General features: G+C 59.8%; 200 protein-coding genes and 4 tRNA genes (1 of these 204 only partly in view). 74 read left to right on the top strand and 130 right to left on the bottom strand.

The annotated features are described in order from the left end of the window. On the bottom strand, positions 1-156 hold a 156-nt coding region (locus tag ABH15_RS06355; protein WP_128694305.1), incomplete at its 3' end, for a CxxC-x17-CxxC domain-containing protein. Between the two features lie 41 nt (positions 157-197). Next, the gene (locus ABH15_RS06350; protein WP_128694304.1) at positions 198-374 is read right to left on the bottom strand and encodes a CxxC-x17-CxxC domain-containing protein; all 177 of its coding nucleotides are present in this window, start codon (positions 372-374) and stop codon (positions 198-200) included. A 675-nt stretch (positions 375-1,049) separates the two neighbouring features. On the opposite strand from ABH15_RS06350, the gene ABH15_RS06345 reads away from it, so the two are divergent. From ABH15_RS06345 to ABH15_RS06330, 4 genes are all read left to right on the top strand, one after another. Further along, positions 1,050-2,987, top strand: coding sequence for a methyltransferase domain-containing protein (locus tag ABH15_RS06345; RefSeq protein ID WP_241648030.1), 1,938 nt, complete (start codon positions 1,050-1,052; stop codon positions 2,985-2,987). 164 nt (positions 2,988-3,151) lie between these two features. Beyond that, positions 3,152-4,372 carry a hypothetical protein gene (locus ABH15_RS06340; protein WP_128693532.1) on the top strand — a complete coding sequence of 407 codons (1,221 nt, stop codon included), beginning with the start codon at positions 3,152-3,154 and terminating at the stop codon, positions 4,370-4,372. Between the two features lie 59 nt (positions 4,373-4,431). Next, a complete protein-coding gene (gene nifB / locus ABH15_RS06335; RefSeq protein WP_128693531.1) occupies positions 4,432-5,337 on the top strand; it encodes a nitrogenase cofactor biosynthesis protein NifB in 906 nt (301 codons plus the stop codon). A 28-nt stretch (positions 5,338-5,365) separates the two neighbouring features. Beyond that, entirely contained in the window at positions 5,366-6,232 is an 867-nt protein-coding gene (locus ABH15_RS06330) for a DNA-3-methyladenine glycosylase family protein (RefSeq protein WP_338323522.1), read from the top strand. 286 nt (positions 6,233-6,518) lie between these two features. Here the strand turns inward: ABH15_RS06330 and ABH15_RS06325 are convergent, their stop codons facing one another. From ABH15_RS06325 to ABH15_RS06265, 13 genes are all read right to left on the bottom strand, one after another. Continuing rightward, on the bottom strand, positions 6,519-7,259 hold the full coding sequence (locus tag ABH15_RS06325) for a sulfate/molybdate ABC transporter ATP-binding protein (protein WP_128693530.1): 741 nt from the start codon (positions 7,257-7,259) through the stop codon (positions 6,519-6,521). Next, positions 7,259-8,101 carry an ABC transporter permease gene (locus ABH15_RS06320; RefSeq protein ID WP_128693529.1) on the bottom strand — a complete coding sequence of 281 codons (843 nt, stop codon included), beginning with the start codon at positions 8,099-8,101 and terminating at the stop codon, positions 7,259-7,261. The genes ABH15_RS06325 and ABH15_RS06320 overlap by 1 nt, the downstream gene beginning before the upstream one ends. Continuing rightward, entirely contained in the window at positions 8,079-8,906 is an 828-nt protein-coding gene (gene modA / locus ABH15_RS06315) for a molybdate ABC transporter substrate-binding protein (protein WP_128693528.1), read from the bottom strand. The genes ABH15_RS06320 and modA overlap by 23 nt, the downstream gene beginning before the upstream one ends. Positions 8,907-9,030: 124 nt before the next feature. Further along, complete coding sequence (locus tag ABH15_RS06310) at positions 9,031-9,684, bottom strand: Fe-only nitrogenase accessory AnfO family protein (RefSeq protein WP_128693527.1); 654 nt, start codon at positions 9,682-9,684, stop codon at positions 9,031-9,033. Positions 9,685-9,687: 3 nt separating this feature from the next. After that, complete coding sequence (locus ABH15_RS06305) at positions 9,688-9,996, bottom strand: 2Fe-2S ferredoxin (RefSeq protein WP_128693526.1); 309 nt, start codon at positions 9,994-9,996, stop codon at positions 9,688-9,690. After that, positions 9,983-11,380: a nitrogenase component 1 gene (locus tag ABH15_RS06300; protein WP_128693525.1), complete on the bottom strand. Its 1,398-nt coding sequence runs from the start codon at positions 11,378-11,380 to the stop codon at positions 9,983-9,985. Before ABH15_RS06300 ends, ABH15_RS06305 begins: the two co-directional genes overlap by 14 nt. Beyond that, positions 11,377-12,750: a nitrogenase iron-molybdenum cofactor biosynthesis protein NifE gene (gene nifE / locus ABH15_RS06295; protein WP_128693524.1), complete on the bottom strand. Its 1,374-nt coding sequence runs from the start codon at positions 12,748-12,750 to the stop codon at positions 11,377-11,379. Before nifE ends, ABH15_RS06300 begins: the two co-directional genes overlap by 4 nt. Positions 12,751-12,783: 33 nt before the next feature. Beyond that, positions 12,784-14,160, bottom strand: a complete 1,377-nt coding sequence (locus tag ABH15_RS06290) for a nitrogenase component 1 (protein WP_128693523.1) — start codon at positions 14,158-14,160, stop codon at positions 12,784-12,786. A gap of 7 nt (positions 14,161-14,167) precedes the next feature. Then, entirely contained in the window at positions 14,168-15,781 is a 1,614-nt protein-coding gene (nifD, locus tag ABH15_RS06285) for a nitrogenase molybdenum-iron protein alpha chain (protein WP_128693522.1), read from the bottom strand. Positions 15,782-15,803: 22 nt separating this feature from the next. Then, positions 15,804-16,223 carry a P-II family nitrogen regulator gene (locus ABH15_RS06280; protein WP_128693521.1) on the bottom strand — a complete coding sequence of 140 codons (420 nt, stop codon included), beginning with the start codon at positions 16,221-16,223 and terminating at the stop codon, positions 15,804-15,806. Positions 16,224-16,238: 15 nt separating this feature from the next. Next, positions 16,239-16,565 carry a P-II family nitrogen regulator gene (locus tag ABH15_RS06275; protein WP_128693520.1) on the bottom strand — a complete coding sequence of 109 codons (327 nt, stop codon included), beginning with the start codon at positions 16,563-16,565 and terminating at the stop codon, positions 16,239-16,241. 22 nt (positions 16,566-16,587) lie between these two features. After that, positions 16,588-17,409, bottom strand: coding sequence for a nitrogenase iron protein (gene nifH, locus ABH15_RS06270; protein WP_128693519.1), 822 nt, complete (start codon positions 17,407-17,409; stop codon positions 16,588-16,590). A 240-nt stretch (positions 17,410-17,649) separates the two neighbouring features. Then, a complete protein-coding gene (locus ABH15_RS06265; RefSeq protein ID WP_128693518.1) occupies positions 17,650-18,876 on the bottom strand; it encodes an adenosylhomocysteinase in 1,227 nt (408 codons plus the stop codon). 141 nt (positions 18,877-19,017) lie between these two features. On the opposite strand from ABH15_RS06265, the gene hisF reads away from it, so the two are divergent. After that, positions 19,018-19,824, top strand: coding sequence for an imidazole glycerol phosphate synthase subunit HisF (hisF, locus tag ABH15_RS06260; RefSeq protein WP_128693517.1), 807 nt, complete (start codon positions 19,018-19,020; stop codon positions 19,822-19,824). Here hisF and pheT read toward each other — a convergent pair. From pheT to endA, 4 genes are read right to left on the bottom strand one after another with little or no spacing between them, the layout of a single operon-like run. Next, a complete protein-coding gene (pheT, locus tag ABH15_RS06255; protein ID WP_128693516.1) occupies positions 19,796-21,421 on the bottom strand; it encodes a phenylalanine--tRNA ligase subunit beta in 1,626 nt (541 codons plus the stop codon). The genes hisF and pheT overlap by 29 nt on opposite strands. A gap of 13 nt (positions 21,422-21,434) precedes the next feature. Next, positions 21,435-22,892: a phenylalanine--tRNA ligase subunit alpha gene (gene pheS, locus ABH15_RS06250; RefSeq protein WP_128693515.1), complete on the bottom strand. Its 1,458-nt coding sequence runs from the start codon at positions 22,890-22,892 to the stop codon at positions 21,435-21,437. Between the two features lie 3 nt (positions 22,893-22,895). Continuing rightward, the gene (locus tag ABH15_RS06245) at positions 22,896-24,149 is read right to left on the bottom strand and encodes a tryptophan--tRNA ligase (RefSeq protein WP_128693514.1); all 1,254 of its coding nucleotides are present in this window, start codon (positions 24,147-24,149) and stop codon (positions 22,896-22,898) included. Positions 24,150-24,160: 11 nt separating this feature from the next. Further along, a complete protein-coding gene (endA, locus tag ABH15_RS06240) occupies positions 24,161-25,168 on the bottom strand; it encodes a tRNA-intron lyase (protein WP_128693513.1) in 1,008 nt (335 codons plus the stop codon). Between the two features lie 111 nt (positions 25,169-25,279). On the opposite strand from endA, the gene ABH15_RS06235 reads away from it, so the two are divergent. Beyond that, complete coding sequence (locus ABH15_RS06235) at positions 25,280-26,497, top strand: hypothetical protein (protein WP_128693512.1); 1,218 nt, start codon at positions 25,280-25,282, stop codon at positions 26,495-26,497. A gap of 135 nt (positions 26,498-26,632) precedes the next feature. Here ABH15_RS06235 and ABH15_RS13965 read toward each other — a convergent pair whose 3' ends face one another. The 12 genes from ABH15_RS13965 to fhcD form a co-directional block, all read right to left on the bottom strand. Then, positions 26,633-30,001 (bottom strand): PKD domain-containing protein, encoded by a 3,369-nt coding sequence (locus ABH15_RS13965; protein ID WP_277749825.1) that lies wholly within the window; start codon positions 29,999-30,001, stop codon positions 26,633-26,635. Positions 30,002-30,317: 316 nt separating this feature from the next. Continuing rightward, a complete protein-coding gene (locus tag ABH15_RS06195) occupies positions 30,318-31,166 on the bottom strand; it encodes a deoxyribonuclease IV (RefSeq protein WP_128693511.1) in 849 nt (282 codons plus the stop codon). A gap of 41 nt (positions 31,167-31,207) precedes the next feature. After that, positions 31,208-32,179 (bottom strand): isocitrate/isopropylmalate dehydrogenase family protein, encoded by a 972-nt coding sequence (locus tag ABH15_RS06190; RefSeq protein ID WP_128693510.1) that lies wholly within the window; start codon positions 32,177-32,179, stop codon positions 31,208-31,210. Further along, a complete protein-coding gene (locus ABH15_RS06185) occupies positions 32,157-32,978 on the bottom strand; it encodes a DUF7714 family protein (RefSeq protein WP_128693509.1) in 822 nt (273 codons plus the stop codon). The genes ABH15_RS06190 and ABH15_RS06185 overlap by 23 nt, the downstream gene beginning before the upstream one ends. Then, positions 32,975-33,445, bottom strand: a complete 471-nt coding sequence (locus tag ABH15_RS06180; protein WP_128693508.1) for a LeuD/DmdB family oxidoreductase small subunit — start codon at positions 33,443-33,445, stop codon at positions 32,975-32,977. Before ABH15_RS06180 ends, ABH15_RS06185 begins: the two co-directional genes overlap by 4 nt. After that, entirely contained in the window at positions 33,445-34,656 is a 1,212-nt protein-coding gene (locus ABH15_RS06175) for an aconitase/3-isopropylmalate dehydratase large subunit family protein (RefSeq protein ID WP_128693507.1), read from the bottom strand. Before ABH15_RS06175 ends, ABH15_RS06180 begins: the two co-directional genes overlap by 1 nt. Next, entirely contained in the window at positions 34,653-35,783 is a 1,131-nt protein-coding gene (locus ABH15_RS06170) for a homocitrate synthase family protein (protein ID WP_128693506.1), read from the bottom strand. Before ABH15_RS06170 ends, ABH15_RS06175 begins: the two co-directional genes overlap by 4 nt. Further along, entirely contained in the window at positions 35,764-37,035 is a 1,272-nt protein-coding gene (locus tag ABH15_RS06165; protein ID WP_128693505.1) for a thiamine pyrophosphate-dependent enzyme, read from the bottom strand. The genes ABH15_RS06170 and ABH15_RS06165 overlap by 20 nt, the downstream gene beginning before the upstream one ends. After that, positions 37,032-38,003, bottom strand: a complete 972-nt coding sequence (locus ABH15_RS06160; RefSeq protein WP_128693504.1) for a radical SAM protein — start codon at positions 38,001-38,003, stop codon at positions 37,032-37,034. The genes ABH15_RS06165 and ABH15_RS06160 overlap by 4 nt, the downstream gene beginning before the upstream one ends. Beyond that, complete coding sequence (gene mmp11 / locus ABH15_RS06155) at positions 37,985-38,878, bottom strand: methanogenesis marker protein 11 (protein WP_128693503.1); 894 nt, start codon at positions 38,876-38,878, stop codon at positions 37,985-37,987. Before mmp11 ends, ABH15_RS06160 begins: the two co-directional genes overlap by 19 nt. After that, entirely contained in the window at positions 38,862-39,818 is a 957-nt protein-coding gene (locus ABH15_RS06150) for a tRNA(Ile2) 2-agmatinylcytidine synthetase (RefSeq protein ID WP_128693502.1), read from the bottom strand. Before ABH15_RS06150 ends, mmp11 begins: the two co-directional genes overlap by 17 nt. A gap of 89 nt (positions 39,819-39,907) precedes the next feature. Beyond that, positions 39,908-40,816 (bottom strand): formylmethanofuran--tetrahydromethanopterin N-formyltransferase, encoded by a 909-nt coding sequence (gene fhcD, locus ABH15_RS06145; RefSeq protein WP_128693501.1) that lies wholly within the window; start codon positions 40,814-40,816, stop codon positions 39,908-39,910. 1,058 nt (positions 40,817-41,874) lie between these two features. Between fhcD and ABH15_RS06140 the strand changes: the two genes are divergently transcribed. The 23 genes from ABH15_RS06140 to mtrH all read left to right on the top strand — a co-directional run bounded on the left by ABH15_RS06140 (position 41,875) and on the right by mtrH (position 62,617). After that, entirely contained in the window at positions 41,875-42,147 is a 273-nt protein-coding gene (locus ABH15_RS06140) for a 4Fe-4S binding protein (protein ID WP_128693500.1), read from the top strand. Positions 42,148-42,162: 15 nt separating this feature from the next. Next, on the top strand, positions 42,163-43,323 hold the full coding sequence (locus tag ABH15_RS06135; RefSeq protein ID WP_128693499.1) for a 4Fe-4S binding protein: 1,161 nt from the start codon (positions 42,163-42,165) through the stop codon (positions 43,321-43,323). 9 nt (positions 43,324-43,332) lie between these two features. Further along, the gene (gene hdrC, locus ABH15_RS06130; RefSeq protein WP_128693498.1) at positions 43,333-43,914 is read left to right on the top strand and encodes a CoB--CoM heterodisulfide reductase subunit C; all 582 of its coding nucleotides are present in this window, start codon (positions 43,333-43,335) and stop codon (positions 43,912-43,914) included. A 4-nt stretch (positions 43,915-43,918) separates the two neighbouring features. Continuing rightward, entirely contained in the window at positions 43,919-44,824 is a 906-nt protein-coding gene (gene hdrB / locus ABH15_RS06125) for a CoB--CoM heterodisulfide reductase subunit B (protein WP_241648028.1), read from the top strand. 10 nt (positions 44,825-44,834) lie between these two features. Then, entirely contained in the window at positions 44,835-46,859 is a 2,025-nt protein-coding gene (locus ABH15_RS06120; protein WP_128693496.1) for a CoB--CoM heterodisulfide reductase iron-sulfur subunit A family protein, read from the top strand. After that, entirely contained in the window at positions 46,859-47,284 is a 426-nt protein-coding gene (locus tag ABH15_RS06115) for a hydrogenase iron-sulfur subunit (protein ID WP_128693495.1), read from the top strand. Before ABH15_RS06120 ends, ABH15_RS06115 begins: the two co-directional genes overlap by 1 nt. A 36-nt stretch (positions 47,285-47,320) precedes the next feature. Further along, positions 47,321-47,728: a molybdopterin dinucleotide binding domain-containing protein gene (locus ABH15_RS06110; RefSeq protein ID WP_174719418.1), complete on the top strand. Its 408-nt coding sequence runs from the start codon at positions 47,321-47,323 to the stop codon at positions 47,726-47,728. Next, positions 47,728-49,041 (top strand): formylmethanofuran dehydrogenase subunit B, encoded by a 1,314-nt coding sequence (locus tag ABH15_RS06105; protein ID WP_128693493.1) that lies wholly within the window; start codon positions 47,728-47,730, stop codon positions 49,039-49,041. The genes ABH15_RS06110 and ABH15_RS06105 overlap by 1 nt, the downstream gene beginning before the upstream one ends. A 3-nt stretch (positions 49,042-49,044) precedes the next feature. Further along, positions 49,045-50,754: a formylmethanofuran dehydrogenase subunit A gene (locus ABH15_RS06100; protein WP_128693492.1), complete on the top strand. Its 1,710-nt coding sequence runs from the start codon at positions 49,045-49,047 to the stop codon at positions 50,752-50,754. Between the two features lie 11 nt (positions 50,755-50,765). Next, positions 50,766-51,566 (top strand): formylmethanofuran dehydrogenase subunit C, encoded by an 801-nt coding sequence (locus ABH15_RS06095; protein WP_128693491.1) that lies wholly within the window; start codon positions 50,766-50,768, stop codon positions 51,564-51,566. Between the two features lie 343 nt (positions 51,567-51,909). After that, positions 51,910-53,214 carry a coenzyme-B sulfoethylthiotransferase subunit beta gene (mcrB, locus tag ABH15_RS06090; RefSeq protein ID WP_128693490.1) on the top strand — a complete coding sequence of 435 codons (1,305 nt, stop codon included), beginning with the start codon at positions 51,910-51,912 and terminating at the stop codon, positions 53,212-53,214. A 15-nt stretch (positions 53,215-53,229) separates the two neighbouring features. Next, positions 53,230-53,703 carry a methyl-coenzyme M reductase operon protein D gene (gene mcrD / locus ABH15_RS06085; RefSeq protein ID WP_128693489.1) on the top strand — a complete coding sequence of 158 codons (474 nt, stop codon included), beginning with the start codon at positions 53,230-53,232 and terminating at the stop codon, positions 53,701-53,703. Then, positions 53,703-54,326 (top strand): methyl-coenzyme M reductase I operon protein C, encoded by a 624-nt coding sequence (mcrC, locus tag ABH15_RS06080; RefSeq protein ID WP_128693488.1) that lies wholly within the window; start codon positions 53,703-53,705, stop codon positions 54,324-54,326. The genes mcrD and mcrC overlap by 1 nt, the downstream gene beginning before the upstream one ends. Before the next feature lie 13 nt (positions 54,327-54,339). Further along, positions 54,340-55,101 (top strand): coenzyme-B sulfoethylthiotransferase subunit gamma, encoded by a 762-nt coding sequence (mcrG, locus tag ABH15_RS06075; RefSeq protein ID WP_128693487.1) that lies wholly within the window; start codon positions 54,340-54,342, stop codon positions 55,099-55,101. Positions 55,102-55,106: 5 nt separating this feature from the next. Further along, a complete protein-coding gene (gene mcrA / locus ABH15_RS06070; RefSeq protein ID WP_128693486.1) occupies positions 55,107-56,813 on the top strand; it encodes a coenzyme-B sulfoethylthiotransferase subunit alpha in 1,707 nt (568 codons plus the stop codon). A gap of 196 nt (positions 56,814-57,009) precedes the next feature. Then, a complete protein-coding gene (mtrE, locus tag ABH15_RS06065; RefSeq protein ID WP_128693485.1) occupies positions 57,010-57,909 on the top strand; it encodes a tetrahydromethanopterin S-methyltransferase subunit E in 900 nt (299 codons plus the stop codon). Next, positions 57,906-58,748 carry a tetrahydromethanopterin S-methyltransferase subunit D gene (mtrD, locus tag ABH15_RS06060; RefSeq protein ID WP_128693484.1) on the top strand — a complete coding sequence of 281 codons (843 nt, stop codon included), beginning with the start codon at positions 57,906-57,908 and terminating at the stop codon, positions 58,746-58,748. Before mtrE ends, mtrD begins: the two co-directional genes overlap by 4 nt. After that, positions 58,749-59,600, top strand: a complete 852-nt coding sequence (gene mtrC, locus ABH15_RS06055) for a tetrahydromethanopterin S-methyltransferase subunit MtrC (RefSeq protein ID WP_128693483.1) — start codon at positions 58,749-58,751, stop codon at positions 59,598-59,600. It begins immediately after the preceding gene. Further along, positions 59,601-59,885, top strand: a complete 285-nt coding sequence (gene mtrB / locus ABH15_RS06050; protein ID WP_128693482.1) for a tetrahydromethanopterin S-methyltransferase subunit MtrB — start codon at positions 59,601-59,603, stop codon at positions 59,883-59,885. Between the two features lie 11 nt (positions 59,886-59,896). Next, positions 59,897-60,619: a tetrahydromethanopterin S-methyltransferase subunit A gene (gene mtrA / locus ABH15_RS06045; protein ID WP_128693481.1), complete on the top strand. Its 723-nt coding sequence runs from the start codon at positions 59,897-59,899 to the stop codon at positions 60,617-60,619. Positions 60,620-60,624: 5 nt separating this feature from the next. Then, positions 60,625-60,837, top strand: a complete 213-nt coding sequence (locus ABH15_RS06040) for a tetrahydromethanopterin S-methyltransferase subunit F (protein ID WP_128693480.1) — start codon at positions 60,625-60,627, stop codon at positions 60,835-60,837. Between the two features lies 1 nt (position 60,838). Then, on the top strand, positions 60,839-61,579 hold the full coding sequence (mtrA, locus tag ABH15_RS06035) for a tetrahydromethanopterin S-methyltransferase subunit A (protein WP_128693479.1): 741 nt from the start codon (positions 60,839-60,841) through the stop codon (positions 61,577-61,579). A 15-nt stretch (positions 61,580-61,594) separates the two neighbouring features. Beyond that, a complete protein-coding gene (gene mtrH / locus ABH15_RS06030) occupies positions 61,595-62,617 on the top strand; it encodes a tetrahydromethanopterin S-methyltransferase subunit H (protein WP_128693478.1) in 1,023 nt (340 codons plus the stop codon). A gap of 286 nt (positions 62,618-62,903) precedes the next feature. Here the strand turns inward: mtrH and ABH15_RS06025 are convergent, their stop codons facing one another. The 35 genes from ABH15_RS06025 to ABH15_RS05855 all read right to left on the bottom strand — a co-directional run bounded on the left by ABH15_RS06025 (position 62,904) and on the right by ABH15_RS05855 (position 86,250). Further along, complete coding sequence (locus ABH15_RS06025) at positions 62,904-63,875, bottom strand: EF-Tu/IF-2/RF-3 family GTPase (protein WP_128693477.1); 972 nt, start codon at positions 63,873-63,875, stop codon at positions 62,904-62,906. Between the two features lie 33 nt (positions 63,876-63,908). Beyond that, complete coding sequence (locus tag ABH15_RS06020) at positions 63,909-64,343, bottom strand: hypothetical protein (RefSeq protein ID WP_128693476.1); 435 nt, start codon at positions 64,341-64,343, stop codon at positions 63,909-63,911. Between the two features lie 15 nt (positions 64,344-64,358). Continuing rightward, a complete protein-coding gene (locus ABH15_RS06015) occupies positions 64,359-65,132 on the bottom strand; it encodes an energy-coupling factor transporter transmembrane component T family protein (RefSeq protein ID WP_128693475.1) in 774 nt (257 codons plus the stop codon). Continuing rightward, positions 65,081-67,183: an ABC transporter ATP-binding protein gene (locus ABH15_RS06010; RefSeq protein WP_128693474.1), complete on the bottom strand. Its 2,103-nt coding sequence runs from the start codon at positions 67,181-67,183 to the stop codon at positions 65,081-65,083. Before ABH15_RS06010 ends, ABH15_RS06015 begins: the two co-directional genes overlap by 52 nt. A gap of 259 nt (positions 67,184-67,442) precedes the next feature. Next, a complete protein-coding gene (locus ABH15_RS06005; protein ID WP_128693473.1) occupies positions 67,443-68,069 on the bottom strand; it encodes a hypothetical protein in 627 nt (208 codons plus the stop codon). A 39-nt stretch (positions 68,070-68,108) separates the two neighbouring features. Then, positions 68,109-69,317, bottom strand: a complete 1,209-nt coding sequence (gene ilvA, locus ABH15_RS06000) for a threonine ammonia-lyase (protein WP_128693472.1) — start codon at positions 69,315-69,317, stop codon at positions 68,109-68,111. A gap of 29 nt (positions 69,318-69,346) precedes the next feature. Beyond that, on the bottom strand, positions 69,347-70,366 hold the full coding sequence (locus tag ABH15_RS05995) for a histone deacetylase family protein (protein WP_128693471.1): 1,020 nt from the start codon (positions 70,364-70,366) through the stop codon (positions 69,347-69,349). Positions 70,367-70,428: 62 nt separating this feature from the next. Then, positions 70,429-70,956 (bottom strand): (d)CMP kinase, encoded by a 528-nt coding sequence (gene cmk, locus ABH15_RS05990; RefSeq protein WP_128693470.1) that lies wholly within the window; start codon positions 70,954-70,956, stop codon positions 70,429-70,431. Next, a complete protein-coding gene (locus ABH15_RS05985) occupies positions 70,956-71,582 on the bottom strand; it encodes a DUF106 domain-containing protein (protein WP_128693469.1) in 627 nt (208 codons plus the stop codon). The genes cmk and ABH15_RS05985 overlap by 1 nt, the downstream gene beginning before the upstream one ends. 6 nt (positions 71,583-71,588) lie before the next feature. Beyond that, the gene (locus ABH15_RS05980; protein ID WP_128693468.1) at positions 71,589-72,164 is read right to left on the bottom strand and encodes an adenylate kinase; all 576 of its coding nucleotides are present in this window, start codon (positions 72,162-72,164) and stop codon (positions 71,589-71,591) included. Positions 72,165-72,286: 122 nt separating this feature from the next. Continuing rightward, the gene (gene secY, locus ABH15_RS05975) at positions 72,287-73,720 is read right to left on the bottom strand and encodes a preprotein translocase subunit SecY (RefSeq protein WP_128693467.1); all 1,434 of its coding nucleotides are present in this window, start codon (positions 73,718-73,720) and stop codon (positions 72,287-72,289) included. Between the two features lie 22 nt (positions 73,721-73,742). Beyond that, positions 73,743-74,168, bottom strand: coding sequence for an uL15m family ribosomal protein (locus ABH15_RS05970; RefSeq protein ID WP_128693466.1), 426 nt, complete (start codon positions 74,166-74,168; stop codon positions 73,743-73,745). Between the two features lie 5 nt (positions 74,169-74,173). Further along, on the bottom strand, positions 74,174-74,635 hold the full coding sequence (locus tag ABH15_RS05965) for a 50S ribosomal protein L30 (protein ID WP_128693465.1): 462 nt from the start codon (positions 74,633-74,635) through the stop codon (positions 74,174-74,176). Beyond that, positions 74,635-75,252, bottom strand: a complete 618-nt coding sequence (locus ABH15_RS05960) for a 30S ribosomal protein S5 (protein ID WP_128693464.1) — start codon at positions 75,250-75,252, stop codon at positions 74,635-74,637. Before ABH15_RS05960 ends, ABH15_RS05965 begins: the two co-directional genes overlap by 1 nt. A gap of 1 nt (position 75,253) precedes the next feature. Beyond that, the gene (locus ABH15_RS05955; RefSeq protein ID WP_128693463.1) at positions 75,254-75,781 is read right to left on the bottom strand and encodes a 50S ribosomal protein L18; all 528 of its coding nucleotides are present in this window, start codon (positions 75,779-75,781) and stop codon (positions 75,254-75,256) included. Then, a complete protein-coding gene (locus ABH15_RS05950) occupies positions 75,781-76,233 on the bottom strand; it encodes a 50S ribosomal protein L19e (protein WP_128693462.1) in 453 nt (150 codons plus the stop codon). The genes ABH15_RS05955 and ABH15_RS05950 overlap by 1 nt, the downstream gene beginning before the upstream one ends. Next, a complete protein-coding gene (locus ABH15_RS05945; protein ID WP_338323521.1) occupies positions 76,226-76,654 on the bottom strand; it encodes a 50S ribosomal protein L32e in 429 nt (142 codons plus the stop codon). Before ABH15_RS05945 ends, ABH15_RS05950 begins: the two co-directional genes overlap by 8 nt. Beyond that, positions 76,654-77,178 (bottom strand): 50S ribosomal protein L6, encoded by a 525-nt coding sequence (locus ABH15_RS05940; RefSeq protein ID WP_128693461.1) that lies wholly within the window; start codon positions 77,176-77,178, stop codon positions 76,654-76,656. The genes ABH15_RS05945 and ABH15_RS05940 overlap by 1 nt, the downstream gene beginning before the upstream one ends. A gap of 14 nt (positions 77,179-77,192) precedes the next feature. Beyond that, the gene (locus ABH15_RS05935) at positions 77,193-77,585 is read right to left on the bottom strand and encodes a 30S ribosomal protein S8 (protein WP_128693460.1); all 393 of its coding nucleotides are present in this window, start codon (positions 77,583-77,585) and stop codon (positions 77,193-77,195) included. 11 nt (positions 77,586-77,596) lie between these two features. Continuing rightward, complete coding sequence (locus tag ABH15_RS05930) at positions 77,597-77,776, bottom strand: 30S ribosomal protein S14 (protein WP_128693459.1); 180 nt, start codon at positions 77,774-77,776, stop codon at positions 77,597-77,599. A 4-nt stretch (positions 77,777-77,780) separates the two neighbouring features. Further along, positions 77,781-78,284, bottom strand: coding sequence for a 50S ribosomal protein L5 (locus ABH15_RS05925; protein ID WP_128693458.1), 504 nt, complete (start codon positions 78,282-78,284; stop codon positions 77,781-77,783). Next, positions 78,281-79,012 (bottom strand): 30S ribosomal protein S4e, encoded by a 732-nt coding sequence (locus ABH15_RS05920; RefSeq protein WP_128693457.1) that lies wholly within the window; start codon positions 79,010-79,012, stop codon positions 78,281-78,283. The genes ABH15_RS05925 and ABH15_RS05920 overlap by 4 nt, the downstream gene beginning before the upstream one ends. Beyond that, entirely contained in the window at positions 79,012-79,377 is a 366-nt protein-coding gene (rplX, locus tag ABH15_RS05915; protein ID WP_128693456.1) for a 50S ribosomal protein L24, read from the bottom strand. Before rplX ends, ABH15_RS05920 begins: the two co-directional genes overlap by 1 nt. A 10-nt stretch (positions 79,378-79,387) precedes the next feature. Beyond that, positions 79,388-79,786: a 50S ribosomal protein L14 gene (rpl14p, locus tag ABH15_RS05910; protein ID WP_128693455.1), complete on the bottom strand. Its 399-nt coding sequence runs from the start codon at positions 79,784-79,786 to the stop codon at positions 79,388-79,390. Next, the gene (locus ABH15_RS05905) at positions 79,783-80,109 is read right to left on the bottom strand and encodes a 30S ribosomal protein S17 (protein ID WP_128693454.1); all 327 of its coding nucleotides are present in this window, start codon (positions 80,107-80,109) and stop codon (positions 79,783-79,785) included. Before ABH15_RS05905 ends, rpl14p begins: the two co-directional genes overlap by 4 nt. A gap of 11 nt (positions 80,110-80,120) precedes the next feature. Next, complete coding sequence (locus tag ABH15_RS05900; RefSeq protein ID WP_128693453.1) at positions 80,121-80,396, bottom strand: ribonuclease P protein component 1; 276 nt, start codon at positions 80,394-80,396, stop codon at positions 80,121-80,123. After that, a complete protein-coding gene (gene rpmC, locus ABH15_RS05895) occupies positions 80,393-80,596 on the bottom strand; it encodes a 50S ribosomal protein L29 (RefSeq protein WP_128693452.1) in 204 nt (67 codons plus the stop codon). Before rpmC ends, ABH15_RS05900 begins: the two co-directional genes overlap by 4 nt. Continuing rightward, entirely contained in the window at positions 80,597-81,298 is a 702-nt protein-coding gene (locus ABH15_RS05890) for a 30S ribosomal protein S3 (RefSeq protein WP_128693451.1), read from the bottom strand. It lies immediately after the preceding gene. Beyond that, positions 81,298-81,759, bottom strand: a complete 462-nt coding sequence (locus ABH15_RS05885) for a 50S ribosomal protein L22 (RefSeq protein WP_128693450.1) — start codon at positions 81,757-81,759, stop codon at positions 81,298-81,300. The genes ABH15_RS05890 and ABH15_RS05885 overlap by 1 nt, the downstream gene beginning before the upstream one ends. Before the next feature lie 5 nt (positions 81,760-81,764). Then, positions 81,765-82,178, bottom strand: coding sequence for a 30S ribosomal protein S19 (locus ABH15_RS05880; protein WP_128693449.1), 414 nt, complete (start codon positions 82,176-82,178; stop codon positions 81,765-81,767). Between the two features lie 12 nt (positions 82,179-82,190). Continuing rightward, a complete protein-coding gene (locus tag ABH15_RS05875; protein ID WP_128693448.1) occupies positions 82,191-82,910 on the bottom strand; it encodes a 50S ribosomal protein L2 in 720 nt (239 codons plus the stop codon). Positions 82,911-82,922: 12 nt separating this feature from the next. Further along, entirely contained in the window at positions 82,923-83,171 is a 249-nt protein-coding gene (locus tag ABH15_RS05870) for a 50S ribosomal protein L23 (RefSeq protein ID WP_128693447.1), read from the bottom strand. Beyond that, entirely contained in the window at positions 83,172-83,918 is a 747-nt protein-coding gene (rpl4p, locus tag ABH15_RS05865) for a 50S ribosomal protein L4 (protein WP_128693446.1), read from the bottom strand. 7 nt (positions 83,919-83,925) lie between these two features. After that, the gene (locus ABH15_RS05860) at positions 83,926-84,939 is read right to left on the bottom strand and encodes a 50S ribosomal protein L3 (RefSeq protein WP_128693445.1); all 1,014 of its coding nucleotides are present in this window, start codon (positions 84,937-84,939) and stop codon (positions 83,926-83,928) included. A 906-nt stretch (positions 84,940-85,845) separates the two neighbouring features. After that, positions 85,846-86,250 (bottom strand): Tfx family DNA-binding protein, encoded by a 405-nt coding sequence (locus ABH15_RS05855; RefSeq protein WP_128693444.1) that lies wholly within the window; start codon positions 86,248-86,250, stop codon positions 85,846-85,848. 144 nt (positions 86,251-86,394) lie between these two features. Here ABH15_RS05855 and ABH15_RS05850 point away from each other — a divergent pair, with 144 nt between their 5' ends. Next, positions 86,395-87,237 (top strand): F420-dependent methylenetetrahydromethanopterin dehydrogenase, encoded by an 843-nt coding sequence (locus ABH15_RS05850; protein WP_128693443.1) that lies wholly within the window; start codon positions 86,395-86,397, stop codon positions 87,235-87,237. Between the two features lie 64 nt (positions 87,238-87,301). Here ABH15_RS05850 and ABH15_RS05845 read toward each other — a convergent pair whose 3' ends face one another. From ABH15_RS05845 to ABH15_RS05835, 3 genes are all read right to left on the bottom strand, one after another. Beyond that, positions 87,302-88,735, bottom strand: a complete 1,434-nt coding sequence (locus ABH15_RS05845; protein WP_128693442.1) for an aldehyde dehydrogenase family protein — start codon at positions 88,733-88,735, stop codon at positions 87,302-87,304. Between the two features lie 54 nt (positions 88,736-88,789). After that, complete coding sequence (locus ABH15_RS05840) at positions 88,790-89,725, bottom strand: galactose-1-phosphate uridylyltransferase (RefSeq protein WP_128693441.1); 936 nt, start codon at positions 89,723-89,725, stop codon at positions 88,790-88,792. Positions 89,726-89,813: 88 nt separating this feature from the next. After that, on the bottom strand, positions 89,814-90,806 hold the full coding sequence (locus ABH15_RS05835; RefSeq protein ID WP_128693440.1) for a 5,10-methylenetetrahydromethanopterin reductase: 993 nt from the start codon (positions 90,804-90,806) through the stop codon (positions 89,814-89,816). 351 nt (positions 90,807-91,157) lie between these two features. Between ABH15_RS05835 and ABH15_RS05830 the strand changes: the two genes are divergently transcribed. After that, complete coding sequence (locus tag ABH15_RS05830) at positions 91,158-93,047, top strand: tubulin/FtsZ family protein (RefSeq protein WP_128693439.1); 1,890 nt, start codon at positions 91,158-91,160, stop codon at positions 93,045-93,047. Here the strand turns inward: ABH15_RS05830 and ABH15_RS05825 are convergent. Both ABH15_RS05825 and ABH15_RS05820 read right to left on the bottom strand, forming a co-directional pair. After that, on the bottom strand, positions 93,040-93,999 hold the full coding sequence (locus ABH15_RS05825; RefSeq protein ID WP_128693438.1) for a DUF128 domain-containing protein: 960 nt from the start codon (positions 93,997-93,999) through the stop codon (positions 93,040-93,042). The two genes, ABH15_RS05830 and ABH15_RS05825, sit on opposite strands and share 8 nt — an antisense overlap. After that, entirely contained in the window at positions 93,996-94,421 is a 426-nt protein-coding gene (locus ABH15_RS05820) for a dCTP deaminase (protein ID WP_128693437.1), read from the bottom strand. The genes ABH15_RS05825 and ABH15_RS05820 overlap by 4 nt, the downstream gene beginning before the upstream one ends. Positions 94,422-94,476: 55 nt before the next feature. Between ABH15_RS05820 and ABH15_RS05815 the strand changes: the two genes are divergently transcribed. Then, positions 94,477-94,548 (top strand) — tRNA-Arg (locus tag ABH15_RS05815). Between the two features lie 373 nt (positions 94,549-94,921). On the opposite strand, the gene ABH15_RS05810 is transcribed toward ABH15_RS05815, so the two are convergent. The 6 genes from ABH15_RS05810 to ABH15_RS14065 all read right to left on the bottom strand — a co-directional run bounded on the left by ABH15_RS05810 (position 94,922) and on the right by ABH15_RS14065 (position 107,408). Then, positions 94,922-98,017: an Ig-like domain-containing protein gene (locus ABH15_RS05810; RefSeq protein ID WP_128693436.1), complete on the bottom strand. Its 3,096-nt coding sequence runs from the start codon at positions 98,015-98,017 to the stop codon at positions 94,922-94,924. Positions 98,018-98,281: 264 nt separating this feature from the next. Continuing rightward, complete coding sequence (locus ABH15_RS05805) at positions 98,282-101,239, bottom strand: Ig-like domain-containing protein (protein WP_128693435.1); 2,958 nt, start codon at positions 101,237-101,239, stop codon at positions 98,282-98,284. A gap of 250 nt (positions 101,240-101,489) precedes the next feature. Continuing rightward, a complete protein-coding gene (locus ABH15_RS05800; RefSeq protein WP_128693434.1) occupies positions 101,490-102,878 on the bottom strand; it encodes a carboxypeptidase-like regulatory domain-containing protein in 1,389 nt (462 codons plus the stop codon). A gap of 39 nt (positions 102,879-102,917) precedes the next feature. Then, positions 102,918-104,441: an AMP phosphorylase gene (locus ABH15_RS05795; protein WP_128693433.1), complete on the bottom strand. Its 1,524-nt coding sequence runs from the start codon at positions 104,439-104,441 to the stop codon at positions 102,918-102,920. A gap of 203 nt (positions 104,442-104,644) precedes the next feature. After that, a complete protein-coding gene (locus tag ABH15_RS05790; protein WP_128693432.1) occupies positions 104,645-106,972 on the bottom strand; it encodes an MEMAR_RS02690 family S-layer glycoprotein in 2,328 nt (775 codons plus the stop codon). A 310-nt stretch (positions 106,973-107,282) separates the two neighbouring features. Next, on the bottom strand, positions 107,283-107,408 hold the full coding sequence (locus tag ABH15_RS14065; protein ID WP_277749824.1) for a hypothetical protein: 126 nt from the start codon (positions 107,406-107,408) through the stop codon (positions 107,283-107,285). A gap of 34 nt (positions 107,409-107,442) precedes the next feature. Here ABH15_RS14065 and ABH15_RS05785 point away from each other — a divergent pair, with 34 nt between their 5' ends. The 3 genes from ABH15_RS05785 (at position 107,443) to ABH15_RS05775 (ending at position 109,232) form a co-directional block, all read left to right on the top strand. Next, positions 107,443-108,168 carry a thymidylate synthase gene (locus ABH15_RS05785; protein WP_128693431.1) on the top strand — a complete coding sequence of 242 codons (726 nt, stop codon included), beginning with the start codon at positions 107,443-107,445 and terminating at the stop codon, positions 108,166-108,168. A gap of 52 nt (positions 108,169-108,220) precedes the next feature. Then, positions 108,221-108,293 (top strand) — tRNA-Gln (locus ABH15_RS05780). Between the two features lie 87 nt (positions 108,294-108,380). Continuing rightward, positions 108,381-109,232, top strand: a complete 852-nt coding sequence (locus ABH15_RS05775; RefSeq protein WP_128693430.1) for a TIM barrel protein — start codon at positions 108,381-108,383, stop codon at positions 109,230-109,232. A 30-nt stretch (positions 109,233-109,262) separates the two neighbouring features. On the opposite strand, the gene ABH15_RS05770 is transcribed toward ABH15_RS05775, so the two are convergent. From ABH15_RS05770 to ABH15_RS05760, 3 genes are read right to left on the bottom strand one after another with little or no spacing between them, the layout of a single operon-like run. After that, positions 109,263-109,994 (bottom strand): DUF1614 domain-containing protein, encoded by a 732-nt coding sequence (locus ABH15_RS05770; protein ID WP_128693429.1) that lies wholly within the window; start codon positions 109,992-109,994, stop codon positions 109,263-109,265. A 21-nt stretch (positions 109,995-110,015) separates the two neighbouring features. After that, positions 110,016-110,633 carry a fibrillarin-like rRNA/tRNA 2'-O-methyltransferase gene (locus ABH15_RS05765; RefSeq protein ID WP_128693428.1) on the bottom strand — a complete coding sequence of 206 codons (618 nt, stop codon included), beginning with the start codon at positions 110,631-110,633 and terminating at the stop codon, positions 110,016-110,018. Continuing rightward, the gene (locus ABH15_RS05760) at positions 110,630-111,487 is read right to left on the bottom strand and encodes an NOP5/NOP56 family protein (RefSeq protein ID WP_128693427.1); all 858 of its coding nucleotides are present in this window, start codon (positions 111,485-111,487) and stop codon (positions 110,630-110,632) included. Before ABH15_RS05760 ends, ABH15_RS05765 begins: the two co-directional genes overlap by 4 nt. Positions 111,488-111,746: 259 nt before the next feature. On the opposite strand from ABH15_RS05760, the gene ABH15_RS05755 reads away from it, so the two are divergent. Continuing rightward, the gene (locus ABH15_RS05755; RefSeq protein WP_128693426.1) at positions 111,747-112,676 is read left to right on the top strand and encodes a calcium/sodium antiporter; all 930 of its coding nucleotides are present in this window, start codon (positions 111,747-111,749) and stop codon (positions 112,674-112,676) included. Positions 112,677-112,678: 2 nt separating this feature from the next. On the opposite strand, the gene ABH15_RS05750 is transcribed toward ABH15_RS05755, so the two are convergent. After that, positions 112,679-113,893: a tripartite tricarboxylate transporter permease gene (locus tag ABH15_RS05750; RefSeq protein ID WP_128693425.1), complete on the bottom strand. Its 1,215-nt coding sequence runs from the start codon at positions 113,891-113,893 to the stop codon at positions 112,679-112,681. Between the two features lie 111 nt (positions 113,894-114,004). Here ABH15_RS05750 and ABH15_RS05745 point away from each other — a divergent pair, with 111 nt between their 5' ends. The 3 genes from ABH15_RS05745 (at position 114,005) to ABH15_RS05735 (ending at position 115,782) form a co-directional block, all read left to right on the top strand. Further along, positions 114,005-114,691 (top strand): uroporphyrinogen-III synthase, encoded by a 687-nt coding sequence (locus tag ABH15_RS05745; RefSeq protein WP_128693424.1) that lies wholly within the window; start codon positions 114,005-114,007, stop codon positions 114,689-114,691. Next, entirely contained in the window at positions 114,688-115,632 is a 945-nt protein-coding gene (locus ABH15_RS05740) for an RNA-guided pseudouridylation complex pseudouridine synthase subunit Cbf5 (protein WP_394342492.1), read from the top strand. The genes ABH15_RS05745 and ABH15_RS05740 overlap by 4 nt, the downstream gene beginning before the upstream one ends. A gap of 63 nt (positions 115,633-115,695) precedes the next feature. Beyond that, positions 115,696-115,782, top strand: a tRNA-Ser gene (locus tag ABH15_RS05735). Between the two features lie 290 nt (positions 115,783-116,072). Here the strand turns inward: ABH15_RS05735 and ABH15_RS05730 are convergent. Together ABH15_RS05730 and ABH15_RS05725 are read right to left on the bottom strand one after the other, a co-directional pair. Next, positions 116,073-117,350 carry an MFS transporter gene (locus ABH15_RS05730; RefSeq protein WP_128693422.1) on the bottom strand — a complete coding sequence of 426 codons (1,278 nt, stop codon included), beginning with the start codon at positions 117,348-117,350 and terminating at the stop codon, positions 116,073-116,075. Positions 117,351-117,426: 76 nt separating this feature from the next. After that, positions 117,427-118,278, bottom strand: coding sequence for an aldo/keto reductase (locus tag ABH15_RS05725; protein WP_128693421.1), 852 nt, complete (start codon positions 118,276-118,278; stop codon positions 117,427-117,429). A gap of 120 nt (positions 118,279-118,398) precedes the next feature. On the opposite strand from ABH15_RS05725, the gene ABH15_RS05720 reads away from it, so the two are divergent. Further along, positions 118,399-118,764, top strand: coding sequence for a VOC family protein (locus tag ABH15_RS05720; RefSeq protein ID WP_128693420.1), 366 nt, complete (start codon positions 118,399-118,401; stop codon positions 118,762-118,764). An 85-nt stretch (positions 118,765-118,849) separates the two neighbouring features. Continuing rightward, positions 118,850-119,302 (top strand): RDD family protein, encoded by a 453-nt coding sequence (locus ABH15_RS05715; RefSeq protein WP_128693419.1) that lies wholly within the window; start codon positions 118,850-118,852, stop codon positions 119,300-119,302. Positions 119,303-119,319: 17 nt separating this feature from the next. Here ABH15_RS05715 and ABH15_RS05710 read toward each other — a convergent pair whose 3' ends face one another. Then, positions 119,320-119,790, bottom strand: a complete 471-nt coding sequence (locus ABH15_RS05710) for a rhodanese-like domain-containing protein (protein WP_164913650.1) — start codon at positions 119,788-119,790, stop codon at positions 119,320-119,322. A gap of 91 nt (positions 119,791-119,881) precedes the next feature. Here ABH15_RS05710 and ABH15_RS05705 point away from each other — a divergent pair, with 91 nt between their 5' ends. Then, positions 119,882-120,868 (top strand): YbgA family protein, encoded by a 987-nt coding sequence (locus ABH15_RS05705; protein WP_164913649.1) that lies wholly within the window; start codon positions 119,882-119,884, stop codon positions 120,866-120,868. 28 nt (positions 120,869-120,896) lie between these two features. On the opposite strand, the gene ABH15_RS05700 is transcribed toward ABH15_RS05705, so the two are convergent. Together ABH15_RS05700 and ABH15_RS05695 are read right to left on the bottom strand one after the other, a co-directional pair. Then, positions 120,897-121,616: an ATP-binding cassette domain-containing protein gene (locus tag ABH15_RS05700; RefSeq protein WP_128693416.1), complete on the bottom strand. Its 720-nt coding sequence runs from the start codon at positions 121,614-121,616 to the stop codon at positions 120,897-120,899. Positions 121,617-122,448: 832 nt separating this feature from the next. Further along, positions 122,449-123,891, bottom strand: a complete 1,443-nt coding sequence (locus ABH15_RS05695) for a SulP family inorganic anion transporter (RefSeq protein ID WP_128693415.1) — start codon at positions 123,889-123,891, stop codon at positions 122,449-122,451. 225 nt (positions 123,892-124,116) lie between these two features. Here ABH15_RS05695 and ABH15_RS05690 point away from each other — a divergent pair, with 225 nt between their 5' ends. The 3 genes from ABH15_RS05690 to ABH15_RS05680 all read left to right on the top strand — a co-directional run bounded on the left by ABH15_RS05690 (position 124,117) and on the right by ABH15_RS05680 (position 125,124). Beyond that, a complete protein-coding gene (locus tag ABH15_RS05690) occupies positions 124,117-124,545 on the top strand; it encodes a universal stress protein (RefSeq protein WP_128693414.1) in 429 nt (142 codons plus the stop codon). Between the two features lie 175 nt (positions 124,546-124,720). Next, on the top strand, positions 124,721-124,921 hold the full coding sequence (locus ABH15_RS05685) for a hypothetical protein (protein ID WP_128693413.1): 201 nt from the start codon (positions 124,721-124,723) through the stop codon (positions 124,919-124,921). Continuing rightward, positions 124,921-125,124 carry a hypothetical protein gene (locus tag ABH15_RS05680; protein ID WP_128693412.1) on the top strand — a complete coding sequence of 68 codons (204 nt, stop codon included), beginning with the start codon at positions 124,921-124,923 and terminating at the stop codon, positions 125,122-125,124. The genes ABH15_RS05685 and ABH15_RS05680 overlap by 1 nt, the downstream gene beginning before the upstream one ends. 94 nt (positions 125,125-125,218) lie before the next feature. Here the strand turns inward: ABH15_RS05680 and ABH15_RS05675 are convergent, their stop codons facing one another. The 19 genes from ABH15_RS05675 to ABH15_RS05595 form a co-directional block, all read right to left on the bottom strand. Continuing rightward, complete coding sequence (locus ABH15_RS05675; RefSeq protein ID WP_128693411.1) at positions 125,219-125,935, bottom strand: aromatic aminobenezylarsenical efflux permease ArsG family transporter; 717 nt, start codon at positions 125,933-125,935, stop codon at positions 125,219-125,221. Beyond that, entirely contained in the window at positions 125,932-126,462 is a 531-nt protein-coding gene (locus tag ABH15_RS05670) for a nitrophenyl compound nitroreductase subunit ArsF family protein (protein WP_128693410.1), read from the bottom strand. Before ABH15_RS05670 ends, ABH15_RS05675 begins: the two co-directional genes overlap by 4 nt. A 141-nt stretch (positions 126,463-126,603) precedes the next feature. Next, a complete protein-coding gene (locus tag ABH15_RS13600) occupies positions 126,604-126,750 on the bottom strand; it encodes a hypothetical protein (RefSeq protein ID WP_164913648.1) in 147 nt (48 codons plus the stop codon). Beyond that, positions 126,747-127,094, bottom strand: a complete 348-nt coding sequence (locus ABH15_RS05665) for a putative zinc-binding protein (protein WP_128693409.1) — start codon at positions 127,092-127,094, stop codon at positions 126,747-126,749. Before ABH15_RS05665 ends, ABH15_RS13600 begins: the two co-directional genes overlap by 4 nt. Before the next feature lie 2 nt (positions 127,095-127,096). Beyond that, the gene (locus ABH15_RS05660) at positions 127,097-127,504 is read right to left on the bottom strand and encodes an arsenate reductase ArsC (RefSeq protein WP_128693408.1); all 408 of its coding nucleotides are present in this window, start codon (positions 127,502-127,504) and stop codon (positions 127,097-127,099) included. A 13-nt stretch (positions 127,505-127,517) separates the two neighbouring features. After that, positions 127,518-128,288: a DUF169 domain-containing protein gene (locus ABH15_RS05655; RefSeq protein WP_128693407.1), complete on the bottom strand. Its 771-nt coding sequence runs from the start codon at positions 128,286-128,288 to the stop codon at positions 127,518-127,520. A 5-nt stretch (positions 128,289-128,293) separates the two neighbouring features. Further along, the gene (locus tag ABH15_RS05650) at positions 128,294-128,701 is read right to left on the bottom strand and encodes a DUF2703 domain-containing protein (protein WP_128693406.1); all 408 of its coding nucleotides are present in this window, start codon (positions 128,699-128,701) and stop codon (positions 128,294-128,296) included. A 16-nt stretch (positions 128,702-128,717) separates the two neighbouring features. Beyond that, a complete protein-coding gene (locus tag ABH15_RS05645) occupies positions 128,718-129,596 on the bottom strand; it encodes a universal stress protein (protein ID WP_128693405.1) in 879 nt (292 codons plus the stop codon). Further along, positions 129,593-130,684, bottom strand: coding sequence for an ACR3 family arsenite efflux transporter (gene arsB / locus ABH15_RS05640; RefSeq protein ID WP_128693404.1), 1,092 nt, complete (start codon positions 130,682-130,684; stop codon positions 129,593-129,595). Before arsB ends, ABH15_RS05645 begins: the two co-directional genes overlap by 4 nt. A 9-nt stretch (positions 130,685-130,693) precedes the next feature. Next, complete coding sequence (locus ABH15_RS05635; protein WP_128693403.1) at positions 130,694-131,164, bottom strand: putative zinc-binding protein; 471 nt, start codon at positions 131,162-131,164, stop codon at positions 130,694-130,696. A gap of 1 nt (position 131,165) precedes the next feature. After that, positions 131,166-131,408 carry a thioredoxin family protein gene (locus ABH15_RS05630; RefSeq protein ID WP_128693402.1) on the bottom strand — a complete coding sequence of 81 codons (243 nt, stop codon included), beginning with the start codon at positions 131,406-131,408 and terminating at the stop codon, positions 131,166-131,168. Next, positions 131,395-131,790 carry a putative zinc-binding protein gene (locus ABH15_RS05625; RefSeq protein ID WP_164913647.1) on the bottom strand — a complete coding sequence of 132 codons (396 nt, stop codon included), beginning with the start codon at positions 131,788-131,790 and terminating at the stop codon, positions 131,395-131,397. Before ABH15_RS05625 ends, ABH15_RS05630 begins: the two co-directional genes overlap by 14 nt. Before the next feature lie 5 nt (positions 131,791-131,795). Beyond that, positions 131,796-132,032 carry a thioredoxin family protein gene (locus ABH15_RS05620; protein ID WP_128693400.1) on the bottom strand — a complete coding sequence of 79 codons (237 nt, stop codon included), beginning with the start codon at positions 132,030-132,032 and terminating at the stop codon, positions 131,796-131,798. After that, positions 132,026-132,301: a hypothetical protein gene (locus ABH15_RS05615; RefSeq protein ID WP_128693399.1), complete on the bottom strand. Its 276-nt coding sequence runs from the start codon at positions 132,299-132,301 to the stop codon at positions 132,026-132,028. The genes ABH15_RS05620 and ABH15_RS05615 overlap by 7 nt, the downstream gene beginning before the upstream one ends. Positions 132,302-132,310: 9 nt before the next feature. Further along, on the bottom strand, positions 132,311-133,390 hold the full coding sequence (locus ABH15_RS05610) for a permease (RefSeq protein WP_128693398.1): 1,080 nt from the start codon (positions 133,388-133,390) through the stop codon (positions 132,311-132,313). 57 nt (positions 133,391-133,447) lie between these two features. Further along, positions 133,448-134,353, bottom strand: coding sequence for a permease (locus ABH15_RS05605; RefSeq protein WP_128693397.1), 906 nt, complete (start codon positions 134,351-134,353; stop codon positions 133,448-133,450). Positions 134,354-134,447: 94 nt separating this feature from the next. Continuing rightward, the gene (locus ABH15_RS13595) at positions 134,448-134,585 is read right to left on the bottom strand and encodes a hypothetical protein (RefSeq protein WP_164913646.1); all 138 of its coding nucleotides are present in this window, start codon (positions 134,583-134,585) and stop codon (positions 134,448-134,450) included. 110 nt (positions 134,586-134,695) lie between these two features. After that, on the bottom strand, positions 134,696-135,127 hold the full coding sequence (locus ABH15_RS05600; protein ID WP_206633424.1) for a pyrroline-5-carboxylate reductase family protein: 432 nt from the start codon (positions 135,125-135,127) through the stop codon (positions 134,696-134,698). A 252-nt stretch (positions 135,128-135,379) separates the two neighbouring features. Beyond that, positions 135,380-135,838, bottom strand: coding sequence for a hypothetical protein (locus ABH15_RS05595; protein WP_241648027.1), 459 nt, complete (start codon positions 135,836-135,838; stop codon positions 135,380-135,382). A gap of 217 nt (positions 135,839-136,055) precedes the next feature. On the opposite strand from ABH15_RS05595, the gene ABH15_RS05590 reads away from it, so the two are divergent. Both ABH15_RS05590 and ABH15_RS05585 read left to right on the top strand, forming a co-directional pair. Beyond that, positions 136,056-137,075 carry a sensor histidine kinase gene (locus tag ABH15_RS05590; protein ID WP_128693395.1) on the top strand — a complete coding sequence of 340 codons (1,020 nt, stop codon included), beginning with the start codon at positions 136,056-136,058 and terminating at the stop codon, positions 137,073-137,075. Positions 137,076-137,494: 419 nt separating this feature from the next. After that, positions 137,495-138,202, top strand: a complete 708-nt coding sequence (locus ABH15_RS05585) for a DUF1614 domain-containing protein (protein WP_128693394.1) — start codon at positions 137,495-137,497, stop codon at positions 138,200-138,202. A gap of 10 nt (positions 138,203-138,212) precedes the next feature. On the opposite strand, the gene asnB is transcribed toward ABH15_RS05585, so the two are convergent. The 10 genes from asnB to ABH15_RS05535 form a co-directional block, all read right to left on the bottom strand. Continuing rightward, positions 138,213-140,027: an asparagine synthase (glutamine-hydrolyzing) gene (gene asnB / locus ABH15_RS05580; RefSeq protein WP_128693393.1), complete on the bottom strand. Its 1,815-nt coding sequence runs from the start codon at positions 140,025-140,027 to the stop codon at positions 138,213-138,215. 77 nt (positions 140,028-140,104) lie between these two features. After that, positions 140,105-140,551, bottom strand: a complete 447-nt coding sequence (locus tag ABH15_RS05575; protein ID WP_128693392.1) for a carboxymuconolactone decarboxylase family protein — start codon at positions 140,549-140,551, stop codon at positions 140,105-140,107. Positions 140,552-140,556: 5 nt separating this feature from the next. Beyond that, on the bottom strand, positions 140,557-141,498 hold the full coding sequence (locus ABH15_RS05570; protein WP_128693391.1) for a methanogenesis marker 7 protein: 942 nt from the start codon (positions 141,496-141,498) through the stop codon (positions 140,557-140,559). Continuing rightward, a complete protein-coding gene (locus ABH15_RS05565; protein WP_128693390.1) occupies positions 141,495-142,079 on the bottom strand; it encodes a methanogenesis marker 17 protein in 585 nt (194 codons plus the stop codon). The genes ABH15_RS05570 and ABH15_RS05565 overlap by 4 nt, the downstream gene beginning before the upstream one ends. Further along, positions 142,080-143,318: a methanogenesis marker 15 protein gene (locus ABH15_RS05560; protein WP_128693389.1), complete on the bottom strand. Its 1,239-nt coding sequence runs from the start codon at positions 143,316-143,318 to the stop codon at positions 142,080-142,082. Continuing rightward, on the bottom strand, positions 143,315-143,767 hold the full coding sequence (locus tag ABH15_RS05555) for a methanogenesis marker 5 protein (protein WP_128693388.1): 453 nt from the start codon (positions 143,765-143,767) through the stop codon (positions 143,315-143,317). Before ABH15_RS05555 ends, ABH15_RS05560 begins: the two co-directional genes overlap by 4 nt. A gap of 4 nt (positions 143,768-143,771) precedes the next feature. After that, positions 143,772-144,236 carry a methanogenesis marker 6 protein gene (locus ABH15_RS05550; RefSeq protein ID WP_128693387.1) on the bottom strand — a complete coding sequence of 155 codons (465 nt, stop codon included), beginning with the start codon at positions 144,234-144,236 and terminating at the stop codon, positions 143,772-143,774. Further along, entirely contained in the window at positions 144,237-145,760 is a 1,524-nt protein-coding gene (gene mmp3, locus ABH15_RS05545; RefSeq protein ID WP_128693386.1) for a methyl-coenzyme M reductase-associated protein Mmp3, read from the bottom strand. It lies immediately after the preceding gene. A 12-nt stretch (positions 145,761-145,772) separates the two neighbouring features. Continuing rightward, complete coding sequence (atwA, locus tag ABH15_RS05540; protein ID WP_128693385.1) at positions 145,773-147,383, bottom strand: methyl coenzyme M reductase system, component A2; 1,611 nt, start codon at positions 147,381-147,383, stop codon at positions 145,773-145,775. A gap of 48 nt (positions 147,384-147,431) precedes the next feature. Next, positions 147,432-148,271, bottom strand: a complete 840-nt coding sequence (locus tag ABH15_RS05535; protein WP_128693384.1) for an HAD family hydrolase — start codon at positions 148,269-148,271, stop codon at positions 147,432-147,434. A gap of 58 nt (positions 148,272-148,329) precedes the next feature. Here ABH15_RS05535 and ABH15_RS05530 point away from each other — a divergent pair, with 58 nt between their 5' ends. Next, on the top strand, positions 148,330-149,292 hold the full coding sequence (locus ABH15_RS05530) for a ribose 1,5-bisphosphate isomerase (protein ID WP_128693383.1): 963 nt from the start codon (positions 148,330-148,332) through the stop codon (positions 149,290-149,292). A gap of 164 nt (positions 149,293-149,456) precedes the next feature. Continuing rightward, positions 149,457-150,281 carry a diaminopimelate epimerase gene (gene dapF / locus ABH15_RS05525; protein WP_128693382.1) on the top strand — a complete coding sequence of 275 codons (825 nt, stop codon included), beginning with the start codon at positions 149,457-149,459 and terminating at the stop codon, positions 150,279-150,281. Here the strand turns inward: dapF and radB are convergent. Both radB and larC read right to left on the bottom strand, forming a co-directional pair. Further along, the gene (gene radB / locus ABH15_RS05520) at positions 150,268-150,948 is read right to left on the bottom strand and encodes a DNA repair and recombination protein RadB (protein WP_128693381.1); all 681 of its coding nucleotides are present in this window, start codon (positions 150,946-150,948) and stop codon (positions 150,268-150,270) included. The two genes, dapF and radB, sit on opposite strands and share 14 nt — an antisense overlap. Beyond that, a complete protein-coding gene (gene larC, locus ABH15_RS05515; protein WP_128693380.1) occupies positions 150,945-152,138 on the bottom strand; it encodes a nickel pincer cofactor biosynthesis protein LarC in 1,194 nt (397 codons plus the stop codon). Before larC ends, radB begins: the two co-directional genes overlap by 4 nt. Before the next feature lie 45 nt (positions 152,139-152,183). Here larC and ABH15_RS05510 point away from each other — a divergent pair, with 45 nt between their 5' ends. The 3 genes from ABH15_RS05510 (at position 152,184) to ABH15_RS05500 (ending at position 157,000) form a co-directional block, all read left to right on the top strand. Continuing rightward, on the top strand, positions 152,184-154,628 hold the full coding sequence (locus ABH15_RS05510; protein ID WP_128693379.1) for a CDC48 family AAA ATPase: 2,445 nt from the start codon (positions 152,184-152,186) through the stop codon (positions 154,626-154,628). A gap of 117 nt (positions 154,629-154,745) precedes the next feature. Continuing rightward, positions 154,746-156,281 (top strand): class I adenylate-forming enzyme family protein, encoded by a 1,536-nt coding sequence (locus ABH15_RS05505; protein ID WP_128693378.1) that lies wholly within the window; start codon positions 154,746-154,748, stop codon positions 156,279-156,281. A 134-nt stretch (positions 156,282-156,415) separates the two neighbouring features. Next, a complete protein-coding gene (locus tag ABH15_RS05500; RefSeq protein WP_128693377.1) occupies positions 156,416-157,000 on the top strand; it encodes an RAD55 family ATPase in 585 nt (194 codons plus the stop codon). Here ABH15_RS05500 and ABH15_RS05495 read toward each other — a convergent pair. The 3 genes from ABH15_RS05495 to ABH15_RS05485 form a co-directional block, all read right to left on the bottom strand. Then, a complete protein-coding gene (locus ABH15_RS05495; RefSeq protein ID WP_128693376.1) occupies positions 156,997-157,893 on the bottom strand; it encodes a methionine synthase in 897 nt (298 codons plus the stop codon). The genes ABH15_RS05500 and ABH15_RS05495 overlap by 4 nt on opposite strands. After that, positions 157,890-159,179, bottom strand: coding sequence for an aspartate--tRNA(Asn) ligase (aspS, locus tag ABH15_RS05490; RefSeq protein ID WP_128693375.1), 1,290 nt, complete (start codon positions 159,177-159,179; stop codon positions 157,890-157,892). The genes ABH15_RS05495 and aspS overlap by 4 nt, the downstream gene beginning before the upstream one ends. 134 nt (positions 159,180-159,313) lie before the next feature. Continuing rightward, complete coding sequence (locus ABH15_RS05485) at positions 159,314-159,856, bottom strand: pyruvoyl-dependent arginine decarboxylase (protein WP_128693374.1); 543 nt, start codon at positions 159,854-159,856, stop codon at positions 159,314-159,316. A gap of 678 nt (positions 159,857-160,534) precedes the next feature. On the opposite strand from ABH15_RS05485, the gene ABH15_RS05480 reads away from it, so the two are divergent. Genes ABH15_RS05480 through nifU form a run of 6 tightly spaced genes read left to right on the top strand, consistent with a single transcriptional unit; the run spans position 160,535 to position 163,293 of the window. After that, positions 160,535-160,777 (top strand): sulfurtransferase TusA family protein, encoded by a 243-nt coding sequence (locus tag ABH15_RS05480; protein ID WP_128693373.1) that lies wholly within the window; start codon positions 160,535-160,537, stop codon positions 160,775-160,777. A 15-nt stretch (positions 160,778-160,792) separates the two neighbouring features. Next, complete coding sequence (locus ABH15_RS05475) at positions 160,793-161,071, top strand: sulfurtransferase TusA family protein (protein ID WP_128693372.1); 279 nt, start codon at positions 160,793-160,795, stop codon at positions 161,069-161,071. A gap of 60 nt (positions 161,072-161,131) precedes the next feature. Next, positions 161,132-161,365, top strand: a complete 234-nt coding sequence (locus ABH15_RS05470; protein ID WP_277749823.1) for a sulfurtransferase TusA family protein — start codon at positions 161,132-161,134, stop codon at positions 161,363-161,365. A gap of 4 nt (positions 161,366-161,369) precedes the next feature. After that, entirely contained in the window at positions 161,370-161,729 is a 360-nt protein-coding gene (locus ABH15_RS05465) for a DsrE family protein (RefSeq protein WP_128693370.1), read from the top strand. 9 nt (positions 161,730-161,738) lie between these two features. After that, the gene (locus tag ABH15_RS05460; protein ID WP_128693369.1) at positions 161,739-162,890 is read left to right on the top strand and encodes a cysteine desulfurase family protein; all 1,152 of its coding nucleotides are present in this window, start codon (positions 161,739-161,741) and stop codon (positions 162,888-162,890) included. A 16-nt stretch (positions 162,891-162,906) separates the two neighbouring features. Further along, positions 162,907-163,293 (top strand): Fe-S cluster assembly scaffold protein NifU, encoded by a 387-nt coding sequence (nifU, locus tag ABH15_RS05455; RefSeq protein WP_128693368.1) that lies wholly within the window; start codon positions 162,907-162,909, stop codon positions 163,291-163,293. Between the two features lie 17 nt (positions 163,294-163,310). Here the strand turns inward: nifU and cofD are convergent, their stop codons facing one another. Both cofD and ABH15_RS05445 read right to left on the bottom strand, forming a co-directional pair. Next, the gene (gene cofD, locus ABH15_RS05450) at positions 163,311-164,210 is read right to left on the bottom strand and encodes a 2-phospho-L-lactate transferase (RefSeq protein WP_128693367.1); all 900 of its coding nucleotides are present in this window, start codon (positions 164,208-164,210) and stop codon (positions 163,311-163,313) included. 90 nt (positions 164,211-164,300) lie between these two features. After that, positions 164,301-165,209 (bottom strand): 2-phospho-L-lactate transferase CofD family protein, encoded by a 909-nt coding sequence (locus tag ABH15_RS05445; protein WP_128693366.1) that lies wholly within the window; start codon positions 165,207-165,209, stop codon positions 164,301-164,303. A gap of 203 nt (positions 165,210-165,412) precedes the next feature. On the opposite strand from ABH15_RS05445, the gene ABH15_RS05440 reads away from it, so the two are divergent. The 5 genes from ABH15_RS05440 (at position 165,413) to ABH15_RS05420 (ending at position 169,941) form a co-directional block, all read left to right on the top strand. After that, complete coding sequence (locus tag ABH15_RS05440) at positions 165,413-166,639, top strand: HD domain-containing protein (protein WP_128694299.1); 1,227 nt, start codon at positions 165,413-165,415, stop codon at positions 166,637-166,639. After that, positions 166,636-167,190: a UbiX family flavin prenyltransferase gene (locus ABH15_RS05435; RefSeq protein ID WP_128693365.1), complete on the top strand. Its 555-nt coding sequence runs from the start codon at positions 166,636-166,638 to the stop codon at positions 167,188-167,190. Before ABH15_RS05440 ends, ABH15_RS05435 begins: the two co-directional genes overlap by 4 nt. Further along, complete coding sequence (locus tag ABH15_RS05430) at positions 167,183-168,424, top strand: UbiD family decarboxylase (protein WP_128693364.1); 1,242 nt, start codon at positions 167,183-167,185, stop codon at positions 168,422-168,424. The genes ABH15_RS05435 and ABH15_RS05430 overlap by 8 nt, the downstream gene beginning before the upstream one ends. Positions 168,425-168,428: 4 nt before the next feature. Next, positions 168,429-169,592, top strand: coding sequence for an aconitase X (locus ABH15_RS05425; protein WP_128693363.1), 1,164 nt, complete (start codon positions 168,429-168,431; stop codon positions 169,590-169,592). Between the two features lie 88 nt (positions 169,593-169,680). Beyond that, entirely contained in the window at positions 169,681-169,941 is a 261-nt protein-coding gene (locus ABH15_RS05420; protein WP_128693362.1) for a HEAT repeat domain-containing protein, read from the top strand. 24 nt (positions 169,942-169,965) lie between these two features. Here the strand turns inward: ABH15_RS05420 and ABH15_RS05415 are convergent, their stop codons facing one another. Together ABH15_RS05415 and ABH15_RS05410 are read right to left on the bottom strand one after the other, a co-directional pair. Continuing rightward, positions 169,966-170,679: a LolA family protein gene (locus tag ABH15_RS05415; RefSeq protein ID WP_128693361.1), complete on the bottom strand. Its 714-nt coding sequence runs from the start codon at positions 170,677-170,679 to the stop codon at positions 169,966-169,968. Next, positions 170,676-171,395, bottom strand: a complete 720-nt coding sequence (locus ABH15_RS05410) for a flavodoxin family protein (RefSeq protein ID WP_128693360.1) — start codon at positions 171,393-171,395, stop codon at positions 170,676-170,678. The genes ABH15_RS05415 and ABH15_RS05410 overlap by 4 nt, the downstream gene beginning before the upstream one ends. A gap of 115 nt (positions 171,396-171,510) precedes the next feature. Here ABH15_RS05410 and ABH15_RS05405 point away from each other — a divergent pair, with 115 nt between their 5' ends. Continuing rightward, a complete protein-coding gene (locus ABH15_RS05405; RefSeq protein ID WP_128693359.1) occupies positions 171,511-171,792 on the top strand; it encodes a HEAT repeat domain-containing protein in 282 nt (93 codons plus the stop codon). Between the two features lie 7 nt (positions 171,793-171,799). Here the strand turns inward: ABH15_RS05405 and ABH15_RS05400 are convergent, their stop codons facing one another. Continuing rightward, entirely contained in the window at positions 171,800-173,080 is a 1,281-nt protein-coding gene (locus ABH15_RS05400) for an ArsB/NhaD family transporter (RefSeq protein WP_128693358.1), read from the bottom strand. A gap of 387 nt (positions 173,081-173,467) precedes the next feature. Here ABH15_RS05400 and ABH15_RS05395 point away from each other — a divergent pair, with 387 nt between their 5' ends. The 6 genes from ABH15_RS05395 to ABH15_RS05370 all read left to right on the top strand — a co-directional run bounded on the left by ABH15_RS05395 (position 173,468) and on the right by ABH15_RS05370 (position 180,584). Beyond that, positions 173,468-174,013, top strand: a complete 546-nt coding sequence (locus ABH15_RS05395; RefSeq protein ID WP_128693357.1) for a type 1 glutamine amidotransferase domain-containing protein — start codon at positions 173,468-173,470, stop codon at positions 174,011-174,013. 203 nt (positions 174,014-174,216) lie between these two features. After that, positions 174,217-175,485, top strand: a complete 1,269-nt coding sequence (locus ABH15_RS05390; protein ID WP_128693356.1) for a HEAT repeat domain-containing protein — start codon at positions 174,217-174,219, stop codon at positions 175,483-175,485. Between the two features lie 26 nt (positions 175,486-175,511). Further along, on the top strand, positions 175,512-176,021 hold the full coding sequence (locus ABH15_RS05385) for a HEAT repeat domain-containing protein (RefSeq protein ID WP_128693355.1): 510 nt from the start codon (positions 175,512-175,514) through the stop codon (positions 176,019-176,021). 94 nt (positions 176,022-176,115) lie between these two features. Beyond that, positions 176,116-179,976, top strand: a complete 3,861-nt coding sequence (locus tag ABH15_RS05380; protein WP_128693354.1) for a DNA-directed DNA polymerase II large subunit — start codon at positions 176,116-176,118, stop codon at positions 179,974-179,976. Between the two features lie 88 nt (positions 179,977-180,064). Beyond that, the gene (locus ABH15_RS05375; protein WP_128693353.1) at positions 180,065-180,340 is read left to right on the top strand and encodes a pro-sigmaK processing inhibitor BofA family protein; all 276 of its coding nucleotides are present in this window, start codon (positions 180,065-180,067) and stop codon (positions 180,338-180,340) included. 161 nt (positions 180,341-180,501) lie between these two features. Then, positions 180,502-180,584, top strand: a tRNA-Leu gene (locus ABH15_RS05370). A gap of 139 nt (positions 180,585-180,723) precedes the next feature. On the opposite strand, the gene ABH15_RS05365 is transcribed toward ABH15_RS05370, so the two are convergent. From ABH15_RS05365 to ABH15_RS05355, 3 genes are all read right to left on the bottom strand, one after another. Then, positions 180,724-181,506: a CPBP family glutamic-type intramembrane protease gene (locus ABH15_RS05365; RefSeq protein WP_128693352.1), complete on the bottom strand. Its 783-nt coding sequence runs from the start codon at positions 181,504-181,506 to the stop codon at positions 180,724-180,726. 116 nt (positions 181,507-181,622) lie between these two features. Next, entirely contained in the window at positions 181,623-182,252 is a 630-nt protein-coding gene (locus tag ABH15_RS05360) for a DUF998 domain-containing protein (protein ID WP_174719417.1), read from the bottom strand. A gap of 106 nt (positions 182,253-182,358) precedes the next feature. Then, positions 182,359-182,973: a hypothetical protein gene (locus tag ABH15_RS05355; protein WP_128693351.1), complete on the bottom strand. Its 615-nt coding sequence runs from the start codon at positions 182,971-182,973 to the stop codon at positions 182,359-182,361. Between the two features lie 227 nt (positions 182,974-183,200). On the opposite strand from ABH15_RS05355, the gene ABH15_RS05350 reads away from it, so the two are divergent. Then, on the top strand, positions 183,201-183,989 hold the full coding sequence (locus tag ABH15_RS05350; protein ID WP_128693350.1) for an alpha/beta fold hydrolase: 789 nt from the start codon (positions 183,201-183,203) through the stop codon (positions 183,987-183,989). Positions 183,990-184,046: 57 nt separating this feature from the next. Here ABH15_RS05350 and ABH15_RS05345 read toward each other — a convergent pair whose 3' ends face one another. Then, complete coding sequence (locus tag ABH15_RS05345) at positions 184,047-184,637, bottom strand: acetate uptake transporter (RefSeq protein ID WP_128693349.1); 591 nt, start codon at positions 184,635-184,637, stop codon at positions 184,047-184,049. A gap of 400 nt (positions 184,638-185,037) precedes the next feature. Here ABH15_RS05345 and ABH15_RS05340 point away from each other — a divergent pair, with 400 nt between their 5' ends. From ABH15_RS05340 to ABH15_RS05330, 3 genes are all read left to right on the top strand, one after another. Next, entirely contained in the window at positions 185,038-185,415 is a 378-nt protein-coding gene (locus tag ABH15_RS05340; protein ID WP_128693348.1) for a hypothetical protein, read from the top strand. Positions 185,416-185,493: 78 nt separating this feature from the next. Further along, positions 185,494-186,267, top strand: coding sequence for a nuclear transport factor 2 family protein (locus ABH15_RS05335; RefSeq protein WP_128693347.1), 774 nt, complete (start codon positions 185,494-185,496; stop codon positions 186,265-186,267). Between the two features lie 80 nt (positions 186,268-186,347). Then, the gene (locus tag ABH15_RS05330; protein ID WP_128693346.1) at positions 186,348-186,806 is read left to right on the top strand and encodes a hypothetical protein; all 459 of its coding nucleotides are present in this window, start codon (positions 186,348-186,350) and stop codon (positions 186,804-186,806) included. 278 nt (positions 186,807-187,084) lie between these two features. Here the strand turns inward: ABH15_RS05330 and ABH15_RS05325 are convergent, their stop codons facing one another. Continuing rightward, on the bottom strand, positions 187,085-187,103 hold the final stretch of the coding sequence (locus tag ABH15_RS05325) for a VOC family protein (protein ID WP_206633423.1). Its footprint extends 401 nt past the window's final position; 19 of the gene's 420 nt are visible here — the last part of the coding sequence; its start codon lies beyond the right edge, outside the window; it ends in the stop codon at positions 187,085-187,087.

Here is a 187,103-nt window from a genome sequence, read left to right as displayed (position 1 = left end):
CTTGGGGAGGCAGTCCCGGCAGTAGACGGGGCGACCCTCGGTCGGCTTGAAGGGAACTTCGCACTCGACGCCGCAGTCGGAACAGGTTGTTTTGTGGAACTCGCGGGGACGGTCGTCGTAGGAACGGGGACCCCGGCTCTGGTATCGATTATCCATTTTAACTCACTCACTTGGTATGGTTTTACTCAAAAGAGGACTTAGAACCTCGGTTTTCTGTACTTGGGGAGGCAATCCCGGCAGTAAACCGGACGGCCCTCGGTGGGCTTGAAGGGAACTTCGCACTCGGCGCCGCAGTCGGAACAGACTGTTTTATGAAACTCGCGGGGACGGTCGTCGTAGGAACGGGGACCCCGACTCTGATATCTCTCATTCATGGATTCAACCATGCAGATAATCTGCATACATAGAGGTACGCACAAGTTTAAATAGATATGCTCAATAGGGGGTGGGACTTCTCCCGGACGGATTCAGCGGATTGTACACCAGGGATCTCCATTCTCCGTCCGAGCCATCGAGCAGATCCGAGCAGTATCACCGGGAGAGAGAAGAACGCCGTGGGATGAAACACCTTCGTGCAGTATGCCGCCGATCAGCTCCCGAATAAAAGCCGCCTTGAGCGGCAGATCTCCCCCTCCCGGGAACCAGGGGAGGAACTCACCGTCCCAATCCCGTAATGGAGAAGTGCATTCAGAAGAGAGGATCCAAATCCCGCCGATAGACAGGGACTCTTTCTTCGCCCCTGCTCCATCAGCACCCGGGTCGCAGCCACGAACCGCTTGCTGCTGCGGCGAAGGTATGCGAGTGGCAACGTTCGGGAAGTGTAACGGAGCAAAATCCGGCGGCGCTGTCCGGTATAGCACTCCCTGACAATAGAATGCTTTATATCCATACTCTCTGACTCATTGATCTGCAACGCATGCCAATCTCAAGACCGATCTCTTCTTACACCGGCCATCCTGCCGATATCTCCCCAAACTACCGAGTGAACCGAGGGGCAACGAATGCGCAAAGAAATTTCAACAGAAGAACCTCCCGATAGCAGACGCCGCATGCGGCAGAAAAGCCGCTCGGTAGGTCCCGTGCATGATCTCGAAGAACACGTCAAACCCGACTGGTGGCGGGGGATCTTCAATCACCTGTACCTGAAGACCGACGGCGATGTCGTCGGAGATCGCCGGATCACGGAGCGGGAGATCGACCGCATCACCGAGATCCTTGCCCTTTCACCGGAGAGCGACATCCTCGATCTCTGCTGCGGCCAGGGACGGCATACCCTGGAGCTGGTGCGTCGGGGCTACGCTGCCGAGGGGCTTGACCGCTCTCACTACCTGATCCAGAAAGCCCGAGCGACAGCGAAGCGTGAAGGGTTGAAAGTCAGGTTCAAAGAGGGCGACGCACGGGAACTCCCGTATAAACCCGATACATTCGAGACGGCCCTGATCCTCGGGAACAGCTTCGGATACTTCGACTCAGTAGAGGAAGATGTCCGGGTTCTTCGGGAAGTCCGGCGCGTGCTCAAACCGTGGGGCAGGATACTCCTCGATGTTACCGACGGAGAATACGTAAAAGAAAACTTCCAGCCGCGCTCCTGGGAGTGGATCGATGAGCAGATGTTCGTCTGCCGTGAGCGTTCGCTCTCGGTCGACGAAGAGCGGCTGGTCTCGCGTGAAGTCATCACGCACGTCGAGAAAGGCGTCGTCGCGGATCAGTTCTACGCAGAACGGCTCTACACCAGGGACGCCCTTCAGGAGCTCCTCGACCTTGCCGGTTTCTCCGATATCGCCTTCCACGATATCCGAACCGAGTCGGTGCGAAACCAGGATCTCGGCATGATGGAGCGGCGTCACATCGTGACCGCCGTCATCAGGAAGGACTGGACACGGGTGAAGGCAAAGCAGGCGAGATCGGTAAGAAACGTCACGGTGATACTCGGAGATACTTCGCAGCCGGACAGGATCAAGCCCTCCTGCGTCTTTGACGAGGACGATTTTTATACCATCGACCGGATGAAAACCGCCCTTGCAGGGTTGAAAGACTACCGGTTCACCTTCGTCCAGAAACACGATGCGCTGATCAGGGATCTTGCAAAAGCGAAGGGTACGGCCGACTACGCCTTCAACCTCTGCGATGAGGGGCTCGGGAACGACCCGCGGAAAGAACTGCACGTGCCGGCGCTGCTCGATATCCTCGGCATCCCATATACCGGTGCGGGAGCACAGTCGCTCGCCTTCTGCTATGACAAGTCCCTTGTCCGGGGAGTTGCACGGGAGACCGGCATTCCCGTACCCGATGCATCCTTCATCGCGCCGGGAGACCGGGTTTACAACATCGGCGTTCCATTCCCGGTCATCGTGAAACCAAATGCAGGCGATTCGAGCTTCGGGATCACGCAAAAGAGCATCGCTCACTCCGTCGAAGAACTCTCGACGGTGATCGCGACGATGCGCTCGACGCTCGGGTACGGCACATCGTTCCTCGTCGAAGAGTTTCTGACCGGCAAGGATATCAGCGTCGGGATAATCGGAAACCCCTCCGGAACGTATACCGTGCTTCCCATCATCGAAGAGGACTACTCGGCGCTCCCCCCGGGACTCCCAAGGATCTGCGGATACGAAGCCAAATGGCTCCCGGAATCCCCGTACTGGAATATCACGTCAAAGCCCGCGGAGCTCGATCCGGATACCGAAAAGACGGTCGTACGCTGCTGCCTCACGCTCTTCGAAAGGCTCGAATGCAGGGATTACTGCCGGTTCGACTGGAGGCTCGACGCCGCCGGCAAGCCGAAACTGCTCGAAGTGAACCCGAACCCAGGATGGTGCTGGGACGGACACCTCGCCAGGATGGCCGGCCTTGCAGGGATCTCGTATGCCGGTATGCTCGGGCGGATCCTGCGGGCGGCGGAGGAGCGGCTAGGCCTCGATGCCGATCCCCGCACACCCCCGGCAGAGCACGAAGCAGGAACCGTGCCTCCCACCGAAACGGCATGATGCCGGGAGATACCTACCGCCACATAAGACTTCTCAACCGGGTACTGCGGGACACGGACGGGCGGCAGCGGGAGCCGGAGAGCAGGGGGCCGTTATTGCCCCCATAGGCAGCGGTTTTTATCAGGGAATGTATTTATGACGCCGACCACCAATAATCCGTACAGGTGATGCCGCTGCCGGAGATGGCGACTGAAGAGATGTACTTCAAAGAGCTCGAGGCCGTTCGCAGCAGCGTTTCTGAAGATATCGCTTCTGAAGAGCAGAAACAGACCACGCTGCTTGCATATAATGAGAAACTTCACTATACCGGCCTGTTCATCCTTGCGGCGCTGCTCATCAATATCATCTTCCTGATATTTCTCCCCCGCTACATGCTCTACTGGATCATCTCAAGTTTCATCCTCTACATGGTAAACCCGTTCATCCTGATGATCCCGACCAACCGAACGAAAGCGACGCTCCCCGACATGAAGACGATCACGGAGTTCGCCGGCGTCCTGCGGGATATCGGGGTCGCGAAGGAGTCCCGGACGGACATGACAAAGACGATCGGCAAGGTGCTCTGGGATGCATTCTTCATCAACAGCCAGCCCCTCGCGATAGGGTTTGGGATCATCTACGGGCTCGACATACTCTTCTCGCTCCACAGCGGGTTTATCGGAGGAAACCTCGACCGGGTCGCCGCCGTACTGATAACTCTCCAGTCACTCGCAATAATCATCTTTTACGCCGTGATCTGGCATATCAAACCATATAACCCCCGGTTCTTCAACTCCCTCGTCGGCATGGGTCAGGACGCACGCAAGAAGATCCGAACAGGCTGGCGCCAGGGGCTTCGGGTCGTCCTGTTCATCGGTGCTCTTGCGGCAGTATCAGGGATTCTGGTCATCTCAGCGATGCTCCTTCCCGGGATGACACTGAACACCTTCCTCGACTCAATAGACTACTCGCTCGGGTGGAACCTCTTACCGATTATCCTGATCTTCCTCTCACAGGTGGTCATCGCCCGTTACCTGCAGGGGGCGTACAGCAAGGAGCTGCTCCTCCAGATAGGGGATAATAAGATTCATATCTTCCGTGACCGGATCCTGCACCGCCTCACGGAGCTTCCGCAGACACCACAGGAGATCGAAAATCCCGGTCACCTCGACACCCTTATGACGGAGATTGAGTCGCTCAGCGTCGCGTACCTCCGGATGAAGGTCTATAAGGCCGATTACCACGACCTCTTCGGACTCTTCCCGGTCTACCTCGTCGTACCCGACCTGCACCTGATCCTCGACCGTGATGCCGTCACCGTTACGAAAAGCACCCGGATGACCGGACAGCAGCAGAAGCTCACGGCGGAGCTCTCTGACCAGCCCCCAATCCGATCGAACCAGTAGTCAGGAAGTGCATTTCCCCCAAGATTATATAGTTTTTCAGCGTGCATACTAGATCAGATATGTCCGCCGAAGAATTCCCCACAACGACGGTCCACGGCAGAGAAGTTCCGTACGACCCGGAACAACTGCGGAAGATCGCTGAGCACCCCTGCTACTCCGAAAAGGCATGCCACACCTTCGGCAGGTGCCACCTTCCGGTCGCTCCGAAGTGCAACATCCAGTGCAACTACTGCATCCGGGACTTCGACTGCGTCAACGAGAGCCGTCCGGGCGTGACGAGCAAGGTTCTCTCCCCCGGGGAATCACTCGACCTCGTCCGGCGGGTCGTCAGGGAATATCCGTACGTCAAGGTTATCGGTATCGCAGGCCCGGGAGAACCGCTCGCGAACAGTGATACCTTCGAGACGCTCAGACTGGTGCACGAGGAGTTCCCAAAACTCATCATGTGCATCAGCACGAATGGCCTTCTGCTCCCGGAGTCGATCGACGAGCTCGACCGCTATGGTGTCGGGACTATCACGGTGACCTTAAACGCGATCGATCCCGCCATAGGCGAGAAGATCTACTCGCACGTCACCTATGAGGGGAAGACGTACCATGGCCGGGAAGCGGCGGAGATCCTTCTCTCCCAGCAGCTGAAAGGCATCGAGATGGCGGTTGCAAAGAAGATGTTCGTCAAGATCAACACCGTCTACATCCCGGGCATCAATGACGAACATATCGTGGATATCGCAAAGAAAGTGAGCGAGATGGGAGCCTACACCTTCAACGTCATCCCGCTCATCCCGCAGTACAAGTTCGCCGATATCGTACCGCCGACACCGAAAGAGAAGAAGGAGATGCAGGACGCCTGCGCACGCTACATCAAGCAGATGCGCCACTGCGCACGCTGCAGGTCGGACGCAATCGGAAAACTCGGTCAGGACGTCCAGTCCTGCATCTACAGAAAAGACGAGACAGAATAATCCCACCCCCGAACTTTTTTCTCGTGCGATGCACTGCGATACCGATCACGCGATGACGACGATTACCCTCAGGCCCGACGAACCGCTCGATCTTAACCGGACACTCGGCTGCGGCCAGGCGTTCCGCTGGGAGGCCGCCGACGGCTGGTGGCAGGGCGTCGTCGGCGATCACGCGATCCGGATACGGCAGGACGGCGACCTGCTGACGTTTTACGGGGCAGACGCGCCGTTCGTCCGCGACTACTTCCGGCTCGACCAGAATCTCCCCGAAGTTCTCGCCTCGATCGATCGCGATCCGGTGATCCACGACGCAATCCGGTGCTGCTACGGCCTCCGGCTCGTCCGGCAGCAGCCTTGGGAGTGCCTTATCTCCTACATCTGTGCGACGAACACGAACATTCCGGCGGTGAAGCGGAGGGTTTCCTCTATGGCGGAGCGCTACGGCGAGGCGATCGAGAGCCCTTTCGGAACGGCATACACGTTCCCGCGCCCTGCGGTGCTCGCCGGCGTCTGCCATGCCGACCTGTGGGACTGTAAACTCGGCTACCGGACCGACTATGTCTGCGATGCGGCAGCCTTCGCGGTGGAGCACTCTGGCTGGGCGGAACGTCTCGCATCGCTGCCGTTCGAGGAGGCCAGGTATGAACTGATGCGGCTGCGCGGTGTCGGCCCGAAGGCGGCCGACTGTGTGCTGCTCTTTGCGTTCGGCTTTTTTGAAGCGTTCCCGGTGGACGTCTGGATCCGGCGGATCATGGCGGAGGCATACATGCCCGAACTTACCGGAAAGAACTGCACCCCGGCGGAGTACGACAGGATACGCCGGTTTGCCCGGGAGTATTTCGGCGAGTACGCCGGGTATGCCCAGGAGTATCTCTACTGCGTCCGGGAGGGGTGAACGGCGGCAGAATCAGCCGCGTTTTGTCGCTGTTTTCACCGGCCGGAAGGGCTACCGATATGTAAGGAAATATGTGCGTTAGATTTAGAAACGAGGGGAGAATCTTAGACCTATAGCAGCCGTATGAGCGGCGGTGATACCGGGAGGATGGATATCCTTACCGAAGGTGAGATCGGCCGTCTGCGGGCTTCTGTGAGGGTGGTAATTTCAGCGCATTCAGCCGGCAATACTACTATTTAAGCATTCCCTGACGCTGACCGTCCGTCCGGCCGGTGATGCGTGGAGATCATGATCCATCGCCGGCGAAGTGCCGGCAACCGCAGGAGAAGCTCGCGATGAACCCGTTCTCCCGCGACTGTAGCACCTCCTCCGGCGTCCCCTCGATGACCATCTTCCCTTCTTCGAGAAGGCAGACCCGATCGCCGAGCTCGAGAGCGTCTTTGTGCGTATGGGTGACAATGACGCATGGAATACCCGCCTGCCGGATCCGGTCTCGGAGCTCGCGCCGCATCTCGCCCTGTGCCCGGACGTCGACGGCGGCGAGGGGTTCGTCGAGGAGGAGGAGATCGGGCTCTAAGACGAGCGAGCGGGCGAGGGCGACCCGCTGCCGCTGCCCACCCGAGAGTCTCCCGACATTTACATCCGCAAGATCGGTAAGGTGCATCGCCGCAAGCTGCCCGGCGACACGGTCGGCGATCCCGGCTTTCGGCATCTTCCGGCACCGAAGGCCAAAGGCCACGTTCTCGAAGACAGAGAGATGCGGAAAGAGGGCATAGGACTGGAAAAGGTGGCCTATCTTCCGCTCCTCGGTCGGGACGTTAATCCGGGGCAGATCGGAGAAGAGCGTTCGCCCGGCCAGGGTGATCTCCCCGCGATCGGGGGAAAGAAGCCCCGATACGAGGTTTAAGACGGTCGATTTACCCGCCCCGTTCTCACCGATGAGGACGAGCGTCTCGGCGTTCCGGACAGTAAGAGAGACGTCGAGCTCGTAATCGCGGAGGCGTTTCGCGACTGTTATCGAGAGCATCAGATCCTCCTCCGGGTTACGAACGTGACCGCCAGGATGACGGCAAACGAGATGATCACGAGGACGATCGAAAGGCTGATGGCATCGTAGATGTCGCCCTGCATCGTTGTGTAGATGGCAAGCGGCATCGTCTGGGTTCTCCCCTGGAAGTTGCCGGCGAACATGATCGTTGCCCCGAACTCGCCGAGCGCCCGGGCGAAGGTCAGGATCGCCCCGGAGACGAGACCGGTCCAGGCGATGGGCACAGTGACGCGGAGGAGCACTCGCAGACGGGACGCCCCGAGTGTCCGTGCGGCGTCCTCGTAGATCCGGTCGACCGCCTCGAAACTCGCCCGTGCCTGCCGGATATAGAAGGGCGAGGCGACGAAGACCTGCGCCAGGATCACGGCAAGGGTGGTAAAGGCGATCTGGATTCCGAAGGCGTCCAGGTACTCTCCGACGACGCCACGCCGCCCGAAAGCCATCAGGAGGGCGATACCCGCCACCGCCGGAGGAAGGACAATAGGAAGATCGGTAAGGGTATCGACGATATCCTTGCCCCGGTACTCCGTCCGCGCGTTGATGTAGGAGAGCGGAGTTCCGAAGAGGATAACGATCACCGTGCTGACCGTCGCGGTGAGGAGCGAGAGCACCAGAGCATCGACGACCACCGGCTCTGCAAGCGACCGGAAGAACGCCTCGGGGGTGATCCGGAGGAAGAGCGAGGCTATCGGTACGGTGACGAAGAGGAGAAAGGAGGACAGGAGAATGCCGAGGAGAAGGGTGAGTCCCGCTCCCCGTGCTTTCGTCCAGGACACGTTCCTGACAGCGTTACCGGCCTTACGGTATCGGATCGAAACCATACTCCGTCAGAATGGCGCTGCCGTCAGTGCCGCGCACGAACGCGATGAACGCTGCAGCGGCATCTTTCTGCTGTGATTCGGCAAGGATGCCGAGCGGATACTGCGCGACGACGTTGTACACGGCCGGGATATCGATCCGGGTGAGTTTGTCGCGATCCTCCTGCTTGACATCGGACTTGTAGACAAAGGCGGCATCCGCTTCTCCGAGCGTCAGCTTCGGCACGACCGAGCTCACCGCCGTCTCCTCGGAGATGACATTGCCCATCACGGCCTCTTTGTACGCAGGGCCGTAGGCAGAGCTGTTCGCCATCTTGTCGAGCACCTGGCGGGTGTACGAGCCGAACGGCACGTCTTTGGTGCCGATGACAAGCTTCACGCCGGGTTTTGTAAGGTCGGCAAGAGTCGCGATCTTCGCCGGATTATCGACAGGGACGATGACGGCGAGGGAGTTTTCAACGAAGAGCTCCACGGTACCGTTCTCCATAAACCCGGCATCCTCGAGCGCCTTCATGTGCTTGACGTTCGCGGAGACGAAGACATCGGGGGATGCTCCCTGCTCGATCTGCGTTCGAAGCGCCTGCGAACCGTCGAAGACGAGATCGATCTTCACATTCCGATTCTCTGCCTCATAGGCCTTCCCGATATCGGTGAAGGCACCCGTGAGCGAGGCAGCGGTAAAGACGGTCAGCGTCGTCTGTTCTTTGGAGGGTGGCGCCTCCGTCGTGCCGGTGCATCCCGCCACCGCGATTACTGCAGCGATAAGGAGAAGTGGCCCCAGCAGGGTAATGTTGCGGTGAGATTTCATTGTATACCTCGGTTTATGATAGTTTAATAATGATAAATATAAATTATAATTATTTAAATTGCTATACAATGGCCCAGAGTGAACATGAATGAGTTTACTTTTGGCATGCGTGCCAAAGAGCTTCTCACCGGGCAGCAGTATCCTTCGTCAACCGCACACTGATCTCATGCTTTCCACGGGACTCGGTAGCGATGGAGAAACCTCGCCGTTCCGCCTCCATCTCGATCCAGGGAGGCACGTGGTCACAGATCACTTCGAGCACGCTGAAACCTCCCAGGGAGATGAACTCCTGAAGAATCTGCTTGCTGCTGATAGAGGGCGCCTTTCCCTGAGCCTCCTTGATCGAGATGAAGTAGCTCCCGGGCGAGACCTCGACGGGCACCGGGATCTCCACAGCCTCTGCTGCCGTTGCGCTCTCCGCATCCTCCTCGCCCTGCAGCACACTGTCGAGAAACTCGTCGGGTCTGCCGGAGACCTCCCAGACGCTGCATCCTGCCTTCTCGAGTTCGAAGTACACGGCGCCGCTCGCCGACTTCGCGACGAAGATCGTGCATGGGCCGAGGAACTGCAGGAGTTCGTCCATCTTCGAGCGCAGTTCCGCGAGCCCGCTGCTCCGGTCAAACGCGAGATCCATCGCGCGTTCGGCCGTAAAGGAGGGGCCGCATCGTTTGTACACGACGGCCTTTCCGGGTTCGGTAAACCGGCCGGAGAAACCGTCTGCATCGAGGAGGACTGCGATCTCCCCGACGCCGCCGTGATCTTCACATCTGTTGCACATGCCTTAGATCACCAGACGTTCCACGACATTGCCGCCTTCGATATGCTCATCGAGGATCTCCTCGACGTCGCCCGGCGTGACCGACCCGTACCAGACGTTCTCCGGGTACACCACGACGATCGGCCCCTTTTCACAGATGCCGAAACAGCCGGTGTTGCTGATGAACACCTCGCCGCCGAGCTCGCGTTCTTCAATCTCTTCCACGAACTTCATCATGACGGCCACACCGTCCTTGGAATGGCAGAATCCCTTCTGCTGACCGTTCGGACGCGAACTTGTGCAGATGAAAATGTGACGTTCAGGCTTTTGCATTGGATACACCTCTTTCGCTGAGTAACTCTTCTTTCCGGAGTCTGCGGTAGGAGCTATGCTTTGCTTCCAGCAGAGTGTTGGTAAAACGGTCGAGAAAGGCAAGGCTGCCCGTATAGCCGACCGACAGGATTCTCTGTCCGCCCACCCGGTCGTGGACGGGGTAGCCCACCCGAAGTCCGGGGATCCCCTGCCGTTCGGTCAGGTACCTGCCGCCCGAGTGGCCGACGGCAAGGTTCGCCGACGTCCGCACTGCTGCATCCTCGATCGTCACGAAGTCCGCTTCTTCGAGGACGACCGTTTCTTCCAGCGCGCCCTCGAGCAGCGGCTGCAGTAACCCGGCAAGGCCGCTGTTCTGTGTTCCGCTGGCAATGACGGCAGGAACCGAACCGTTTTCCAGACAGAGTTTTGCCAGGGCATAGACCAGTTCGGGTTCGCCGTAGATGACCGGTCGCGCCGACGCGTTGATCTTATGGGCGTCGGCCATCGCGTCGCAGAGCCATCCCCGCTCGAGCCTGATGCTCCCGGGCACGGCCTGCTCGCTGATCTCCCTCAAAGTCCTGACAAACAAGTCAGTGCCGTCGAGGCCGACGGGGAGCGGGAGGTTGATCAGCGGGACGCCGAACCGCTGCTCCAGGAAGTGGCCGGGGGAGAACTTCTCCGGGCAGGTGAACCCGAACTGGATGGTGGCCCGTGCCCCGCTCATGCGTGCAATCTCGGCGGCCGGAGTGCCGCCCGGTGCGATCTTTTTGTAGCGTCCCCCGAAAGGGCGGTCCAGCGTCAGGGAGTAGTCGGGCAGCAGCGTATACTCAAGCCCCATCAGGTCGAGGAGGCGCTTAATCTCCCTGATATCGGCCGGACTGATGTTGGGGACGATGACGTTGACTCCCTGGTGGCGCTCGGTCGGTCGGGCATAGTAGGCAATGACCGCCCGCATCGTCGCCCAGAACCCCTCGGTGTGCGTGCCGCTGTAACTCGGCGTGGAGATGGGGATGATGTCAAGCCCCCTGATCTCCCGGTCAGTTTTGTAAGTCTCGACGAACCTCCCGATATCGTCGCCCATGGTCTCGGCGAGGCAACTCGTCAGGATGCCGATGACCTTCGGCCGGTAGACCCGGATAACGTTGTCCAGCGCCTTTCTCAGGTTCGCCTCCCCTCCGAAGATCGCCTGCTTCTCGTTCAAGGACGAGGAAGCGATGTCTATCGGCTCGTTGAAATGCTCTACGTTCGCGAGACGCATGTAGGTGCTGCACCCCTGGGAACCGTGCACCAGTGCGATGGAGTCTTCGACGCCCCGGAGAGCAAGGACACCGCCGAGAGGCATGCACATGTGGCACTGGTTCTCGTTGACCTGCCTTACCCGTGACGTGATCTTCCATTCCGTCATTCCTGTGCCTCCTCAAAGGGGTCTTGCTTCACCCGTTCCCAGACCGGGGAGCAGGTGGTGGCATAGACCTCGCGGGCGAACCGGATCGCTCCGTCGAACCCGGCAAGACCGTCTTTTCGGTCGTGATTGTGGTCGACGAAGCCAACACCCAGTTTGTGCGCAAGGAAACGCTCCTTCACGCCACCGGCCATCATATCGACATCTTTTTCGAGCAGGAACTTCTCGATCTCGGCGGGGTTCGCGTCGTCGATCACGACCGTCCCCTCGCTGACGATGGTGCCGATCTGCTCGTAGTCTTCCGGCTTGCCGGTCTGCGTGCCGGTGAACATGACCTCCATGCCGAGTTCCTGCATCTGGCGGATGATGGCGAGCGCCTTGAAGGCGCCGCCCACATAGATCGCCGCCCGCTTACCGGCCAGTTTCTTCCGGTACTTCTCTATGACCGGCCTGACCCTCTCCATCTCTCGTTCGATGAGCGCCTCCGTCCGGTGCACGATCTCTTCGTCTCCGTAGAACCGGGCGATCTTTCGGAGGCTCTCAGCGGTGTTCTCCGCGCCGAAGAAGTTCACGTCGATGTACGGGATGCCGTACTCTTTCTCCAGACTCATCGCCACCCAGTGCATGGAACCGCTGCACTGCACCAGGTTTAAGCATGCTCCGGGCGCCCTCTTCAGGGCTGCAACGGTCGAGTCCCCGGTGAAGGCCACATTGATCTCGATGCCCATCTCCCGGAGGTAGCGCTCGACGAGCCACTTCTCGCCGCCCAGGTTGTATTCCCCAAGGAAATTGATCTTGCGCGTTTTTTCCACGACCGCTCCGTCTTTCGGGCGGATCAACGTGAGCAGGGCTTCCCCTGCCGCCCGATAGCCGACGATCTTGTTTCCCGAGATAAAGCCGCTGGACTCCACCGGGATAACGTCAATGCCGTGTCTCTGCGACGCTTCCTTGCAGACGGCAACGATGTCGTCGCCGATCAATCCGACGACGCAGGTTGCGTAGACGAATATCGCCGGAGGATTATACTTCTCGACGGCTTCGTCGATACAGGCGATAAGTTTCGCCTCTCCACCAAAGACCACGTCCCTCTCTTTCAAGTCGGTGGAAAAACTCTGCCGAAACATCTCCGAGCCACTGGACAGACTGCCGCGGATATCCCACGTGTACGCCGCACACCCGATAGGCCCGTGGACGAGGTGGACCGCATCCGTCACCGGATTTAAGACCACCCTCGCCCCGGAATATACGCAGGCACGCTGGCTCACGGCCCCGGCCAGACTGTCATCAGCGCAGTGAATGCGGCTTTTGTTTTTTCCCGTGGTCATGATGGAGAACTGTCTTTCGTCAATGCATGCCGTAGGCTCGGCAGGCATTGGACATCCGCTCTCCATGTCTTTTCACCAATCTTACAGTATCAGTTCGTAGTCTTCGTCGAGGCAGTCGCGGTCACGGCGATCGAGCAGCACGTTACTGATCATCTCAATCAGCCGGAGACACCCCCGGTAGCCGACGATCGGCATCAACGGGTGCACAGCCCGGTCGAATACGGGAAAGCCGACCCGAACCAGGGGGATATCCTCGGCGCGTGCGATGTACTTGCCGTGTGCGTTGCCGATGAGGAGGTCCACCGATTCTTCCTTGATCCACTGGTGGAGATCGAAGAGGTCTCCCTCGGCTTTGACCCTGCTTCCTTCGATACCCGCTTCTTCGAGCATACCGTTTACGATCTTCTCGAACTTGCCGCCCGGCGTTCCCGTCAGGACGTACTTCGGTATCATGCCCATCGTGATGAGGAACTCTACGAGCGGGATCACGATGTCCGGGTCCCCGAATACCGCTACTGTCTTCCCTTCGTACTGGTAGTGGATGTCGATCAGGGTGTCGATGACCTGCCCTCTCTCGACTTCGAGGGGTTCGGGCACGTCTACCCCGAACCCTTTCTTCACCGCCATGATCAGGTCGTCGGTCGCCTTGACCCCGATCGGGATCCTGAGGGGGACGCCAGGCACTCCGCACTTCGACTGGAGAGTTGCCGCCGCCTCATCCGACGACCATGCGCCGAGCGAGAGGGTCATCTTCGAATTGCCCGAGTCTTGTATCGCCTCGATCGTCGCACCGCCCCGGGGGAACATCTCGTAGGTCTTGCGCACCGGCGAGTCCATCACGCCCGTGGTGTCGGGATACATGATCGAGGGGACACCCATCTCGGTTACGATCCTCTTGATCTCCCGCATATCCCCGGGGTTCGTAAATCCCGGGAATATGTTCGCCCGCTCCTTCTTCGGATTGCCGTCCGACTCTGCAAGGTAGGATACGATCCCCTTGCACATGTTCGAAAACCCGGTGACGTGCGAACCATGGTAACTCGGTGTGTTGGCGTGGATGACGTACTTCCCTTCGGGGATCTCCGACTGCTTGATGATGGTCGGCATGTCGTCCCCGATGGTCTCGCTGAGGCACGTGGTGTGGACTGCGATGATCTCCGGATTGTAGATCGCGAACACATTCTTTATCGAGGTCTTCAGGTTTGCAGCGCCGCCGAATACTGACGCCCCTTCGGTGAAGGAACTCGTCGAGGCCATCGCAGGCTCGTGGAAGTGCCTGGACAACGCCATCCGGTGGTACGAACAGCACCCCTGCGACCCGTGGCTGTGCGGGAGACAACCGTGGATGCCGAGGGCTGCATACAGTGCACCGACCGGCTGACACGTCTTTATCGGGTTGATACTTCCTGTCGTGCGTGCATCTTTGGGGAGAGGCTCTTTTGGTGTGCATTCGAGCATCGCTCTGTCACCTCTGTTCGGTTATGCTCTGTTCCCAGGGCGGGGTGATCATCTTCCATGCGGGTGTGGAGAGCGAATGCGCTACGTCCTTTGCAAAGGTTACCGCACCTCTAAAGCAGGTGTAAGGACCGCTGTAATCGTACGAGTGTATCTGCTTTGAGGGGAGGCCCATCTTGTGCGTGACGTACTTGTCCTTGATGCCGGTGAATATGAGATCCGGCTTGAAGACCTTGACCAGTTCTTCGGTCTCGAAGTGGTTGGCGTCGTCGATCATGATCCCGCCGTTTACCATGTCCGGGTACATTCCCCTGTACTCGTTGAGGACGCCGGATGCGACCAGCTCGTCGTACTTCTCCTGCGACATCTTCAGGCGCAGGTGGGGCGGCCTGTACATCTCGGTGTCCGGTTTGACATGGAGCTCGGGGATGTTCTTCGAGTCCGCATCGCTCTTGATGGTCGGTATGACCTCGCGCCCCTCGTAGTCGTCACGGTGGGCGAACTCGTACCCCGCAACCATCACTTCCATACCGAGATTCCGAAGCAAGAACTGGTAGTGGTGGCTGCGCGACCCGCCGACGAAGATAAAGGCAGTCTTGCCCCTGCAGATCTTTTGGTATCGCTCGATCTCCGGTGTGACTGCAGCAAGTTCGCGCTCAATGACGAGTTCGGTTCTCGCTATCAGTTCTTTGTCGCCGAAACACTGTGCGATATCGCGGAGCGTATCAATCGTCGCATCGATACCGATGAAGTTCACCTTCAGCCAGGGAATGCCGTACTTCGTCTCCATCATCTCGGCGATGTAGTTGATCGAACGGTGGCACTGGACGAGGTTTAAGTGGGCCGTATGCATGTTCTTGATGGTTGCATAGGCCGAATCGCCGGTAAGGGTCGAACCTACTGTATATCCGATCTCCTCGAGGACTCTCTCGATCTCCCATGCGTCTCCACCGATGTTGTACTCCCCAAGGAAGTTGAGGACGTATTTCCCGTCCACCTTCTCGGTACCGGTCCCGATCATGCGTTCCATGATCTGATTGTTGGCGATATGGTGGCCGGCCGACTGGCTGACTCCCTTATAGCCCTCGCAGTTATAATGGATTATCGGAATCCCGTGCCGCTCCTCTGCCGCTTTTGAAACGGCACCGAGATCATCGCCGATAAGCCCGATCGGGCATGTCGCACAGATGTTGATGGCCCTCGGGTGGAAGATCTCCACGACCTCGTCGATCATCTTCGCAAGCTTCTTCTCGCCGCCAAAGACGATGTCGCTCTCCTGCATGTCGGTCGAGAAGCACATCGTCGAGTAGATCTGATCCGGAGGAGTACTGTCGTCGGTCCGTGCCTTGTTCCGCCGTGTTCCCCAGCTGTAGTACGCGCACCCGATCGGGCCGTGGGTGATCGTGAGCATATCCTTGATCGGCCCGACGACCACGCCCTTGCACCCGGCATAGCTGCATCCCCGCTGCGTTATGATACCGGGAACCGTCCTTGTGTTTGCCTCGATCTGTGGGCGGCAACCGGCGGATGCATCCTTTTTGACGATGTGTTTCCTCCGGTTCTTTTTTACTTTGTCCGGCATTGGCGCCAGTATCTCGTCGATGTTTACGTCCGTCATCGTCATGTGTTGTAGCTCCTGAAAGTTCTCACCAGATTGCAGCGTCACCGGATTCGCCCGTGCGGACACGGACTACATCATTTACGGGCGTTACGAAGATCTTCCCGTCGCCTGCACCGCGCTCCGTGCGGTTGGCTTTGATTATCGCTTCAACAATCCGCGGTACGTCCTCGTCGTAGGCGAGGATGGTGAACAACCGCCGCGGAAACATCGTTTTATCGTCGAGGAACGCGACGACCTGCTCTTCGGATTCCTCCCTGTCGATGACGTCAGTAGCGGCCATCCCCATGAGTTTCTCCTTGCAGGGGATGTTTATCTCCTCATCCGGCAGCAGTTTTCCTCTGCCCATCGCTTTGACGGCGGTAAAACCAGCGACGCCTGCCTCGATCAGGGCCCGTTTCGTCGCACCGGTCTTTTTCATCCGCACGATGGCCATAATCTCTTTCATTTCAGCACCACCGGTTCACAGGCCTTTGCTCCCCGTCGACACGGTGTACGCCTCTGCCACGGGACTGATGAAGATCTTTCCGTCGCCGAAGTTGCCGCTCTGGCCGGTTTTGGCAGTCTTCAGGATTATGTCCACGATCCTGTCTCGATCCCCGTCCTCTATCGCGACGAGAATGAGGGATTTCGGGATCTCGTCGTAGTAGACGTCCCCCATCCTGATGCCCTTCTGCTTGCCGCGGCCTACGACGTCGACAACCGTCGCGGCGTTGAATCCTCCTGCAGACAGGTTTTCAAGGACTTCGTCCTTCTTTTCCGGCCGGACTATCGCTCGTACGAACTGCATCTACTTCACATCCTATCTGGTATTACAGGCCCAGGAACCCGTGTTCCATCATCAGTTCTTCAAGGCGATCCTGCGTCATGGGCTTTGGAATGACAAACATCGTGTTCCCATCGATGGCCTTTGCGAGATTCCGGTACTCGTTCGCCTGATTGGCGTCCGGGTCGAAGTCGACGACCGTCTTTTTGTTGATCTCGGCACGCTGCACCAGATTGTCCCGCGGGACGAAGTAGATCAGCTGTGATCCGAGCTCTTCTGCGAACGCCTTTAACAGGGCGAGTTCGTTATCCACCTTCCGGCTGTTGCAGATGATGCCGCCGAGCCTGACTTTGCCGTTCTGGGCGTACTTCTGAATGCCTTTCGCGATGTTGTTCGCAGCATACAGCGCCATCAGTTCGCCCGAAGCCACGATGTAGATCTCCTCCGCCTTTCCTTCACGGATGGGCATCGCGAAACCACCGCAGACGACGTCGCCGAGAACGTCGTAAAAGACGTAGTCAAGGTCAGCGGTGTATGCTCCAAGTGATTCCAGAAGGTTGATGGACGTGATGATCCCCCTGCCGGCGCACCCCACCCCGGGTTCAGGCCCGCCCGATTCGACACAGCGAGTATCCCCGAATCCGGGCTTCAGGATCTCCTCGAGCTCGATATCGTCACCTTCATCCCGCAGGGTGTCGAGCACCGTCTTCTGGCACAATCCGTGGAGCAGGAGCCGGGTAGAGTCAGCTTTTGGGTCGCAGCCCACTACCATGATCTGTTTACCGCCCTCCGCGAGCGCTGCCACCGTATTCTGGGTTGTCGTCGATTTGCCGATACCGCCTTTTCCATAGATTGCCACTTGTCTCATACAGTTTCCTCGTTCTGTTGCCACCTCAAGGTGAGAGGCAATAATATTTACTTTTTACGGAAGGAAACTTCCTTCCAACAATATATAAATTTAACTTAAGTGCAGAGAGATGAAACCCGCCAGGCATAAAGCGGACGAAGGTGGCGGAGCAGAACAACTATTCAGGGAAGGTGGTGGGGGGATACGACACTAAAAAACAGGAAAAGGGTTATATCCTAAAACGGGCTGAGGACAGTATCATTACGTGCCGATATCCCAGCTCGTCATATAGGTGACCTGCTCCTCGGTCAGGGTATCGATCGTGATCCCGAGTGCGGCCAGTTTGAGGCTTGCGATCCGTTCGTCCATCTCGTTCGGCACGTCGTAGACGCCGCCGGGGAGGGTGCTGCCGATTTTGGCGATATATTCGGCGCTGAGTGCCTGAACGGCAAAACTTAAGTCCATAACCTCGATGGGGTGTCCCATCCCCTTCGGGACGGCGAGATTGACGAGCCGCCCCTCGGCGAGGACGTGAATGGTCTTGCCGCCGATCGTGTAGGAGTCGATACCGTCCCGCCGCTCGACCGCATCCGCATGCTCCTCGAGCCAGTCGACCTCAAGTTCGACGTTGAAGTGGCCGGCGTTCGAGAGGATTGCACCGCTCTTCATCGTCGGGAAGTGGCGGTGCGTAATGATGCCCGCATTCCCGGTCGTGGTGACGAAGATGTCGCCGAGCGCTGCCGCCTCGTCCATCGTCATGACGGCAAACCCGTCCATATGCGCCTGCAGTGCCCGCCGCGGGTCGACCTCGGTGACGATGACCCGCGCTCCAAGGCCGCTCGCCTTCTCTGCAAGACCACGCCCGCAGTAGCCGTAACCCGCGACGACGAGGTGCTTGCCCGCAATCAGGACGTTCGTCGTCGTCATGATGGCGGTGAGCGAGCTCTCGCCGGTGCCGTGGACATTGTCGAAGAACCGCTTCATCGGCGTGTCGTTGACGGCGATAACGGGAAACTCGAGTTTGCCCTCATTTGCCATCGCCCGGAGGCGGTGGATACCGGTCGTCGTCTCCTCGCAACCGCCGACGATCGACTCCAGGAGTTCCCGCCGTCCCGTGTGAATGCGGTGGATGAGATCCATCCCGTCGTCGATGGTGACAGCGGGCTTTGCATCGAGCACCCGGTCGATGGCGGCGTAGTACTCCTCGACACTGCACGCCCTCTTTGCATAGCAGTGAATATTCGGCCGTTCGTTGAGCGCAGCCGCGACGTCGTCCTGGGTCGAGAGGGGATTACAACCGGTGATGTGCACCTCCGCACCGCCGGCCGCCAGCGTCTCGACGAGCACCGCCGTCTTTGCCTCGACGTGAAGCGCCATGCCGATCGTCATGCCGGCGAAGGGTTGTTCACGCTCGAACCGCTCCCTGATGGATGAGAGCACCGGCATGTACTGCCGTGCCCACGTTATCTTCTTGTCTCCCGAGTTCATGAAAAGCACCTGTAACGATGGGGTGAAAAGCACCCCATCCGATCGTCCATAAAGGTTCCCCGTCGCAGTACTTAAATCCCCATCCATCGGAAGCCCCGCGTTTCGGAAACCATCAAGACGTCCCTCATCCCACCAGTATCCATGGTTCTGACAAAGCGGATCATCCCCTGCCTGGATCTCAAGGACGGCCGTGTGGTCAAGGGCACCAACTTCCTGAATCTCCGGGATGCAGGCGATCCCGTCGAGCTTGCGCAGCGGTACAACGAACAGGGGGCGGACGAAGTCGTCTTCCTCGACATCACCGCGTCGAAGGAACAGCGGGGTACGATCATCGATGTCGTCCAGCGGGCCGCCGATCAGCTCTTCCTCCCCCTCACCGTCGGCGGGGGTATCCGTGCCCTTGACGATATGCAGCAGATCCTCCGTGCCGGCGCCGACAAGGTGAGCATCAACACGAGCGCCGTTCAGGATCCGACCCTGATCAGCAGGGGAGCGGAGCGCTTTGGCACCCAGTGCATCGTCGTCGCCATGGACGTGCGGCGAAACTTCGAGCTATCGCCGGAGAGAAATATCGTCGGACTGCCGGACGGCCGGGAGTGCTGGTATGAAGTCGTCATCTACGGCGGCAGCAAGCCGACCGGCATCGATGCTATCGCATGGGCAGAAGAGGCGGAAAGCCGCGGTGCCGGAGAGATCCTCCTCACGAGTATGGAGACCGACGGGACGAAGAACGGGTTTGATATTCCGATCACCTCCGCCATCTCGGGCAGGGTCGGCATCCCGGTCATCGCAAGCGGCGGGGTCGGCACCCTCGACCACTTCTACGACGGATTTACCGCAGGGAGAGCGGACGCCTGCCTCGCAGCAAGCGTCTTCCACTACGGCGAGTTCACGGTGCACCAGGTGAAGGAGCACCTGGCTACCCGGGGTATCCCGGTACGGCTCTGAGATCGAGCTCGAGAGCCGCCACCGGGTGCTCGAGCTCGAAGCCGCCGAGCGCTGCAGGATGAATCTCGCCGAAGACCCCTACTTTTTTACCGTCCACAATGATATCACCGCGACGGCCATCGATGAATGCTGGATCTTCCGACTCCGCTACCGAATAAACAAGGCCGAGTTCGCGGCAGAGCACGTCGGCGGCGGCATATGCCTCCGAGAAGTCGGCACCGGGATGGATGCTGACCGCCGCAGCCGTCTGGCGGGCGGCCATATCCTCGACGACGTCACCGACCGCAAAGAGGCGCTGCGGGAGTTCGCGGTGCTTGTTCAGCTGCAGCGTCTCCATCAGCAGGGGGAGAACAGCCGTCCTGACGACGGTCTGCTCCTCCGAGATCGGATGCAGCACCCGGAGCGCCGCAGGGGAACGCTCGCGCTGCATCCTGTCGAAGAGTATCCGCTCGTTCGTCAGCGTAAACGGCATCACTTCGAGGTAGCCGAGACCGACGAAGATAGACCGCACAATCCCCATCAGGGCATTGATCGGATGCTCCTGTGCGGTGGTGAAGGTCGGCGGCAGTTCGGCGGCGAACTGCTCGTATCCATAGGCGATCGCCACATCTTCGAAGACATCCCAGTCGTGCAGGATGTCCGCCCGGTAGCAGGGAACCCGGACAGAGAGCAGCCCGTTACCGGCAGGCTCCGCACCGAACCGCATCTTCCGGAGGAGAGCCGCCATCGACTCCGCCGTCAGCGGAATGCCGAGCAGTTCTGCGCACTCTTCGACGCTGACCTGCCGCTCCGCCGGCGCAAGCGACGGCATCGCAAGATCGTCGACGGTGACGGACTCAATCGTCGCTCCTGCCTCTGCAAGAGCGGTGCAGATGATATTCACCGCGATCATCACCGCCCGTCTATCGGTGCCGGTCGTATCGAGGAGGATATTCCGGGTCTCGGTCGTCACCCTCGTCAGCTCGCCGTTGATGATCGGCGGGAACGAGAGCACCTGGTCGTCGGCATCGACGATCAGCGGGAAGCGGAGGAAGTCCTGTACGAGGCGGGCGTAGTCGCGTCCTTTCGGGTGTTCCTCGAGCATCTCGTCGAGCGTCATCTCCCGCGTAAAGTCGAGCGGCACGAAGGAGCGGTCACGGGGCGATGCGATGTAGCGGAACGGCGGCGTAACCCTATCCAGATCGTGGACACCTATCGCCACCTTGGCGCGGCCGCGGCCGACCGCCCAGTGCAGCGCCTCCTGAAGTCCCATCAGACTCTCGATCGCTTCTTCGTCGAGGGAGACGTTCCGGATCACCGCCGAGCCAAGGTAAGGCCGGATCTCCGCAAGCCCGGGATCGACCGAGAAGGCTATCCCGGACGGGCGGACGTCATAGGCTGCGAGCCCCTCTTCCAGCCCGAGGAAACCCCGCATGGCGCGGGCAACCCCTTCGGTGGAGAAGAGATCGGGGCGGTCAGGGAAGAACTCTATGTCGGCATGATCGTCTTCTATTCGCTCGATATCGGCACCGATCATCGGCACACGGTCGATGATGGTCTTACGGTCGGTGCCGGTCAGCCGTTCCAGGTATGCATAGGGCAGGGTAATAATCGGCATGCTTCTCTCTCCCTCACTCACCGCCGTCCGGCCGTCTACCGACAATCGGCGTCTCCCGTATCCATTCGATGTCGCTGCGGTAGAGCTGCCGGAGATCTTTCAAGCCCACCTTCAGCATGGCAAGCCGGCTGACACCGAGCCCCCAGGCGAGCACCGGGTACTGAATACCACACGGGGCGGTGACCTCCTGACGGAATATACCGGCACCGCCGAGCTCCACCCACCCGAGGCCGTCCACCCAGACCTCGGGCTCCACGGACGGCTCGGTGTACGGGAAGTAGGCCGGCCGGAACCGGACGTCTTCAAAGCCCATCTTCCTGTAAAACTCTTTCAGGAAACCGAGCAGGTGGCTGAAGGTTACGCCTCTGTCCATCATGATACCCTCGAGCTGCTCGAACTCCGGGAGATGCGTCGGATCGATCGCCTCCCGCCGGTAGACCCTGCCGATGCAGAAGGCCTTGACCGGAGGCTCCGGGTGCTCTACAAGGTGCTGGATGGAGAGACTGGTCGTGTGTGTCCGGAGCACGCACTGCTGAGCCTTTTTGCTGCTCCAGACACCTCCCCACCCGGTGGACGAGGTCTCCCCGCCGTGCTCGTGCATATCCCGGACACGCTCGAACCCTGCCGGGAGCGGCCATTCCTCGCCGAGGAAGAAGGTATCCTGCATCTCGCGTGCAGGGTGATCCTGCGGCTGGAAGAGGGCGTCGAAGTTCCAGAACGAGCTCTGGACGATACTGCCGTGCATCTCGGTAAAGCCCATATCGAGGAGAATCCGCCGCATATCGTCGAGCATCCGCTGATACGGATGCACCTTTCCAGGATAGATCCTCTTTGGCAGTTTCTCCACGCTGTAGCGGCGGAGATTGAGATCTTTCCACTCGCCCGAGATGATCTGCTCCCGGGTGAGCGTGCCGACCTCTTCACGGAGATCGAGCCCGCGGCGGACGAGTTCGCGCCCTTCAGGGGTGATCGCAACAGTGTACGTCACGGTCTCCTCCTCCTGCACGAGCCCCCGCTTCCGGAGCTCGACGATCGCTTCGCCATCCTCGTCTATGAGACCCTTCGCGATATTCGCAAAAGCGAGTTCGTCCGCTCCGGGCGCTGGGCTCCCCTCCTTCCGGACGATGCCGTCACGGATGCTGATCCAGCCTTTTTTGCGCATCTGGCCGATTCCGATCTTCGCGAGCGGGTGCTGCTGCAGGTCCCGCATCGGGATCTCGGCGGCGAAGCTCTCAAGGAGCTGCCGCTCGGGGAGGCCGGCCCCCACATACTTATTTCCCTCTTCGGTCAGAGAATAGACCGTATTGACACACCGCTCCAGCGTTGCAAGACCCCGGTCGCTCGCAAGGAGGGCATACTGCACCACGGCCTCTCTTCGCGCATCCATCCGGTCGGCAAGGGTTGCCGCATCGACCGTGCCGAGAGGCTCGAGAGCGACGAGCAGTCTCTTTTCATTTAATGTCAGTTCCACCGGTTACACCTCCACCAGATGCTCCACTGCATCCATCTTCTCACGCAGATCTTTGACGAACACGCTGACCCGCTCGAAGGTCTCCTTCTTGCACTGCCCGCAGGTCAGCTCGCCTCCGACACACCGGCGCCGGATCTCGGCGAGTTCGGCATCGTCTTCAACCATATGGAAGAGATTTAAGAGATAGACGGAGCAGCGGTCAGGCTCGCCGCCGAGTTCTTTCTGCTCTTCAAGGGTCATCCGACCGCCGGTCAGTGCCGACATCACCTTCTTTTTGATCGCTTTCTCGGGCTCGTAGAATCCGAACGAGCTCTCGGGAACGCTGCTTGACATCTTGCCGCCCTGCAGGCCGGGCATGAAGATGTGATAGGTCGACGACGGTGAGTAGAACCCGAAACCGCCATGCTCGATCTCGATTCCTCGCACGACCTCACCGACCCGTTCAGGAGGAGTCCCCCTGATATCCACGTGCCCCTCGTACTTCTTCGAGCCCGGAAATGCACGATGCACGGCAACGAGCGCCGATTCGGGAGCATTCTTCGACCGGACCGAGACGTACTCGCCCCGGTCTTCGACGGTAAACATCCGGAGTTTATGCGCCACATCGCGGGTGAGCCGGATGTGCGGGTCCTGATCGATCCCGACCGGCACGATCGTGGGAGCAGGGCCTGCGTCGAGCTGAGGGTAGAGAATATCCGCGACCTGGGTGATCACGCTCATGGCGTGGGAGAGGGACGTCTCCTGTCCGAACCCGTAGATGGCCGCAAGATCGGAGAAGTTCACCTTGGTAGACGCCTCGAAAGCGAGGTCTTTTAAGCGGTTATTCCGGCTCTGGAAGTACGTCGTCCCCTCAAAGCCGAGTGCGTAGAGGCACTTGAGGTACTCTTTGCCGTACTCCCTGCACTTCTCCCACGATATTCCCCGGACAGCGTGTGCCTCACGGTCGGCGATGGCGATGTAGCCGGTTCCACCCTGCCGGACATGCCAGACAACCTCTTTCATGACCATCAGGTGTCCGAGGTGCGGAAGGCCGGACGGCATGAAACCGGTGAGCACATGGAACGGGGTTCTGTTCCGTATAGCATCGGCTATCGGCCGATAGTCGCGGTGACCGACGACGATTCCTCTCCGCATGAAAGACGGTATTTCTGGAAGCCTCTCTGCGACAGGCATGATCGGTTCGATGCCAAACTCGGAGAAGAGTTTGCCGACATCGCCGGTCTGGTTATTCGACCATGGATTTATCCCGGATTGCATGGAAACGACCTTCACAGTTTTATTCGTGTAAATTCGACATACCGTATGTCGATACTCTGTACACAGCCAAACAGCATCTTCTTTTTGACGCTGTGGGCGAGCCTGACCGACCGGGAGATAGTGCTCATCGGGAGCGAGACACCGGACGGCATCGCATGCACCAGCATCTCCGAATGCGTCTTTTTCCCGGAGTAGACACGGAAGTGATGGCCGAACTTGTACCCGGTTCTCGGGATGTAGCCTTTGTCCCGGAGATCCGCATACACGCGCTCCTTCTCGCGGATCTCAACGTCCTTTTCACCCACAATCTCCACAAACGTATCGGCGTCGATTACCGCACCGTCCGACCGGAGAGAGAGGCCGTCACGCCGAACGAGATAGATCGTCTCGACGGGGCGGAGCATCAGCCGTTCCGCATCAAGCCTCTTTCCATACCAGTTCTCCTCAAGGGTCGAACCGGGAGAGAGGTGAGCAAGCGCATAGGTTCCGTAGACGGCTGCGTTCACCGGCTCGCCGTGAGCCGGAGGGGCAATTTCAGGCAGATTCTGCACCTTGACCTCGTAGTAGGTCAGCTCGTCCTCGTCGTCCACGACTGCGAGGACGTACTGTTTGCGCATATTGGTTGAGGAGAGGACATCTTCGCTGAGTCTCTCGAACTCAATGAGGTCACGCTCGGAGAGCACGCGAATAAGGTACTGCGATCTCCCGCCGCCTGGTTTGTGCCCCCGGCGAAACACCCGGAAATCATGGGGTCCGGGCTGTACCACATAGCCCCGCTCACGGATATCCCGGTAGACGAGGTAGCTCCTGATGAAGTTCTGCTGGCCGGCAAAGTAGCCGAGCAGTGCATCGAAGGAATACTCCTGCACCTCGACCTTTCCGCGCTCCATAAGGTATAGAGCCTCCTGCGGTGCGAGGCGCAGCCCCCCTCCTTCCGGTCTGCCGTACCCGCCCTGTTCGTAGAGGGTGCGCCCTTCCCCGCCGAGCCGCACCCATCTCCCGTCGAATATCGCCTTCACTTCATCAGTATTGGAAGTGAACGGTCATTAAATCAATTGCCGCACTACCGGAAGGCCACCGGTTCCGGGGAAGAGAGGCGAGCAAATACTTTATTGGAGAGGGAACCGCAGATGAGTACGATCGCCATGACAGGAAGCAACCCTCCGTCCGGATTCCGGCTATACGTGCTTACCGCGGCTCTTATAACCGCCCTGCTCTTCACCGTGCAGGTTGCTGCTGCGCAGGGAGAGCCCGCCATCGAATGGAACAAAACCTACGGCGTCGATCTGAAGAACAAATTCGAGTCGGTTCAGCAGACGGCGGACGGCGGCTATATCGCCGTCGGAGGGAGCATCGGCTCAAACGTCCCCGATCCGGAAGATCTGCTGCTCGTCAGAACAGACAGTTCCGGGAACCTCCTCTGGAATAGAACCTGGGAAGATCTGACGGGAAGCTCCGTCATAGAGGCCGGTGACGGCGGGTATGCCGTCGCGGCGAATGCCATCAACGTCACACCCGGTCAGACGACCGGGGTTCGCGGCACGGCATACCTGATCAGGACCGACGATACCGGGAACCCCGTATGGAACCGAACATTTGAAGGGGTGAAAGCGTCTATCGTCAGACAGACCACGGAAGGCGGATTTATCCTCGTCGGGTGGACGTGGAACCCTGCAGGCTCAGAGCAGGACACGAACGCGATCATTATCAAGACCGATCGTGACGGGAGCCAGGAGTGGAACAGAACATTTGCCGGGAAGGCCGCCTATGCAGGAGAGCAGACGAGCGACGGCGGCTACATCCTCGGAGGAACGGCATCGCCTTTCACCTTTGATGTCGGTGATGCATTCCTGATTCGGCTTGAGGCCGACGGTGCCGAACGCTGGAGTAAAAACCTTGATTTCCCCTCGATATATGCGCTCAGCGAGAGCACCGATGGCGGTTTCATCATCACCGGCAGTTTCTGGTACGCCCGGGTGGATGCGGAAGGGAACGTCCTCTGGAGCACCCGTCTCCAGGGGCTGAGCGGCTGGGCTGCATTGCAGGCTCCTGACGGCGGATACCTGATCGGCGGCCAGGTCAACGATGACGCAGTCGCAATCAGGACGGATCGCCAGGGCGAGGTGCAGTGGAACCAGACGTTCCGGCGCGGTGCCGTCTATTCGGCCGACCTGACCGAGGACGGTGGCTACATCCTCGGCGGCATCACGTTCCCGGAGACTGGCCGGACGGATGCGTGGCTTGTGAAACTGCAGGACCTCCGGCAGCCGGATCAGGCAACCCCCGGTTTCGGCCTCCTCGCGGCAGCAGGGGCACTCGTGATTCTGCTCTTCCTGCGCAGGCGATAAGCCCCGGAAGAGCATCTGCGAGGGCGTTTCCAGAGCCCTTACCCCCTCGGGGACAGAAGGGCAGCGCCCCGCAATTTGACTATTCCCTATATTACTCCGTCACGGCGACGGAGTACAAAAAGAAAAGCGGCAGGGTTACTGCCTGTGCCGCCCGGCGTAGATGTATGCTCCACCGACCAGGACGAAGAGAGCACACAGCCCGAGCGCGATCTGCATGAACGGTAATCCGCCGCTGCTGTCTACCGCTTCCGAATCAGCCAGGACGACGACTCCCGCAGCAAGGGGATCGGCGGCCGGCGACTCGGTGAAGAGCGCATAGATGCTGAAGTGATCGATCGATGCCGAGACCGTCCGGGTTGTATCGTCTACGGTCGCCGGAATATCTTCCCAGACTCCGGCCATCCCGTTATACCACTTCACCGAGAATGTGCTGTTTCCGGCAATATGCTCGTCCCATATCTCATCAGGGAGCGTGAACGTCACTGTGACGGCAGGGTCGAAGGATGCGCCCTCGGGCCCGAACTGGTAGGCGTATCCGGGAACAAGTACGGCAATTCCATTGGGTGATGCGGGAAGATCCGCCGCATCGATGGGATCGACGCTGATACTCTCAAGGGAAGTCCCGCTATCGCAGAGAGCCCGGACCCCTTCGTCGAGGAGGAGGGCAGCCACGTTATCAGACGATACGAAGACCATCCGGCAGGTCGCTATTCCGGACGCGTTCACCCCGATGGGAGTGACCGTCTCGTTAGTGATGACCGGTTCCGGCGTTACGGTCGGCGTAGGAGGCGACATGGAGCTGGCACGCTTACCGCCGCCACCGCCACCACTGCTGCTCGATACAACAGGGGCCGGCGATACCGAGATGCTATCTGCCGCTGCTGTCGTGTTCCCTCCTGCCGGGTTGCTGACGGTCAGGGAAACGGTGAACGTTCCCGCCGGGTAGGCGTGAGTCGGATGCTGCTCCGCCGAGGTCGCACCGTCGCCGAAGTCCCAGAGCCACGAGGTCGGTTCGCCGATCGACAGGTCGGTGAACTGCACCGTGAGCGGTGCCGTACCGCTGGATACATCTGCCGTGAAGTTTGCCGATGGCGGGACAAAGACCCGGATATACCCAACCTTCTCTTCAGTCGCACTCCCGACGGCATTCGTCACCGCCAGTGAAACGGTATATGCACCCGCCGCGGCATAGGTGTGAACCGGGTTCTGCTCCGTCGAGGTCGCACCGTCACCGAACTCCCACGACCACGCCGTCGGATTATCGGTCGACGTATCGGTGAATGCAACGACCAGAGGCTCCCCTCCCTCCGTCACGTTCGCATCGAAGGAAGGTCCGGGCAGGGCGGTTGCAGTAATAAGGTCGGTTTCAACCAGGGTATCATCCGAAACAGCGTTCGTTGCGGTCAGCGAGACGGTGTACGTACCTTCCACAGTATAGATGTGCACCGGGCTCTGCTCCGTCGAGGTCGCGCCGTCGCCGAAGTCCCATGACCATGAGGTCGGAGCACCGGTCGATGTATCGGTGAACCCAACGGCGAACGGCACCACACCACCGGTCACATTGGCCGTGAAGGATGCGGTTACCGGTCCGATCGCCGTTATCAGGTCGACCTGCTCTTCGATGTCGCTGCCTGCCGCGTTGGTCGCGTTCAGCGTGACGGTATACGCACCTGCCGCGGCATAGGTGTGAACCGGATTCTGCTCCGTCGAGGTCGCACCGTCGCCGAACTCCCATGACCACGCCGTCGGCTCGCCGGTCGACAGATCGGTGAACTGCACGGTGAGCGGAGCCATGCCGGAAGAGACGTTCACATCGAAGCCCGCGCCGGGAAACACGGTTGCAACGATATAATCTGTCTCGACCCGGGTGTCATCCGAAACAGCGTTCGTTGCGGTCAGCGAGACGGTGTACGTACCTTCTGCAGTATAGGTATGAACCGGGCTCTGCTCCGTCGAGGTCGCGCCGTCGCCGAAGTCCCATGACCATGAGGTCGGAGCACCGGTCGATGTATCGGTGAACTGTATGGTGAGCGGCGTTGCGCCCGAGGTCGCATTCGCCGTGAAGGACGCGTTCACCGGCTCGGTCACCGTTATCAGGTCGATCTGCTCTTCGATGTCGCTGCCTGCCGCGTTGGTCGCGTTCAGCGAGACGGTATACGCACCTGCCGCAGCATAGGTGTGAACCGGGTTCTGCTCGGTCGAGGTCGCACCGTCGCCGAACTCCCATGACCACGCCGTCGGCTCGCCGGTCGACAGATCGGTGAACCCGACGGTGAGCGGAGCCATACCGGAAGAGACGTTCGCGTCAAAGCCTGCATCGGGAAGCACGGCAACCCGGATCAGGTCGACCTTCTCCTCAGTACTGCTTTCGGACCCATCTGTTGCGGTCAGCGAAACTGTATACGTGCCCACTTCGGTATAGGTGTGGACCGGGTTCTGCTCATCCGAAGTCGTTCCGTCACCGAAATCCCAGAGCCACGAGGTCGGACTGCCGGATGAACTGTCGGTGAACTGCACGTCAAGCGGTACCTCGCCGCTGGTCGGCGATGCCGAGAATGAGGCCGTCAGGAGATCGCCGCCGGTGACTGTATAGAGGTAGATGTCGGGGTTGCTGACGCCGCTACGGAGATCCTCCCAGACGACCCGGTCTCCGGAGACTGACGGGAACCACTGATTGGCGACCGCGGTCGTGATGAGTGTCTCGGTGCCGGTGGGGCGATCGTAGATGCAGATATCCCAATTGCCGTTGCGGCGGTCTTCCCATGCTATCAGGTCGCCGTCGATCGCCGGCGATACCTGTGAGGCGGCGTTATCCGTGATCCGCTCCTCAACACCGGTAGCAAGGTCGAAGAGATAGATATCCGGACTCCCGTTCCGCTCGTCCTCCCACAGGATGACTCTGCCGGATATTGCCGGATAGGTCTGGCGGGCAGGATCATCGGTGATCCGGATCTGTTTCCCCTCGAGGATATCATAGGCGTATATCTCGCCGTTTCCGTCCCGGTTATCCTCCCAGGCCACCAGGTTTCCTGATATTGCAGGCTTCCAGGTCGTGACAGCGCTGCACGGGATCAGGATCTCCGTACCGGTCGGGATATCATAGAGGCAGATATGCATCCCGCTGTTTCGAACGTCGTACCAGATGGCCCGATCACCGGAGATGATCGGATTCCACTGGTTGGCGACCGCGTTTGTAAGTTGAATCTCCTGGTCTGATGTCAGGTCATACAGGTAGATGTCCAGATTTCCGTTCCGGTTATCCTCCCAGACAATCCGGCTCCCGGAGATGGAAGGCGAAGTCTGGCGAGACGGATTTGTCGTTATCCGCGTTTCCACATCGGTTGTGAGATCGTAGAGATAGATCTCCGCATCACCGCTTCGATAATCGGCCCAGACAATGAGGCTACCGTCGATATCGGGTCTGACCTGCGATCCCGCCGCCGTACAGATCGGCGTTTCGATACCGGGAGCAGCGAGAACCGGTAGTGCCAGCAGTGATGCCATCAGAACTACACAGAGTAGAGCATTTCGTGTATCGTGTACCATTCGTTGATCACCATAGATGAGAGCATTCCCCCCCCTGCATCCTCACGCGATGGTTCGGCAATTGCATGATCGGCAGAAACCGGCACTGTGGCATAGGTGCGATACGATCGCACGCTGCGGTATTCTGCCGACCCAAGGGTGAGGGGGAGAATACCGCTATATTATATAAAAGTATCCCAGGGAGGGAGATGAGGGGGAAGGTCTGTTCGGGAAACGAGTATTATAAAAATAGAAGAATAATATTCAGAACCCTCTCAGGCCTGCACGCGATCGGCTAACCGTGCCGGGCAAGTTCCCGGACGGCAGAGATGTTCCCTGCGTCGTCACGCCGCTCATCAACCGGGGTTTCACAGATAAGCGGCAGATCGCGCACGGCCGGGTGGCTGAGGAGGAGACGGAAACCCTCCTCGCCGATGCACCCGAGGCCGATATGCTCATGCCGGTCAAGATGGCTGCCGAGGCCTCCCTTCGTATCGTTCAGGTGAATCACCCGCAGGTGCGCGAGATCAATCAGGTCGTCGAAGATCCCGAACGTCTCTTCGATACCATCGCGGGTCCGAAGTTCATAGCCTGCCGCAAAGGCGTGACAGGTATCGAAACAGATACCGATACGGCTCAGATCCTCGATCCCGTCCATAATCCGGCGGATATCGGCAGCAGTCGTCCCCACGCTGTTCTTATCCCCTGCCGTGTTCTCAAGGAGCAGCATTGCATCGGAATCCGCATCGGCGAGCGCCCTGTTGACGGCATCGGCCACCCGCTGCATCCCGGCCTCAACACCTACGCCGCCGTGGTGCCCGAGATGGGTGACCAGGTACGGGATACCGAGCACCCCGCACCGCTCGAGCTCGGCAGTCAGCGTCGCAACGGATTTTTCGAAGATCTCATCCTTCGATGTCGCCAGATTCGGGAGATAGGGCATGTGATCGACGACGGGATGGAGATCGGCCGAAGATACCCCCGTCCTGAACGCCGCCACGGCATCCTCATCAAGGTCTTTCGCGCTCCAGCCCCGGGGGTTTCTCGAGAATATCTGAAACGTATCGCAGCCCCGCTCTTCTGCCCTCCCAATAGCCTGATCGATCGATCCGGCGATCGAGACGTGGCATCCAACCCGCACCATTGCAGGTACCTATGAAGCAAAAGAGATGTTAGATATTCCCGTCAGGGACCGATCAGGGCTCCGAGCTCGCCGAGAACCGCCTCGCCAAACTCCCGCGTTCCGGTCGCCCCGCCGAGATCGACCGTCCGGGTGCCCTTTGCAACGGTCAGCCGGACGGCCTCCTCGACGGCTGCCGCATGCTCCGTATCCCCGAAGTGCCGCAGCATCATCGCAGCACTCTTGATCGCCGCGATCGGGTTTGCAACATTCTTCCCGGCGATATCCGGAGCACTTCCGTGAACCGGTTCGAAGAACGCATGCTTATCGCCGATGTTGGCGCTCGGGAGCAGCCCGAGCCCCCCGACGAGGTAAGCGGCGGCATCGCTCAGAATATCACCGAACATGTTCGTGGTGACGATGACATCGTAGCGGTCAGGGTGCATCAGGATGTCGAGGCAGAGTGCATCGATGTAGTGGGCTTTGCAGGGCACTCCTGCTTCTTCTGCCTCGCGTGTGCAGATCTCGAGGAAGAAAGCATCCGACTTGAGAACGTTCGCTTTGTTGCCGATCGTCAGGTGCCGCCGCTGCTTCGCAAGGGTGCAGGCGCACCGGGCGATCCGCCGGCTCCCCTTCTCCGTAATCACCCGGAGGGTGCAGGCGCGATCCGCCTCCCGCCACTCGATCCCGGAATAGAGACCTTCGGTATTCTCCCGTACGATGACGAGATCGAACCCGTCACCGCGGATCGGGCGGATGTTGGCATAGAGGTCGAGATCGCGGCGGATCTGCAGAAGGACGCTCCGGTACTCCGGGTCGGGCGGCGTCGTCACCGCACCGAAGAGGATCGCGTCTGCCGCCCTCAGGCTTTCCATCGTCTCCGCATCGCAGGCGCTCCCCGTCCGCTTCCACCGCCCGTAGCCGACTTCGACATCATATAGTGAAAAATCCGGCCTGACCGCCTCGATGACGGCGCGGGCGACCGGGATCACCTCCTGCCCGATGCCGTCCCCTTCAACGACCGCTATCTGCACCATCGCATCTCCACCTCCTCACAACTTCAGTCACCGCACCCGCAATCGCCGCAGGTGTCGCACCCCAGTGCACCACGGCACCGAACTTCCCATCGTACGTGCCGACTCCTTCCCGCTCGCTCCTGCAGCAGCGGGCGATAAACGGTTCCTCTGCCACCAGAGAGAGCGGGCAGGTGTTCTCGAGTTCGAACGCCTCGCCGTAGCACTCCCGGACAAGATCCCTGCCGGTCATGCACCCGGCCACCCGGTCGCCGCTATGCACGGCATCCGCATCGAGCGTCCGGGAGAATCCCGCCGCACGGCAGGGGAAGACATCGGCATCGATCCCCACGATATCCCGGAGGTGCTCCACAAAGACCACCTCGAGATCGCCAAAGAGGCCGCATGCTTCGAGATCCCTGATGGTAGCGGCGAGGTGAGGGCGGGGAGGCTCTATATCGTAGACGTGCAGGCGGAGAAAACCGGAGAGATCGGGATCGAGCACGAACGAGGTATGCTCGTCGTATCCGGTAAAGATGGTGCAGCGCCGTCCCGACCGGAGCGCCTTCTCGACGAGGCCTCGCCGGTCGTGGAGCTGCACCCGGTCAGGATAGCAGACTACGTCATCTCCTGCGGCGAGGAGACGCAGCCCCGTCACCTTTCGCATCAGTCCCGTCCCGGTCCGGTCGAGCTCGACTTCGAGCACCTCGTGCCCGTCCTCCGTCTCGCGAATGATGTAGCGGGTCAGGAAGTAGACCCGTTCGCCGCAGGGCCGATGGCCGGCATCGTACCCGACCTCTTTGCAGTGTGCCGGAAAGATCACCGGTGCGACCTCCAGTACCCGACAAGACCGCCTGCCGCCAGGATATCAACCATCCGCGGCGAGAGGGGGCGGGCGGGGAAACGTGCACCGTCCACCTCAACCCATCCCTCATTGAGGTCGAACCGGACGAGCGCCCCGTCCGTGCAGGGGAGATCGGCCTCGATCACGGGGAGGCCGATGTTAATCGCGTTTCTAAAGAAGATACGGGCAAACGACGGGGCGACGATCCCGACAACCCCCGCCTCCTTAAGGGCGATGACCGCCTGTTCCCGGGACGAGCCGCACCCCATGTTCTTCCCTGCGACGACCACGGCACCGGCAAGACGGCCTGCAAGGGCCGGATCGAGATCCTCAAGGACGTGCTCCGCCCAGAGAGAGCGGTCTTTGGTGCGGAGGTAGCGGCCGGCGATGATGACGTCGGTGTCGATATCGCTGCCGAGGCAGACGGCACGGCCTTCACCGTACATTATACCACCTCCGGTTCGGTGATCGTGCCGGAAAGAGCGCTTGCCGCCGCGGTGGCGACCGACGAGAGGTAAATCTCGCCGCCCACACCCATCCGGTTCTTGAAGTTCCGGTTGGCAGTCGAGAGGCAGACCTCGCCCTCGCCCAGCACCCCGGTGTGGGCGCCGAGGCAGGGGCCGCAGCCGGGTGTCCCCACGACGCAACCCGCCTCAACGATATCCGCGAGGGCACCGGACTGTGCGGCCGCCTGGAGCACGGCCCGCGATGCGGGCACGACGATCGTCCTGACCGCGACCTTCTTTCCGCGGACGATCCGGGCAAACCGCTGGAGGTCTTCGAACCTGCCGTTGGTGCACGTCCCGACGAAGACCTGGTCGAGCGGTATCCCGGCAACCTCAGCGACTTCCCGGACGGTATCCACCCGGTGCGGCACCGCGACCAGGGGTGTGATCGCCCCGAGATCGAACTCGTGGGATTGTGCGTATTTCGCCTCCTCACGCTTCTGGCGGTCGGCAGCGATGCCGCATCCTGCAAGGTAGCGGACCGTTGTGGTATCGGCATAGAACATACCGGTCTTCGCCCCGGTCTCGACCGCCATATTGCAGAGGGTGAGCCTTCCGGCCATGGAGATATCCGCCGCCGCTTCTCCCGTGAACTCAAGCGCCCGGTACGACGCTCCGTCCATACCGAGCCTGCCGACGTAGGCGAGCGCCAGATCTTTCGGTTCCGCCGCCCCCTGCAGATGACCGGTGAGGGAGAGCTCGATCGTCTCCGGCACCCGGAACCAGGTGGAGCCCGACGCCCAGATCGCGGCCATATCCGTCGCACCCACCCCGGTCGCAAATGCCCCGAAGGCACCGAGGGTGCAGGTATGCGAGTCGGCACCGACGACTATCTGCCCGGGGAGGACGACGCCTTCGCTCATGACCTGGTGGCAGATGCCCCCGCCGACGTCGGAGAACGCAAGGCCGGCGGAACTGGCATACTCCCGGAGCTCCTTCTGGAGGTTCGCCGTCATCGAAGTATTGGCAGGAACGATATGGTCGAAGATCAGGTGCACACGCTCAGGGCAGGCGAGCTTCTCCACCCCCATCTCCCGGAGCGTCTCCCGCGTGAGAACCCCGGTTCCGTCGTGGGCGAAGGCAATATCGACGGCACGATCCACATACGCTCCTTCGGCCGCACCGAGGATACGTTCGGCAAGGGTGCTCATGCTCCCGGCACCTCCTTTGCCCGTTTCAGAATATCGCAGAGGAGATCCGGCGTGATGCTGCACTTGCCTTCACTGCAGATCTTGATCTGATCGAGCACCCACCGCAGCTGGCCGTCGGTCAGGGTGCACCCGTGCGCCTTTGCCACGTGCTCGACCGCACGTCTCCCCGTATGCTTGCCGAGGATGAACCGCCGTTCGCCGCCGACCAGCTCGGGCATGATGTACTCGTACGTCAGCGGGTCTTCGAGGATCGCCGCAATGTGGATGCCGCTCTCATGAGCGAAGGCGTGCTCCCCGACTATCGGCTTCGTCTTTGCCGGACTGATGCCGGAGACCTCTGCAACATACCGGGAGAGATCGGTGAGACCGGCAAGGTCGTAGCGGTCGATACCGCCTTTCATGCGAAGGGCGACCAGCACCTCTTCGAGGGCTGCGTTTCCGGCGCGCTCGCCGATCCCGTTGACGGTCGTGTGGAGCTGGTAGGCTCCCGAAGCCGCCGCTGTTATGGTATTGGCCGAGGCACACCCGAGGTCGTTGTGGCAGTGCACGCAGAGCGGGTGGTCTACCGCCCCGGTGATCGCCGTCACGGCCTGCTGCATCTCGAGGGGTGTCAGGCACCCCACGGTATCGGCGAAGCTGACGAGGTCGGCACCGTGCTCGGCACCCCGGGTGTACATCTCGATGAGGAACCCGATATCGGTGCGGGAGGCATCCTCGGCGGCGAATCGCACCTGGACTCCGTGATCCGAGGCGTACTCCACCATTGCGAGGGCGCTCTCAAGCACCTGCTCGCGGGGTTTGCGGTACTTATGTCTGATATGCAGGTCCGACGTTGCGATGAAGATACTGACCATATCGACGTCGCAGTCGATAGCGGTCTCGACATCGGCTTTCAACGCCCGGGCGAGACAGCAGACACGGGCGGAGAGGCCGCTTCGCGCAATGGCAGTGACGCAGACCTTTTCCGAGGAAGAGACAACCGGAAATCCTGCCTCGATCACCTCGACACCAACGGCGTCGAGACGTTCTGCGATCTTCAACTTCTCTTCACAGGTAAACGATACGCCGGGAGTCTGCTCTCCGTCTCGCAGCGTCACGTCACAGATCTCAATATGCCACGGTTTCATGTCGTCCATCCTCCGGACAGGTACCCTCGACCACCACGGTGCGGGGTTCCCCGGACACGTACAGCACCTCACGCAGCGTTGCCTTATCACCGGCAGCAACGGTGATCGGCTCCGCCCAGGTGAGATACTTATGTATATCGGGTGTGGGGTGACCACCGGTCATCCCCATACGGTTGTTCTTCAAAACGATACAGAGAAGCGGTTTCTGCTTCTCATAGACATCAATGAGGGCGTTTATCCCGGAATGGAGCAGAGCATAGTCGCCGGTGAGGGCTACCCTCGTACTGGTCGCAGCAACAGCGATCGACGAACCAAGGCCGTAACTTGCCTCGCCCACGCGGTATGGCGGATTCATCGCCAGCACCGAACAGCCCATGTCGCAGATCGCCAGAAGACCCCGCTCCCTCATAAGGGCGAAGACAGAATGGAACGGACACTCCCGGCAGAACGTCTTGTGGTAGCCGCGGCTCTCCATCCGTTCCGGAGTCCCGGAAAGAGCGGGAGGTTCGCAGAACCGGTGCTCCCGCAGAAACGGCCGGCCGTGCTCGCAGGTATCGGCGAGGAGCGCCGGGTCTGCAGGCGGCGGATAGACCGTGACGACCTCTGAGGTCCCGGAACACGTACCGACACCGACTGTGCCGCCCGTCATGCGGTTCAGCGCAGAATCGCGCGACCAGGCGAACATAGCGGCAGTCCGCCGATCGGCATCGGCAACGCGGCCTGCAAGCGTCAGCCCCGGATCGGCGAGCCGGCCGGTGCCGCTCGTGCGCTCGATCTCCCCGTCGGGGATATCGGCATCGAGGAGGGAGGGAGTGACCCGAAGCAGTGCGGCGCGGGAGAAGGTCTCCGAAGCCTCAAACGCGGTCTCCACCGCCTGCCGGCAGGTCGCGATGCCCGGTTCCAGTACGGGGATCTCCGCGAGTTCTCCGTAGTAACGGGAGTCCTGTGCGTTCTGCGACGCCATCACGTCGACATCGTCACCTGCGACGACCACAACGCCCCCGCGCAGTCCCTGGGTGGTGGCGTTGACCAGCGGGTCGGCGCAGGCGTTCAGTCCGACATGTTTGACCACGACCGCCGCCCGGCGACCGGCGAGGGAGTCACCGAGGGCGTATTCGAGTGCCACCTTCTCATTGACGGCGATCTCGGCGTCGAGGAGCGCTGCAAGCCCGGAGATCGGATAGCCCGGCACGGTGTAGAACCGGTCCGCGGAACGCCGGAGCATCGATGCAAGCGCCGCCTCACCCTTCATGGGGTATCCCTCCCCGGCACAAGGTCGCAGCCGGTGCAGGCCGAGCACATCGAGAGCGCGTCTTGTGGCCTGAGGTTCGCACGCCGCAGGGCTCGCTCGTGGATCTCCAGGATCCGGAGGAGGCGGGCTGCAGACGGGCGGGGCCTGTCGGCAAGATCGGCCGCCGGCGAGAGCGGGCGGATCACGGGGATGACCCCGATCCGGGCAAGGTCGGCGATGCACCGCTCGAGGTCTTCGTCCGTCTCGCCGAGACCGACGATAATGTTCGAGAAGACGCGGCCGCGGCCGAAGAGTGCGACCGACTGCCGGAGCACGTCCCGGATAAAGCCCCAGTCAAGATCCGGGCACATCTCTGCGAAAAGGGCAGGGGTCGCCGCCTCGAGATTGAACTTCACCTCGGCGACGCCGAGGTCGTGGAGCAGACGGGGCGTGTTCTCTGTCGGGTAGATGGAGACGCCGATGGGGAGGTCGAACTGCCGGAGCGCCTTCACGACGTCGAGCACGTATGCCTCTTCCTCCTCCACCGTCGATGCAACCCCGGACGTAATCGAGATGGCATCGATATCATCCTGCACCCGCTCGACGAGCCCGACGATCTCGCCGATCGATTTGCGCCGCCCCTCAAGGGACGGCACCGGGCAGTAGCGGCACCGGAAGATACACCGCCCGGTGACGGTGATATACGCCTGCCGGGGACAATGGAGGGCTGCAGGTTCAATCCTGCCGGAGACCAGCTCGTCTCCGAGGATCAGCCGCGCCTCCCCGCCGCCCGTGTGCTCGAGCACCGGTCGGGCTGCCGGATCGACGGTCAGCCTCACCCGCCGGTCGCCGACGGCAAAAAAGACCGAACCAGACTTCCCGGCGGAAGGGCCTGCAGCGGAGCGGGATACATAGGAGTCCGCCGCATCTCCTGTCAGCCTGACCGAGCCTTCCGCAAGCAGCGTTGCCTTCAACCGTTTCCAGTCCATAGCGCGAGTGCCTCGTCATACCTGGTCGCAAAGGGGATTGCCGCCACCGCCCCGATGATACCACGGCCATCCATGGCGATCGTCAGGCGGGGATCGTCGAGCGCCGCAAGGTCGTCGTGCGAGACCTCGCCGCTCTTGACCTTCCGGCCGAACGCCTCAAGAGAGCCGGGATGGAAACCGCGGTAGACGGCCATGCCGGTCTTATCCGAGAGCGTGTACTCCTCGAGGTACTCCCGGAACCGCCGGACGAGTCCGTCCGGGTCGTCCGACGCAAACTCACAGACGATCGCGACGCAGTTCTTCGTACGGTACGGTACGGGGTAGAGCTGAACAATGGTGTGGGAGAGGTAGCGGGATCGGTCGTCCTCGACCGCCCGGGCGACGTTATGTGCGAGTGTCCAGGTCGCACCCTCTTCGGCGGTATCCGTATCGTCCACCCCGATGAGTACCCGCTCCCTTCTCGGAAGCCAGATGGTGGAGCCCGCGAGCTTTCCTCCGCCGGCGGGGTCGCTCCGGAAGCGGGTGACCCCGGGTGCGGATGCACGGCAGATAGAGGCGCCGACACCCCCGCCGCCGAGCCCGCGGTAGGTGATCGCGATCTCACGGCCATCCACCCCGACACCGGCGATCCCTGCAGGGAACCGCGAGCCTTCAAGGGCAAGGTCTGCCGAGCCTGTCCGGAGGAGATACCGGTTCGTCGACCCGACGGTGCGGATCGATTCGACGAGCGGGCTCTGCGCATAGTGGTGCTTCACCCACATCGCCCCGCCGACGCAGTCGAAGAACTCTACGAGCTCGACACGGGTTCCGTCGTCATCCGCAAGCGCGACGATCTGAGGATACCGGATCGTGTAGGGATCAGAGAGCTTCTCCATACAGCCCCGCCGCTTCACTACCCTTATTCGCCCAGAGCAGCGCACCGAGAGCTCCGATACGTCCTTTCCTCCCGGCACTGTCGATGTACCGGATACCGAGCCGCTCTGCTTCAGCATGCACCTCGTCGAGCGTCAGGATCTCCGTCTTTACCCGGCGGAGGAACTCCGATTCCTCGGGGAGCGCGATCCCCCGGAAGACGGCGATGCCCGTATCGTTGCTGACAGCCCGGGACTCGATGAACTCGCGCACGTAAGCGAGAAGCTCGTCGACCTTCTCCGGCAGAACCGCGAAGTTCAGTGCAGAGCCCACGCAGTTCGTCGTCTTCTTCGGCACGGCAGGGTTCAGCTGTACAAGACGCATATCGAGATACTCGACACCCGGAATGGTGCAGGCTTCGGCACACTGCAGGGCGAGCACCCAGGTGGCTCCCTCCTCGCGGGTATCGGTGTCGTCGATGCCTATTGTCACCTTCTCGTAGCGTGGGGAGACGATCCGAACCCGGCATGTCCGGGCGCCGCCGGGCCGGAGATCGTCTTCCGACGGGTACTCCGCACGGATCACGCCGGGTGCCTGGGGAAGGCAGGCAGCAATGCCGACACCGGCGCCGGCGATCCCCGACCACGACGTTACCACTTCAGCACCCTGCACCTCCACACCCTCGAGAGCCTGCCCGCCGATCTCGCGGTCCGCCGCCCCGAAGTTCACCGGGGATCGCCCGAGGCTCGCGAGCATCGTCATCGATGTTCCCTCGACAAAAGCCGACCGAAGAGCCCCTCCGGCACGGCGCCGGTTCGCCGCATCCCATTCGATGGTGCCTCGTGCCCGGCACTGTTCGCGTATCTCCGCAATTCCAGCATTCTCATCAATCATAACGAGAAACTTCCGGGCAAACAGCGGCCCGTAGCGTGCCCTGACATCCTCCGGCATAAGCGTGACCATGATATCACCGAAAATTTCGTTAACAGGATTGTCGTTGACGAGAGTATATAAACGGATCGATCCGGGACAGGAACAGCGAGAAAAAAGAGTTAGAGTTCGTCCGCAAGGACGTCTTTGAGATCGAACTTAAACGGACCCAGGCTGCCGCCGAAGTTCCCAGCACTGATGAACTTCACGCCGGGGACCTTGGTTGCGGCCTTGATACCTTCGGCCATGGCCAGCTTGACGGCATCCTCGTCGACACCGTCGATGACGATCTCATAGATAGCCTTGACGCCGTCCGGGACGTTGCTGCTCTCGACCTTCCCCTTCAGGGTCGGACAGTAGGCTTCGTTGGTGCTGGCGGGCATGAACTTGTACTTCTTGCTGCCCACCTTGGAACCGCTGGCGACGATACCGCCGGGGAACGGCGTGATAACTCCGCAGACACCGCTGATTGCATCGACTGCGGCCTGAGCGCCCATGAGAGCGGACATCTGCGTCTCTCCCATGACAAAGAAGTTACCGCCCGCAACACCCTTCACGGCACCGAACTCTTCCTCGCCGATGTACTCGCCCTCCATGATCGGGATGGCCCACACGGTTCTGCCGCCGACTTCGCGCTTCTCCTCGTATCCGTCACCGAAGAAGTGGAGCTTGACCGGGATCTTCTCCGGAACATCGGCAATAACGTCGCCGAGACCGTCGAAAGCGGCGGTCGTCGGTGCGGTCAGGATGCATTCGCTGATCCGCTCGACAAGCTGCTCCTTAAGCTTCTTCTTGCTCGCACAGATCAGGATGGCATAGCCCGGCCTGCCATCAGGAGTTTCGTCGGGCGAGACGAAGCAGTCGATTCCGGCTTCTGCAGGGCAGCCAATAGCGGAAGTGGCAAAGCCCACCGCCTCGACGGCCGACCTGTATGCCCATTCCTCAGTGACTGCTGTGATGATGACCCGCGACACCCAGGTCGGGAAGGCCTCTGCATACGTATCGTCAATCGGTACACCATTAAGTTCCATATCTTCACCTCGTTTCTACAATGTCATGAGCTTGGTAGAATAAAGTTTCTTTTTAATCCGCACCGGAGCAGAGGGGCCGCCCCGCGAAGCGACGATGACGACGCGGCCTCCTCAGTTCCGCCGCCGTGGGCGGATGAAAAGGCGGTCGATAAACGGGATAAACCCGCTGATTCTGAAAATACCGGGTTCAACAGAGAATACCACCCATAGCGCCACAGACAGCGGATTTTGAGAGCCAGTGATGACAGGGGCTGGCACCGAAATGTAACAGGTTCGACCGGACTCACCGGAGAAATAATCAACTCCTCCAGCCACGGATACTCCCATACGGCACCCAGGCACGGTTTCAGACGGGCTGCAGCAGTACTATATTCCACAACCATTTCGAACAGTCCCGTAAACGGATCGCCGTAGGTGCCGGTAACGCCCGCAATCCCCCGGGAGTGCACCATGAATATGGAAAAAAACCCGCTACCGCTGCTACCGCCAGAGGAATGTATATACCATTGCAGGACTCCTGCCACCAGGAGTAAACAAGATAAAATTGTCACCCAATCGGTTCGAAGCTGGGAACCATACGGAGACGGAGCATCGGCATTATCGCACCTGCCGGGAGAAGGGAGGTCAGGGAACCAGGGGCAGGGGAGGTGTTTTTTCGTACATTTCAGGATAACTGCGGAGAAATGGGAGATTGCCGAAAGAATAGGAAGTATAGAGCGCAGTACATATTCAATAGAGCATAGAGGTTAGAATTATAAAAAGACCCAGATAAAATATCACAGGATACCAACCAGGGAAAACGGACAGAATCATAGGTGGCCGAATGGGCAGCGGAGTAACTGGATATATACCTTCCGATTTTCGTCTGAACCCGCACTGCAAACGGAAGGGAAAGCCGGTCGGATTTAGTTAACCAGGTTACTTATTTAATATATTACGATTAATATATGTGATAACGATCAGATTTAAAGCCTGCGATAATGCAGAAGGTTTATGTATATTATTTGACAACTTTTTACATATCGATTTTTAATCGATCAGATCTGGTGCGTGATACCATGGCATTTGCATTGCACATCAATATGGAACGATGTACAGGCTGTAACAACTGCGTGGTGGCATGCCCTGTGGACGCTCTCGAACTCTACACTGAAGACCCTGTAACCAAAGAGAAGATCTACAGGGTGAAGGACGGCAAAGCGATTGTCCTCGACTTCAATGCAGAGCTCTGCGCCGGTTGCGGCGTATGTGTCCAGGCATGCCCCTACGATGTGATCCAGCTTGTTGGACCGTGGGAGACCAGGGCAAAGGCCCGGAAAGCGGTAGTATAGGAGTGATTTCAATCTATGGCACTGTTTCCAAAATACTCTAAAAAACAGGAAGGCCAGAACGTCATCATGGAGCAGAGGCTCCTGAAGAACGTTAACAACCTTATCCTGAACTCCGAGACATGTACGGGATGCGGTATCTGCGTCGATGCATGTCCTGAAGAGGCAATCGTGCTCGGACCGGTCGGTGCGGCACGCAGAGGGGCAGTTGACTATGCAGCACCCGTCGACGTCGACGCTGAGAAGTGTTCGTACTGTGGTGTCTGTGTGATCATGTGTCCGTTCAACGCGATGACCCTGAAGATCGACGAGGAGGAGCGACTCCCGATCCTCGAGCAGGAAGGGTTCCCCCAGTACGACATGGTCACCGCCGTCGACGAAGAGAAGTGCAGCAGATGCACGACCTGCGCCGATGTCTGCCCGAGGGACGCAATCTCCCGCGACGTACCCGCATTTGAGGGAACGGACGCAGAGGGCAAGCCCCGTCAGGCAGCCCTGCAGACCAAGACGACGTTCAATGTGGATACCGAGAAGTGCAACGTCTGCGGTATCTGCGGAGAGCTCTGTCCCGCAATCGATGTAAAGCGCAAGCCCGTCAGCGCCGAATCAGGCAAGATCGAGGGCGAAGTCAAGTGGGATGAGTCGCAGTGCGATGCCTGCCAGGTCTGTGTCGAGGCCTGTCCCGAGGACTGTATCACCGTTGTGCGCGAAGTCATCAGCGACAAGCTCCCCGGCAAAGTCGATATCATTCAGGACAACTGCTGCACCTGCACATGGTGTGTCGAGTCCTGCCCCGAGGAAGCGATCACGGTAGAGAAGATCTTCGAGGGCGACATCGAATTCCACCCCGAGAAGTGTCCCGGCGGATGCTCCACCTGCGTCGAGGTCTGCCCCTGCAATGCAATCTACCTGCCAAGCCCCGTCCCCGCCAAGGAGATGAAGGGAGAGATCGAGCCGAACATCGCCGTCAACAAGGACTACTGTATCCTCTGCGGCGCATGTGTGAATGCCTGCCCCGGCGAGGATGTCATCGTCCTGCGGCGCACCGGTGTCCGCATGAAGGGTAAGGAAACCGACCTCTTCAAGCGCATCAAGGAAAAGCTCCTCACTCCAAGAACCTCGAAGGTCAAGGAGTCCTCGCCCGGTGAGGCTGAAGTCAAAGTTCTGGGAGAAGCGTGAGGGATAGTCATGGCAAGAGCGAAGAATTACCTAGACCAAAAACTTGCAGAGAAACTCCGGGACCGGAAGTATTACACGACCGACAGCAACCCCGAGTTCCTCAAGGAAGTCGAGAAGATCGGGCAGACGCCCGCCCACATGTGCTACCAGTGCGGTACCTGCACGGGATCGTGCCCGTCGGCACCCAGAAGCTCCTACCGCATCAGGCTGTTCATGCGTAAGGCCGTCCTCGGACTCGAAGAGGAAGCACTCACCGATCCCGACCTCTGGCTCTGCACCACCTGCTACAGCTGCACCGACCGCTGCCCGCGCGACATCGCACCGACCGACGTCATCATGGCGATGCGAAACCTTGCCTTCAGGAAGGATATCGTTCCGCGCAACTTCCTGCAGACCGTTCAGCTGATCTACAAGTCCGGGCACGGCGTCCCGAACAACGACGTCAACCGGGCAGCTCGCGTGAAACTCGGACTCGAGGCCGAACCTGAGACCACGCACAAGTACCCCGAGTACATCCCCGGCATCCAGAAGATCCTGGATCACTACAAGCTGAAAGACGAAGCAGACCGAATATTAGCAAAGGGTGAGTGAAACCATGAGCAGCAACAATATGCGTCAGTATGCATTTTTCCTGGGATGCATCGCCCCGAACCGCTATCCCGGCATCGAGGCGGCAGCCATCAAGACCAGCAAGAAGGTCGGTATCGAGCTGCTGCCCCTGAAGGGTGCGAGCTGCTGTCCTGCACCCGGTGCGTTCGGTTCTATCGACCTGAACGTCTGGTATGCAATGGCGGCACGCAACATCGTCCTTGCAGAACAGATGAATATGGATATCGCCCTGATCTGCAACGGGTGCTACAAATCCATCTGGGAAGTTAACCACAAGCTGAAACACAACGCTGAACTCCGTGACGGCGTCAACGAAGTGCTCAAAGAGATCGACATGGAGTTCAAGGGAACCGTCGATGTCTGGCACCTCGCCGAGCTCTACTACGACCCCGAGATCGTCGGTGTGAAGAAGCTCGCCGACAGCGTTACCCGGCCTCTCACCGGTGCGAAGATCGCCGTCCACTACGGCTGCCACCTGATGAAGCCCAAGAAAGAGCGGCACTTCGGCAACACCGAAGATCCCATGTGGATCGAGGAACTGGTCGCCGCACTCGGTGCCGAGCCCGTCCAGTACCGCAACAAGATGCAGTGCTGCGGTGCAGGCGGCGGTGTCCGTGGATTCGACCTTGCCCACGCGCTTGATATCACGAACGAGAAGCTGATCAACCTCGAGGAAGTCGGTGTGGATGCAGTCACCGAAGTCTGTCCGTTCTGTCAGCTCCAGTTCGACAGAGGTCAGATCGAGATCGAGGAGAAGTTCGGCAGCACCTACGGCCTCCCCGTACTGCACTTCAACGAACTCCTCGGACTGGCACAGGGCATGAACCCGGACGAACTCGCTCTCGACCTCCACGCAATCAGCGTCGAGCCGTTCCTGAAGAAGATTCTGTGAGGTGCAAAATATGGCAGAAATAAAAAAGAACGAAGAGCAGCCTAAAATTGGCGTTTTTGTGTGCCACTGCGGTACCAATATTGCGGGCTCCGTCAACATTCAGGATGTCATGGAGTACGCCAAGACGCTCCCGAACGTTGTCGTCTCCGATGAATACCAGTACATGTGCTCGACGCCAGGCCAGGGAAAGATCGCCGACGCAATCAAGGAGCACAACCTGACCGGCATCGTCGTTGCGGCGTGTTCCCCGCGCCTCCACGAGCCCACCTTCAGAAATGCAACGAAGGCAGGCGGTCTGAACCCCTTCCGGTTCGAGATGGCAAACATCCGTGAGCAGAACTCCTGGGTGCACATGCACCAGCCCGAAGAGGCAACGGAGAAGGCAAAGGATGCCGTCAGGATCGCCGTCGCAAAGGCATCCAAACTCGAGGACCTCTTCCCGAAGAGCGTTCCCGTCGAGAAGACCGCAATGGTGGTCGGCGGTGGTGTCGGCGGTATGCAGGCAGCACTCGACCTTGCTGACGCAGGCATCAAGACCTACCTCGTCGAGAAGACCCCGACGATCGGCGGACGCATGTCCCAGCTCGACAAGACGTTCCCGACCCTCGACTGTTCGCAGTGTATCCTGACCCCGAAGATGGTGGACGTATTCAGGAACGAGAACATCGAGCTTCTCACCTACACCGAAGTCGAGGAAGTGCAGGGATACATCGGCAACTTCGACGTCACCCTCAGAAAGAAGGCCCGCGGTGTCATCACTCCCGCCGAGGCAGAGGCAAAGGGCATTGTCGGCGGCGGCTGTACCGGCTGCGGCGACTGTGTTGCGGTCTGTCCGGTCATCAAGCCGAACGACTTCGAGCTCGGCATGGCTCCGAGGAAGGCCATCTATGTCTATCACCCCCAGGTCGTCCCGCTGATCTACACCGTCGACTTCGACTCCTGTGTCAAGTGCGGCCTCTGTGTTGAAGCATGCGGCACGAAGAAGGCAATCGACCTCGAGATGGAAGACGAACTCATCACCGTCAAGGTGGGAACCGTCGTCCTGGCACTCGGATACGAGATCTTCCCCATCGAGAAGAAGTTCGAGTGGGGCTACAAGAACTTCGACAACGTCATCACGTCGCTCGAGTTCGAGCGCCTGATCTGTGCGTCCGGCCCGACCGGCGGCAAACTGATCCGCCCGAGCGACGGCGAAAAGCCGAAGAAGATCGCCTTCGTGCTCTGTGCGGGTTCCCGTGACAACACCGGTGTCGGCAAGCCGTACTGTTCGCGGTTCTGCTGCATGTACTCGCTGAAACACGCCCACCAGATCATCGAGAAGATGCCCGGAGCAATCCCGTATATCTTCTACATGGACATCCGTTCCTTCGGTAAGATGTACGAGGAGTTCTACTACCGTATCCAGGACGAGGGTGCGAAGTTCATCCGCGGCAGGGTTGCAAACATCACCGAGGACCCCGAGAGCAAGAACCTCTACGTCCACGCAGAGGATACGCTCCTCGGACGGCCGGTCGATCTCGAAGTCGATATGGTCGTGCTCGCTGCCGCAATTCAGCCCACCGCCGAGACCGAGAAGACCCGGAGACTCTTCGGTGTTTCCTGCTCGCAGGACGGCTGGCTGCTTGAAGCACACCCGAAGCTGAACCCGTGCGGTACCACGACTGCCGGTGTCTACCTCGCCGGCGCCTGCCAGGGACCGAAGGATATCCCCGACACGGTCGCACAGGCAGAGGGTGCGGCATCCGCAGCATCGATCCCGATCCACAAGGGAGAGGTCGAGCTCGAGCCCTACTTCGCCCAGTGTATCGAGGACAAGTGCGCGGGCTGCGGTCTTTGCGTGCCCCAGTGCCCCTACTCTGCACTTGCGCTCGTCGAGAAGGACGGCAGGACAGTCATGCAGGTCACCGAGGCTAAGTGTAAAGGCTGCGGTACCTGTGGCGGATTCTGCCCCGGTGGTGCAATCTGGATGCAGCACTTCGCAACCCCACAGATCGTCGCACAGATTGACGCGTTCCTCCTTGGAGGTGAGCAGTAATGGCTGAAGAGAACTGGAAACCGAAGATCATCGCAATCATCTGCAACTGGTGCTCCTATGCAGGTGCCGACCTTGCCGGCGGCGCCCGCATTCAGTACCCGCCTGACGTCCGTGCCATCCGTGTGATGTGCACCGGGCGTGTTGACCCCCTCTTCATCCTGAAGGCATTCCAGGATGGAGCCGACGGTGTTCTCGTCTCCGGCTGCCACTTCGGTGACTGCCACTACCTCGAGGGGAACTACAAGTGCGCAAAGAGGATGTTCCTCTTAAAGAGCGTGCTCAAGAACATCGGTCTTGAAGACAACCGTCTCCGCATGACCTTCGTCTCCGCATCCGAGGGTGCGAAGTGGGGAGCAGTCATGGAAGACGTCATCAAGACGGTGAAGGATCTCGGCCCGAGCCCGATCAAAGAGTTTGCCAAATAAATTCCTAAATAACAACTCCAATATATTAAACAGGAGATGAATACATTGGCAATCACAGTAAATCTGATCACGGGTCGGACGATCCAGCAGGGCGTTTCGATGGAAGGCGGGAAAGAAAAACCCGCCTACACCGCCGCCTGCGGGATCATCGAGATTGACCCGTCCGACTTTGCGAAGCTCGGTGCATACCGCAACACGACCGTCCGCGTCACCAGCGAGCACGGCAGTGTTGTCGTCAAGGCAATCGAGGCAACGCAGGGACCCCACCCGGGAGTCGCGTACATACCCATGGGTCCGTGGGCGAACCAGGTGATCAACCCGAACACGTACTCGACCGGAATGCCCACGTTCAAGGGTACACCCGTCGAGATCACGGAAGCAAAGAACGAGACCGTTCTGGACTCGCTCGAGCTCGTGCGGAAAGCATGCCGGGGTGAAATCTGATGACAAAGACAATACCGGATGTAGTCTGTCCATTCTGCGGAACACTCTGCGACGACCTCGAGGTTGTCGTCAGCGATGACGGCAAACAGCTCCTTGAGGTCTACAACGCCTGCGCCATCGGCGCCGAGAAGTTCCTCCATTCCCAGGCAGAAGACCGTCTGACCCGGCCGCGACTGGCACAGGAAGACGGCAGCTGGAAAGAGATCGGTTACGAGGAGGCTATCGAGTACACCGCACAGATGCTGGCAAACTCCAAAAAGCCGCTCATGTACGGCTGGAGTTCCACGAACTGCGAGGCACAGGGTGTCGGTTCCGAGATCGGTGAGATCACCGGTGCGGTCATGGATAACACCGCAACCGTCTGCCACGGGACCAGCCTGATCGCCGTGCAGGATATCGGTATCCCGCACTGCACGCTCGGTGAGGTCAAGAACCGTGCCGACCGTGTCGTATTCTGGGGATGCAACCCTGCCCACGCTCACCCGCGGCACATGTCCCGCTACTCGATCTTCCCCCGTGGATTCTTCACCGGGAAGGGTCACAAGGGTCGGAAAGTAATCGTCATCGACCCGCGGAAGACCGACACGGCAAACGTCGCCGATGTCCACCTGCAGATCGAGCAGGGTCGCGACTATGAACTCCTCGATGCGCTTCGTGTCGCCTTCAAGGGTCTGCCGCTGCCCGATGTCGTGGCAGGTATCCCGAAAGAGCAGATCTACGAGGCTGCCGAGGTGCTCAAGAGCGGTCGCTTCGTGATCATCTTCTTCGGTATGGGTGTCACCCAGTCGCTCGGGAAGAACCACAACATCGACGAAGCGATCGCAGTCACCCGTGACCTGAACGAGTACACGAAAGCTGCCATCATGCCGATGCGCGGTCACTACAACGTTACAGGCTCCGGAGCGGTCTGGGGCTGGCAGTTCGGCTTCCCCTTCGCGGTCGATCTCTCCCGCGGGTTTGCACGCTACAACCCCGGCGAGACGACGTCGAACGACCTGCTCCGCAGAGATGAAGTCGACTCCGTCTTCGTCCTCGGCAGCGACCCCGGTGCACACTTCCCGTTCAGCTCGGTGAAGAAGATCTCGGAGCTCCCGTCCGTCTGTATCGACCCGCACCAGACGCCCACCACGGCCGTCTGCAAACTGCACGTCCCGGTCGCATTCGTCGGCGTCGAAGTCGGCGGCTGTGCGTACCGTATGGATAACGTTCCGATCGAGACCAGAAAGGTCGTCGACGCCCCCGAGGGCATGATGACCGACGAGGAGTTCCTCGAGAAGGTTCTCGGACGGATCAAAGAGATCAAGGGGGAGTGAACGATGGCAGAATTCATCATCAAGAACGGTTTCGTCTTTGATCCGGTTCTCGGCATCAAGGGTGACAAGGCGGATGTTGCCATCAAGAACGGCAAGTTCGTCGAGACCACCGAGCTCTCGAACCCGAAGACGATCGACGCAACCGGCATGACCGTCATGGCCGGAGCCGTCGACATCCACGCCCACGTGGCCGGTCCGAAGGTCAACACCGGCAGGAACTTCCGGCCCGAAGACAAACTCTTCAACTGCACCCCGCGCCGCGGTGTCGAGCGGATGCAGGGCGGATTCTCGGTTCCGACCACCTTCCGGACGGGATACGACTACGCCCGCATGGGCTACACCACCGTCATGGAAGCGGCAATGCCGCCACTCTACGCACGCCACACTCACGAGGAGATGCGGGATACCCCGATCATCGATCAGGGTGCCTTCCCGGTCTTCGGAAACAACTGGTTCGTGCTCGAGTATCTGAAAAACCATGAGATCGAGAACACGGCGTCGTACATCGCCTGGCTGCTCAAAGCAACCAAGGGATACGCCGTCAAGGTCGTCAATCCCGGCGGTACCGAGGCATGGGGATGGGGTCTGAACTGTGAGAACATTCACGACCCGGTGCCCTTCTTCGACATCACCCCGGCACAGATCGTGAAAGGCCTGATCGAGGCGAACGAGTACCTCGGCCTGCCGCACTCGATGCACCTCCACACCAACAACCTCGGAAACCCCGGCAACTACACGACCACGCTCGACACCTTCAAGCTCTCCGAGGGCATCCGCCCGAACAGCAAGTTCGGCCGTGACCAGGTGATGCACCACACGCATGTCCAGTTCCACTCCTACGGTGGCGACAACTGGGGCAACTTCGAGTCCAAGTCGCCCGAGATCATGGACTACGTGAACAGCCACGACAACATCACCATCGATATCGGCCAGGTCACCCTCGACGAGACCACCACGATGACCGCGGACGGGCCCTTCGAGCACCACCTGACCGAGCTCAACCACCTCAAGTGGGCGAACACCGACGTCGAACTCGAAACCGGATCCGGTGTCGTTCCGTACGTCTACAGCCCCACGATCAAGGTCTGCGCCATCCAGTGGGCGATCGGTCTTGAGCTCGCACTCCAGGCCAAGGATCTGATGCGCGTCTTCCTCACCACCGACCACCCGAACGCCGGGCCGTTCATCCGCTACCCGCGTGTCATGAAATGGCTGATGAGCCAGCAGTCCCGTGAGGAGATGCTGACCGGGTTTAAGAACAGCGACAAGGTCATCGGCGCCACGCACCTCATGAACATCGACCGCGAACTCTCGCTCTACGAGATCGCCCAGATGACCCGTGCAGGAACCGCAAAGGCACTCGGCCTTGCACACATGTACGGCAGCCTGAAGCCCGGCCTCGAAGCCGACCTCGCCGTTTACGACTTCAACCCCGAGCAGGAGAACGCTCCCGAGACAATCGAGACGGCCTTCGGCAATGCGAAGTACCTCTTCAAGGCAGGTACCCAGATCATCGACGAGCACAAGATCGTCAGCAACGGGAACAAGCGTACCCTCTGGGTGAACGCCAAGGTCAACGAGAACCCACAGGTGATGCGCGACGTGAAGGAGAAGTTCCTCCGCTACTATACCGTCACGCAGGGCAACTACGAGGTCGCCGGCCACCACTACGTGCCGAACCCGTATGTCATCGAGGTCGATGCAACACAGTGAGGTGAATCGGAATGGAGACAGTAACACTCACCATGAAGAACCAGCCCTCACTTTGTCTCGAGGCTGACAACATCACACCCGATTCCTTTGCCGGAAAGAAGGCAGCGGAGATCGCGGGTCTGAGCGCATACGTAGGGAACACCAAAGTCACCCTCGGCGACTTCTTCGAGGTCGCCGGTAAGGGCGGAGCAACCGCAGCCGATACCAGGATCGTCCTGAACGGCAATCTCTCCCGCGTGAAGTACATCGGCATGAAGATGACCGCCGGCGAGATCGTCGCCAACGGCAGCCCCGACATGTACGTCGGCGCCTGGATGCAGGGCGGCAAGATCCACGTAAAAGGAAACGTGGACGCCTTTGCAGGAACCGGGATGAAGGGCGGCGAAATCCTCGTCGACGGCAATGCCGGCAACTATCTCGGCGCAGCATACCGCGGCGACTGGCGCGGCATGCAGGCAGGCAGGATCGTCGTCAAGGGCAACGCAGGCAGCGACCTCGGCACCTTCATGAACGGCGGCGAGATCGTCATCGGCGGTGACGTCGACGTTCACGTGGGCACCCACGCCGAGGGCGGCAAGATCATCGTCAAGGGCAACGCAAAGAGCCGCGTCGGCGGCCAGATGGTCGAAGGCGAGATCTATGTCTTCGGCACCATCGACGTCATGATGCCCGGCTTCCTCTACCGCGAGGATGTCGACCTCGAGGTCGACGGCACCAAGGCCAAATTCGCTCTCTACGAAGGCGATATCGGCGAGCGCCACCGCAAGCGGAAGGGCGAAGTCATCTACGGCAAGCTCTACCAGAAATACTAACCCCTCTTTTTTCCGACCCCTCCAGCGGGTTTATAATAGTTACCCTTCAGAAGTGTGACGGAGTATTACGAATATTTACAAAGTTCACACCGCAGGAAGAGTATAAAAAAAATAATATATTGAGCATTTCATCCGGGAATACCGGATATTTATTATCTTGCCATTATTATATAACACCCCATAGATATAAACAGTAATGCTTATATGCGCAGAGATAGTTATTATCTTTTTGTCCCCATGAGGACGTGCAGTAGTGACTTACATCCATCACCAGCGTGACTTTTAGTATTCAGCGTTCAGTTACAGATCGTATCCACAAATCGAGGGTTAATGGAGGAAAAATATGGCAAAATACTCTGAAACGATTGACCTGTACGACGATGCAGGCAAACTGCTGAAGAGTGGTGTATCACTCGAAAAGATCAGCCCGCTGGTAAACCCGGCAACCAGAAAGCTCATCGACCTTACCAAGAGGACTATCGCAGTCAACCTCGGCGGAATCGAGAACGGACTCAAGACCGGTAAGATCGCCAAGGGTCACATCCTCGGCCGTGAGCTGAACCTTGACATCGCCGGCAACAAGGACGCTATCGTTGCCAAGATCAAGGAGATGGTGCAGGTCGAAGAAGGCGACGACACGATCATCCACGAGTTCGGCGGCGGCAAGCTGCTCCTCGTCGAGGTGCCGAGCAGGCGTATCGAGGCTGCATCCACCTACGATGCCGCAGTCACCGCAGTCGCATCCGCAACCACCTACGCACTCGTCGACCAGTTCGACATCAGCATGTTCGACGCATCGACGGTCAAGGCAGCAATCTGGGGCAGCTACCCGCACACCATGGACATGGTCGGCGCTAACGTCAGCTCCGTCCTGTCGAACCCCCAGAACAACGAAGGTCTCGGGTACGCACTCCGTAACATTCCCGTGAACCACGTTGTCATGATGACCAACCGGAATGCAATGCAGGGTGCGGCACTCTCGTCCACACTCGAGCAGGCAGGAATGTTCGAGATGGGTAACGCAATCGGCCCGTTCGAGCGCGCCCAGCTCCTCGCCTACGCATACCAGGGCTTAAACGCCAACAACATGGTCTACGACCTCGTCAAGGCAAACGGCTCTACCGGTACCGTCGGTACTGTCGTGCAGAGCATGGTCGAGCGCGCCCTTGAAGACAAGGTCATCGTACCCGGCAAGAAGGGCGGCTACTTCCAGTTCTACGACACCAAGGACCCGATGCTCTGGAACGCCTACGCAGCTGCAGGAACCATGGCAGCAACCATGGTGAACTGTGGTGCCGGCCGGTTCGCCCAGGCCGTCTCCTCGACGCTGCTGTACTTCAACGACCTGCTTGAGCACGAGACCGGCCTGCCCGGCTGTGACTACGGCCGTGTCATGGGTACTGCCGTCGGGTTCTCGTTCTTCAGCCACTCGATCTACGGTGGCGGTGGCCCCGGTATCTTCAACGGAAACCACGTCGTCACCCGGCACGCAGCAGGTGTCGCAATTCCGTGTGTGGTCGCTGCAGCAGCGCTTGACGCAGGAACGCAGATGTTCTCGCCAGAGAGCACCTCCAAGATCTACGCCGACACCTACGGTAAGATCGATGTGTTCAACAAGCCGATCCAGCAGATCGCAAACGGTGTATAAATACCATAGATGAGAATGACTGACGCCATATACCCTCAGTGCAGAATTGTCTCTGCACGGTTCCTCAAGCCCGATACTGCGGAGCGGCTCCTGAACCGGATCGTAGAGGTCGGCGGAATCCGGCGGATGTCCATTAATGGACCATCCATTCCGGCCACCGTCCCCTACGGCCCCGCACGGGGGAAGCCAAACCCCCACCCGGACAGGAAAGCAATCCATGTCGGGGATCAGGAGATCCAGCTTCGCGTGCAGGTAGGCACCATTGTCCTGGAACTCGAAGACGAGAGTATTATTCCGGCAATGAAAGAGGCATGCGACGAGATATTCGCAGACCTCGGGTTTTCGTATACATTCCAGCAGGGGCGGTTCATGAAGACGCAGCCGAGCCTCTCTGACTATGTCAAATACGGCCCCGACGCCGAAGATCAGATACTCGGGCTTGTCGATCCGAAACGGAAAGACGGATTCACCATCGTTCAGGGAAGATAATGCCAATCGGAAGGGTAACCCAGGTCGTCGACTGCCGCGAGAGCATGGGAATGGGAAAAGGAGGAGGGCTCGCCCAGCGGGGCACCATCTCCGAGTCCAAAAGTCCCGATGTTATCGTCATCGGCATGTCACCCGGGCGCCGGCACGTAACAAAACCGGTCTGCGATATCACCTCCGGCCTCCGCCGCGAGGGAGCAGAGTTCTCGGTCACCACACTGGTACTGAATGCGGGAAGTGGTGTTCCCGCGGATTCGCCGGTTGCGGGTCACGTGCTCGGAGCGTACTTCGGGCTTACTCCGAAAGAGATCGAGCAGATCGAGCAGCATAAGGTTGCGATCCTGCACCACGGGAACGTACGCTCTCACGTGGTGCAGAAGGTACGCTTCATCCTCGAACATGCAGATATAAAGGCAATCGTCGTCTCCCAGGCACCCATCGATTACGAGGACCTGGCACGCGAAGGCGTCAAGACCGCGTACGTCATGCCACCGCCCGATAAGATCAAAACGAAGGGAACGGTGATGGAGATCATCAGCGGTGTGACACGAGGGCAGACCCCCTCACGTGAGAGACTGGCAGAGGTCATTCGTGCCGTTATGAAGGTTATTAAAAGCTCAACATGAGGTGAAAAACAACATGGCATACAAACCCCAGTATGGACCGGGTACCACGCAGGTCGCCGAGAACAGGCGCAAGCAGATGAACCCCGGGTACAACCTTGAAAAGATGCGCGAAATTACCGATGAGGACGTTGTGCTGATCCTCGGGCACCGTGCCCCCGGATCCGCCTACCCGACCGCTCACCCGCCGCTCGCCGAGCAGCAGGAGCCCGACTGCCCCATCCGTAAGATTGTTACCCCCACCGAGGGTGCAAAGGCCGGAGACCGTGTCCGTTACATCCAGTTCGCTGACTCAATGTTCAACGCGCCGTCCCAGCCCTACCAGAGAACCTACGCCTACTGCTACCGGTACCGCGGTATCGACCCCGGTACGCTCTCCGGACGTCAGATCGTCGAGTGCCGTGAGCGTGACCTCGAGAAATACTCGAAGGAACTCCTCAACACCGAACTCTTCGACCCCGCACGCTGCAGCGTCCGTGGTGCAACCGTGCACGGACACTCCCTCCGTCTCGCAGAAGACGGCATGATGTTCGATATGCTCCAGCGCTGTATTCTCGGCGAAGACGGCATCGTCCGCTACGTCAAGGACCAGATCGGTGAGCCCCTCGACCGTGCTGTCGAAGTCGGAAAGCCCCTCGACGAGAACTGGCTCAAAGCACACACGACGATCTACCACTCGCTCGTAGGCACTCCCTACCGCGACGACAAGGAGTACGTCGAATACGTCCAGCGTATCCACTCGCTGAGGACCAAATACGGGTTCATGCCCAAGGAGTGATATAAATGGCAAAGATTGAGAGATCCCAGAAGCTGTTCCTGAAGGCACTCAAGGAGAAGTTCCAGGGACAGGACGTAGAGTCCGAGACCGCAGAGTTCTACAAGTTCAACGGTGTCCGCCAGTCCCCCCGCAAGCAGGAGTTCATGAAGGCGAGCCGCGCCATCGAGATGGACCGTGGCATCTCCATGTACGAACCCGAGCGCTGCCACCTTGGCGGTATCCCCATGGGTCAGCGCCAGCTGATGACCTACGAGGTATCCGGCACCGGTGTCTTCGTTGAGGGTGACGACCTGCACTTCGTCAACAACGCCGCCATGCAGCAGATGTGGGACGACATCCGCCGGACGGTTATCGTCGGCATGGACATGGCACACCAGACCCTCCAGAAGCGTCTCGGCAAGGAAGTTACCCCTGAGACGATCAACGAGTACCTGCACATCCTGAACCACGCGATGCCCGGTGCGGCAGTCGTCCAGGAACACATGGTCGAGACCCACCCCGGCCTCGTCGACGACTGTTACGTCAAGGTCTTCACCGGCGACGACGAGATGGCTGACGACATCGAGCCCCAGTTCCTGATCAACATCGAGAAGCAGTTCCCTGCACAGCAGGCTGAGGCACTCAAGGCAGCAGTCGGCAAGTCGATGTACCAGGCAATCCACATCCCGACCTCGGTCTCCCGCACCTGCGACGGTGGAACGACCTCCCGTTGGTCCGCCATGCAGATCGGTATGTCCTTCATCGCCGCGTACCGCATGTGCGCCGGTGAAGCAGCCGTCGCCGACCTGTCGTATGCTGCAAAGCACGCCGGTGTCATCCAGATGGGATCCCACCTGCCCGCCCGCCGTGCCCGTGGCCCGAACGAGCCCGGTGGTATCATGTTCGGTCTCTTCTCCGATATCGTCCAGACCAACCGGAAGTACCCGAACGACCCCGCCAGAGCCTCCCTCGAGGTTGTCGGTGCCGGAACCATGCTCTTTGACCAGATCTGGCTCGGCTCCTACATGTCCGGTGGTGTCGGATTCACGCAGTATGCAACCGCCGCATACACCGACAACATCCTCGACGAGTTCACCTACTACGGTATGGACTACATCAAGGACAAGTACAACGTCGACTGGAAGAACCCGAGCCCCGCCGACAAGGTCAAGCCGACTCAGGAGATTGTCAACGACATCGCAACCGAGGTCAACCTCAACGGTATGGAGCAGTACGAGCAGTTCCCGACCATGATGGAGGACCACTTCGGCGGTTCCCAGCGTGCCGGTGTGCTCGCAGCAGCCTGCGGTCTCTCCACCGCTATCGCAACCGGAAACTCCAACGCCGGTCTGAACGGATGGTACCTCTCCATGCTCCTGCACAAGGACGGATGGTCGCGTCTCGGATTCTTCGGCTACGACCTGCAGGACCAGTGCGGTTCCGCAAACTCGCTCTCCATGAGACCCGACGAGGGTGCAATGGGAGAAGTCCGTGGTCCGAACTACCCGAACTACGCAATGAACGTCGGCCACCAGGGCGAGTACGCAGCTATCGTCGGAAGTTCCCACTACAGCCGCGGCGACGCATGGTGTTTCAACCCGCTCGTGAAGATCTGCTTCGCGGACCCGTCCCTGAAGTTCGACTTCGCAGAGCCCCGCCGCGAGTTCGCCAAGGGTGCAATCCGCGAGTTCATGCCCGCCGGCGAGCGCTCGCTCATCATCCCGGCCCGGTAATACCAACTCAATTTTTTTTTCTTTAGCGTAACCTCACATTACCAAAACGGGGTTTCCGGGCGAATTTTGTAATTCTACTGATATATTGACGAAACTTTTCGAAACCTTTAATTAAGTCATAAACAACTGTTAGATGAACCACAAAGGTTTTGTATTGAACTCTGGTGCGACAAAAAGCACGCAGGGAGGATGCTAAATGGAACAGATATTGTTTGGCATCGGAATTACCGCAATGGCAGGTGCTCTTGCAACCGTTGCCGGCGCTGCGGAAGACACTGAATCCGATATCGGTTCACAGGGTGACCCGAACTCTCAGGTTCAGCTCGCTCCGCAGATGGGATACATTCACCGTATATTCAACAAGGCTGTTGCCGGTGAACCCCCCGCCTACGGTCTCTGGGTTGCATTGGGTGCAGGCATTGCTTGGGCATTCATGGCGATGCAGATAAACGCGATTCTTGCAATCGTGGTAGGAAGCGCTCTCGCAGTCTTCGTACAGGGTGTGTACGCAACGACTGCCTACCTCGGGCGTACCGCAAGTCTCGCGAAGTTTGGACAGCCGGTGTACATCGACATCATCAAGTCGGTTACCACCGTGACCATGGCGCACGCTTTCGTCGCTATATTCACCACCGTGGCAATGTGCCACCTGATGAACGCCGCACTCGGGCACCCCTTCCCGCTGCCGCTGCTCGGCCTCGTCTGGGGTATCGCACTCGGTGCAGCCGGATCTGCAACCGGTAACCCGTTCTACGGAAAGGAGCGGCAGTACCAGGAGCAGAAGTTCGGTGCAGGTGTGCCGATCTCCGCATCCGGTAACATCGTCCGCTACGCGGAAGCCGGTCAGAGAAGCTCCATCGACAACGGCTGGTTCAGCGCCAAGCTCGGCGGCCCGGCATCGGGTGTCTGCTTCGGCCTGATCGTATTCCTCGAGCTCTGGCGTACCGTCGTCTTTGAGGAACTCAACGTCTGGGCACCGATCATCGTCGGTGTCGTCCTGGTTCTCGTCTTCATGGTCATCGACCGCTACATCGAGGTCTGGGCAAGAAAGAATTTCGGACCCTACACGACCGAAACCGAGGAGGCGTCGGCATGAGCGCGCTCGGTGGACCTAAACAGACCGGCGGCGTTCAGCCCCCCACGGCAATCGGTCTCGTAGGAGGAATTGTACTCGTCATTATCGCTCTCGCTATCGCCTTCTTCGTCGTGCAGATGGCAGGGCTCATCGCGCTTATCGGTATCATCATCGGCGGCATCCTGATCGCCTTCGGCGTTCACTTCGTCCCGGTCGGTGGTGCACCTGCCGCAATGGGTCAAGCTCCAGGTATCGCTACCGGTGTCGCCATGCTTGCGGCCGGTGCCGGTCTTGCCGGACTCTTCGGCGGCGCATGGGCGGCTGAGTTCGGCCTCGCAGTCGCGCTCGCCGGCGGTGCAGTCGGCGGCGGTCTGATGATGGCGATCACCTGTCTCATGGTCAACGTCACCTACATCTTCGGCATGGGTATCCCTGCCGCATCCGGTAAGGTCGACAAGGACCCGATCACGGGCGATACGTTCCCCGCATACAAGAGCCAGGGTACTGAAGGACACGGCCTGCCGTTCATCTCCTACGTCGGCGGTGTCATCGGCGGTACGCTCGGTGGTCTTGGCGGTACGCTCATCTACCTCATGCTCCTCGGCGTCTATGAGGAGGTTCTCCCCGTTGCAATGAACGCATCGGTCGAGGAGATCGCACCCGTTGCAATCTCGCTCGCCGGTATCTTCGCAGTCGGTATGTTCCTCGTCAACGCTGTGCTTGCAGCATACAACATCACCGGTACCATCGAAGGACCGCACGACCCCAAGTTCAAGCGGTTCCCGCGCGCCGTTATCGCAGCAGCTGTTGCGTCCGCAGTTACCGGAATCTTTGCAATCATGCTGGTAGGGGTGCTCTAAATGTCAGTGAAAATTGAAGCCAGTGCAGGCGGCGTCCCGCACAACCAGATTCTGATCTACGGCCTCATCGGGTCCGTAGTGCTCATCTACCTGACGTACCTGAACGTACTCTTCGACACCACGGTCTTCTCGTTCTTCGGAGGACTCGGCGCTGTTGCCGCCCTTGTCTGGGGTACCGACACAATCAAGCACCTCTGCAGTTACGGTCTCGGTACCGGTGTGCCGTCCGCAGGTATGATCGCCTTCGGCTCCGGTGTCGTGGCCACGCTGCTTGCTACCACGACCGGGATTCTCGCACCGATCACCGCCCTTATCGTGGCAGCGATCGTCGGCGCCGTCGCCGGGTTCCTGGCGAACAAGATCGTCCGGATGGACATCCCCGTCATGATCATATCCCTGACCGAGCTCGCCATCGTCGGTTCGCTGACGCTCCTTGGGCTCATCGCAATGGTCGGTGGAACGTTCGACTTCTTCGGCCTTGCCGTCGGTTCGACGACCTTCCTCGGGTTCGTCGTTGCGTCGTACGGCGCCTCGGTCATCGGAGGCAGCATTGTAGCCGTTCTCTTCATGCTCGGTGCAATCGCCATCCAGCACTCGTTCAACGCCTGTCTCGGCCCCGGCGAACAGCAGGACCGGACGCTTACGCTTGCCGCGGAGTGCGGATTCCTTTCAATGATCGTCGTCTCGGTCATGTCGTTTGCATTCATCGGATTCATTCCGGCAGTCATCTCGCTCGTGGTCTCTGTAGCAGGCTGGTTCTACACCTATGCAAACTACATCAAGCTCTCGAAGCGCGATGCATATGCATGGCTCGATGCAAAGCCGATTCTGGAGCCGAAGGGAGGTGCCTAAATGGGATACATTCTTGTGCTTCCTGAGTTCGGCCTCGTCGCAGATCCGATAATCGGTCTCGTGACCACCGCCGGTGAGTCATATGCACCGGTCCTCGAACAGGTGGCCGAGCTTGAGAAGATCTCCGAAGACCTGATCGGCATGCTCTCCGGTGAGGGGAACTTCCTTGCTTCGTTCCCGAACAGGGAAGGCGTTCTCAAGATCGCCGGCAGCGTGACCGCATTCTGGTACGGGATGGCAATCGGCCTGCTTATCGCAGGTGTCGTCGTGTTTGGACTGGTGTGAGGTGAAGTAACATGGCAGATAAGAAATCTCCGGCCAGTGGATGGCCAGTCGTGCAGGGTGACTTCCACACGGGAGACCCGCAGAGCTGTGTCGCTGTCGTCACCATGGGTTCCCACCTTGACGAGCAGGCCATCTGCAATGCAGGAGCGGCAATCGCCGGTTCCTGTAAGACCGAGAACCTCGGTCTTGAGAAGATCATTGCAAACATCATCTCCAACCCCAACATCAGGTTCGTCCTCAACTGCGGAACGGAGGTCAAGGGACACCTTTCCGGGCAGAGTTTCATGGCTCTGCACAAGGACGGTATCTCCGGCGGTAAGATCGTCGGCGCACAGGGCGCCATCCCGTTCATCGAGAACCTCGATGATGCGGCCATCAAGCGGTTCCAGGAACAGATCGAGATGGTCGATATCATGGAGTCCGAGGACATGGGTGCGATCTCCGCGAAGATCAAGGAGCTCACCGCCAGAGACCCCGGCGCGTTCGGTGCCGATCCCATGATCATCGAGGTCAAGGAAGCAGGCGGCGCAGAGGAGGAAGTCGGTGGCGAAGTCCGCCCACTCTCCGGCGAGCTTGCCCTGATCCACGCCCGCATGAAGATCATCGAACAGATGGTCACCGATATCGGATACCGCGACAGATTTGCAGCCGGTGTGTATGCAGGAAAGGTCGAGGGTGTCATGATCGGTCTGATCGTGTCGTTCGCCATTCTGGGGTTCATCTTGCTCGGGTGATATAAGTGGCAGAAGAAGGTAACAAGGCAGCAGGCCCTATCCGGATGGCAGCCATCGACAGGTCGATGAACAACATCCGCTACAAGGCCCAGATCATGGCCCGCACGAACAAGCTCGAGTCAGGTATCCAGAGCGGCGGTCTCGTCGGCTTCGCAGCCGGCATCCTCGCCGCCATGGTGCTCATCCTGGTTCCGGCAGTCTTCCTGGGGGCGATCTAACATGGCAGAGAAGAAGTCTCCGGCCAGCGGATGGCCAGTCGTGCAGGGTGACTTCCACACGGGAGACCCGCAGAGCTGTGTCGCCGTCGTCACCATGGGTTCCCACCTTGACGAGCAGGCCATCTGCAACGCAGGAGCGGCAATCGCCGGTTCCTGTAAGACCGAGAACCTCGGTCTTGAGAAGATCATCGCAAACATAATCTCCAACCCCAACATCAGGTTCGTCCTCAACTGCGGAACGGAGGTCAAGGGACACCTTTCCGGGCAGAGTTTCATGGCTCTGCACAAGGACGGTGTCTCCGGCGGTAAGATCGTCGGCGCACAGGGCGCCATCCCGTTCATCGAGAACCTCGATGATGCGGCCATCAAGCGGCTCCAGGAGCAGGTCGAGATGGTCGATATCATGGAGTCCGAGGACATGGGTGCGATCTCCGCGAAGATCAAGGAGCTCACCGCCAGAGACCCCGGCGCGTTCGGTGCCGAACCCATGATCATCGAGGTCAAAGAGGCAGGCGGCGCCGAAATGGGCGGCGCTGTTGCAGGTGCAAACCCGCAGTACCTCGAGATCGAATCGAGACTCGACGCTATCGAAGAGCAGATCGAGTTCGTCGACGCTGAGATTGCACAGCGTGTCGGAAGGAAGGTCGGACGCGATATCGGCATCCTGTACGGACTGGTTGCCGGTTTGATCGTATTCATGATGTTGTTGGTGTTGCTGCCGAAACTGGGCGGCTTAGTGTAAGGAGGTTTGAAAAATATGTTCAAGTTTGAGAAAGAACAGACGGTACTCGATTTCAACGGTACCAAGATCGGTGGGCAGCCTGGTGAATACCCGCGGGTTCTCGGCGCATCGATCTTCTATAACAAGCACGAAACGGTGCTCGACGACCACACGGGCAAGATCGACAAGCCCCGGGCAGAGGCACTCTGGAACCGCTGTATGGAACTCTCCGACATCACCGGAGTTCCCCACTTCATCCAGATCATCGCCGAGTACGGTGAGGCGTTCGAGAGCTACTTCAGCTGGTTCGACAGCATCGACAACAAGACCGCCTTCCTGATGGACTCGTCGGCACCGGCGGCACTCGCCCACGCCTGCAAGTACGTCACCGAAGTCGGCCTTGCCGACCGCGCGATCTACAATTCGATCAACGGTTCGATCACCCCGGAGAACATCCAGGCACTCAAGGAGAGCGACGTCAACGCCGCTATCGTCCTCGCGTTCAACCCCGGTGACCCGTCCGTCCGTGGCCGTGAGCAGGTGCTCGCCGAAGGTGGCGTCGCCGGACAGGAGAAGAGCATGATGGGCATCGCAGAGGAATGCGGTATCACCCGCCCGATCCTCGACACCGCGGCAACCCCGCTCGGTATCGGTTCCGGCGGCTCGTTCCGTGAGATCCTCGCCTGCAAGGCCATCCACGGCCTGCCGACCGGTGGTGCCTACCACAACATGACCGTCTCCTGGACGTGGCTCAAGCGCTGGAGAAAGAACGTCCTCGCCGAGCAGTACAAGGGCAAGGACCTCCTCCTTGAGCAGATGGCACACCACCACTTCGGTGGCTTCGAGGGTATCCGCCAGGCCGCCTGGTCGAGCCCCGACATCGGCTGTAACATCATGGCCGCCACCCTCGGTGCCGACCTGATCATGTACGGTCCGATCGAGAACTGTGAAGGTGCCTCCACTGCAATCGCATTCTCCGACATTGTGCTCGCAGAGGCAGCCAAAGAGTTCGGACTCGAACCGAAAGTCGACACTCACCCGCTCTTCAGGCTGGTCTAAACTCCCCCATTTTTTCTGCTCTTCTTTAGACCCTATTGTTCCGGCGACGGAACGCTTCAGGACAGCAGAGCCGGGCGAAGAACCATCGAAAGACGATAAGATTGGTTCAGTCACTGTATCGACGGCTACGGGCTCTACCAGATCTCTGGTAGCGAGCTTCGGCTTCCCCTCAGGCTGCTTCCATCATGACGGGACGAAACCCGGTCACGGAAAGTATGCCATGACCCTGGGAAAAACCCCCACCGAAGCAAAAAAGAATCGAAAGAAGAGTTGGAAAGCTCCCTCATCAGGGAAGCTCGATCGTGCCGACGATGCGCAACTTTCCACCGTCAAGGTAGTGGAGAACCGCTCTCCCGCCCGGGAGGTGCACAAGTTCTTTCTCAAGCGTCAGGGTCAGCTGCGGTTTTCGATAGTCTCCATTGTCTGCCACGGCATCGAGGCGCGCCGGGACGAACTGCATCCAGTGCCCGAGATGGAGCACCATCCCCTCCTTGAGGGGGCTAGGCCAGTAGGCGACGAGTGCCGCCGGCGCCTCAAGTGTCTTTCTGACCCGTATCGAGTCATCGTTCGAGAGGACAAAACCCCTGTCAAGGTCCTCGGCCTCGATGTTTTTGAGTGCAAGTCCGACCCGGTCTCCGACACCCGCCCAGTCGGCATCGTCGTCGTGTTTCTGAATGGAACGAAGGAGAATCGACTTCTCCCCGGGATAGAGCTTCAGGGTGTCGTGCTTGCGGATGTATCCCCTCTCCACGCCGCCGAGGACGACCGTACCGATCCCCCGCACGTTGAAGTGGTGGTCTATCGAGACCGTCCCGAAAGCAGGGGACTTCGCATCCGGAGGCATCGGCGTCCTTGCTGCCGCAGCAGAGAGAAGCCGCTCGCGCATGGCGATCATATCCTCATCAACAAACTCGTATCCCGCAAGGACGGTTCCCCGGAAGAGGGGCGCCACCGCCTCGGGCGTCAGATAATTCTTCAGGATGACGGCACCTTCTTTCACGCCGACCGACTCGAGCATCAGCACCCACTCACCGAGCGTCGGGGTGATCTCGGAGAGCACGACGATGACATAGTCCGCCATTGAGGCCGCAAAAAAGAGCGGGGCAAGCCGTTCCGGATAGCGCGTCGGTTCGATGATGGTGACCGTATCCTCCCCCTTCTTGAGGTTATAGAAGGTGATATCGGACGCGGTGCCCTTCTTGCCGAGATCCTTTGCGTAGCCTTCCGGTGCCAGCACAGCTACATTCAGATTTCCCATGAGGTACACCGTTGGGCGGCGAAAAATATGAGGTTATGGCAGGGAGTGCCTGCGACTGCACATATCGATAAAGGAGTACAGCAAAGTGAGGAGCGCTGTAAACGATTCAGACGGTTCATCGGCACCGGTACCGGGATATGCGTTCGCACCGCGCGACGAGATGGTGCGCTCTCCCGCCTCCAGGCGGAGGTGCCAGTAGGTTACATCGGAGCAGGCGTGAACACCGTCGTACTCACTCTCCCAGTCCCAGACACCAATCCGCTCGAGCGCCGCGAAGAACGCCTCCCAGGCATCGTGACCCGGCGCGAGCTCAAGGACGTCTCCCGAGTACCGCCCACCTGCCGTCCGCTCACAGATGAGCGTATCTCCCTCCAGTCGGAGATACAGCGACGGCCCCCCGCTGCCGCCAATATAGAAGACAAAAAATGACGGGGGCAAGTGCCCGGTATTCCGGCCGGCTAATCCCATACGGATCTCTTCTGTTTACAGGAGGATAAGGGCGACGAAACCTGCGGCGCAGAGTGCCATCAGGGCGAACCCGATCCCGTCTGCGGCACCGAAACCAACCTCGCGAAGAGGCGTCCGCGTCCCGTTCCGGTACCCCCGCAGGTCGATCGTCAGGCCGAGGACATTCGCTTTCCCGAGGGAGTTTGAGACCAGCGGGATGACAACCGGGAAGAGACTCCTGATCTTTCCCATAAGCCCTTTTCCCGGTGCATACGCCCGGGCGAGCTGGGCTTCGTGAATCCGCTTTCCCTCGAGCTGAAGGCTCGGAATAAACCGCAGCGCGATCAGGAACATGAGCGTGTAATCGATCGGCATGTGAAGTCTGTCCATCACCTGCACGAGATCGCGTGGCTGCGTGGAGACGATGAAGAGCTGGAAGGCAAAGATCATCGCGACAAACCGCAGGGTCATCGAAACCGCAAGGTCGATGGCACCTGTGGTGATCGGGATGTACCCGCCAGCGATCGGGATCAGGTACCCGAGCACCTCGCCGCTCTGCAGGGTCAGCACCGTCAGGATGAGCAGACTGACCGCGAGGGATATGAGGAGGGGGATCTGCCGCAGAAGTTCGCGGGCAAGACCGCTCACCGCTGCTGCAACCAGGATAAGGCCGACGAGCAGCGTGAGCGCCGGAACCTCGGTCAGGATGACGGCGAGGACGACCACAAGCCCGGTAAAGGCGACCTTGGTCATGGGATTTAAACGGTGGAAGTAGCTGTCCCTGTTGATATACTGCATAATTTCTGGCATGCAATCTCCTCAAAGTTCCGGACGTCCCGGAGAATGATTCCGTCTTCCATTGCAATGATGCGGTCGGCATACTCGCGCACAAGCCGCATGTTGTGGGTGACCATCAGGATGGTGCATCCCTCCCTCTGGAGCCGCTGGACGATCTCCATCACGCGCTGCGTCTCCCTGGCATCGAGTCCGGTCGTCGGTTCGTCGAGGACGATCACCTTCGGCCGCATAGCGATGACACAGGCAAGCGCAAGACGCTGGCGTTCTCCACGGCTGAGCGAACGGGGATACTGATTCCGGTGATCGGTGAGACCGACCTCCTCGAGGACGGCATCGATCACTTCCTGGTGATCAGCAAGCCCGATGTTCGAAAGGCCGAACGCGATCTCCTCTTCCACCGTCTCGGCAAAGAGCATGGTATCGGGGTTCTGGAAGACGAGACCGACATGCCGGGCGAGCTCCGTCACCGGCGTCGTGGCCGCATCGAGTCCGTCGACAAGAACGGTGCCCTCGGTCGGCCGAAGCAGCCCGTTAAAGTGTTTGACAAGGGTTGTCTTCCCGGATCCGTTCTCGCCGACAATGGCGACGATATCGCCGGAAAGTATCTCGAGGTCAACGCCTGCAAGAGCGGTCGCCTCGCCATACCGGTGGACAAGCCCGCACACGGTTATAATCGGGCTGATACCTGCGGATGGCTGCGCAGGAACGCTCACCGGGGCAGCGGAGAGAACATCAGGCGTGGGTGCATCGTCGACCTCGATGAGGCTCCTGATGCGGTCGCTCTTCAGCAGTTCGGCGGGCGTTCCCTCGGCAGCGATCCGTCCGTCCTCTACCAGGATCATCCGGTCGGCGAGCCGGGCAAGCTCATCGACTTTATGCTCGACGATCACGATCGTCTTTCCTTCATCTTTCAGGCGCTGCAGGATCTGGAAGATTGCCTCGGTGGCGATCGTATCGAGTTCCGCAGTCGGTTCGTCAAGGATGAGGAGATCCGTTCCGAGCGCCAGCGTGGCTGCGATCGTGACCCGCTGCTTCTGGCCGCCGGAGAGGGTATGCGGTGCACGTTCGAGCAGGTGGGCGATGCCGGTGACATCGGTGACATAGTCCATCCGCCGCTGCATCTCGACACGGTCGAGTCCCTGGTTCTCGAGACCCGAGACCACTTCCTCTTCGACGGTCGTGAAGATGAGCTGAGCGTCGGCATCGTCGAAGACGACCCCGATCTGTCTTCCAATCTCACCCATGTCCCGGTATGCCGCGACATCCTTTCCGGCGATGCTGAGATTGCCGGCAAACACGCCGCCGTATTCGTGATAGAGAATACCGGAGGCGGCAAGGCAGAGCGTCGTCTTCCCGGCGCCGGTCGGCCCGGTTACGAGAAGGCACTCTCCCCGCACAACGTCAAGGTCGATACCGGCAAGGGCGGGCTCTGTTCCCTGGGGGTAGGTGTAGGATACATTGCTCATGCTGATCGGCGCATCCACCGCCGCATTCCGGACGGTAAGGCCGCCGTTCCCCACACCGCCGCCCGGTGCAGAACGCCGCTGCGTCCGCATCAGAACCCGGGATGCAGGAATGTAGAGAGCCTGGGCAACCACGCCGTTGACACCTGCGGCCAGCAGGACGATCGGCACCGTGACGACCAGAAAAGCGTCAATCGTGCCGTACTTCCCGACGATAACCGGGTACTGAGCCAGAATGGCAATGGCAACGAACGTGAGGCCGCTTGCCAGCGTGGCGATGAAAGTCGTTACCGCAGGGGCAACGACGATACGGTCGCGGAGCAGGAGGGCGACACCAAGGCAGACGATTGCGCCGATGGGTTCGCTGATCAGGTTCCCGGGCGGGAAGACCGAGTGGCTGATCAGTGCACAGACGACTCCCGAGACGATGCCGATGCCGACTGCTTCCTTCACCGTCGGGAGGATGAGAATGACGGCAAGGCAGTAGAAGGCGATTACAAGGTTCGAGACGATTGGGCCTGGAACCAGGAGAGAGAGGTATCTCACGATCGCCCCTATGGCGAGGAGAATACCGACGATTGCTATATCTCGTGATTTCATATTCGATCGTTAGGCTGGGATATTCGGTTATCGATGCAGGATATGGGATGAATGGGAAGAAAAATCACCACGGACGCCAGCGAGGCTGTGAGGGCGACCGTTCGAAACGGGAAGCTGTCCGGCATACCATGCACATTACATTATCAAACATCTATGTATAAACTTGTACATTCGAGTATATATAATAGACTCTTTGCTGTTGCCCTCCCGCAGCGATCCGTGAGGCTGTCCCGAAAAAAGGAGTCTGCCTGATGAAGTGTCACCGGTGACGCATCGCCAGCAGCGCGCCCACGATAATGCATGCGGCAATGGTGCCCGCAAGCGGAGCGGGAGCAGGTGTCGCCGCAGGAGTCGGTGCCGTCGCCGGCAACCCGGTCGGCGACGGTGTGGGTGTAGTAGTGAGCTCCGCCGTGGTTTCCGCAGCGGGCGTTTCGACAACACCCACCGACCCGGGCCCGATCAGGACGACGGGGACGACGGCATAGGAGTGACCGGCAAGATCCCTGCGACCGACCGGCGCATCGACGATGTATACGGAGTACTTACCACCGTCAAGACCGGTTCCGGCCGTATCCCATCGCACCGACCAGGTATCGTCCCCCCGGACCGGTGCCGTGGTGAAGGTTTCGGGCTCTCCGGTAACGACCGGATCAAAGGGACTCTCCAGGCTTCCGCCGCCCGCCGGGAGGTTCGGGCCGGTCACGAAGAGATAGACCGTCTCGCTTCCGGTGCTCGCCCCCGAGAGTGGGATCTCTTCACCGAGATATGCAGTGACGGTCTGCTGTGCACTCACGGGTGGCACCACGCCTGCAACAAGGAGCAGAAGTATGCCGCAGACCCATGCCCACTGTACACCGCTTCCGGGAGGTCCGAGCAGAAGGCTCATGCCACTACCCGGGTGCCGCTACCCTGATGAAGATTTCCTTCACCCCAGGCTGACCCGGTATCCTGCCTCTGCGAGCACCGCCTCAATCTCACGGATATGTTCGTGCCCCCGGGTCTCCATCTCGATGTCAACCCGGGATGCGAGGAGGGAAAGGTCTCTGCCGTGCCTGGCGTGCTGAATCGTGAGGATATTTACACGAAGGCGGGTCAGGAGAGAGAGCAGTCCGACAAGCGCTCCGGGTTCGTCCTGCAGGCAGACCGAAAACCGCATGACCCGCCCCATCTTCAGGAACTGCCGGCGGAGAATCCGGTCGAGGATCAGCGGATCGATGTTGCCGCCGCTGATGACGGGAACAACCCGAATCCCGTGCGGGATCCGGATACTGCCGTTCAGCAGAGCCGCAAGTGAAACGGCGCCGGCGCCTTCGGCCAGAATCTTCTTCCGCTCGAGGAGGTGAACGACGGCAGCAGCAATCTCCTCCTCGGTGACGAGAACTATCTCGTCGACCAGATCGCGGATAACGGGGAACGTCTCCTTTCCGACCTGCCTGACGATGATCCCGTCCGCAATGGAGTACTCGGGATCGATGCTGACCCGCTCGCCGATCCGGCATGCTTCGCAGGCGGAGGGGCATGCTGCAGCCTCGACACCAACGATCCGTGTAGCCGGATTGATCGCCCTGACGGCGGTGGCAAGGCCGGCGGCGAGGCCGCCTCCGCCGATGGGGACGATGATGAGATCGGGATCGGGCAGATCGTCGAGGATCTCAAGACCGACAGTTCCCTGCCCGGCAATAACGAAAGGGTCGTCGTAAGGGTGGATAGAGAAGAGACCCTCCCGGCAGGCGATCTCCTCTGCTATCGACAGGGTCTCGGCAAGCCGCTCTCCCCGCAGGAGCACCCGGGCGCCGTACCTCCGGGTCGCTTCCTGTTTTGCAAGCGACGCATTCTCCGGCATGACAATCGTTGCCGGAATACCGAACTCCCGGGCGGCAAGGGCAACTCCCTGTGCATGGTTTCCCGCCGAAGCCGTGACGACACCGCCGGGCCCTATCACATTACGGTGGACGAAGATGGCATTGGTTGCTCCGCGGATCTTGAACGAACCGGTCTTCTGCAGATTCTCGAGCTTGAGATAGACTTCAGTTCCGGTCATGCGTGAGAAGCTCGGAGAGTAGACGAGCGGGGTATGCAGGACTCGCCCCAGCAGCCGCCCGGCAGCACGGCGGACATCATCCAGGGAGACCATAACAGAGACGATGGTACCCTCCTCGCTCTTTACGGTTTCGTCATGCTCGCGGCACCCATGCGGAGAGCGTCTCCGATACCGGAGAACTGCCGGGTCAGAGCACGAGTGTTTCCGGCGGGGATTCCACGAGCAGGATCGAACCGGCGGCCCGCGAGCGCTGCGAAGACCTCGGCAACCGCTTCACCGCATGACAGGCCGTATCCACCCTCGAGAATGAGGGCAATCCCGCCGTCGTAGACGTCCATGATCTTCCGGGTCATCCGCCCGTAATCGGCCGGCAAGAGAAGCATCGAGCCGAGAGGGTCGTCAACCGAACCATCGAACCCCGCCGATACCGCCACGATATCGGGTTGGAATGCGTCCAGAGCAGGGCAGACAACCTGCTCAAAGACGAGATCGTAGTCGGCACCACCACAGCCCCACTTGAGGGGCAGATTCACCGTATACCCAACACCGGCGCCCGTCCCCCGTTCTTCCGGCCATCCGGTGCCGGGAAAGATCCCGGCCTGGTGCACCGAGATATAGAGCACCCGATCGGTTCCGGAGAAGGCCTGATCCGTGCCGTTGCCGTGGTGGACGTCCCAGTCGACGACGGCAATCCGCGAAGTCCCGGAAAGAGCCCCCGATACGGCGACGGCGATATTATTGAAGAGGCAGAAGCCCATCGGGCGCGTCCGGGTCGCATGATGCCCGGGCGGCCGCACAAACGCGAACGCGTGATCCCCGTCGCGTGCCCGTTCGACTGCGAAACTCGCTGCTCCGGCGGCGGCGAGCGCGACCTCGAACGACCGTGATGTAACATAGGTGTCGGCATCGAGATAACAGATATTTCCAGGGAGACATCGGGCAGATCTCTCCCGGACGGCAGCGATCTCTTCTGCCGCATGCACGCGGAGGAGGTCGGCCGGCGTCACCGGTTCGGCCAAAAGCCGCTGCACACTCCCCGGCACACCGCCGAGTGCGAGCTCAAGACGTGCCTGCGACTCGGGATGGCGGGGATCGTCGTGGAGAGCAAAGATCGCATTCGTGATCGCACAGCAGGTGGACATGGACCGGAAGTATCCCGGAAGACTACTTGAACGTATGCCGGAAAGAAAAGAAGACGAAGAGATTACTGTTTCAGGCACGCAATCGCCGCATCGACGATCGAACCGAGCTCTTCGACCTTGAACCTCTCCGACGAGAGCACAAGGTCGTAGGGCGAACAGTCGTTGATATCGATATCGTAGTATCCGAGATACCGTTCGGCCTCGCAGCGCTGCCGCTCGAGGGTCTTTTCCCGGGCAGCCTCTGCATCGAGCTGATCCCGCCCGGAGATCCGTTCTGCCCGGCAGTGAAGCGAGGCGTTGAGCCAGATCTTCAGATCGGCGTTCTCCACCATCCACCCCGAGAGTCTGCCCTCGACGACGATATCCCGGGTATTCTCGCCTATCTCCTTCTGGCGGGCATCGATCATCTTATCCACCGACGGATCGCGTTTCGCATACTCACCAAAGGCCGAGAGATCCATCTCGTGTTCGCGTGCGAGCTGGCGGAACACCTCACCGGCGGATATGAATGTGAGATCGTACTTCGCGGCAAGGTACTTTGCAAGCGATGTCGTCCCGCTGCCGGGCGGCCCGCTCACCGTGATACGCATCAGATGCCTCCGATGTTGAGCGATTTTCGGATCACCTGACTGATGGTGAGCGAGCAGATCATGTACCAGAGGATCCATGCCGGGACAACCCAGAATGCGTTTGCCGCAAGGGCGACCTTCCCGAAGAAGGGGAGAACGATGGCGTTCGTAAGATCGAGGACCTCGGAAGCTCCGGTATGGGGTAGCCTGAAGAGAAGCCAGAAGAAGATAGGAACAGACAGCAGGAGAATGATCGCCATCGGCTGGAACTGCTGCTTGGACATCTCCAGTTGATCCTGCATCATCCGATCGCGCTTACCTTCGAGCTTCTTGATCTTCTTCTCGTCGCCGGAGAGCTGCGCCTCGCGGAACTCCTTCTGGAAATCCTTCATCTTCGCCTGCACATCCTGCATACGCTCGTAGTCGATGGTATACTTCTGGACGAGGGACGAGTAGAGACCGGTGATGCCGGAGAGAATCAGGATCATCACGAAGAAGGGCACCCCGTAGACGTCGAGCAGCGGTCCGAGCAGTGCATCCATAGCTGAGCCGACTCCCACCCGTATCGGTTCGACACTGTAGGAGAGCATCACGAGGAGGGTAAAAAGAAGTGCAATAGTTGCACCGTGTTTCTTCAGGTCTACCATGACGTGTTACCTCAGCACCTCGACCATCTCGGCGACGGCCTTGTCGAGGAGGTAATTTTCGTTTCGGATAATCTTGATCGTGCAGCCGGTGTACATCGCATATGCCGCGGATACCGAGCGGTTGAACTGCTGGTGCTCCGTTATGGAGCGGCTGCCCTCCAGATCGCGGACACGCGACTCGTCGCCGAGACGCCGGAGCAGAATCTGATCTTCATCGGTCTCGACAAGCACGATCACGTCGGGCATCAGTTCGCGCAGCACCCACTCGGGGAGACCTGCAAGATACCCCTTCGGGGTCTTTACGCTGCTGTGCGTATCGATGATCACATTTGCGTTGCCACTTCTTGCTGCAATACCGGAAGCAGCCCCGCTCTGCAGGCGCTTCTGCACGTCCCGGTCGAGCTTGCGCATCTCGTCACGGTTGCTGACAAGTTTCTCTTTCTCGGCAAGCTCGAACATGAACGTGCCAAAATTGATCGATTCGTAGGTGATTCCCTCGCTAGCGAGTATCTCCATCGCACCGGTGATAACGGTGGTCTTCCCGACACCGGGAACCCCCGTAACGACGACTTTCTTTCCCAACTTCTCTCACTCCTATGGGTAACTCATGTGGAGACACTCATCTTCGAGGAAGGTTAAACCGTCCCCCCCGAAGAGGAATGGCCCCTGCGGCTTCACTCTTTCATGAGTAGACCCTGCAGGGTCTACTCCTTTCCGAAGAACTGCCGCATGAACGGGTACATCTCCATGATCTGCTGGCTCGCAATCTCTTCGTAGAGACGATAGGTGATACTCACCGCGAGCAGCAGACCGGTCCCACCGACTGCGCCGATCACACCGAAGAGGTTGGCGACCACACTCAGCACACCGATGAACGCGCCACCGATGATGGTGACCCTCGGGATATACCGATCCAGGTACTTCTCGAGCACCTGGGCATTGCGCCGGTACCCGGGAATGTGCATCCCGCTCATCTGGATCTGACGGGCCACATCCTTGGAATCAAGGCCTGCCGTCTTAATCCAGAAGAGGGCGAACACCGCACCCCCGACCACCATGAATGTGATATCAACGCCCATACGTATGAGGATTTCCCACGGGGCGTGCCCGAGGTCGCTGAGCCACCACATCCAGTCCTGCGGCGAGTTGATCGGGGCGAGATAGTACATGAGCCCGCTTACCGGGGTCTGCCCCTGGAACTCACCGAAGATGGTAATGCCGACGTTCGAGAGGAACATGCCTATCATCTGGATGTTCGCCTGCAGCACACGGACGAGGATCATCGGCAGCACACTCGCGTAGATGAGCTTGACCGGGAACCGTGCCCGGGCTCCACGAACGGCCGTATGGGCGAGCGGAATCTCAATCCGGGTAGACTCGACGTAGACGACGATCAGGAAGATCGCGAGGGTCGTGATGAGGGCGAGGACATCCGTCCCGAAGTACTCGAGGAAGTTTCCACCTTCCATAGCGATGGAGAAGAGCCTCGGGAAGAATCCGACCGGGAATTGATCGCTCACTGCCTCCCAGTTTAAGAACCCGTTCACGAGACCCTCCGAGACACCGGCGACGATGAAGAGACCCACACCGGAACCGACACCCCACTTGGTGACCACCTCGTCCATGAACATAACCAGCACTCCGCCGATGCAGATCTGGATGAATATCAGGAGCGAAACGATCGCCGTATTACCGCCGAAGAGCCCTATGGCGACTGCAGGGTCGGGGAGCATGGAACCGCCGACGATCATCGGGATGGCCTCGATAACGATCATCACAAGGATGAGCATCTTCTGCAGGCCCATGTACATGACCTGCCCACGCGCCTCACTGGTATCTATCTGCAGGATATCGGCACCCTTGAGCAGCTGCAGCACGATCGATGCGGTGACGATCGGCCCGATACCGAGGTGCAGGAGCGAACCGCTCGCACCGGCAAGCAGGGCTCGGTAAAATGCGAAGAAATCTTGTGACTCAGGAGAGAGCCCGAAGACAGTGATATTTGTCAGCACAAAGTACAGGAGCAGAATCCCGAGCGTCCACAACAACTTATTTTTGAAGTGAACGTGGCCCTCCGGACTTTTGACCGCAGGCATTGCTGCAAGCAAGGGTTCAAGTCTATCCAGCAGACTCGCCATGTTTTCACCTGGAAAAATTTAGTTAAGCGGTGGTTGCCTGACCGCCCATCTCTTCAATCTTTGCCTTGGCACGTTCTGAGAACGCTCCGGCAGAAATATTCAGTTTTCTGGTGACTTTCCCGCCACCGAGAACCTTCTCGATACCGATGTCAGAGGCGTCGATGGTGACGAGGTCACCCTCCTCCGTCGCAAGACCACTCTCTAAGAGTGCGCTCACCATCTGGTCGATAGCTCCGATATCGAGAGCGTTCACGGATACACCCGTCTTCGAGACGAACCCGTGCTTTCCGTTGTGCAACTCGCCGTAGAGAAGGAAGTGTGAGAAGCGGTGGTCACGGTGACCTGCCCGTCCTCTTCCTCCCCGGTTTCCGGCGCCACGCCTGTTCTTGTGCGTTCCGCCTCCGCAGGTCCGCGAGCCTCTGTATTTGGATCTCTTATTTACCGGCACCCATCTCACCTCATCTTGTGGAGGAGATCGTTGATCTCACAGCCATAGTAGCCGAGAGCCCCACCCTGCTGAAAGGTTCGCTTGATAGTTTTATAGCCCTTTCGAGGTGGATGCAGTCTCAGCACCGGCTTCATCTCAGCTACGTCCTTGATATCGGCATCTCCGTTCACGAGTGCCTGCGCATACTCTTCAATGCTGCCGAACCGGGTGTTCTCCCGGATATACTCGTCGGTCAGCTTCTGATCCCCGGTGAGTCTTCCACGGGTGCGCAGGACGGTAGCGAGCGTCTCAGCGTCAACCTCGCCGTACGCGACGAAGTCCTTCACCTTCCGGATCATACCGAGGTATGCCGGGGTGTCGGGAACGATGACACAATGGTTGATGTGGTGGAGACGGAGCATCTTCAGCGTGTCCTTGATCTCGCGTCCGGTATTGACGACACCACGTACCTGAACAACTGCGTACATTATTCGAAACCCCCGATCCGTACCATATTCGTCTGCTTCAGCGCCTCGAAAGTCGCCTTTGCAAAGTTGATGGTCGTCCTGGTCTGTCCCTTGGTAAACGCCCAGACATCCTTGATGCCTGCAAGCTGCAGTACCTTCTTTGAGATGTCTCCGGTCACGAGACCAAGTCCCTGCGGTGCCGGTTTGAGCGTCACCTTGACACTGCCTGCTTTGCCCGTTACTTCAACCGGGATGGAGTGAGAGAGGTCACAGCCACACTCCCAGCTTCCACAGCCTCTCCTGACCTTCAGGACATTGAGTTTTGCATCTGCAATCGCTTTCTGGATTGCATTACCGACCTGTGCGTCCTTGCCCTGGCCGAAACCGACATATCCGTTACGGTTGCCGACGACCACTACGGCACGGAACTTAACACGGCGACCCGAATCGGTCATCCGCTGCACCATGTTGATATCGAGCACTTCATCCTCAAGGTCGGGCAGCAGTGCATCGACGATCTGCGGTTCCTTGATCGGATGGCCACTCGCAAGCACCTCATCGATGCTCGTAATCTCGCCTGCGGCAACAGCCCGGCCAAGACCAGTGAGCGGAACCCATTCCACCTGTTCGTACGCCATATCACGCCAGCTCCTTCATGATGGCATCTGCCACTTTTTCTACGTTCTCAACTAAATTCCCGGCCCTTTCGGGAGCATACTCCGCGATATGGGTACCTTTGAGGCGGCTCTCGTCGGGAAGAATGGACTCCCCGTACGGTACCTCAAGCCCGGCGTCGACCGCACCTTTCAGTGCGGCAAAGACCCGTGCGCCGGGTTTTGCCCTGTGCAGGCCGATATCCAGGATTGCCTCGTCGTATCCTGCGTTCAGTGCCTTTGCGGCAAAGAGCATTCCGGTGAGGTATGCTGCGGGCGTGTTCGACGTCGAACCCTCATACCCGTATGCAGCAAGCTCGCTCGAGTACGCCGCGACCAGCGTCTTGTCGCCGATCATCTCAGGGACGACCAGCTGCACGATGATCTGGCGGTTCGTCTTCCGGACGACCATGCGGGGTGCATCGGCGACCAGGAGGTTCATACGTTTGTAGTAGTCGGTTTTCCCTTCCTTTCTCCTGCGGAAGGGAACAAAGTATCTTGGTCCGGTTGCCATTATTTCATCCTCCCAGCCTGGAGTTCCACCTGTGCTTTCAGGTGTGCAACGCTCCGGAACTGACCACCCGAAGATCGCCGGTACATCAGACGATACAGGGGGCGCTCGATGGTTCCGTCGTCCCGCATCTCGCGGAGTACCCGGCGCTGTGCACGGATCTTACGGATCCAGACGCGTTTGCTCGGGTTACGGGCGCCTGCGGCACCCTTTCTCGACCCGGGGCCCTTACGGTGACCGTATGCCCTCTTGGCGATCGTCTCGCGTGCCCTGCCACGGCTGTTTCCTTTCACGCGCCGTGCCTTGATCGCGCCCTCGTCGATGAGACCACGCAGGTCATCACGGGAGATTGCAGCCTCAATGTCCGCCATCCGCTCGGGGTCGAGCCACACGCGGTTCAGACCGCACTTCAGGATCGAAGCGGAGATCCGCTTCTGGTTGGCGAGATCACTCATTCTCGCTCACCTCGGGTGCAGACTCCGTCTCCGGGGCAGTGACTGCCTTTGCGTTCAGGACTTTCAGGCCGAGTCTGAGTGCCTGCTCCTGGATGATCACGCGCTTTCTCCCGCCGACCGTTCCGCCGATCCTGACGGCCTGGGTCTCCGGGTTCACTCCGGCAAGTTCGCTCGGAGCAAAGACCAGTACTTCTTCGTATCCGCTCGGGTGGAATCCGCGTACCGCAGCAGGGCTTCCGTATCCTGCCTGAGGGATTGCTCCCTTGGCCTTGAACTGTCTCCGCTGCTTGTTGTGCAGACCGCGCGGGCGTCTCCATGTGTCCTCAAGCTGCTTCTTCTGCGCAAGGCCTCTGCGCTTGAAGCTCGGCTTGTTGTGCTGTGAACGGACACGGATTAATCTCTTCCTCTCTTCCATCTCCATCACGCCTTCTCGATGATATAGATACCATCCTGGAACACGCGGGGATCGCGCTTGGTGATCCTGGTGGCGTGCTCGATATTCGCTGCAGTGTTACCTACCTTCTCCTTGTCGATGCCGCTCACGGTGACCTCGTCGTTGCCGACCTTCACGGTCACGCCCGGAACGATCTTCGCGATACGGGGCTGCTTCTCGCCAAGGAAGTTGTTGATCTCAAGGCGATCGTTCTGCAGTTTCATCTGGATCGGGAAATGGCTGTACACCACTTTCATGTTGTACTCAAAGCCCTCCCGGACACCCCGGATCATGTTCTTCGAATGTGCTGCAATCGTTCCGCACATTGCGAGGAACTGCTTCTTGTCGGAGCGCGTGGAGATGACGAGTTCGTCGTTCTCAATCACGATCTTGATCTGCGGGTACCGCATATCGCGCTCGTTGCTGCCTTTCGGACCGGAGACCTTCAGGATCGTCCCTTCGAGGGTGACAGTCACGTCGCCCGGGATCTCAACAGTTCTTGTGATTCCCATCTCTGCAACTCCCTCTAGTAGACGTATCCCAACAGCTGACCGCCGATACCTTCGGCCCGTGCCTGTTCGTGAGACATGACGCCGCGTGACGTGGAGACGATGAGAATGCCGAAGTTCTTGGCAGGGAGAAACTGCGACTCCCAGTATTCCATCTCATCGAGACCCACTGCAAACCGCTGCGAGACTGCACCGCATTTGTTGATGGTACCACGAAGCTGGACGCGGAACTGACCGCCACGTCCGTCCTCGATGAACTCGAAGCCGGCGATATAGTTCTTCTCCTCCATGATGCGCAGCATTGCGCCGAGGAGTTTGCTGGCCGGTTCGATGTATACTTCGCTCTTACCTACATCACCGGCGTTCTTGATGCTGCACATCGCGTCGGCAATTGGATTTAATCGTGCCATATTCGCATCCCTCAGTTCATCTTCTTAAAGCCCATCTTCGATGCCCACTCGCGGAAGCACTGGCGGCAGAAGTAGATATTGTACCGGCGTACGAGACCCTGCTTTCGTGCGCAGATCCGGCACTCGTTCGCACCACGGCCGAACTTCTTTACAGAACTTCCTTCGGGGGTGTTTGTCTTCTGTTCTGCCATTGTATTACACCTCCACCTGGTAGCGCTCACGCATGAACGCTATCGCTTCGTCCTTGCTTACCTTCTGCTTGGCCGGGAGCTTTCGCCGTTCAACGGATCTTCGTGCGATCCGAACGCCCTTGCGCTCAAGCACGACATTGATGTCCATGCCGTAGATACCGATCGTCGGATCGTAGCTCATACCCGGAAAGTCGGTGTGCTCTTCGATACCGAAAGAGACGTTGCCCGTCCGGTCGAACTGCGATGTGGCAAGGTTCCGCTCGATAATGGCGAGAGCGGTCTCTACGAACGACTCTGCGGTCTTTCTCCGGAGGGTGACCTTGCACCCGATCGGAGCGCCCTTCCTGATACCGAACGCCGGCTGCGTTCTCTTTGCGATGGTGCGGACGGGTTTCTGGCCGGTGATAGCTTTTACGATATCTTCAGCTTTCACCAGTCGCTCGCCGCTCTCGCCGACGCCCATGTGAACAATGACCTTATCGATATAGATATCCTGCATTGCGGTCATTCTTCAGCCTCCAGCTTCAGTTCGCCGGGGACATATCCGGACTTGCCGACCATGAAGATGTACTCTTCGATGGTGTCGAACCGGGTGTTCGACCCCGTGTCCTCGAGTGTCACGCGGTTTGGAACACTGCTCGGGGTCTTCGTGATCTCGACGACGGTGCCGATCTTGCCGGAGTGGCGTCCACCGATGATCATGGCCGTGTTGCCGATCGCGAAGGGGAAGTGATCCGTGATCGTGAAACGGTTCTCGCCGCCGAGCGTGAGGACAATCGAGTCCTTCGGCTTGTAGGTGTTGTCGGCGATGACGTTAGCACCGTAGTTGAGGTTGAGCTGCACTTTGCCGCCCCTGACGATCGTCTTGTCACGGATTCTGCAGAGACGGGCCTGTGCCGCTTCCTCGGGGATCTCGACGGAGACCAGCCTGCCGCGCATGTCGAGCTGAATCCGGTAGTACCGGCCGATCTTCGGGATCGCGATAATATCAAAGACCCCGATACCGAGCTTCGGGTCAGAGACAGGCTTACCGTTCACGATGACGGCGCGCTGCGAGAGGATCTGCTTGACCTCTTTCATATTGTTGGCGAGCTTCGCGTGCTCCCGGAGCCAGACACCGATCGGCATCGCCTGTGCGTTGTGCGGGCCCGGAGCCGTCTTCGATACGAATTTCTTTACTTTCTTTGGAATATGCCAGGAGTCGGGTGCCACCAGACGCTTCAGATGCTTCGACATTATTTACCCTCCCCAAGTCTCGTCTCACGCAGTTTGTCCTTGAGGTTGAGCTTCGTGATCTGCACGTTTGAGGGATCGACCGGACGCGGAACCTCGGTTCCGTCGGCCTTGGTCACCATCACACCGTGCACAAGCAGTTTGCACTTGTTCATATCGACTCCGTCGACAATGCCCTCTTCGCCGGCAAAATCGCCGCGGAAGACCTTGACGGTATCTCCCGTGACGACCCGGGTCCGGCGGGTGCTGTACTTCTCCCGGAGAGCCGGAGCAAGCGAAGCGGAAAGGAACCGTCCCTTCTGATGAATGGGTGCGGTATAGCGTGCTTTGCGCTGTTTTCTGGGTTGTTTACTGATTACGCGAACCATTAGCCGCACCTCATACAATGATCGTCGCCATGGAGGCGATCTTCGGGAAACGTTCCGCCACCTCACGGGGGACGGGACCTTTGATCTCGGTTCCTTTGGGCTCGCCGCGCTCGTTCACGATAACCATTGCGTTATCCTCGAACGAGACCCGGAGACCGTTCGGACGGCGCATCTCTTTCCTCTGCCTGATGACGACCGCTTTTTCAAGTTTCCGGCGCATCTCGGGAGTGCCCTTCTTGACGGTCACCGTTGCAAGGTCGCCGATGCCGAGGCACGGCTGCCTCCGCCGGACACCGTGGAACCGGTCGACAGAGATGACCTGTACCATACGGGCTCCGGTATTGTCTGCACAGACCATCCTCGAACCGGTGTTCAGCGCCCGCGGGATAGTCGACTGCTTCGCCTTCATTCCTTCAGCACCTCGACAACAACGAAGGTCTTCGTCTTGGAAAGCGGCCTGCATTCGGCAATCTTCACCATATCACCGATAGCCGCATTGATACACGGCGTGCTGTGAGCGTGAAGTTTCGAACTGCGCTTTTCGTATCGTTTGTATTTCTTGACGTAGTGCAGGTAGTCACGCTCCACTACGACCGTGCCGTTCATACGATCGCTCACGACTTTGCCGGTAATCACCTGGCCGCGTACCGGCAAACTGCCGTGAAACGGACAATTCACGTCGCCGCAATCCTTCTCCGGGACCGGGACGTTCAATCCAATATCTTTTGCCATCGTTCACCCTCTTATAGTTTCATGCGCATTGTAATGCGTTTATCAGGCTGCGACACCAGTGTTGAAGCGTCGATCTCTACGAGATCTCCCCCGGGAAGGCGGATCTGAAGGATGCTGTATCTCTTCTGGATCCGCTTTTCTCCACGCTCGGTCGCGATGACCAGCGTGTTCCGGGTTTCATCGATGATCCTGCCGGAAAGACCGACGAGGCTTTTGTTACTGGCGCCGACTACCAGAACGTTCATGCCGATGAGCTCGTGCCGAAGAACGTTCTGGGGAGAGATCATGCCCTTCTCCTGCTGTTCTGCTCGGTCTTGATACGTGCAATCGTTCTCCTGATCTCACGTATCCGTCCGGGGTTCTCCGTGGCACCACCAGCGCTGACCTTGCCGCGCTCCTGCACGAGCTCGAGCTGCAGCTTCTGCCCCTGTTCCTGGAGTTCGACATCGGAGAGCTGGTGCACTTCCTCTGCTCGAAAGATTGCCATCTATCTCTCCTCCATGTACACGTCCTCGATGGACTCTACAAGTTCTTCCTCAAACTCGTCGCCGACTTCCTCGACCTCAACGACCGGCTCGGGAGTCTTCTTCTTGGTAGGAGGAAGAACCTCGAAAGTGTCGGGCATACGTGCATCCGGAGGCACGATCTTGACCTGTACGCCGATAAGACCGAGTTTCTTGATGGCGATTGCGTAACCCTTCTCGACGATGGTCTCACTCGGTTCGCCGCAGTGCTTGATGTAGCCCTCGACGAACTTCTGTGTCCGGGCACGGGCACCGGTCAGCTTACCGGCGATGATGACCTCGCAACCGAGCGCTCCTGCATCCATGACGCGCCGGATAGTGCTCTGACCGGCCTTTCTGAAGTACCAGCCACGCTCGAGGGCGTTTGCCAGGCGTTCGGCCATGATCTGTGCGTTGAAGTTCGGGTTCTGCACCTGCTGAACTTCCACCTGCGGCGACTCGATACCGTACTCGGTGGCGAGATCCTGGGTGATCTGGCGCACCTGCTTTCCGCCCTTCCCGATAACGATACCGGGCTTCTCTGCCCAGATAGTCACCTGGGTGCCGAGAGGCGTCCGGGTAATATCCATACCGCCATAGCCGGCGCGCTTCAGCTCGTGTGCGAAGTACTTCTCCACACAGACCTTACGAACGCCGTCACTGATGAATTTCTTCTCTACTGCCATCACTCCACCTCGGTGACGATGAGTTCGATGTTCACGGTCTCCCGGCGCTTCGGGGTCGCGCGACCCATCGCACGGGGGAAGAAGGCCTTAAACCCACGACCCCGGTTTGCAGCGGCATGGGTGATGACGAGCTTCGTTGCATCAAGGCCGATGTACTCGGCGTTCTTCTCGACCGACTCGAGCAGCTTGATGTATGCCGTTGCCGCCTTCACGGGGTAACGGCCGCCGTCCCACTTGTCAAGACCGCGCTTGTGGGCGACGTTCCGGTTGAACCGCTTGAAGGGGATCGCCTTCTTCAGCGCCACAACGTCAGCGAGGTATGCCCGCGCTTCGACAGTGTTCCTGTTCTTGATGAACCTGGCAATCTCAATGGAGTGCTTGGGCGATACGGGCAGCTCGTTTGCTTTTACCCGTGCAGTGGTCTCGCCCTTTTCCTGAACCGAATAATCCGTCCTTGCCATAGCCATCACTTCAACGGTACATACTTACTCGACCGGGTTGCACCGATACCGGCACTACCGTGCGAAACTCTCCTGCGGGTCAGTGCGAATTCACCGAGGTAGTGGAAGACGGCCTCGGGCTGGATCTCTACTTTCACGAAATCCTTTCCGTTATAGACCTCAATCGTCTTTCCAATCATCTCGGGGATGATAACCATGTCCCGAAGGTGCGTCCGGATATTCTCATCGCCGGCCCGGATCTCGGAGAGGAGCTTTTCATGCCCCTTCGAGAAACCACGCTCGAACTTCCGGCGGGCACGGGAGGGCATGAGGGGCATCAGTTCCGAGATGCCCATACCCTGCAGATCCTCGATAGAGAGACCGCGGTAGGTGAACTCCTCCCGCCGTCTCGGTAATCTCTTCTGTGTCTTCTTTGCCATACTCTACACCCCTCACTTCTTCCACTTGCCGGTTCTCCGGGCGGCGATCGATCCGACCTTTCTTCCCGGGGAGGTACCGCGTGCAACGGTCTTCGGCCGGCCGCAGTGCTGGTGGCCACCGCCACCGAACGGGTGGTCGATGACGTTCATGCAGACACCTTTCACGCGCGGCCACTTCTCTGCGGAGGACTTGACGTGGTGGTGCTTCTTACCTGCCTTGACGAACGGCTTTTCACTTCGTCCGCCACCGGCAACGATACCGACCGTCGCCATGCAGACACCGTTGAACCACTTGTTCTTCCCGCTCGGCATCCGAACGCCGACTCTGCCGTCGTCGGACTTACCGATGATGAGTGCCTGAACACCGCTCGAACGAACAAATTTGCCACCGTCGTTCGGCCGTGCCTCGATGTTGCAGACGTACGCCCCGACCGGGATCGACCGAAGCGGCAGCGTATTTCCATTCTTCATCTCAACATCAGCACCCCAGGCTACCTCGTCACCGACGCCGAGACCCTCGGTAACGAGCATGTACTCCTTGCTCCCGCTCTCGAGTTTCACCAGGGCAATCGGTGTGTGGCGTGCCGGATCGTGTTCGATGTCGATGACGCGCCCTTTTACGGTTATGGTGTTGGATCCCAGGTGCCGCAGGGCAGCTTTATACCGGTGCGAAGGCGCCCGGTATGTCGGGCCGCCCTTACCACGGCTCTGTGCAATAATTCGATGTGCCATTGCCACTCACCTTTACATTATGCCAAGCCGGCTGAGAATCTCTTCAGCGGCTTTTTCGTCCGCAAAACTCACGATGGCCTTCTTCCGGCCCTTCATGGTCATCATCGTCCGAACCTGCGTGACTTCCTTTCCGAACGACTTCTCAAGATCGCGCTTGATATCCTGCTTGGATGCGTCGTTTTTTACCAGAAACTGAAGTTTGCTCTCGTTCTCAAGCATCATCGTCGCTTTTTCAGTGACAAACGGATGTTTCAGTACCATTTAGTATCCCTCCAGTTTCCGCAGGGCGGAAGCCGTCCAGAGAGTCAGGCGGCCTGCCTGGGTGCCGGGTGCTAAGAGTTCCGTGTTCAGCTGGTTCACTGTGACGGAGTCGACACCGGCAAGGTTCCGGGCGGCGCGGAGCGGCTGGTCTCCCGTGACGATCAGGACACTCTTTCGCTGCTTGTAGCGGCGGCCACGCATGGTACCCCGGCCTGCCCTGACCTTCTTGCTGCTCTTTGCGCGCTCGACATCGGCGTAGATACCAACGGCGGTGAGGGCTGCAATGACATCGCTCGTGCGGGTGAGTCCTTCAAACTGGTCTTCGAGAACCAGCGGGAGGTCTCCCTCGAACAGGTGCCCGCGCTCGCGAACGAGGTCGGTACAGACTGTAGCTGCAATAGCAGAGCGAAGAGCCTTCTGTTTCTCTTTCTGGTTTATCTGCTTGACGAGGATCTTCTCGACCTTCGGCGGGTGAGCCGCTCGTCCTCCCACAGCCTGTGGAATCCGGGCAACCCTGCTACCGTTCTTCAGCCTCGGAACCTGGGCGACACCACGGCCGCTTCCCCAGGATGCTGCAGATGTCCGGAGGCCGGCATACGGATTCGTTCCGTGCGGCTGGAACCGGGTGCTCTGGAGTGCAAGAACTGCCCGCTTAATCAGGTCTGGTCTGTACTCTTCCGCGAAGACGCTAGGAAGATCGATATCCTCTGCACGCTCTCCCTTCAGTGTTCTAATGTATGCCTTCATTGACGCGTCACCCCTGCTTGCTCTGGACACTGACGAAGTTGATCGCCGGCGTCCGTGCCGCATGCTCACCCTGCCGGATTGCAGATCTCAGCCGTACAAGCCGCTTTGTCGGTCCGGGAACCGATCCCTTGACAAGGACGTACGGGCCGCGAACCATACCATAGTGGAGGAAACCCCCTGCAGGCGTGATCTCATCGCCGTTGTTGCCTACTTTCAGGATGCGCTTGTTGAACTCGGTCCGCTGGTGGTAGCCGCACTGACCCATCTGGGGAACCTGCCACCGGACGTGGTGTGGTGTCCACGGCCCAAGGTTTCCAATATGGCGCTTCTTGCCGCCGCGGGAGTGTTTGCGCTTGCGCACCTGGATGCCCCAGCGCTTAACCGGACCCTGGGTACCCTTTCCGGTGGTGATGGCGGTGACGTCGACGAATGCACCGGTCTCGATGATCCCGGAGATGCCGACCTCTTTACCGAGGAGATCGGTCGCATAGGCGAGCTGATCCGCAATGCTGCCTCCGGAGATCCGCATCTCCATAAGGTCGGGCACTTTCTTCGGAACACCGGTGAGCCCGGAGGGCTGCGTATATGCCAGAGCATAGATCTCAACGACCTTGCCCGCCTCGACCGCTGCCTTCATGGCGTCGATAGCGGCGGCGCGATCGTGGTTCTTCGGCATGTTGATCCGGCGGCCGAGCTCCTCGTCGAGAGAGTCGGACCAGGCCTCGGTCAGCGCGTGCTTGCCGTATGTATCGCTCGTGTAAGCACGTACACCCGCCACTTTCATGGGGGGTACTTCAATAACCGTCACCGGTACCGTCACATCTTTGCCTTCGGTAGGACTGTTCTTATGGTCGTCCACCATGACAAGGTGAGTCATACCAACTTTGTACCCGGCAAATCCCTGCACCATCGGGGTCCCGTTGTACTCGGGCCAGGCACCGTACTTCGGAACCGGGCTCTTTGCACGCTTTCTGGGACTGTATGCGAGGGATCCTCTGCGTGGCCTGTTTATCTTCGGCATGTTTCTATCAACCCTTCGTGCGTTGTATTGTGATGCACCGAACCGGGAACCCTGGAGACAAACCGCCTCAGCGTCCCGGATCAGTCCGAGCAGCCCCGGAAGGTTTTCAAAAACCCCCCGAGAGGATGCATCGATGCTGCCGAGCAGGTCGGCAGATCGTCAGTTGAATGTCGGCGAACCCGCTAGGGGCGTGACATCGATGCTGCACAGGGCGCATATGGCCCCGAAGCAGCATGGCGTGGAAGGGAACGGTATCCGACTGTAGCGTCTGCCCCCGTACCCGGGCATACACCGCCGATGGAGATCTCCACCGGAAAACGGCCGCAACCCATAGGGTAGAGGCAGACTCCTCTTCCTGGCGTGCACCAGATTATCCAGTCTTCTCGAATAGATCCTGACCCCCCGGCGTTTCCGGAAAGCGTCCGGAAGTGGGCTCGCTGCACTGAGCGTTCGCCCGTCACCTCGGTCAGATCCAGCTTCTGTCAACCCGTTGTGCCGGAGCACAACTCCTTCTCGACATCGCCCTCCGCAAGGAGGGTTCGACCATGTGGTTTTGTCACCCGCGTTGTCTGTGACACGCCGCCGCACCTCAAGCTCCAGCCAACAATGGAGGAGCCGCGAGATCGTGGCAATCCAAGGCTTATACAACCTTGTTTCATCGACGATAAAGAACGGCGCATCTCAGAGCGGTTTCTTAAATTTAGCCGCAAATCAGATATAAACCTTCTTATCGGATCGTGCATAAATTCTGCAGAAAGAGAAAGTTCCCGGGCAATCTGCTCCGGGCTGCAGGGAGGGGCAGCATCCCATATCAATCCGACACCGGATCTTTCCGAAACGGCATGATCTCCTGCCACCGTTCATCCCGATGCGCTCTTCTTACCCCTCATGGATGAAACTGTCGGATCATCCGAAGTAGAGTTCACCGTCTTCGTTGATGTAGACCTCAACGTCCTCGCGGATGTACCGGGCTCTGAACCGCTCGGGGTTCGAGTCGCGGAGCCTGTTGATGAGGGAGATAGTATCGTACTTGACTTTGATACCCACCTTTTCGGCTTCGTCGTAGATGATCTCCGGAGTCTTTAAGAGGTCCGTGCCCGCCTTGAGAGTACAGAGGTGCGCCGCATCGAGCGTATAGAGAAACTCTATCGTCTCCCGTGCACGTGAGATATTCTCAAGAGCAGCTTTTTCGATGGTGCAGACATTTGCCTTCGAGGTTCTGATGATCTCGGCAATCTGCTGCTGGGTGAGACCCTTCCTGCGGTATCGCAAAACTTCCTTCTGACGGTCGGTGAGGAGCCCCTGCTTCATTGTCATAGTATGTACCACCATACAACTTAAACACTTTTCCTTAACATCCCTGCACGGAGAGGGAGACCGCGAGAGGAAATTTCAAAATGTTTATATGAGAATTCGGTGATATTATCGTGTTCTCAAATTTGAGAGGTGTAAAAAGTGGTAGTTAAAGTAGGAATTGCAAAACTAGGCAACATCGCCAGCGGCGTTATGGCTGAGTTGCTCCTCGATGAGCGTGCGGACCGGGAAGACATGATCACCTTCATGGCAACCTCCGGCACGAAGCTCCAGCCCGAGGATATCGACCGTGTCGTCAACAATATGAAGGCCTGGGGCCCCGACTTCTGCATCGTCGTTTCCCCGAACGGCATCCTCCCCGGACCCACCGGTGCCCGTGAGGCGCTCGCGGCGGCAGGAATCCCCTGCGTCGTCATCACCGACGACATCACCACCAAGAAGGAGCAGTTCGAGGCCCTCAAGGCCAGCAACTTCGGCTACATCATCATGAAGGCAGACGCCATGATCGGTGCACGCCGCGAGTTCCTTGACCCCATCGAGATGGCGGACTACAACGGCAACCTCGTGAAGGTTCTCTCCGTCACCGGCGCGTTCAGAAAGATGCAGTTCGAACTCGACAAGGTCATCGACCAGGTCAAGGCCGGCAAGAAGGGCGCAGACCTTGCACTGCCGAAGGTCGTCATGACCTCCGACAAGGCTGTCGACGGCGAGTTCTCAAACCCCTACGCACTTGCAAAGGCACGTGCAGCATATGAGATCGCACAGTCCGTTGCCGGCGTCAACGTCAAGGGCTGCTTCATGACCAAGGAATGGGAGAAATACATCCCGATCGTCTCCAGCGCCCACGAGATGATGCGCCAGGCCATGCTCCTCTGCGAGGAAGCCCGCGAGATCGAGAAGAGCACCGACGCAGTCATCAGAAAGCCCCACAAGAAGACCGGTGAGATCGTCGCAAAGACGGCACTCATCAGCAAACCCGAGTAAACCAACAATACCCTTTTTTCCCCGGCACAGGGAACGTATCTTTGAAAAAGGCGAATCCGGACGGTCAGCGATCCGACCCGCCCATGTTGACGACCATCATCCGCATCTCGGTCATCTCTTCGATAGCATACCGGGGACCCTCGTGCCCGAGGCCCGACGCCTTCACGCCGCCGTACGGCATATGATCCATCCTGAACGTGGGGATGTCGTTAATCAGAAGACCACCGACAGAGAGATCGTCGAACGCCTGCATGATACGCCGGATGTCGCGGGTAAACACTCCGGCCTGAAGGCCGAAGGGCGAGTCGTTGGCATAGGCAAGCGCTTCGTCGAAGGTGTCGTACGGGGTGACGGTGATCACCGGAGCAAAGACCTCGGTGCTGTTCACCCGCATCGCAGGCGTGGTCTCAATAAGAACAGTCGGGGAGAAGAGTGCGCCGGCGACGCTGCCTCCATGCAGAACCCGCCCACCCCCCCTGACCGCTTCGGCAACCTTCTCCGCAGCGTCGGCGGCAGCTGCCGCCGAGATCATCGGCCCGATATCGGTATCGCTCTCCCGGGGATCACCAACCTTCAGGAGGCTGACTCTCTCAAGGAGTGCCTCGAGCATCTCCGGAAATACCCGGCGGTGAACAAAGACTCTCTGAACGGAGATGCAGACCTGACCGGCATTGGAAAAACCACCGGATGTGATGCGCGATGCTGCATACCGGATATCGGCATCCTCATGGACGATTGCCGCCGCGTTTCCCCCAAGCTCAAGTCCGATCCGCTTCTTTGCGATCGAGCGGAGGTGCCATCCGACCTTTGGGCTGCCGGTAAAACTCACGTATGCAATCCGTTCATCGGCGGCAAGGCGCTCAGCGCGGGCACTGCTGCAGGGGAGAACGCTGATAGCCTCCGGCGGAAATCCTGCAGCAAGGAGCATCTCACCGAGCAGCAGCCCGGAGAGCGGCGTCTTCGTCGCCGGTTTGAGGATCACAGAGTTCCCTGCAGCAACGGCAGGACCCACCTTATGGCAGGCAAGGTTCAGCGGAAAATTAAACGGCGTGATGCAGAGAACCGGCCCGAGCGGAAACCGGCGGATGTACCCGGTATAGCCCTCGCCCGCAGCGCTCCAGTCGAGCGGCAGGATCTCACCGCCGATACGGCGCGCCTCTTCTGCCGCTACCCGGATCGTCTCCCCCGCCCGTGCAACCTCGCCCCGGGCAAGAGTCCGGGTCTTTCCCGCCTCGAGAATAAGCGCCTCGACGAGTTCGTCTGCCCGCTCCTCTATCCGGTCGGCGAGTGAATAGAGAATCCGTGAGCGAACGTGCGCGGGGAGCCTGCGCGTGACGGCAAAACCCGATACCGCCGCACGGACGGCATCATCGATATCGGCATCTCCGGCCAGGCATACCTGCCCGACAGGTTCGCCCGTAAAGGGGAAACAGACAGGGACGGTCTCGGCACTTCCCCGCCAGACGCCTCCGACCAGGAAGGGAGAGGGATCACTCATAAGCGGATACTATAGGAGAACTCGGCATTGTAGCTTTTGGAATGAAATTCCGGATTAACGTCCCCCGGCATCCCGGCGGAAGAACTCGCCGAGCGCTTCAGGGAGCGTGAGGATGATCGGTTCCTGGTGCAGCCGCTCCATGAACGCCGAATCACAGATACAGAGACCGTTCGGGTTCATCCTGGAGATGACGGAACAGAATGCCCGGTATCCCCGGTCACGGCCGGATCTGTCGAAAAATATAGCGACGTTGAAAGCACGTGTCCCGAGGCTCCGGTAGAGGTTGATGATCCGGAGGAGCCCCGACACCAGCGGATCGACGTACGACTCCATCTCATCGAGTGTCGAGAGAGGCAGCAGCCCCCTTACCTCACGCTCGCCGAGGGGGACAGGGCTTGCCGACCAGAAGATCTCGTTCTCGAAGAGGAAACGTCCGGAGCTCCGTTCCTGCTCCCGGAGGTCGTCCCAGTAGAGCCGGTTATGCTTCTTCAGGTACCGGTGGCCTGCGGTGAGATACCGCTCTGTGAGACACGACGGCATCGGGTCTGCTATCCCCTGGAGATGCGGGTGGGCAATGCTCGCTCCTGCCGAGGGGAGGTAGTTCCAGTTGATGCTGTGGTAACCGCTACATCGCCCGAGCGACTCGACCATCCCGGAGAACGCATCCGCGAGTTGTCTCGCTCCGAAGTGATCCACCATATGGTCACGTGTAATCACCGTCACGGTATGCCAGGCAGAATAGGGGTAAAGGTTCGGAAACGTGACGCTTTCACCGCGCCGGATCCGCAGGCCGTCGGCGAACGTCGGCGTCTCGACGTCGATCGCGCCCGGGCAGAACGGACATCCATCGGCTGTGTAGCATATCCCGGTATCTGTATCGAGGTTTCGCTGTAGCCGTGCGGGGCTTATCCGGCACCTGATACCGGTCAGGGATTCCCGCCGATACTGGAGAGTACCCCGTTCAGTCTGAATCTCCCGGACCGAAAACATTGCTCTTCAGATCAAGCGTGGCGGCCGGAGCATAATAATATGCCGGTAGAGAAGCAAACGGAAAAAGAAAATGGGAGTTTTTCCCGGTCTACACGACGTACTTGCCGAGCAGACGGATGGACTTGGTCATGTCCGGGCCGAGCGGGGAGCCGAAGATAATCTGCGTGACACCGGCTGCTGCCAGGTCTTCGCACTTCTGCTTGACCATGTCGGGGGTTCCTGCAATGGTGAAGGCGTCGATCTCTGCGTCGCCAACGAGGCCGCCGACCGTCTTGAAGTCAAACTTGGCAAGAGCATCCTTGATCTTTGCGACGTTGCTCTGGTCGAGGTTGTGGCGCTCAAGGATCGCGGGCGGGGAGCCTGCGGCGATGAATGCTGCAACGATCTTGGCTGCATTGCGGGCCTTCTTCTCGCTGTCGTCGATGGACATAGCGGTGTAGGCACCGACGTCGAAGCTCTTCTTGCCTTCCTTCTCCATAGCGGCCTTGATGATCGGGATGGCGATCTCAAAGTCCTTGGGGTTCGATGCGTTGATCAGTGCACCGTCACCGATGGTTCCGGCGAGCTCGAGAACCTTCGGTCCCTGGGCGCCGATGTAGACCGGGATGCCCTTCTTGCCGGGGAGGTTGACACCGGTGAGCTTTGCACCGTCATAGTCGAAGAACTCCATGTCGCCGGTCTTCTTGACCTCTTCGCCGGAGAGGAGCTTCCTGATCTGGATGACCGCCTCTTTCAGGCGTGCAACGGGCTTCTCGGGAGAGATGGCAAGCTTCGGGAGCGTGGAGAGGTCACCGGGGCCGATACCGAGGACTGCACGGCCGTCGGAGATCTCATTCAGGGTTGCCATGTAGGATGCCATAGCCGCCGGGGTGTCGGTGAAGGCGTTCATGATACCCGGGCCCATCTTGATGCTGTCGGTCGCGGCTGCGATCATGGCAAGGGTCGGGTAGCAGTGGCGGTTGTTGTAGTGGTTGGTAATCCATGCATAGTCGATATCCTTCGACTCTGCGAGCTTCGTGTAATTAACTACCTGCTTGACGTTGATATTTCCTGGCACAAATTCGATTCCATATGTGGTCAAGGCTAATTCACCTCATTGTGTAGTTACTCAGCAGAGATTTAAATATATTATCATTTTAAGTTCGCTTAAACCGGATATCCGGCGGTGCGAGATAAAACAACGAGTAATTATTACTTCAACCTCCCATAAGGCCGATTAAATCTGCTTTTCGGGACGGGGCACGGCAGAGCCGAGTGCTGAACCGCAACACCCATATAGGAGATATCAGATCAGCACGCCGGATTGGCGAGCGGCAGAAACGTATATCTCCATTCTCCGCTAAACACATCAATGGTTTACAGGTGCGGCTGGGAGCTCTGCATGCATCGCTCTTCGGCTGTACCGCTCCAGAAGAAAAACCGGGATTTTCATATGCGGGTACTGGCGATTGGCCTTGGCGGTGCCGGAGCACGGATCGTGGACAAGCTCTACGATCACGACCGGCGGAGTAAAGTCTGCTGCATGAGCGCAGTTGCCATCGATATCGAGGCAAACACCCTCCTGCAACTGCGGCACCTGCCCGAGACCGCACGGATATTCTTCCCGCCTATCGACCCCGACCACCCCTACGACATCGCCCGCAATATCGATATAGAAGAAGTAATGACACGGGTCCAGCGGCTCGACACCCTCGAGATCGATGCAATTCTGCTCTGCTGCGGCCTTGGGGGAAGCATGGTCGACTTTGTCCCCATCATCGTAAAAGAACTCAGAACCTCGTATGTCGAGCCGATCTTCGCAGTTGCCATCCTTCCCCGCCTGGCAGAGGGGAAGAAGATCTCAGCGAAAGCAGCTGCTGATCTCGAACTGCTCCGGGAGATCACCGACGGAACCATACTCTTCGATAACGAGACCTGGCACGACAAACTGAAGAGCTCGCTCACGGCCACTGCAAAAGAGAAGGCGGGCATCAAGAACCAGGCTGCCCGAAGAATCCCTTCATTCCCGCAGAATCCCCGGGATATGTACGATCTTCTGAACGACCGGATCGCACGGCAGGTGGGGCTGCTCCTCCGGGCAGGAGAGTTCAACGAAGCCGGGCTTGAAGTGGCAGAGATCGTCCTTGATGCGGGGGAGGTTCTCAATACGCTGCAGGGCAGCGGGTATGTCTCGGTAGGATACGCCGCCGAACCGCTTCCGGGGAGCTGGTTCGACCTTTTCAACAGGTGGCGCTCGTCGAAGTACTTCATCGAGGGGTCGCATGAGAAAGCAGCACGTATTGTGGCGCTAGCAAAGAGAGCGGTGTATGAGGAGACTTCGATACCCTGTGATCTGACGAGTGCCGACAAGGCGCTGGTGCTTATCGCAGGCCCTTCCGCCGAGCTCTCGATGAAGGGGTTCCAGACCGTCAGGAAATGGATCGACCGGAGCATTGCAGGCCTCGAGATGCGATCGGGAGACTACCCCGTAAAGAATACATCGTACGTCGGCATCATCATCATGCTCTCCGGTCTTCACAACATTCCGCGGGTCGAGGAGATCAATCAGATCAGGATAGAATATCTCCTCGAACGTGAAGAAGAAGAGAGAAAGAGCCGGCAGAAGGCATATCCGGAACCAGCGGACGAGCCCAAAGAGGACTATCCATGGGCGGACGAGACCGAAGAGGAGCCGTACCGCCCCGAAGAATACGGCGAAGAGGACGGTGACGAGGAGATGGCAGGAGAGGCAACGGAAGAGAAGGACGAGATGATCTCCCTTCCCGGGTCGAAAGGAGAGAAGAAGTTTAGAGACGATACTATCGAGACGATCCCCCGGGCAGCAGTGCGTGGAGACGAGGACACAATCGTTCTCCCGGGGAAGGAAGGGAAAAGAGAGATAGATATCACGCGAAAAACTGTTGTTTCATCCGCTCCCGCACCAAAGAACGGCGTCTTCGGCCCAAAGGAGATCCGGGCAAACAGCGCGCCGAAAGAACTCGATGCCTCATCGGGCTTCACTGCCTCCGTCAAACCCGTGCAGCGGCCGAAGGAGGGCACCATGACAGGTGAAGCCGTTTCACTGAAGCAGGGAGGGCAGCGGGCACGGGACGAGATCTTTTCCGGCGACACGGTTCGCATCGGCGACCGTCCTCAGCGCCCCTCGGACGATCTGCTCGGCAGGTCGGGACGCGGATTTGACAGGGGCGCCGGGAAACCCCGCGAGGTGGTGCCGTCCCGGAGCGGGCTCAACGTCATCGACCATACCACGCGGACAGAAACCGGGAAGAAACAAAAAGATGATGATACCGATCCGGACGACGACTTTGTCTGGATCACCTAGCATCCGATATCTTTGAGAACGGAATACTACCGGCACCGATCTCCGTCCGGAGCAGATAGCCCTTCTCGATAGCGTTCCCGATGAGGTTCATCCCGCTGAAGGCGACAATGGGGAGACGGTATGGGTGTTCACGCAGGTTGAATGCTCCGATCCCGATGTCGGCGGGGAAGACAAAACCACACTCCTTCATCTGGTCGATGATCTGCTCTACCTGACCCTTCGCGGCGACGGGAACATCACGGATATTTGCAAGAGCAATGCCGCATTTCGCATTGACCAGACGGTTAATCGACGTAAGACCCGCAGATATGAAGAGCTGCAGCGGATCAATGCTGGTTCCCCGGTAGCCGATCAGGTCGATGAACTCGGCAGTCGATCCCTCTTTGACGGCAAGCCGTCCGGCATACTCAAGGCGGGTGGGAATTCCCCCCTTTTGCATCACTCCGTCAAGAGTCACGCTGCAGACGGTAATGAACCCTGCATGCCCGTCCGGCACCCGCGGGTCGGTATCGACGATCTTATACGAATCGAAGAAACCGCATTCTGCCCGGATAACCTCGTCGAATGCTTCCGTCACACCGTCAAGATGCTCCTCGGGCACTATGGTGAGGTTATAGGCGACGTTCCCGGTACAGGTCAGCGGATCAAAGTTGCTCCTGAACGCGAGCCGTTCCAGTTTCGAGATGATGAAGCCGATTCGCTCGTCGACGAGCGCGCTCTCAGTCTCCGCCGTCCCCTCTTCGGTGAGGACACGGCCACGGTTTCCGACCTTGACCGTGAACCCCATCTCATCCAGGTAACGAAGGTAGTACTGGACGGCTCTGTCGCTTAAGATGAAACCCCGCTCGGCCATCATCTCGCTGAGCCGTTTTGCCCCCATCGGTTCGTGAGATTCTTTGAGGATCCGGAGGATCTCGAGATACTTTCGTTCGGATCGAATGGACATGCTCATCGTGTCTGCACCGTACCCCTGCTGTCCTGGTATCTTCCCTCATAGAGCCGGACACCGTTCATCACAGTCTGCAGAATCATCTGCACCACCCGGTCTTCCCGTTCGAGGAAGATATCCTCCTCACCCGCATTGACAAGGCAGAGCGTCAGTTCTCCGCGGAAACCAGGGTCTACAAATCCTCCGCCGAGGAGAACGCCCCTCCTCGCAAACGACGATCTGCACCGTAGTGTCGCTGCGATATCCGCCGGAAGCTCAACCCGTTCAATGCTGTGCACCAGCGTGCACGCGCCCTTCCGGAGCACCGTATCCTCTGCAGCCCGGAGGTCATATGATGCCGGTTGCTGAGACGTCTGGCTGTAGGGCTGGATGACGAGGTCCCCTCCCTGAAGGCGGCGGAGGGTCTCTTCTGCTGAAAGGATCATCTTATAATGTAATCGCAAGAAAACGCTTAATATCTTCTGATAGAAACTCATGTGGGGATCCATAGGGTAGAGGATATCCTCTTGGGCTTCGAACCCAAGGACGCGGGTTCGATTCCCGCTGGGTCCGTCATCTTTTAAGAGTCGTCCGGGGAGCGCAGCCGCTTTCCGGGGTCTCGCATCACCACCTTTTGCTACTCATACCATGGCCACCTGTTTTACAAAGGCAACCACCTGCACCGCCGGCCCCATGCCCCGGGAACAGTGGCGGCGGGATGCGCACCGGCCTGATACGATCGCGGCCGGAACTTCCCGTGTGATCGCTTCATCGCACCCGCCAGATCCGCTTGAGACCAGGGAGGCCTGGTGCCTTTCAGGACTGAAGGAAGGGCTGTCTAACGGATTCAAGCTGCCCACAGCCGGGCAGGGATATCCCGGGAGACTCCGCTCCGAAAGGGCAGTGCCGCGAAGAATAAAAACAGGGATTGAATGGTTCCCGCCCGTCACTGGATCTGGATATATGCGCGGGAGAGATCCTTGACGCTCACCGGGCTATCTGTCGTGACCCACGAGTCTGGGGCATCGGGAGCGGTGGCATACACCTTAAACGAGTAATTGCCGGCCGGCATGGCGTGAACGCCAGCCTGGTAGGTATCGCCCGACGTCGAGTTGTCGGCGTCCTTTGAACCGAGATAGATCCATTTGATTCCGTCATTCTGATAGTAGATATCCTCGGTAACAGTCGCAGTCCCGTTATAGGCGAGATCCCAGGCGAGGGGCAGGATATCATAGACCGGCTCTGTGCCGGTAAACTGCAGATTCGAGACCTCCAGAGCCGCAGAACCCACAGGCGGTGCATCACCGTCGGGGAGAACCGTCACGTAGATCGCCGGCAGAGTCAGCAATTCGGTCCCGTTGTTGAAACGTATCGAGGAGCCCGGCCCGAAGAGATCGATGTTCCCGTCCGTCAGCACCTTGAGCCTGAAGGTCGTCTCCCAGATCTGGCCTACTTTAATGGTACCCGCATCAAAGTGCAGCTGTCGATCCAGGTTCCAGCTCGCCGTGTCGTCGCGTGCGTATGCCGGGATGATCGTCGCTGTGCTGTTGTAACTCCAGATCCGGGTTGAGTTCACCGGAGGGGCGTAGACGTACTCGAGCACCTCATCACCGGGCCGCGGGTTGCTGTTCACGCTGACATTCTCAAACGCTATATCCATCGCGGTGTTCACGCTTGCCTCATCCCGGAGGATCGTCAGGATGTCGCGGAGCGCCGCTTCGAGCTCCGAAGATCTGTCGGCCATGAAATAATGGCCGCCAGTCTGGTTGGCAAGTTCGCGGGGAACATCTTCCTCGGATGTGGAACTGCTGCCCGAATAGTAGATAGGATAGATCATAATGCCGTTGTCGCTCGCGTACCTGGCCATATTTTCACTACTACCGTTGCCGAATGCGTAATAATCACCCTCACCCGAGGAAAGATTCTTATCGTCGGGGTCGCAGGTCATCGCACTCCCCCCGTTGTCCGATCCGAACGGGTCGCCGAAGTAGCAGTACTTGTTCTGCATCAGGACGACGACCGCCTTGACGGCGTCCGGCCTTCCGTCCTCTACCAGGTGCGTGATTGCGGTATGGAGTCCCTTCCGGAGCGGTGCGGTGGCTTCGCCGGTCTTCTCCCTGTTGGCCGGGACGATATTCCAGAGTTCTGTCCTGACATCCATCCAGGTTCCGCTGTCAAGCGGTTTTTTCACTTCGGCAAAGTCCAGGTATTGTATTCTGTTATTGCCGGGATAGTACGATTCGACCGCTATGACGTCATCGTTCTCGTTCCCGTCCTTGGCAAGGTTTTTCTTCCAGTTGTAGGTGTTTGAAAGATTCACCAGATCGACGTAACCGTTCACGAACGGAGAGGCATGCTCCGGCGTATCTACCGACACGTCCCCGAACGTCACGAGAGCGGCACGATTATTTCCGAGCGAGAGAAACTCGGTGAAGTTCCATGCCGCATCCCGGGCATAGATCATACGGTCACAACCTACCTTCTCATCGGCGGTATCATTGAGGAGCATATCTTCTCCCCGGTCGACGCAGAGGACGACATCGATAGGCAACATCTGCTGCACGACCCACCCGTCCCCACGGAGCCGGATGGTCACGTCGATGGTATCGTTCACTTCCACCGTCTCAGGTGAGACCGAGGTTTCGACGGAGAGGTAGGGATAGTTCTTCCAGGTAAGGGTGACGTTCCTGCTGATGGCACCCCAGGTGGCGACGACGTCGCAGGTGCCGCTCGCGGTCCCGCTGTAGCTCGCATCCATACTATCGGCGATGAAGGCCCCGGGTCGGAACGTGACGAGCGCATAACCGTTCTCGTCGGTGACAGAGCTCGCCGCCGAGATCTCAGGACCTGTCGTTGCATGGTAGCTTCCGGTCTCTACATCAGTAATTGCAAACTGGACGGTCTCATTCCTGACCGGGTTTCCCCTGACATCGACGACCTTCGCCCTGACGGTTGCGGTGATGGAATCGTTCACGTCGCGGCTCGCCATAAACTCAGGATTCGCGGAGAGCACCATGTCCACCGGTTCGGAGCTCACAAACTCAATGTCTGCAGAGGCGGAGACAGTATCAGCACCCTCCCCGGCGGTTGCGGTCATCGTCACCACCCCAATCTTCAGCGTCGGCCCGTAACTAACGGTGACCTGCCCGTAGGAGTTCGTCAGGGTCGCTGTCGGGTTTCCATCACGCGAGTTGGTGATGGTGAGCGGGCAGCCCGAGACGACGTTGCCATACTGATCTCGCACGACAAACGTCATAAAAAACTTGCTCGTCCCGTCGGCAGGCAGGATCGCCGGGCTCCGTTCGACGTATGGCGTAATACTGGCGGGATTTCCATGCGAAATACTTTCGATAGACAGGAATCTACCATCGGTAATCGGCGCCGGCGGGTCGATGAAAACAAGGTTTTCACCCGAAACCTGACCGACCCTGAGCGTGACCGTGGCGTTCCCATCGGCGCCTACGCTCTGCCGGATGCTGTCGACATACTCCCCTCCGTCCAGGAACCCGGCATCGCCGTCGACCGATCCAACGGTGAAGAGCACTGTTTCGGCACCAATCCGGTTGTCGACAATGTTGCCGTAGCGGTCGACCAGCCGGACCGTCACAGTCGTCGTCTCCCCGACCGCCACCTCCGGCGTGTATGCCACAAGCGCTATCCGGTCAGGTGCGGCGTGATCTATTCCGATCTCGCACGTCTCGATCATCTCCCCTGCCGGATATTCGACCCGCGCCGTTATCGTTGCGGTGCCGCTTACGGTTCCCGGCGTGAACGTCGCCGAGGCACGTCCCTGCGCATCGGTGACCACGATACCCGGTGCGATACTCCCCAGTTCCGTCTCGACCCCGAAGGTCACCGGGAGCCCCTGTATCGGCAGGCTGTCGTTCAGCACGGTGACCGTGACGGCGGCGCCCTCGCTCCCGCCGGCAACAACCCAGTCCGGACTGCCGGTCGCGGTGACCTGATCCGGTATTAGCGCTGCCGCGGACGGTACCATCAGCATGGCGCCGAGCAGCAGATACCCCACTATCCAGTACCTCATAGATTTCACTTCTGGTTATTATCTCATACCAGTATAAAAATATAGCTCAGAAATAAAATCAATAAAGAGACGCATTTACTTAATTGAAACGATTTGAACCCCCAGTTTAGGATTTTGCGAGAATTTGCTTGCCAAAGAAATATTCATTCAAAACCAGCCGAAGGAGTGCCAGAACTCATGCGTCAAGGGAAAGGATATTTCTGCAGCACCGGGATTGAGCACCCGGTGCGGCCGGCGAGCTTGCAAAAAAGAGGAGAAGAAAGGTTAGCGGATCTGGATCTTTACCTGACCCGATGAGCCCACCTGTACCGGCGTAGCAAGGTCTGCCCGGGCATCCGGGGTATCCGGACTCGTGGCATGCACCCGGATCAGGTACTCTCCCGGCGGCAGCCGTCGCACATCGAGCACGGTGCTATCGGGGGTGACACCATGGGTGGTCACCGCCGGTCTTGCATCGAAGCAGACCCAGGTGTTCCCTCCATCAGAGGAGTAGGAGACGGTCTGCGAGACGGTCGCCGCGCCGGAATAGTTGACCTCCCACGCAACCGGGAGCAGATCCAGGTACGGCTCGGCGCCGGTGCAACAGAGGTTGTCGACGACGAGCGCCATCGTCTCGACACCCGTATTATTCAGGCCGGGAACCGCCGTGATGAAGAGGTCCGGGAGGTTCAGCGCCTCGGCACCGTCATTGAAGGCTATGGTCGAACCTGATCCAAAGACATTGATGTTGCCGTCCGTCAGCACCTTGAGACGGAAAGTCGTCTCCCAGACCTGATTCAGCTTTACCGTGCCAATATCGAAGGAGAGGGCATGATTATTGGCCCAGTTCAGGGTATCGTCACGGGTGTACGTACTGTTGAGACTCTTGATCAGGGTTGAACTCCCCGGCACGTAGACGTAGTCGAAGACATCCGCGCCAGCCTCCAGGGTCCCGTTCACCTCAACAGTCTCAAATTCAACACTCATCTCAGTGTTGACCCCCGCCTCGGTTTTGAGCTCTCCGGCTATCTCCGAGTATATGTCGGTAAGGTCCTGGGTGTTCGGAGCATGACGGTAGAAGCCGCCGGTATGTTCGGCCATGCTGCGGAACGTCGTACTCACGACGTTATCAGGAGTGAAGGCAAATGCAATGACATAGATCCGGATACCGTGGTTCTTTGCGTATATCGACAGGTTCTGCTCGGTAAATTCGCCGTTGGCACAACTCAGTGGGGAACCGGCGAGTGTCCCACCAAATCCGGTATAATAGCGATAATTCGAGCTTTCCAGGACCGTTGCATAGTTCGAGAACGTGTAGGCTCCCCCTGCAGGCCAACCGGTTCCGTGGGCAACCGGGCTCCCTGCGTTGTTCCAGTTGCCGTCGGTCATGAGAATCACCGCACGGATCGCCTTTGGATTCGAACTGGGATTTTCTATAAGATGCTTGATTGCACTTTTCAGCCCCGCCCGGGTGGCAGTGGCTCCGTTATCCGCGTCCAGACTATCGATGCTGGCGTTGACAACTGCAAAATCACTCCCAAGATCCGCATCGAGCGTGACTCCGCCCTCATAGTCGTATGACACCATACCGAGCCGATCGGCGTCCTCATTCATGCTGCCGATGAACGTCTTCGCCGAGATCTTCGCTGCGTCCAGCCGACTGATCGCGTGTCCCGACGCATCGGTCACATCAGTCTCCCTCTCCATACTTCCCGAACGATCCATCACCAGCATGGCATCGATGGGATCGGGCTGAAGCGCCCACCCGTCGCCCCGGAGAAGAACGGTCACATCGATGGTATCGTTCACCGCAACCGTCTCATCTGATGTGAAGGTTTCCACCGAGAGATATGGATAGTTCTTCCACGTCACCGCGATCGTCCGGCTGATGTTCCCCCAGGTTGCCACGATCTCACAGGTGCCGGTGGCGGTCGCACTGTAGCTGGCATTATTCCGATCGGTCGTGAAGGCGCCGGGGCAGAAGACGACGTCGGCGTAACCATCGGCGTTCGTCAGCGCCGACGCCGAGACGAGCGACGGGTCTTCAGTCTGGGCATAAATGCCCGCGTCGATCGCCCGTATCTCGAAGGCGACGGTCTCCCCAAAGACCGGATTGCCTTTGATATCCATCACCTTCGCCCGGATACGTGCCTCCGACTCAGGTTTGACATCCCGGCTCGGCATGTTCTGCGGGCTTGCCGTGAGCAGCATGTTCACCGGGGCGGTGCTGGTGAACTCCACCGGTTGGGAGACGGTGACCGACGAGTTCGCTACCGCCGTCGCGGTGATCGTCACCGTTCCGGTGGTCTCTTTCGGCCCATAGCCGATCGTGACCTGCCCTACGCTGTTGGTGGTCAACAGACGCTCTCCTTCGGAGGAGAGAGAGGTCGTTATCCGGACGGCCTGGCCTCCCGAGGGGTTGCCGTACCGGTCGAAGAGAGTATAGGTGAGGGTAAATTTGCTCGTTCCATCCGCAGGCTGATACGGAGGAGAGCCGGCCGACGGGGTTACAGCATGGGTTATCGAGGCAGGAACCCCATTGGCGACCCCGTAGATCGTCAGGAACCGGTCGGGAACCTGACCCGGCGGATCGATGAAAACGAGGTTTTCACCCGAAACCTGACTGACTCTTAACGTGACCGTGGCGTTTCCTTCAGCGTCCACCTCCCCGACCAGGGTGTCGGGATACGCTGACCCGTTCCAGAATCCCGCATCTCCGCCGGCCGACCCGACGGTGAAGGAGACCATCTCGGCAATCCTGCGGTTGCCGACGGGATTGCCGTAGCGGTCGACCAGCCGGACCGTCACGGCCGTCGTCTCCCCGACCGTCACCTCCGGCGTATACGCCGTCATGCTTATCCGATATGGTGCGGCGTGGTCGATACCAACCTCACACGTTCCGACCACCTCCCCTGCCGGAGATTCGACCCGTGCCGTTATCGTTGCGGCGCCGCTCACGGTTCCCGGCATGAACGTCGCTGAAGCGTGACCCTGTGCATCGGTGACCCCGGTGGCAGGCGTGATGCTGCCCAATCCCGGGCTGATCTCGAAGGTTACCGGGAGCCCCGGCACCGCCACGCTACCGCTCAGTACCGTCACGGTGACGGCGGCGCCCCCGCTCCCACCGGCAACCACCCAGTCGGTGTCGCTGTCGACCGAGCACGTATAGGGGAACCCGGCCGTGACAGGAGCGACTGCGAGAGCGAGCGCAAGGAGTATCAGTAAAGGTATCCCGGAATGCATGTTATGCTGAACATCCAATAGAGAGAACTAATATATAAACCCCGATCATGGATTAACTCGATATTAAAAGCCCTTTAGAAATATAACGAATTCAAATCCGGATTGAGGTTAATTGAACCATTTAAATGAGGATTTTAAAAAAGTGTGCTTCGCACCGGAGTACGATTAAAAAATAATTATATACAGGAAGGAGTTTTCCCGTAAGGTTGACCAAAAACCGGATATAACAGGAGGGGCGGAACCTGCCTATCTACAGGCTGCGCGTCTTCGGTGACCGGAGCCTTTTCGCGCCCCTCCGCTTTTTATAAAAGAAACCGGCTGCTATCAGAGCAAGAAGGAGAACAAACGCCCCGATAAGAACCACCGGATCAAACTCGCGCTCAAGGCGCACCGTCGCCTCTGCAGCAGTTCTTCCAAGCGGCACCTCGAGAGCGACAGAGGCAAAACGATATCCTTCGAGCGATGCCGAGACGTTGTACGAATCCGAGGATTTCAGCACCGTCCGGAGAGTACCTTCAGCATCGGTTATCCCCGCCGGCCGACCGTCTATCAGGACTGCCGTACCGGCAAGAGCCCGGCCATCCGCATCCTCCGCTTTAATCATCACGTCAGCCCGGGCGTAGGCCAGATCGACGATGATATCCTCGCCCGTCCGGGTAATCTGGCAGGTGTCGCTCCAGCCCGTATACCCGGGTGCCGAGACCTCTACCATGTAGGTTCCTGCTTCAACGCTCGGAAGGCCATATCTCCCGTATCGATCCGTCTTCCCCTGCCACGTTCCGTTGATAAAGACATCGGCCTGCTCCACCGGCTTTCTGGTCTCGTCATAAACCGAGACGGTGACAGGATAGGTCGACTTGGAGAGCAGGATCGTGAGCAGGACATCATCCGCGGTGATCAGATGTTCAGCCTGATACGTCTGGTAGTCAGGTTTCTCAACAACAACCAGATATCGCCGCTCCCGCTGTAGATGGAGAGGAAGGAGCCCATCGGCACCGGTGGTGCCTGCACGGCCGGTGTCGATGGTGACGGTAGCATCCGCGATCGGTTGCCGGGTCTGGGAGTCCTTCACCAGTGCCGCGAACTTATCGTTCCGGTATATCCAGTACTGGACGGTGCGACCGCTGCTCTCCATCTGTACCGTCCTTGATAAGGAGTAGTAACTCTGTGCACGGATCTCGATGTTGTACAGGCCACCCGCTTTTACCTGAAAATCGGCTCTCCCGCTCGCATCGGTGCTCTCGGAGCCGTCGAATCCGTCGCCGTGCACCTGCACCACAGCGTCCCGCACCGGCTGCAGACTCTCCCCATCAAAGAGGTCGACCGCCAGAACCTCACTCTTTCGGGACATCTCGATCAGAACGGACGATGCAGATCCGCCGACCAGTCCCACCCAGTCATTGTAGCCCGATCTCGTCGCCTTGAGGCGGTAACTCTCGCTCATCGAATGCGTATACGAAAAAAGTCCGTTTGATCCGGTCATTCCGACATAATCACCGTCGACATAGAGCGAAACGTCGCTCAAACCAACAGACGTCGCCTCGTCAAGCACCGTGATCTGGAGATGCGTTGCCTGAGCGCTCCCGCAGACAAAAAGCACCCCGACCACCAGGATACAGAGAAGGCGACGTATATGCATGGGTGAATATTCTGCCTTCAAAAATTTGAGTGCATCGGTTTAAATCCAGCGCCCGGACGGAATATGCTCGAGAATCATCCCCTCTACCACGACCGGCATGAGCGTCCGCGCTACCTCGATGGCACTCTGGAGCCGCCATGCACGATCGGCATACAGGGTGAGGATCGGATCGCCCTTCTCCACTCTGCTCCCTTTCTTGGCATGGACGACAATACCCGCTCCATGATCCAGCGGGGAACCGGCGGCACGGGCTATCGTAATGAGCGACCTGTTATTCAGTTCGATGACGTACCCGTCCTGCGGTGCCCGCACGACGAACTGGTGCTCACCGGCGGTCAGGCTCTCGGACGTGACACCCGCATCGCCGCCCTGAATCTCGATGATCTGTTTGAACTTATCGAGTGCTTTTCCACTTTTGAGAAGATCTTCCGCCATCGAGAAGCCCTGGCCAGGTGCGGCTTTGCCGGACATCTCGAGGGCAATTCCGGCGAGGGAGAGGCTCTTCTGGATCAGTGAGTTCGGCTCCGTTTTTCCTTCGAGAACAGCAAGAGCCTCCTGCACCTCGAGGACCGGGCCGATGGTGTGGCCGACCAGTGACTCTCCGTAACTGAGAGCGCATTCGACCCGCATGTTCAGGCGGTCGCCGAGTTCCATAAACTCACGTGCCATCTTCCGTCCCTCCTGGATATCCGCAATCTTCGTGTACTTGCCGACCGGGATATCGATGACGACGAGGTCGGCCCCGACAGCGAGTTTTTTGGCCATGACACTCGCCAGCATCTGGCCGCGTGCATCTATCTTGAGCGGGTACTCGTGGGTGATGATCCGATCGTCGGCAGGCGCAATGTTCGTCGCGCCGCCCCAGACGATGACACCGCCGACCTTCTCCGTCATCGTCTGGACTTCGTCGGCAGAGAATGCAACGGGTGCTACCACCTCCATCAGATCCGCGGTTCCTCCGGCACCGGTGATTGCCCGCGAACTCGTCTTCGGGATTTTTAAACCGCTTGCGGCGATTATCGGAACAATAAGCAGTGAGATCTTATTACCGGGGACACCACCGATCGAGTGCTTATCGACGATCGGGCGGGTGCTGAAACGGAGCTGGTCGCCGGTCTCGACCATGGCACGGGTGAGGTACTCGACCTCGTCCATATCAAGGCCGTGTATGTACGATGCAGCAACATAGGCGGTCACCTCACCCGGCGAGAGCGTATCGTCCACGATATCTTTGACGATACTGAACGTCTCGTCTTTGGTAAACCGCTCTCCGTCCATCTTCTTCTTGATGTAGGCGAGCGATGCCGGCCGGTCTGCTCCCCGGACTTCAACACTGTCGCCCTCAGCAAGTGCAAGGCCGGCATTCAGGGGCCGGTAGACGCCGAGAGTCCCCTCCGGTATGAGCGACCCGGTGGTATCGACGTGAGCCTGGGCAGTCTTCCCCGCTCCCACATTAGTTACCTGTACGCGGTCGCCGTCCCGGACACGGATGCTTCGGGCGTCCGCACTGTGCAGAAGGACGCCTCTGTTTGCGATATCGATGAGCTTTGCTGATAACTTCATGCCAGATCTACCCGTCCAGTCAGGTGTATCGGGTTCCTTCTAGATAAAATCGGCTGTTTTTCACAGGCTCATCCTGGAGAGCCTTCATGGAATAGCAGCCACCGGTACGTCGATGAAGCGAATAGGCCGTATGGCACGAAAGAAAAGAACAACAGAACAACCGACGAAGCGTCAGTCGAAGACTTTCAAAGAAAAAAAGGGGTTTAGTTCCTGCGCAGGACCAGGACAGCAACAGCGCCGAGGCCAATCAGTGCAATCAGTGCGCCAAAGCCAGGGGTGGCAGTGGTCGGAGCTGCAGTGGTGGCGGTGGTGGTTGCGGCAGTGGTCGGTGCAACAGTTGCGTTGCCGGTCGGGGTGACGGTCGGGGTTGCCTGTCCCTGAACCACGTTGAAGGTCGTGGTCTGGGTTGCACCGGTCTCTACACTCTCAACGTTGACGATGTACTCGTCAGGCTGGAAGGCGGAGGCGTCGACCTCGAAGGACCAGGTGTTGTAGGGCTCGCCCTGCTGGATGGTCACCGTGCCGGATGCACCGCTGAACTCAGATGCCTGAGTCTTCTCGGTGGGCTGGAAGGATGCGCTCGTCACGTCGATGAGCAGCTCGTCGCCAGATGCCAGGTTGGTGGTTCCGGAGAGCGTGAAGGTGCTGCCGACGTTCTGGTCGCCGATGGTGTCGATCCTGATCCAGGGCTCTTCCACGAGGAAGGTCAGCTTGGTGTAGGTGTCGTCCACGTTGGGCGAGTTCAGAGCGTTAACGAGAGCAGTTGCAGCGTCGGAGGCCTGCAGGTTTGCAAGGTTGACCTGAGTCATACCGGGTGCGATGATGGTAGCAGTAGTTCCTGCAACAAGCTGGACGTCCTGCTGGCCGTCCATCATCGGGTGCTGGACGACGACGAAGTACTGGCCGGATGCAAGGTTGCTGGTCTGGCCGGAGTCGAGGTCGTACTCGAAGGAGCCGTCGGACTCAACGCTTGCAGACTGGGAGAGCAGGCGGAAGTTCTTGCCGAAGATCCAGACGTAGACGTTGTTCGGGTTGCCTTCCGCAGTTCCGGAGACGGTCAGCTCGTCACCCTTGGCGACGGAGCTCGCGCTCGCGGTTGCCGTGATGAAGGGGGTCTTCAGGACGACGGATGCGGTTGCATACTGCACACCGGAGAGGTGAGCCTTGTCACGGGGTGCGGAGACAGCGTAGATGGTGTACGTACCGGAGTCTACGACTTCACCGAGTGAAGAGGTGTCCCACTTGTACGACCAGGTGTCGTCGGTCTCGACGGACTCGGTCGTGAAGGTGTTGCCAGCCGTGTCGACAACGCTGATGGTCGCGTTCTCAAGCTTGACACCGTTGGCGCCAAGGTTCGGGCCGGTGAGGAAGAGGAAGGTCGTCGAGTTGTCGGTGTTGGTTCCGGAGAGCGTGATCTCTTCACCGATGTAGTAGATACCGGTGCCGGATGCGGTCATGGTGACCTGTCCCTTCTCAACCTTCACCTTGACATCGTCGGAGGTGGCGAGGTTGGTCGGGTCGACAACCTTGATCGTGAAGCTCTGGTCATCAGTGATGGCCGTGGTGTTGAACTGGACAGTCCGGGTTCCGGCAGCGCTGGTGGTGACCTGAGCCTTGGTGTCGGTGAAGTTTGCAAGGTCGGTGACACCAGTCATCTGAACACCGGGTACAACGGAGGGCTGTCCGGGTGCGATCAGGGGGTACTGGTTGTTGGCCAGACCGGCGTCCTTGACGTAGACCCAGTAGGCCTTCTTGGACTCGCCGGTGATGGTCACGACGAAGGTGTTGCCGCGGATGACGCTGTCCTTGTTGGACTCGATAGCGAGCGTCTTCGTGGTAACCTGGAAGCTGACGGAGTTCGAGTCAAAGCCCTTGTCCTTCAGACCGGTTGCGGGGTTGTTCGTCCACTTGGCAACGGCAGTGTACGTGCCGGCCTCGACGCCGGAGAGGCTCATGCCGCCGACGTAGATCTTGGATGCGTTGATCGGGACGGCTGCAGTGCTGACGCCGCCGAACTGGGTGAGCTTACCGCCGCCGGGGGTGGTGATCTCGATGTCCATGGTGGCGATTGCCGGGGTGGCATACAGGCCGCCGACATTGTTCTGGAGCTCGAAAGCGAGAACAGTGTCACGGGAGACGGACTTGCCGTTCACGGAGTCGGAACGGGAGTTGTTCAGGACAACATCGAGGGTCACGTTCGGAACCTTGACGACAACGAACGGGTTGCCGGCGATAAGGCCACCAGCGTTCCACGCATAGTAGGTGCCGGTGATGCCACCGGCATCGGTTGCGGTCAGGTCAAAGTCGGTTGCGACCGGAACATCGATGATGTTGTCGGCTGCACCTGCCGTGAAGTCGCTGTAGTGGACCAGGCGAGTGATACCGGCAATGCCGGACAGATCGAGGCCTTCTTCGCCTACATAGACAGTGTTGCCAGAAGCAACAGCCCGTGCGGCTGCGGGTGCAACCATCAGGGAGACTGCCATGAGGACAACGAAGGCGACGACCATCGTTTTAGTGATACTCTTCATACTGTACCTCCATTATGCTTATATGAGGGAATGTGAACACGAGGTATTCGACATGCGTCGAATACGGGTTCACCACGCTCTATACTCCGAATAACGGAATATGTCACAATATTTGTGGAACACTTAATATATCCTTTGTGGTTGATCGGAGGTGATCACCCCACGAACGGCTCCATGATGCGCGGAATTGGTAGAAATACGCCCGGATATCGCCCCGTTTCCCTATGACCACGGATAATACCAATACCGAAATAAAAATGCCCCGGCTCCAAACAATCATTCCGGGGAATTTTCAACACTTTCACCGGCATCACCCCCGTTTCACAGGACATTCCTGCGTCACCGCCTGCACGCAACCGGGCGCCTCCCCCAGGCGTGCGTTGCCGACAACTCCGATCCGGACGGCATCCCCCCAGTTGTTCCAGGTCAAATCCATGTATATTTACATTCATCCCTCCCACCAGAGCTGCATGAAGATCATCCGTGCACCGACCATCGCCCGTGCACACGAGCTCGCCGTGAAGATGGTGCTTGAGAAAGGATGGGCACTCAATACCGAGGACGACGAGGCGACGATCGAGTACGAGGAACTGGCGCTCGACATCGAAGACCCCTTCGCGGAACCGATGGCCAGTCCCTGCTCCCGGTTCCAGCGGCGGTTCCTCGAGACGTATGCCGACAACCTGCTGAACGGCTCAGAGGCCGAGTTCGAGTACGACTACCACCACCGGCTCTTCGACTGGGGCGAACGCCTGAGCATCGACGGGGTGAACGTGCACGTCGACCAGATCGACTACATCATCCAGAAGCTGAAGGCATCGCCTGAGAGCCGCCGGGCCGTCGCCGTCACCTGGAACCCCGTCGTCGACGAGAGCCTGGACGACTGCCCCTGCCTCCAGCTCGTGCAGTGTCTCCTGCGTGACGGCAGACTCCAGATGAAAGTGGTCTTCCGGAGCAACGATATGCTCAGCGCCTCCGGCGCCAATATGTACGCACTCGTGCACCTCCAGAAACGGATCGCCGACGAGGTCGGTGCCGCATGCGGCCGGTATACCCATATCGCGCTCGTCCCCCATGTCTACTACAAACGGGATCTCAACGACATAACGCCCTTTTGCAAAAAGGGTTTAGAAATACAACCCGTTCCCGAGGTCTGTGCGGCCTGCGGCCGGTGCGATCGGGCACCCCCCAGGTGAACCCGTACCGTCACCTTAATTAGGAACCAGAATCAACGTTATAGAGCACAATAGCCCGGTAGTGTAGCGGTCAATCATGTGAGACTCTGGATCTTGCGACAGCAGTTCGAATCTGCTCCGGGCTACTCATTTTCTATATCTCTCCTCAGGCACAGTCGTTTCTTCCCGCCCCATTACTAACCATCAAGCCACCATGAGTGCTACCGTTCTCTATGCATCGGCCATACCGCATCGGCTGCGGCGTCCGGTCTGACGATACAACGGCATTTCACGCTCTCGCAGGCCTGTACGACCGGGGGCGGATCGACCATATCCAGGTTCAGATTATTCCAGAGCCGGGAGGAATCTTTCAAGAACGGATAGATGAAATCGGCGCTGCCGGAGTTCCGATCGTAATCCATGCTCCGCACCACGGCGAAGGAGTGAACCCTGCCGACCCCACCCTCTGTGAGGGTTTCGACCCGCGAACAGCTCCACGGCACGTTGAAGACGCGATGAATCTGACACTCTGTGCCGCAGACCTCCTTGGCTCTGATTGCATCGTCATTCACGCCGGCAGATACAGAGACGGAACCCGCAAGGCCGCTTTCGAGAATGTCCGGGGGTTTCTCCGGGAGTACGCCGATCCGAGGATGGCTCTTGAGAACCTGCCGTCTGTCTACGCCGGGTATGCACTCCTCGGCGATACTGCGGACGAGCTCGCGGCCATCGCAGGCGATCGCGTCCGCGGGTTCTGCCTCGACTTTGCCCACCTCTACTGTACGGCGAACTTCAGAAACCTCTCCTATACGGACGAACTGAACCGCTTCGAGAGATTGGCCGTCCGCCACCAGCACCTCTCCAATAACCTTCACGGCTCCGTTACCGACCAGCACCTCGAGCTCGACCATCCCGCCGGCGGGCTCGATTTTCCGGCCGTCTTCGACCGGATCGCAAGGAACCCCGAGATAGCGACGACACTCGAGTACAAACGTGACACCTATGAGGTATACCTGCGGCAGCTCGAGGTCTTCGATGAACTCTACCACCGCTACGCCGGCATCGGCGAAAGGCTGCGGCTCTGAAAAAAGGAGAGAGCACGGGAGGAGTATCCTTCACGCAAGGAATGCTGCAAGGACGCCGCTTAAGAATATCCCGTCGAACGTACCTGCACCGCCGATACTGGCCATAGGTGCCCCAAGTTCCCCGATACGCCTGAGGTTGAGCAGATCCGCCCCGATAAGGGTGCCCAGCGTACCGCTGACGTAGGCTATGATCACCGGTGCCGTCTCAAACCCACCTGCAAATATCGAGAGGATGATAGCGGAGAAGAGCGCCGCCAGGGGCGGGATGAAGAACGGTGTGGCAATCCCAAGACCCGGCACCGGCCGGGCAACGAGTTTCGTGATGAGGGTCACGACGAGTACGCCTACAAGCGCCAGGGATACGATACCGAAACCACCCGTCAGCACGACCGAGTCATAGAGCAGGTATGCCGAGATGATGACCGGGATCAGGGCGCCGCCTACATTAACGGCGATGGTCGTCCTCGACGACACGGCCGGGATGCGGTAGAGCCTGCCATAGGTCGATACATACCCATTTGCGGCAGGACTGCCGTAGTTCTCGACGGTCTTCACCGGGATATTGATGAAACTCCCGGCCAGGGTGAGGATGAGGATCAGGAGCGCCTCTCTCCAGGAGAAACCAAGCTTCGCGAAGGTCGCCCCGACCACCGTCAGAAAGAGGACGGGCAGCAGCAGAATGACGAGTCCGAAGAGGAGAATAGCACCGATCAGCATGATCAGCATCAGGGGAGAGAACGGGTTGAAGACGACTCGGTCCATGGAAAAGGGATGGCGGGGCTATTATTTCATAACTCCGGCCGACCGGTCGCGGCAGACGATCGCCGCGTGGTCGACATGGTAGGGATCGAGCCAGCGGACCTCGACGACCTCGAGACGCCGCCCAAGTTCGGTCAGAGTGTCGGCGAGGACCTCTTTCGGGTCCCGCCTGACGTCAACGCTCCGCGTCTTGAGCATCAGGATCAGCCATCCACCCGGTCGGAGGAAGGGCAGGTTTCTCTCCGCAATGTTCACCTGATCCGGCTGCGCCACATCCTGATAGATCAGGTCAACGGCCTCCACAAAAGGAGCGTACTCCTCCGGCCGGGACGCATCGGCCATGATCGGCACGACGTTCTTCCGCCGCCGGGCGACCTCGAGGAGATCCTGCATCGGACGGGGGGCAAACTCGATGGCATAGACCGTCTCGACGTAATCGGCAACGTGGGACACCGTCGTGCCGTTGGCAGCGCCGAGGTACAGCACCCGCATGCTCTTAGGGAGCTCGACTCCCTCGCCGAGGATATAGAGAGCTGCAAGTTTGCTCCGGTAGGGATCCCACACCCGGTAGCCCTCAAGCATCCGCTCATTGTAAACACCCCCTTCTCCGGGGGATACCAGTATATTCTGTATCCGGATCATGCCGTCTTCCCCGCTTCGTCGATACGTGCCTGCGCCTCGGCGATAAATTCAGGGTCGAGAGCTCCCCGGTAATAATCAATCCGCGCGGCTATTCCGAGTTTCCCGGCAAGCACCCTCGCAACCCGCCCCCGCACCTCCTTCGGAGCGTTATGCACCCGCCGGTGCTGGAAGATAATCCCGTGCTTCGGCGGTGGAGAGCCGGATCGGAGGTGGGAGAAGAGGGCGCGTTCGGAACCGATCACCTGGATGGTGCTCCCAGGCATCCTGGCGAGCGCCTCAAGTCCACCCGCCCGCGATGCCAGACGTGCCGCCACCAGCCCGCCGATGAGCGCACTGCAATTAGGGAGCACCTCGTCCGCCCGGTCGGAGACCTCATGCATGAGCGAACTGCGAAGACCTGCGAGACGCTCGATCTCATCGGCCACCCGCCGGAGCCCCCCACCGGAACCCTTCCGGATCACCCCGAGCATCTTCCGGGCGGAGAGCGAACGATATTTGCGGGAGAAGGACGGGCTGCCGGTCTGGTACCACTCCGCCGCCCGCTCCTGCAGGAGGTTGATGACGGTATCGAGTTCGTCGAGCATACGAACCATCTGCAGCAGTTCAACGTCGCGCTCCTGGTAGGATGCGGCGATCTTCTGCCTGGCCTGCATGGTGCAGACCTGCCGGAGGAGGCTGATGTACTCGTTTCTGTCCCGGACAAGGCCGCAGTTCCGTGCCATCCGCCAGTCGAGAGGGGTGAACGAGTCCATACCGGTATGGAGCGAACCCGCCCGTTCTACGAGCTCTTCCGGATTCCTGCTCGCAATCCGACAGCCCTCTTCACTCACATCTCCGAACCAGTAGCGCTCCATCGTACTCACTAGTGGGCGGTGAGACAATATAAGTGTAAAAGCCCCGGGTCCGGTGGTCAGCCGTGAATGTCAGAACTTCTGCCAGCAGGCATACACGAGAGTATCGAAGACCGATATGTTCTTCAGAGAATCCGACAGAGTCGTTTCCCGGCAGACCCCCATTCCGGCAGACAGCACCGCCTGCCGGCAGGAGAGGCAAAGAGCGAGTGAAGGGGACACCCATGACAACTGACAATGCCCCGGCGATACCGGAGAGGATATGCCCCCGACTGCCATAATCTCAACCCTCGGATTCGTCATCGGAATAGCTCTGCTCATCAAAGGTGCGGACCTCTTCGTCGGCGGGGGAAGCGGCCTTGCAGCACGCTACCGGATCTCCCCGACCCTGATCGGCTTCACCGTCATCGCCTTCGGCACGTCATTCCCGGAGTTCGTGGTGAATATGCAGGCGGTCGTTGCCGATGCACCCGATCTCGCTCTCGGAAACATCCTAGGGAGCACCGTCGCAAACATCGCTCTCGTCCTCGCCATCTGCGCCATCGTCAATCCGGGAGTAATCCGGCAGGAGCCGGGCGTCCGGGGCATCAACGAAGTGCTCCTCATGCTCGGGGCGGTCGCTCTCTTTGCGCTGCTCGCCGTCAGGATGGTCTTTGACCTGCCTGCAGGGATCGTCATGCTCGGATCGTTCGCCCTGATCATGTGGGTTCTCTGGAGGCAGGGGGTGGCGACGGAGACGGCCTTCGAGAGCCATGGAAGCAGGGATTACCTGCTCACCGGCGGAGGCCTTCTCAGCGTTATCATCGGGGCGAACCTTATCGTCACGACGGCAACGGATATCGCGCTCGTATTCGGCATCAGCCCGTTCATCATCGGCGTCTCCATGGTCGCGGTCGGCACCTCGCTTCCGGAACTCGCTACCTCGCTTACGGCAGTCGTTCGGGGAGAGGGAGGGATCTCGGTCGGAAACATCATCGGCAGCAACATATTCAACCTGCTCTTCGTGATGGGATCTGCCGCCGTCATCCGGGCAATCCCGATCGGATCGTACACCGACATCCTTGCGATGAGCCTCTTTGCCGTCGCCATCCTCCCGTTCTTCGTGGAGAGCAACCGAATACGCCGCGGCTGGGGTTTTGTCATGCTCGGAGCATACGCAGGGTATATCTACTCGCTCTTCGGATCGGGCTGATATCACGGGACGGCGATGCCGAACGAGTACAGCATGACCGGCAGCATGATCGCCCCCATGCAGTAGACTCTTCTTACGTTGACCAGCTGGGGCACGAGACCGACCGCCGTCGCCAGGAGCAGCACGAGCCCTCCAAAGGGGCCGGAGAGGAGGAGCGCAAGCAGGACAACAAAACCGATGACAGAGTAGTTGAGGGCGGTGATGTTGATGCTGCCGAGCCGTGTGGCGGAGGATGCCAGCAGGATGGTCAGCAGATAGGCACAGACTCCCGCCAGTACCCCGGCGAGGAGGAGAAGGGTCATCGGCGGGAGGTCGCCTGCCGAGAGCGCCACCATCACGCCGTTCCGCGTTCGCGAGAGAGCGTAAAGTGCCGCAAGGCCGAGGAACGCGTTTACCGTATTGGCAGCGCCGGTCGCCAGGATGTATTCACGTGGCCGGGAGTCGTAACCGACCAGGGTTGTAAGCAGTGCGTTCGCCGTCGCGTTCGAAAGCCCGGGCATCCATCCAACCATCGCTCCTGCGACTGCTCCGAGCACCGAACCCTTCCCAACCTCGAGATCGGCGGTGTCGAGACCCCGGAACTGCTGAGGCGGCATTGCTCCGCGTGATGCCGTGAGGAGAACCGATATGCCGAAGAGCCCGGCGAGAAGCGGCATAAGAACCGCCGAGTCCCCGACGGTATGCCAGGCAAGGTAGGAGAAGCGGAATGTAAAGAGGCCGAGCAAACCCGAGACGCCGAAGACGGCCGCCGCCCACGCCGGGGACTCTGAGATGACGATCAGAAACCCCGCGACGGCAAGGATGAGAAGACCGATCCCCCAATCGATGAGGGGCTGGGCCGTGGGAAGGACGAGGAAACAGAACGCCGCTATCGGGAGGGAAAGCACGACCCCGAAGGCACTCCCAAGGGCAGAGATTCTGACCGCCTCCTCACCCTTTCCTTCGAGACAGAGGGCATGGGCAGGAAGGACCGCGAGAGCGGTGTCGGCATCGGGTATGCCGAGAAAGGTGCTCGGGATGATATCAAGGAACGTATGGGTGACGAGCGCAGCGAACATGGCAGCCGCAAGGGCGATCGGGTCGAGGAAGAGAAGAAGGACTGCCTGAAGAGAAAGGAGAAGGCCGGCCATGGTATTGGCGTGGATACCGGGGATGAGCCCGCTCACCGTCCCGAGTGCGATCCCGATGCCGGTACCGATGAGAATGCCGACGAGCATCACTATTCCTTAATCCTCAATCCCGTGGCATAAACCAATCGAAACGGTACCGCGACTGCCGGCCGCACACGATCAATACAGTCATATTCCTTCGGAGCGAACGATTGGGCGATGAAGATAGCGATCACCCGGCTCGAGAATAAAGCGGCAGACGACCAGGCAACCTGTGCCCATTTCGGGCACGAATGTTACACGGTCTCTCCCTTAAAGGCGGTGATCCTGGAGGATCGGATCGTCGAGTTTGCCGATGCCGTCAACCGCGAGGCGTTCGACTGCCTCTTCTTTACGAGCGCACTCCCTGCCGTGCTCATCGCCCCGAAGATCGAGCGGTATCCCCGGGTGATCGCTATCGGCCCGAAGACCGCCGAGACACTGCAGGACTACGGCATCGACGCCGAGACACTCCCTGCATACTACTCCCGGGAGTTCGTGCCGTATCTCGGAGAATGGCTCAAAGGCCGCAGCGTAGGCATTCCCCGTGCTGACGTACCGAACCCCGTACTCATCGAGGGTATCCGGGCAGCGGGAGGAGACCCGGAGGAGGTTCCCATATACGGGCTCGAACCGACCGGCCGGGAGTTCGCCCTCGACGGTGCGGACGCCCTCATCTTTACAAGCGCCATGTCGTTCCGGGAAGCACGCTGGCGGCCGCACCCGGGCCTCCTCCTCGTGGCGATAGGCGATATTACCGCAGACGCGATGCGCGACGGCGGATACCCCCCGGACGTCACCGGCAACGGGACGCTCGCAGGGACGCTTGAGGCGCTGAACACCCATCTTTCATCCATACAAGCATGACAAACTCTGAACAGACTATGCCTGAACAGGCATGCATCACCCGGCTCCCGGGATCGACCGGCTCCGGGATCATCGTCATCGATAAACCACGGGGGCCGACCAGCCATCAGGTCACCGCCTGGGTCGGAGAGATCCTGGGCGCAAAAGTCGGCCACTCCGGTACGCTCGATCCGCAGGTCTCCGGCGTCCTTGCCATCATGGTCGGGGATGCCGTGCGGCTGGCCCAGCACCTCCTCCAGCACGGCAAAGAGTACGTCTGCCTGATGCGGCTGCACGGCGACGTTTCCCGGGAAGATATCGAGCGGGTGGCAAAGGAGTTCACCGGCCGGATTTACCAGCGTCCTCCCCGGAGAAGCGCCGTCAAGCGGAATCTGCGGATCCGGAAGATTCACGAGCTTACCATCCTCGATGTTGAAGGAAGGCTCGTCCTCTTCCGTGTACGCTGCGATGCCGGAACATACATCCGCACGCTCTGTGTCCATATGGGGCTTGCACTCGGCGTGTGCGGTCATATGCAGGAACTCAGGAGAACCCGTTCCGGCCAGTTCTCCGAGGAGCACGCCCACACGCTCCACGACCTACAGGACGCGCGCATACGGGCGGAGAAAGGGGATACCGGGCCGCTCCGGGAGATGATCCTGCCGGTGGAAGAGGCGGTGACCGATCTGCCGCGCGTGGTAATCCGGGACACTGCCGTCGATGCTGTCTGCAGGGGAGCGGTGCTTGCAGGAGTCGGCGTCCGGAGCCTCACCGGCTTTGGGAAGGGAGATACGATCACGATTCTGACGGAGAAAGGAGAACTCGTCGCTCTCGGCACGGCGCTTGAAAGCTCGACGAAGATCAAGCCCGGAACGCCGGGACTTGTTATAGCACCGCATACCGTCATGATGAAGCCGGGTACGTATCCGCGTGGCTGGAAGAAAGCCGCCCGAAAAGAGTGAGGGGCGGCAGGATAGAAAGGATACCATTAATTAAAGCGAGATCAAAATTATGATGCACACTGTGCTGAGGTAGTCTAGACCGGTAGGGCGCGGGCCTGGAAAGCCCGTGGGGCGTTGAGCCCCTCGGGAGTTCAAATCTCCCCCTCAGCGTTTCAGTGCTTTTCTCGAGAGATTTTTATTTCGAACAGTCCGATCGCCGCAAAACCGCTCTTCTGCACCTCCGGGTTCGTACCGCTCACGTCACTCCCCACCAGCCATTCCCGCTGAACACATTCAGGTTTGAGTACCTGCGGGCAGGAGCAGGAAGAGGGCGAGGTCGTTATATCCGGGTAGATCCGGAACTACCCAAAGCTGATGCCGGCGATAAGGACGGGATAAAGAGCAGACCGGTTGCCCTGGAAGACCAGAACGTTGTGCGTGTCACGGTATCCGGACAGGCATCATATCCGGGGAGCGTCTTCCGGAGGGGTAGTAAGACCCTCCGATGAACCGGCCGATCTCCCCCCACGCCGAAAGTGCGCGTTCCGGAGCATGAAGAACCCGAAGACCCCCGTCACGGCGAGAAACGCCGCGTGGAACAGGAAAAGCGTGCGAGGCAGCAGCAGGCCTGTAAGCAGCGCACCGGCAAAAGGCCCCACGGCAAGCCCGACCGAAAAGAAGGTGTTGTAGATACCGAATGCAATACCCTGCGCCCCCTCGCCGCGGTAGAGGTCGGCAATAAGCGGCATCGTCGGGATGAGGGCGAGACTTAAGGTGATCCCCATCAGCGAGACGGCAACAGCGACGAGGAGGAGATCGGGCATCGCCATGACGAGAGCGAGAGCGATGCCGGAGAGGGAGAGCCCCACGGTCACCAGTATATGTCCGCCGTAGCGATCGGACAATCGTCCGGCGAACGGCTGCGCAACAACGCCGACGAGCGCAAGCAGCCCGAGAACAAGGCCGACCACAACCGGCGACGAAGCGAATGAATCGGCGAGGTAGACCGGGAGGTACGGCTCGATGATCCCGTAGGTTGCGGCAACGGCGACGACGGCAGCGGCATACAGGGCGAGATGGAGCCTGCCCGACTCCGGCAGCAGGGCAGCAGATCGGCGGGAGGGCGGAGGGTGAAGACCGAGCGGCAGGATGAGTATCATGAATGCGACGAGACCTGCTGCCACGGACGGGACGACAAAGGTAAGAGCGTACCCGACGTGCTCATAGAGATACCCTCCGGCAACCGGGCCGATCACCATCCCGACACCCATCGCCGACATCGTCACGCCCATCTTCTCCCCAAGCTCGGTGCGGTCGTAGGTATCAGCGAGGAGGGCGAGGCCTGCCGACCATGTTGCGGCGGCGGAGATGCCCTGAATGATCCTCGCGGCGATCAGGGAAGAAACCGTCGTCGCGAAGCCGAACACGACGGTCGAGACGGCCAGGAGCACCATCCCGGCCAGAAGAACCGGTCGCCTCCCCACCCGGTCGGAGAGCATCCCCATCGGGACGCTGAAGAGAAACATCATAGCAGAGTACATGCCGAAGATGATACCGATCATCACGGCGTCAGCTCCGAGCAGGCGGATATACGACGGCAGTACCGGGATGACCAGGCTGTAGACCGTCATATCCATGAAGATGACGAGGATCACGAGGGGCAGAACGACGGTGCGTGAAGAGGCTCGCCCGCCGGACTGTCTCTGCCGCACGCTTCGTGCCTGATTCTCCACCATCATCGTCTGCTCCGCTCCGGCACCGGGACTCTCCCGATCTGCTGTCGGAATCAGGTTGGTGTCCCGGGAAGATAGTCGTTTAGAATGTTCCCCGATAGTAAGCGAGCTCCCGTGCGTAAGGCCTGAACACATCGACGAGGAGATTCTGTTCCTCATCGGCGAGCGGAGCGGCACCCCGACCGGCCGCCGCGAGTGCCCGCACTTCTCCGGGGGTCGAGCACCCGACGATCACCACCGAGATATCCTGAGCAAGGGCGTAGCGGATCAAGAGGTCGGCGGTGATGCCTCCGTCCGGGTCGAGGTAGTGCGACGCCCCGAGCACCTTCATGCCGATGACCGCCATCCCCTGCTCCCGTGCCGCAGGGAGCGTCGTATCGAGGAACCCGCCAAGCGCCCCTTCTACCGGGTTGACCGGCATCATCACGGAGTCCACCGGCCAGTTCTCGACGGCGTAGGTCAACACCGAGGGATCATGGTGACCGGTGACACCGATGTTCCGGACAAGCCCCGCCTCCCGTGCCTCGACAAACGCACCGAGAGCACCGTCGGGACCCTCGATGGCCGTCAGTTCGGGGAATGATCGCACGTCGTGGATCTGCCAGAGGTCGAGGTGGTCGGTTCCCATTCTCGCAAGGGTCCTCTCGAGGGTCAGCTCTGCTCCCGCACGATCGCGGTCGACCGACTTGCTCGCCTGAAAGATGCCACGCCGCTTTTCGGGTTCATTCGACCAGACACTTCCGTAGTACTCCTCGCTTCCCGCGTAAGCCTGCGCCGAGTCAAAATAGGTGATCCCGGCGGCGAGCGCTTCCCGTATAACCGCTTCGGCCTCCTTCCCCCTACCGTAGGTCCGCAGGATGCCTTCGCCCCCGAGCCCGACAGCGGTGACCTTCCGGTCGCCCTTCCCGAATGTTCGCATCTCCAGTGCTGCCATAGTGCATCGCCACCCCCCTCTCCGTGCCACATCATAAAGCCTTCAGCGTGCCGATGCTATCCGGATCGACGGAAACGATTATCGGGAGCGGGGATCATCCCGGAGAACGGTGATATACCGATGCCGACGATCACCTGGTTTGACATACCTGCGGATGATACCGGACGGGCGCGAACCTTCTACCAGACACTCTTCGGATGGAAGATAGAGCCGTTTCCCGGCGTTTCAAGAGAGGATTTCTGGATGATCACAGCCGGAGAGAGCGCCATCGGAGGCGACCTCTACCAGCGCGACGCTCCCGGCCGGACGATGACGATCTTCATCGATGTATCGGATGCGGAGGAGTTTGCAAAACGTGCGGCCTTACTGGGAGGGGCGGTGATCACAGAGAAGACCGCCATCCCCGGCAGAGGGTACTATATCGTCTGCGAGGATACCGAGAAGAACCGGTTCGGCCTCTGGGAGAGCGATCCTTCGGCGCAATGAGCAGGGCGAGGTTCTGCAACCTCCATCTTCTGCTGCCAGACCACCGGCAGAACGGTTATGAAGAGCCGATGCGAAATGTATCGCCATGGTAACGCTCGTTCTCGCCAGGTGGACGACCAGATTCTGGGCGTGGCTCATCGACATCATCCTCGTCGGCCTCCTCGGTTCAGCTCTATCCATACAGGTAGGGCCGCTTTTTCGCACTCACCTGCTCCCCGTGGGGTTTGATGCCATCGGCATTGACGGCGTTCTGCTCTTTCTCTACTGGACGGTGCTCGAGGGCTACCGGGGCCAGTCAATCGGGAAGATGGCTCTGAATATCAAGGTCACCGGACGCACCGGGGACGATATCGGATATACTGCTGCAGCCATCGAGAGCTTCGGGAAGGCATTCCTCCTCGTCATAGACTGTCTGATAGGCTGGATCGCCATGCCGGGATCGAAGCAGAGGCTCTTCAACCGCCTCTCAAACACGATCGTAGTCGAGACGGAGTACCGCGAACAGGAAGGGATCAGGTATGTAAAACAGGATGAGTGAGAAAGGGGGCAGACCCGTTACCCCTGCACCACCGGAAGACCCGCCGCCTTCCATGCCGTGATGCCGCCCTCGATATCGTAGACGCGGGTGAAACCGGCATCCTGCATCAGGCCGAGGGCATTCCCGCTCCGGACGCCTGCCTTGCAGTACAGAAGGTACGTCGCATTTGGATCCATCTCCCCGATACGATTGCCAAGCGAGGAAGAGTCGATGTTAATCGCTCCGGCAAGGTGGCCGCCCGCATACTCAGCGGGTGTCCGGACGTCGACGACGATCGGGGCATCCATCTCAATGAATGTCCGTGCCTCCTGCGGCGCGAGAGAGCCTGCCCCCTCATCCCCTACGGGGAGAACACCCTCTTCTCCTCCCCCGGAGTTACCCTCCCCGCCGCCGGAAAGGCCGCCTTCCGTACACCCGGAAGCAAGTATCAGGCCGATGAGCAGAAGGAGAACCGCTGCAACCCGCACAATCTCTTTCATTCCAACCATGAGACTGAGCATACAGGCAGGACATAAGTAGATGGCGGTCTGGCGGGGGAGAGAATATATAGATGCTTGCACTCAGGGAGCAGCAAGAGCCATGAGAACCTTTGCAACACCGAACGTCGTAGTGAGCAGGTGCATAGAATTCGACCGGTGCAGGTATAATCATGACATCATCGCCAGCCCAATCGTTCGGGAACTAAAAGACCATGTCAGATTCTTTCCGGTCTGCCCGGAGATGGCGATCGGCCTCGGCGTGCCACGTGACCCTATCCGACTCATCGCTCGCGGCGGCGCCACACGACTTGTGCAACCGGCGACCGGAAGGGATGTCACGGAAGAGATGGAAGCGTTTGCCGAAGAGTACCTGCAGTCGCTCCACGGAATCGACGGTTTCATTCTCAAGTCGCGCTCACCGTCGTGCGGGGTGCGGGATGTCCGCATCTACGGCGGGTCTCACGTTCCAGCCGCCGCCGACCGGAACAGCGGGCTCTTTGCCAGAGAGGTTCGGAAACGCTGTTCACATCTCGCTATCGAAGATGAGGGAAGGCTGCGAAACTATCGGATTCGGGAGCACTTTCTGACCAAACTCTTCACACTCGCGGAACTGCGCGAATTTGGGACGGAACGCTCATCCGCTCGTCTCCGGGAGTTCCACAGCGATCATGCACTCCTCCTCCGGGCGTACAACCCTGAGGAAGAGCACGCACTCGAACGGATTGCAGGGGATGCGACCATACCATTCGATACGGCCTATCGTGAGTATACCAAGCATATGTACCGTGCCCTGTCCCACCCACCGGATCTTGAAGCTTACGTACAGGTGATGACCGGCGTGATGCAGTCGTTCTCGGAGAAGCTCTCGAAAGACGAAAGAGGTCTCTTTTCCGATGCCATACGGAAGTACCGGGCAGGGAACACCTCACGCTGCCCGGCGATCACTATCCTCAAGGCCTGGGTGGCGCGGTTCGGTGAGCCCGTCTGTCAGAGGCAGAGCCTCTTTGCACCATACCCGGATGCGCTGATGGAGGTGGATGAAGAGCGATCCGACCGTGGACGTGACCTCTGGCAGGAGGCGAGCTGACCCGGGAGCAATCCGGTGGCCGGAGTAATCAGAGAGTATCCCCGAGTTCGAGCGCAGTCACATCGCCACCGAGCATTCTCCGAAACGCCTCGGGGGTATCAAGGGCAACGATCTCCCCGCTGTCGACGATAGCAACACGGTCGCAGAGGAAATCAACTTCATCCACGTGATGCGTCGTGAGGACGATCGTAATGCCACGCTCACGGTTCAGTCGTTTTAAATAGTCCCAGATGCCTCGTTTTGAGAACTCGTCCTGTCCGCTCGTGGGTTCGGCAAGCAGGAGAACCGTCGGGTTATGGACAAGACTTCGGGCGATCTCAAGCCGCTTGACCATGCCGGGCGTGTAGGTCTCAACCGGGGCGTCCGCCATTTCGAAGAGTTCTATCCGTTCGAGTATATCGTCGATCCGGCGATCGCGGACCTCCTTTCCGATACCGTGCAGGCGGGCATGAAAATCGAGGTTCTCCCGTCCGGTCATCTTCGGGTCGAGGATCTCCTCCTGAAAGACGACTGCAAGGCTCCGGCGAACGTCACCGAGGTTCCCGAAGATGGCGAACGCCGACCGTTCTGCAAAATCGGGCATGGGGATCAGAAGTGTTGTAAGCATCGAGACAAGCGTCCGTTTGCCGTAGCCGTTCGGGCAGAGGAGTCCCAAAATCTCCCCTTCCTTCACGTCGAACGGTATGGGACCACACGCCCGCATCCGGTCCAGATGCCGGATAAGCTCTTCAACGGTTATGACTGTCATGACGTCCCCGGATTCTTATGCATATCTTTCCAGTATAGCGTAGAACGTCCCTCTCGTGCCTCCGGCTAGAGCCGGGATAGTACACCCGGTAAAATCCACAGGAGCGGATCTTGTAGAGCGCTTGTGCGAAACATTCTTGCTGCAGGCTGTTTCAGTGCCTGCGGCCAATTACCAATCTTTTTTAATTGTGCATATTTAAACCTTTCGCATTATCAAAGAGTAGTTTTATGGCATTTTATAATATAATAATCACTTTTGTGTCCGTATTTCGCCCTAAAGGCGGCGAGACGCGCCTGCCGCAATAGATCAGGCATACTGCTCCACGGTGCCGTTCAGGCCTATCCGGAAGCTTCCGAGGCAGATAGAGTCCTGAATACCCGGGAGCTGCCCCTGGCAGCGAACGCACCGATGCGGATCATGCCTCTTCCGGGCGGCGGTGGAGATAATGAGCATGCGCACCGCATCCTCCACCGGGATTTCGGGAGGTCACTGAACGGCTACCACTCGACAGTTCCGACAGCGACCACGATCATGACGCGGACCAGAGTGGCCATCGCATCTGCACAACGAGATCGTCGAGCACGATGACGAGGAAGATCTGGATGAGACCGGCAAGACCTTTTCCGACACCCATTCCTCTTATTTTCGGCCTTTATCGCTCCCGAACCCGGTCATCTCGTCGGTGATGAAGGGGATTCTGAAGGAACTTAAGGAGACCGCCAGTAACCCGAACCGCCGGGCAGAGGAGAAGAGCCTCAAGGATCAGCAGCATGATCGGCCATCTCGCTATGCGAGAGAAGAGATGGCAAAAGGAGCCATTTCACCGATCATCTCAGGAAAATCCCTTATCGAGCGTCTCCTGGCTCTCCGGGTTCAGGCCGATGACATATACCGATTTACCCTGCTGTTGGTATTTATGTACGACGCGGGCTATCGCCTCCACGGCCGAGTGATCCCAGATGTGGGAATGAGAAAAATCGATCCGCACCCGTTCCGGGTCGCCGGCATAATTGAAGAGACCGATAAAAGAGGTCATCGTACCGAAGAAGAGCTGGCCTTTTACTGCGTAGACCTTGACACCGTCATCCCGGAGCGTGCCCGGCGCCGAGATGACCGAGATCTTCCATCCGAAGATCAGGGCAGCGAGAACAACGCCGGCGAGGACCCCTTTTGCGAGATCGTGGGTATAAACCACAATTGCGATCGTTAGGAGCATCACGGCCGCGTCCCCTGCCGGGATCTTTGGGAGATCACGAATCGACTGCCACTCGAAGGTTCCGATCGCAACCACAATCATGACGCCGACCAGGGCGGCCATCGGTATCTGCGCGACAATATCGCCGAGGGCGATGATGAGGAAGATCAGAAAAAGACCGGCGACGAGTGTCGAGAGTCTGCCGGTCCCTCCTGACCTGACATTGATGACCGACTGGCCAATCATCGCACAGCCCGCCATCCCACCAAAGAAACCCGCGACGCAGTTTGCAATTCCCTGCCCCCGAACCTCGCGATCCTTATTGCTCCCGGTGTCGGTCATCTCGTCGACGATCGAGGCCGTCAGAAGCGACTCCAGCAGGCCGACGACAACGAGCGTCAGGGAGTAAGGGAGAATGATCAGGAGCGTCTCTGCGGTCAGCGGCACCGCGGGCAGATGGAAGAGCGGGAGCGCCCGGGTGATCGCCCCGAGATCCCCGACGGTAAGGACCTCTATGCCGAAGGCTATGGCGGCGGCTGTCATCACCAGAATGGCAACGAGCGACGACGGGACGGCTTTCGTCACCCGGGGAAGGAGGTAGATGATGGCGAGCGTTGCCGCGACCATCACGTACATCGCAAGCGAGGCGCCGATGAGGAACGGCACCTGGGCGAGGAAGATCAGGATGGCCAGGGAGTTGACGAACCCGAGGACGACCGAGTAGGGGACGAACGATATGAACCGCCCGACGTTCAGCTGCCCGAGGACGAACTGGATGATGCCGGTGAGGATCGTCGCCGCCAGGAGGTATTCGAGTCCATGGTCGCGTACCAGGACGATCATGACGAGCGCCATCGACCCGGTGGCTGCGGAGATCATCCCCGGCCTTCCACCGGCGAAGGCGATCACGACGGCGATGCAGAACGAGGCATAGAGCCCCACCATGGGGTCGACACCGGCGATGATGGAGAAGGCAATCGCCTCGGGGATCAGAGCAAGGGCTACGGTCATCCCGGCGAGGGTATCGCCCCGGACGTTGGAGAGCCACGTTTTCTTCAGCGCGCTCAGATCAAACCGCATCTTTAAGTTCACAAAAGATCCTCGGTTCAAAGTAGTCAGAGGGGAAAAGGGTCCGGCAGGTGCCGCAAGTGAATATTCATTTTTCCGCACCAGAACTTGAAGGTTTCCCGTTATCTGACCGGCCGCTGTATCACCACCATCGGTATGTCTATATGGTGCGGGTGTAAACCATTGGGAATACGGCACGCATACAGCCGAAGGCGCCGTTTTTCGTTGGAGTTTGCTATGTTTCGTACGATTCTGCTCGCTACGGACGGTTCGGAGAACGCCCGCCGGGCAACGGAGGCCGCGGTCACGCTTGCGGGGGAGCTCTCCCATCAGGTGACGGTCGTGGTGGTGCATGTCGCAACGTCCCCGCCGTCGCAGTCGCGGCTTGTCCGGGCGAACTTCGACGTCCATGCTCTCCTTGAGGAGGATGCCCGGCAGGTGGTGCGGGGGACACTCGACCGGCTCGAGGCGGCGGGGGTGTCCTCTACGCTGAAGGTTGCGCTCGGCGAACCGGTCACGGAGATCCTCGCAGTTGCCAAAAAAGAGAACGCCGACCTGATCGTCATCGGGAGCCGGGGGCTTGGTGCCATCCGCGGAGCGGTGATGGGCAGCGTCAGTCAGAAGATCGCCCAGACCGCCGATTGTCCGGTGATGATCGTCCGGTAGATACCATTTTATTCCTCATCTGTTTTCGATCTGCCGGTTCCCGGCGGGGATGCTAGAAGCGATCGCCCCGTACCCTGCGGATGGGAACAGCGCCACCGACACCGTGCGTGCACCGAACGAGCAGGGGGGTCTACCATTATATACATCGGCGCGATCAGTGCATCCGGTGATACATATGATCGGAGAACTGGTTGGAGAAATGACGGGCAGGGTGGTCGAGCAGCGCCTTGTCCGCCACCGTGGAGGGGAACCGAGGATCGAGAGGTTCATCGAGTCGAAGGGGAAGGTTCTTGGTACCGAGATCACCGTTACCGCAACGTTCCGGTCGAAGGAAAGGCTCCCGGGCGGCATGTTCCTGAAAGGCGACGGACTCTGATGACCGGGAGCGGTGGGGTGGCCGTACTGCACGATTCCGGGATCCGCGTGCCCAAAGACGGATCCGGATGGAGCGTGCGGGGAGTCCGGCACCTGCGGACTACATCGCCGGTTATGAGCCGGCTCAACGATCTGCCGCTGGCCTTTGAGGTCGAGATCGATCCCGACGGAACAGTGCACGACAGAATGTGGGAGTGGAAATAGTCCCGGCCGTCCCGACCGCGAGCGAGACGCGAGGTCGAGCATCACGAATCCTCCGGGATACGGAAAGAGGAGGGGGTGGCAGGAGCGGCGAACGTCACCCGAGCAGCATTGCCGCGAGGAAGGAGAGCCCGATCCCGATGAAGAGCACGCCGACGATCCGCCGCATCCAGAACTCGAACGTCTCCGCCGCCTTCATCGCGCTTCCCACCTTCGCAACCCCGGTCACCATGATCAGCGAGAACGCGATCACCGGCAGAGCAGTGGCGACGGCAAAGACCGCCGGGACGCCGAATGGGTCGCCGGTCCGGAGGGCCAGCGGGACGAGCATGGCGAAGAAGAGCACCGCCGAGAACGGGCAGAAAGTCAGCGCAAAGAGCACGCCGAGGAGAAAGCTTCCCGCCACGCCCTGATCGGCGAGCCGCTCCTTGAACGCCGCGAGCCTGCTGCTGCCGCCGAATCCGAAACTGAGCGGGACGAGATCGAGCATCACGATGCCGACCCCGATCAGCAGCGGGCCGACCAGCACCTCGCCCCAGGTCTGCAGGAAGAGTGAGATCGCCTGAACCGAGAGGCCGAGCATGACGATCAGTGCCGCAAGCCCGACGTAGACGACCATCCTCCCTGCGCCGTAGAGCGACCCGGCGATGAGGGTCTGGCCGGGGCTGCCGATCCGGCGGGAGAGGTACCCGATCGCGGCGATGTTCGTCGCCAGCGGGCAGGGGGAGAGCGCCATCATCAGCCCGATGAAGAACGCGGCGACGAGGGGAACGCTGCTCGTCCCCATCGTCTCCATGAACCCCATCAGGCTCATTGCGTAAGGTCACCCCGGAGGCGCATCTCAAGGACGGTCTTCAGGTAGGTCGTAAACCCGGGTTTGTCGTTCAGTTTGTACCAGACCCGGACGTCCTCCTCCGGGTAGAACCCACCCTGGTCGTCGTAGACGCCGATCCAGAGCGACGATCCGGTCGCGCCGTAGCGCTCGACGATCTCCTGCTGCGCCGGGTCGGCGATACTGATGTGGTCGAAGACCATCTTCCCGGAGGCGAGTTCGTCGGCGAAGTGCGTCGTCACAGTCTCTTCGGCATAGTCGCCGAGCACCACGCAGGAGTAACACTGGTTCGGCGTGGTGAAATGGATGACTTCGACTCTGGTGACGGTGCCGTTGATTGTGGCGGCGGCCTGCCCTTCGGGTGCCGCGATGCATCCGGCAAAGAGCGCCGTGCAGGCGAGGAACACCGCCAGCACGACAAACGGCAGGATCTTTCGGCCGGATATGCTGCCGGTGCGCCGCCCGGGCGTGCGCCGGGATGCGGTAGGGCTTGATCTTTCTGGTTTCATCAGAGGACACTCCTTATGCAGGTCACTATTACAATTTTGTTTGAAGTGGTATCGGCCTATTGTGCATACCGAGATATATGCTTTCTCCCCGGTGGCATCCGGCCGACGATGCACCTGTCGCTGAAAAAAAGGTTTCTCCCGTTAGCAGCACCCACCCCGTTTCGGTAGCGGGCGGAGGCGGCCCTTCTCCCGCTCCCTGCAGGCGTCGCAGAGGAGCACGATCCCGCGGCTCTCGTGGTTCACCCGGAGAAACCGGGTGCCGGGCGCCCCGCAGAGGTCGCAGTTCACCGTCGGATCGCCTCCAGCACGGCGGCGGCGAGCCGCTCGATCTCGTCGAACCGGGGCTCGGCCATCCCGTTCTTCACGACCCCGCAGTCGGTAGCAACCAGGTGCAGGTGCGGCTCGATGCCGAGCGCCGCCACCTTCTTCTTCCCACAGCAGTCGGTGCAGCCGTCCAGCACCAGGATGCGGTCTGCGTGCCGCACGGCATTCTCGAGCGACGCCGTCGGCCGGGTGGCCGCAATGCAGGCCTCGACCGCCCCGCAGGAGCAGTGGAGGAGCATCGTTCCCGCCTGGGTGGTCAGCTTCCCGGTGTTCGAGATCCCGGAGCAGGTGATGACGGTGACCGCCATAGTCAGTCTTCTCCAAACGTCCCGTCGATCCAGGCGGTGATCGCGTCGCGGATCCGCCGGACGCCGGCCATGATCTCCTCGTCGGTGCCGGTGAGGGTCGAAGGGTCGGGGAACTCCTTGTGGATCTCCTCCTTCGCCCACGGGAAGAAGGGGCAGAGCCCTCCCTCGCAGACGGCGACGAGAACGTCCATCTCCTGCTCGTCGAACTCACCGAGGTCTTTTGCGCGGTGGCCGGAGATGTCGATCCCGATCTCCGCCATCGCCCGGACGGCGTAGGGGTTCAGGGTTCCGGGAGCGGTGCCGGCCGAGAAGGCCTGGTAGCGGTCGCCGTAGCGGGCGTTCAGATACCCTTCCGCCATCTGCGAGCGGGCGGCATTATGGGTGCAGACGAAGAGAACTCTCTTTTTCATAACACACCTCGCTTCAGAGCGACGAGCAGGATCCCGGGTCGCCGCCTCCTCGCTGTTTCGTGAGCGCGGCAAGGGCGTGTTTGCCCCGGGAGTGCGGGAGCGCCTTTCTGTTCAGGTACTCGAGGTGCCGGACGATCCCGGGGAGGTAGTGCGCCGGGAACCCGAGGATCGCCTCCCCCCCCGCCATATCGGTCGCGTCCCGGCAGCCGTAACAGCCGAACCCGTAGTTGAGCCGGTCCTCGAGATAGGGGATGATCGTCGCGTCCACGCAGGTCGCCTGCAGGACGGCGGTTGAGCCGGAGACTCGTTCTCCCCCGCGGGCGTGCATGTAGGCGAGGACGATCCACATCAGTTTCTCGACCTCGTCCTCCACGACCACGATATCAGGCTCGCTCCCGGCGGCATCCAGCGGGAAGACGTCGAGCTGGACGATCTCGCCCGGCTTGCAGGTAGTCATCCCGGCGAACATCTGCTGCCCGACCGATTCTTCAGCGGTGATCCCGAAACCGACCAGACCCTTCCCCGACTTCAGCGCCTCAGGGAGCGGCTTGAACCCGAAGGCACGGGCGGCCGCCGGGCACGCGATCGTCTCGGCGGTCACGACGACGTGGTCGCCACGCCTCCCCCGCATCAGCGCCTGGCAGAACCGGTGCCCCCCGGCGGGCTCGGCCTCTGCGATCTCATCGTTCCGTTTCACGATCCGCACGCCGACAGGCGACCCGGAGAGCCCGAGGAGCTCCTTCATCGCGGTTCCCATCTTCTGAATGTCTTCGATTGCTGTCATTTGAATCACTCCGCTGTTGTCTCTATGCCGAGCGCTTTGAGCGCCGCCCGGGCGATCAGCTCCGGCGGGATCGACTCGTAACGCTCGCCGTCATACTCGACCGCCCGGCACGCCGCATCGTCCTGCCCGGTGATGCAGGCGCAGGAGGCGCAGGGCGTGCTGGTTACTTCCATCCCCTCGATCAGATCCTCGAGCGGCACACCGTTGAAGAGGATGCTGTTCGACTGCGCTATCGCCTCGTTTGGAAGAACCGTCTCGACAACCCGGACCGTGATGCCCTCCTCCTCGAGGATCGGCCGGATCTCTTCGATGACGTCCATCACCGCCCGTCCGGTCTCCCCGCACCGTTCGCAGGTCTTCTCGATGTCTTCTCCGATATGCCGCCATTCGACGACGAGTTCCTGTTCTGTCATATCTATCTCTCCTGAATTATCGTACCACCAGTACGTGCCCCGCCGACCGGTGCACGACCGCCTCGGCCACGCCGCCGAAGATCTGCTCGACAGTCCCGTGCCGCCCCTTCGCTCCCAGCACGATGAGCGTGACGCCGCGCTCCTCTGCGAGAGCGAGCACCTCATCTATCGCGTTCCCCGTCCGGAGGACGGTGTCGACGTTCGCGAACCCCGCTGCCTCGAACTCCCGCTTCAGCGCCGCCAGCCGCTCTTCGTCGCGCCGGTTGAACGCCGCCATCTGCTCTTTCGAGGCGTACGAGAGGTGCCGGAGATCCTGAACGTGGACGACGGTCAGCTCCTCGGGGTGCGCCCCGGCTATCCAGGAGAGGCAGGGGATGCACCGCTCGGCATACGCCGAGAAGTCCGTCGCGTAGAGGATGCGCTTAACGAGCCGGTCGGCCGCGAGCCGGCAGGTCGCCTCATCGCCGGTCTCGACGATCCGCAGCCGAACGACGAGCACGGGATCGTCGACATGCCGGAGGACGTCCTCCGTGGTGCTGCCGAGGATCACCCGGGATACCAGGTTCCGTCCGTGCGATCCGAGAACGATGAGCGCGTAGTCGTCCCGTTCCGACCGCTCGATGATCTCGGTCGAGGGCATGCCGCTGACCACCTCCACGGTCACGGACGGAGCGCCGCAGGCGATCAATCGTTCCCGCCACGCCTCGAGCACCTCCCGGTCGTGGTCGAGGATCTCCGGAGCCGCGAGGGTATCCCGCACGTTCGCCACGTGGAGGAGCTGGATCTCGTCGGCACCGGCACGCACGATCTCCTCCACCGCCGAGAGGATCGCGTCGCTGCTCCCCGCCATCTCGAGCGGCACGAGCACGGTTCCAATATGTTTGCTATTCGTCATGCTGCCTCATCTCCAAACATTCCTTGCGTCCGCAGGCAGATCCGCACGAGCATCAGCATCACCGGCACCTCGATCAGTACCCCGACCACCGTCGCCAGCGCCGCCCCCGACCCGAGGCCGAAGAGGACCGTCGCGGTGGCGATGGCGACCTCGAAGTGGTTCGAGGCTCCTATCATCCCGGCGGGCGCGGCGTCCCGGTAGGCGAGTTTCAGCCGCCGGGCGAGGATGAAGTAGCCGAGCGTGAAGATGAAGACCGTCTGGATAAAGAGCGGGACCGCGATCCAGAGAATGGTGAGCGGGTTTGCGACGATGACGTCGCCCTTGAAGGTGAAGAGGAGCACGAGCGTCCCGAGGAGGGCGGCGATGCTCACCGGGGTCAGGTAGTGCAGGAACGTCGTCTCGAACCAGACCATGCCCTTTTTGGCGATAATCCACTTCCTTGTCAGGTAGCCGGCGGCGAGCGGGAGCCCGACGTAGACCGCGACCGAGAGGAGGATCGTCTCCCAGGGGATCGGTATCGCGGCGACGCCGAGGAGGAACCCGCCGAGCGGGGCGTAGAGGAGGAGCATGGTGAGCGAGTTGATCGCGACCATCACGAGCGTCAGGCCGTCGTTGCCCCGGGCGAGGTAACTCCACATCAGCACCATCGCCGTGCAGGGGGCGATGCCGAGCAGGATGCACCCGGCGACGTAACTCCGCCAGAGTTCGATCTCGACGCCGCTTGGGAGGATCTCGGTGCCCGGGATGAAGTCGACGAAGAGGTAGCCGAGGAAGAACGTGGCGATGAGGTACATCGTGAAGGGCTTGATCGCCCAGTTCACCAGGAGCGTCAGGGCGACGGGCTTTGGCGTCTTTGCGGCCCGGAGCACCTCGGCAAAGTCGATCTTCACCATGATCGGGTAGATCATGAAGAAGAGCGCGATGGCTATCGGTATCGATATCTGGTAGACGGATAAGGCATCGAGCGCGACCGCAACCCCGGGAAAGGTGCTGCCGATGAGGATCCCGGCGATGATGCAGAGTGCCACCCAGAGCGTGAGGTACTTCTCGAAGGTGGAGAGGCGCCGCTCGGGCTGTGGTGCCGCCATGCTCTCACCCTAGCAGCATCCCCCGCCGCCGCACCCGCACCCGCCGGAGGGCTGGCATTTCTTCTCTTCCTCGCCTCTTCCCTTCCCCTCCCAGACCGCCGATACAACGGTCTCGAGGTCGGCGTCGGAAAACTCCAGCGAACTCTTCTTCGCGATCCCGAGAACGGTGACGACGAGGTGCTGGTCGGGGGTGATGCCCTTTGCGACGGCGATCTTCTCAGCGCACCGGACGGGACAGCCGTCGATGACGAGAACCTCGTCCGCCTCTCCGATACTCTTCGTTAAGCCTTCGGGAGCGGCGGCGAGGAGCGCGACGCATGCTGCACTGCCGTATCCTTCCTGTGTCAGCTGGATCGCAGCGAGATTGCTGAGCTGGCCGACATTCGCAACTCCGGCGCAGGCGAAGATGATCCGTTTCGTTCCGCCTTCCGGCTCTTCGCCGCCTCCGCAGGCGCACCGGGGTAGATTCTGTTTCGTCATGTTACTTCTCTCCAAGCAGTATTTGTTTGATATCCTCGACGCAGGGGACGTGCCCGACGACTTTGGGCTCGCCGTCGACGTAGAGCGCCGGCGTCAGCATGACGCCCCGGTCGATCATGGCATCGAGGTTCTCGATCTTCCGTACATCCGCATCGATCCCGAGGTCCCCGACCGCGATCTCGACGTTCTTGATCATCCGCTTGCACTTGGCGCAACCGGTCCCGAATACTTCAATCAGCACCATGGTTTCTCCTCCTCCGGGGATTGCATACCGCACTATCCCGCACCCATCCGGCAGAGACGACCGCGTCGATGTCCCGCGGGTCGATACCGAGGTAGCCGGTCGACCGAAGGGGGAGATCGGCGACGACGATGTACTGGTCGGGCTCGATCCCGAGCTGGTCGAGGACGGCACGGGCGCAGCCGGTCTCGCAGCCGTCGATGACGACGATATCGTCTGCGGCCCGCACCCGTTCTATCCCGGGTCTATGGCCGGCGGCGACGGCAGCGACGCCGACAAGATCGCCGTAGCCTTCACGGGCGAGCCGCACCGCGCCGTGGCAGGCGAGTTGTCCGGGATACGACCCACCGCAGCAGGCGACGATGACGCGCCGTTCGCGGGTCACGTCCGTCACCCCTGCAGGATCTCTTTTATTTCTTTGACGTCCGCCACCCGGCCGGAGACCTTGAGGTCGCCGTCGACGGCGAGCGCCGGCGTCAGCATCACGCCACGCTCCATGATCTCGGTGATGTCGTCGACTTTGACGAGTTCGGCATCGATACCGAGATCCTTGATCGCCGTCTCTACGTTCTTTGCGAGCCGCTTGCACTTGGCGCAGCCGGTTCCGAGTACTTCAACTTTTACCATTCTTTCTTCACCTCGTTTCGGTACTCCCGGAGGAGCGCCGTTCGGTAGAGCGGTTCGGCCTCCTTCGGGATGTAGTTGTAGATCTTCACCTGTTTGATCAGCGCATCGCCGATAGCGGTTTCGCCGGAAAGACCGAGATCGATGACGTCGGCCAGGATATCGTCGAGCATCGCGAGCCCAACGACGACCTCCCCAACCTCGATCCGGCGGATCCGGCGCAGCGCCTCGGCGGCGCAGCAAGGTTTCTCCCGCTTCTTCGTCGTTTTCATAGGTATCTCCTAGATCAGCAGCATACCGTTCCCGTACACAAACCCGGCAAGAGTCGCGAAGATGACCACCAGCGCCACGTAGGCTGCGGTCTTCGCCGCCCCGACGATCCGGTAGATGACGAGGACGGAGGGGAGGCTGACCGTCGGGCCCGCCAGCAGAAGGGCGAGCGCCGGGCCTGCGGCCATGAGCCCGGACGAGTAGCCGAAGGTCGTGCCGATGATCGGGACCTCGAGCAGCGTCGGCATGTAGAGGATCATCCCGACGATCGAGGCCAGAGCACAGGCGGCAATGGAGTTGTTGCCGAAGAACGGCTGGAAGGTCTCGGGCGGCAGGAAAAAGGCGATGATCCCGACGATGAACGTCCCCCCGATAAGGATCGGGAAGATCTTCTTCGTGAGATCCCAGGTCTCAAGCCCCCAGTCGGTCACCTCGTCCCTGTCGAAATAGTAGATAAGGAGGACGGCGATAGCGAGCGTGAGGATGTAGACGATGCCGAGCCGGATCGCCCAGTCGAGCTGCGACGCCCCGAAGACCAGCACGCCGACAAGGAGGGCGAAGAACGCGGGCGTAACCCAGCGCGGTTTCTCCTCCTCGCACGCCCCGGCGACGCTCGGTGCCATTGCCCTCTGTTTGAGAGTCTCGACATCCGTCGACCGGAAGATCAGCGCCATGGCAAGCCCGATGACGATCGCGAGAACGATCGCAGAGACCGCCCTGGCTACGCCGAGATCGAACCCGAGCACCCGGGCGGTGTAGATGATCGCGAGGATGTTGATGGCGGGCCCTGCGAAGAGGAAGGTCGTCGCCGGGCCGATGCCGCTCCCCTTCTTGAGGATGCCCGCGTAGATCGGGAGGATGGTGCAGCTGCAGACCGCGAGGATCGTCCCGGAGACCGAGGCGATCCCGTAGGAGACCGGTTTCGGGGTGTCCGGACTGAAGTACTTCAGTATGGCGTCTTTCTTGACGAAGGCCGCGATGGCGCCGGCGATGAAGAACGCCGGCACGAGGCACGTGAGGACGTGCGCCGAGAGGTAGTCGAGCACCGCCGCAAGCCCCGACGCAAGAGCGCCGATGAGTAGGTCGATCATGGTCTTTTCCTTTTTGTTACGGTATGGCGTTCTCTTATCGTGTGCTTGGTCTGCAATTCAGATGACGGCAAGAACCTGGAACGCCACGCCGGCGAATACGGCGACCCCGAGGATGACCGCCACGAAGGCTGCGAGCAGGCGCCGCTCGAAGATCGCGGCGAGCAGCGTCACCTCCGGGATACTCGCGCCCGCACCGCCGATGATCAGCGCCATCACGGCGCCGATGCCCATCCCCTTCTCGAGGAGGACGGCGCTGATCGGGATGATCGTCTCGGCCCGGATGTACATCGGTACGCCGATGACCGCCGCGACCGGGATGGCGAGGGGATTAGCGGGCCCCGCGACCGCGACGATCAGGTCTTCGGGGACGAACCCGTAGATGAACGCCCCGATCCCGGCGCCGAGCAGCAGGTAGGGGAGCACCTGCCGGAACAGAGCCACGGCGAAGGTGAACGCCCCGCGGATCCGTGTGCCGTGGCCGGCGTTGCAGCCGCACGGTTCCGGCCGCCCGGCGACCGTGACATCCCTGACGTACCGCTCGTACCCGAGTCGCCCGAGGAGCGCCCCGATCCCGACCGCCGCCACAAAGGTGATGCCTGCGTAGATGGCGGTCGGGACGATGCCCACCAGTGCTGCGAGGAGCGTGAGGATCACCGGGTTTAAGAGCGGGGATGCGAGCAGGAACGACATGCAGACTCCGAACGGAACGCCGGCATCTAAGAGGCCGAGGAGGATCGGGATGGTCGAGCAGGAGCAGAACGGGGTGAGGGCACCGAACCCCGCCCCGAGCACGTTGCCGGTGCCCGGCCGTTTTCCGGTGAGCACGCCCCGGATTCGCTCCTCCGGCACGTAGGCGTGGAGGAGCCCGACGAGGAAGGTGATCCCGATGAAGAGCAGGATCAGCTCCCCGGCGATGACGACGAAGAACTGTCCGGCGGTGAGAAGGTTTGCGATGGTATCCATGAGAGTTCACTCACCGATCCCGCTTCTCTTCAGTCGGTCTGTCTTCGGTCCGGGGTTCCGGGGCTCCGGTTCGTCCGCCATCGTCTGCTTCCCGTCACTCCTTCTTCTTGTCCGTCTCCTTCGGCACGATCTTCACGTTGCAGCAGCAGCCGCAGTCGTTCTCCGGCGTGAAGAGTTTTTTGATCTTTTCGGCGATGCCCTCTTTTTGGTTTCTGCTGGTGCCGTCTGCCATAGGGGTACACTCCGTCACGATGGGGATCTAAAAGTTTCAAATTTGTTTGAATTAGTGTGAGCAACACCACCACATAAAGGTTCTGGTTTCAAAAAGAGTTGAAGTAGGGATCACTCGGTGAGCTTGCGGTAGAGCCCGGTCAGGTTCGTCCGGTAGATCTCCCGGATAGTCTCTTCGCCTGCCGCGATCGGTTTGACCGGGACGAAATCCGTCACGACGTCGGGCGCAAAACCCGGGCTCTGCATCGTCCGGAGCGCCCCCTCGACCATGACGGCGAGCCCTTCCTCCGCCTCGGCGCCGGAAAGCCCGAACGACCGGGCGAGGTCGAGGAGTTCGTACCACTGGAACCAGAAGTAGGTCGGCCCCATGGCGGTCAGGATGGCGTAGGCCTCGAGTTTCTCCTCGGCGACCTCCGGCATTCTGCCGAGCACGCCGAAGACCCGTTCGAACTGCTGTTTCTGCTCAGCTGTCACCCCTGCGGAGAACACGACCGGGTTGTAGCCCTCGCCGACGGCCGCCGGGGCGTTCGGGATCATCCTCATCCTGATCGGGGTACGGATCGTGCTTGAGCATACCATCTTTGTGTGACTGAGCGATCAAGAACGATCACCGGTATCGCCGGGCTCGGCACCGGACGTTCCATGGCGATACAAGATGCAGAGGTCACGTAGGCGCCATCAGATCCAGGCAGGGAAGGAGTGTTTCACACGCCATACCCTGCCATAGAACCGACCATCATCATATACGCTTTCAAAGATCCCTATTTTGGGTATACCCACCCGTAATGCCCGATTCTAGTGCCAGTAACCCCGGACATACAACTCATGATCCCGGAGATAGGGCGTGAAGAAGTGGAGCATGAGAGGGACGAGAACTATGCAGACAATGATATTTCCTGCCAGCCAGGCGCACCACACCTGCACTACCTCTGCCCACAGGATCTCCCCGCCGAGGGCGAGAGTGACAGAACCCCATGTGGCGCCGGCCAGATTGTTGAGGACGAACCCGAAGATCAGGAGAACTCCTACATCTCTCCTGCTCCTGAGAGCCGGGTCGCACCCAAGCTCCCTGAACGCCACGAGCGGGATGATAACCTGCCAGAAATCTGCAAGAGACCAGTAGAGGTTTACGCCGGGCGGTACGCCGCTCAGCAATCCTGCCCCGATGTAGCATCCCGCATAGGCTGCGATTGCCCCGTACATGCCGAACCACAGCCCGAAGACTACCATCGGAGCCACCACGATGTACAACATGGATATACCGGGACTTATCTCAAAGGAGAACACCGCGAACTTGGCTACCAGGGCATTGATGCAGATCAGCAGAAAGAACAGCGCAAGATACAGGAAATTCGGCACGTGCTTCTGATTCGATCTCTCACGGAATTCCGGGGGATCTGCGGTTCCCTGGTGCATTGAATGGACATTCGACCCGCATGCTATTTATCACCTCCTCTCCTACGCTGAAATCATGGAAAGGACGAGTGGCAATTCTGCCGGGATGTCCGCGATGCGGAGATGGGCAGGGGAACCGATGCCCGGAGCACTCGTTACCACCCTCCTTCTGGCAGCGATCATGTTCCCGTACTGGTGGCTTGCAGTACAGTGGGCAGGATCTGTCCTTCTCGATCCTGAAACTCACTTCGCCTTTTCCACTACCACGTTTCTCCTGGTCCTGATTATCGCTGACAGCACATTCCTGATACGGTATTACCAGCTTGTGCGAAAACGCGAGATGAAGGAGAAGACCCACGATCTCAGGCGGAGCGAGGATGCTCTCAAGACAGTGAATGCAAAACTCAACCTGCTCTCAAATATCACACGCCACGACATCTTAAACCAGGTAATGGCGTTAAAGTATTACATCGAACTTGTGCGGGAAGAGAAGGACAGGGACGCCATCTCCGACCTCATTGGGAAACAAGAGATCATTGCCAATGCCATCGAGCATCAGATCAATTTTACCCGCGACTATCAGGACATGGGTGCCCAGGCTCAGGCATGGCAGAATGTTGCCGCGAGTATTGAAAGAGCGAAGGCTGCACTCCCGGTTGCCGGTATCCGGATTACTGTCGACAGAGAGGATCTCGAGATCTTTGCCGATCCGATCTTTGAACGGGTATTTTACAATCTGATCGACAATGCCCTCCGCTATGGAGGCCCCGGTATGAGCACTATCGGTGTGTCATCAACAGAGACGGAACACGGGCTGATCCTCTCCGTTGAGGATGACGGCACCGGAGTTCCTGTTCAGGATAAGGAACGCATTTTCATCCGGGGATTTGGAAAGAATACAGGACTTGGACTATTTCTCTGCCGTGAGATCCTTTCCATTACAGGAGTTACCATCCGGGAGAACGGGGAACCGGGAAAAGGAGCCCGCTTTGAGATGCTGGTGCCGAAGGGGCACTTTCGGTTCGGCATCGGGAACGTAAGCAATCACGGAATCATCCCAATCGGGTCTGCAACCGGGGTATCCGTCAATATATGAGCAATCCAATGAACGGCCTCGTTCGGCTTCCCGGCAACCATATAGGGATACTTCAGCCCGCCACCTGCATAGCAGGATGATGCCATCCGATACGAAGTCGGCTCCGCGAGTGTCGCGCAGAAACCTCATAAACGAGATTTTGGCCGATTTCCATGTTGAGGCTGCAGGATTTGCAACCGGAAACACCCTTGTGCTGTGAATGTCGGACTGTTCCGGGATGCCGTCGTAGGCAGCTTCACCCCCTCTTCTCGATCCGATCGGGGCATCCTCCCTAAAAGCGAGAACCGCTTTGCATGCACCGCACGGTTCAGCGAAGACGCGAGTGAGAAGGGTTCGGCATGTCCGGTAGAGAAGAGCAGGAGCACCCGGAAAGCCTCAAGCTATTTCACAGTAGGCAGCGTGAAGAGAGGCGGATACCCATGCACGAGTACCTACCTGCCGTGGCCATCGTGCCGTTTCCCGGAAGCCTCGAACAGGTCGTCCTGGCACTCTTCGTCATCGTACCGCTCCTGCTCATCTTCAGTTTCCTGCTGATCAGCGAGGAGGCCTTCGAGGCGATCGGCCTCCGGTTCCACCAGGCCGTTCTGATGACCGCCGGGGCACTGGTCGGGGGGTTCATCAACGTCCCGCTGATACCGCTCGAAGAGGCCGTGATAGCCGTCAACGTCGGCGGATGCGTCATCCCGCTCGTCGTAACCCTCGAACTGGTCGCGAAGCAGCGGGTCGCCTTCTCCCGGGTGCTCGCCGCAATCGTCGCGGTATCCGTCGTCACCTACATCTTCGCCGTGCCCGTCCCCGGCGTCGGGATCACCATGCCGGTCTACGTCGCCCCCCTGGCAGGTGCGGTCGCAGGACTCCTCCTGTCGCGGGGATGCGGCGGGGCACCGGCGCTCGCCTATGCCGGGGGGACGGTCGGGACGCTCATAGGGGCGGATCTCCTCAACCTCGCAAACCCGGTCGTCCTGGCATCCCTGACAGCCGCCGCCGGCACGGTGCTCTCTATAGGCGGGGCAGGGATATTCGACGGTATCTTCATAACCGGCATTCTCGCCGTGATGCTCGCCGCGTTCTTCGGCAGGAGGATCAGACGGCTGAAAGGCGGATGCCCGGAGGAAGAGCGGATCTGAACAGCTGCTCTTACCGCTGGTCGAAGAACTTCCGGAGCCAGAGCTCGGCGCAGACGATCCGCCATATCTCGGTTGAGTAATCGGCCTTCCCATCGAGGAACTCACCGTAGTTTGCAGAGACCGCCTCCGCATCCCAGTAAGGCCGCCCCCGGAATGACGCCGACGCGAAGATCGCCAGCACCTCGCCTTTCAGGTCTTCCTTCATCCAGACCTCCTCCGGCGTGACGAAACCCATTTTGTCCATCCTGCAGCGTATCGCATCGGGCACAAGCCCGCGTATCGCCGACCGGAGCACGTACTTCGTCACCCCGCCGCGGATCTTCTGGTCGAGCGGCAGGGATGCCAGATACTCCACCAGCCGGTAGTCGAGGAACGGCACCCTTGATTCTATCGAAAACGCCATGGAGTTCCGATCCTCCCAGTGGAGGAGGAGCGGTAGGTTCGTTGCAAAGAGCTCCCGTTTGAGCACCTCGTCAAGCGACCCCTGGTAGCGGAGGATCTCCGGCACAGGTCCCCGAATCAGGTTCCGCCGGTCCGACCGGACCAGTGTCTGCCGAAGCGCCCACGAAAAGAACCCCCGGTGATGCCGCATGCTTCCCACCATTTCGCGGAGAGCCTGCCGGAGATACCCGTCCCGGAGGAGGCCACGGATGTAGGAGGTCTGGTAGGCGATATACCCGCCGAGCTGCTCGTCGGCACCCTGCCCATCGAGCACCACCTTCACCTCCTCCCGGGCAAGCCGCATGACACAGTACTGAGCGTAGATCGAGAGCGAAGCGAAGGGTTCGTCCTGCACGTACAGCAGGTGCCCGATATCGTCCCAGAGACGGACCGGGTCGGGGCTCGTCCGGTGACCGGCAGCACCCGTCGCATCCACGACCACGTCGATGAACCCCCCCTCCGAGAAGCGCGGATCATCGAAACAGACCGAGAAGGTCTTCTGCAGCTCACCGACGCTCGCCGGCCTCTCGGCACGGAGGAGTTCGTTGATCAGCATCGACAGGGTCGAGGAGTCGATCCCGCCCGAGAGGCAGGTACCGACCGGGACGTCGCTCCGCAGGCGGAGGCGCACCGCATCGGTCAGCAGTTCCCGGAGCCCCTTTGCCGCCGCCTCATCGGAGATCCCGGAAGACGGTTCGGCGTTCATCGCGACGTCCCAGTAGCAGAACGGCTCCAGAGCCAGGTCAGGGCGGACGACGAGCGCGTGAGCGGGCGGCAACTGCATGATTCCGGAAAAAAGCGTCTCCGCGGTGTGATCGGCAACCCCCCAGGCGAGGAACGCCATCAGCGCCGGGACGTTCGGCTCCCGCCCGGTGTCAGGATGGGCGAGCAGCGCCTTTATCTCGGAGGCGAAGAGGAACGAACCGCCTGTGATGGTGTAGTAGAACGGTTTGACACCGAGGCGATCCCGGGCACAGAAGAGTTCCTCCCGTCCTGCATCCCAGAGGGCGAACGCCCACATCCCGTTGAACCGCCGCAGGCAGTCTCTGCCCCATTCCTCGTAGGCATGGAGGATCACCTCGGTATCGGATGCGGAGGAGAACCGATGCCCGAGCAGAGCGAGTTCGTCCCTGAGTTCGACGAAGTTGTAGATCTCGCCGTTGAAGACCAGCCGTAGGGAACCGTCCTCGTTCTGCATCGGCTGGGCTCCGTCGTCCGAGAGATCGATGATGGCGAGACGGCGATGGGCAAGCCCGATACGGCCTTCCAGGTACAGGCCGTCTCCGTCAGGCCCGCGATGTGCGAGGCGGGCCGACATGCTCCGGACGAGATCGGGGTCGGCCTCTCCCGTCGACAGTACGAACTCTCCGGCAATCCCACACATTGGATATCAGTTATCGGTCAACGCTCATGAACGCTCTGGTCAGACCGGGAGAGCGAAGAGAGGAAAAACAGGGACGGTCAGTCCGAGCAGGTCTTCTTCAACCCGACCCCGTTGAGTTCGCAGGGGGGGCATCCTTCGTCCTTCCCGTTGACAACCCGGTAGGCATCCGCAAGCACTGCGGAGTTCGAGAGGAGCCCGGCGATCAGGATGACCTCGAGGATCTCCGCCCGGCTTGCACCTTTCGCACGAGCCGCCTGCATATGGTACTCCACGCAGTGGCTGCATTTGAGAGCGGCGCCGACGGCGAGGCTGATCAGTTCGATCATCTTCGGCTCGAGCTGGCTCGTCTCCGTGACCGCGCTCTTATAGAGGAGGTGAGAGATGAGTATCTCGGGTCGCTCGCTCATCCGCTCAAAAATCAGCGGAACTCTCCCGTACTCCTCCTCAATATCGCGGAGCCATTCCCGAGCGATGGCCTCGGTACCCCGCTCACCAATGGTATTGAGAATCTTTTCAAAATCCATCGCTGTTACACCATGATCCGGGTTTCCGAGAAAGGTTTGATCCGTATCAATATGTAATTGCGCATTCGTGACGGGAGAACCTCGGCGACGTCTCCAACGGTCACACCGTCGGCGATCTCAAGAGCACGTACGTCGTCTGCGTAGGTTTCGTACGGCAGCTTCACCCGGAGACCCGAGAGCTGGGCGGTCACCGGCGTCGGATGAGTCAGGAAACTCACCTCGTGGATCTTCTCTTCAAGGATCTCCATCAGCCGCGGCGGGAAGATCGAGAGAGGGTCTTTCGCGAGCTCGTCCCGCTTCGCGTCGAGCGCCTGCGAGACCTCCTCTACGAGTTCGTCGAGTTTCCGGAGTTCCTCCGGCCGCTTGAACCGATGCATTATCCGGCCGATATCGCCGACGTACCCCTCAACAGGCGGATCGGCGATCGCCATCAGCGTCTCCCGATCGGGAGCTCCTGTGAGGACGATCGGGACATGGATACCCCGCCGGAGCACAGGAAACTTCTGTCTGATGCACTCCTCAAAGGTTCCGAGGACGTACACGGCGAGGTCGTGCTCGTTGATGACGTCACGCTCCTCGGCGTTCAGATTGGCGATCCGCTTGCCGAATCCCCGCGAGAGCCCGACCATGTTGGTCTTGGCACCGGCCCGGCGCAGGTACTCGGCGAGATCGCACGAGGTGTGCGGAAGATGATGGATCTCAAGACTCGGGCTGACGACGGCGATCTCGGTACCGACGAGCGGCGCCTCGATGACCTCGCCCGCGAGAGGCTTCGCGATGCGGCGGATCAGCTCGACGTCGTCCCTCGGCACGAAGGACTGGAGCACCACCTCCTGCGCCATCAGGTGCTTCTGCACGATATACCCGCCGATATCGTCGATCAGATCCACGATCTCGTCATGGCGGTAGACACCGCCCTTGTAGGTGATCGGCACGAGGGTCGTCACAGGCTCACCCCCATCAGGGCGAACTTCTCGGCAACGAGGGTCTCCACGACATCCTCGGGCAGCGTATCCTCACTTGCCACATAGTAAAATTTCGTGCTCTTTACATACTGACGCCGCACCTTGAACCCCTCCGGAGCAATATACTGCAGGGCATAAATGACGTCCTGGTGAATAGATGCACTCGGATCCGCCACCACCAGATCCTCGATATTCTCTTTCTGGAACCCTTCTGCAGGAAGGACGATGGTGAACCGGTCGGGCTGTTCGACATGCTCCTTGCCGAACCGCACCCAGAGCAGGGTGAGCAGCGGGGCGAGGTAGGTCTCGTCGCTGATATCGAGGACGGCTTTTCCCTCCTGAACGTTGATGTTGGCGAAGTCGTGCAGCCGGACCTGCCGCGGCAGGTGGCGGATCGTTCCGGCGGCGACGAAGATCGGGACCTTCGGATCGATAAAGATGTGCAGTTTCTCGATCACCTTGATGAGATCGAGATCCTGCAGTACGTCGGCGGCGATCCGCTTGTAAGCCTCACCCCCTCTCCTATCGCTACACTCGACTTCAAAGTAGTTCAGCGGAGGCATTCAATCTCCTTTGATGTATCCGGACGCGAGCAGCGCAGAGCCCACCGCGCCGATGTACTGGGAGTTCGGTGGGACGACGATATCGGTCTGCAGAAGTTCGCCCATCGCATGAACGAGCCCCTCGATCAGCGACGTCCCGCCGACCATGATCACCGGCTCTTTGATGTCGACCTCCTGAAGCTGCTGCTCGAAGACCTGCTCGGCGACGCTATGGCATGCGGCGGCGGCGACATCCTCCGGGGAGCTGCCTGCCGCAAGGGCGTTGACAAGGCTCTGCGTCCCAAAGACGATGCAGTAGCTGTTCATCGGTACGTTCTTCGCAAAACCCTTCATGGCGAGGGGTCCAAGCTCGGTGATATCGACGCCGAGACGCTTCGCCGTCATCTCGAGGAACCGCCCGCTGGCGCCGGCACAGATGCCGCCCATCGTGAACGTTCCCGGGATTCCGTCAATGACACTGATCGCCTTGTTGTCCATACCCCCGATATCGATCACCGTCGAGGCTCCCCGCTGGTGATCGGCAAGATAGACCGCTCCCTTCGAGTTGACGGTCAGCTCCTCCTGGATAAGATCGGCACCGAGATGCTTTCCGATGAGGAACCGCCCATAGCCGGTAGTGCCGACGGCCTCGACATCCTCGCGGGAGAGCCCCGCCTCCGCAAGCGCGAGTTCGACAACCTCGTCGGCGCTCTTGAGCACCTCGGTCGTCGGGCGCCATCCGGTTCCGACCACCTGGTTGTTCCGCATGACGACAGCCTTCGTCGTGCTCGAACCGCTGTCCACCCCGAGGGTGATCCCGGTCTGCTCCTCACGGGCAAGGAGCGCCCGTCTCCTCGCGATGGTGGTCAGCGCCTCCATTCGGGTGAGCAGCGTGCCTGCAGTCGTCCGTTCGGTGAAGGAGTAGCTGACGACCGGAAGGCTCGATCGCTCGTGGATGTAACGCCGGAGCTCGTTCCTGACGATCGCGGCCTCCGCACACCGGAAGCAGGTTCCGATGAAGACCGCGTCCGCCTCGACTTTTCCTTCGACGAGCGCCTTTGCCCGGGCAATCGCAAGTTTTAAATCGGCGCTCCGGACATCGAGCCCGAAATCCTTCACCGCCGATCTGACATCGGCGAGCGCGACATCAGGGAAGAAGATCTCCGCATCGACCGATTCAGCCGCATCGGCAATCTCCTTCTGCACTCCGCTGTACTCGGAACCGCAGGAAAGCTGGGCAATCCTCACCCGTGACGTCATTTCTCTTCCTCCTTTGCAAGCCCGGCCAGGAAATCCCTGATGGCGGCGACGAAGCGCACCCCTTCCTCCTCGTTCCCCGGATACTCAACCTCGAGTATAGGGATATCCTTCTGGCGGAGAGAGAAGAGGATCAGTTCGTCCGTCCGGGCGCACCCCATGCACCCGAACGCGAGATCGGCGTCGGTGACGATTATCGCGGCCTCCGCATCCTCGAGGAGAGGCCCGTATATCGACATCCTGCCCCGGACACCCGACGGCACCTCGACGGCCGCATACTTCAACCCTTTCTTCGGGTCCTCGGGGGTGATCTGGAGAGGCGGCGATTCGACGCCGGCGGTTTGGATACGCTCCCGGATTGAGAGTGCGGCGCCGAGCGGCTGATGACCGAACCGTGCCACCAGGTCGGAGAGGATCAGACTCGTTGCAGGATAAATAAACACCTTGGCCATATCTTCAGGACTCCTCTGCTTCTTCGATCAACTCTTTGAGTTTTTTGATATTCAATAGCGATCGTCCCTCCTGCCGCACGGGCGCTCCTGCAGGCTCTCTCTCCCCGCCCGTCTCGAGCACCTCAAGACCGTGAGAGACGTAGCGGAGCAGAGGAAACTCTGCCTCGTGACCGAGATAGCCCGGGCGGGCTCCGCCGAGATTCGCCCGGCAACGCCGCGGATCGCCGGGCGGGAAACCCCGATCCTTGACGAAAATATGTGCCGGATCAAAAGTGCGGATCGTCCGGATAAGCCGGTCGACGTCCTCCGGCATCCCCGTGACCTGCAGGCCGAAACAGGTCTCTTTGATCATGACGCCTTCAGAGACCTCGTACGCCCGGAGCGCGAGAGCCGAAGGCGTCATCGTCGGCGACTCGATGAAGACGTACTTAGTGACAGTGCCCACGAGACGGGGCGTGTACTCGGCCATCTATTTCACCTCTCTGATATAGACCATCGAACCTTCCTTGAGGCCTTCGAGTTTTTCGACCTCCGTGACGGTTCCGATGATGTTGGTGCCGGTGAACGGCTCGGACGTCGGCCCGAACTCCGCACTCTCCGTCGTGCGCACTCCAACCATACCCGAGCCTTTCCGCGAGTCGTTCGTCATCGCCAGACTGTTGGCGGGAACAACCCCTTCGGGAGTATTCTCCGGGATAATGCCGACACCCCGTGCTATCGACGGCTTGAAGAGATAGACATCCTCGAATTTGAAGTAGAATGGGATCTTCCCGACGGAGTGGTGCTTCAGCCCCGAGACCTCCCGAAAGACGGCGCACGTCAGGGGAGCATGTTCGTCGTCGAGCCGGACGCCGATCACCTGGCCGAAAGGCTTTGTCGTAACCTGAACCTCCCCGTTCGCCAGTGCCTCGAGCGTCGTCGCCGGCCGCTGATCGACCACGACACGGTCGTCGCCCGCTTCATCCGCGGTGATGCCGATGCCCCGTTCTCCGGCAGCGGTTCGCGCCTCACCAAGCGTCCTGCCGATGAGATCGAGCTTCTCCGGGATAACCCGGATACAGAGCAGGTCACCCTCACGAGCAAGCCGCGCAAGCTCAAGGCCGCGGGTGACTCCGGCGACCACGGTATGTGCAGAGCTCGCCGGAGCGTTGTCTGTATAGATATAGACCGCTCCCTCCGATTTCCCGGTTGTCCTGACCGTGACGGTGCCCGCCAGGCGTGCGGCGTTCTGCTCCGCAGGAACCTTCGTCCTGGCGAGCCGTTCGTCACGAATGTGCGTGCTGGCCGACCGTCCTACGGAGAATCGGCCGCCCTGCAGCGCAAGGAGGAGATGCTCGACACTCTTCGCCGTCCGGGTATCGATACCGTCGCTTGAAAAACCTTCGGCCTCCGCCTCCAGACAGCTGACGATATGCATGCCGTCTTCAAGGACGATGCTGCCGTCGGTCGTCGTCACCGCCCGGGACCGATCCGCCCGGCTCTGAATCCGGTCAATACGGAGAATCCGGTCGCCCTCCTTCCAGGTATCGAGGACGCTCCTTCCGCTGACGACCCGCCCGACGACACCTCCGTCCTCCGGAGCGCCGTGGTCTGCCGTATGGCGAATCTTCGAGAATATCAGATAGGATCTGGCCGGGTCGTATCCGCCGCATCCGAGGATGACGTCTCCCCGTTCATACCGGTACGGGCGGCGCGCAGGAGAGAACGCCGATACAAACGGCCCGAACGCAGCTGCATACCGGTCAGTCCAGCGGAGCTCGAGCTTACGGGGCTGTCCGGAATCCTCCTCAGGGAGACGGTACGCACTCCCGCTCCCTTCAACAACGATCTCACCCGCCGTCGAGACGATGCGGAGCTGTGCGGTCTCCGCAGCCTCCTCATGGGCAGGACGAATAAGAGCGACGGTGCATCGCGGATCCCTGTCGGGAAGGAGATCGGAAAGACGGGCACCCTCCGGGACGACCCGGCGCTCCCCATCGAGATGGATCTCCATCGGTCACCTCCCTTACGGGGCGGCGCTGCCCATCACTTTCCGTTCGTCTTCCGTCAGCTCGCTGAGAACCTCGGCCGTCGGCCCCAGCTTGATGATCTTGCCGCCACGCATCAGCGCGACCCGATCGCAGATATCCTTCACAAAGTCCATATCGTGGGATACCACGATAAATGTCTCGTCCATCTCTTCGCGGGCGTGCAGGATCGAGTGCTTCACGTCGATCTTGGTGATCGGATCCATCGTCCCGGTGGGTTCGTCGAGGATGATAACCCTGGGCTCGCGGATCAGCACCTGTGCAAGCGCCACCCGGTGCTTCTCGCCCTCGGAGAGCTGGGCAGGGTAGCGGTCGAGGATCGCCCTGCTCTTCTCCTCGGAGAATCCCGCCATGCCGAGAGTGATGAGGGCTTTCCTAAGTGCGAGCTCTTTTGGGAACTCAAGCCCGATGGCGTCGGTGAGGTTATCGAGAACCGTCCGGTGCGGATAGAGGTCGTACTCCTGGTGGAGCAGGCCGATATATGCCTTGGCACGCCCCCGCTTTTCAATACCGGGCTTGGTCATGTCCACCCAGTCGTCGCCTATCCTGATATTCAGCTCACCGCTCGTGGGTTCGAGGATTCCTGATATCATGCGGGAGAGGGTCGTCTTTCCTGCACCGCTCTTCCCGATAACGCCGAAGATCTCCTTCTCCCCGACCTCGAAGGAGACACCGTTCACCGCTTTTACAACACCCCGGTCGACGGAGAGATAGCGCTTGATGACGTCACGGGCGACCATGACCTTCTCCCCGACCTCGGCAACCTGCCGCTCGGAGACGTCGCTGTAGTCCTCCATGAAGCGCTGGATAACCTCTTTCGGCGATCCTATCCTGACAATTTCACCGTCTTCAAGGAGAATCGCACGATCCGCGACGTCTTCGATCACCTGCGAGAAGTGAGAGGTAACGACCATTCCCATATCATTGGTCTGTGCGCTCTCGATCAGCATCCGGTGCACGAGCACCGCCGTCTCAGGGTCGAGCGTCCCGGTGGGTTCGTCCGCGAAGAGGAGAACCGGCTCTTTTGCGAGCTGGCGGGCGAGCACCACCCGCTGTTTCTCACCACCGGAGAGATCGCGGGCGATATGCATCATCCGATGGGAAAGGCGGACCTCGTCGATGAGATCGGCGGCTCTGCCGATCGCTTTTTCCGACGGGTAGCCGATATCGTCGAGAGCGTGCAGCACGTTCTCGATAACACGGTCGTCCCCGTAGAGGGCGAACGTCCGCTGAAACATGATCGCCGTCCGGCGCATTATCCGCCGTTTCATGCCGGCATTCTCTTCCGCCCAGAGATCGACATCGAGAGCCGTCAGCTCGCCGCCGCATTTGGGACAGGGTTTACCGGCATCGCTCCGGACGCTGATGTACTCGCATCCTGCGCATGCGGCAATATGATACATAATCTGACCGCTCGTCGGGGGTTGATCGACGCCTCGCATCAGGTGCATAAGAACGGTCTTACCGGATCCGCTCCTGCCGATAATCCCTACAATCTCCCCCTCTGCAACCTCGAAATTTATATCCTTCAGTGCAGTATTCCCATTGAAATCCATGCAGAGGTTTTTTACCGTGATTAATGGGTTCATCGCAAGCTCCTCGTTACAACTACTGTGGCGGTCGTATCATATTATGGTTTATATCGTACCAGTATCCGGAAACGAACCGTTGCCGAGCAGGCCTCTGACGATGCCGGGCACCTCCGCCACATTCCTGATGATATAGTCTGCGCTCAGGTAGAGCACCTCCGGCTTCGTATCCGACTGCTGCTCGGAAAGGATGGAGACATCGGCCGCCTTGAACGCGTGCAGATCGTTGATGGCATCGCCGACCATGACGACCACATCGTGCTGTTTCCGAAGGTCTTCGACTATCTGCGCCTTTATCGACGGGGTCGCAACACCGTAGACGCGCTCGCGGGGAATGCCGAGGTAGTCCCCCATCTTCTCGAGTTTAGCAACACGGTCGCCGGAGGCGATATACGCCGGAACACCCATCCGGTGCAGCTCGCTGATCGTCTCCTTCGCCCCGTCGAAGGGCTTTCCTCCCGTGGTAACGGCAAACTCAATCCCGTTCATAGCCATATTGACGATCACCCCGGAGTTCAGCGTCACGATGGACTCCTGCTTACAGCTGCTCCAGACCTGCCTGATGCATTCCTGCAGATCCCCGACGCGGGCATGCCGGTCGGTGTAGAGGACGCTGCCGACCACCTCGGCAGGGATCACACGGCAGGCGCAGGCAACCCCGAATCCGATACCTTTCTCGATGAGGAACGATGAAAGAGGCATCTCGGAAGATGCCTCGATGACGTCGCGGGAGTGAAGATGGAGCACTACCAGCACCCGGTTCTCGGATGAATACGTCAGCGTGGTCGTCTCCACGTCGATAAGCATACCCCCGTTCCGGACGTCACGTGCCACCCTGAAGGTCTTCAGCAACGTTCCTGCACTATCAAAGACAACGGCAACCGACATCGCAATCCCAACGCCAATAGTTCTATGTAATATAGTATCGCCTCTTCAATGAAGATGTATGCTGCTGACTGAGACGGCCGAGGATATCCGAACCATGAAGATCCGGGGTGCCGGGCGCATAGCCCGGGCAGCTGCGGAGGCACTCAGGGAGTATGCCGGGACAATCGAGGTATCCGACCTCGCCGCATTCCGAACGGAGATGCAGGAAGCTGCGGAGCAGCTCATCGCCACCCGTCCGACGGCGGTCTCGCTGCCGAATGCGGTGCATGCCGTGATGAGCGGTCTTTCAGGGGCTGATTCACTTCCTGAAGCCAGATCCGCACTCAGAGAACGGGCGGATACGTTTATCCGGTCATCGCTGCACGCCGTCGAGGAGATCGCAGCAATCGGTGCACGCCACATCTCCGACGGAGACGTCCTCATGACGCACTGCAACTCGGAGGCGGCGCTTGCCTGCATCCTTGAAGCAGACCGGCAGGGAAAGGAGATCGAGGTCTATGCCACCGAGGTTCGGCCGCGAAACCAGGGGCTCGTCACGATCCGGACGCTGAACGATGCGGGGATACGGACGAACTACATTCTCGACTCCGCCGTCCGCTACTTCATGAACGAAGTAGACCTCGTCATCGTCGGTGCGGACGCCATCACGGTCAACGGTGCGGTGGTGAACAAGATCGGGACGGCACAGATCGCCCTTGCAGCCCACGAAGCGCGGACAAATCTCATCGTTGCTGCCGAGACGTACAAGTTCGCTCCCCGCACCATCCTCGGGGAACTGATCGAGATCGAGGAGCGTTCCGGGAGTGAAGTGCTCCCCGATACCCTTGCCCGGGCGCTCTCGCACGTCCGGGTCAGAAACCCGGCCTTCGATGTCACGCCTGCGGAGTACGTCGATCTCATCGTGACCGAGAAGGGTGCGATACCGCCCGGGCTCGCCTACAGCATCATCAAAGAGTATCTCGGATGGAGCATCGGAGAGTTTCACAAAGGACTCGTGATGAACTCTGAAAATCATGAGTGAGCAGGACTGATACAGAACGTCGTCCCCACCTGCTCCTTCAGGGCAGGATATGGCGGAAGCCCGCTTCCTGACGCCGACCGTAGAGCATCGGGTTTTCCCCGGGAGGTGAGATGAAATCCTCATTATTATCTGAACGAACGTCATACGCGTCTTTGAGGATACCGATGGAGATTACTTTTACCAAACTACAGGGGAACGGAAACGATTTCATCCTGATTGACGAGCACGACCGGGAGATTATACCGGACGGGATGAAGGCGCAGTTTGCGTCGCTCTACTGCGACCGCAGATTCGGCATCGGTGCCGACGGTGTTCTCTTCCTGCAGCCGTCGGAGGAGGCGGACATAAAGATGCGCCTCTTCCAGCCCGACGAGAGCGAGGCCGAGATGTGCGGGAACGGCATCCGGTGTCTCGTGAAATACGCCTACGATGCCGGATATGTGCAGGAGTCCTGCACGGTCGAGACTGCGGCGGGGATCATGCCGGTCACCATGGGTTACAACGAGGAGGAGACGGAGTTTCGTGCGGCGATTACAATGACCGAACCGGAGTTTGCGAGAGCCCGCATCCCCGCAACCGGCGACGGCGACTATACTGAGAAGATCGCCGGGCATACCGTCTACGCCGTCAATACGGGAGTTCCGCACGCCGTTATCTTCGTCCGGGAGATCGGAGCGGTGGATATCGGAAAGATCGGGCCTATCGTCCGGAACCACCCGACCTTCCCGAAGGGAGCGAACGTCAACATTGTCGAGGTCGGGGAGGACGACACACTCCGCATCAGAACCTTCGAGCGTGGCGTCGAGGCGGAGACCTACAGCTGCGGGACAGGAGCGACGGCATCGGCGGCAGTCGCCCATCGGCAGGGGCTCGTCGGGAAGACCGTCGCGGTCGAGACGATGGGAGGGGCGCTCGTCATCCGGTTCCGGGACGGGACGACGATGGAGGGGCCTGCCGAGACCGTCTTTACAGGATCTATATCCTGTTAATACCGGTTTCCGTTATCTCGAACTCAAAAGAGAGACCTTCGGGACGCGACCGATGCTTCCGGAGCACTGCACGGCGGGTGCCGTCGAGCCGCTCGAAGCTCACAATCGCCTTTGAGATATGCTCAAGTGCGGTTCCCCCGAGCCCCGAGATCCTTTTTCTGTCGATATCGACGTATATCTGGTTGGTGATCAGAACGGGGACGTCATACTTTTTTGCGAGCCCGAGGATCTTGACCATATAGTGGGAAAGCCGTCGCAGAGTCTCCTTCCCGGTCTCGAGCTCGGTGCGGTAGAGTGCCGTTGCGGAGTCCATGATCAGCAGGTCGACGGGGTGCTCCCGGTTCGCACGGAGGAGGTCTTCGCTCTCGGCGATCATCAGCCCCTGCTGTTCGAAGTCCACCGGTTCGAAGAGATAAAGGTGCTCTGCAAGCTCCTCGGCTCCGTCTCCACCGGCCACCTGGCTGAACCGCTCCACCGAAAACCCTTCGGTATCAATGAAGATCACCGACTTCCCCGCTCGCAAACATTCCGCCGCAGCCATGAGACAGAGCGTGCTCTTCCCGCTCGCGGGCTCACCGTAGAACTGGGTGATGACCCGCCGCTCAAGTCCGCCGCCGAGCAGCATATTGAGATCCGGACTCCCGGTACTGAGTTTGTTACATTTCATTCGTCAAGTACTCCCCGTTCTCTGAAGATCTCCCGTGCCGCATCCTCGACGATACCGGTCACTTCCCGGAGCGGGACGTCGAGTTCCCGGGCACAGAGACGCGCCTGCTCGAACTCCGCCTTGAAGGACGAGACTTTCCCTGCGAACCATCCGCACTTGACGTCGATGGTATATGTCCTGCCTCGTATCGTGACCGTTACCGGCTGAACCGTCCGCTCGATGGTGAGCCGGTGGACGGACGGCAGACACCGGATACCGAGCGTGCCAAGCTCCCGGGCCATGACGCCGGCCAGGTGATCGGTCATCTCCTGCCTGCAGATCACCCGGATCAGATAACCGTTGCGCCCTTTCTTCATCACGAGCGGGAGGGCACTTGCATCCCGTGCTCCTTCGTCCATCAGGCGGGAGAGGGTATAGGCAAGAACTTCTCCCGTCACGTCGTCGACGTTGGTCTCGAGGATATCCACCCGGTCGTGGGGGACAGGAGAGGCATTCTCAAGAAGAAATGTCCGAAGGACGTTCGGCGTCCCTTCCGGGTTCCTCTTTCCCGCTCCGTAGCCGACCGCCGTTATAGAGGCCGGCCAGATCTCTGCGGCGGAGAGGGTCGCAAACTCGGCGAGCAGCGCCGCTCCCGTGGGGGTGCAGAGTTCCCGCTCCTCCGTTCCGATCATCGTCTGAACCGCCGACTCGCGGATGACTGCAACCGTGGCAGGGGCAGGGATCGGGAAGGTGCCGTGTGAACCGACGGCAAATCCCCGCCCGAGTGCTATCGGGAGCACGGCCACACCGTCGACCCCGAGCGACCAGAGGGCAGTGCATGCACCGACGATATCGGCGATCGCATCGTCGGCGCCGACTTCGTGGAAGTGAGCGCCGTGGCCGTGGACACTCGCCTCGGCCCGGTGCAGGCGGTGAAAAACCCGGCGTGCCATCTCAAGGGCAGGTGCGGGTGCAACGCTCTCATCGAGGCGGGCGAGCACCTCCTCAAGCGTGCGGTGGTGGACAGGTGCATGCGTCTCGACCCGGACCGCCCAGATACCGGCACGGTCTACCCGTCCGAATGTCGGTTCGGCCACGACAGACTGCATCGCTCTTCTAACCAGAGCCTCACCCGCCCCCAGATCGAGCAGGGAGCCGATAATCATGTCGCCTGCCGCACCATGAAACGGATCTACGAGGAGGATCTTCATGCGTCGACAGTACTTATAAATCCGAGAATATATGAATTAGAGGTAATGCCCGAAATATACTTGAAAGTCGATAGTGCTTATCCGGAGGATCAGGGCGCGGGAAAGGCGCGGCTCGACCCTGATACCATGCTCCAGCTCAGGCTGAGCCCGGGTGACCTCATCGCCATCGAAGGGAAACGACGGACCGTTGCAAAGGTCTGGCGTGCCATGGTGAACGACTGGCATCAGGGTAAAGTCCGCATCGACAACTTCACACGGCTCAATACCGGTGCCAGCATCGGTGATCGGGTCAATATCAAGACACTTGACGAGGAGGTCGAAGCAAAACGGGTAGTTCTCGCCCCACCCGAAGACCTCCCCAAGCAGCTCCCTATCAACTACAGCAGCGTCGTCAACAAGCTGATAGACTTCCCGATCGTAAAGAACGACTCCGTCCCGATCCAGGCCGGCCTTCCGTTTATGCAGCCCCAGCTCGTGGCGTTCAAAGCCGTCGTGGTCGAACCGGAGAACGCGGTGATCATCACCAAGAATACCAAGATAGAATTCTCCGAAAAACCCGCAGCAGGGTTTGAAGGAGCAAAGAAGATCAGCTACGAGGATATCGGCGGCCTCAAGGACGAACTGCAGCGTGTCCGCGAGACGATCGAGCTCCCCATGCGCCACCCCGAGATCTTTTCAAAGCTCGGCATAGAACCGCCGAAAGGCGTCCTCCTTTATGGGCCGCCGGGAACCGGGAAGACCCTCATCGCAAAGGCCGTTGCAAGCGAGAGCGGCGCCCACTTCATCTCGATCGCAGGGCCTGAAGTGATCTCCAAGTACTACGGTGAGAGCGAACAGAGGCTTCGGGAGGTCTTCGAGGACGCCCGCCAGCATGCTCCCGCCATCATCTTCATCGACGAGCTCGACTCGATCGCCCCACGCCGGGAAGAGGTGACCGGCGAGGTCGAGCGGCGTGTGGTCGCCCAGCTGCTCACGATGATGGACGGCCTTGAAGAGCGTGGCCAGGTCGTGGTCATCGGAGCGACGAACCGCCTCGATGCCATCGACCCCGCTCTCCGGAGGCCCGGCCGGTTCGACCGCGAGATCGAGATCGGCGTTCCGCCGGAGGACGACCGCATTCAGGTTCTCCACATCCACACCCGCGGCATGCCGCTTGCACACGACGTGAATATCGACAGCATCGCCAAGCAGACCCACGGGTTCGTCGGTGCCGATCTCGCAGCGCTCGCCAGGGAAGCGGCCATAAAAGCGCTCAGACGATACCTCCCCGAGATCGACCTCGATGCGGAGGAGATCCCCCCTGAGGTGCTCGAGAAGATGGAAGTGCTGCCAGGCGACTTCCGCGATGCACTCAGGGACGTCGGTCCGAGCGCCATGCGTGAAGTGCTCCTCGAGGTGCCCCACACATCGTGGAGCGACGTCGGCGGGCTCGAAGAAGCAAAGATGGATATCCGCGAGGCCGTCGAGTACCCGCTTACGGAGCGGGAGCGGTTCGAGGAGCTCGGGATCGAGCCGCCGAAAGGCGTCCTCCTTTATGGGCCGCCGGGAACCGGGAAAACTCTCATCGCAAAGGCTGTTGCCACCGAGAGCGGCGCAAACTTCGTCCCGGTACGGGGCCCCCAGCTCCTCTCCAAGTGGGTCGGTGAGAGCGAGCGGGCGGTCCGCGAGGTATTCAAGAAGGCCCGCCAGGTTGCCCCATCGATCATCTTCTTCGACGAGATGGATGCACTGACGCCGGCGCGGGGCGGAGGCGGCGAATCGCATGTCATCGAGAGCGTCTTAAACCAGATTCTCACCGAGATCGATGGGCTCGAAGAGCTCCGCGGGGTCGTCGTCATGGGAGCGACGAACCGTCCGGATATGATCGATCCGGCACTCCTCCGGCCGGGCAGGTTCGATCGATTGGTCTACATCGGCGAACCCGTACCTGCCGACCGGAACCGGATTCTTCGTATCCACACACGCTACGTGCCTATCGCCGGCTCCACGCTCGAGGAGATCGTCGATAAGACCGATGGGTTCACCGAGAGCCAGCTTGAAGACCTTATCGGGATGCTCGGCACCGAGAAACAGATCACCGTCGACGATCTCGTCCCCCACCTCGCCGGCCGGCCGGAAGCAGCAGTGGCAGAAGCAAACCCGGGGAACGGCGATGAGAGACTGAAACGGTCGGCACGACGAAAGAAGATCGTCGGCCTGCTCACCGAGCAGAAGCTCGACCTTGTCGACCCCGCCCGCGATGCGCTCATCACGAAGCTGGCCTCGAATACCGAGGGATTCGTCGGTTCCGACCTCGAAGCACTCGCCCGCGAGGCCGCCATGGCAGCCCTCCGCGACGGGTCGCGCTTCGTCGAGCCCGGACACTTTACCGAGGCAACGGGTAAGGTTCACGCAACGATGAACGAGCGGCTGCGGCAGTACTACCAGAAGATCCAGCAGCATTTCAAGGGTGGGCTCCCGAAAGAGGTGCAGCCTCTCGAGTACCAGTAATCCATTCCCACCCACCCCATTTTTTCGACAATATATTTATCCGCTGATGGACAAGGTTATACACTGCGGATCAGCGATGCCGGACTGCCCCCGCATCCCGACCAAAGGGGATACGCTATGCCGAACTGTACCACATTTCTCGACGTCAACGCCTGCAACCGCTCAAAGACCGCTCTGATAATTCCATCCCGCGGAGAGGAGTATTCGACAGCCCGGCTGCTCGATCAGGTGAACCGGATCGGAAACGGGCTTCACAGGATCGGCATCGAGGCAGGTGACCGGGTCTGCATCTACCTCGACAGTTCGCCGGAATATCTCATCAGTTACTTCGCCCTCTGGCGGATCGGCTGCGTTGCGGTACCGACGAACCGTGTCTACCGGGAGGCCGAGCTCCTCTACGCCGTCAGGGATGCCGGGGCTACGGCGATCATCACCGATACTCCCGGCAGCGTCACGGCCGGGAAGATCCGGAAGGAAGCTCCGGCACTGCGGGAGGTGATCGCCGTCGGCGGCGGAGAGGGAGCCACGGCATGGGCAGACCTTCAGGGATCGTCGCCATATCTCCGGCCGGCGCACTGCCGCTTCGACGAACTCTGCCAGATCCAGTACACGTCAGGGACGACCGGCAGACCGAAAGGAGCGATGCTCACCCACGGCAACTGGATCGCGGCGATGGATGCCGAACGGGAAGTGCTCGGCCTGACCGGGGACGATACGTACCTCGGGATCTACCCGATGGGCCACGTCGGCGTGAGCTGGGGGATCTCCGCCCTCCGGGCGGGGGGTTCTTATGTCGTCATGGAGCGGTTCGACCTTGAACCGTATCTCGACCTTGCAGAGCGGTACCGTGCCACTGTTCTCGCCGGGATGCCGCCGGTGATCCACTCGCTGCTCCGCTCGCCGCCCGGCACCGAGAAGAGGCTTGCATCGGCACGGCTGATGATCAGCGGGGGAGGGCCGCTCGTGCCCGCAGTCTGGAGGCCATTCCACGAGCGGTTCGGCATACCGGTCGTCAACGCCTACGGCCTATCCGAGACGATCGTCGTCGGGACGGGGACTGCCATCCGCCCCGAGCACTACACGACGGCAGATGAGTTCCGCAGTGTCGGGACGCCGGTCGGGTTCTCGGAGGTGCGGATCGTCGACGAAAACACCCCCGAACGGGAACTTTCACCGCATGAGATCGGCGAGATCGCTCTCCGCGGCCCTTCGGTTGCGGCAGGATACTGGCAGATGCCCGAGGAGACCGCATCGGTCTTCCTTCCGGAAGGCTGGTTCCTCACCGGAGATATCGGCTACCTCGACGAGAGTGGCATGCTCTTCATTACCGACCGGAAGAAGGATATGATCGTCATGTCGGGATGGAAGATCTACCCGACGGAGGTAGAGAACGTCCTTATGGAGCACCCGGGGGTCAGGGATGTCGCGGTCTTCGGGTGCAACGACGAGCATCGGGGCGAGGTTCCGGTTGCAGCAGTCGTCCCGGCTGAGGGCGGCCTCACTCCCGAGATGATCGTCACATACGCGAAAGAGCAGCTTGCCGGGTATAAAGTGCCCCGGAAGATCCTCATCGTCGACAAGCTCCCCCGGGTGAACGGCTGGAAACTGATGCGAAAAGTTCTTCGTGAACAGTACTGCCCTCCCCGTCCGTGACGGCGGAGGTCGGAAGCAGACTTTTCATACACTTTGGTCTTTGATATCATCGACCGAGAGGGTTCGGTCGTTATGAGCATACTTATATATATCCTGACGGATATGGTTCATAGTTTTTTTGGGGGCATATATACGTGACAGACACAAAAAAACGGCCGACCGGCATTGCCGGTCTTGACCTCACCATCGAGGGCGGGTTTCCGGTCGGTACACGGATAATCGTCTACGGAACGGCGTTAAGCGGCCTTGAGCTGCTGGCGCAGCAGTTCTGGAAGGCTGGTAACGAGGAGTGCCGATACCTGATGCTCGATGCAGAACCGACGGGTGAAATGCACGACGGACGGGAACTCTCGCTCAAGGAGCTCGCAACAGCGATGCGGGGCGAACGTATCGTCGTGGATTCGCTCTCGACACTCATCCACAACTACGGCATCGACGCCGCCGCCGAGTTCCTCGCCCATACCACAAAAGACCGCCTCCGGGAGGGATCGAACATTCTCTTCCTCCTCTACCGGGGGATCCACTCACCGGTGGAAGAGACCTGCCTCATGCGTGCGGCGGATGTGGTCATCGTTCTGCGGCAGGAGCTCCACGGCAACGAGTTCGAGCGGACACTTTCCGTCGAGAAAATAAAAGGGATGAACGTGCCCCAGCGGGCGGTGCCGTATAACATCACCGCGAAAGGGCTCGAACTCTCGACCACCACCAGGGTGATCTAAGCGTACTCGGTCCGCAGCTCGGCGGCCGCCGCGACCATATTTTTGAGTTTTCCAAAAGCTGCCTCCCGGGTCTGCATCCGCAGACCGCAGTCGGGATCGAGGAGCATCGCTCGTGCTCCGAAGATATCGATCCCTTCTTCGATACGCGCCCGGATCGTCTCCACACTCTCGATACCGGGGCTGCTCGAGTCCACGCAGCCATAGCCGACCAGCCTTCCCCGGAGGTCCTTCTTCGAGAGGACTTCAAGATTCCCGGGGTTTACCGCGAACTCGAAGTCGAAGACCGAGACGTTCGCCTTCAGGATATCGTCGATGACCGCCCCGACTCCTCCGCAGACGTGAAGAGCGGTCGGGATGCGGAGCGACGAGACGATAGCGTTCACTGCCTGGCGTCCAACCGCAAGATCCGCCGCACCCGTCGAGAGGATAGGCTCATCGATCTGGAGGAGGATCACGCCGGCAGCCTCGAGATTCCTCGCCTCGACAGCCAGAGCCGAAGCGAGGTCAAGCACCAGTTCCTCACGGTTTCGATAGATCGGCGTCTCGATCTTGAGGGCGTGGGCAAGGGTGGACGGACCGGTCAGGATACCTTTGACCTTCGGATGCTTCGAGATGGCGTACTTCGTATCCGCGACCGTGAGCGGTTTTGCCGGGGGCATCACCCTGCCGACAACCGACTGCCCTTTGATCCCGGGGAGCCGGGAGGTGAACGCCTGCACCATATCCCCCCGGACCTGGCCGTCGGAGATTATGTCGATTCCGGCCGCCACCTGGTCGGCGACCGCGACCTCGACTGCGTGCTTCAGCGGGTCGAGGGAGAGGAGCCCTTTCTTCCCGGAGACCGGGTAGCTGCCGACCACCGTCGTCGGCAGCAGTTTGCTGATGAGGGTCATGGCGTCAGCCGGTGCCGGTCGCGCGGGAAGAGCACGGCCTCACGGATGTTCGGGAGATCGAGCATCGTCATGATCAGGCGCTCGACACCGAGTCCCCATCCCGCGTGCGGGGGCATACCGTACTCGAACGCCTTGAGATAGAACTCAAAACTCTCCGGAGAGAGCCCTTTCGCCCGGATCTGTTCGACGAGAAGGTCGTGCTGGTGGACACGCTGGGCTCCGGAGGAGAGCTCCATCCTCGGGTGCATCATATCAAAGGCCTTCGAGAGCTCGGGGGTATCCGGATACGGCATCGCGTAGTAGGGTTTGATCTCGGTCGGCCAGTCGACGATGAAGTAGTGCTGACCCATCGCTTCACCGATAGCCTTCTCCGCGGCGGTGCCGAGGTCGTCACCGAAGGCGAGTTTCTCCGGAACCGTCCGGTTTGCGATCTCGATCGCCTCGGCGTAGGTGATCCTGGGGAAGGGCTTTGTCGGCATTGCAAGTTCTACCTCAAGGTTTGCGAGCTCGGCCTTGCAGTGCTCGGCAACATACTCGTAGACCGTGACGATGAGATCTTCCAGGAGCTCCATGACATCGTTGTGATCAGCGAAAGAGACCTCCACATCGAGCGAGGTGGCTTCGTTGAGATGCCTGACGGTGTTGTGCTCCTCAGCCCGGAAGATAGGAGCTATCTCAAAGACCTTCTCAAAACCCGCCGCCATCATCATCTGTTTGTAGAGCTGGGGGCTCTGGTTTAAGAAAGCCTCTTTCTCAAAGTAAGCGATCGGGAAGAGTTCCGTTCCGCCCTCGGTCGCCGCCGCGACGATCTTCGGGGTGGTGATATGAATAAAACCGCGGCTGAAGAGGAAGTCGTTGATGGCGTGAACGGCGGCGCTCCGGATGACGAATATTGCCTTCACGCGGGGTTTTCGCACGTCCAGAAACCGGGAATCGATCCGGGTGTCCATCTCCGCGGACACCTTCTCCGCGACGTCGAGCGGCAGCGGGCTTGCGGCGCTGCTGATGATCTCGAACTCGTCCGGCACGAGCTCGCGGCCTCCCGGTGCTTTCTCGATCCCCTTGACCGTCCCTGCTATCCTGACGACCGATTCGCGGGAAACGCTTTTTGCAGCCTCAACGACCGCTTCCGGCGCCTTCTTTTTCGGGATCGTCACCTGGATGAACCCGGTGCGGTCGCGAATGAGAAAGAACGCAAGCCCGCCGAGATCCCGGACTTCGTGAACCCATCCGATGATCTCGGCATATTCTGTCGTCGGAGTGACATCTTGTATTGAAATGCGCATATCAAAACCTGAATACTATGGGTTCTGGTAGATATTTTGTTTTCCGTTCGATCGGGGAGGTGACGGCAGAGAGAAGCGACCTGAGAAGAGCGGTACCATCAGCGGTGCTTTAAAAAAGTGGGGTCGCGGACGAATCAGACGAAGACTGCCGCTGAGATGACCGTCGTCCACTTGCCGTCCATATCCCCTTCGGCAGCCTGGCAGTTATGGGTCGTGTAAATGATCTTACCACTGGCTTTATAGATCTGTTCCCGCTCCTGCCACGCCCGGTCAGGGTCGAACTCTATTCCGAGCGTCGTCGCGAGCATGGTCGCCGCGAGATCCTCTGCGTACTCGCCGCTGATCTCAGATGTCTCGCCGTAAGCATGGTGTTCGGAGAGGTAGCCATATTCATTGCTCTCCTTCGGCATGGCATGCCCGATAGCGGCCGAGATCAGCCGGTTTGGTTCGTTCGTCTCGCTTCGTGCCATCACGACGTAGACGATGGAGCCAGGATGTAGCTCCCGCAGTCCATCCTCCCGGTCAATCAGTCTGCAGTTCGGTGGGAAGATGCTGGAGACATATACCAAATTGTACTTCTCGATGCCCGCCTGTCGGAGCGCGAGTTCAAATGATGCCAGTTTATCTTTATGAACGCCTACACCTTTCGTGAAGAAACACTTAGTCGGAACAAACATTATCGATCTTCTTATCTCTAGAGTTTTTTAATATTTTTGGTACTACTAAGCAGGAATTTAAAAATAAGCCAATAATTCAGTTTTATTCCAATTTAAGAGGGTTTAATGACCCATATGAGCCATAAAGCATAGTATAGCCGTTAAACGTGAACGTGAGGCGAACAGGGGGCAGCAGGAGATATCTCTGTTCCGCCGGGTTTGCCGGAAAAACAGGATTCTTCGGCGATTCTTACCAAAAGAGGCGGAACCCGGAACATAAGCCGATCGGGATCGGGAACTCCGTATAAGCGCATGCCCCGCCAGGAGAGGGAGGGGCACGAACCCCGGCAGGTATCCCACGGGAGACGGAGAGCCATCGGAAAGGTGATCTCCCCCCGTGACGTATCGTCTCCGGTTTCGCACGACCGGTTACAGATCTCCCGATCAATCAGACTCGAAGATCGGGGGAATACTTATATTCTTTGACTTCAGAGACCGTGCGACCGACAGCGATCATGGGTTCGTCACCACTGATGTACAACCCGGAGAGGCAGCTGCAGGTGCCGAACGTTCCGGTACCGAACAGGTCTTGCCAGAACAGATTCCGTCCACCCGTATCCCTCCCGGGGATACCGGGGCATGGCGTACCGGCCGGCTCTTCGCTTTGATCCGACCGATGGGAGAGGAGGAGGCATAAAGATGAGTTCATCAATCGAACCGGCAGCTGAAGTGGACTGTATCGGGCTTTACTGCCCGATGCCGATCGCCATGGCGAAAGAACAGATCGATGCGATCGGTGTCGGGGAGATTCTGAAAGTGGAAGCGGACGACCCCGCCGCAGAGGAGGACATCAAACGCTGGGCACAGCGTGTCGGACACGAGATGGTGGACTTCCAGAAAGAAGGCGGGATCATGACATTCTATATTCGTCGGATGAAGTAAGGGGGACAAAAGACCATGTACGCTGATTTGACGGCAGACTGCATCGGTGCCTGCGAGGCGCCGATGCTCATCGTGAAAGAGATGTTCGGAAGGCTAAAGAAGGGACAGGTGCTGCAGGTCGAGACCGATAAACCTGGCGTGGTGCAGGATGTCACCAGCTGGGCTGAGAGCCAGGGGTTCTCCATCGAAGAGCAGTTAAAGAATGCAGGCGTGACCACGCTGTACATCAGAAAGACTGCAGAATGGTCTGAAGAGCAGGAGAAAACCGTCCAGACGGCCGAGCAGCGACGCTAACGGAGGACGGGGAGTGCTCATTAAGCATCCCCGCCCTTCCTGCAGGGGAGGTGATGTGCGGTGCATGCCGACAGGTACGTTGACTGTAAGGGCTCTTTCTGCCAGGCACCGATGTTTATGCTGAAAGATGGGATGGATCCGCTTGAGCGGGGATCTATCCTGAAAGTCGATGTCGATGCGGAGGCAACAAAAGAGGATGTGAAGGTCTGGGCGAAGCGGATGGGGCACGAGGTCGTGGAGACCGAGAAAGCCTCCGGCGTGACGACATTTTATATACGAAAGGCGGGAACGTGAGAACATGCCCAGACTTCTCTACGTCCAGACAAGCGGTACCGATACCCCGGAGCGGCTCTACGCCCCCTTCGTCCTCGGGATGACGGCCCGGGCGATGGAGATGAATGCGGACATCTTCTTTATGATCAAAGGGGTGACCGTCGTCAAGAAGGGAGAGGCGGAGAAGATCCGGGTCGGGAACTTCCCGGGTCTCGCCGAGATACTGAACCAGGCGATAGCTTCGGGCGTAAACATTTACATCTGCGAACAGAGCACGCAGCTGCTCGGACTTGAGCGGGGAGACTTCATACCGGAAGGAAAGATCGTCGGTGCGGTGACGCTGAACGACCTTGCAATCGATGCAGACGCCGTCATAACCTTTTAGAGCGGGCTTATGGAGAGAATTTACCTCGACCATGCAGCGGCGATGCCGGTCGATCCGCGAGTCCTCGATGCCGCTCTGCCGTACCTGACCGAGAAGGTCGGGAACCCGTCGAGCCTCTACAACGAAGGGCTTACGGCAAAGTCTGCCATCGAGGAGGCACGCGGCAGAGTCGCCGACCTGATCAATGCGGAGGATACCCAGTCGATCATCTTCACGAGCGGCGCCACCGAGTCGAATAACATCGCCGTACGCGGCACTGCTCTACGGAACATCCGCACCGGAAAGAAGATTGCGGCGAGCACGATTGAACATATCTCCGTCATAAATCCTGCGAAAGATCTCCAGAAGAGCGGTTTTGCGTTCGACCGGATACCGGTCGATGCGATGGGCGTCGTCGACCTCGAGGCTTTGAACGGGATCGTGACGCCCGAGACGGCAGTGACTTCGGTCATCTACGCGAACAACGAGATCGGCACCGTCGAACCTATCCCGGAGATTGCCGGGATCGTCCACGACCGGGGCAGATATCTCCATGTCGATGCAACGGATGCGGCGGGCCGGATTCCTATCGACGTGCAGCGTGACGGCATCGATCTCCTCACGCTCTCAGGAAATCAGCTCGGCGGGCCGGAAGGAATCGGCGCCCTGTACATACGCCCGGGCGTCCGGGAGCAGCCGGTGATCTTCGGCGGAGGACAGGAACGGGGGCTCCGGTCGGGCACCGAGAACCTCTTCGGGATCGTCGGGATGGGCGAGGCCGCACGCATCGCCGGAGCCGATATGCAGGGGGAGAGCAGGCGGCTTGCCGGGATACGGGATCGGCTTATCGAAAGGATCCTGACCATCGACGAAGCCTACCTTACCGGCCACCCTGTAAAGCGTCTCCCGCACCACGCCAGTTTCCGCTTCTCCCGCATAGAAGGAGAGAGTATTCAGCTCGCCATGGACATGTACGGTATCGCGGTCGCCACCGGCTCGGCCTGCACCTCGCGAACGCTTGAAGCGTCCCACGTTCTTCTCGCAATAGGCCTTCGGCACGAGGAAGCGCACGGCTCCATGATCGCGACCCTGGGCCGTTCGAACACCATGGAGCAGGTGCCGATGGTCGTAGACGCGGCGAGAGAAACTGTTAAACGGCTGCGCGCTATTACACCGCTGTAATCGAGGTGACGCTCGCATGGCAGAACAGGTAGGCTACAGCCAGAAGGTGATGGAGCACTTCATGAACCCGCACAACGTCGGGGTCATCGAAGATGCGGACGGATACGGCAAGGTCGGCAACCCCGTCTGCGGCGACATCATGGAGATCTTCATCAAGGTGAAGGACGACCGGATCGAAGATATCAAGTTTCGTACGTTCGGATGCGGTTCGGCCATCGCCACGAGCAGCATGGTCACCGACATGGCCAGGGGAAAGACCCTCGACGAGGCGATGACCATCACCCGGAATGATGTGGCCACCGAGCTCGACGGGCTGCCGCCGCGGAAGATGCACTGCTCGAACCTTGCGGCGGATGCACTCCACGAGGCGATAAAAGACTACCGGAGCCGGCAGGGAGCGTAGATCTGCTCCGCCTCCCGTTACCGGCCAAAGATCCGGAGAATATTCTTTGCGAGATCGACGCTTTTGCCCCGGTTGACCATAAGGGTATCGAGGCGGAGCGCGCCGTCGATCTCTACCGGATCGCGGACGTCCTGCACGAAGAGATCGAGAAAATCTTCGTAGAGCCCGAATGTTCCTGCAGATGTCGGTTCGCACCGGAAAGCCCGCATCAGCGCCGCGGCAGGTCCGCTGATCGGCGCATCCCCGATGAACGGGCTGATCGCAACCACATGCTGCTTTTTGAGCGCTTCACGAACACCTGCACACTCGAGAATGGGAGAGATACTGGTCACGGGGTTTGAGGGGCCGATGATCACGGCGTCGCTCTCTTCTATCGCCGAGAGCACGTCAGGCGTCGCCACCGGGGGCTCCCGGGCTCTCCGGACGACACCGGATATCTCCACAGTCCCCCGGTGTTTCACCCAGTACTCCTGGAAGTGGATGCAGCCGTCGGCGGTCTCGACATACGTCGTCACTTCCGAGTCGGTCATAGGAAGAACCGTCGCCTGCACACCGAGGCGCTCTGCAAGCGCCTTTGTTGATGCTGTCAGCGTCATGCCCGAGCGGAGCTGCTCCCCTCGTGCCGCATGTACCGCCCGGTCGAGATCCCCGACCGCGATGAACTCGTCGACGCCGAGTTTCTGCAGGTACTCGTGGGTGATGAAGGTATCACCGCGGATACCCCACCACTTCGTCGTGTCGAGGGTCTCCGCAAAGAGGTAGAGTACGGTATCGATATCGGGAGAGAGGTGATTTCCCGTGAGCCACATATCCTCGGCCGTGTTGACGATCACGCTGATCTCGCGTTCATCCAGCACTTCCTGGATGCCGCGAAGCAGTTTCGGCGTTCCCGTTCCGCCCGAGAGGAACGTAATCATGCAGTTATAGGGGTAATAGACCTTACCTATAAGAAGGTTGTCAAATAGGCCGGGTTAACCCCCCGCAGTATCGTCGATTTCCCGGCGCTTTCACCGTCTTGCATGCCTGATGACCGCCATGAGATCCCATGCAAGCGATTCGGCATTCCGATCACGCCAGACGCGGGTCTCGAGGCGAAGCGACCCCTCGACGACTTCAGGGTCGCGGATATCCTGCACGAAGACGTCCGCGATCTCCCGGTAGAGATGCCAGATGCCCGCCGAGGTCGCCTCCTCCCCTGCAGCCCGCATCAGTGCCGCCTCCGTCGGGTCAGGAGTGGTATCCCCCCGGAACGGGGAGACTGCAATGACGAACCGATCCTGAAGCGCTTCCCGGATACCGGCGCAGTCGAAGATGGGAAGGATGCTCCGGACGGGATTATCCGGCCCGATTATAACGGCATCACTCTCTTCTATCGCCGAGAGAACCTCAGGCGTTGCGACCGGCTCCTCTTCACCGGCACGGACGATCCTCCGGATAGCGGGGTTCTCAAGCCCTGCCCGGCAGTACTCGAAGATTCCCATGATTCCGGTATCCGTCTCCACGAAAGTGGTGATCTCGGTATCGGTCATCGGAAGAATCCGCGCCGCGATACCAAGAGCGGTGCTCTGGAGCCGTGTTGCCTCCGTCGGCGTCATACCCGACCGGAGCATCTCTCCCCGGGCGATCTGCACAGCGCGGACTTTGTCCCCTATCGCGAGCCACTCATCCCCTGCCACCCGCTTAAGGAACCGGTGCGTCGAGAAGGTGTCGCCGCGGATCCCCTGCCAGGTGGCGGTGTTCAGGATACCCGCAAAGAGGAACATGAGTGTCTCGATATCGGGAGCATGGTGGTTGCCGCTGATCCAGAGATCGTCGGCGGTATTGGCAACGACCGCGATCTCGTGGTCGTAGATGACCTGCCGGATGCCCCGTATCAGCCTCGGCGTTCCCGTCCCGCCCGAGAGGAAGGTGATCATAGCAGACGTATGTTTCTGCTAGATGAAGAAGGTTGATCGGATTGCCCGGGCATCGGTCGAAAGGCTCCGGAGTGGCCTGCGTCACACAGAACTCCTTCTCCAAAAGTATCAAGGCGGCACCGACCAATGTATAAAAAACAGCAGACCGCGCAGAGCGGGAGAAACTGATTAATGTGCAGTCAGCACACGCTCACATGAAAGCGATGAAGATCATCAAGGATCCGGTGCACGGCTACGTGGAGGCGGATGCGCTCGCACTTCGCCTGCTCGATACCGGGGAGGTTCAGCGCCTCCGCCATATATCACAGCTCGGATTCGCGAATCTCGTCTACCCCGGAGCGAACCACACCCGTTTCGAACACTCGCTCGGGACGATGCACTTAGCCGCCCTGCTCTCGCGGAAACTCGACCTCACCCCGAACGAACGAGAGCTCGTCACCGTCGCTGCTCTTCTCCACGATATCGGTCATGGCCCGTTCTCGCACGTCATCGAACCCGTCATGGAGGCATATGCCGGAAGAAGCCACCACGAGGTTTCCACCCTGCTGAAGACCGACCCGATAGCCGGGATCCTCGAGGGCGAGGGGATCAGTCCCGCCGAGGTCTGTACCGTGATCGGCGGCCGGCATCGCCTTGCGGGGATCATCCACGGGAGCCTCGATGTCGACCGGATGGACTACCTGATGCGTGATGCACACTACACCGGTGTTCCCTATGGGACGGTGGATGCAGACCGCCTGATCAGGAGCATCATCCTCACCGACTCAGGCGTAGGACTCGAAGAGAACGGCATCAACGCGGCGGAGTCGCTCCTGATAGCCCGGACGCTGATGCGTCCCGCGGTCTACTTCCACCACGTCAGCCGGATCGCGACGAGCATGTTCATCCTGGCCGTCATCGAGCACCTTCGGTCGGTTCCCGCCACCGATCCGGCTGCGATGATGCGGATGGACGACGCCGCCTGCATGGAGATGCTGAAGGCATCGGCGAGCCCGGTTGCCCGCGACCTCGCTGCCAGAGTCTACAACCGCACCCTCTACAAACGGGCGCTCTACGTGGGGGAGGACCGGGTAAACCTGGCCGCCGTCCTGACCGACCTGAACCTTGCAAAGGAGCGGACGATCGGCCGGGAGATAGCCGAATCCGCCGGCATCGAGGAATGGCAGGTGCTCGTCGATATTCCCCCGCTCCCGGGCGAGATGTCGATGGAGGTCAGGGTCAGGAGCAGCCATACCCTGGTGGAGCTCGAGGAGGTCTCTCCGCTTATCAATACCTTAAACGACACGAGAAGGCAGCAGTGGCGCCTCGGGGTCTATGCACCGGCCGAACACCGGACTGCCGTCGAACAGGCGGCTATCGAGGTGCTCCGGGTCAAGCGCCCGACAAAACAGGACAAACTGATGATCGCATACCAGAAAGAGGGTTTATGACGAAAGAATATGTTATCGGGGTTACAGGAGCGAGCGGGGTTATCTACGCCCGCCGCATCCTCGAGGTGCTCTGCGAGAAGGCGACCGTTCACATTGTCATCTCGGACGTCGCCCGCCAGATAGCAGAGATCGAGCGGGTCGACCTTGTCGGGTTCGACGCGATCTACGCCGAGAACAGCGATCTTGCTGCGGATATCGCCAGCGGATCGTTCCGGTATGACGGGATGGCGATCGCACCCTGCAGCATGAAGACACTTGCAGCCGTCAGCAACGGATTTGCCGAGAACCTCATCACCCGTGCGGCGGACGTCTGCTTAAAAGAGAGACGGCGGTGCATCCTTCTTCTCCGGGAGATGCCGCTTTCCCGGATACACTTAAAGAACATGCTTGCGGCCGACGAAGCGGGTGCAACAGTCATGGTGGCAAGCCCGCCGTTCTACCAGAACCCGGAGACGATAGACGACCTCGTCGACATGGTCGCTGCACGGGTGCTGGATCACCTGGGCGTCGAGCACCGTCTCGGCGTGCGATGGAGCGGATACGATGCGTGAATTCATTGAGATGATGCGAAGAAAAGGGGCTGTCGAGGATATCCGCGAGCCGTGCTCGTCAGTCTTCGACGCCCCGAGACGATCGAAAGAGAACGATACCATACTCTTCTTCCACGACGTGGACGGGCACCGGGCGGTCATGAACCTGATGGCCGACCGCTCGGCTCTCGCAGCGGCGCTCGGCGTCGAAGAACGCGATCTGGTTCCCCACCTCGCTAAGGCGACCTACTCCGGCAGAGTGGTCAATGCAGGGCCGCTTCAGGGCGGCAAACCAGCAGATCTCTCCCGCCTTCCGATCATGAAGCACTTCCCCGGGGATGCCGGCCGCTATATCACCGCGGGGATCGTCTTCTCCCGCGAGGGAGAGATCGAGAACGGTTCGATCCACCGGATGATGGTGATCGACGATACAAGGGTCGCAGCCCGTCTTGTCGAAGGACGCCACACCCACACGATGCTCAAAACCGCTCTTGCCCGGGGGGAGCGCCTTCCCGTGGCGGTCACCATCGGCACCCACCCCCTGGTGACGTTTGCAAGCTGCACCCGGGTTCCGGTAGGAAAAGAACTCGCCTACGCAGCAGAGCTCCTGGGCGGAGAAATCACCGTGCGGGAGTGCAGAAACGGGATCCTGGTTCCTGATGCCGAGATCGTACTCGAAGGATATATCGGTACGGAGCGTGCCGCAGAAGGGCCTTTTGTCGATATCACCGGAACCTACGACCCGGTCAGGCAGGAGCCGGTGATCGAGTTCACCGCCATGTATCTCAAAGCCGACCCGATCTATCACGGGATCCTCCCCGCCGGGAACGAGCACAAACTCCTGATGGGAGCGCCGTACGAGCCGAAGATCTATCGGGCGGTCGGCGAAGTGACGACGGTGCGGGACGTACTGCTCACAAAGGGCGGGGCGGGCTACCTCCACGCCGTCGTCCAGATCCGGAAGAACACGCAGGGCGACGCAAAGAACGCCATCATGGCAGCCTTCGCCGCCCACACCTCGCTCAAGCACGTCGTCGTGGTCGACGAGGATATCGACATCTATGACCCGGTCGACGTCGAGTTCGCCATCGCTACCCGTGTCCGGGGGGATACCGATCTTATGGTGATCACGGGAGTGCGTGGTTCGTCCCTCGACCCGACACGGCTTGCCGATGGGACGAACGTCAAGATTGGCCTAGACGCCACGATGGTGATGGGAAAAGAGGACGAGTTCGTCCGGGCAGGATGGGAGTGAAACGATGTATCTCGATGCAGAAGACGAGAAGATCTTAAGCGGCGAGTTCGGGGAGACCCGGCAGAAGATGATGGAGATCCTGGTCGCCCTCGGCCGGGTGTATAATGCGGAGAAACTGGTTCCGATCGCGAGCGCCCAGGTGAGCGGCGCATCGTACAAGACGATCGGAAAATGGGGGCTTGAATGGCTCTCCACACTCGATGCCCGGGTAGCGGTGCCGACGGTCTTAAACCCGATCGGGATGCCCCGGGACGAGTGGCGGGACCTAGACGGGATCACGCCCGAGTTTGCCCACCAGCAGGAGGCGGTGCTCACCGCGTACCACCGCCTCGGGATCAGGATGGAGTGTACCTGCACACCCTACTACCTGCAGAGAACCGAGTACGGCGAGCACCTCGCCTGGTCGGAATCGAGCGCCGTTGCGTATGCAAACTCGGTTATCGGAGCCCGGACGAACCGCGAGGGGGGCCCCAGCGCCCTCGCCGCCGCAATCATCGGGAAGACCCCCTTCTACGGTCTGCATATCGTCGCGAACCGACGGCCGGGCGTCGTTGTCGAGGTGGAGGCGGGAGACTCGCTGCATGCCGATCACTACGGCGCGATCGGCTACCTCGCCGGAAAGGAAGTCGGGAACCGGATTCCGTTCATCACCGGGATCAGGCCGGGCCGTGACCAGTTAAAAGCGCTCGGGGCGGCAATGGCCGCGACCGGGGCGGTCGCCCTCTATCACGTCGAGAAGATCACCCCCGAGACGAGGGTCTTTACGTTCGAGACCGAGGGGCTTGAACGGATAAGCGTCGGGCTACAGGATATCGAGGATCTCTTTGAGACGATGGACGTCGATGCGGTCGCAATCGGGTGTCCGCACTGCTCTCCGGACGAACTCCGGGAGATCGGCGACCTCCTCACCGGAAAAAGGACAACAAAACCTCTCCTCGTATTCGTCGCCCGCAGCGTAGCCCGGGACAACCAGGATCTTGTCGCTGCCATCGAACGGAGCGGTGCGATGGTCGTCCCCGACACCTGCATGGTCGTCTCGCCGGCGATGGATCACTACAAGGCGATCATGGTCGATTCGGGAAAAGCCCTCGCGTACGTCCCGGGGATGTGCGGGGCACTCGCCCGGCTCGGAACGCGAAAAGAGTGCATCGAGGTCGCGACCTCGTAGATCGGCCGTTCTCCCACCATACCTTTTTTGCCGGTCGCCGTTCTCCATCCGGCAACCTTCATTACCCCGGACACCGGGAGAGAGGAGTATGCCACGAACAGACGTCACCGTCATGCAACGAAACCGGGATATCGAAGGACTGATCCGGGCACTCGACGATCCGAGCGGGAACGTGCGGGAGGCCGCTGCGACGGCGCTCGGGGCGGTCGGCGATGCCCGGGCGATCGAACCGCTGAAGAAGGCGAAGTTCTTCGACGACCGCCCCGAGGTCAGGAGGGCCGCGTCGGCAGCGCAGGTCTGGCTCTCAGAGCGGCTCAGAGCGGAGCGGATACTGAAAGGCGGGCAGTAAAACCCCTCCGGGCATGAGGTCACCTCACGGCGACGGCGCTCCCCGCGGGAAGATTACCGGAATGAGCGCCTGCGACTCCGACGCAGCGTCCCTCGGCGGAGTGAAGGTATTCTTCGGAATCCCTCTGTTGACGGCGAGGTTGGTGTACTCGACCGAGAGGACGGAGTTCCCCGCCTCGTTATAGAACGCAGCTTTATCGACCATCCAGGTCGAGGCGTCGATCCACGCCCGCATCCGGGTGAACCCGATACCCATATACCGGATTGGATTGCCCGGCGATGCCTCGATGACGTGTGCCCTGCTACCGTTCACGCCTTCGACCCCGAGATAGGCGATCGCGTTCTCCTCCACAATCCTGGGAATAACCTGCTGATAATCCTCCCGAACGAGGCGATCGAATGCCGCTTCTCCTGCAGCAATCAGCTCGGTCTCGCCGGTACCGGGACGATAGAGCCAGAGCACGCTACCGTTGAAGATCTCGAGCAGATCCGGTTTTCCGTCTGCCCCCATACGCTCGAACCGATACCGGTAGGGATCTTCCACCTGCACGAAGATCTTCCCTGACGACGCGTCTGTATACTTGATCACCTGCAGGGTTGCCGAGTAATCGCAGAGGCTCTCCCGGTGTCGGAGGATCTGATCCCGGATCTCACCACCTGTCGGCTCCTGAGCCCAGAACCCCGACGATACGGCGATGATGCTTGCCAGGACGACGAGCAGCAGCGCAACGGATCTCATCCGGTATCCCCGCCGAGACGGTCACCCAGCAATCGGCCGATCCTCTCCGTCTCCACAATTACCGCCGGTTCGTCCTTCACCGACCGGCACCGGAGGATCTTTGCCGACCCGTGCACCAGCGGCACGTTATCGGGCAGGATCTCAAGGTATCCACGGTAAGCCTCGGCATAACCGTAATCCTCTCCGGTAACCTCCGGCGCGGTGGCGTTCCAGTTCGCGTAGGCACAGGTCTCGCCTGCCCCGCAGGCGAAGCAGCAGGGCGTCCCCTTTGCGGAGATGCTCCCGACAAGGTCGAACCCCTGCCGATCGAGTGCTGTCGCCATCCAGGCAGCGGTCTCAACTTCACCCACCTCACCGACCGCGACCGTCGCGGCCAGTTTTCCCTTCAGCCTCAGATGCACATGCCTTTTTGAGAAGAGACGCTCCATGAACGCCTTCGTATAAGCGCTCACCGTGCCGTAGTAGACCGGAGAGCCGAGAACCAGGGCGTCGGCCTCCATTACCTTCTCGGCAAGCTGCACGAAATCGTCCTCGACGACGCAGAGATTCATGAATGTGCACCGCATACAGGCGTTGCAGGGTCCCACCCGGAGATCGGAGAGTTTAACGAACTCACTCTCCACACCCGCCGTCTCGAGGATTGCCTTCACGAGGACGTCAGTATTGCCGTCTTTCACCGGGCTTCCGCTCACTCCGAGCACCTGCAGCCGAGTCATATGCCACCCATTGAGAAGGAGAATGCTAATACCTTACTGCCGTAGAGGGCAGACCGGGAATACATAAATACTGTTGTTGAGTGACAGATGCCATATCATGAAGGGGGTATGATCGATGGCGAGTCTTGATGATATCGACACCATGCGTGACAACCGGGACGTGGACGGACTAATCCAGGCACTCGGCGATGAGGACGAGTTTGTCAGGACGCAGGCCGTACTGTCGCTCGGGGCGATCGCCGACCCGAAAGCAAAAGATCCGGTCGCCCGGCTCCGGACGGAGGACTCGAGCGCATCCGTCCGTGAAGCAGCCGAAACCGCCTACAAATGGCTGGTAGGCAGGCTCGAGGAGGTCAAGACAACAAAAGGAACCCTCAAGAGCCCGCCGCCCCGGTAACCGGGGGTCACCAGACCACGTACTGGAGCCAGAGGATTCCGGTGCCGATTCCTACCGTGATCGCGAGGATTACCATCCCAATTTTGAGAAACTCCACGAACGTTATGAGGATCCCCTCACGCGAGGCGATTCCGAGCACCACCACGTTTGCCGACGCCCCGATGGCCGAGCCGTTCCCACCGAGGCATGCACCAAGGGAGAGCGCCCACCAGAGGGGGTACGTGTCCATCGAGCCGCCGAGATCCTGGATGAGCGGGATCAGGGTTGCGGTGAGCGGGATGTTGTCGACGATGGCGGATGCGATGGCTGCAAACCAGGCGATGATGAGGATGGCCTCGCCTTCGGAATGAACCGTATTCACCACCATGTTCGCAAGGGCTGCGATTATGCCGGTCTCGACCAGCGCTCCGACGACGACGAAGAGTCCGCCGAAGAAGAAGAGCGCCGGCCATTCGATCTTCTCGAAGATCGCCTCGGGAGACTCACGGCTCCAGAAGAGAATGAACGATGCCCCGATAAGCGCGACAAGCGCCGGTTCGAGACCGAGTGCTCCGTGGATGAAGAACATTCCGACGACGAGCAGTATCGTCACTATGGACTTTTTGAAGAGCACGGTATCCCGTATCGCCGCCCGCTCGTCAAGAGATTCGAGCGTACTGGCGATGGCCTGCTGCTGCTCCGGGTCGACCCGGAGCGTTCTGCCGTAGATGAGGATGAGCACCCCGAGAACGACAAAGAGATCGATCACCATGATCGGCCCCATATGTACCAGGAACTCGTTGAAGGAGAGACCCGCGGCGGAACCGATCATGATATTCGGCGGATCGCCGATGAGCGTCGCCGCTCCCCCGATGTTCGAGGAGAAGATCTCGGCGATGATAAACGGGATTGGACTGACCTTCATCGCGTCGGCGATGTAGAGGAGCATCGGGGTGAGGAGGAGCACGGTCGTGACGTTATCGAGAAACGCGCTGACGACTGCGGTCACGACCGAGAAGAGGAGAAGGACACGAAGCGGGCTTCCCCCGGCTCGTTTTGCCGTGATGATCGCAATATACTCGAATAAGCCGCTGTTCCTCGCAGTGTTGACGATAATCATCATCCCGATCAGGAGGAAGATGGTGCCGAGGTCGATATACACCGGGATCATATCCCAGGGGACGATCTGGAGAAGGACGATGATCGAAGCGCCGAGCATCGCGGCAACCGCCCGGTGAATCCGCTCATCGATGATGAGGGCATAGGTGAAGAGGAATACGGCGATCGCTATCAGTTCAGGCCCGTTCATACGTAAACCCCGCCGGATTGAGATCGTAAAACCCGGTCGCCGAAGAGCAAAGCCCAAGCTGCCGTATTCACTGCGTGAGAAGGAAGAATCATGGTATTCGCCGGATACGTGTAGTCAGAATGAAGTGTTTGCACGTCCTCTCGATAAGAATATCGATTTTTGTTGCAAACGAGACAACAGGATCGGGGATTTTCTTCCCTGCATGCACCTTTCGCGGAGTGAGACGGCAATGTGGCCAGGCTATCCGGTCCCTGTCGGCTCTTGAAGAGAACGTGACCCTTCGGCTGCGGCGTCTCCCGATACTTTTATACCGCCAGCAGGGGGAGGGAAGAGCGACCCCGCAAAAAGGCCGAATCAAGCCTTTGCGAGGAGACGGAGTGTGTAACCATGAGCACGATTGCAGTTCTTATTACCGATATGTTCGAGGATGTCGAGTATACAAAACCTGCCCGGGCTTTCAGAGAGGCAGGCCACGATCTTGTTCATATCGGTCTGAAAGCCGGAGAGACGGTGCAGGGGAAACGCAACAACGAGTCCGTGACGATCGACCGGGCAGTCCCGGAGGTCTCGGTGGACGATTTCGATGCTCTCTTCATTCCGGGCGGCTACTCGCCGGATAAGCTCCGCGCTCACGCTGAGCCGGTAACGTTCGCAAAGCGGTTCATGGAGAGTGGCAAACCCATCTTTGCGATCTGCCATGCACCGCAACTCTTCATCACAGCGCAGGTGCTCGGAGGGCGCCGCGTCACCGGGTGGCGATCGATCGTCCAGGATATCAAAAATGCAGGGGCGGAGTTCGTCGACGAAGAGGTCGTTGTCGACCGAAACCTTATCTCCAGCAGGAACCCTGACGACATTCCGGCATTCATCGACGCCGCACTCAGGAAACTGCAGGAGACCGGGGGCAGAGTGACAGCGGCAGAGGCACGGTGAGGCGCATCACTGCACCGTGAGATCCGTATCAGACTCTTTTCTTCACCGGGGCTCCCCGCCACCGCACCCCCCCACCGGAAGGGGTATCAGAGAGTACAGGTAGCGTTGTCGGAAAAGAGCTTCTTCCGCACCCACGACGTTCCGGATACCGCTTCGGGCACGCAAACACTATAAATAAACCACGGCATAGATCTGCATCAGGAATGAATACCGGGGAGTTCGGGTGGCGGTCATCCGCATGGCAGAAACTCGTCGTCATTATCCTAGTAACCGCACTCTTCATCGCCCTCGAACTGGTGGTGCACTATGGGTTCGGGATCGATATCATCTACACCCACTTCTTCTACCCCCTGCTGATCCTCGCTGCGTTCTGGTATCAGCGAAGAGCCGTATACCTCGGCGTATTCCTCGCCGGGGCGCATATCACCGTCGAGTACCTCCAGAACGCGGCGATCGAACCGGGGGTGCTGGTGCGTGCCATGATGTTCATCGCCGTCGCCTACATCCTCGGCTACCTCTTCGAACTCCTGGAGCGGAGGTACGCCGATTACCACTCCTACCTCACCGGGTATACCGACCGGGGTGCCGACTCGGGCCGTCACCTCGAGACCGGTGAAGAGGGAGCCGGTGCAGCGGTACATCCCCGCGATCTGCAACGCCTGATCGGCAACCTGCAGAGCAAAAACCCCGACGTCAGGTACAAGGCCGCAGAGGCTCTCGGAGCACTCAAAAACCCCCGCGCAGTGGAGCCGCTCGCCGCCCTTCTTGCCGACGAGGAGAGCGGGGTGCGGTGGAAGGCTGCAGAGGCGCTCGGACAGATGGGGCGGGCAGCGGTAGAGCCGCTCACGGAAAGCCTCTCCGATCCGAACGTTGATGTCCGGTGGATGGCTGCAGTGGCGCTCGGGGATATCGGCGATCCCAGGGCCATCGATCCTCTCCTTAAAGCGCTCGAGGACGAGGATACCTACGTCCGGAGCCGGGCGGCGATGGCACTTGGAAGGATCGGTGAGCCCGCCCGGGACGCCCTGATCGCCGCCCTCCGGTCGGAGAAGGAGAACGTGCGCTGGGGTGCGGCGCTGGCACTCGGCAGCATCGGGGGAGAGAGCACCATCGAAGCGCTCATCAGGACACTCGACGATGCGAGCCCGCATGTCCGCCACCGGGTAATCGGTGCGCTCGACGAGATCGGGAGCCCGGCAATACCCTACCTTATACGGGGATTTAACGCCTGCACACCAACCAGTTGTCAGAGCATTGCCGAAGCGTTCGGGGGTATCGGCCGGCCGGCCGTCGAACCGCTCACCCGTGCACTCCGCGACGGCCGGTGGGAGGTGCGTGCCGGTGCTGCCGCATCGCTCGGCGAGATAGGCGATCCGACCGGGGTGGACGCTCTCATCGAATCTCTCGACGACGAGCGCCCCGAAGTTGCGGCGGCGGCACGGAATGCCCTGAAGCAGATGAAGAAACTATAATATCCGGGAGTGCGGACGTGAACGGCATGTATGATGAAAAGATACTGGAGCGTGCGATCGGCGCCCTGAAGACCGGAGATCTGCAGACCCGTCGGGCGGCGACGGATGCACTCGGTTCCATGGGAGAGACGGCGACGATGCCGCTCATACGGGCGATGCAGGAAGGGGACAACGACGTCCGGTGGTATGCCGCCCGGGCACTCGTCAGGATTGGCCGGCCGGCGGCCGAACCGCTCATACGGGCGATGCATGAGGAGACGAATAAAGACTTCCGCCGGTATGCAATGGCAGCCCTCGCAGAGATGAAAGATGAGGCGGTCGAACCCCTCATCCGGGAACTCGTGGACGGACAGGAGGAACTCCGGCCCTATATTGCCATGGCGCTCTGCACCATCGGCGAACCGGCGGTCAAGCCGCTCACCGGTGTGATAAACCACCCCGACCCGAAGATCCAGACATGTGCCGCACTGATCCTCTGGAAGATGGGGGAGCCCGGGGCAAAACCGCTGACCGATGCACTGAAAGAAGAGCGGTAGCGGGCTGCCTGACCAAACTTCCGCTTTCAGTTCTCTCATCTTTCCCTCAGTCAGATTCCGAAATGATAAATCGGTGAATGCCCATCAGAATGGTATGGAGTTCTCACCGGCGCTTGGGGTGTATTTCAACCGGCTCGACTCCGGACTGCAATCCGCGATGGCGGTTGCGCGAGCCGCACGCTCCCGCGGCCTCGATCCCGCCGTGGAGCCCGAAATTCCCATCGCAAGCGACCTTGCCGATCGCGTGGAGGCGCTTCTCGGTTACACGGGTGTCGCTGCACGTCTCCGGGAGCTTGAGCAGCAGATGTCGCGTGAAGAGGCCGCTCTCAAGATAGGCGACGATTTTGTAAAGCGAACCTTCGGTGAGACGACGACGGAGGAGATCCTCGACCACGCCATCAGGGCATCGATGGCGCTGCTGACGGAGGGGGTCGTGGCCGCCCCCACCGAGGGTATCGGGAAGGTTGCCCTCGGCAAGAACGACGACGGGACGGAGTATCTCAAGATCTACTATGCGGGACCCATCCGGAGTGCTGGCGGAACCGCTCAGGCGCTCTCCGTCCTCGTCGGGGACTACGTCCGGCAGGCACTCGGGATCAACCGCTATATCCCCCGCCCCGAAGAGGTCGAGCGGTACATCGAGGAGATCCGGCAGTACAACAATATCATGAGCCTGCAGTACCTCCCGAGCGAGAAGGAACTGCGGATGATCATCACTAACTGCCCCGTCTGCATCGACGGTGAGCCGACGGAACAGCAGGAGGTGAGCGGCTACCGGAACCTCGAACGGGTGGAGACGAATACGGTGCGGGGCGGGATGGCGCTCGTCGTCGCGGAGGGGCTCGCGCTCAAAGCCCCGAAGGTCTTAAAGAACGTCCGGAAGATGAAGATGGAGGGCTGGGACTGGCTCGAGGAGCTGATCGGCGGGGCGACAACGAGCAGCAGCGACGACGACAAAGGCGCTGCCGTTAAACCGAAGGATAAATACCTCCGCGACCTCATCGGCGGCCGGCCGGTCTTCTCCTACCCGATGAGGAAGGGCGGGTTTCGCCTCCGGTTCGGCCGTTCGCGGAATACCGGGTTTGCCGCCGCAGGCCTCCACCCTGCAACCCTTCATATCCTCGGTGATTTCCTTGCCGTCGGCACGCAGATGAAGATCGAACGGCCGGGAAAAGCCGCCGGGATTGTGCCGGTAGACTCCATCCAGGGCCCGACCGTCAGGCTGAAGAGCGGCGAGGTTCTGCGGATCGACGATGCGGCGAAAGCACGTTCTCTTGCGTCACAGGTGGAGGACATCATCGACATCGGTGAGATCCTCATCAGCTACGGAGAGTTCCTCGAGAACAATCACCCGCTGATGCCGCCCTGCTACTGTGAGGAGTGGTGGCTGCAGGAGGGCGGCGTCCGCCACCCCGAGAACGAGATGGAGGCGATCGAGTTTGCCCTCGACGGGGCGTACCTCCACCCGGACTACACCTACCTCTGGGACGATATCACCCCGGCCAACATCGCCACCCTTGCCGACCGGGTTGCCGAAAGCGGGGTGATCGAGGACGGGGCGCTGAAACTGCCGAATACCCCGGATGCAAAGGCTATCCTTGAAGAACTCCTCGTCTTTCACCGCATAGAGGGCGACCGGATAGTCATCGGCGAGTATCTGGTGCTGCTCACCTGCCTCGGCCTGACGCTCCAGCTCCGGAAACGGGAGACCTGGACAGACGCTCCCACCGACGATTCGCTCGGGCTCGTGATGCACCTCTCCGGGTTTCGGCTTCGATCCCGTGCCGGCACCAGGATCGGCGGAAGAATGGGCAGACCCGGCAAATCCAAGGCCCGCGAGATGAAGCCGCCACCCCACTCGCTCTTCCCCATCGGCGATGCCGGCGGCTCCCGCCGGTCGTTCCAGGAGGCGATCTCCTACAAGCACCGGTCGAATACCGATGGCGGACAGATCGAGATTGAGGTCGGTGACCGCCGCTGCACCGCCTGCGGCACACGGACGTACAAGAACCTCTGCGACTGCGGCGGGCACACCGTCCCGGTCTTCCGCTGTCCCCGGTGCGAGCGGGAGACGAAGGAACTCCTCTGCCCGGCCTGCGGTGCGGCCGCCGTCTGCCTCCAGAAGGTGACGGTGAACGTCAAGGCGGAGTACGCTGCCGCCCTCGCCCGGCTCGGTATGCGGGAGAGCGCGGTTTCGCTTCTGAAAGGCGTCAAGGGGCTTATCTCCCGCGACCGGCCGGTGGAGCCGATCGAGAAAGGGATTCTGCGGGCGACGAACGAGCTCTACGTCTTCAAAGACGGTACGTCCCGGTATGATATGATCGACCTCCCGCTCACCCACTTCCGGCCGGACGAGGTCGGCGTCTCCATCGAGAAACTCGCGAGCCTCGGGTATACCCACGACATATACGGTGCGGAACTCACCGAACGCTCTCAGGTTCTCGAGCTGCGCCACCAGGACATCCTCGTCTCGGAAGACTGCGCCGCGTGGCTTATCCGCGTGGCCAAGTTTATCGATGAACTCCTGGAGAAATTCTACGGCCTTGAACCGTTTTACCGGATCACCGACCGGAACGACCTTCCCGGGCACCTCGTCATGGGGCTTGCCCCCCACACGAGCGCAGGTGTCCTTGCCCGGGTGATCGGGTTTTCGAAGGCCGGTGTCGGCTACGGCCACCCCTTCTTCCATGCTGCAAAACGGCGAAACTGCTTTGCGGGCGATACGGAGATCGAAGTCTTCGACGGCAGGGCATGGGCAACGGTGCCCATCCGGCAGTTCGTCGTCGAGAACTTCGATATCAGCAACCCCGGTCTCGATCACCAGGGGACGTTCTACTCCGACCCGGCGAGGACCTTCTTTACGAGGAGCATCGATCCGCAGGGCACAGTCAGGATGAAGAAGATCACATCGGTCTCGGTGCACCGTGCGCCGGCACACCTGATACGCTTCGAGACAAAACGCGGGAGGCTCCTCACGGTAACATCCGACCATACCATGCTTGTCTGGGATACGGACTACCTCCGCAGGATCTCCGCTCAAGAGGTGAATATCGGCGACCGCATACCGGTGATCGAGGGAACTATGCCGATCTGCGACGAGATCACCGGCCGGGAGATCGTCAGGGCGCTCGAAGACCGGGTTTACTGCCTCACGGTCGCCGACACCCATACGCTCGTCGCGAACGGGATCTTCACCGGCCAATGCGACGGTGACGAGGACTGCGTCATGCTCCTCCTCGACGGCCTGATCAACTTCTCGCGCTCGTACCTCCCGGAGACCCGGGGCGGGACAATGGACGCCCCGCTCGTCCTCACCACCCGTCTCGATCCCGCCGAGGTCGATAAAGAGAGCCATAACGTCGATGTCGGCGACCACTATCCGCTTGAATTCTACCTCGCCGCACTGAACTACACCCACCCGAAAGACCTCGACAAACTCATCGACCGGGTTGAGCGGAGGCTCGGCACTCCCGCCCAGATCGAAGGGTTCCTTTTTACGCACCCGACAAGCGATATCTCGGCAGGGCCCCTCGTCTCCACCTATACCATCCTCGGCACAATGCTCGAGAAACTCGAGGCGGAACTGACGCTCGCCAAGAAGATCAGAGCGGTGGATGCGGACGACGTCGCCGAGCGGGTCTTAAATACCCACTTCATCCGAGACCTGATGGGAAACCTCAACGCGTTCTCGAAGCAGAAACTCCGATGCACGAAATGCAACTCGAAGTACCGGCGGATGCCGCTTGCAGGGAAGTGCACCAAGTGCAAGGGGAACGTCATCGCCACGGTCCATGAAGGCTCGGTGAAGAAGTACCTCGCCGTTTCCCGGGAGATCTGCGAGACCTACGCGATCTCCGAGTACACGAAACAGCGGGTGCGCGTCATCGATATGTCCATCGAGTCGACCTTCGGCACGCCGGCAGAACAGCAGCTCGGGCTTGCGGACTTTATGTGAACAGATCGGGCGATGAAGACGAGGGGTATCCTCTTCACCCTCCGCCCCTCCCGAAGCTTCAATACCTTGCAGGGCACTTGCGAGGACTATGAGTCTCCTTGCAGGGCTTCTCGCCCTTATCCTGATCATCATCATCGTTGCCCTGCTCTTCAGAATTCTGCGGAGCGGCATCGCTCTTGTGATCAACGCAATCATCGGGGTGATCCTGATTTACCTCATCAATATCTTCAATCTGATGAGCATCTTCGGTCGCCCTGATATCCCGATAAACCTGATAACCATCCTGATCAGTGCAATCGGCGGGGTGCTCGGGGTGGTTCTCATCGTCGTGCTGAATCTTCTCGGGATCTCCCTTGCATACTGACGGCAGCGGGGAAGAGGGGGATGCGGGTGGCATGCTCCCGGTTCCGGGTATGCCGGATGCCGAAGGCCATCTTCCGCCAAGCTCATAACCCTCCGCTTCCAATAGTATAGACGCACGTTCTTATGGGGAAGTGCACAACCCTCGTTGTGCATTTACCCGGAGCGAGGATAGCCAAGCGGCCAAAGGCGGGTGACTCAAGATCATCTCCCGTAGGGGTTCGTCGGTTCAAATCCGGCTCCTCGCACTCCTTTTTGAGATTTGAGTGGGATAATTGATTCTTTCGTCCATAACTGCACGGCGCGATCGGTATGAAGTATCAATCGCAAGGGGCTTCTCTGCCGATACACCGGGCGACAGCATCATGCAGGCGTATCAACACCCGTTCACGGCCGGCCTCGAAAGAGATATCTCTCCGTAACTACGAGAACCGCCACGGTGACCACCATCATCCCGAGCAGGAGCGCGTTCGGCGCCTGAAAGTTCGCCGGATCGGCGTTCTGCATGACGCCGAAGAGAGCCAGAAAGTTATGAAACACAATTGTTGAGTAGATCTCCCGGACGAGGAAGAAGAATACACCGGTGATAACCCCAATGAGAGTGAGCAGCAGGATCAGGGAGAGCGTGTTGAAGGGCGGGCTGTGTGCGATGTGGTATGCCCCGAAGAGGACCGATGCAAGCGCGATTCCCACAATCAGAGAGGGGATCCTGCCGAGCGATCGCGTCAGGCAGACTCCCGTCACCCCGACGAGCGCATAGACAACGAGGATCTCCGCCGTGGAGGTTGTGAAGACCTGCGCAAAGACGTTGAGCACAACCACCGGATCGAGCGATTTCGGGGACTGCAGGACGAAGATGAGAAGGCCGAGAACGAATGCTCCGATGAGCGAGACGAGCGTCCGTTTTGCCGGCTGGAACCCGAACTCCTCCCGGGAGATACCGCCCGATTTCCAGAACAGGTTCATGATGTACAGGGCGAGTACCGTTCCGATCAGGAGATTCGCAATGACTGCATAGGTCAGGCGACCGACGGGGTCACCACTGATCAGGAGGTTCACTCTCCCTTCCAGCAGATAGGTGGCCAGTGTCCAGAAAAGGTAGACCGCCAGTGCGATACCGAGCATCGTCGCCGGTGAGAAAGAGCGCGCTCCATGTTCGTCCCGTGACATGGAGGACTGATCTTCCGACGGTGACCTTATAGGTTGCTCCCGGACTCGTCCCCGGCAGGCTGCCCTCCACCTACTGCCTGCCCCCCGGCGCACCGGATACCCGGAGCACCGCTGCATCACCGGGTATCCGGTGATGACCGGCCCATCAGGTAGCCGCCAAACCCGGTGACCCATACGAGGATGGGATAAGCAATCCACCGCTCAAGCCCTCCGATGCCGAGGATGGCAAACGGGCTCGCATCACCGAGGATGAAGTAGAGGGCGAGATCAGTAAGCGATATCGCCCCGAGCGCCACCGAGAAGTACCGGAGCGGCGGGGTCTCGACCCGGTAGGCGGCAACGGCGGCAACCCCGCCGGCTGAAAAGGCAAGGAGGGCGAAGAGGGCATGCACCGTACCATAATTCCCGGGGAAGATGCCGACACCGAGGACGCCGAGCCCAAAGAGGACGAGCGGGACGGTGACGACGAGTTGCCCAAAAGCGCGGTGAATGCAGTACGCGGCGGCGAGTGTCAGGAGACCGGAGACCATCATCGTTATGTTGAAAATAGTTGCGGAGGGTTCGACGATGATGCTCCCCGGCGGCATCGTGGCACCGAGATCGCTTATCGCATTCAGCGACGTGCTGTACCCGGGATAGAGAGACTCAGCAGTGATGATCCCCATCAGGGCCAGTACACCGACGCCAAAGAGCAGTGCCCCTGCAAGCATCCGGCAGCGCAGAGCGGCGGGTGATCGATCGGTCATGAAAATCCGACGGAACGTAACCGTTGGGCTATTTAGTCGTTGTGCCTCCACAGGCAGAAGAGCATCGGGAGCGGTGGGTGCGCTTCTGCCGGTACACCGCGGTACATCAGAAGATATCGACGTCCCGGTGCTGCGCTTCTCTCACGTTCTCTCTATACCCCTCAGGGTCTCGTGCATATTCCCTGATCTCCCGGATCGCTTCTGCAGCCCGCAGGTCTCCCCGATTTGCCAGAGCCTCCTGTAGCAGGGCGAGGTCTTCATCGTTCTGCACGACGAGAGCCACCATGACAGGGTAGCAGTACTCCTCCTTCCGTACGATCCCGCCGTCAAAGCGGGGTGCATCGTACACCAGCTGCTCGATGACGCCGTCGTCACCCATTGACGCCAGCACATGAAGCGCATGCCGAACGATCGGGCGGCTCTCGGGCGTGTCCCGGAACCGCAGGACGACACTTTTGAGCTGCCGGGCAAACGCTTCACCATCGGTCGGCAGAACCCGCTGCCTGATCGCGGCATCGTGCAGGATCTGAAGCGCCATGTATGCTACCTTGTAATCCTGATCGAGTGCTACCGCGACTGTATCGAGGAGCCCGGGCGTCGCACGACATACCGATTTATAGAGGAGCACCTCATGGAGGGCGGCGTAGATCGCATCGCGGTTGCCTGACTTCACGGCTTCTTTCAGATCGAGTGCTCCCGGGTATTCCATGGTATCGTTCATGATGCACCATCATCTGGGACTGCTGCACCCGCCCATCATCCGGCGCTCGTGCAGCGGGATCGCGGGGTGCCTCATCTCCTTTCATGCCGGGCAGTGATGAACGTGTCGTTCTTCCTGCCGAAGGCCTCCCCGGGTGAGAACAACCGTCCCGATCCGCCGGAAACGGGTCAGAAGAGTGATATGGCTGCAGGGGCGATATCATCCGTCACCGCAAGGAGAAACCGTCCATGAAACTCCGAACCTACGGAAGACCGCCCTACACCGTCGCCGTCGTTCACGGCGGGCCCGGAGCGCCGGGTGAGATGGCGCCGGTAGCCTGGGCTCTCTCCACCTATGCGGGCATCCTCGAACCGCTCCAGACAGCGGCGACGCTCGACGGACAGGTGCAGGAACTCGCCGAAGTGCTTATTGAGCATGCCGAGCCGCCCGTCACGCTCATCGGGCACTCCTGGGGCGCGATCCTCGGGTTCATCACCGCCGCCCGGTACCCGGGACTGGTGGGAAAACTCATCCTCGTCGGAAGCGCCCCGTTCGAAGAACGGTATGCCGGAGCGATCATGGCAACCCGGCTTTTGCGGCTCAGTGACGGCGAACGAAGCGAGGCACTGGCTCTCGCAGAGAAGTTCAGCGATCCCGCAATCGAACAGAACGGTAAAGCCTTCGCGAGGTTCGGGGAACTGATGGCGGCGGCAGACGCCTGCGATCCCCTGCCGCACGACGATGAGGTGCTCGAGTACCAGCCCGCTATCAACCGCAGCGTATGGGAGGAGGCAAGGAGTCTCCGAAGCAGTGGAGAACTTCTGGCACTCGGCAAAAACATTCGCTGCCCCGTAATCGCAATCCACGGCGACCACGATCCCCACCCGGCAGCAGGCGTGCGCGAACCCCTCTCCCGGGTGCTCGCTGACTTCCGGTTCATCCTGCTCGATGCATGCGGTCATGCACCGTGGCATGAGAGGCGGGCACGGGATGCCTTCTTCGCAATTCTTGAACGTGAGATCCGGCGGAGCTTATAGGACTGTTCCGGGAGGGGAATGAACTGTAATACTCTCGAAAAAAAGTGTTCTTCGGGGTTACACCGGAACAATCCGCTCGCCGTAGACCTCATTGATGATCTGTCCAAGGCCGATGTAGAGCGCAAGTCCTCCTGCAACGAGTCCCGTTAGTCCGCCGAGGGTCAGGATGAAGGCATTTCCAGTGAGATCCGCCGCGATCAGGAGGGCAACCAGCAGCACGACCGCAAGGAACGTAACCTGCAGGATACGGTGCATCTTGAAGGTGCAGATGAAAAGCCCTACGGCAAAGAGACCCCAGACACTGAGGAATGCGGCAAGCTCAACGGGTCCCGGCGCCTTCGCAAGGCCGAGGATCGGGAGCATTGCAATCGCGGCGAAGGATACCCAGAAGAACCCGAAACTCACGAACGTGACAAAGCCGAAGGTGTTGTTCTTCTTCCATTCCAGGATACCGGCGATGATCTGGGCGATGCCTCCATAGAGAAGAGCCATCGCGAGGATGGGACTCCCGAGGGCAATGACGCCGACGTTATGCAGGCTCAGTGCCATGGTCGTCATACCGAACGCACAAAGCCCGAGCGGTGCAGGATTTGCTGTGTCATCAACGAGGAAGATGCTGTTTCTACTCGTATCGTCTATCTGATTCATATGTTTCCTCTTCTGGCACGGCGGATTGAGACTCAGCTGCACCAACAGGATCACATTTGTGGTGCCCCCTATTTATCAATTTCATAATTGCCGCACCAACTGTGCACTGATATTCCCAAAAAAATGCACAGCCACACGGCGAGGCGCACCACAGTCCATCAGAAAACGACCTGCCACCGGATCGTACCGGACTGCAGATCCACGGCACTGCACCACCCTACCGTATCCTCCCGGGCATGAAGACGCGCGGCGTCCCACCTCGCCGGGACGGCAGATCCTTCAGTTAAAGGTTCGCAGAGGAATCTCCCGGTCATCCCACCGTCACCAACATGCTGGTCTGATAAGGCCGCAGGTAGATGTATACATACATACGTGGCCGTGCAGCGACGGGTGATGGCAGATGAGCTGGCAGGATATCGGAATAACGGTGATCACAATCCTCTTCTCGGTCATGCTCCTTCCGCAGCTCCGCGACGTCGTCTCCCGCGGTATCGTGCTAAACTTCTTCTCCGCACTCTTCACCGCCATTCTCTCCACCCTCATGTGCCTGATATTCGCCACCCTTGAGCTCTGGCTCTCGGTCGTCGGCCAGTCGCTTGTTGCGGCGGTCTGGATGGCGCTCGCCTACTTCTCGGTGAAGAATGTGCGGGATACGGTATACCCCGAACGGACGCTCTGGTTTGTAGCCGGGGATTTCTTCGCGGTCTGGGCGATGGGAGTCATATTTCTCGCATCGAAGGGTGTACGGCGGATCTTTTCAAGGAATCAACCTGACTGAAGAGATCCAGGGCACGGAAGCGGACATAACCCGGCAGGGGATACCTTTGTAACCTCCGCGAACCCGGACAGGAGATCCATGGAGAGAGTGGCAACGGCGATCACGCACTGCTTCATGCGGCTCGTCAACGGCAGACCCGGATCGTTCGAGAGCCTCTTTGCAGGAGAGCCACGGATCAATACCCCCCTGCATGGCGAGATCAGAGGAAGAAGAGCGTTTGCCGGATTCATCGACGAGCAGCGCCGCCTTCTCAGCGAAGAAAAAGCACGAGCGGAGCTCTTCGCGATCACCGCAACCGGTGAGCGGATCGTCGCGGAGTTCCTGCTCACCCTTCACCGGGGCGGCACCCCTGTCGTGATTCCTATCGCCGTCGCTGCAGATCGCACGGCCGATGCCGTCTCGATGATCCGGGTCTACTACAGCAGCTGGCCACTCAGGGGACGGCACCGCATCCGGCCGCCGATCATCGTTCCTGCCGCGGATCTTGTGGAGCCTGCAATAGTCAGGGCGTATACGGCCGCACTCAAAAGGGGCGATACGGAGGCAGTGCTCACCCTCTTCGAAGAGGACGGATACGCACGCGAACCGAGCGGGGCGGGGTTCAGGCACGAGGGAGTCGAGGGCCTCAGAGCATTTTACAGCGAGATCCTCGCAGACGGAGGGATCTCGCTCACCCACTGCACGGCGACCTTCGACGGCACCCGGTGCGCTGTCGAGTATACCTGCGACCGATGGGGAACTGAGGCACTCCCCCCGCAAGCGGGCATGGCGGTGTACGAGCTTTCAGGGAACGGGCGACTCGCTGCCGCGAGGATCTACGACGACATATCGCCTCCCGGGGAAAGAGGCTAAGAAAGCCATAGAATCACTCGGCAGAAGCAACAGATCGCTACGATTATCCACCCGCAGTGCTCACCGGAGGTAGAGATACCATGCACATCTGCCGTCATCACGTGTCTCCGGGCATCCTGCTCATCCTCGCGGCTTCCGCAATCATCTGCGGATGCATAACCGCCCCACAGGAGGAGACCGTGGCCATCTCCTCAAACACGACCGCATACTCCCCCGCGATGTCGCATACCGTCGGGATTGAACTTGCGGTGTACTACACAGGCTCCGCAGAAGATTCCGCTACCTATCACTGGACGGCCGACTACGGTGAATTCGTCATCTGGACACCCCCGGATTACCGGGTAACGCCCCTCGGCGCCGATGCGGTAACCGAAGACGCGACCGTCTACTGGACGTACCATCCCGGGCAGCCGGGCGAAGAACCTGCAGCGGTCCGGGTCGCCGTTACCATCGAGGAGAATGAGACGGGAAGGACGCTTGCGACGGCAGAGCGGCAGATCGTCCGGGAAGGTTCACTCTACCGGCTGGAAGCAGAATAAGACGGCAGCGGCGAGAGCAGACGGGGAGGGGTAGAGGAAGTCAGGAGCCTCCCTGCCCTCCCATAGTCTGATTCCGGGTCTGGTTCATCAGCCGGGCACACGAAAGGCCGGCCAGAGATGCCAGCAGCAGGGCAGTGGCAAAGACAAACAGAATGGCTTTCATCATCTCCCCCCTCGCCCTGCAGGAGCGGGGCGTCTGGTGCAGGTTATGACGCATAAGTGTTTGGGCACTTCCCGAGCCGGCGCATACGGAGGAGTGCCCGGCGGAGAAAACAGGACTATGACTCAAGGAGCCCC

The sequence above is a fragment of the Methanoculleus taiwanensis genome, from assembly GCF_004102725.1.
In the GTDB taxonomy this organism is placed as follows: domain Archaea; phylum Halobacteriota; class Methanomicrobia; order Methanomicrobiales; family Methanoculleaceae; genus Methanoculleus_A; species Methanoculleus_A taiwanensis.
This window is presented reverse-complemented; position numbering and strand designations above follow the sequence as displayed.

Coding starts and splice junctions, on each gene's coding strand:
- ABH15_RS06350 (WP_128694304.1), bottom strand. CDS start 374: ATGAATGAGAGATATCAGAGTCGGGGTCCCCGTTCCTACGACGACCGT.
- ABH15_RS06345 (WP_241648030.1), top strand. CDS start 1,050: ATGCGGCAGAAAAGCCGCTCGGTAGGTCCCGTGCATGATCTCGAAGAA.
- nifB (WP_128693531.1), top strand. CDS start 4,432: ATGTCCGCCGAAGAATTCCCCACAACGACGGTCCACGGCAGAGAAGTT.
- ABH15_RS06330 (WP_338323522.1), top strand. CDS start 5,366: ATGCACTGCGATACCGATCACGCGATGACGACGATTACCCTCAGGCCC.
- ABH15_RS06325 (WP_128693530.1), bottom strand. CDS start 7,259: ATGCTCTCGATAACAGTCGCGAAACGCCTCCGCGATTACGAGCTCGAC.
- ABH15_RS06320 (WP_128693529.1), bottom strand. CDS start 8,101: ATGGTTTCGATCCGATACCGTAAGGCCGGTAACGCTGTCAGGAACGTG.
- modA (WP_128693528.1), bottom strand. CDS start 8,906: ATGAAATCTCACCGCAACATTACCCTGCTGGGGCCACTTCTCCTTATC.
- ABH15_RS06310 (WP_128693527.1), bottom strand. CDS start 9,684: ATGTGCAACAGATGTGAAGATCACGGCGGCGTCGGGGAGATCGCAGTC.
- ABH15_RS06305 (WP_128693526.1), bottom strand. CDS start 9,996: ATGCAAAAGCCTGAACGTCACATTTTCATCTGCACAAGTTCGCGTCCG.
- ABH15_RS06300 (WP_128693525.1), bottom strand. CDS start 11,380: ATGACGGAATGGAAGATCACGTCACGGGTAAGGCAGGTCAACGAGAAC.
- nifE (WP_128693524.1), bottom strand. CDS start 12,750: ATGCCTGCCGAGCCTACGGCATGCATTGACGAAAGACAGTTCTCCATC.
- ABH15_RS06290 (WP_128693523.1), bottom strand. CDS start 14,160: ATGCTCGAATGCACACCAAAAGAGCCTCTCCCCAAAGATGCACGCACG.
- nifD (WP_128693522.1), bottom strand. CDS start 15,781: ATGACGATGACGGACGTAAACATCGACGAGATACTGGCGCCAATGCCG.
- ABH15_RS06280 (WP_128693521.1), bottom strand. CDS start 16,223: ATGAAAGAGATTATGGCCATCGTGCGGATGAAAAAGACCGGTGCGACG.
- ABH15_RS06275 (WP_128693520.1), bottom strand. CDS start 16,565: ATGCAGTTCGTACGAGCGATAGTCCGGCCGGAAAAGAAGGACGAAGTC.
- nifH (WP_128693519.1), bottom strand. CDS start 17,409: ATGAGACAAGTGGCAATCTATGGAAAAGGCGGTATCGGCAAATCGACG.
- ABH15_RS06265 (WP_128693518.1), bottom strand. CDS start 18,876: ATGAACTCGGGAGACAAGAAGATAACGTGGGCACGGCAGTACATGCCG.
- hisF (WP_128693517.1), top strand. CDS start 19,018: ATGGTTCTGACAAAGCGGATCATCCCCTGCCTGGATCTCAAGGACGGC.
- pheT (WP_128693516.1), bottom strand. CDS start 21,421: ATGCCGATTATTACCCTGCCCTATGCATACCTGGAACGGCTGACCGGC.
- ABH15_RS06245 (WP_128693514.1), bottom strand. CDS start 24,149: ATGCAATCCGGGATAAATCCATGGTCGAATAACCAGACCGGCGATGTC.
- ABH15_RS06235 (WP_128693512.1), top strand. CDS start 25,280: ATGAGTACGATCGCCATGACAGGAAGCAACCCTCCGTCCGGATTCCGG.
- ABH15_RS13965 (WP_277749825.1), bottom strand. CDS start 30,001: ATGGCATCACTGCTGGCACTACCGGTTCTCGCTGCTCCCGGTATCGAA.
- ABH15_RS06195 (WP_128693511.1), bottom strand. CDS start 31,166: ATGGTGCGGGTTGGATGCCACGTCTCGATCGCCGGATCGATCGATCAG.
- ABH15_RS06190 (WP_128693510.1), bottom strand. CDS start 32,179: ATGGTGCAGATAGCGGTCGTTGAAGGGGACGGCATCGGGCAGGAGGTG.
- ABH15_RS06180 (WP_128693508.1), bottom strand. CDS start 33,445: ATGTACGGTGAAGGCCGTGCCGTCTGCCTCGGCAGCGATATCGACACC.
- ABH15_RS06175 (WP_128693507.1), bottom strand. CDS start 34,656: ATGAGCACCCTTGCCGAACGTATCCTCGGTGCGGCCGAAGGAGCGTAT.
- ABH15_RS06170 (WP_128693506.1), bottom strand. CDS start 35,783: ATGAAACCGTGGCATATTGAGATCTGTGACGTGACGCTGCGAGACGGA.
- ABH15_RS06165 (WP_128693505.1), bottom strand. CDS start 37,035: ATGAAGGGTGAGGCGGCGCTTGCATCGATGCTCCGGCGTTCCGCGGAC.
- ABH15_RS06160 (WP_128693504.1), bottom strand. CDS start 38,003: ATGGACTGGAAACGGTTGAAGGCAACGCTGCTTGCGGAAGGCTCGGTC.
- mmp11 (WP_128693503.1), bottom strand. CDS start 38,878: ATGGAGAAGCTCTCTGATCCCTACACGATCCGGTATCCTCAGATCGTC.
- ABH15_RS06150 (WP_128693502.1), bottom strand. CDS start 39,818: ATGGTCACGCTTATGCCGGAGGATGTCAGGGCACGCTACGGGCCGCTG.
- fhcD (WP_128693501.1), bottom strand. CDS start 40,816: ATGGAACTTAATGGTGTACCGATTGACGATACGTATGCAGAGGCCTTC.
- ABH15_RS06140 (WP_128693500.1), top strand. CDS start 41,875: ATGGCATTTGCATTGCACATCAATATGGAACGATGTACAGGCTGTAAC.
- ABH15_RS06135 (WP_128693499.1), top strand. CDS start 42,163: ATGGCACTGTTTCCAAAATACTCTAAAAAACAGGAAGGCCAGAACGTC.
- hdrC (WP_128693498.1), top strand. CDS start 43,333: ATGGCAAGAGCGAAGAATTACCTAGACCAAAAACTTGCAGAGAAACTC.
- hdrB (WP_241648028.1), top strand. CDS start 43,919: ATGAGCAGCAACAATATGCGTCAGTATGCATTTTTCCTGGGATGCATC.
- ABH15_RS06120 (WP_128693496.1), top strand. CDS start 44,835: ATGGCAGAAATAAAAAAGAACGAAGAGCAGCCTAAAATTGGCGTTTTT.
- ABH15_RS06115 (WP_128693495.1), top strand. CDS start 46,859: ATGGCTGAAGAGAACTGGAAACCGAAGATCATCGCAATCATCTGCAAC.
- ABH15_RS06110 (WP_174719418.1), top strand. CDS start 47,321: ATGAATACATTGGCAATCACAGTAAATCTGATCACGGGTCGGACGATC.
- ABH15_RS06105 (WP_128693493.1), top strand. CDS start 47,728: ATGACAAAGACAATACCGGATGTAGTCTGTCCATTCTGCGGAACACTC.
- ABH15_RS06100 (WP_128693492.1), top strand. CDS start 49,045: ATGGCAGAATTCATCATCAAGAACGGTTTCGTCTTTGATCCGGTTCTC.
- ABH15_RS06095 (WP_128693491.1), top strand. CDS start 50,766: ATGGAGACAGTAACACTCACCATGAAGAACCAGCCCTCACTTTGTCTC.
- mcrB (WP_128693490.1), top strand. CDS start 51,910: ATGGCAAAATACTCTGAAACGATTGACCTGTACGACGATGCAGGCAAA.
- mcrD (WP_128693489.1), top strand. CDS start 53,230: ATGACTGACGCCATATACCCTCAGTGCAGAATTGTCTCTGCACGGTTC.
- mcrC (WP_128693488.1), top strand. CDS start 53,703: ATGCCAATCGGAAGGGTAACCCAGGTCGTCGACTGCCGCGAGAGCATG.
- mcrG (WP_128693487.1), top strand. CDS start 54,340: ATGGCATACAAACCCCAGTATGGACCGGGTACCACGCAGGTCGCCGAG.
- mcrA (WP_128693486.1), top strand. CDS start 55,107: ATGGCAAAGATTGAGAGATCCCAGAAGCTGTTCCTGAAGGCACTCAAG.
- mtrE (WP_128693485.1), top strand. CDS start 57,010: ATGGAACAGATATTGTTTGGCATCGGAATTACCGCAATGGCAGGTGCT.
- mtrD (WP_128693484.1), top strand. CDS start 57,906: ATGAGCGCGCTCGGTGGACCTAAACAGACCGGCGGCGTTCAGCCCCCC.
- mtrC (WP_128693483.1), top strand. CDS start 58,749: ATGTCAGTGAAAATTGAAGCCAGTGCAGGCGGCGTCCCGCACAACCAG.
- mtrB (WP_128693482.1), top strand. CDS start 59,601: ATGGGATACATTCTTGTGCTTCCTGAGTTCGGCCTCGTCGCAGATCCG.
- mtrA (WP_128693481.1), top strand. CDS start 59,897: ATGGCAGATAAGAAATCTCCGGCCAGTGGATGGCCAGTCGTGCAGGGT.
- mtrA (WP_128693479.1), top strand. CDS start 60,839: ATGGCAGAGAAGAAGTCTCCGGCCAGCGGATGGCCAGTCGTGCAGGGT.
- mtrH (WP_128693478.1), top strand. CDS start 61,595: ATGTTCAAGTTTGAGAAAGAACAGACGGTACTCGATTTCAACGGTACC.
- ABH15_RS06025 (WP_128693477.1), bottom strand. CDS start 63,875: ATGGGAAATCTGAATGTAGCTGTGCTGGCACCGGAAGGCTACGCAAAG.
- ABH15_RS06020 (WP_128693476.1), bottom strand. CDS start 64,343: ATGGGATTAGCCGGCCGGAATACCGGGCACTTGCCCCCGTCATTTTTT.
- ABH15_RS06015 (WP_128693475.1), bottom strand. CDS start 65,132: ATGCCAGAAATTATGCAGTATATCAACAGGGACAGCTACTTCCACCGT.
- ABH15_RS06010 (WP_128693474.1), bottom strand. CDS start 67,183: ATGAAATCACGAGATATAGCAATCGTCGGTATTCTCCTCGCCATAGGG.
- ABH15_RS06005 (WP_128693473.1), bottom strand. CDS start 68,069: ATGAGCCTTCTGCTCGGACCTCCCGGAAGCGGTGTACAGTGGGCATGG.
- ilvA (WP_128693472.1), bottom strand. CDS start 69,317: ATGGTCTCCCTGGATGATGTCCGCCGTGCTGCCGGGCGGCTGCTGGGG.
- ABH15_RS05995 (WP_128693471.1), bottom strand. CDS start 70,366: ATGTCCACCTGCTGTGCGATCACGAATGCGATCTTTGCTCTCCACGAC.
- cmk (WP_128693470.1), bottom strand. CDS start 70,956: ATGCGTATCACGGTGAGCGGGCCGCCCGGCAGCGGGACGACATCGCTT.
- ABH15_RS05985 (WP_128693469.1), bottom strand. CDS start 71,582: ATGGTAGACCTGAAGAAACACGGTGCAACTATTGCACTTCTTTTTACC.
- secY (WP_128693467.1), bottom strand. CDS start 73,720: ATGGCGAGTCTGCTGGATAGACTTGAACCCTTGCTTGCAGCAATGCCT.
- ABH15_RS05965 (WP_128693465.1), bottom strand. CDS start 74,635: ATGTACGCAGTTGTTCAGGTACGTGGTGTCGTCAATACCGGACGCGAG.
- ABH15_RS05960 (WP_128693464.1), bottom strand. CDS start 75,252: ATGGCGTACGAACAGGTGGAATGGGTTCCGCTCACTGGTCTTGGCCGG.
- ABH15_RS05955 (WP_128693463.1), bottom strand. CDS start 75,781: ATGGCAACCGGACCAAGATACTTTGTTCCCTTCCGCAGGAGAAAGGAA.
- ABH15_RS05950 (WP_128693462.1), bottom strand. CDS start 76,233: ATGAGTGATCTCGCCAACCAGAAGCGGATCTCCGCTTCGATCCTGAAG.
- ABH15_RS05945 (WP_338323521.1), bottom strand. CDS start 76,654: ATGGAGATGGAAGAGAGGAAGAGATTAATCCGTGTCCGTTCACAGCAC.
- ABH15_RS05940 (WP_128693461.1), bottom strand. CDS start 77,178: ATGGGAATCACAAGAACTGTTGAGATCCCGGGCGACGTGACTGTCACC.
- ABH15_RS05935 (WP_128693460.1), bottom strand. CDS start 77,585: ATGGCACGATTAAATCCAATTGCCGACGCGATGTGCAGCATCAAGAAC.
- ABH15_RS05930 (WP_128693459.1), bottom strand. CDS start 77,776: ATGGCAGAACAGAAGACAAACACCCCCGAAGGAAGTTCTGTAAAGAAG.
- ABH15_RS05925 (WP_128693458.1), bottom strand. CDS start 78,284: ATGACCGCAATGCAGGATATCTATATCGATAAGGTCATTGTTCACATG.
- ABH15_RS05920 (WP_128693457.1), bottom strand. CDS start 79,012: ATGTCGAAGCATCTGAAGCGTCTGGTGGCACCCGACTCCTGGCATATT.
- rplX (WP_128693456.1), bottom strand. CDS start 79,377: ATGGTTCGCGTAATCAGTAAACAACCCAGAAAACAGCGCAAAGCACGC.
- rpl14p (WP_128693455.1), bottom strand. CDS start 79,786: ATGAAGGCGAAGCAGTCGACTATCCCGCGGGCGCTGAACACCGGTTCG.
- ABH15_RS05905 (WP_128693454.1), bottom strand. CDS start 80,109: ATGGCAAAAGATATTGGATTGAACGTCCCGGTCCCGGAGAAGGATTGC.
- ABH15_RS05900 (WP_128693453.1), bottom strand. CDS start 80,396: ATGATCTCTCCCCAGAACGTTCTTCGGCACGAGCTCATCGGCATGAAC.
- rpmC (WP_128693452.1), bottom strand. CDS start 80,596: ATGGCAATCTTTCGAGCAGAGGAAGTGCACCAGCTCTCCGATGTCGAA.
- ABH15_RS05890 (WP_128693451.1), bottom strand. CDS start 81,298: ATGGCAGTAGAGAAGAAATTCATCAGTGACGGCGTTCGTAAGGTCTGT.
- ABH15_RS05885 (WP_128693450.1), bottom strand. CDS start 81,759: ATGGCAAGGACGGATTATTCGGTTCAGGAAAAGGGCGAGACCACTGCA.
- ABH15_RS05880 (WP_128693449.1), bottom strand. CDS start 82,178: ATGGCAAAGAAGACACAGAAGAGATTACCGAGACGGCGGGAGGAGTTC.
- ABH15_RS05875 (WP_128693448.1), bottom strand. CDS start 82,910: ATGGCACATCGAATTATTGCACAGAGCCGTGGTAAGGGCGGCCCGACA.
- ABH15_RS05870 (WP_128693447.1), bottom strand. CDS start 83,171: ATGGTACTGAAACATCCGTTTGTCACTGAAAAAGCGACGATGATGCTT.
- rpl4p (WP_128693446.1), bottom strand. CDS start 83,918: ATGAAGGCATACATTAGAACACTGAAGGGAGAGCGTGCAGAGGATATC.
- ABH15_RS05860 (WP_128693445.1), bottom strand. CDS start 84,939: ATGCCGAAGATAAACAGGCCACGCAGAGGATCCCTCGCATACAGTCCC.
- ABH15_RS05855 (WP_128693444.1), bottom strand. CDS start 86,250: ATGAAGCAGGGGCTCCTCACCGACCGTCAGAAGGAAGTTTTGCGATAC.
- ABH15_RS05845 (WP_128693442.1), bottom strand. CDS start 88,735: ATGAGTGATCCCTCTCCCTTCCTGGTCGGAGGCGTCTGGCGGGGAAGT.
- ABH15_RS05840 (WP_128693441.1), bottom strand. CDS start 89,725: ATGTTTTCGGTCCGGGAGATTCAGACTGAACGGGGTACTCTCCAGTAT.
- ABH15_RS05830 (WP_128693439.1), top strand. CDS start 91,158: ATGCGGGTACTGGCGATTGGCCTTGGCGGTGCCGGAGCACGGATCGTG.
- ABH15_RS05825 (WP_128693438.1), bottom strand. CDS start 93,999: ATGAGCATGTCCATTCGATCCGAACGAAAGTATCTCGAGATCCTCCGG.
- ABH15_RS05820 (WP_128693437.1), bottom strand. CDS start 94,421: ATGATCCTTTCAGCAGAAGAGACCCTCCGCCGCCTTCAGGGAGGGGAC.
- ABH15_RS05810 (WP_128693436.1), bottom strand. CDS start 98,017: ATGAGGTACTGGATAGTGGGGTATCTGCTGCTCGGCGCCATGCTGATG.
- ABH15_RS05805 (WP_128693435.1), bottom strand. CDS start 101,239: ATGCATTCCGGGATACCTTTACTGATACTCCTTGCGCTCGCTCTCGCA.
- ABH15_RS05800 (WP_128693434.1), bottom strand. CDS start 102,878: ATGCATATACGTCGCCTTCTCTGTATCCTGGTGGTCGGGGTGCTTTTT.
- ABH15_RS05795 (WP_128693433.1), bottom strand. CDS start 104,441: ATGAAGTTATCAGCAAAGCTCATCGATATCGCAAACAGAGGCGTCCTT.
- ABH15_RS05790 (WP_128693432.1), bottom strand. CDS start 106,972: ATGAAGAGTATCACTAAAACGATGGTCGTCGCCTTCGTTGTCCTCATG.
- ABH15_RS14065 (WP_277749824.1), bottom strand. CDS start 107,408: ATGGATTTGACCTGGAACAACTGGGGGGATGCCGTCCGGATCGGAGTT.
- ABH15_RS05785 (WP_128693431.1), top strand. CDS start 107,443: ATGAAGATCATCCGTGCACCGACCATCGCCCGTGCACACGAGCTCGCC.
- ABH15_RS05775 (WP_128693430.1), top strand. CDS start 108,381: ATGCATCGGCCATACCGCATCGGCTGCGGCGTCCGGTCTGACGATACA.
- ABH15_RS05770 (WP_128693429.1), bottom strand. CDS start 109,994: ATGGACCGAGTCGTCTTCAACCCGTTCTCTCCCCTGATGCTGATCATG.
- ABH15_RS05765 (WP_128693428.1), bottom strand. CDS start 110,633: ATGATCCGGATACAGAATATACTGGTATCCCCCGGAGAAGGGGGTGTT.
- ABH15_RS05760 (WP_128693427.1), bottom strand. CDS start 111,487: ATGGAGCGCTACTGGTTCGGAGATGTGAGTGAAGAGGGCTGTCGGATT.
- ABH15_RS05755 (WP_128693426.1), top strand. CDS start 111,747: ATGCCCCCGACTGCCATAATCTCAACCCTCGGATTCGTCATCGGAATA.
- ABH15_RS05750 (WP_128693425.1), bottom strand. CDS start 113,893: ATGCTCGTCGGCATTCTCATCGGTACCGGCATCGGGATCGCACTCGGG.
- ABH15_RS05745 (WP_128693424.1), top strand. CDS start 114,005: ATGAAGATAGCGATCACCCGGCTCGAGAATAAAGCGGCAGACGACCAG.
- ABH15_RS05740 (WP_394342492.1), top strand. CDS start 114,688: ATGACAAACTCTGAACAGACTATGCCTGAACAGGCATGCATCACCCGG.
- ABH15_RS05730 (WP_128693422.1), bottom strand. CDS start 117,350: ATGATGGTGGAGAATCAGGCACGAAGCGTGCGGCAGAGACAGTCCGGC.
- ABH15_RS05725 (WP_128693421.1), bottom strand. CDS start 118,278: ATGGCAGCACTGGAGATGCGAACATTCGGGAAGGGCGACCGGAAGGTC.
- ABH15_RS05720 (WP_128693420.1), top strand. CDS start 118,399: ATGCCGACGATCACCTGGTTTGACATACCTGCGGATGATACCGGACGG.
- ABH15_RS05715 (WP_128693419.1), top strand. CDS start 118,850: ATGGTAACGCTCGTTCTCGCCAGGTGGACGACCAGATTCTGGGCGTGG.
- ABH15_RS05710 (WP_164913650.1), bottom strand. CDS start 119,790: ATGGTTGGAATGAAAGAGATTGTGCGGGTTGCAGCGGTTCTCCTTCTG.
- ABH15_RS05705 (WP_164913649.1), top strand. CDS start 119,882: ATGAGAACCTTTGCAACACCGAACGTCGTAGTGAGCAGGTGCATAGAA.
- ABH15_RS05700 (WP_128693416.1), bottom strand. CDS start 121,616: ATGACAGTCATAACCGTTGAAGAGCTTATCCGGCATCTGGACCGGATG.
- ABH15_RS05695 (WP_128693415.1), bottom strand. CDS start 123,891: ATGCGGTTTGATCTGAGCGCGCTGAAGAAAACGTGGCTCTCCAACGTC.
- ABH15_RS05690 (WP_128693414.1), top strand. CDS start 124,117: ATGTTTCGTACGATTCTGCTCGCTACGGACGGTTCGGAGAACGCCCGC.
- ABH15_RS05685 (WP_128693413.1), top strand. CDS start 124,721: ATGATCGGAGAACTGGTTGGAGAAATGACGGGCAGGGTGGTCGAGCAG.
- ABH15_RS05680 (WP_128693412.1), top strand. CDS start 124,921: ATGACCGGGAGCGGTGGGGTGGCCGTACTGCACGATTCCGGGATCCGC.
- ABH15_RS05675 (WP_128693411.1), bottom strand. CDS start 125,935: ATGAGCCTGATGGGGTTCATGGAGACGATGGGGACGAGCAGCGTTCCC.
- ABH15_RS05670 (WP_128693410.1), bottom strand. CDS start 126,462: ATGAAACCAGAAAGATCAAGCCCTACCGCATCCCGGCGCACGCCCGGG.
- ABH15_RS05665 (WP_128693409.1), bottom strand. CDS start 127,094: ATGGCGGTCACCGTCATCACCTGCTCCGGGATCTCGAACACCGGGAAG.
- ABH15_RS05660 (WP_128693408.1), bottom strand. CDS start 127,504: ATGAAAAAGAGAGTTCTCTTCGTCTGCACCCATAATGCCGCCCGCTCG.
- ABH15_RS05655 (WP_128693407.1), bottom strand. CDS start 128,288: ATGACAGCAATCGAAGACATTCAGAAGATGGGAACCGCGATGAAGGAG.
- ABH15_RS05650 (WP_128693406.1), bottom strand. CDS start 128,701: ATGACAGAACAGGAACTCGTCGTCGAATGGCGGCATATCGGAGAAGAC.
- ABH15_RS05645 (WP_128693405.1), bottom strand. CDS start 129,596: ATGACGAATAGCAAACATATTGGAACCGTGCTCGTGCCGCTCGAGATG.
- arsB (WP_128693404.1), bottom strand. CDS start 130,684: ATGGCGGCACCACAGCCCGAGCGGCGCCTCTCCACCTTCGAGAAGTAC.
- ABH15_RS05635 (WP_128693403.1), bottom strand. CDS start 131,164: ATGACGAAACAGAATCTACCCCGGTGCGCCTGCGGAGGCGGCGAAGAG.
- ABH15_RS05630 (WP_128693402.1), bottom strand. CDS start 131,408: ATGGTGCTGATTGAAGTATTCGGGACCGGTTGCGCCAAGTGCAAGCGG.
- ABH15_RS05620 (WP_128693400.1), bottom strand. CDS start 132,032: ATGGTAAAAGTTGAAGTACTCGGAACCGGCTGCGCCAAGTGCAAGCGG.
- ABH15_RS05615 (WP_128693399.1), bottom strand. CDS start 132,301: ATGAAAACGACGAAGAAGCGGGAGAAACCTTGCTGCGCCGCCGAGGCG.
- ABH15_RS05610 (WP_128693398.1), bottom strand. CDS start 133,390: ATGATCGACCTACTCATCGGCGCTCTTGCGTCGGGGCTTGCGGCGGTG.
- ABH15_RS05605 (WP_128693397.1), bottom strand. CDS start 134,353: ATGGATACCATCGCAAACCTTCTCACCGCCGGACAGTTCTTCGTCGTC.
- ABH15_RS13595 (WP_164913646.1), bottom strand. CDS start 134,585: ATGGCAGACGGCACCAGCAGAAACCAAAAAGAGGGCATCGCCGAAAAG.
- ABH15_RS05600 (WP_206633424.1), bottom strand. CDS start 135,127: ATGAGGATGATCCCGAACGCCCCGGCGGCCGTCGGCGAGGGCTACAAC.
- ABH15_RS05595 (WP_241648027.1), bottom strand. CDS start 135,838: ATGTTGTACATCGTGGTGGCTCCGATGGTAGTCTTCGGGCTGTGGTTC.
- ABH15_RS05590 (WP_128693395.1), top strand. CDS start 136,056: ATGGAAAGGACGAGTGGCAATTCTGCCGGGATGTCCGCGATGCGGAGA.
- ABH15_RS05585 (WP_128693394.1), top strand. CDS start 137,495: ATGCACGAGTACCTACCTGCCGTGGCCATCGTGCCGTTTCCCGGAAGC.
- asnB (WP_128693393.1), bottom strand. CDS start 140,027: ATGTGTGGGATTGCCGGAGAGTTCGTACTGTCGACGGGAGAGGCCGAC.
- ABH15_RS05575 (WP_128693392.1), bottom strand. CDS start 140,551: ATGGATTTTGAAAAGATTCTCAATACCATTGGTGAGCGGGGTACCGAG.
- ABH15_RS05565 (WP_128693390.1), bottom strand. CDS start 142,079: ATGCCTCCGCTGAACTACTTTGAAGTCGAGTGTAGCGATAGGAGAGGG.
- ABH15_RS05560 (WP_128693389.1), bottom strand. CDS start 143,318: ATGACGTCACGGGTGAGGATTGCCCAGCTTTCCTGCGGTTCCGAGTAC.
- ABH15_RS05555 (WP_128693388.1), bottom strand. CDS start 143,767: ATGGCCAAGGTGTTTATTTATCCTGCAACGAGTCTGATCCTCTCCGAC.
- ABH15_RS05550 (WP_128693387.1), bottom strand. CDS start 144,236: ATGGCCGAGTACACGCCCCGTCTCGTGGGCACTGTCACTAAGTACGTC.
- mmp3 (WP_128693386.1), bottom strand. CDS start 145,760: ATGGAGATCCATCTCGATGGGGAGCGCCGGGTCGTCCCGGAGGGTGCC.
- atwA (WP_128693385.1), bottom strand. CDS start 147,383: ATGAACCCATTAATCACGGTAAAAAACCTCTGCATGGATTTCAATGGG.
- ABH15_RS05535 (WP_128693384.1), bottom strand. CDS start 148,271: ATGTCGGTTGCCGTTGTCTTTGATAGTGCAGGAACGTTGCTGAAGACC.
- ABH15_RS05530 (WP_128693383.1), top strand. CDS start 148,330: ATGCTGCTGACTGAGACGGCCGAGGATATCCGAACCATGAAGATCCGG.
- dapF (WP_128693382.1), top strand. CDS start 149,457: ATGGAGATTACTTTTACCAAACTACAGGGGAACGGAAACGATTTCATC.
- radB (WP_128693381.1), bottom strand. CDS start 150,948: ATGAAATGTAACAAACTCAGTACCGGGAGTCCGGATCTCAATATGCTG.
- larC (WP_128693380.1), bottom strand. CDS start 152,138: ATGAAGATCCTCCTCGTAGATCCGTTTCATGGTGCGGCAGGCGACATG.
- ABH15_RS05510 (WP_128693379.1), top strand. CDS start 152,184: ATGCCCGAAATATACTTGAAAGTCGATAGTGCTTATCCGGAGGATCAG.
- ABH15_RS05505 (WP_128693378.1), top strand. CDS start 154,746: ATGCCGAACTGTACCACATTTCTCGACGTCAACGCCTGCAACCGCTCA.
- ABH15_RS05495 (WP_128693376.1), bottom strand. CDS start 157,893: ATGACCCTCATCAGCAAACTGCTGCCGACGACGGTGGTCGGCAGCTAC.
- aspS (WP_128693375.1), bottom strand. CDS start 159,179: ATGCGCATTTCAATACAAGATGTCACTCCGACGACAGAATATGCCGAG.
- ABH15_RS05485 (WP_128693374.1), bottom strand. CDS start 159,856: ATGTTTGTTCCGACTAAGTGTTTCTTCACGAAAGGTGTAGGCGTTCAT.
- ABH15_RS05480 (WP_128693373.1), top strand. CDS start 160,535: ATGAGTTCATCAATCGAACCGGCAGCTGAAGTGGACTGTATCGGGCTT.
- ABH15_RS05475 (WP_128693372.1), top strand. CDS start 160,793: ATGTACGCTGATTTGACGGCAGACTGCATCGGTGCCTGCGAGGCGCCG.
- ABH15_RS05465 (WP_128693370.1), top strand. CDS start 161,370: ATGCCCAGACTTCTCTACGTCCAGACAAGCGGTACCGATACCCCGGAG.
- ABH15_RS05460 (WP_128693369.1), top strand. CDS start 161,739: ATGGAGAGAATTTACCTCGACCATGCAGCGGCGATGCCGGTCGATCCG.
- nifU (WP_128693368.1), top strand. CDS start 162,907: ATGGCAGAACAGGTAGGCTACAGCCAGAAGGTGATGGAGCACTTCATG.
- cofD (WP_128693367.1), bottom strand. CDS start 164,210: ATGATTACGTTCCTCTCGGGCGGAACGGGAACGCCGAAACTGCTTCGC.
- ABH15_RS05445 (WP_128693366.1), bottom strand. CDS start 165,209: ATGATCACCTTCCTCTCGGGCGGGACGGGAACGCCGAGGCTGATACGG.
- ABH15_RS05440 (WP_128694299.1), top strand. CDS start 165,413: ATGAAGATCATCAAGGATCCGGTGCACGGCTACGTGGAGGCGGATGCG.
- ABH15_RS05435 (WP_128693365.1), top strand. CDS start 166,636: ATGACGAAAGAATATGTTATCGGGGTTACAGGAGCGAGCGGGGTTATC.
- ABH15_RS05430 (WP_128693364.1), top strand. CDS start 167,183: ATGCGTGAATTCATTGAGATGATGCGAAGAAAAGGGGCTGTCGAGGAT.
- ABH15_RS05425 (WP_128693363.1), top strand. CDS start 168,429: ATGTATCTCGATGCAGAAGACGAGAAGATCTTAAGCGGCGAGTTCGGG.
- ABH15_RS05420 (WP_128693362.1), top strand. CDS start 169,681: ATGCCACGAACAGACGTCACCGTCATGCAACGAAACCGGGATATCGAA.
- ABH15_RS05415 (WP_128693361.1), bottom strand. CDS start 170,679: ATGAGATCCGTTGCGCTGCTGCTCGTCGTCCTGGCAAGCATCATCGCC.
- ABH15_RS05410 (WP_128693360.1), bottom strand. CDS start 171,395: ATGACTCGGCTGCAGGTGCTCGGAGTGAGCGGAAGCCCGGTGAAAGAC.
- ABH15_RS05405 (WP_128693359.1), top strand. CDS start 171,511: ATGGCGAGTCTTGATGATATCGACACCATGCGTGACAACCGGGACGTG.
- ABH15_RS05400 (WP_128693358.1), bottom strand. CDS start 173,080: ATGAACGGGCCTGAACTGATAGCGATCGCCGTATTCCTCTTCACCTAT.
- ABH15_RS05395 (WP_128693357.1), top strand. CDS start 173,468: ATGAGCACGATTGCAGTTCTTATTACCGATATGTTCGAGGATGTCGAG.
- ABH15_RS05390 (WP_128693356.1), top strand. CDS start 174,217: ATGAATACCGGGGAGTTCGGGTGGCGGTCATCCGCATGGCAGAAACTC.
- ABH15_RS05385 (WP_128693355.1), top strand. CDS start 175,512: ATGTATGATGAAAAGATACTGGAGCGTGCGATCGGCGCCCTGAAGACC.
- ABH15_RS05380 (WP_128693354.1), top strand. CDS start 176,116: ATGGAGTTCTCACCGGCGCTTGGGGTGTATTTCAACCGGCTCGACTCC.
- ABH15_RS05375 (WP_128693353.1), top strand. CDS start 180,065: ATGAGTCTCCTTGCAGGGCTTCTCGCCCTTATCCTGATCATCATCATC.
- ABH15_RS05365 (WP_128693352.1), bottom strand. CDS start 181,506: ATGTCACGGGACGAACATGGAGCGCGCTCTTTCTCACCGGCGACGATG.
- ABH15_RS05360 (WP_174719417.1), bottom strand. CDS start 182,252: ATGACCGATCGATCACCCGCCGCTCTGCGCTGCCGGATGCTTGCAGGG.
- ABH15_RS05355 (WP_128693351.1), bottom strand. CDS start 182,973: ATGAACGATACCATGGAATACCCGGGAGCACTCGATCTGAAAGAAGCC.
- ABH15_RS05350 (WP_128693350.1), top strand. CDS start 183,201: ATGAAACTCCGAACCTACGGAAGACCGCCCTACACCGTCGCCGTCGTT.
- ABH15_RS05345 (WP_128693349.1), bottom strand. CDS start 184,637: ATGAATCAGATAGACGATACGAGTAGAAACAGCATCTTCCTCGTTGAT.
- ABH15_RS05340 (WP_128693348.1), top strand. CDS start 185,038: ATGAGCTGGCAGGATATCGGAATAACGGTGATCACAATCCTCTTCTCG.
- ABH15_RS05335 (WP_128693347.1), top strand. CDS start 185,494: ATGGAGAGAGTGGCAACGGCGATCACGCACTGCTTCATGCGGCTCGTC.
- ABH15_RS05330 (WP_128693346.1), top strand. CDS start 186,348: ATGCACATCTGCCGTCATCACGTGTCTCCGGGCATCCTGCTCATCCTC.